This window comes from Nocardioides xinjiangensis, assembly GCF_017916385.1.
In the GTDB taxonomy this organism is placed as follows: domain Bacteria; phylum Actinomycetota; class Actinomycetes; order Propionibacteriales; family Nocardioidaceae; genus Nocardioides; species Nocardioides xinjiangensis.
Map to the genome: position 1 here is coordinate 984,331 of NZ_JAFMSW010000001.1, position 229,493 is coordinate 1,213,823.

Sequence of the window (229,493 nt, forward strand, 5' to 3'; positions counted from 1 at the left end):
GCCACCGTCACCTCCCCCACCCCGGCCTGGCGGCACCGCGCGCGGAAGCGGGCGACGACGAGCAGCGACTCCACCACCTCGGGCGGGGCCCCGTAGCGGTCGAGCAGCTCGGCACGCACCTCGTCGACGTCGGCGTCGGTGCGCACCTCGGCGAGGCGCTTGTAGATCTCGAGCCGCAGCCGCTCGCTGGGGATGTAGTCGTGGGGCAGGTGGGCGTCCACCGGCAGCTCGATGCGGACCTCCGCCAGCTCCTCCTCGGCGCCGCCCTTGAAGTCGGCGACGGCCTCGCCGACGAGGCGGACGTAGAGGTCGAAGCCGACGTCGGCGATGTGCCCGGACTGCTCGCCCCCGAGCAGGTTGCCGGCCCCCCGGATCTCGAGGTCCTTCATCGCGATCGCCATGCCGCCGCCGAGGTCGGAGTGCTGGGCCAGCGTCGCGAGCCGCTCGTGGGCGGTCTCGGTCAGCGGCTTCTCCGCCGGGTAGAGGAAGTAGGCGTAGGCGCGCTCCCGCGACCGGCCGACGCGACCCCGCAGCTGGTGCAGCTGGGACAGGCCGAGGGTGTCGGCGCGCTCGATGATCATCGTGTTGGCATTGGACACGTCGAGCCCGGACTCGACGAGGGTGGTGCACACCAGCACGTCGAAGCGCTTCTCCCAGAAGTCGAGCATGACCTGCTCGAGCTGGCGCTCGTTCATCTGCCCGTGGGCGGTGGCCACCCGCGCCTCCGGCACGAGCTCGCGGATCCGGGCGGCGGCCTTCTCGATCGAGTTCACCCGGTTGTGGATGTAGAAGACCTGGCCCTCGCGCAGCAGCTCGCGACGCACGGCGGCGACGACCTGCCGGTCCTCGTAGGCGCCGACGTAGGTGAGGACCGGGTGCCGCTCCTCCGGCGGCGTCGTGATGGTCGACATCTCGCGGATGCCGGTGACCGCCATCTCCAGCGTGCGCGGGATCGGCGTCGCGCTCATCGACAGCACGTCGACCGAGGTGCGCATCCGCTTCATCTGCTCCTTGTGCTCGACGCCGAAGCGCTGCTCCTCGTCGACGATGATGAGGCCGAGGTCCTTGACCTTGATGTCGGGGTTGAGCAGGCGGTGCGTGCCCACGACGATGTCGATGGAGCCGTCGGCCAGGCCCGCGACGACCTCCTTGGCCTCCTTGTCGGTCTGGAAGCGCGAGAGGCCCTTGATGACCACCGGGAAGCCCGACATCCGCTCGGTGAAGGTCGACAGGTGCTGGGTGACGAGCAGGGTCGTCGGCACCAGCACCGCCACCTGCTTGCCGTCCTGCACGGCCTTGAACGCCGCGCGCACCGCGATCTCGGTCTTGCCGTAGCCCACGTCGCCGCAGACCAGCCGGTCCATCGGCACGATGCTGCGCATGTCGGCCTTGACCTCGTCGACGGTGGTCAGCTGGTCGACGGTCTCGGTGAACGGGAAGGCGTCCTCGAGCTCGCGCTGCCACGGGGTGTCGGGGCCGTAGGCGTAGCCCTGGGTGGCCTGCCGCGCGGCGTAGAGCTTGATCAGCTCGGCGGCGATCTCGCGCACCGCGCGTCGCGCCTTGTTCTTGCGCTTGGTCCAGTCGCCGCCGCCGAGGCGGTCGAGGCTGGGGTTCTCGCCGCCGACGTAGCGGGTGACCTGGTCGAGGGTGTCGGCCGGCACGTAGAGCATGTCGTTGGGCCCACCGCGCTTGCTCGGGCCGTACTCCAGCACGAGGTACTCGCGGACCGCGCCGCTGATCTCGCGCTGCTTCATCTCCACGAAGCGGCCGACGCCGTGCTGCTCGTGGACGACGTAGTCGCCGGCCGTGAGCTCGAGCGGGTCGATCTGCCGCTTGCGGCGCGCCGGCATCTTGCGCATGTCGCGGGTGGAGGACTTCTGCCCCGACAGGTCGTCGCCGGTGAGCACCGCCGCGCCCGCCTCGTCGTCGACGATGCCGTGCACGAGGTGGCCGCACGTCACGGTGACGACGCCGGGTCCGGCCGTCTGCCCCTGCTCGACCAGGCGCGCCGCGATGTCGTTCTCGCCGAGCAGCTCGACGAAGCGCTCCGCGGGGCCGTGGCCGGCGTGGACCACGACGACGTCCAGGCCGTCGGTCACCCAGCCGCGGATGTCGTCGACCGCCTGCTGGAGGTCGCCGCGGTAGGCCTCGGCCGCGTGGGTGGGCAGGGTGAGCGACTCGCCGTCGGTGTCGATGCCGAACGGGCTCACCGACCACCAGGCGAGGCCGAGGCCGAGCGCGTGGGTGCGCACGTCGCCGATCTCCCGGTAGGACGCCGCGCCGAGGTCGATCGGCGCGGTGCCGCCACCGGCCGCGGCGGCCCACGACGCGCTGAGGAACTCCTCGCTCGTGGCGACCAGGTCGTGCGCACGGGTGCGCGCGCGCTCGGGGTCGAGCACGAGCACGGTGGTGTCGGCGGGCATGAGGTCGACGAGCAGCTCCATCGAGTCGACGAGCACCGGCGCGAGGGACTCCATGCCCTCGACCGCGATGCCGGCGGCCATCTTGTCGGTGAGCTCGAGCAGCTGCGGGTGGGCCCGGCCCAGCTCGGCGGCGCGCCGGCGTACCTCCTCGGTGAGGAGGAGCTCGCGGCACGGTGGCGCCCAGAGCCGCCGGACCGTCTCGAGGGTGCGCTGGTCGGCGACGGAGAAGGCACGGATCTCCTCCACGTCGTCGCCCCAGAACTCGACGCGCAGCGGGTGCTCCTCGGTCGGCGGGAAGACGTCGACGATGCCGCCGCGCACCGCGAACTCGCCGCGCCGCTCGACCATGTCGACGCGGGAGTACGCCGCCTCGGCGAGCCCGCGGACGACGTCGTCGAGCGAGCGCGAGTCACCCGGTGCCAGCTCGACCGGCTCGATGTCGGCGAGGCCCGGGACCTGCGGCTGCAGCAGGCTGCGGATCGGCGCGACCACGACCTTGAGCGGCCCGTTGGCCGCGTCGGTGCCGGGGTGCCGCAGGCGCCGCAGCACCGCGAGGCGCCGACCGACGGTGTCGCTGCGCGGGCTGAGCCGCTCGTGCGGGAGCGTCTCCCAGCTGGGGTAGTAGGCGACCGAGTCGGGGTCCACGAGGTCGGCGAGCTCCTCGACGAGGTCCTCGGCCTCGCGCGAGGTGGCGGTGACCGCGAGGACGGTGCGCCCCCGCTCGACGAGGCCGTGCACCACGAAGGGCCGGATGGCTCCGGGCCCGGTCAGGTCGAGGGCGGACAGCACCGCGGCGTCGGCGAGCGCGCCACCCAGGGTGGGTGCCGAGACGAGGCGTCGGGCGACGGAGAGGAGGGGTGTGCGGAGGGGTGTGGAGGACACCGGGATCCCTTCGAGAGCACGCAGAACGACCCCGAGCGCCGAGCGACCGGGGGGTTTTGAGAGTCTACGGGGGCTGTCCGACACCGACGCACGTGGGATTGCGGGACCGGCCCCGGTCACGACCGGGTTTGTCCCGTGCGTCGCGGGGTAGCAGACCACCGCAACGCCCGGCGGACACCTGCCGGGCGACCAGACTCCTGAGAGGAACAACGGGGACATGCGCATCACGCGTCTCATCGCCGGCACCGTCTCGGCCGGACTGCTCGGCATCACGCCGATCGCCCTGGCCGCACCGAGCAGCGCCACCGACAACCTGATCAGCACCACGACGCTCGAGCTGCCCTTCATCGAGCCCGGCGAAGCCGCCACCTACGGCGACACCGTCACGATCCGTGGCGCCGTCACGGGCAACGACGGGTCGACGGCCTACGACGGCACCGTGACGCTCTACCAGATCACCTCCGCCAACCCGGCCGGCGTGCCCGTCGCCACCGTGCCGGCCAGCGGCTACCTCTCCTTCCCCGACATCAAGGCCACGGCCAACTCCGTGTTCCGGGCCGTGTACTCCGGGTACACCGCGACCAACACGTACGAGGACAACTACACGCCCAGCACGTCGGCCGACGTCGCGCTCCCGGTGCAGCGCAAGGTGTCGATCGACAACGCCAAGGCGCGCCTGACCATCAAGGGCAAGGTCGCCCCGAAGTACGCGAAGAAGAAGGTCAAGGTCCAGATCAAGAAGGGCAAGCGGTACGTCAAGTTCAAGACGATCAAGACCGACAGGAAGAGCAAGTTCCAGGTCCGCCTTCCGGCTCCCCGCCGCGGCAACCGGCTCTACTTCAAGATCACCATCCCCGGCAACGCTGACTTCGTCTCCTACAGCGAGGTCTGGTACACCTACAGCTACCGCGCGCCGCTGGCGCGTGCGGCTGCCCGCTGAGCCGCTCTGAGCAACGGACGGGCTTCGCCGCAGGTGCGGCGGGGCCCGTCCTCCGCTTTTCCGTCCCGGACGACAAGGACGACGATGAGCACCACCCGCACCGTTCCCGCCCTGGCGGCGGGACTGCTCGGCATCGCCACCGTGATCGGCCCAGCGCCGGCCGGCTCGGCCCGCGACACGTGGACGACGACGACCGACGCGGTGCCCGACTCGACGGTCGTCGAGTTCGGCGAGGTCATCGACATCGCCGTCGACGTCGACAGCCAGGGTGGCGACGCCCCGGGAGCCGGCACGACGACGCTGTACGCCCGTGAGGGAGCGTCCACCACGTGGCGGCGGGTCGCCACCTCGACGGCGTCCGCGGACTTCCTCGACGTGAGACCTCGCATCAGGACCGCCTACAAGGTCGTCTACGGCGGCCACGCTCCGGAGTCGCCGCAGCAGGACACCTACGAGCGCAGCGAGTCGGACCCGTTCACGGTGGAGGTGTCGCGGACCATCACGCGCCCGAAGGGCGGCTTCACGCTGAAGGGCCGCGTGAGGCCTCGCTTCGCCCGCCGGACGATCATCGTCAAGGTGTCGTCGGAGCAGGACACCGGCTACAGGCGGTTCACCACGATCAGGACCGACCGACGCGGCCGCTACCGCATCGCCCTCCCGAGGCGCACCGGCACGTGGTACTGGTCCCTCGTCGTCCGGGCCGACGCGAATTACCTGGGCACCGGCTACAAGTGGGAGACCTGGGTCTCCTGACCCGTCGCGGCCGACCCCGCCCCGGCAGCCCTCGACACGAGCCCCCCACGTCGTGTGACAGTGGGGCATGACGCTCGCGCCGCTGGTCTCCGCGCTGCTGGTCGGCCTCGTCGCAGTCACGACGGCCTGCTCGGAGGCGCCGCGCCCGCCCGCCGACGCCGACGTGCGACCGGTCGAGGCGCCGGTGGCCGATGCCCCGGACGACTCGGCGCCGCCCCCGCCCACCGAGCTCGTCCCCGCCCTCGCCGGAACCCCGCGCCGCCCTGCGGCGCCCGCGGAGGCGGCGGCGATGGTGAGGGCCGCCCAACGCGTGGTCCGCTCGCCGGCCCCGGAGCCGGACCTGCTCGCGGCTGCGGGCCACACCGCGCAGCTGGCGGTGCGCGAGGTCGCGGCGCGCCGGACGTGGCTGCCGCGGGTGCTGGGCGACCTGGGCCGCGCCGACCGGCGGTGGCTGCGCGCCAACGTCGCCGCCCGGCGGGAGTTCCGCTCGATGCACCCCGGCGCCACCGCCGACCTCGCCGACGAGCTGCCGGCCTGGCGGATCGTGCCGCCCGCGCCCGCTCGTACGCTCCTGCGCAGCTACCGCGAGGCCGAGCGCCGCTTCGGCGTGGACTGGGAGTACCTCGCCGCGATCAACATGGTCGAGACCCAGTTCGGGCGCATCCGCGGCACCTCCGTGGCCGGAGCCCAGGGACCCATGCAGTTCATCCCGACGACCTGGGACATCTACGGGGCGGGCGGCGACATCCAGGAGGCCCACGACGCGATCCTCGCGGCCGGCCGGCTGCTGCGCGCCAACGGCTTCGCCCGGGACAAGGGGGCGGCGCTCTGGCGCTACAACAACTCCTGGGCCTACGTCCGCGGCGTCACCCACCACGCCGAGGTGATGCGCCGCGACCCGCGCCAGCTGCGCGGCTACCTCGCGTGGGAGGTCTACTACCTGACCCGGCTCGGCGGCGTGTGGCTCCCCGAGGGCTACGACCGCCGGCGGCCCGTGCCCGTCCGGGCGTACGTCGAGGCGCACCCCGAGCGACTGCCCTGACGAATCAGCCGGCCGAGCCGGCGTCGATCTCCGCGGGTGAGCGCAGGATGCAGAACTGGTTGCCCTCGGGGTCCTCGAAGACCACCCACCCGGTGCCCGGACCCCACTCCCCGCGGTGGTCGGCGACCTCTCGGCCGCCGAGCGCCCGCACCCGCTCGACCTCCTCGTCGCGGCTGCCCTCGCGCGGGCGCAGGTCGAAGTGGATGCGCTTGGCCGGGAGCTCGGCGTCCGGCACCTCGAGGAACAGGATGCTGTGGCCGGTGCCGGGGTCGACGATCGTGCACTCCTCGTGCCCCGGCTCGTTGGGGTCGTCCTCGACGTCGACGTAGCCCAGCAGGCCCTTCCACCACTCCGACAGCTCGTAGGCGTGGTGGCAGTCGATGGTGGTGTGCGAGACGAAGGAGGTCATGCGGCCACGCTGGCAACGCGAGCCCCGCCGCGCAAGCCGTTTGTCGACGGGGGCCGACTTGCCGGCGTCGCGGCGACGTGGCACGGTCGGCGTGCCCGGCCACCGGGCGACCGGACGAGGGAGCCGTACCCGGCGTGCGACAAGACGGCCACGAAGGAGTGGCGTCATGGCCTGGTTCGTGCTGGTGCTGTCCGGTGTCCTCGAGGCAGTGTGGGCGACGGCCCTGGGCCGCTCGGAGGGCCTCACGCGTCCCGTCCCCACCGCGACCTTCCTCGTGGCGCTGGCGACGAGCATGGCGGGCCTCGGCTACGCCATGCGCACCCTGCCGGTCGGCACGTCGTACGCCGTGTGGGTGGGCATCGGCGCCGTGCTGACCATCGCGATCGCGATGGTGACGGGCACCGAGTCGTTCTCGGTGGTGAAGGGACTGCTGATGGTCGGCCTGGTCGGCTGCATCGTCGGCCTCAAGCTCGTGCACTGAGGCGCGGCGGCGTCACTCCGTGCCGTTGCGCCGCACGAAGTCGACGATCTGCTCGGCCAGCTCGGGACGGCACACGATGAGGTCCGGCAGCGAGGTGTCGTCCTCGTTGTAGACCAGCGGCGAGCCGTCGACGCGGCTGCAGTGCAGGCCGGCGGCGCGCGCGACGGCGACCGGTGCGGCGTTGTCCCACTGGTACTGACCGCCGGCGTGGACGTAGGCGTCCGCGACGTCGCGGACCACGCTCATCACCTTCACGCCGGCACTGCCCATCGGGACCAGCTCGGCTCCGAGCTCGGACGCGAGCGCCTCGACGAAGGCCGGCGGCCGGCTGCGCGAGACGGCGATGCGCGGGCGCTCGGAGGTGCGCGGCGGCACCACGCTCGGGCGTCCGGTGCTGAACGTCTCCCCGAGCGCCGGCTGCGCGACGGCTCCCGCGACGAGGTCGCCGTCCTCCCAGAGCGCCACGTGGACGGCCCAGTCGTCGCGCGGCGGCTCGGAGAACTCGCGGGTGCCGTCGAGCGGGTCGATGATCCACACCCGGCGCGCGGACAGCCGCGACTTGTCGTCGGCGGCCTCCTCGGAGAGGACCGCGTCGCCCGGCCGGTGCGCGGTGAGGACGCGGTCGAGCTCCGCCTGCGCGGCGGCGTCGCCGGCGTCCTTGAGGGCCCTGCCCTCCAGCCCGTCGGCGGCCGCCCCGGCGCGTACGTCGAGGAGCACCGCTCCGGCTCGTTCGGCCGCCCAGACGGCGAAGGCGTGGTCGTCGAGCGTCGTCGGGTCGATCATGGGCGGCAGCCTATCGAGGCACCCTCACCGCCGGGTCGTCACCGTGAGTCGTCGCTCGCCGCACGAGGCATCGGCACCAGGTCGGCGGGCCGGTCCTGACGCACCTGCCGCAGCATGGCCACCGCCTCGAGCTGCGTCCTCGCCCCGAGCTTGGCACGCAGGCTCTTGATGTGGCTGCGCACGGTCCCGTCGGCGATGCCGAGCTGGTCGGCGACCTCGTGCACCCGACGTCCCGACGCCAGCAGCTCGAGGACGCGCATCTGCTGGCGCGACAGCGCCCCGAGCTGCGCGGCGAGGTGCTGCCTCTTGTCAAGGGCCTCGGACCACGCGGTGCTCAAGGCTCTTCGACGTTCCTGCTCCATGAGGAGGTCGCCCCCGGTGAACCGGTCGATGACCTCGCGCAGCTTCGCCAGCGAGGTGGTCATGGTGACGAGGTCCACCGCCGTGCCCTCGAGGAGCCCGCCCCACCACACGGCGTCGGGCGCGGAGGTCACCACCGCGACCCGCACGTCGCCCACCGCCACGAACTCGCGGATGTCCTCGACCGCTTCCGACGTGCCCTCGCCGTCGAAGACCGCGACGAGGTAGCGGACCCTGCCCGGGACCCTCGACGGCTCCACGAGGTCCGCCATCACGTGCTCCCACGCGTGGAACTCCACGCGTGCGTCCGTAGAGCGCAGTGCGGCAACCACCGCCTGCGCGACCAGTCTGTGTGGTGAGACCACCCATGCCGTCGCTCGCCCGAGTACGGCTCGCGGCGGGCTGCCGCGATCGTCGAGCGCCAAAGCTTCCATCTGCCCTCCCGCGGCTATGGTCACTGCGACGAACCTTGCCCGGCGCGCGGCGCAGGGTGCTCCGGAAGCGCCCAATGTGCACCGAATTGGGGAAGGGTCCGGCCAGACGGGAGGCGTGTTGGCGCCTAGCCGGGGCAGCCGCCCTTGTCCGGATCTTGCGGCGTGCTGGCGGAGCGCTTGGCAGACCCTGTGCTTGGGCTTGACCGAAATTCGGCCATGCCTGAAAGAGGCGGATCAGACCGGCTTTGCCCGGTCTGGGGGATGCGTCGCACACTCGCCGGGTCCGGGACCGTAGGGGTCTCGTCAGCGTTCGGGTCTCTCGTCCGACGAGGGGTCGCGGCCGGCACTGGGCGGGCCGGTCGTGCCTGCCGGGCGTGGTCAGCGCAGCTGTACGACAAGGGGGTGGCCGTGCGCGAACCGTTCGAGGGGGAAGTGCGTCACTGGTCGGTGATCGCGATCGCATGGGCGGTCCCGTTCCTGGCACTGGTCTGGGTCGGCTCGGACGCCTGGACGTGGCAGTCGCCGACGGTCCACGTCGCCGCCCCGCACCTGGGCCACGGCGTGCTCGGGGGTGTGTTCGTGGCGGGCACCGTGTGCGCCGCCGCGGTGACCTGGCGCCGACACGCCAGCCGGGTGACCGGCTGGGCACTGGCGGCGGGTGCGCTGGTCGCCGGGCAGGCGCTGCTGGTGACGACGATGGCCCTGCGGGGCACGCCGCCGAGGGGCCCGGTGGAGTTCGCGGTGCTCGTGCTGGTCGCGCTGGCCGGGCTCGCCGCGGTGGTGGCGCCTTGGCGCGGGCTCCGCGACGCCGACCGGGTGGTCGACCAGGGCTTCGCGATTGGGCTCGGCATGGGGCTGACCGCGGCCGGCCACATGCTCCTCCAGGTACAGGTCGCCTCACCCCCGGCGGTGGCGATGCAGGTGCTCGTCGGCGTCCTCGTCCTCACCCACGCGGCAGCAGCCGCGGTCGTCCTGCGCCAGGATGCGCTGCCCCGGTCGGTCAAGTGCCTGACGGTGGCCACGGTCCTCGCCGTCGGCGCCGGCCAGCTGGTGCACCTGTGGGGACTCGGAGGTGTGGCCGGTGAGCTGGCCGACCTGGCCCGCGCCGCCACCGGGGCTGCATGGCTCAGCATCACCTGGGTCGGCCTGCGGCGCGTTCTCGAGGAGGACCGGCGTCGCATCGACACGTTCGAGCACCTCCTCGTGAGCACGACCCGTGACCAGCGAGAGCGCCTCCACGAGCTGCGCAGCACGATTGCCGGCCTGGTCTCCGGGTCGGACCTGCTCGACCGTCCCGACGTGCCGGCCGAGGCGCGCGAGCGCCTGTGGTGCTCGCTGCGACGCGAGCTCGACCGCATGGAGCGCCTGCTGTCTCAGCAGGACGACCCCGTCACCAACATCGACCTCGACGAGGCGCTCGGCCTGATCCTCGATCTGCAGCGGCTCAAGGGTCGCCGAGTCGAGTTGCGGAGCACGGGCGGGGTGGTCCGTGGCCGCTTCGACGCCCTCGCGGAGGTGGTGAACGTGCTGATCGACAACGCGGTGAAGCACGGCGGCGCCGACTCCAGCCTGGTCGAGGTCGTACGGCGCGACGAGGCGCACGTCGACATCCGCGTCACCGACTACGGCCGGGGCATCCCGAAGGACCGGCGAGCCACCATCTTCGCCTGGGGCGGACGCGCGAGCGACGCTCCCGGGGAGGGAATCGGCCTCAGCGTCGCCCAGCGGCTGATGAGCGAGGACGGCGGCTCGCTGCGACTCGCGGAGGACCAGGGTGTCGGCTCCTCGTTCGTCATCAGCCTGCCCGCCGTGCGGCGGTCGCAGGAGGACGAGCTCGTGCTGGGCGGCGCGCAGTGAGCGGCGCCGCGCGTGCCGAGCACCGGGTGCTGATCATCGACGACCACGTCCTGTTTGCGGAGTCGCTGGAGCTCGCGTTGTCCCTGGAGGGCTACGACGTACGCCGGCTCGAGCTGCCCGAGGAAGGCGGGTCGATGGCGACCATCCGGTCCCTGGCGCTGCGGCGCAACCCGCGCACCGTCCTCCTCGACCTCGACCTCGGCCGGTTCGGGGACGGCATGAACCTCATCGCGCCTCTGGCGAAGGCCGGCATCAACGTCGTGGTCCTCACCGCCTCCGAGGAGATCGGGCGGTGGGGCGGTTGCATGCGCCTCGGAGCCCGTCGGGTGCTGCCGAAGAGCGGCGCGCTGCAGCAGGCCCTGGCCACCGTCCGGCGGCTCCACCAGGGTCTCCCGGTCATGAGCCCCGACGAGCTCGAGACCCTGCTGGACGCCTGGGCGCGGGAGCGCCGTGACCACGACGAGGTCCGCCAGCGCCTGGACCGTCTCACCCCGCGCGAACGCCAGGTCCTTGGCTCGCTCATCGAGGGACGCACGGTCAGGATGATCTCCGAGGACAGCGTCGTGTCCGAGGCGACCGTGCGCACGCAGGTGAAGTCCATCCTCAACAAGCTCGAGGTCTCCTCGCAGCTGGCGGCCGTGGGGCTGGCCCACCAGGTCGGCTGGCAGCAGGGCGTGTGATCGGAGTGGACCCGTGAGCGGAATCGGCGGACTGCGCGCCTTCTCACCGGGGATCCTCTTCGCCGAGGTGCTGCACGACATGGCTCGACTCCTGGAGCACCGAGGCCCGGACGACGCTGCGGTCTGGCTCGGAGCGGACGTCGGTCTCGCCCACACCCGGCTGGCGGTCGTCGACGCCGTGCACTCACGGCAGCCAATGCACTCGGTGGACGGGCGGTGGGTGCTCGCCCTCGACGGCACGATCACCAACCACGTCACCCTGCGCACCCACCTGGACTACCCGTTCCGGACCCGAGGCGACACCGAGGTGGTGCTCGCCGGCCTGGCCCTGCAGGGCATCAGCTTCGTGGAGCGGCTGGAGGGGCACTTCGCCCTCGTGGCCCACGACCTGCGCACCGACACCACCCACCTGGTGCGTGACCGGTTGGGCGTGCGGCCGCTCCACTACCGCCACGTCCCGGGGGGCATCGCCTTCGGGTCGGAGATCCAGGCGCTGCTCACGGTCGGTCCGCCCGCGCAGGTGGACGCGCGGAGCCTGGACGCCTACCTGGCCTATGGCAGCGTCGCCGCGCCGCACACACTGTTCGAGGGCGTGAAGAAGGTGCTGCCGGCCCACCGCGTTTCGATCATGCCGGGGGGGCACCTCGAGGAAGCGCACTACTGGGTCCCGCCGGAGTGCGACGCCGACGGCACCTGGACCGCCACTGACGCGGTCGAGGCGGTCGGCGACGGCGTGCGCGAGGCCGTCCGGGCGGCGCTCGTCACGGACGTCCCGGTCGGCGCCCACCTGTCCGGCGGCCTCGACAGCAGCCTGGTCGTGGCGCAGGCACAGCAGCTGCGCGGCGACGAGGCCCTGCACACCTTCTCCGCCGCCTTCGGCGACACCTCCGACGACGAGCCGTCGTGGGCGCTCGCGACCAGCAGCCTGCTGGGGACACGGCACCACGAGGTGCGAGTGCGCGACACCGACGTCCGCGACAACTGGGCGTTGCTGACGCGGCACCTCGACGCTCCGGCGTCGGACCCGGTCGCCATCGCGCTTCACAGCCTGGCCCGCACCGCAGGCGACCACGTCCGTGTGGTGCTGTCCGGCGACGGTGCCGACCAGCTCTTCGCAGGCTGCGCCCGCCACCGGCACGCCCGTCTCTCCGAGCGCTCGGCCCGCATGCACGCCCGCCTGGGCGCCGGCCTCGCCGGTCCGCTCGAGCGACGCCTCGTCCCCGCGTTGTTCAGCGCGTCCGAGCGAGAGCGACTGCTCGGCAGCCCGGCGCCTCCCGAGCGGCGTACGGCGGCGGCGCCCGGAGCCGACGCGGTCGACCGGATGCTGCGCCACGAGCTGCGCCGAGCGCTGCCCGACGCGGTGCTCGAGCCTGCGGACCGGCTGACCATGGCGGCATCTCTGGAGCTGCGGCCGGCGTTGCTCGACCACCACCTGGTCGAGCTCGCCCTTCGTCTCCCGACATCGGTCAAGTTGCGGTCCGGCACCACCAAATGGGTCCTCCGGGAGGCGGCGCGCCGCCTCCTGCCCGACGACGTCGCCAACCGCCCCCAGCAGTCCGTGCGCGTCCCCCTGGACGCCTGGCTCCGGGCGGGCCTGCGCGAGCCGGTTCAAGACCGGCTCACGGGGGACGGCTCGTGGGTCTGCAGCACGTTCGACCGGTCGCTGGTCCGCGACGTCGTGGAGCGTCACGACCGCGGCGCGGACGGTGCCGAGCGCCTGTGGAGACTCGCGTGTCTGGAGATGTGGCACGAGTGCTTCATCGGCGCCGTGCCACTCGTGCCCCGCCCGCGCGGTGTGGCCGCGGACCGGCCGCTCGCCGAGGGCCCCCACCGATAGGGGTTGCGGCGGCCGAGGAGGGGGGCCTCGGCCGCCGCACCGGGTCGCCTCGTCCGGATGGACGAATCGTGGGGGTTACGTCTTCCGTACGGCGGTGAGCAAACCAGCAGGAGCGGGCTTCCGCCAGCCAGGCGACCCGGCGGTGTGGTGCACCCCTTCGAGGGTAGGCGTCGCCCTGGACGGTGCCCATCCCACGGACTAGGTATCTCGTCCGCGGCCTGTCGAAGCTCGCCTCCAGCGCCGTGGAAAACCCCCACTGTGCAGGCCTTTCGCTCATTTGCGGCATGCCTCTAAACGACGCTCGTCCTAGCCTCGCAGGACGGCCGGCAGAGGTGGTCGTCGATCAGTCCGGAAGGGGGATGAGGATGACAGAGGTGTCGGCGAGTGCCGTCACGTCGGCGCCGTCGTTGACCACCACCATCCCTCGTCCTCGCGAGATCGACGCACCCCTGCCGGCCGCCCAGACCGTGGCGGCACCGACGCCGCTCGCACCGGTCGCGCTCGCCGCACCGGTCGTGCCCGTCCCCGCAGGCACGGGAACCGACCGGCTCGTCGTCTGTGGGTCGTCGGTAAGCCGCCGCCGGGCCGTCGGACCCGCCGTGGCCGTCGACTCGGCCGTCGCGCTCGCCGTCGCCGCAGCGGCGGTCTGGTTCGACGTCCTGCCACTGGAGGTGTCGCTCGCCGCAGCCGCGGTGTGGCCGCTGGCCCTGCTCGCGGCGGGTCACTACCGCCGCGCGTCGCTGGGCGAGAGCGGCTCGAGGCGCGCCCTCCGGAGCCTCGGGCTGGCCGCGAAGGCCTCTGTGGTCGCGCTCGCCTTCTCCCCGTGGGCCTCGGCGCACGAGCCGGTGGGGTTGGCGCAGGTGCTCCTCGCCCTCGGGGCCGCGGCGGCCGTGCACTCCCTGCTCGGCGCACGCCGTCGCCGGTTGCGCGTCGTCCTGGCCGGCCGCCCCCGCGACGTCCGCGAGGCCGTACGCGAGCTTCAAGACGCCGACGGCCACGACGTCGTCGCGGTGTGCCTGACCAGCGCGTCGCGCACGCCGTTCGCGGACGTCCCCGTCCACGTCGGGCTGCACACCTCGGTCGAGGTCGCCGCCCGGCACCAGGCAGACGCCCTGGTCGTGCTGCCCGGCGCTCGGCTGTCCTCCGTTGAGCTGCGCCGCCTGCACTGGAGCCTGGCGGGGCACGGCGTGGAGCTGTGCGTCGGCACCGGCCTGCTCGACCTGGCGCCGACTCGGACCAACGTCTTCTCCACCGGCGGGCTTACCCTCGTCCGGGCGCTCCCACCGTCCCTGCGCGGACCACGACGGTGGGTCAAGGCCGCCGTCGAGCAGACCTTCGCCGCGCTCGGGTTGCTGCTGCTGCTGCCGCTGCTGCTCGCGGTCGGGCTGCTCGTGCGGCTCGACTCGGCGGGGCCGGCGCTCTACCGCCAGCAGCGTGTGGGGCGCGACGGCCGCCTGTTCACGATGTACAAGTTCCGGTCGATGACGACCTCAGCGGACGCCGAGCGCACCGGGCTGCTCGACCGCAACGAGTCCGACGCCGTGCTGTTCAAAATTCAGCACGACCCGCGCATCACCCGGGTCGGCAAGTGGCTGCGCCGCACGAGCATCGACGAGATGCCTCAGCTGTGGAACGTCGTCCGCGGCGAGATGTCGCTCGTCGGCCCGCGGCCCGCCCTGCCGCAAGAGGTCGCGCAGTACGGCGTCGACCCGCAGCGCCGCCTCGTGGTCAAGCCGGGCATGACCGGGCTGTGGCAGGTCTCGGGTCGCTCCGACCTCACCTGGGAGCAGTCGGTGCGGCTCGACCTCCGCTACGTCGACAACTGGTCGCTGCGCCTCGACGCCTTGATCCTGGCGCGCACGGTGCGCGCGGTCCTGACCTCTCGCGGGGCGTACTGAACGCCCGCTCGCACCGACCCCTCCCGTCGTGGATCGTGCAGACCAAGAGGGGACCTCGTTCGGATAGGTTGTCGCGCATGCCACCCACCGCCGCCGGCGCGGATGTGTCCCCTCCGGGGGCGGCGGGCCCCGGCGCGCTCCCCGGCAGGAGAGGCTGAGCGTGGCAGCGGACCCGACGGACCCCCTGGCCCTGCGCCTCGAGGCCCGATCGCAGCGCAAGTCGCTCGGGCGGCTCACCCGGTTGCTGCGCTCGAGCTTCGCACTCGTGTGGAAGGCGGGCCCGCGCCCCTTCTCGGCCCTCCTGGTTCTGCAGATGGTCGCGGCAGCGGCGCTCGGCCTGCAGGTGCTCGCGGTTCAGCTGGTCCTCGCCGCCGTGCTCGACGCCGAGGGCGGCTCGGGCTTCGAGAGGGCCGTGGGACCGGTGCTCCTGCTCGCCGGCCTGACCGCACTCACCGCCGTGACCGGCGCGGTGCAGGGCCAGCTGCAACGCCTCCTCGGCGAGATGGTCGCCCGGTCGATGTGGGCCCGCGTGCTGCACGTGGCCACCGGCGTGGACCTGCGCCACTTCGAGTCGCCGGAGTTCTACGACCACCTCAACCGGGTGCAGACCAATGCCGTGACCCGCCCCTACCAGGTCACGCAGGGCCTGCTGTCGATGGGGGGCGCCGCCGCGGCGAGCCTCGGGCTCGGCCTCGCGCTGGCCAACGTCTCCCCCGTGCTGCTGCTGCTCGTCATCGTCGGCGGCGTGCCCTTGCTGCTCACCAGCCGGCGCGAGTCCCGCCTCGAGTTCGGCTTCGCCGTTGCCCAGACTCCCGTGCTGCGCGAGCGGACGTACCTCTCGATCCTCCAGACCGGTCGCGAGGAGGCCAAGGAGGTGCGCGCCTTCGGCCTTGGCGGATGGCTGCACGACCGGTTCGACGCCCTCTACGACGGCTACCTCCGCGACCTGCGGCGCCACACCCTGCGCCGGGCCCTCCTCAGCCTCGTCGGGCAGCTCGGCTCCGCGCTCGTGCTGGGCGGCACGCTGCTGTTCATCGTGTGGCTCATCTCGCGCGGCACCATCGGCGTGGCTGGCGCCGGCGCCGCGATCATCGGCGTGCGGATGCTCGCCACCCAGGTCCAGGCCGTGTTCCGCGGGGTGCAGGTCATCTTCGAGTCCGGCCTCTTCCTCGACGACCTGGACTCCTTCCTCGCGCTCGGCGCGCCCGCGCTGGAACAAGGCGGAGGAGCGAAGGCGCCGACGTCGTTCGAGACGATCCGCGTCGACGACGTCCGGTTCCGCTACCCCGGTGCCGACGTCGACGCCCTGCAGGGAGTGGACCTCGAGCTGCGCGCGGGCGAGATCGTGGCCCTGGTGGGCGAGAACGGGTCGGGCAAGACCACGCTCGCCAAGTTGCTCGCCGGCCTCTACCAGCCCGACGGCGGCCGGATCTGCTGGGACGGTGCCGACATCGGCGACTTTCAGCCGGCGAGCCTCCGTGAGCGGGTGAGCGTCACGTTCCAGGACTTCGTGCGCTACGCCTTCACCGGCACCGAGAACATCGCGGTGGGCCGGGTGGACGCGCCCGCCTCGCCCGAGGCGGTGCGGGCCGCGGCTCGGGCCGCGGGCGCCGACACAGTGCTCGACGCGCTGCCGGCCGGCTTCGACACGGTGCTGTCGCGGCTCTTCACAGGAGGCGTCGACCTGTCAGGCGGCCAGTGGCAGCGCGTGGCCCTGGCGCGGTCGTTCTTCCGCGACGCTCCGCTGGTCATCCTCGACGAGCCGAGCTCGGCCCTCGACCCGCGGGCCGAGCACGCGCTGTTCGCCACGCTGCGCGACGTGCTCGGCGGACGCACGGCCCTGTTCATCTCGCACCGCTTCTCGACCGTGCGAGGAGCCGACCGCATCGTCGTCCTCGACGAAGGCGCCGTCGTCGAGGAGGGCACCCACACCGACCTCATGGCCGCGGGCGGGTTGTACGCCGACCTCTACCGCCTGCAGTCCGACACCGACATCGCCGTCGACAGGATGCCGCGTAGTCCCGGCACCCTCGGGGACTGAGCGCCGCGCGGGCCGGTCGACCGCTCAGTGGTGGCCGACCTCCTCGATCGGAGCGGCCAGCGCTGGCGGCTCGTGCATGTAGGCGGTCGTGCGTCGCTTCTGCTCGATGTCGCGGAAGACCCGCTCGACCTGCTCGGTGGTGAGTCCGGTTGCCTCGGCGACCGACTTCGTCGGCACCCCGTGGTTCAGGGCGTACAGGCACAGGTCCATACGTGGGTAGGGCAGGGAGAAGTAGAATTCCTCCTGCGACTGGGGCAGAGAGTAGGTGTCCGTCGTGGATGGCCGCTCCTGGATCTCCTTCGGCACCCCGAGGTACGCCGCCAGCGCGTAGACCTGCGTCTTGTAGAGGTGCGCGATCGGCTTGACATCGGCCGAGCCGTCACCCAGCTTCACGAAGAAGCCCTGGTCGTACTCCAGCCGGTTCGGCGTGCCCGCGACGACGTAGTTCAGCCGGTCGGCGTGGAAGTACTCCAGCATCTTGCGCGTGCGCTGCTTGAAGTTCGTGGCGGCGACGATCTCGAGGTAGGCGTCCACCGTCAGCCGGTGCGTGCTCCGGGTGCCGTCCGGGGCCTGCACGACCACGGAGTAGAGGCGCAGTGAGTCGGAGTCCACGACGCTCGGCAGCACGATCTTGGACTTGTGGTCGGGGCCGTAGTCGGGGACGACGCGGCGGATGGCGTCGTCGCGCCGCCGGTAGCACCCGGCCGCCTCGAGGATCGGCGAGATGTCCTCGTGCACCGAGTCGATGCCGAGGGCGTCGGTGAGGCTGGTGCTCAGCTCGAGGGTCTCCTCGGCGGACTCGGCCTCGGGCATGTGCAGGCCGAAGACCCGCTCGGAACCGAGCGCGCGCACGCAGAGGGCGGCGACGACGCTCGAGTCGATGCCACCGGACACCGCGACGACCGCACCCTTGCGCTTGTTGCGCACCAGGTAGTCGCGGAGCATCACCGTGACGCGGGCGACCTCGGCCTCCTCGTCGAAGTCCAGGACGTCGGGTCCGAACGCTAGCGCCATGCTGTTCTCCTCTGGGGATCCGCCCGGTCGAAGGCGGTCGTGGGATGGGGCGGGCGGGCCAGGACGCGAGCGCGTCCGTGCCCCAGGAACTGGTCGTGCAGCAGCTGGGCCGAAAGCACGGCGGCGAGCCGCATGCTGTCGGTGTGTGACAGGGCACGGCCGCGCGAGCGCCGTGCCTTCTCCAGGAGGGAGTGGACCACCCCCGGCTTGAAGAGGCCGGCCGCCTCGACGGCCTCGGGCGAGGTCACCTCCGCTACCCAGTCGGGTGCGTCGGCACCGACGAAGCCAGAGGCGTCCGGTGCCCGGTAGGGCTGCTTGGGCCGGGCCACGATCTCCGGGGGAAGGAGGTCTCGGAAAGCGCGCTTGAGCAGGTGCTTCTCGTCGAGTCCGAGCATCTTCTGCCGTGCGGGCAGCTGCCCGGCGAGCTCGAGCACGCCGGCGTCCAGGAACGGGAAGCGTCCCTCGACCGAGTTGCCCATGAGCATCCGGTCGCCCTGCGAGGCGAGGATGTAGCCCGGCAGGAGGGTGGTCATCTCCAACCACTGCGCGCGCGAGAGCCCGTCCCACCCGGCGGCCGCGGCGGGCATCTGCTCGACCAGGCCAACGGCCGCGTCCGGCGCGGCGCCGGACCAGTCCGGGGCCAGCATCGCCTTCAGAGCGGACGTGCTGTCCCACCTCGGCCGGTGCGAGAGCGCCGGGTCCGCCGCGTCGAGGTTGCGCCCGAAGAAGCCGCGCGCGAACGCGGGCGCCTGGTTGGGGTTGCGGCCCAGCCACGGATAGAGCAGCTCGATCGCGCGGGCGCGCTGCGGCGAACCCGGGTCCCGCGCCCAGAACTCGCGCACCTTCGCCTCGCGGAAGATGTCGTAGCCCGCCAGCACCTCGTCTGACCCCTCTCCGGTCACGACCACCTTGTAACCGGACTCGCGCACCAGGCGCGACAGCAGGAACATCGGAGCGGGCGCGGTGCGCAGCAACGGGGTCTCGGCATGCCGCACGACCTCGGGGAACACCTCGCCGATGTCGCGGTGCGAGACGACGACGTCGCTGTGGGTCGTGCCCAGCCTCCGCGCCATGGTCGCCTGGTGCTGACCCTCGTCGTACTCGGTCTCGGCGAAGCGGAGCGAGAAGGTGTGCAGGTCGGCGTCGGTGAACTCCCTGATGATGCCGGCCGTGACCGCTGAGTCGATTCCGCCGGAGAGGTAGGCCCCGACGGGAAAGTCGCTGCGCTCGAAGCGGAGCTTCGTCGCGTGGATGAGACGCTCGCGCAGAGCTGCGGCGTTGTCGTCGAGGCCGGACGACGTTCCGCCGCCGCGAACCGGGAACGACGGCGCCCAGTAGGTCCGCGGCTCCCCAACCACCCCGTCACGGCACACCACGTAGGTGCCTGGCAGGACCTGGGAGACGCCGGCGAACACGGTGCGGGGGGCGACGGTCGACCAGAAGGTGAGCACCTGGTCCAGGCCGACCGGGTCGAAGGCGCGCTCGACCTGGGGGTCGGCGAAGAGCGCCTTGACCTCGGAGGCGAAGAGCAGCCGGTCGCCCACCGACGCGTGATAGAGCGGTCGGACGCCGAGCCGGTCGCGGCACAGCACCAGCTCGGAGGTACGCCGGTCCCAGATCGCGAGCGCCCACTGGCCGTTGAACCGCTCGAAGCAGCCCGGTCCCCACTCCTCCCACGCGTGCACGATGACCTCGGTGTCGCTGTGGGTCCGGAAGTCGTGGCCGCGGTCCAGCAGCTGGGCGCGTAGCTCGACGTAGTTGAAGATCTCCCCGTTGAAGGTGACCCACACGTCCTCGCGCTCGCCGCACATCGGCTGCACCCCGAGCGCCGGGTCGATGATCGCCAGGCGGGTGTGGCCGAGGGCTACCGTCTCGTCGCGGTAGTAGCCGCTGCCGTCCGGGCCGCGGTGGCTGAGCGCCGTCATCATCCGCAGCAGCGTGTCGGTGTCCGGGACGGCCGTGGGCGCCTGGATCCCTGCGATGCCGCACATCAGGGACCAGCCACCAGCCGACGTACCGTCCGCTCGAGCGCGGCCGGGGGAACCAGGTGCGCGGCGTCGAGCAGGTCGGCGGGGACCGTGACGCCCAGGGCCTCCTCGAGGTGCACCGCGATCGCGACGGCCGCCAGCTCGGCGTCGCCCGGCGCGACCGGCACCTCGGCGAGCTCGCCGAGCACCTGGTCGATCGTCGTTGCGTCCACGTTCAGCATCGTGCACCCAGCTCTCGGTCGGCGTCCTCGGTTCGGCGATGTCCCCGGACGTCGTCGAGCGCGTCGTCGAGCGCGGTCAGGAGGCGGGTCGCGAGATGGGGCTCGAACGGCGGGCCCCACGGGACGTCGGCGACGAAGACCGGGACGCGCGCCGCGAGGTCGGTCACCTGCGCGAACTGGCCGGCCAGCATGCGCTGGTCGCGGATCCCGAGGATCCGTGGGAAGGACAGCAGACTCAGCGCCGCCGCGGCCGGCGGCACGCGCGTGAGCGCGAGCCCCGAGCCGTGGCGGTCGGGCCGCGGGATCAGCAGCGCGGCCAGGGGGAGGTCATCGTCGGTGGCCGCGGGCACGCTGAGCGCCCGCCGCTCGTCGGCCGTCGGGCGGTGCGAGCCCCCCTCCGCGAAGGCGTCGGCCAGTCTGGACGCCGAGGCGCGCAGCCGCAGCTCGGTGGCCCCGAGAGCGCACCGGGGGTCCCCCGTCGTGTCACCGGCCACCTGCAGGACGTCGTCGGTGACGAGCAGGGCGCCGTCGCGGCACATGAGGGTGGCCAGGGTGGTCTTGCCCATGCCAGAGGACCCGACGAACCCGATCGCTCGGCCCCCGACGTCGACCGCGCTGGCGTGCAGGACCAGGTCGCCGCGAAGCATCAGCAAGTAGGACAGGACCGTTCCGCCGACCAGCACCCCGCCCATCGACTCGGGCACCCCCTCGACCATGTGCACGGTGATCCGGTCGGTCCCCTCGGCGATCACGACGTCGCACGTCGACTCGAACCGGAGCAGGTGGCTGCCGTCCCGCCGACGTACGAAGCTCGCGGTCAACCCAGAACCGGTCGTCCACTGCGCCGAGAGCTCCCCCTCGGGGACCACGCGCGTGGCGGGCACGCTTCCCCCCACGCGGACGGTGACGGGAAGCGCGGTCGCGGTCCGCGGCCGTCGGGCACAGAGGTCGATCTCGGAGACGATGTCGAGGCCGTAGAGCCGGCACTCGAAGCGCGCGGCTTCCTCCGCGGTGCGACTCATCACCGCACGCTCTCGAAGGGTGCGAAGTCGACCGAGCCCGGGTCCAGGCTGAGGCCGCCGATCTCGAGCCAGGCGTGGGCCTTGACCTCGCCGTCGTGGCTGGCCACGCCGATGCGCAGCACCGGGTCGAGGTCGCGAACCAGGAACCCGCCGACGAGGGCGACCCGCAGGCAGCTGTCACCGAACGGCCAGTGCTCGAGGGCACGCCGGGTGGCGGCGAGCCTGCGCCGCGCCCGGTGCGGAACCACGACGACGCCGGGGGTTCGGGGATCGCGCCGGGCTGCGGTGTCCAGCGGGACGCCGAGCAGGCGGGACAGGCGCGGCAGGCGGAGCGACCGCAGGCCCACCTCGACCACGGCGGCCAGGACGAAGGCGACTGCGGTCCGGACTAGGTCTGCCGGGCCGACGCCGTGGACGGACAGCCGCGCGGTCACCGGGCACCGTCCTGGTGCGCGGGGGTCGCGGCCAGCCACGCGGCGTGCAGGAGCGGGGTCGCGATCGCGGAGGGGAAGTCCGAGAGCCACTCCGCGCGGAGGACCTCCACGTCGACGAGCTCGGGATCCAGCCCCGAGCCGTCCCACTGCTCGGCGAAGGCCCTCGTCGCCTGGCCCATGAAAGCGCGGTTGAAGTAGGCCTTGCTCCTCCGGGACAGGATTGCCTCCGGGAGGACGTCGGCGAACAGCGAGCGCATCGCGTCCGTGCGCGAGGCGTAGCCCCACGTACCCGCGGCACGGGCGAGGGTGCGCACGAAGCGCGGCTCGAGCAGCGGCTCGTGGAGCACCAGGCCGTGGTCGGCGGCGAGCACCGCGTAGTTGTGCGACGCCATGGCCGCTGCGCGGCGCGTCACCAGCCACTGCAGCGACCGGGCCGTCGACAGCGGCTCGGTGGTGAGGTCCGCGGCCAGCAGGCGGTGGTGCTGCTCCCGCGCCTCCGGGCGCAGCCAGGGCTGCCAGTCGGCAGCGTCGAGCCGCGCGCGCTCACGCGAGCAGCGGAAGGCACGAGGGGCGAGGGCGGAGCCGGCCGAGCGCAGGTCCGCCGGCCGCAGCCGACGTACGCCGCGTCGCCACAGCCGGCTGACCTGGGCCCCGCGCCGCCGGCCGAGGACCTCGTCGCCACCCTCGCCGGTGAGGTAGGAGCCCGTGCCGCCCAGCCGGCGCAGGACCGCGGGCTTGGAGTGCAGTGCGACCGGCCAGAGGAGCCCGCGCGAGCGAAGGGACTCCTGCGCCTCCGCGCCCACCAGGTCGTTGCCGTCGGGGAACTCCAGTCGCACCCACTCGCGCAGCCGGAGGTGCGACATCACGAGCTCCTGCCACTCCGACTCGTCGGACTCCGGGACGCCGGGGTAGATCTCGGTGACCGGGACGGGCTCGGGCAGGCCGTGGCGACGCGCAAGGTGGGTGGCGACGGCGAGGACGGCGGACGAGTCGCGGCCCCCAGAAAAGGCCACGAAGCACGGGGCCTGGCGGAGCGCGGTCAGCACGACCGCCTCGAACGCTCCGCGCGGCGAGTCCGCGAGCGAGGCGTCGCGATCGCGGACGGCGGAGAGCCCGTGCACCCAGCTCGTGGCCACCTCGAACGACGTGGGCCGCCAGTAGTCGGCGGCGAGGAGTGAGGTCATCGCGTCAGCTCGACGTCGACTTCGTCCCGACCATGTCGTGCTCGCAGGTCCGAGCGCGACGGACTGGGGACCGGCCGGGCCGGCCCCCAGTCCTCGTGGCCGTCAGGAGCCGAAGCCGCCTCCGTTGCCGCCCCCGTGTCCGCCACCGTTGCCGGTGAACGGACCGCCGATCGGGATCCACTGGTTGTTGTCATGGCCGCGCTGGAAGATGTTGCCCTGGGTCAGCTCGGCGACCGTCCCCACCTTCGTGATGCTCGGTGACTCGTATGCCTCCACTTGTCATGCCCCCATTCCCTCGGTGATGTGGCTCCGAAGATAGGTGCGGCGCTCGGCTCGGACGACGCGTCCCAGGTGGAATGACCAATTGGGGGTATGGGCTGCTCGGCGCGTGAGGAACGTGTCGCCGCGCGGGCTCAGACCAGCAGGTCCTGCTCCCGCAGCGCCGTCAGGAAGGCGTCGGTGTCCGCCGCGGCCTGGTCGTCGCCGAGCTCGAACTGGCGGGCCAGGGCGTCCACGAGCGACTCGCGGTCCTGGTCGTCCCGGAGCAGCTCGAGCAGGAAGGTCCCGGTCCGGTTGACCGCGAAGTACGTCGAGCCGGCGAGGTCGAGCAGCACCGTCTCGCCGTCGATCTCCCGCAGCACCAGGTCGTGGTCGCGCAGCCTCATGTGTCCCCCTGTGCGTCCGGCGTGGATGATGAAGCGTAGACGGGCGCGTGTCCGGCGCGGCCGGGATCGCGCGAACCGCCCTCGGCGATGACCGTCGCCAGGACCCGGCCGCCCGTGCGGCAGGTGGAGACGTGGAGCCGCTGGACCCCTGCGGCCTCGGCTGCCGCGGCGACGTCGCCCCGTAGCGTGAGGCGCCAGGCGGGCTCCCGCCCGAGCACCTCGATGTCGCGCCACCGCATCATGTCCGCAAAGTGGGCGCCCACCGCCTTGTAGGCGGCTTCCTTCACCGCGAAGCGCAGCGCCGCCGCCGTCCCGGGGCGGCTGTGCGCCAGGCACTCCCGCGCCTCGGCCTCGGTGTACCAGTGGGCCCACACCCGGTTGCTCCCACGCCCGACCAGCCGCTCGAAGCGCCGGGCGTCGGCCACGTCGACGCCCACACCTACTACGCCTGCCACCCCGATCACGCCAGCCGCGGACGACCCGAGGTTAGGCAAGGGCGTCGGCGAGCACGGCGACGAACGCTGACGCCGCGACCTCGGCGCCGTCCGGGTTCAGGTGACCCGGGTCGGAGGCGTACGCCTGCTCCATGGCGTAGTAGTGCTCGCCATCGCGCTCGTAGCTGACGCGCGCGCCGGAGGCATCCGTGGACTGGATCGCCGCGATGTCGAACAGCGTCCCGGGCTCGGTGTACTCGGCGCGCATCAGCGCGTTGAACCGCTCGCGGACGACGTTGTGCTCAGGACCGAGGGTGTCGCCCCGGCCGAGCGCGGCCTTCACCTTGCCCAGCGGACCGCGTTCGGTGGTCAGCGGCGACGTCGCAGCGACGAAGGAGGTGCCGGGGTAGTCCCGCGACAGCCCGGCCAGGGTGTCGCGGTAGGCGGTGAACACCTCCTCGACGTCGACCCGGCCCTCCCGGAAGTCGACGTAGCAGAGCTTGACGATGGCGACGTCGACGGCGTCGGCCATCCCGTCGCGCATGATCCGGTCGAACTCCGCGATCTTCTCGAGCGGATGTCCGTTCTCGCCGATGGGGGTGTGCACGATGGCAGGCTCCAGAGGCGCCTCGCGCGACTCGACGACTTTGGGCGCCGCCACCCCCCGCTCCTCGTAGAGGCGAGGCAGGGCGTCGAGGATGTTGTAGCCGACGGACTTGTGGCCGAAGAAGACCCGGTGCCCGGCGACATCCTCGAGGTCGGCTGACGTGGCGTCGGGTGTCTCGAACGGGTCGCCCTCCGCGGGGTCGGCCCAGAGGACCGCCCCGAGTCCGAGCGCGGCCAGCAGCCCCAGGGCGCCGACGGCGGCGACGAGTGCCTTAAGCATGGTGTCCTCCCAGTTCGACGAGCTCTGCGCCGGCGGGCGGCGCCTCCGCGGCCACGCGCGCCCAGGCGCGCAGCTCGGTCTTGACGACCTTGCCGTTCTGGTTCAGCGGCAGGTGGTCGAGGATCCGGACCTCGTGCGGCACGAGGTGCTTGGCGAGTCGCGCGCGCAGGTGCGCCTCGATCTCCCCGACGCCGAGGACGGCGCCGGGGCGCAGGGTGGCGAAGAGCACGACCGCTTCGCCCGCGTCGGGGTCGGGGCGGCCGACAGCCGCCGCCTGCGCCACCGCGCCGACCTCCAGGGCCGCGTCCTCCACCTCGTGGCTGGAGACCCGGTATCCCCAGGACTTGATGAAGTCGTCGCGCCGGTCGACCACGTAGAGGAAGCCGTCCTCGTCGATGCGGCCGAAGTCGCCTGTCAGCAGCTCGCCGTCGACGTACCTGCCGGCCGTGCCCTCCGCGTCCTCCCAGTAACCCTGGGTGACGTTGGCGCCGCGGGCCCGGATCTCGCCCACGGCGCCGGGCACGACGTCGGCCCCGCACTCGTCGGCGATCCGCAACGACACTCCCGGGATCGCCCGGCCGACCGAGCCTGCCTTGGCGGCGAGCATCTCGGGCGGGAGGTACGCCAGCCGCGCGGTGGCCTCCGTCTGGCCGTACATCACGAACAGCCGGGCGTGCGGCTGGGCGGCGGCGACCCTCTCGACCTGCGCGCTCGGTAGTCGCCCACCGGCCTGCTGCAGGTGGCGCAGCGAGGGCAGCTGGCGCGACTCGAACGAGCTCGCCCGCAGGAGCTGCTGGTAGGACGACGGCACGCCGGCGAACCCGGTGCACCCGTCGTCGTCGATCGCCTCGACGATGGTCTCGGGGAAGGCTTGGGTCTCGCAGATGCGCAGGCTCGCGCCGACCGCGAGGTGCGTGTGCAGCAGCGAGGCGCCGAAGCAGTAGGAGAACGGCAGCACCACGAGCATGCGGTCGTCGCGTCGGAGACCGAGGTAGTCCACGATCGAGGCGGTGTTGGCCAGCACGTTGTCGTGACCGACCATGACCGCGCGTGGGCGGCTCGTCGTGCCCGAGGTGAAGACCAGCACGGCGGACGCAGCCGGTGGACGCGCGTCCGGAAGCGCGCAGGCGGCGCCGCTGGCGAGCAGCTCCCGCACCCCGGTGCTGGCGGCCGCGCGCTCGGACGCCGTCGTCACCGCGGGGAGCCGCCGCGACGAGATCTCGTCGATGAGCAGGCCCGCGCACCCGACGTGGGCCATCTTGCTGCGAATGTCGTCGGCCGTCAGCACGGGCGCCAGCGGCACGGCCGTGTGGCCGGCGCGCATGATCGCGAGGTAGCTGGCAACCCAGGACGCGGAGTTGCCTCCGACCAGCGCGATCCGTGAGCCCAGAGGCAGGTCCCAGTCCAGCAGGAGCTGGGTCTGGTGCCCCACCGCGCGGCGCAGGTCGGCGTAGGTGTGACGGCCGGCGGCGTCCACCAGGGCGACGTCGCCGGGGCGTCCTCGGGACAGCAGGACCTCGCTCGCGTTGGCAACCTGCCGATCCATCAGCCCCCCCTGTACAGCGTCGCCTTCTGGCGTCATCCTTACGCCAGCCTAGGCGGGCCGACGGTCGGCAGTCATCGCTGAAATGGGGGTTGCGGAGATGGATCAGCAGCACGAGCAGGACGTTCTGGACCAGGGTGTTCTAGACCAGGTGCGGACCTTCATCGTCACGAATTTCCTGTTCGGCGACGACTCGAGGTTGCCGGGCACGAGCGACTCCCTGCTGGAGTCCGGCTTGGTGGACTCGACCGGCGTCCTGGAGATCGTGGACTTCCTCGAGACCGACATGGGCGTGACCGTCGCTGACGACGAGACACTGCCCAGCAACCTCGACAGCATCGAGAACCTGACCCGGTTCGTCGCCCGCAAGCGGTCCGCCGCCGCGGTCGGCTGAGCATGACCGCAGTCACCCGCGTGCGATCGCGGCTGCGGGGGCTGGCGCGGCGCGTGGCGGGACCGGCACCCGGTCAGCTCCCCTCGGCCACGCGACTCGACGAACGGGCCGACCTCCGGCAGTACGACATCGGGCGCTACTCGTGGGGGCACCTCACGGTGTCCAGCCGCGGCCCAGGCACCATGCTGACCGTGGGGCAGTTCTGCTCCTTCGCCTACGGGACGCACATCGTCCTCGGCGGCGAGCACCGCGCCGACTTCGTCTCGACCTACCGGTTCCCGGCGTACCCACCCTTCAACGAGACCCACCGCCACCTGGCGGAGGACACGTCGGTCACCCGGGGCGCGGTCGTCATCGGCAACGACGTGTGGCTCGGGCACCAGACGCTCGTCCTTTCCGGCGTGACGATCGGCGACGGGGCGATCATCGGCGCCGGCAGCGTCGTGCGGCACGACATCCCGCCCTATGCCATCGTGGCCGGCAACCCGGCGCGTGTCGCGGGGTTCCGGTTCCCGCCCGAGCAGATCGCCGCACTGCTGGAGCTGAAGTGGTGGGACTGGCCGGTCGATCGCATCGGCAGGCACCTCGACACGTTGCTGAGCGACGACGTGGCCGGCTTCGTGGCAGCCGCGACGCAGGACCCCGTGCACACCGGCGGCTCCAGCGGCTGAGATACCCCAGTCAGGGGATTCGGCGCCTCCTCCCCCACCCTAGCGTCGCGGGTGGTGCCTGCGCGTGTCGTCGCGACCGGCGTCACTCACACCTAGGGGATGCCGTGCGCACTGTCTCGTCCACGTACTCGTCCGGGCGCGTGCGCCGTCTGCCGCTGCTCGCCGCCTGCCTCGTGGTGGCGTCCGTCTGCGCGGCCGTCGTGCCGGCGTCCGGCGCGCCCGGGGACCCTAGGACCATCATCGGCTGGGGTCGCAACACCTGGGGCGAGGCCGACGTGCCGCTCGGAATGGCGCACGTGAAGCAGGTGTCGGCCACCGCGCACAGCATGGTGCTGCTGGAGGACGGCACAGTCCGCTCCTGGGGTCACGACCGCTACGGCGAGGCCACCGTGCCGCCGGGGCTCGCCGACGTCACGCAGATCGCCGCCGGCGGCTTCCACAGCCTCGCCCTCACGAGCGACGGAGCGCTGGTCGCGTGGGGGCAGAACGACGTCGGGCAGACCGACGTCCCGCCCGGCCTCCACGACATCGCCTCCATCTCCGGGGGGCGCTACCACAGCCTCGTGCTCCACGGCGACGGGACAGTGACAGGGTGGGGCGGCGACGCCGACGGCCAGTCCACCGTCCCCGCAGGCCTGCACGACGTCGTCGCCGTCGACGCCGGCGGCTACCACAGCCTCGCCCTGCGCAGCGACGGCACGGTCGTGGCGTGGGGCGACGACACGTACGGCCAGTCGGCCGTCCCCGCGGGCCTGCACGACGTCGTCGCCGTCGCGGCGGGGTGGAACCACAGCCTCGCCCTCAGGAGCGACGGCACCCTCGCCGCGTGGGGAAGCAACGAGCACGGCCAGGCGACCGTTCCCGCCGGGCTTCCGCCGGTCGCGAGCATCACGGCCGGCGCAATGCACACCCTCGTCGCGCTGCGGGACGGCACGGTCGCCACGTGGGGCGACAGCGCCTACGGCGTGACCACCGTGCCGCCGGGCATCACGGGAGTCACTCAGGTCTCGGCCAAGGCGATGCACAGCATGGTGCTCGCCGACGACCCGCCGCCGACCCAGGTCACGGGACTCCTGGCCTCGGTCGTGACGAACGCCAAGGTGACCCTGAACTGGGCCTACCCGGCCACCGACACCGACCACGACGTCGCGCGCATCATCGTCCGAGGCGCGCCCGGAGCGGTCCCACCCGCCACCGTGGCCGACGGCGTTGAGGTCCCCACCGGTCGACCGATGCAGCAGTACGCCACCCACGTCAACGACCTCGCGGTCGGTGAGCGCTACTCGTACTCGGTCTTCACCCAGGACGCGGCGGGCAACGTCGGCGCCGCGGCCAGCATCACGGTGCCGACGAGCTTCCCCGCGCCGGTGACGCAGGCCGCTCACACGGTCGACAGCCCGAGCAGCGTCACGCTGACGTGGACCAACCCCGACAACGACCAGCTCAAGAGGATCATCGTGCGCCGCGCCGCTGGCACGACACCGCCCGCCACGGCGGCGAGCGGCAGCAACGTGACCCTCGCCGCGCCGGTGACGCAGACCGTCACCAACACCGGCCTGAGCCCGGGCACGACGTACAGCTGGTCGATCTTCGCCCAGGACCGGATCGGCAACATCAGTCCTCTCGGCAGCGGCAGCACGGTGACCGCGAACCTCAGCGGCGCCGTGCAGCCCCCCGCAGGAGGCGCCACGGCGAGCCCGGTGACCAACCTGCAGGCGCCCATCGTCACGAACGCGAAGGTCAACCTCACCTGGCAGTACCCGTCGGGCACCGTGCGCGTCGTCGTGCGCGGCGCCCCGGGCACGACGCCCCCGGCCACCGTCACAGCGGGCGTCGAGGTGCCGACCGGGCGTCCGGTCACCACGAGCGCCACGGACGTCACTGGCCTCGAGGTCGGGCAGCGCTACTCCTACTCCGTCTTCACCCAGGACGCAGCCGGCCGCACGAGCGTGCCGGTGAGCATCACAGTGCCGGTCACCATGCCGGCGCCCGTCACGCAGGCGGTGGCCACCGTCGACGGACCCACCAGCGTGACGCTCACGTGGACCAACCCGGTCAACGACCAGCTCAAGACGATCATCGTGCGCCGCGCCGTCGGCGCCACGCCACCGGCGACGCACACCAGCGGTACGACCGTGAGGCTCCCCGCAGCGCTAGCGCAGGGCGTCACCGACAGCGGACTGACCGCGAACACGACCTACAGCTACTCGATCTTCGCCCAGGACCGCGTGGGCAACATCAGTCCGCTCGGCGCCGGGAGCGTCGTGACCACCAGGACCGGCTGAGCCGGGCGCGCGTACGTCCGGCGGCCGGAGTCTCGAGGGAACAGATGTCACCCAGACCGATGACCGCGCCCAGCCGACGAGGTGTCCTCGTCGCACTCGCCGCCGCCGCGGCGTGCGGTGCGTCGGCGTGCAGCGGCGACCGCGCCGCCGGCGCGCGCGAGCGGCGTCCCAGCGCGTCCGCGCCGGTCGACGGCCGGATGGTCGAGCTGCACGTCGACGGGCCGACGCTGCGACCCACGGTCGAGCTGGCGCCGGGCAACGACGCGATCTCCGGGGCGGAGATCGCCTGGGTCGACCTCGACACCGGGGCAACGCTCGGCACCGGACCGGCACCCACGCTGTCCGTGGGCGACGTCAAGAGGGTCGGCCTGCAGGTGACCGGCTCCGACGGAGCACCGGCCTTCGACCAGGTGCTGACGCTCAATCTCGGCTTCAACCGCGGCGACGACTACGGCCGGCTGTCGCTGCCTGCGACCTACGAGCACGACCCCCAACCGGTGACGGCGATCACCGGCCTGTCGCTGCTCTCCGAGCTCGTCCGGTTCTGCGCCGGTCGCACGCCCCTGTCCGGCCGCCTAGACCTCAGCGGGCTGTCACGGCTCGAGCACGTCGAGTGCTACCGCACCGAGATCGACGCCGTCGACCTCAGCGGGTGCTCGGCACTGCTGCGGTTGGTGGTCGAGGACTCCCGGCTGACCGAGCTCGACCTCCGCCCCGTCCGCCGTACGCTCCAGGACTTGCGCGCCGCGATCATGCGCTCCGACGGCCTGACCTTCGCGCCGCTCGACGGACCGATGGAGGCGCTCTACCACTACTGCGTCCGCGAGCAGCCGGTCCACGGCTCGATCCCGCACAGCCAGCTCCCGGTCGTGGAGGAGTACTGGGTGTGGGCGACCGGGCAGCGGACGTGCGACGCGCCCACCTCGGCTGCCCTCACCTCCTACCTCGCGCGGGAGAACCCGCTCGACCAGCAGTCCGTCGACGCCGTGCTAGTCGCGCTCGACACGCTTGTGGCCGACGACGACGGCCGCGTCGACGTGGGTGGTCGTACTCCGGACGGCGTGCCGGCGGCCACGCCCTCCGCCGCAGGTTCAGCCGCCGCGGCCGCACTGAGCGCCAGGGGCTGGGGGGTGTCCACGAACTAGCGGAGCGCCGGGGGGCCTGCCGTGCTGGCCCATGCCTCGCGGATTCGGCCTCGGGCACTCGCCATGACCGGTGGGGCCACGTAGCGGTCGGAGGGGTCCCCGAGCTGCAGGGGCCGGGACGGGGTGGCTCCGTCCAAGCGCCACAGCGCCCCCGCCGCGCCCACGAAGATGCTCATCACGCCGACCCAGGTCGGGAAGCCGAACGCGTCGAAGGTCCCCGCGCTCAAGACCGCGGCTGGCATGGTGACCGCCAGGGCCTGGGCGAGGTGGCGCGTCTCCTGGTCCTGGCCCCGCACGCGCACGCTTCGCGCGATGCCGTAGGGGGCCCCGAAGTAGAGCAGCGTCATGACGACGCCGAACAGCCCGCCCGCGAGCAAGATCCCGAACCATTGGTTGTCCAGCAGGATGTACTGCTCCGGGATGATCATCCCCGCTCCCCGGCCGAACCAAGGACGACTGCTCCACAGCTCCAGCACGTAGTCGGTGCGTGCGATCCGGTCCTGCACGCTCGGATCGTTGCCCGCGTTGGTGAACAGCGAGCGGATGGTTCCGAGCACCCCGGGATTGATCACGCGGAACGCCGCGAGGGCCACGATGCCGACGACGAACGCGTTGTAGCGGTGCCGCCACGGCCAGATCACGGACAGCAGGAGGAACGTGACGGCCACGGTGAGGATGGCGGACCGGGAGATCGAGAGCGGGATCGCGAAGGCGATCGCCGAGGCCTGCAACCACTGCCATCGTCGCGCCCGCCCCGGCGCGGCGAAGTAGGCGTAGTGCAGGGCGATCGGCAGGACGAGCGCCAGGACGACGCCGAACTCGATGTAGTGGCTCGCCGTCCCGGCCACCCGGGCCAGGGCCGTGTCACCTCGCGTGCCTACCACGATGAGGCTGTTGTTGAGGCGCAGCCCGGGGATGCGGATGAGCTGCGCGATGTCGACGAGCCGGAAGAACTGCAGCGTCCCCACCAGGGCCATCAGCGCCGACATGCTGACAACCAGCCGTAGCACCCGGTCCAGGTCGGCCCGCGTCCGCATCCCGTCCGCGACGGTCAGGGTGATCCCTGCCATCGCGAAGATGAGGATCAACCACCGGTCCGCCGCACTTGCCTCGATGGCTGAAGGGAACCGGTCAAACCCGATGACGTACCCCACCAACTGCGTGGCCACGAACAGGCCCACGACCCAGCGCACGGGTTGGCGGCCAGCCGGGAGTTGGTGTGCGCGGACTGCGGAGAGCAACCACAGGAACAGCAGCAGGATGCCCACGGCGACCGACGGGCGCCCCGCGGCCCCCATGCCACTGATGACGAGGCGAGCAGGAATGAGGAACTGCAGGACCAGGAACGCCGCCAGGAGGGCGAACGTCGTGATCCTGCGCGGCCGCAGGAGGACCGGCAGCCGCTCCCGGGCAGCCACCATGACGACGCGCGGGACCCTGAGTAACGACGGTCGCCACTCGTCCGATCCCGCGGCTGGGACCGTCCAGCGACCGCTCATCGCGCGTCGCTGGCCGCCATGCTGCGCGGCTGACCAGCCGAGCGGCCCTGCCCCTCGGGGTCGCTGCCGTGCGGCGAACGCTCGGGCTTCGACCTGCGCAACCGGGGGGCGTCGGCGTCAGCATCAGCGGATGGCGGCGTCGCAGCTGCGACGGCCGCATGGGTCGGACGCTGGTCGCTGGGAACGTCGACGGCGTGGTCGGCCGCCTGCCTCTCGGACGCGCCCTTTACCGGGTCCTTCGCCGGGCCTCTGGCCGAGTCCTTCGACGAGTGTCTCGAAGGGTCGTGGCCACGATCCGACTCATGCCGCCGCCGACGGCGGCGCCGCAGCAGCCCGACCACGTCGTCGAAGAACACGGCAATCGCCAACGACAGTGCACCTCCGAGGACACCGACGACCGCCATGTTGCGGAGCTTGCCGTCGGTCACTGCAGCCGAGACCGACGGGGCCTGCAGCACGTCGATGCTGTACTGCTGGCTCAACCGGATGCCGGCCGCGTTCTGCCGGTCGCGGAGCTCCTTGGCCGCCTGCTCGAAGACGGCGACGCCCGTCTCGATGCCTGCCTCCGGCGTGTCGCTGCGGACCTGGAAGTTCATGACGGTGCTCCGCGACTGCGGCGCCACCTCGTAGGACGCGACGAGGCCCTGGTCGGCGATCGCCTGCCGGACCTCCGGGCTGTTCAGCACGATGCCCACCGCGGCGTTCGCCTCGGCCGGCCCCCCGTAGGGGTTCGGCACATCCGGCACGTCCCGCCCCGGCACCAGCATGGTCGCACCGGTCACGTCGTACTCCGGCTGCACTCCGCGCCCCGCCGTCAGCACCAGCAGCACCGTCACACCGAGCAGCGGCAGCAGCACGTACCACCGGCGCAGCGCGGCCACCGTGATCCGCCAGACATCCATCAGTCGACCCCCCACATGTCACGAGAACCTTCTCCCGGGGGGCGGCAGCGACGCCTCCCCAAATTGGGGCATATCCCCCGTCGAGGCGCGGACGGCCACGTGGTCGTCGCGCACCGTTCTGACGGACTCCCCACGGCGGGAGTTGGTGAGGCGTGACCAGACGCCGGAGCTGGGGGTGGAGTGCGATGGGTATCGCAGCGGGGGCGGCGCGCCAGGAGGCGCCGGAGGAGCCGGCGCGGTTCGTCCTGGCCGGCGCTCCGATCGGCAACGGCAACCGCGGCGTCGAGGCGCTGGGCCGGTCGGTCGTCGACGCGGTGCAGCGCGACGCCCCGCTTGCACACCTGACGATCCTGGACGACGAGTGGGGCATCCGAGCTGAGACGAGCGGACGCTACGACCGCATCTCCGTCGAGCTCGCCGGTGTCCGGCGCTCCCGGCGTTGGCACCGGCCCGAGTCCTGGGCTCACATCCGCTTCGCGCAGGCCGTCTCGACCCGGCTCAACCCCGTGGCGCAGCGGTTCGCGGAGGCCGACGTCGTCCTCGACGTCAGCGCTGGCGACAGCTTCACCGACCTCTACGGGACGGCGCGTCTGCACGCCGTCTGCGCGCCCAAGGCCGCAGCCGTGCGGGGCGGGCGACCCCTCGTGCTGCTCCCCCAGACCTACGGACCGTTCCGGTCCTCAGAGGCACGCGCCCTCGCCGGGCGGTTGATCAGGGCGGCCACCGTCGCCTACGCCCGGGACCCGTGGAGCCATGCACAGCTGCTGGAGCTCGCCGGACCCGACGCCGACCCGACTCGTCTGCGCGACGGGGTCGACGTCGCCTTCGCGCTCGAGCCGCGCCGTCCCGCTGACCGCCTCGCCAGCGAGCTGGAGGAGCTCGCCGGCGAGGACACTGCCGGCGTCAACGTGAGCGGCCTACTGCAGGGCCCCGAGGCGCACGCGCGGTTCGGGCTGGCCGGTGACTACTTCGAGACCGCGATCCTCTTGGTGCGTCAGCTCGTCGGAGCCGGGGCTCGCGTCGTGCTCGTCCCGCACGTCCACGGCCACGGCGGTGAGGGCGAAAGCGACATCCACGCCATCCACCGGGTCCTCGACGCCCTGACCGACGCCGAGCGTGATCGGACCTGCGTGCTGCCTCCCGAGCTGGACGCCTCCGAGCTCAAGTGGTGCATCGCGACACTCGACTGGTTCGTGGGCAGCCGCATGCACGCGACGATAGCGGCGCTGTCGACGACCACGCCGGCGGCCGCCTATGCCTACAGCGACAAGACGCGGGGCGTTTTCGAGACCTGCGGCCTCGGTGACCAGGTGGTCGACGCGCGCGCGTGCTACGGGCACGAGGCGGTCGAGAGGCTGGTGGCCGGCTGGCACGACCGGGCACACAGCCGTGCCGTCCTCGCCGACCGGGGCGCGGCCACGGTCGAGCGCTCCCGCACCCAGCTGCAGGAGGTCCTGCAGCTGGGTGCCCGAGCGCTCCCGCCGGCTCGGAGGGTCCGGGTGCATGAGTAAGCACGATCTCGACTCCATCGAGGGCATCGTCGATGCCCGACTGTGCACCGGCTGCGGCGCGTGCGCGTACCTGCATCGCGACCGACTCCGGATGGCCGATGTGCCGGGCGTCGGTCGCCGGCCGCTGCCCATTGTCGGGATCACGACGCGCACCACGGGCGAAGGCGTCGACGCCTGTCCTGGAAGGGCGCTGAGCCACCCGCCCGGGCTGCTCGACGACGCCCCCTTCCGGGGTGAGTGGGGCCCGATCCTCGGGCTCTACGAGTGCTGGTCCACCGACAGCGACCTGCGGCACCGCGGATCGTCGGGTGGGGTGGTCAGCGCCCTGGCCGCTCACGCGGTCGACGCCGGCTTCGCCGTGGGTGCGCTCCAAGTGCGAGCGTCGCGCACCGACCCCCTCCGCAATGAGACGGTGCTCAACCGCACCTGCGAGGACATCGTGGCGGCGGCCGGCTCCCGCTACGCTCCGGCCAGCCCGTGCGAGCGCCTCGACCTGGTGGAGGAGGCCGAGGGCCCATGCGTCGTCGTCGGGAAACCGTGCGACGTCGCGGCCGCACGACGGGCCGCGGCGGCGCGGCCCCGCCTCGAGGAGAGGGTGGCGGTGACCCTGGGGATCTTCTGCGCGGGTACCCCGTCCACGGAGGCGACGGTGGAGGCCATCGAGCGGCTCGGTGTCGACCCGGCGGAGGTGACTCGCGTCGACTACCGAGGCGAGGGATGGCCCGGGGAGTTCCGGGTGGAGACCACGGCGGGCGACCGCGCCTCGATGAGCTACGCCGAGGCGTGGGGCGGCCTGACCAAGAAGCGCCAGTGGCGATGTCTGGTGTGCCCGGACCACACCGGCGAGTTCGCCGACCTCTCCGTCGGGGACCCGTGGTACCGCCCGGTGCGCGACGGCGAGGCAGGCCGCTCGCTCGTCGTCCTGAGGACCGAGCGCGGCCGGGACCTCCTCGAGTCGGCGTTCGCGCACGGGGCCCTCGACGGGGTCGAGCTGCCACTCGAGCGGCTGACGGAATCGCAGCCGAGCCTGGGGGCGACCCGGGGGGCGGTGTGGGGCCGGCGGCTGGCAATGCTTGCCATGCGCATGCCCGCGCCCCGCTACCGCGGGATGCCGGCGTTCCGTCTCTGGTGGCGGCTGCCGGCGCGCGCCAAGGCGGGGTCGACCCTCGGGACCGCCCGCCGGATCGTCGTGCGCGACCTGCGTCGGCCCGAGCTCGAGTCGAGCGAGGTGGGCTGAGGTGGCGCCGCGTGCCGACATCGTGATGATCACCTACCGCAGCGCCGGCTACGTGCACCTGTCCCTGCCGCGACTGCTCGAGACACTTGGGCCGGACGATCGGGTGTGGCTCTGGCACAACGGTGACGACGAGGCGACCATCGAGGCCGTCCGGCCCTTCCGGAAGGACGACAGGGTCGCCCGCTACCACCACAGCCGGGACAACGTCAGGCTGAGAGAGCCCACGAACTGGCTGTGGGACGGCTCCGACGCACGCTTTGTCTCCAAGGTCGACGACGACTGTTTGGTGGCATCGGGCTGGCTCGACACGTTCACCGCAGCCCACGACGCCAACCCGCAATTCGGGGCGATCGGCAGCTGGCGCCATCCGGAGGAGGACCTCCGCCCCGAGCTCGCGCGTCACAAGATCCAGTCGTTCGCCGGCGGTCACTCGCTCCTGCGAAACCTCTGGGTCCAGGGCAGCGGGTACCTGTTGCCCCGCAGTCTCGTGCAGGCCCACGGACCCCTGCGGCCCAACGAGTCGTTCACCGCCTACTGCATCCGGCTGGCCCGGGCCGGGGCGGTCAACGGGTTCTATCACCCGTTCGTGCCCGAGGACCACATGGACGACCCGCGCTCGCCCCACACGTTGATTCGGGAAGATGCCGACCTGGCGGACCGCATGCCTCTCTCAGCGAGGGCCAACGGTGTGACCACGGTCGACCAGTGGGTGGCGCAGCTGCGGCAGAGCGCACTCGTGCTGCAGACTGCCTCGCTCGATCCTTGCGCGTACGCCGGCTGGCGGCGACGTTGGTCGGGCGTGCGCCGCCGGGCGCGCTCGATCGCCGGACGGCCCGCACGATGGTGACCGTCGTAGGGGCACCCGCGGGACTGGTCCGCGACACTGATGGGGCCGACGTCGTCGTCGCGGTCGTCACCTACAACAGCTCCCGTGTCATCGGAGCGCTGCTCGCGGCGCTGCCTGCGGCACTGGCGTCCGTGCGCCGCTGCCTCGTCGTCGTCGCCGACAACGACTCGGCGGACGGCACGCCCGACCTAGTCCGGGCGTCCGCACCGTGGGTCCGGGTGATCAATGCCGGTCACAACGCCGGCTACGCTGGCGGCATCAACCTTGCGCTCCGTCGGTACCCGGCGGCGCGGGCGGCGTACGTCCTGAACCCGGACGCAGTCCCGTCCCCGGGAAGCGTGTCGACCTTGCTCGATGTGGTCTCGCGCGACCCGTCGATCGGCATCGCCGTGCCGCTGATGCTAGCGTCCGACGGGACACTGTGCTGGTCCCTGCGTCGCGAACCGAGCGTCCCCCGGGCGTTGGGAGAGGCGCTGCTCGGGGGGCGCCGGGCCGGACGTGTCGCCCTGCTGGGCGAGACCGTGCGCGACGCGACCCGCTACCGCGACGGAGCCGTGGCCGACTGGGCCACGGGGGCGGCGATGATGGTCACCCGGGCCGCCATCAACGCCGTCGGCGAGTGGGACGAGCGCTTCTTCCTGTACTCGGAGGAGACCGACTACTGCCTGCGCGTACGTGACGCCGGCTACCGTCTGCAGCTCGTCGAGGCTGCGCAGGTCGTCCACCAGGGAGGGGACCAGGCGACGTCGGCCGACCTCTGGGCCCTCGCCGCGGTGAATCGCACCCGGCTCTACCGCAAGCGCCACTCGCGTCCCGCCAGCGCGGCGTACTGGGCGGCCGTGCTCCTCAACGAGGCCATGCGAGCGCGCGCCGGAGAATCGCGGCACCGGACGGCCGTGCGCGCACTGCTGGGGGCCGGACCCGACCAGAGGAGCGCCCGGGCGACCCCCGCCATCTTGTCGGGCAGCACGCTCAAGGGCGGTGCACGACCGTCTCCTGCATCGGGTCCCCCGGGCGTGGGCACGTGAGGATTCTCTACAGCTTCCCTCACCAGGTCGGCGTTCCCGGCATCGGCACGACCGCGCTGAACCAGGTGCTCGCTTTGTCGGAAACCGGTGCTGACGTCACCCTCGTCTGCACCTCCCTCCACGCCGCCCTGCCCCCAGCGGTGCGCGTGCATGAGACGCTTCGACTGCGGGGCCGGCGGGTGCCGCACCGGGCGTTCGGGTCGCCCCTGCGTGCGCGGAACTTCCACGACGCGGCCGCCGCCCGCTTCCTCCGCACGGGCGGGGAGGCGTTCGACGTGGTGCACACGTGGCCACAAGGTGGCCTCCGCACAATGCGCGCGGCTCGCATGCACGGCGTCCTCGCCTCGCGCGAGGTGCCGAACACGCACACCGCCAACGCCTTCGAGGAAGCCGCGCGGGAGGCGGCGACGGTGGGCGTCGGCCTGCCAAGGGGGCACTCCCACCGGCCCGACGCTCACCGGCTTCGCCTGGAGACCGACGAGTACGACGCGGCTGACCTGCTGATGGTCCCGTCGGCGCACGTCGCCCGGACGTTCCGCGACCGCGGCACGAGCGTGGAGAAGCTCCGACGGCACCAGTACGGCTACGACCCGTCCCGCTTCCACACCGTGGGCAGGACCGAGACTCCGGCACGGCCGTTCACCGCGGTCTTCGTGGGTCGCGCCGAGCCGCGGAAAGGTCTGCATTACGCCCTGCAGGCCTGGTCCGCCGCCCGCCCGCCCGCCGGGGCGAGGTTCCTGGTCGCCGGCGGGTTCGCCGACGGCTACCGCGAACGCCTCGAGCGCCACCTCGGTCGCGACAGCGTCGAGGCTCTGGGATTCGTGGACGACGTACCTGGACTGCTGCGGCGCAGCGACGTGCTGCTGCTGCCCTCTGTCGAGGAGGGCAGCGCACTGGTGACCTACGAGGCGCAGGCATCAGGCTGCATACCCTTGGTGTCGACCGCGACTGGCGCCCTCCTGCCGCCCGGCCTGAGGGACCTGGTGCACGAGCCTCGCTCCGTCGGCACGCTCACCGACCACCTCGCGCGGGTGATGCACGGTGAGACCGAGCGCCGCGAGCTGCGTGAGGAGTGCGTCACCTGGTCCGCCGAGCTGACCTGGCGTCACGCTGCACGGCGAATGGTCGACATCTACCGAGCCGAGCTCGTCGGCAGCTGAGTCCGTTCAGCGGGCGACTGTCGTCCCGGCAGCCGGGCTGAGCGGCGGCAGCTCGCTCCAGCAGACCGCCAGGTGCCGGCACCACGCCGCCACGAGGTCGACGTCGGCCACCCGGCCGCTGACGTAGGCGTCCACGGACCACAGGATGGAGCGCACGCACTTCCACCGCATGCCCAGGTGTACCGCGCTCCGACCGACCGCGGTCCCGAAGGCCAAGGCGTACGCCTCCAAGAATCGGTGCAGCCGCTCCTCGTCCGCCCCGACGAGCACAGCGGCTGCTGCGCCGACGTCCAGGGCCCTCGGCAGCGGCGCGGCGTTGTCGAAGTCGAGGAGCGCGAGGACGGCGAAGTCGCGGTCGAGGACGAGGTTCTCCCAGTTCACGTCGTTGTGGGCGAGGATCACGTCGCCGGGGTCGAGGATCGCCGCGACCCGGGGCGAGGCGAGGAGCGCGGCGTCCCGGAACAGACCCGGGAGGACGCTCAGGACCCAGCGGTCGAACGCGCCGCCGTTGCGGCGCAGCCGCGCCGTCTTGCGGAACCGGTGCGGTCGTCCGTGACGGATGCTCGCGACCGTCCTCGCCGGCGCGGACAGCAAGGACTCGACCGGGACGCCCGCGTCGGGATCGGCGAGCGCCTGGCGTCCCTCGCGGTGCAGGTCGCCGAGCAGCTGACCGAGGTCGCGGACCAGGTCGGGATGGCTGGCGTGGACAGCGTCGCGCTCGCCGATCGAGATCTGGTGGCCGTCCACCCAGCCGTGGAGGGTGAAGGTCCCGGCATCGGTCGCGACGAACGTGCCGCCCGCTGCCGGCCGGTGCAAGCGGGCGACGGGGAGGCCCGCCTCGACGAGACACGTCTCGAGCCGGTGCGTCAGCATCAGGCGCTCCGCCGCGCCGGGCGAGGCGTGCAGCTTGAGGACCCAGTCGCGGTCTGCGGCCCGCACCCGGAAGTTGACGTTCTTGACCCCCTGCGGCAGCTGCTCCAGGCGCTCGACGTCACGGCCGTGGAAGCCGAACTGCGCGAGCGCCTGCCTGGCAGCGTCCTCGAGGGCCATCAGTGCTGCCGCTGCCGCTGCGTGATCTCGTAGACCTCGCGGAAGAATTCGTCGTGGTCGACGAGGTCGTCGTGCGAGCCGACCGCCGAGACCCGGCCGTCGACCATCACCACGATGCGGTCGCACATCGACAGCGTCGACAGCCGGTGGGCGACGAGCACCAGGATGGTGTCGGCCTTGAGCTCGTGCAGTGACGCCGCGACCGCGTCCTCGGAGCGGACGTCGAGGGCGCTCGTCGGCTCGTCCAGCACCAGCACCTGCGGTTCGTCAGCCAACGCCCGGGCCAGGCAGATTCGCTGGCGCTGGCCGCCGGACACGGCACCGACCCGCTGGCCGACCCGGGTGGCGTAGCCGTCGGGCCAGGACATGATGTCGTCGTGTATGTGCGCGCGCCGCGCGGCGCGCTCCACCTGGTCGTCGTCGATCCAGTCACGGTAGAAGCGGATGTTGTCGCGCACGGTGCCCCACACGAGCTGGGACGTCTGCGGGACGTAGGCGACGCCCCGGCGCCACTGGTCGCGCCGGACCTGCGCGACGTCACGGTCGTCGACCAGGACGGCCCCGGCACTCGGCTCCCGCAGCCGCAGCAGGAGCTGGACGATGGAGGACTTGCCGGCGCCCGAAGGCCCGACGATGCCGATCGCCTCGCCCCTGCGGACCTCGAAGCTCACGTCTCGCAGGACCTCGGTGCCGGGTCGGTAGGAGAAGCAGACCTCTTCCATCCGCAGCGACCGGACCTCGCCGAGCTCCTCCGGACCGTCCTGCTGCGGGTTGCCGCGATAGCGCTCGAGCGCATCGGCGATCTGGTCCATGAAGGGGATGCGCTCGTCGATGTTGGTCACGGCGGTCTGGATCTGCTGCGCGTAGGTCAGCGCGCGGATGAGCAAGAGGATGACTGCCGCCAGGGCGGCGAGGTCGGTCGCGCCGGAGAGGGCGACCCCGATCAGGGCCACGACCAGCATGATCAGCGCGACGCTCTGGTAGAGCGCGGGCAGCGCGCCGGACAGGAAACGGGTGCGCGCGTGCGGCCGCCGAACGGCGTCGACCTGGCGGTGGAAGCCGGACACGTAGGTCGGCGTCGCCCCGAACACCTCGGTCTCCTCCGCGACGAGGACGACGTCCTGCACCCTCTCGGTGAAGCTCATGGCCTCGCCGCTCAGCCGCTTGGCGTTGCGCCGCAGGACGCGCGCGAGCGGACGCAGTGCCGCGAACAGGACCACCGCCGCCACCGCGAGCACCCCGGCCGCCAGCGCGTTCTGGAGCAGGGCGACGACCACCATCATCACGAACATGATCGTGGCCGTGAGCCCGTTGCCGAGGCCGATGACGGCGGACGCCACGTTCGTGACGTTCTGCGTCATCAACGTCTGGAAAGCGCCGTCCCGCTCGCGCGCCTTCGTCGACCACGCGGTGCCGGCGAAGGCGTCGAAGAGGTCAATGCGCAGGTCCGCCATGACCTGTGCGCTCATCCGTGCCGGCAGGTAGGCGAGCGCGAGCTGGAGCAGCGTGCGCGCAACGGTGAGCGAGATGGCGACGACGAACGTCACGGTCTGCGACATCCCGACGCCCACCGGGCCGATGCTCAACGAGGTCCTCGCGCTGCCCTCGGAGAGGGAGACCGCCATGGCCGCGATGAGCGCCAGGACCGACGCCTCGAGCAGTCCCGCCGACACGGCCAGGACCACGAGCAGCGCGAGCCAGGCGCGAGAGCCGCGGAAGAACGGCGAGAGGCGCCGCCAGGCCCTGCGGACGCTCCCCAGGGCGCCGAACCTCCTGGTGCCGACCCGGTGGCTCGATCGCGCACCGACGCGGGTCACCCGTCCGTCCAGGTGCGCGGCTCCACCTTGGTCCACGGCCCACCTCCCCCCACCGTGGCCACGCTAGACGAGGACCTACCACGCCGGAAGGTTTCAGGCCTCGAGCCACTCACTGGACCAGACCCCTTCCACCGGTCGGCGCAGCCGGCGGTCAGGCGCCCGAGCGGCGGGCCGCGGATGGGGGCGGCCCCAGGCCTACCGAGGCGCGGGCGGCAGACTCCACGGCGGCGAGGTAGACCTCCAGCGCGGTCTCGTCGGCTCCGCGGCGCGGGCCCTCCCCGTGCGCGGGGGTAGAGCGCCGATCGCCCAGCCACCGCGTCGCGTTGCGGCCGGCGGCGGCGAGCGTCGCAGGTCCGCTCGCGCGGACGGCTCGGGCGACGAACCTGTTCAGGCCCGCATTCGTCCGTCCGTGCGGCACGGGCGCGACCCGGTCGGTCAGCACCATGGCCGCCTGAAGCGACCGCGGCACGCGCAGGCGCGACGGCAGATCTGTCGGGAACGTCGTGCCCAGCACCCGCTGCGACCGCCCCAGCACGAGGGCCACCTGCACCTGCGCGCGCCACTGCCGCGCTCGGTCCGCCAGGTCGTCCCAGTCGGTGATGGAGCGGCTCAGCCGGTCGACGTCGACGAGGTAGATCAACTTGTTCGCGCCAGACAGCGCTGCGTGCAGGCACGCGTGCACGAGCGTGTCGGCCGGGTCCAGCGTCCAGGCCTCTTGCGTCCCGAGCAGCACCGGCACGCGCCGGTGCAGCAGGTCTGCGGTGGGCACGTCGAAGAGTCGGCGACGCGAGGCCATGTTGATCATCGACCAGTGAAGGTCGACGAGGACTCCGGAGGTGCTGACCCAGTGCATCTCGCCGGGCACCGCCCGGTTGAGCAGCATGTCCTCGTAGTCCGCGATGCGCCAGCCGGCCTCGCCCAGCCTGCGGCTCACCGCACGGAGGCGTGAGGGGTCCACCAGCACGTCGACGTCGTTGTAGGCGCGCAGGCCGGGGACCGGGTGCGCGTGCTCGGAGTAGACGGGGCCCTTGAACGTCACCCACTCGACGTCGCCGAGCGCGGAGCTCAGCTGCTGCAGGGCGGCACACGAGCGCAGGTGCATGGTGATCGCCCGCATGCGGTCCTCCCGGAACAGGCGCGCGACGTCCGGTGCCGCGTCCCGGTGCGCCACGTGCACGAGTGGAGCGATCCGGTGGAAGCGAGCCGCCTGCACGAGGTCGGGGTGGGCGTGCGCCGCCACGGGCGGCAGCACCTCCGACTGGCGCACGACCTCGACGAGGAGCTCGTCGACGTCGTCCCTGGTGGACTGCGCTGGTCGCGTCCGGAGCCCCATGAGCCGACCTCCCCTGGTGACCGATGCGCTTGCAGGGACAGTACGCGACGCGCGGGGCGGGCGGTCCGGATCAGCGAGCCGGATCGCCGGTGTCGTCGAAGACGTTGGAGTCGTCCCACGTGCTTGCGGCGTCCATGTTGCCGACGACGCCGTAGCGGTAGTCGCGGCCGAACCGGTTGCCGCTGTAGAAAGCGCTGTCGACGATCCCCTCGCTGCCGCCGTTGATCGTGTAGTTGCCGCCGTTCATGTAGTTGTCGATGACGCGCAGGTTGGAGATCCGGTCGTCACCCAGGAGGGAACCGATCTGGAGGGCTGCGTTCATCGGATCGCCCGTCGACTCGTCGTAGGGCAGCAGCGTGTTGCCCTCCAGAGTGACGTTGTCCCCGCTACGGATTTGGATGGTGTCGTGGTGCCCGCCCGACTGGCGCTGCAGGTCGTGGACATAGGAGTCCTCGATCGTCACGTCATCGCCCTGGATGCGGATCCCGTCCTCGGCGGAGTGGATGTCGGCACGCCGGATCGTGGCGGTGCTGCCGCTCGAGATGAGGATGCCGATCCCAGTGCCACCCAGGTTGTCGACCTCGACGTCCTCGATGAGGACGCCGGTCGCGTCGTCGGTCACGTGAATGGGATAGGTCGAGGTGTCCGTCTGCACCAGGGACTCCCGCAGGATGACGTCGTCCGCCGCGATGGTGACTCGACCCTGGATATGGAGCCCCTCCAGGACGGTGGCGTCCTTGGTGACGGTCAGCCCCTCCGAGGGACGCAGCGTCCTGCCTGCCGGCACCCCGGTGCTCGACTCGCCAGGACGCTCGGACGAGCGATCGGCCGGACCCTCAGAAGCCGGGCCCGACCACGGGCCGGAGGGCGGGCGCGCGGTCGAGTCGGGGGCAGACTTCTCGGTGGACGGCGTAAACGGCGTGGGTGAGGGTGGGGGTCCCGCGTCGGGCCTCGGGTCGCTGCAGGCCGGGAGGGCGAGGACGCCGACGAGGGCGACCCAGGACGCGCGACCCGGCCGGCGCCCGGTGGGGCGTGCCCGCCGGCAACGCGGCGTGCTCGACGGGGCTTCCATCGCACCTTCACCTCCCGGACCCGCGCCCGTACAGGATGATAACGCGACGGACCCCGTCGACTGCCGGAGCAGCCGACGAGGTCCGAAGGCGTAACGGTGCAACGGTGTCGTCAGCGCGCCGGGCTGCTGCTGTCGTCCCACACGTTGGTGTTGTCCCACGTGCTCGCACCGTCCATGTTGCCGACGACGCCGTAGCGATAGTCGCGACCGAACCGGTTGCCGCTGTAGACAGCGCTGTCGACGATGCCGTCGCTGCCGCCGTTGATCGTGTAGTTGCCGCCGTTCATGTAGTTGCCGACGACGCGCAGGTTGGAGATCTGGTCGTCACCCAGGAGGGAACCGATCTGGAGCGCCGCGTTCATCGGGTCACCCGTCGACTCGACGTACGGCAGCAGCGTGTTGCCCAGCAGGGTGATGTTGTCCCCGCTGCGGATCTGCACCGTGTCGTGGTGCCCACCGGGCTGCCGCTGCAGGTCGTGGACGTAGGAGTACTCCAGCGACACGTCATCGCCCTGGATGCGCACTCCATCCTCAGCAGAGTGGATGTTGGCACGCCGGACGGTGCCGCTGCTGTCGGTGGAGAAGAGGATCCCGATGCCGGTGCCGCCCATGTTGTCGATCTCGACGTTCTCGATCAGGGCACCGGTCGCGCCGCCGTCGACGTGGATCGGGTACCCGTCGGTGTCGGTCTGGATCAGGGAGTTGCGGATCGTGACGTTGTCGGCCTCGATGGTGATCGAGCCCTGGACGTGGAGCGCGTCGATGACCGTCCCGTCCTCGGTGATCGTCATGCCGCCGGACGGACGCAGCTTCGTCCCCGCCGGGACGCCCGTGTTGGACGCGTTGGGCCGGCCGGTCGAGGGCGGCGGGGGCGGGGTGAGCACCGTGGTCGTGGTGGTCGGCGCCTTGATCTCGAACGGCTTGCCGTCGACCCAGCTCTTGAGCACGACGGCCGGGTTGCGCTTGCTGCTCATGAAGTCGTTGCGGCAGTCGTTCACCCGGACCTTGCGGGCGAGGTAGTTGCCGAAGACGATGCCGTTGGTGCGGTTGGCCCGGCACTTGATCGTCGTGCGGAGGATCTTCGTCCCCTCCGCGCCGGGGAAGATGCGGATGCTGTGGTAGCCACCGAACTTCACGGTGGTGTCCTTGATCGTGACGTTGTCCGCCTTGACCGAGATCGATCCGTGGACGCGGGCTCCATCGACGACGGTGCCGTCCTTCGTGATCGTGAGGCGCTTGCGCTCCTTCGACTCGGACTTCGATCCCGCGGCGGGCTTCGCAGCAGCCGTGGCGTCTGCCCCGCGATCAGCGCCACTGCGGTCTGCGCTGTCGAGGGCTCCGGCGCTCGACTGGAGCGCACCGAGGCTCATGGCGGTGCCGACTGCGGCAACGAGGACTCTGGTCAGGGACGTGCTCATGATGTTCGACAATTGAGGGTTCTCCGCTCGGGGGGTCGGCGCACGCCGAATGAGGGCGCGCGCCACGGGCATCGAGACCCAACCTGGGGGCTGGACCTGCAGGAACGGAGGGCCCGGCACGTGTCAGGTGACTTTCAGGAGGCGGACCCGTCCGCTCGTCGCTCGCCGCGTAGTGGTGCTGATCTCACACGTTAGGGGCACCGGCGAGCGACCGCAGGGAAACTAGCAGAACGGCGGAGGGGCATAAAACCTGCGCGCTACCGGACGGTCCGTTCATGCCGTCGGCGAGGGGTCGCGGGGACGCGCGCCGCCGGACGCTGGTGCTGCTACTTGGGGCGTTCGGCCAACGGCGGATCACGCGTGGAACTGCCTCATCTGCGGTATGAGTGAGCGCCGGCGTCCGAGGCGTCGTGACGAGCGGCCATGTCACCGCGTACCCCAAATCGGGTAAATTGAGAATCCGGCAGAAATGGGTGGCGCTTCGTGACGAAGTGAGCGCCTAGCCGACGGGGGCCGGCACTGGGCCCGCGACGGTGCGTCTCGGGCGCGGCACGAGGTCCAGGACGGACGCCGTCGCGGACTTCACGACGCGCCGAGCAGCGGCGTGCTCGAGGTCGGAGAGCTTGAGGCTGTCAGCGTCGCGTGAGACGCACAGGTCGCGCAGGCTGAGCTCGAGCGCGATGGTCAGCTGGTGGTCGTCGACGTGCTCACCGTGCCGGGCGCGGCGCGGCACGAGCACCGGGAACGTGCCGTTCTCGAGCGCCATCAGCGCTATGCCGGTGCCGGCGTGCGCGACCACGACGTCAGCCTCCGCTATCGCGGCGGCCATCTCGGCGGACGGCACGGATGGGCGTGCGTCGATGCCGAGGCCGCTGACGTCGGTGGCTCCGGTCTGCCAGAGCACCTCGGTGCCGGCCGGCACCAGCGGCACCAGGCGCTCGACGAGGCGGCGGAACCCGTAGCCCTCCTGCGTCCCCAGGCTCACGACCATCCGCGAGACCGGCCGCGGTGCCTGCTGGACGGACTCGTAGAGCTCCCACGGCGACGCGAGGTAGGTCCAGCGGCGCGTGTGCAGCGCCGTCGACTGGCTGAAGGTCCGCACGCCCGGCATCATCGCCAGCATCCGACCCGATAGCGACGGCGCGTCGTACCTCGTCGCCGACTCGATGTAGACCGTCTCGATGTTGCGCATCCGGGCCTGCGGCAGCACCGCCAGGGCCAGGGCGGCGCCTGTGCTGACCACCAGCGTGACGGCGTACTGCTCGAACAGCACGCGGCACCGGGCGGCGTTGTGCATCACCGCGGCCGGGTCGCGTGGCGGGCAGGGCTCGGTCCAGTGCACGACCTCGCCGGCGAGCAGCGACTCGGTCTGCGGGGTGCGCGGCGTCACCCACACGACGTCCTCGACGTCCAGGCGCGGGCGCAGGGTGTGCAGCTGCATGATGTGGCCGCCGTCATTGGCGACAAGGAGCACGGTCACGCTGACCTCCCGGTAGCACTGGTCGAATCGAGCGGCACGCGCGAGCTCTCGTCGCGCTGCCAGGTGGTGTCGCCGGTCCGAGAAGCGCGCTGGGCGCCGATGGTCGCCGCCACGTGCACGGCGAGGAACACGATTGCCGGGCCTGCCAGCCGCGGCTGTCGCAGCACGAGTCGCGCCAGCGTGCCCGGGGTGGTGCGGGACGTCGCGCGACGCGTGCCGTTGGCGTCGGCCTCCCGGTTGCCGGTCACGATGCGGATGCGCCGGCGGACGAGGTCGGCGAGGGTGCGCGGCGGGTGGACGACGGCGACCGCCTCCTCGACCACGAGCCGCTCGCTGTCGTCGAAGGCCTCGGACATCGCGAGGTCGTCGCCCAGCGCGGGCGGCAGGGCATCGAGACGGCGCTGGCCCTCCGCGGTCACGACCACGACGCCCCGGCCGAAGAGCCCGCTCGCGACCTGCGGGAGCTCCTCCCACACGTCGTAGAACCAGCGCACCGGCCACGAGCACCCTTCGCGCGGCACGACCCGGCGGGGCGCTGCGGCGAGCGCCTCACCGGAGCTGAGCACTCGGACCAGGTGCAGCACGTCCTCACCGCTCAACTCGATGTCCGCGTCGAGGTGGACCCGGGGGAAGACGTGCACCGCCGCGTTGCCCACGCGGACGGCCTCGACCTTCGACGGCTGCGCAATCTCCAGGACCCGCACGGGCGGCTCGCAGGCGCGTGCGCGCCCGGCGGTGTCATCGGTGCACCCGTTGGCGACCACGACCACGTCGAGCCGACCGGCGTCGACGCCGCGCCTGAGCGCAGCCAGGGTCCGGCCGATCGTCGCGGCCTCGTTGTGCGCCGGGATGACGACGCCGACCTCAGCCATCCATCACTCCGCTCCCCCGTGCGGACGGACCGCCCGTCCGTCGGTCATCGTGGTGCGCCGCGTCCGCCCGTTGACGCGCCGGCGGGGGCTTTGCCACATATTGGTGAGGCTGCCGGCGGCCGCCCGTCTGCGCTGGCGGCCTCGGCGTCGCGCCGGGCCGTCAGGTCGGGTCGGCCGTGCTGAACGTGATGTCGGCCGAGCGCAGGTCGCGCAGCGAGAGCAGCAGCGCGTGCAGCTCGAGGAGCGACCACGTGTCGTCGAGGGCCGTGCCGCCCGAGGCGGCCCGAAGCACCTGGTAGACGTTCCAGGGCTCACGGCGCATCTCGGCGTGCAACGTGTTCCTCAGCACGGGCTGCAGGAAGTCCTGCTGCTCCCCGGGCGACGACCCGTACCGGTAGTGCAGCGGCGTCCTGCTAAGGTAGCCCAGCTCGCGCAGCATCTGCCAGTCGACCGCCATGACATGATCGACGCGACGGTCCGTGCCGGTCTCGACCGCGGCGACCGACGTACGGGCGGCCGCACCGACGGCGTCGACGAGCTCCTCCTCCAACGGGAGGGACACCACCTCGACGCGGCGACGGTCGTCGGCGATCTCGACGAGCATCACCGACTCCACGGCTTGCTCCCCCGGCAGCCACGACACGTCGCCGCCGGCCGCGTCGGCCGACGCGGGGTTGGCCTGCAGCGGACGGGTGCCGACCATGAGCACCGTCTCCCCCGCTGCTGCGGGCGGCCGAGCGCCGAGGTCGGCGAAGGCGCCCTCGATGCGGTCGAGCCGCCCCACCACGCTGACCTCCAGCGCGGCGACCACCGCGACCAGCACGACGACGGTGCCCACGAGCAGCCTCCGTGTCGTCCGGCCATGGGCGCCAGCAGCCACGTCGTCCCCCTCCGCCGATGCCTCGACGCTAGGGCGCCGGGCCTGCCACTACATGCCCCATACGGGGGAGGCTGCTGGGCGCGTGGATCAGGAGTTGAAGCGCTGCTGGGTCTTCTCGAGGCCGTCGGTGATCAGCGACTCGACCGCGTCGGCGGCGTCGGACACCTGGAACGGCAGCTCCTTGCGCTCGGCTGCGGAGTAGTTGGACAGCACGAAGTCGGCGACGTCCTGGCGGCCCGGCGGGCGGCCGATGCCGGCTCGCACGCGGTAGAAGTCGCCGGTGCCCAGCGAGGACCGCATCGACTTGAGCCCGTTGTGGCCGTTGTCGCCACCGCCGAGCTTGATCCGCAGCGTGCCGAACGCGATGTCGAGCTCGTCGTGGATCGCGATGACGTGGTCGGGGTCCACCTTGTAGAAGGTGGCGAGCGCCTTGACCGGGCCGCCGGACTCGTTCATCCAGCCGCGGCCGCGGGCGAGGACGACGCGGGGCCCGCCGAGCGACAGGCGGCCCTCGACGACGTCGGCGCGACCCGTCTTGTGCGCGCGCCAGCTCGCCTTCCCCGGCGGTGAGCCCATCCGCCGGGCGAGCTCGTCGGTGACCATGTAGCCGATGTTGTGCCGGTGACCGGCGTACGCCGGGCCGGGGTTGCCGAGGCCGACGACGAGCCACACGTCCGAGGCGTCACTCACGGCACTCATCCAATCAGTCGACTCGGCGCTGGTGCGCACCGAAATGGCGTCGAGTCGGCGCTTGTGTCCGGATCCCGCTGGACACAAGCGCCGACTCGACGGGGTCAGCAGGCGCAGATGCGCCGGGTCACTCGGAGTCGGTGCCCTCGGCGTCGGCCTCGGCGTCCGCGGACGCCGGGGCGTCGTGCTCGATGCCGGCGTCGGCCTCGGCGCTCTCCAGCTCCGCCTCGAGGGCCTCGGCGGAGATCTGCTGGGTCACGTTGACGATGAGCAGCTCGTCGTCGGCGAGCAGCGTGGTGCCCGAGGGGAGGGCGAGGTCCTTGGCGAGGACCTGGGTGCCGACCTCGGCGCCCTCGACCGACACCTCGAAGAACTCGGGGATGTGGGTGGCCTCGGCCTCGACGGACACGACGGCGTTCTCGTTGACCACGAGGGTGTCCGCGGCGGCCTCGCCCACGACGTGGATCGGGACCTCGACGGTGACCTTCTCGCCGCGCACGACGGCGACGAAGTCGATGTGCTCGATGACACGGCGGATCGGATCGACCTGGACGTCCTTGGTCAGCGCGAGCTGCTCGGAGCCGTCGACGTCGAGCGACAGCAGGGCGTTGGCGCCGCCGTGCTTGAGGGCCATCATCGTCTGGTGTCCCGGCAGGATGAGGTGGACCGGCTCGTTGCCGTGGCCGTAGATGACGGCGGGGATCTTGTTCGCGCGGCGGATGCGGCGAGCCGCGCCCTTGCCGAACTCGGTGCGCGACTCGGCGGCGATCTTCTCGGGGGCAGACATCATGTTCTCCGTACGTGGGGCTGGTCAGGTCGTCGGCCCCTGCGTCGTGGGGCCCGGTTCGCGGGCCTCGGGGGCCGGAGACGACGAACGCCGCGCTCCGGATCGTGGGCGCGGCGCGGTGAGGCGTTCCGGCCCAGTCGATCACGGAGTCCCGGTCGTGCGGGCTCCCTCGCCGAGGCAACCCCGGAACTCTAGACCCGCACGAGGCGCCGGGTCGAATCCCGGGTGCTCGACCCGAGGAGCGACGCCTAGGGTGTCCCGGTGCCCCTGATGCTGCCCGAGGCGCGTGAGCGCGCCGACCTGCTGACCGACGTCCACACCGAGCTCCACCTCGACCTGACCTCGACCGAGGACTTCGCCGTCGAGGCCACCATCTCGTTCCGGTGCACGAAGCCGGGCGCGTCGTCGTTCCTCGAGCTCACCGGCGGCACGGACGTCACCCTCGACGGCCGCCCGGCGCCGTACGCCGACGGGCGCATCGCGCTGACGGACCTCGCGGAGACCAACACGGTCCGCGTCACCGCGCGGATGCCGTACGTCCACGACGGCGACGGCATGACCGAGACGATCGACCCCGCGGACGGCGAGCGCTACGTCTGCGCGCACACCTCGATGGACATCACCCAGAAGGTGATCCCGTGCTTCGACCAGCCCGACATCAAGTCGACGTTCTCGCTGTCGGTGACGGCCCCCTCGCACTGGACGGTGCTGGCGAACGGCGCGCTGGCGTCGCGCTCGGCGGGCGGGACGGCCGACACGTGGGTCTTCGAGCAGACGCCGCCGTTCTCGTCCTACCTGTTCACCCTCGTCGGTGGACCGTGGGTGTCGGTGACCTGGGACGAGCCGTACGCCCCGGCGCCGGGCGGCACGCTGCCGTTCGGCTGGCACGCGCGCGCCTCGCAGGAGCGCGAGCTGCGGCGTGACGCCGAGGAGCTGCGCCGCATCACCAGCGCGTGCTTCCAGCACTACACGACGGTCTTCGAGCCGGAGTACCCCTATGCCGACTACCAGCAGGTCTTCGCGCCCGGCCTCAACTGGGGCGCCATGGAGTTCCCCGGCTGCGTGGTGTTCCGCGACCAGGCGCTCGTCCAGGGCACGCCGACCGAGCTCGAGCGCGAGTGGATGGCCTCCGTCATCGCCCACGAGATGGCCCACATGTGGTTCGGCGACCTCGTGACGATGAAGTGGTGGGAGGACTCCTGGCTCAACGAGTCCTTCGCCGACTTCATGGGCTACGACGTCGCCGGCGTCGCGGCCGGATACACCGACACGTGGACGTCCGCCGCCATCACGCGCAAGCCCACCGGCTACCGGGCCGACCGACGCCGCTCGACGCACCCCATCGCCGAGGACACCGAGGAGATCGTCGACGTCGACACCGCGTTCGCGAACTTCGACATGATCACCTACGCCAAGGGCAACGCGGCGCTCGCCCAGCTCGGCCACTGGCTGGGCGAGGAGGACTTCCTGGCCGGCGTCAACAGGCACCTGTCCTCCCACGCGTTCGGCAACGCCGACCTGGCCGACTTCCTCGACTCCCTCGACGCCGCCAGCGACCTCGACGTCCGCGCCTGGGCGGCCGCCTGGCTCCGCACGACGGGCTTCGACACCCTGGTCGTGACCAGGGACGGGGACGTCCCTGTGCTGACGCGCGAGGGCTCGCGACCGCACCGTCTCACCGTGTCGGCGTACGACGACGCGATGCGCCTCGTGGACTCCCGCGACGTGCACCTGGGCGCCGAGCCGGTGCGGCTCGAGGACTTCGCCGGGCGCGTCGTGGTGCCCAACTCGGGCGACGAGACGTTCGCGGTGATCCGCCCGGACGAGCAGTCCTGGGCCGCGATCACGGCCGGGTTGTCGTCGGTGGAGTCGCAGCTGACCCGGGCGATGCTGTGGTGGACCGCCGTCGACCTCACCGAGTCCACGGTCATCGGGGTCGGCGAGCTGGTCGCCCTGGCCGACCGGCACCTGCGCCCGGAGCGCCACCCGCTCGTCTTCGAGGGCGTCATGAAGGCCCTCCAGGCGGTCGTGCGGCGCTACGACGAGCCGGCCGAGGTCGCCGCCCACCTCTCGGTGGTGGCCGACATCGCGCGGGGCGCCGTCGACGGCGGTGACCCGGCCCTCGCGCCCGGCGCCTCCCGCGTGCTGGCGCGGCTCAGCGCGGACCGCGACTTCCTCGTCGGCTGGCTGGCGCGCGACGGCGTGGACCCGAGCGTGCGGTGGGCGGCGGTGCACCGGCTCGCCGAGCTCGGCGACCCCTCGCACATCGACCCCGAGTCCGAGCGCGACAAGTCGGTCGCGGGCCACCACGCCGCCCTGACGGCTCGCGCCGCGGTGCCCACCGAGGCGGCCAAGGCGGAGGCCTGGTCCCGCCTGATGAGCGGCGAGCTCGGCAGCCACGAGTTCGACGCCGTGGGCGCGGGCTTCTGGGGCTGGGAGCAGGGCGACCTGCTGCGGCCCTACCTCGACCGCTACGTCAGCGACGGCCTCGACCTCGCGCGCCGGTCGGGCCAGGCGATGGGCGACGTCATCGGCGACGCCTTCCCGCGGCTGCCGCTCACCGAGGGCGTACGCCGGGAGCTGCGCGCCGCGGTCGCCGCCGCCCTCGCGACCGGCGACGTGCCGACGGTGCTGGCGCGGTCGTGGAACGACTCCCTCGACGACCTCGACCGCACGCTCTGAGGTCGGGGGCTCGGGGCTCTCGCGAATCCCCCGCTTAGGCGGGGGATTGCGAACTTATGGGGGCGTGCAGACCCCGGGAAGTTCACGATCCCCCGCTCAAGCGGGGATTCCTGGGGCGGGTGGGGCGACGGCCGGGGGTCAGGCGTGGCCGTCGAACATCGACGTCACGGACCCGTCCTCGAAGACCTCGCGGATGGCCCGGGCGATGAGCGGGGCGATCGAGAGGGTCGTCAGCTTGTCGAACTGCTTGTCCGCGGGGATCGGCAGGGTGTTGGTGACGACAATCTCCGTGGCGGAGGAGTTCTTGAGGCGGTCGACGGCCGGGTCGGACAGGATCGGGTGGGTCGCGGCGATGATGACGCCCGCGGCGCCCGCGGCGACGCACGCCTCGGCGGCCTTCACGATCGTGCCACCGGTGTCGATCATGTCGTCGGCGAGGATGCAGATCTTGCCTGCCACCTCACCCACGACGCGGTTGGCGACGACCTCGTTCGCCACGTCGATGCGGCGGGTCTTGTGGATGAACGCCAGCGGTACGCCGCCGAGGCGGGCCGACCAGCGCTCGGCGACCTTGATCCGGCCGGCGTCGGGCGAGACGACGGCGATGGGCTGGTCGCCGTACTTCTCCTTGACGTAGTCGGTGAGGATCGGCAGCGCCATCAGGTGGTCGACGGGGCCGTCGAAGAACCCCTGGATCTGGTCGGCGTGCAGGTCGACGGTGATCAGCCGGTCGGCGCCGGCGGTCTTGAACAGGTCGGCGACGAGGCGGGCCGAGATGGGCTCGCGGCCGCGGTGCTTCTTGTCCTGGCGGGCGTAGCCGTAGAACGGCATGACGACCGTGATCCGCTTGGCCGAGGCGCGCTTGAGCGCGTCGACCATGATCAGGTGCTCCATGATCCACTCGTTGATCGGAGCCGTGTGGCTCTGGATCACGAAGGCGTCGCACCCGCGCACGGACTCCTCGTAGCGGACGTAGAGCTCGCCGTTGGCGAAGGCCCGCGCGTCCTGGGGGACGAGCCCGGTCTCGAGGAGGTCGGCGACCTCCTGGGAGAGCTCCGGGAACGCCCGGCCACTGAAGACCATCAGGTTCTTCTCGGTGGTCCGCTTCATTCCGGTCACGCGACGCGACTCCTGGCTCGGGGGATCGTTCGGAGGTGCTGGGAAGAAGTCTGACCCACGGTCGCGCCTCGTCCCAACCCCGGGGGTCACCCGTGGAACGAATCCGTCCCGTTCACAGGCCGTTCAGATGGCCACAACCTGGCGGACAGACTCCGTCAGGAGAGCGGGTCGGAGGATGTCCCCACCCGGCGCGCGGTCACCACGCTGAACCCCCATCCCGGCTTCTCGTCGAGGTCGGTGACCTCGAACCCCGCACCGCCTCGCTTGCAGTCGGCGAGGAGCTGCTCCACGTCATAGCCGCCATGGCACTCGACCACCATCCAGCGCACTCGGTCGATCCACCCGGCGCAGTCTGCGAAGAGCTCGGCCTCGGCGCCCTCGATGTCCACCTTGAGCAGGTCGATCGAGGGCAGGTCGCCCACGGCGAGCACGTCGTCCATGGTGACGACCTCGACCGGGACGCCTTGACCGGCAGTGCCAGTGATGGTGAAAGCGAACTCGCCGTTGGTCGTGGTGAGCTGTGCGGTACGCCGCGTTCCCCCCACGGCGTGGGGGACGATCCGGGCGTCGAGATCCTGCAGGTTGGTCCGCAGAGTCGCCACGTTGCCGACCTCTGGCTCGACGCAGACGACGTGGGCGTCGGGCCAGCGGCGCAGGAACCACAGCGCCGCGAGGCCGGTGTTCGCCCCGAGATCCAGCACGGTGCGCGGGGCGGGCATCGGCGCGACCGCCCGCTCGTAGCCGTCCCAGACGAGCAGCTCGCCGAGCACCGAGATGTCCGTGGTGTGGGACCTCAGCACCGCCTCGCCCAGCGCGCGCGTACGCACGCGGCGCACCACGGGGCGCGGACAGACGACCGGGCCCGCCTTGGACTGGGACAACCGCACCTGCATCACCCGGGCGAAGTCCCTGACCGAGGCCGACTCTCGGCCGTAGCGAATCACCTCCCGCGTGTAGCGGGCCACGCGCTGCTGGACTGCACCCATACCGGCCTCCCCCTCCGCTGCGCGGCGCAGGGCGCCGGCGCACTCACTGCAGTGTGACGGCGGGTGGCGCCCGCGAGGCCACCAATAGTGATGAGATCGGTGCGACCGACAGAAGCGGTCAGCCCTCCAAGTCGCGCTCGACACGCTCACGTGCCGTTCGCGCCGCCTCCGCCTGCGCCGTCCCGGCCCGCTTGGACTCCGTCCAGCCCTCGAGGTTGCGCTGCGGCGCGCTGCTCACGGCCAGCGCGCCGGCCGGCACGTTGCGACGTACGACGGTGCCGCCCGCGGTCCCGGCGCCGTCGCCCACCTCGACCGGGGCGACGAAGGTGTTGTTGGACCCGGTCTTGGCGTGCCGGCCGATGACCGTGCGGTGCTTGGCGACGCCGTCGTAGTTGGCGAAGATGGTGCCGGCGCCGATGTTGGCGCCCTCGCCGATCTCCGCGTCGCCGACGTAGGACAGGTGCGGCACCTTGGCGCGCTCTCCGATCGTCGAGTTCTTGGTCTCCACGAACGTGCCGATCTTGCCCCCGGCGCACAGCCGGGTGCCGGGCCGCAGGTAGGCGAACGGCCCGACGCTCGCCCCGTCGCCGACCACGGCGAGCTCGGCGTGGGTGCGCACGACCCTCGCGCCGACCCCGACCTCGCAGTCCTTGAGCGTCGTGTCGGGCCCGACGACCGCGTCCTCGCGCACGACGGTCGCCCCGAGGAGCTGCGTGCCGGGCAGGATCGTGGCGTCGGGCTCGATGACCACGTCGGCCTCGATCCACGTGGTGGCCGGGTCCATCACCGTGACGCCGTCCTTCATCCAGCGGGTCACGATGCGGCGGTTGAGCTCCTTGCCGAGCTCGGCGAGCTGCGCACGGTCGTTCGCGCCCTCGGTCTGCGCGACGTCGTCGATGAGGTGGGCGCCGACGGTGAGGCCGTCCTCGCGGGCGATGCCCACGACGTCGGTGAGGTAGTACTCGCCGTTGGCGTTGTCGTTGGTGATCCGCGGCAGCGCCGAGACCAGGAACTCGGCGTCGAAGGCGAGGATCCCCGAGTTGATCTCGTCGATCTCGCGCTGCTCGGGGGTGGCGTCCTTCTCCTCCACGATCGCCTCGACGTCGCCCTCGTGGTTGCGCACGACGCGGCCGTAGCCGAACGGGTTCGGCACCCGCCCGCTCAGGATGCTCACCGCGCGCTGCGCCGCCTCGTGCTCGGCCGCGAACGCCCGCAGCGACTCGCCCTCGAGCAGCGGGGTGTCGCCCGCCGCGACGATCACGGTGCCGGTGGTCGTGCCCGACGCCTCCATCGCGATGCGCACGGCGTGCCCCGTGCCCTCCTGCGTCTCCTGGACCGCCAGCACGGCGTCGGGCAGCAGCTCGGTGATGTGCGGTGCGACCTGTTCGCGCTGGTGGCCCACGACGGCGACGACGCTCGTCGGCTCGACGGCCTGCACGGCACGCAGCACGTGGCCTATCATGGAGCGCCCGGCGACGGGGTGCAGCACCTTCATGGTCTTCGACTTCATGCGGGTGCCGCCGCCGGCGGCGAGGACGATGACGGTGAGGTCCATGGGCGCAGTCTGTCATCACGGCGCTGTGGTCCAATGCCCCCGTGAGCGGGCGGACCTACGGCGGCGAGTCGGCGACCGACCGGCTGACCCGGCGCCGCCGGCAGCTCCTCGACGCGGGCCTGGAGCTCTTCGGCACCGCGGGCTACCGGGCGACGACCGTGCGCCAGCTGTGCCGGGAGGCCAAGGTCAGCGACCGCTACTTCTACGAGCAGTTCGACTCCACCGAGGACCTGCTGCTCGCCGTGTACGACGAGTGCACCGGCCGGCTCGAGGAGGCGGCCCTCGCCGCGCTCGGCGAGGGGGACGGCGAGGTCCGCGAGCTCGCGCACCGGGGGCTCGACGCGTTCCTCGCCGTGGTGGAGTCCGACCCCCGGCTGGCGCGGGTCGTGTGGTTCGAGGTGCTCGGGATCAGCAGCCGGGTCGAGTCGACGTACCTCGCGCGGATGCAGTCCTTCGGCCACCTGATGCTGGGCGTGCTGCCGCAACCGCGGGCCGCGGGCATCCCCGACGCCGCGCGCGAGCTGCTCGCCAGCGCCACCGTCGGCGCGGTCAGCCACACCGTGGTCACCTGGACCAGTGCGGGCTTCACCCCGGCACGCGCCGTGGTGAGCGACGCCCTCGCGCGGTTCCTCGCCGGAGCGGCGTCCGCCATCTCCCAGCCGGCGTGACCTGCGTCACCCGCTGATGCGGAATCGCCTGTCGCCACTTTAGTGTGACGACGTCTGATTCCGGATCGGAGGCGTCGTGGAGCCACCCCTCACCGTGCTTGTCGTCGGCAGCGGCTTCGGCGGCCAGGTCGCCGCCATGAACCTGCTCCGGCGAGGCATCACGGACTTCCAGATCCTCGAGCGGCGCGACTTCATGGGTGGCACCTGGTGCCAGAACTCCTACCCCGGCGCCGCGGTGGACGTGCCGTCCCCGCTCTACTCCGTCGCCGGCGAGCCCTACCCGTGGAGCCGGATGTACGCCGGCCAGGCGGAGCTGCGTGCCTACACCGAGCACCTCATCGAGAAGTGGTCGCTGCGCGAGCGCACGGTGCTCGGTGCCGAGGTCGTGGGCGCCGACTGGGACGGGGAGGCGTGGCGCGTCCGCACCAGCGACGGCGTCGTGCGCCGGGCCCGCTTCCTCGTCAACGCGTCGGGCCCCCTCAGCACGCCCGTCGTCCCGCCGTTCGAGGGTCTCGGCGAGTTCTCGGGCGCGACGTTCCACACCAACGGCTGGGACCACGACGTCGACCTCGCCGGCAAGCGCGTGGCGGTGGTCGGCTCGGGCGCCAGCGCCGCCCAGGTCATCCCGGCCATCCAGCCCGAGGTCGCCGAGCTGCACGTCTTCCAGCGCAGCCCGCACTGGGTGCTCCCCCGGCACGACCGCACCTTCACCCCGCTGCAGCGCCGCCTGCTGCGCCTGCGGCCGCTGCAGCGGCTGCTCCGCACCGCCATCTACTGGAAGCTCGAGACGCGCGTCGTCGGCTTCAAGCACAGCCGGCGGCTGCTGCGCCTCGTCGCCCAGCGCGACGCGCTCGAGCACCTTCGGGCGCAGGTCCCCGACCCCTCGCTCCGGGCCGCCCTCACCCCCGACTACACGATCGGCTGCAAGCGGATCATCCTCTCGAGCACGCTCTACCCGGCCCTCTCGGCGGGCAACACCACGCTGCACGACCGGCACGACGGCATCGACCACTTCGACGCGACCGGCGTCGTCACCGCCTCCGGGCAGCACCTCGACCTCGACGTCGTCGTCTTCTCCACCGGGTACGACGCCACGGACGGGCTGATCCCCTACGAGGTGCGCGGCCGCGACGGCGTCCGGCTCGCCGACTTCTGGCACGACTACCCGCGGGCGTACCTGGGCACCACCGTGCCGGGCTTCCCCAACTTCTTCGTCGTCACCGGGCCGAACACCGGCATCGGCCACACCAGCGCGATCTTCGTCATCGAGTCACAGATGGAGTACCTCCTGCGCGCCATCGGCACCGTCCTCGACACCGGGGCGCGCAGCGTCGAGGTCACGGCGGAGGCGGAGGACGCCTACACCCGCGACATCCACCGCGAGATGGAGCGCACGGTCTGGCACGACGGAGGCTGCACCTCGTGGTACCAGTCGCGCTCGGGCAGGGTGACCGCGATGTACCCGGGGTTCTCCTTCTCCTTCCGCCGCCTGGCGCGGCGCTTCCGCCCCGAGCACCACGTCGTCGACCGGCCCACGCCGCACGCGACCCCCGCCGGCACACCCGGCACACCCGGCACCGCCACTGAGAGGACGTACGCATGAAGCACCTGGACGACAAGGTCGCCGCCATCACCGGAGCGGGCTCCGGCATCGGCCGCGCCCTCGCCCTGCACCTGGCCGGGGAGGGCTGCCGGCTGGCGCTGTCGGACGTCGACGGCGCGGGCCTCGCCGAGACCGAGCGCCTGCTCGAGGGGCGTGCGCGCGCGGTCAGCACCGCGGTCGTCGACGTCGCCGACGAGTCGGCCGTCCTGGCCTGGGCGGACGCCGTCGTGACCGACCACGGCCGCGCGAACCTGGTCTTCAACAACGCCGGCGTGGCGCTGTCCGGCACCGTCGCCGCGCTGACGACCGAGGACTACCGCTGGATCATGGGCGTGAACTTCTGGGGCGTCGTGCACGGCACCAAGGCGTTCCTCCCCCACCTGGAGCGCTCCGGCTCGGGACACGTGGTCAACATCTCCAGCGTCTTCGGCCTCACCGCCCAGCCGCTGATGAGCGGCTACAACGCCAGCAAGTACGCCGTGCGCGGCTTCACCGAGTCGCTGCGCCAGGACCTCGAGCTGACCGGGTCCTGCGTGAGCGCCACGTGCGTCCACCCCGGCGGCATCAAGACCAACATCGCTCGCTCCGCCCGGGTCGACGACAGCGTCGCGGGCGCCACCGGCAAGCCGTCCGAGGCCGCCACGCGCGAGTTCGAGAAGAGCTTCATCACCTCGCCGGCGAGGGCGGCCGAGGTGATCGTCGACGGGGTCCGCACGAACCGCAGGCGCGTCCTCATCGGCCCCGACGCCCGGGTGCTCGACGCGATGGGCCGCATCGCCCCCGCCGGCTACCAGCGCCTGGTCACGGCCGTCGTCCGGTCGCGGGGCCGCAGGTGAGCGCGTCGTGGTCGGACCGGCTGGCCGCTCGGCTGTACGCCGCCGCGACCGGCGCGGAGGCGAGGGCGTACGGCCTGCGTGAGCGCCGCGTCGCCGTCGGCGACGCCACGCTCGCGGTCCTCGACGGCGGCCCGCGGGATGCACCGGTCGTGGTGCTGCTGCACGGCTACTCGGCCGACCGCGTGGTGTGGGTGCGCTTCGCGCGGCACCTGCTGCGCGACCACCGCGTCGTCGTGCCGGAGCTCGCCGGGCACGGCGCGTCCGGCTTCGCCGCCGGTGCCGACTACTCCGCCGCCGCCCAGGCCGACCGGGTCGCGACGCTGCTCGACCGGCTCGGCGTCGAGCGTGCGCACGTCGCGGGCAACTCGATGGGCGGCTTCGTCGCCGCGACCCTGGCGGTGGCCCATCCCCAGCGGGTCCGGTCGCTGCTGCTGAGCGACGCCGTCGGCGTCGCGTCGCCCGAGCCCAGCGACGCCGAGCTCGAGCTCCGCGCGGGCCGCAACCCGTTCCTGCTCGACGACGTGGACGACTTCGCGGACTTCTACGCGATGACGATGGCGCGCCCCCCGTTCCTGCCCGCCTTCCTGCGCTCCGCCGTGGCGACGCACCACGTGTCGCGGCGCGACCAGCTCGAGGAGATCTTCGCCGGCTTCCACGGCGTCGGCACCCTCGACGACCGGCTGCCGGAGATCACCGTGCCGACCCTCGTGATGTGGGGCGACCAGGACCGGCTGGTGCACGTCAGCACGGCCCGCACCTGGGCCGACGGCGTCCCCGGCGCCGAGATCGTCGTCTACCCGGGCATCGGGCACATGCCGATGCTCGAGGTCCCGCGCCGCAGCGCCGCGGACTACCGGGCGTTCCTCGAGCGGGTGAACGCGTCGGGCCTGAGGACGGGGACGGGGGCGCGGTCGCCTGCTCCCCGCGCCGCCGTGCTCCGACGAGCGGCTGGCTCCCCGGGTAGGAGTCGAACCTACGTCGCTAGTCCTGATTCAAAGTCAGGCGGGCCCTGCCGGCAGACCAACCGGGGATAGGTGCCACAGCCTAGGGCCAGCCACCGGGCGTCATACGAACCCGCACCCATACATCCCGCTCCGTATGACGCAGCCCCCCGCCGCCCCGGACGTCATACGAACCCGCACCCATACGTCCCGCTCCGTATGACGCAGCCCCCCGCCGCCCCGGACGTCATACGAACGCACCCATACGTCCCGCTCCGTATGACGCACGCGGCGCCCCGCGCCGGCAGGCCCGAGCGACGCAGCAGGGATGGCGTACGCCGACCGGCCACGCCATCTTCACCACACCTCCACACGGATCCGGGCGATCCCTGATGCCGGACGACGGCGCCCCCCGCTAGCGTGACCGTCGTGACGGGGGAACTCACCGGGCCGCTGCCGGTCATCTCGACCGCTGGCCTCACCAAGCACTACGGGACGGTCCACGCCCTGACCGACCTCACGGTCGACGTCGGGGACGGCGTGACCGGGCTCGTCGGCGCCAACGGGGCCGGCAAGTCGACGCTCATCAAGATCCTGCTCGGGCTCCTCGAGCCGACCACCGGGCACGCGCACGTGCTCGGCCACGACATCGAGGAGCACAGCCAGGAGATCCGGCGGCTCGTCGGCTACATGCCCGAGCACGACTGCCTGCCGCCCGACGTCAGCGCCAGCGACTTCGTCGTGCACATGGCGCGGATGTCGGGGCTGGGCGCCTCGGCGGCCCGGGAGCGCGCGGCCGACGTGCTGCGCCACGTGGGGCTCGACGAGGAGCGCTACCGGCCGATGGGCGGCTACTCCACCGGCATGAAGCAGCGCGCCAAGCTCGCCCAGGCCCTCGCCCACGACCCGCGGCTGGTGTTCCTCGACGAGCCGACCAACGGCCTCGACCCGGCCGCCCGCACCGACATGCTGCGGCTGGTGCAGCGCATCGGCAACGACTTCGGGATCGCCGTCCTCGTCACCTCGCACCTGCTCGGGGAGCTCGAGCAGGTCAGCGACCACGTCATCGTCCTCGACGGCGGCCACCTGCTGCGCAGCAGCGCGACGGGCGAGTTCCTCGAGCGCACCGGCAGCCTGCTCGTCGAGGTCGTCGGCACCGAGACCGAGCGCGACCGGCTCGGGGAGGCGCTCGCGCGCCGCGGGCTCACCTGCCGCCCGCGGGGCACCATGGTCGCGGTCGACCCGCCGCCTCCCGGGCTGGCCGAGGGCGGTGCCGCGCACGACCTCATCCGCGACGTGGCCGCCGAGCTGGGGCTGGGCCTGATGCGCCTCCAGCCCGACCGGCGCCACCTCGAGGACGTCTTCCTCGAAGGAGGCACCCGTGCCTGACCAAGCCGCCGCCCCGGGTCGTCCCGGCGTCATCCACGACCTCGGCTACCGCCACTTCGACGGCGTGCGCGAGGGCACCGCGACGATCGCGCGCACGCTATTCGTCACCGGCCTGCGCCACGCGTACGGCCTGGGCCGCTCCGGCAAGTCGAAGGTCATGCCCTTCGTGCTGCTCGCGATGTCGCTGCTCCCGGCCGCCATCGTCGTCGGCGTCGTCGTCCTCACCGGCCTGGGCTCGCTGCCGGTGTCCTACGCCGACTACACCAACCAGACGCAGCTGCTCATCAGCCTCTTCGCCGCCTCGCAGGCGCCCGTGCTGTTCTCCCGCGACCTGCGGCACCGCTCGATCGTGCTGTACCTCGCCCGTCCGCTGTCGTCGCCGGTGTTCGCGCTGATGCGGTGGCTGTCGCTGACCGTGGCGATGTTCGTCTTCACGGCGGTCCCGACGGTCCTGCTCTTCGCGGGCGCGATGCTGGCCGGCCTCGACAAGAGCGACCAGGCCAGCGCCGTGCTCAAGGCGCTCACCCTGCAGGTCCTGCTCGCCGCCATGCTCGCCGGCGTGTCCGGGCTGATCTCCTCGGTCTCCCTGCGCCGCGGGTTCGCGGTGGTCGGCTCCGTGATGGCGCTGATCGTGCTCACGGGCGTGGTCACCGTGATCCAGAACATCGCCTACTACGACGGTGACAGCGAGTCGGTCTCCGTGGGCGTCGGCCTGCTGTCGCCGTGGTCGCTGCACAACGGCCTCGGCAACGCGTGGGACGCGGGCATCGACACCCCGGCGCCCGTCGACGGCGCCTGGGTCCCGGCGTACGCCATCGTGGCGCTGCTGCTGGTCGCCGGCTGCCTGCTCGGGCTGGTCGCCCGCTTCCGGAAGGTGGGCTCGCGATGAGCACCCTGGTCCTCGACTCGACCTCGCGCTGGTTCGGCAACGTCGTCGCCGTCAACGACGTGTCGCTCTCCATCGGCCCCGGCGTGACGGGCCTCCTCGGCCCCAACGGCGCCGGCAAGACGACGCTGATGGCGATGATGGCGGGCTTCCTCGCCCCGTCGGCCGGGCACGTCACGCTCGACGGGCAACCGGTGTGGCGCAACACCGAGACCTACCGCCGGATCGGGCTGGTGCCCGAGCGGGAGCTGAGCTTCGGCTACCTGACGGGGCGCCAGTTCGTCCGGGCCAACGCCGACCTCCACCGGCTCCCCGACGCGGCCGCTGCGACCGAGCGCATCCTCGAGGTGGTCGACATGGTCGAGCCGGCCGGGCGCCGGCTCGACACCTACTCCAAGGGCATGCGCCAGCGCGTCAAGATCGCCGCCGCGCTGGTGCACGACCCGGCCGTGCTGCTGCTCGACGAGCCCTTCAACGGCGTGGACCCGCGCCAGCGCATGCACCTGATGGACCTGCTGCGCCGCCTCGGCGACGAGGGCCGCACCGTGCTGTTCAGCTCGCACATCCTCGAGGAGGTCGAGCGACTGGCCCGCCACATCGAGGTCGTGGTCTCGGGCCGGCACGCCGCCTCGGGCGACTTCGGCGCGATCCGCCGGCTGATGACCGACCGGCCGGTGCAGTACGCCATCCAGTCGAGCGACAACCGCTCCCTCGCCGCCGCGCTGATGGCGCAGGACTCCGTCCGGGCGGTCAGCCTGCGCGCCGACGGCCACCTCGACGTCCAGGTCGGCGACCTGGGCAGCTTCGCGGTGAGCCTGCCCGCGCTGGCCCGGCAGCACGACGTGACCCTGTTCGAGCTCTCCCCCAGCGACGAGTCGCTGGAGAGCGTCTTCGCCTACCTGGTGGCCCGATGATCAAGGACCCCGCATGAACGCGACGATCGCCAAGCTCGCCCTGCAAGCCCTCCTGGGCCGGCGCCGCTTCTTCCTGCTGCTCGCCTTCCCGGTGCTGCTCATCGGACTGGTGGCGCTGGTGACCGCCCTGGTCGACGGCGAGGCGGCCTACGAGATCCTGCCCGGTCTGGGCTACCCCCTGGTCCTGCCCCTGGTCGCGATCCTCGCGGCGTCGTCGGTGCTCGGGCCGGAGGTCGACGACGGGTCGATCGTCTACCTGCTCTCCAAGCCGGTGAACCGCTACGCCGTCGCGGCCAGCAAGTGGGTCGTGGCGCTCGCCGCGACGCTGGCGGCCGGTGCGCTGCCGGTCCTGGTCGCCGCCCTCGTCACCGGCGACAGCACCCGGGCGGGCGCGCTCTTCCTCGGCGCCGCCGTCGCCGGGACGGCGTACTCCGCGCTGTTCCTCGCGATCTCGGCGGTCACCCGGCACGCCGTCATCGCGTCGCTGATGTTCGTGCTGATCTGGGAGAGCCTGCTGGGCAACCTCTTCACCGGCATCGCCTGGCTCAGCATCGGGCAGTGGGGCCTGCGTGTCGGCCACGCCGTCTCCGACGAGCTGCCCGACCCGGCCAACCTGCCCTACGCCGTCATCGCCAGCGCCGTCGTGACGGTGGTCGGCGTGTGGTTCGCCGGCGACCGCCTGCGCTCGTTCTCCCTCAAGGGCGACGACTAGCCGCCGGTCCGGGGAGGCGCTGCGGCACTAGGCTCTGCGCTGTGGACCTCCCCGTAATGCCGCCCGTGCAGCCGATGCTGGCGAAGAGCGTGAGCGGCGTGCCGGACCCGGCCAGGCACGGCGGGCTGAGCTTCGAGCCGAAGTGGGACGGGTTCCGCTGCCTGGTCTTCAAGGACGGCGACGAGGTGGAGCTCGCCAGCCGCAACACCAAGCCGCTCACGCGCTACTTCCCCGAGGTCGTGGACGCCGTACGCCGGCAGCTGCCCGCACGCGTCGTCCTCGACGGCGAGATCTTCGTCGGCCTGCAAGGCGCCGCCGGCTGGCGGTTGGAGTTCGAGACGCTGCAGGAGCGCATCCACCCCGCGGCGAGCCGCGTGGACAGGCTCGCGGCGGAGACACCGGCCGGGTTCGTCGCCTTCGACCTGCTGGCGCTCGGCGACGAGTCCTACCTGCGGCGACCCTTCGCCGAGCGCCGTGCCGCGCTCGTGGAGGCGCTCGGACACCTCGACGGCACCGGCCCGTGCTTCCTGACCCGCACGACCGAGGACCCCGCCGAGGCGGAGCGGTGGTTCGAGGAGTTCGAGGGCGCCGGGCTCGACGGGGTCGTCGCCAAGCCGCTCGGCGCGGCCTACGAGCCCAACAAGCGCACCATGCTCAAGATCAAGCACGAGCGCACCGCCGACGTCGTGCTCGCCGGCTACCGCGAGCACAAGACCTCCACGCCCGAGAACCCGCTGGTGGGATCCCTCCTGCTCGGGCTCTACGACGACGACGGCGACCTGCAGCACATCGGCGTCTCGGCGAGCTTCACCGCCAAGCGCCGCGCCGAGCTGTGGCACGAGCTGCAGCCGCTGGTGTGCGACGTCGCCGACCACCCCTGGGGCCGCTGGACGGAGTTCCTCACCGCCAACCCCGACCGGATCCCCGGCACCCAGAGCCGCTGGAGCGCCGGCAAGGACCTCGGCTTCACCGCCCTGCGCCCCGAGCGCGTGCTGGAGGTGAAGTACGACCACATGGAGGGTCGCCGCTTCCGCCACACCGCGCACTTCAAGAGGTGGCGCACCGACCGCGACCCGGAGAGCTGCGGCTACGCCCAGCTCGACGAGCCCGCGGGCTACGACCTCACTAGAATCCTCAGCACCGAACCCGGAGGCGAGTCATGACCGAGAACAGCTCCGACCACCTTCCTGCGAACGACTCCATCCACGACGGGCAGGGCACCTACGACGTGGTGCTCCTCGTCGAGCAGGCCCTGACCCCCGCCGACGCCCAGCAGGTGCGGTCGTTGCACGCGGAGATCCAGGACCCCGTCGTCTACCACGTCCTGCTCCCCCTCGAGGACGCCGCGGCCCGCATCGAGGCCTCGCTGGGCACCCTCGGCGCCGGCGACCTGATGGCCGCCCCGGCCCTCGCCATGAACGACGTCGACATCGAGGCGCTGCGCCGCGAGTGCCAGGAGAACTCCTCCTCCGACCTGCAGAGGACCCTCGCCGCGCTGGCCGCCGCAGGCGGCACGGCGCACGGCAAGGTGACGTCCGAGCCCCCGGTCGACGCGCTCGCCGCGATGGTGACCGCGGTCGACGCCCGCGAGGCGATCATCCTCACCCGGCCGCACGTCGTGGCCGAGTTCTTCCACGTCGACTGGACCTCCCGCGCCCGTCGCAGGCTCGGCGTGCCGGTGCTGCACCTCATCGAGCACGAGAACTTCGACGAGCAGGCCTCCGGCGCGGGCGAGGGCGTCAGCGGCGTGTGACGCGGCGTACGACGGCCCGGCGCAGGATGGCGGCCGCCTCCCGGCCGCCCACGGCAGGCGGCTGAGCGGCACGCACCGCGGCCAGCTCGCGGCGCAGCTGCTGCACGGTGGCGCGCTGCGCGTCCCGGGCCTCGCGCGCGGCCAGCGTCGCCTCGGCCTTGGTGTGGTCGAAGGTCAGCGCGACCGCGTCGGCGTACCGGGACTGGTAGTCGGCGTGGATCCGGTCGAGCGCCGCCAGCGTGTCCGAGTCGTGCGGCGTGGTGGTCAGCACGCCCAGCAGCTGCCAGACCTCCTCGGCCATGTCGCGCAGCCAGTCCGGGGTGCGCACGTCGTCCCAGGTCAGCTGCGACTTGCGCATGGACGGCTCGATGAAGTCGTCGACGGCGTGGTGCCCGCTCGAGGACAGGTCGGCGTCGAGCTCGAGCTCCAGCTGCTGCTGCACCGGTGCCAGGGCGGCACGCCAGTCGGCCAGCAGGTCGACGTACCTCACGAACGACCGCTTGCCGCCGCGCCCCGCCTTCTCGGTGAGCAGGGCGGCGTGCACCCATCCGGCGACGTTGGAGGTCTCCTTGGTGAGGCGCAGCTCCTCGGACTGGCTCGAGAGGTAGGCGATGTCACGCGACCCCACGACCTCGGCCGGGTGGCGCAGCGCGGTGAGCCAGCGGAGGTCGGCACCGAGCTCCTCGGACACCTCCTGCCACACCTGCGCGAACCAGAAGGCGTGCGGGTCCTTCACCACGACCTGGGCGTCCCCCCGCTCCGACGCCGCGAGCTGCCCGGCCAGCCACTCGCGCAGCTCCGCTGCCGGCAGGCCCTCGGCGACGTGGCCGGCCACCAGGTCGACCGCCGAGGGACGGCTGTCGATGTTGAACAGGGCGAGCTCGCGGAGGTGCCGCTTGTGGAAGTCGATGACCCACTGCGGCTCGTAGAACCCCCGCGGGTTGGTCTCCGACGCCTCCACCTCCGGCTGCGGCACGTGCAGGCCCAGCCGCTTCAGGGTGCCGGCGAGCGAGCTGGTGCCGCTCCGGCCGGAACCGGAGACGAGGACCAGCGGGACGGCCGGCTGCGCGCCTGGTCGGGCGGGGGAGGTCGGCATGCGGCTCACCCTATCGGCCGCGCACCCGGCCTCCGGAGCCGTCACCAGTATCGTGGCGACCCGACCGGCGACCCTCCACCGACAGGACTGAGGCACACGTGGCACTGACCGACCGACTCGGGGGCAAGGTGCGCTCGGCGGTGCGCCGCGTCCGCCGGGACGGCCCGCTCGACGTGGTCCTCGTCCTGTTCAACGCCGACGGCATGGGCGGCACGGCGCGTTCGGGGATCGAGCAGGCCAACGCCCTGCACGCGCTCGGCGAGGGACACCGCGTCCGGATCCTCAGCGTCACCCGCAGCGGCTCCTCGACCCACTACCCGCTCGCCGACGGCGTCGAGGTCACCTACCTCGTCGACGTCCGCGGGGAGCACCCCGTCGCCGTCAGTGGCACGCCCGCGGCGGAGGTCGCCCGCGAGCTCGCGGCGCGCGAGTCGGTGATCGTGCCCCGCAGCTGGGACGCGCTCTACAACGGCCTCACCGACGCGACCCTGCGCGACGCCCTCCGCGTCATGGCGGCCGACGTCCTCGTCACGACCACCCCCGAGCTGCTCGCGGTCGTCGCCCAGCTCGCACCGGACGACGTGGCGCTGGTGCACCAGGAGCACCGTGCCTCCTCCAGCCGGGTCAACGACCTCGGCGCGCTGCTGCAGTTCGCCCCGCGCGCCGACGTGGTGGTGTCGCTGACCGAGTCGATGTCGCGGTGGCTCGCCGGCCGCCTCGGCGGCGCCGCGCCCGAGCTGCAGGTCGTCCCCAACCCGCTTCCCGCCCACCCGCAGGCGCGGTCCCCGCTGGACCAGCGGACCTTCGTCACGGCCGGGCGGCTCGCTCCGGAGAAGCAGTTCGAGCACGTCGTGGACGCCTTCTGGCGCATCCACGAGCAGCTGCCGGGCTGGACGCTCACCGTCTGGGGCGACGGGCCGCGGTCCGGCAACCTCGCCGCGCAGGTGCGCAAGCTCGGCCTCGAGGACCGGGTGCGGCTGCCCGGGTCGACGCAGGACCTTGCCGCGGAGTGGGCCCGCACCAGCGTCGCCGTGCTGGCCTCGCGCGGCGAGGGCTACCCCCTCGTGCTGCAGGAGGCGATGTCCGCGGGCGTGCCGCCGGTGTCGTACGACTGTCCCTCCGGCCCCCGCGAGATCATCACCCACGACGTCGACGGCCTGCTGGTGCCGCCGGGCTCCAAGGCCGCGCTCGCCGCCGCCATGCTGCGCACCGCCACCGACCACGACCTCCGCGCCCGCCTCGGCGCCGCGGCCCTCGAGCGGTCGCGGGAGTGGGACGGGCAGGCGCTCGCCCGCCGGTGGGTGCAGGTCTTCCGCACCGCGGTCGCCCGGCGGGCCGACCCGCTCGCCCCGCGCCGGGTGCTGCACGGGATGCGGCCCGGTCCCCTCGGCGACCTGCCCGAGACCACCGGAGCCGCAGGAGTCACGCCCGCGCAGGCGCGTACGACCGCGCTGACGGCCCTCACCTCCGCCGCCGCGGCCACCGGGGACGGGTGGTTCGTGGTGCCCGCGCGCGGCCTCGACGCCCACCCGCTGGTCGTCGTGCCGTCGTCGCGCCGGGAGGCGTTCCTGACGGCGCTCGCTGCCGGACCGGTCCCCGACTGGCTCTCGGTCCGCGATCCCGCCGAGCGCGGCTGGCACGAGCGCCGGGGCACGGTCGCCGCGATGACCGACGACCTCGCTCGGACGCGTACGGCCTCGCTCTTCCTCGAGCCGTGGCCGATGCGCGGCGGCCACGAGGGCCTGCTGGGCGAGGGCGCCGAGGTGGGCGTGCAGTTCTGGGAGGAGTCGCCCGAGGGCGACCTCCTGGCGCCGGCCCTCAACCGCTACGGCGACCGGGTCCCCGCCGGCACGCCCGGCACCACGATCACCGTCGAGGGCGTCGAGGTGCCCACCCTCGAGGTGATGGCGCTGCCCACCGTCGACGACTGCCGCTTCGACGTGGACGTCGTGTACACGTGGGTCGACGGGGACGACGAGGCCTGGCTGGAGGCGCGCGACGCGCGCATCACCGCGCTCGGCGGCACGCCGAGCGACCGTGCCGGGGGCGCCTCCCGCTACCGCAGCCGCGACGAGCTGCGCTACTCGATGCGCAGCATCCACCTGTTCGCGCCGTGGGTGCGCCGCATCCACCTCGTCACCGCCGGCCAGGTGCCGTCGTGGCTCGACACCTCGCACGAGAAGGTGCGGCTCGTCGACCACCGCGACATCCTGCCGGAGTCGGCCCTGCCGACGTTCAGCTCGCACGCGATCGAGACCCGTCTGCACTGCGTGCCCGAGCTGGCCGACCACTTCGTCTACGTCAACGACGACGTCTTCCTCGGCCGGCCCCGGCGCCCGGAGCACTTCTTCACCCCCGGCGGCCAGTACGCCGCGTTCGTCGCCGAGCACCGCGCGGTCGGGCTGCCCGGCACCGACGACCGCCCCTACCTGTCGGCCGCGCAGAACAACCGCCGGGTGCTCGCCGAGGCGTTCGGCGTCGCGCTGACCACCACGATGATGCACAGCCCGCACCCGCAGCGGCGTACGACGCTGGAGGAGATCGCGGCCCGCTTTCCCGCCGAGGTCGACCGCACGACGCACGCGCCCTTCCGCTCCCCCACCGACCTGTCGCTGCTGTCGTCGTTCGCGCAGAGCTACGGCCTCGTCACCGGTCAGGCGTTCCGCGCCACGGCCCACCACGGCTACGTCGACCTCGGCCACCAGCAGCTGCCGGTGCAGCTCAGGCAGATGCTCCGGCGCGACCGCGACTTCTTCTGCATCGCCGACAACCTCGTCGCCGCCTTCGACGAGGAGCGCGCCGGCGCCCTGCTGCACGACTTCCTCGAGCAGTACTTCCCGATCCCGGCGCCCTGGGAGCTCCCGCCGAGCGGTGCGTGAGGCAGGTTCTGCCGCCTCGGAAGCTGCCCCACTCACCGCCGCCTGCCCGAGCCCCCGCGGAGCGGTGCGTGAGGCAGGTTCTGCCGCCTCGGAAGCTGCCCCACTCACCGCCGCCTGCCCCGAGCCCCCGCCGAGCGGTGCGTGAGGCAGGTTCCGCCGCCTCGGAAGCTGCCCCACTCACCGCCGCCTGCCGGAGCCCCCGCCGAGCGGTGCGTGAGGCAGGTTCTGCCGCCTCGGAAGCTGCACCACTCACCGCCCGCCTGCCCGGGACCGCGCGGAGCGGTGCGTGAGGCAGGTTCCGCCGCCTCGGAAGCTGCCCCACTCACCGCCGCCCGCCCGAGGCCCGCGGAGCGGTGCGTGAGGCAGATTCCGCCGCCTCGGAAGCTGCCCCACTCACCGCCGCCTGCCCGAGCCCGAGCGCCGGGCAGCGGGCGCCTCAGTCGGCGATCCGGTTCCCCTCGGCGTCCCAGTGCGACTCGACCTTCTTCGACGGCTGCACGCGCGGCGGCTCGCCGGGCATCTTCGGGTGGTCGGGAGGGAAGTTCAGCTCGACGGGGTGCTCCTCCCACAGGTCGAGCAGCGGCTGCAGCGAGTGGTGGACGTCGTCGATGGCCGCCCACGGGTCGCCGTTCGACGCCAGCCGCTCGGGCACCGTGAAGAGCGTGAAGTCGCGCGGCGAGGCGAGCGCGGCCAGCTCGTCCCAGGTGACCGGTGTCGAGACCGGGGCGCCGGGGATCGGCCGCAGGGAGTACGCCGACGCGATCGTGCGGTCGCGGGTGTTCTGGTTGTAGTCCACGAAGATCCGCTCGCCCCGCTCCTCCTTCCACCACGCCGTCGTCACGCCGTCGTCGCGCTTCTCCAGCTCGCGGCCGAACGCGATGGCGGCGTGCCGGACGGCGGCGAAGTCCCACCGCGGCTCGATGCGCACGTAGACGTGGACGCCGCGGTTGCCGGAGGTCTTGGCGAAGCCGGTCATGCCGAGGTCGTCGAGCAGCTCGCGCGCGACCCCCGCCACGCGTACGACGTCGGCGAAGTCCGTGCCCGGCTGCGGGTCGAGGTCGATGCGCAGCTCGTCGGGGTGGTCGACGTCGTCGCGCCGCACCGGCCACGGGTGGAAGGTGAGCGTGCCCATGTGGGCGCACCACACCGGCACGGCGATCTCGGTGGGGCAGATCTCCTCCGCGGTCCGGCCTGACGGGAACGTGATCTCGACCGACTCGAGGTAGTCCGGAGCGCCCTTCGGCACCCGCTTCTGGTAGAACGCGTCGGCGTTGCGGTCCTGCGGCCCGGTCGCGAGCCGCATCCCCGGCCGGACGCCCGACGTCCACCGCTCCAGCGCCGTCGGCCGGTCGCGCAGCGCGCGCATGAGGCCGTCCTCGACGCTCGCGAAGTACTCCGCGACCATCAGCTTGGTCACCTCGGGGGTGGAGTCCGTCGCCTCGTAGATCACGCGCTCGGGGGACGAGACGCGGACCTCGCGCTCCCCCGCCCGGACGTACGCCTCCGACGCCTTCGCCATCCCCCGACCCTAGCGGCAGGCGACGCTGGAGCGCGGCCGTAAACTCGGGGCATGGCCTACGACGTGCAGAAGACCGACGAGCAGTGGCGCGAGGAGCTCACCCCCGAGGAGTACGCCGTCCTGCGGCAGGCCGGCACCGAGCGCGCCTTCACCGGCGAGTACACCGACACCGAGACCGAGGGCACCTACTCCTGCAAGGCCTGCGGCGCGGAGCTCTTCACCAGCGACACCAAGTTCCACTCCGGCTGCGGCTGGCCGAGCTTCTACCAGCCGATGACCGACACCGTGGAGTACATCGAGGACAACTCCCACGGCATGAAGCGCGTCGAGGTGCGCTGCGCGACCTGCGGCTCGCACCTCGGCCACGTCTTCCCCGACGGCTTCGGCACTCCCACCGGCGACCGCTACTGCATCAACTCGATCGCCATCACGCTCAAGGAGAAGTGACGCTCAGGCGACGGGCTCCAGCGCGGAGCTGACCCGCACCAGGCCCTCGCCCCAGGTGGCGTCGGCCCACTCCTGGATCGACCCGTCGTCGAACACGACGTGCGCGTCGAGCGAGTCCGGCGCGAAGGACCCGCTCGTCAGCAGCTGCTCGCCGAGCGCGGCCTGCAGCTCCCGGTTGATCGCGTCGAGGTCGGCCTCGGTGCGATCGACCGTGGTCACGCACAGCATCCCGCCCCACGTCCTGCGCAGCTCGGCCTCGGCGCCCTCGGGGTCCCCGGTGACGGCGACGTTGATGGTGTTGCCGCTCAGCCAGGCGGTGGCGTACGTCGGCAGTGCCGAGGCGGCGGCCAGCGTGGCGTCCATGTCCTCGGGGGTCGACTTCGCGGTGTCCGTGGTCGTCGCGTCGTCGCACGCCGGGGCGAGCGGCTCCTCCTGCGGCTCGGCCACCGTGTCGTACAGCGCGGCCGGGATGGCGTCGGAGACGGTGAAGGTGGTGCCGTCGAAGGTGCCGGTCAGGGCGTACTGGCCCCACGTCACGCCCGACGCCTGCTCGGAGCCGACGTCACCCCACTCGAAGTCGGCGACGGCCGGGCCGCCGCACTGCGGCGGCAGGGACTCCGCGACGGGACCGAGGCAGAGCTCGGGGCCCTCGCCGCTGTCGAGCACCGTCACCAGGCCGGTGGTCCGCACCCGGCCCTCGGGGACGGGACTCGGGACTCCGTCGGCGGGAGCGTCCGAGGAGTCGTCGGAGGTCGACACGTCCTCAGCGGCGGCGTCGACGGCGCGCATGTCCTCCTCGGTCGAGCAGGCGGCGAGGGCACCCAGCACGGTGAGCGCGGCGGCAGCAGCGAAGGTCTTCATGGTGGTCCGACGCTACTGCCCGCGACGCCGTTCCCCGCTGGCTCGCCGGACCGGTCAGGGCAGGCGGGCGAGCAGCTCCGAGGGCGTGACGCGGGCGCCGGTGTAGAACGGCACCTCCTCGCGCACGTGGCGTCGCGCGTCGGAGGCGCGCAGGTCGCGCATGAGGTCGACGATGCGGTGCAGCTCGTCGGACTCGAAGGCCAGCAGCCACTCGTAGTCGCCCAGCGCGAACGACGCGACGGTGTTGGCGCGGACGTCGGCGTAGCCGCGCGCGAGCTGTCCGTGCTCGGCCAGCATGCGGCGACGCTCGCCGTCCTCGAGCAGGTACCACTCGTAGGACCGGACGAACGGGTAGACGCAGACGTGGGCGCGTGGCTCCTCGTCGGCGAGGAACGCCGGGATGTGCGACTTGTTGAACTCGGCCGGCCGGTGCAGCGCCATCTGCGACCACACCGGGTCGAGGCGGCGACCGAAGGACGTGCGCCGGAACGCGTTGTAGGCCTGCTGCAGCTGCTCGGAGTCGGGGGCGTGCCACCAGACCATGAGGTCGGCGTCGGCGCGCAGGCCGCTCACGTCGTAGAGGCCCCGGACCGTGACGTCCTGCTCGGCGAGCACGTCGAAGAGCGCCTGGACGTCGGTCGCCTCGGCGTCGCGGTCGGCGTCGCCGAGGACGTCACGCAGCCTGAAGACCGACCACATCGTGTAGCGGATGGTGTCGTTGAGCTCGCGCGTGCGGGCGGCGTTGGTCTTCGTGTCGTTGTCCGTGCTCATGACGTCATTCTGCCTGCGTGAGCGAGGCCACAGCGCGCCGGGCCGAGCCGATCACGGCGGGGACGCCGACACCGTCGTACGTCGCGCCGCACACGCCCAGCCCCGGCTGGTCGGCGAGCGCCGCGCGGATCCGCGCCACGCGCTCGGCGTGACCGACGACGTACTGCGGGAGCGCACCGCCCCACCGCTGGACGTGGGTGTCGACCGGGCGCGCCGTGATGCCGGCCAGGGCCGCGAGGTCCGCCAGCGACGCGCGGACCAGCTCCTCGTCGGAGGCCTGCAAGGTGACCTCCTCGCCGTGCCTGCCGAGCGAGGTGCGCAGGAGCACGACGTCGGGGTCGAGGTCGCGCACCCAGCCCCACTTCGCGAACGAGAAGGTCGACGCCTTGATCGCACGCTGCTCCACCGGCGGCACGAGGAAGCCCGAGCGCTCGAAGAGCGCGTCCGGGACGTCGGCGGCCCGGAAGGCGAGCGTCACGACCGCGACGCTGGCGGCCTCCACGCCGGCCAGCTCGGCCGCCGCTGCCGGCGCCACGTCGGCGAGCAGTCGGGACGTGGCGGCGGCCGGCGTGGCGAGCACGACCGAGCGGGCCCCGACCGTCTCCGCCCGGGTCGTGGGTCCGACCGTGAGCGCCCACCCACCCGGCGTGCGCCCGAGCGCACGGACGGTGGCCGAGGTCCGCACCTCGAAGCCACCGGCGTCGCGGACCAGCGCGGGGAGGCGTCCCATCCCTCCCGGGAGCCCGGCGAAGACCGGACCGGTGGCCGCCGGGAGGGCCGCCGCCTGGTCGAGGAGGCGCCCGCGCCGGGCCATCGCGAGCAGCTGAGGCACGGCCGCGGCGGCGGAGAGACGGCGGGCGTGACCGGCGTACACACCGCCCAGGAGGGGCTCGACGAGGCGGTCGACCAGCTCGTCGCCGAGACGGGCGGCCACCAGGTCCCCCACGGACACGTCGCCGTCGACGGCGCTGTCGCTCTCGGTGCTCGCGCGCGCCAGGCCCTCGGGGCTCAGCACACCGCTGCGGGCGAGCTGGTCGAGGTCGAGCGGCACGCCCATCACGGAGCGCGGCAGGTCCCGCAGCGCCCCGCGGGACCAGACGGCGGAGGCGGCGCCGGTCGGGTGGACGACCGCCGCGCCCAGCTCCTCGGCCAGGGCGACGCCCTCGGGGCGACGGGCGAGCATCGCCTCGGCGCCGACGTCGACGCTCAGGCCGGCCACCTCCGCGGTGCGCAGCTTGCCGCCGACCTGCGGTGACGCCTCCAGCAGCAGCACGTCGCGGCCGGCCGCCGCGAGGTCGCGGGCGGCCACGGAACCCGCGATCCCGCCACCCACGACCACCGTGTCCCACGCGCCCCGCACCACACGGTCAGCCTAGGCTGCACGCCATGGAAGCCAATGGCGGTGCCGACCGCATCGCGGTGATGATCGACGCCGACAACACCAGGGCCGCGTTCGCCAACGAGGTGCTGAGCGAGGTCGCCAAGTACGGCAACCCGACCATCCGCCGCGTCTACGGCGACTGGACCAACCCGCACCTCAGCAGGTGGGCGCGGATCCTCAACAGCCTGGGCCTGCGCGCGATGCACCAGAACGCCTACACGTCCGGGAAGAACTCCACCGACCTCGCGCTCGTCATCGACGCGATGGACCTGCTCTACGACGGCAACGTCGAGGCCTTCGCCCTCGTCACCAGCGACAGCGACTTCACCAGCCTCGCGCACCGCCTGCGGGAGTCGGGGAAGACGGTCTACGTCCTGGGCGAGAACAAGGCGCCGGAGTCGCTGCGCAACGCCTGCGACAAGTTCATCGACCTCGCGGTGGTCGCCGACCGGCAGGACGACGACGACAGCGACGACGACGACGCGCACGACTCCGCGGAGCCGGCCTCGGTCGAGATCAACCTGGAGAGTGCCCTCACCCGCGCCGTCAACGCCGTCTCCGACGACGAGGGCTGGGCGATGCTGCCGGCCCTGGGCAACCAGCTGATCCGCACCCACCCGTCGTTCGACGCCCGCAACTTCGCCGGCCCCGGGGCCCGCCTGAGCACGCTGGTCACCGCGCAGCCCTACCTGGAGACGGCGGGCTCGGGCAACCAGCTGCGGGTGCGGCTCAAGGGCGGCAGGCCCGCGGCGAAGAAGGCGGCCCAGAAGGCGGCCGCCCGGAAGGCGCCGGCCCAGAAGTCCCTGGCGAAGTCCTGACCCTCCCTCACCGGGCCCGACGCGTCCTGACGGGACCCGCCGGGGCCCCGTCAGGTCCGCTCAGGCGGGCACCTGCTCGCGCACCGGCTCCGTCTCGGGGTCGGCGCGGTCCAGGCCCCGGCCCCGGGTCTCGGGCAGGAACCGGGCGCAGACGAGGGAGATCGCCGCGACGAGCACGTTGTACGCCGCGACCCACCAGAGGGTCCCGTCGCCGCGGGTGACGAGCCACGCCGCGATCAGCGGGGTCAGCCCGGAGGCGAGGATGCCGGAGATCTGGTACAGCGTGCTGAGCGCCGTGTAGCGGTAGCGCGTGTCGAACAGCTCGGACCAGAAGGCCGCGAGGGGGCCGTAGACCGTGCCGTAGACCAGCCCGAGCCCCACCACGAACACGACGGAGATCGCCCACCTGTCCTCCGTCTGCACGAGGTACGCCGCCGGGAAGGCGAAGAGCAGGCCGACCCAGGCGCCGACCCGGTAGACCGGCTTGCGGCCCACCCGGTCCGACAGCGCCCCCGCGACCGGCACCAGCACCACACCCAGCACGGCGCCGACGAGGATCGCGTCGAGCGCCCAGCTGCGCGGCAGCGCGAGGTTGGTCGCGACGTAGGCGAGCAGGTAGACGGAGAACAGGTTGAAGGTGAAGCCCTCGGTGAACCGCGTGCCCATGCCGAGCAGCAGGGGCCGCGGCTGCTCGGCCACGAGGTCGCGCAGCGGGAGCCGCGAGATCTCCTTGCGCTCCTGCACCTTGGCGAACTCCGGCGTCTCCATCACCGAGAGCCGGATGTAGGCGCCGATGCCGAGCAGCACGATGCTCATCAGGAAGCACGCGCGCCAGCCCCAGGCCAGGAACGCCTCCTCCGGCAGCAGGCCCGCCAGCGAGAACGCGCCGGCGGCGAGGGCGAGGCCGCCGGGTACGCCGATGTGGGCGAAGCTGCCGTAGAAGCCGCGGCGCTCGGCCGGGGCGTACTCGACGGCGAGCAGCACGGCACCGCCGTACTCACCCCCGACGCCGATGCCCTGCAGCACGCGCAGCACCACCAGGGCGACGGGCGCCCACACCCCGATCGCGTCGTAGGTCGGAAGCAGTCCGATGAGGGCCGTGCCGACGCCCATGATGACCAGGGTGAGGAGCAGCATCTGCTTGCGCCCGACCCGGTCGCCGAAGTGCCCGAAGACGAGCCCACCGACGGGGCGGGCGAGGAAGCCGACCGCGAAGGTGGCGAACGCCGCGAACTGGGCGGCGGGCCCGTCGAGACCGTTGAAGTAGAGCTTGTCGAACACGACGGCGGCGGCGGTGCCGTAGAGGAAGAAGTCGTACCACTCGATGGTCGCGCCGACCGCCGAGGCGAGCGCGACGCGGCGCGGCGTGGGGGCCGCCTGGACCGTGCTGGGGGCGCTCATGCCGCGTCCTCGGCGTCCGTGCCGGCGGCGTCGTGGGACGTCGCACCCGCCGGGTCCTCGCCGTCGCGCACGCCGCGGTCGACCGCGGCGCCGTTGATGCGGCCGTCGAGGCGGGCCGGGTCGAGGTCGTCGCGGTGCAGCTTGGCGAAGGCCGAGCGGTGGAAGACGAGCGGGTGCTCGCCGTCGCCGGCGCCGACCTCGTGGACCTCGAGCAGGACGATGAGGTGGTCGCCGGCGACGACCTCCTCGTGGAGCGAGCAGTCGTAGGTCGCGACGGCCTCGTCGAGGAGCACCGCGCCGGTGCCGGTCACCTTGAACGGCAGCCCGGTGAACCGCTCCTCGCGCGGGCCGGCGAGCTGGCGGCACACCACGTCGTGGTGGTCGGCGAGCACGCTGATGCCGAGGTGGTCCGCCTCCCGCAGGAGGGGCCAGGTCGAGCTGGTCGCCGCGATGGAGAACGACACCAGTGGCGGCTCGATGCTCACGGACGTGAACGACGACGCGGCGATGCCGGTGAGCTGGCCCCTCACCGAGGCGGCGACGGCGACGACGCCGGAGGGGAAGGCACCGAAGGCGTCACGGAGCGTGCGCTGGTCGATGGCGGGGGCGGACGGGGCGTGGACGGTCATGCTGACGTCACCTCGGGGATCTGGACGGGGGCCGGCAGGGCGGGAAGGAGCTGCTGTGCGGTGGCGAACCAGGCGTCGTAGGGCTCGGGCCGGTCGTGCTGGGCGTCGAGGACGTAGAGGCCGCGCGTGGGCACCGAGGCGCCCAGCTCGACGAGCAGCGGCCGCAGGCCGTGCTCGGTGGCGAGCGAGTGCGCGGGCGAGGCGCCGAGCATCAGCGGGACCGCGGTGACGCCGCTGAGCCCCTGGTGCGGGAAGCGGTCGAGGAACGCCTTGAGCAGGCCGGTGTAGGTCGCCTTGTAGGTCGGGCTGGCGACGACCACGACGGAGCTGCCGGCCACCTGCTCGACGAGGTCGCCGACGCTCTCCGAGCCCCAGTCGAAGAGCTCGGAGGCGTGGTCGGCCAGGTCGACGACGAGGTCGGCTCCGCCCAGTCGGTCGGCGAGCGTCAGGGCCGCCTCGTAGGTGCGCGAGCGCGGCTTGGGGTTGCCGACGACGACGGCGACACGGGCGGCGTGGGCGGTGCTCATGACGCGGCCCGCTGGCCGCCGAAGGGGACCGACGCGCGTCCCGTCACCGGCACCGGGCTGGTCCAGAGGCCGCGCTTCTCGAGCACCGGCAGGACGCCCTCGCCGAACTCGTACGCGCCCTCGAGGTGCGGGTAGGCGGAGAGCACGAGCTCGTCGATGCCCACCGAGTGGTACTCCTCGATCAGGTCGGCCACCTCCTCGTGGCTGCCGACCAGCGCGGTGCCGGCGCCGCCGCGGACCAGGCCCACGCCCGCCCAGAGGTTGGGGTGGATCTCCAGGCCGTCGCGGCTGCCGCCGTTGAGGGCGAGCATGTTCTGCTGGCCCACCGACTCCGAGCGCTTGAGGCCTTCCTGGACGCGGCGGACGTCCTCGTCGGAGATGCCGGCGAGGAGGCGGGCGGCCTCGGCCCAGGCCTCCTCCGAGGTGTCGCGCGAGATGGTGTGCACGCGCAGGCCGTAGGTCAGCTCCCGGCCCCGCTGCTCGGCCAGCTCCCGGATCCACGCGATCTTCTTCGCCACCGCTGCGGGCGGCTCACCCCAGGTGAGGTAGACGTCCGCGTGCTCGGCGGCGACCTCGCCGGCGGCCGGCGAGGAGCCGCCGAAGTAGATCCGGGGCACCGGGTCGGGCAGCTGCTGCAGCCGCGCCTGGTCGACGCGGAGGTGGCGCCCGGCGAAGGTGACCTCCTCGCCCGTCCACAGCCGACGGACGATGGAGAGGAACTCGCCGCAGCGCTCGTAGCGTGCGTCCTTGTCGAGGAAGTCGCCGTAGGCGCGCTGCTCGTGGGACTCGCCCCCGGTGACCACGTTGAGCAGCAGCCGTCCGCCCGTGAGGTTCTGGAAGGTGGCCGCCATCTGCGCGGCCAGCGTCGGCGAGGTGAGGCCGGGACGGAACGCGACGAGGAACTTCAGCCGCTCCGAGAGCGGAGCGAGCATCGCCGTGGTCAGCCAGGCGTCCTCGCACCAGGCGCCGGTGGGCGTCAGCGCGGCCTCGAAGCCGAGCTGCTCGGCGCTGCGCGCGACCTGCCCGAGGTAGGGGACGCTGGCCGGCCGGCCGGCGGCGCCGTGCTCGACGCCGTGGCCGCCGCTGACGACGTGGCGGCCGTCGCCTCCGTTGGTGGGCAGGAACCAGTGGAACTTCATGGGGTCGGTGTGTCCTTTCGAGGGTGCGGGTCAGAGCTGGCCGTGGTTGGGCGGCGGCGTGCCGTCGACGACGTACCTGCCGAGGTGCTGGACCTTCCAGGCCGCCGGGTCGTGGAGCGTGTGCGTGCGGGCGTTGCGCCAGTGCCGGTGGAGGTTGAGGGAGTCGAGGGCGGACCGGGTGCCCGCGACCTCGAACAGCCGGCTCGCCACCTCGACGCACACCCGCGCCGACAGCGCGCGCACGGCGGCCACGGCCAGGCTGGCGCTGGCGGCGCTGTCGGCGGTCAGGTCGGCGTTCGCCGCGTCGACCGTCCGGCCGGCCTCGCGCAGCAGGGCCTCCGCGGCGCGCACGTCGACCTCCATCTGCCCGAGCGCCTGGACCACGAGCGGATCGTCCGCGGCGCGCTCCACGCCGGCGTCGGGGTAGGGCCGTGACGTCGTGCGCACGAAGGCGGCCGCGTCGCGCAGCGCCGCTCGGGCGATGCCGACGTCGAGCGCCGCGTGCAGGACCTGCGCGAAGGCGCCGTAGGTCTGGGGGCCCGCGAACGTGAGGTGGTACGGCGTGATGTGGTCGTCGTGCACCTCCACGTCGACGAGGTCGACGGTGCCGCTGGCCGTCGTGCGCTGGCCCATGCCGTTCCAGTCGTCGGTGACCGTCACGCCCGGGGCGCCGCGCCGCACCCAGGCGACGTGGAGCGGACCGGTGCCGGGCGCGGCGAGCGTGTCGCGGTGGGCGAGCACGGGGATCCAGTCGGCGAAGAGCGCACCCGTGCTGTAGCCCTTGGTGCCGCTCAGCCGCCAGCGTCCCCCGCCCACGGGCGTGAGCGCGGTGCGGATGTCGCGGACGTGCCGGGTGCCGACCTCGGACTGGGCGTTGCCGAAACGCTTGCCGGCCATCACCTCGCCGAAGAAGAACGCCTGTTGCCCCGGAGTGCCCTGGTGCCGCATCGCGTTGACGTAGACGAAGTGGCTGTGCGGGACCTGGGCGACGCTCGGGTCGCCCGCTGCGAGGATCCGGAAGACCTCGACCAGGGTCTCGACGTCGAGGTCGGCGCCGCCGCGCTCGGCGGGCACCGTCACCGCCAGCAGGCCGGACGCCGACAGCCGCACGAGCTCCGGGGCGGGCAGGAGCCGGTCGCGGTCGCGCTCGAGCGACGTCGCGGCGAGCTCGGCGGCGATGTCCGCCGCGACCGCGACGGCCTCGTCGGAGGTGAGCACGGGCACCGTCGCCGCGGCGACCCCGAGCCGTGCCGGCTCGCGCATGGGGGCGGACGTCGTGCTCACGGGTGTCCTCCTCGGGACGGCTGTGGTTAATCTCTATCTATCTTGTAGACAAACATAGCAACCAGTCGCCACCAGTCCGCGCAGGACCGGGGCCGGGGATGTCGAGGGGGTGGCAGGCAGCGCCTTGCAGGCGGAACGAGGCACCCGCCCGCGAGCCGCGACCGGCCGGGTTCGGGCGACCGGTCAGCCGGCGCGGCCGGGTGCGGGGCCCGGCCCGGCCCACTCCTGGCGCCGGCGGGTGGCGCCGATCGACCAGGCGTACGGCGGCGGCGTGCCGTTGACGGCGTGGGCGCCGACCACCCGCGCCTTCAGGACCCGCGGGTCGTGCGAGGCGACGGTCCGCGCGTTGCGCCAGTGGCGGTCCAGCGCCAGCGGACGCGCGGTGGCCGAGCCGCCGAGGGCGTCGAAGATGTCGGAGGTGGCGCGGAGCACGAGCTCGGAGACCACGACCTGGGCGGTCGAGGACTCGATCTCGCTCGCCTCCACCAGCGCGGCGACCTCCTCGGCACCCCCGCCGGCTGCGTCGGCGACGGCCTGCACGCTGGCGGCGACCCGCAGCGTCGCGGCCTCGGCGGCGTACACCGCGGCTGCGACCTCCCCGACCCGCGCGAGGACCTGTGCGTCGTCGCGCACGCGCGGGGCGTTGGCGTGGGAGAAGTTGCGCGTGCGCTCCCGCACGGCCCCGACCACATCGGCGAGCGCCGACCGTGCGATGCCGGTCAGCGTCGCGAGGAGGTTCAGCTGGTAGAACGCCGTCTGGTAGGGGAAGCGGTCCTCGAAGGGCAGGACGTCCGTGGCGGCCACCCCGACGTTGTCGAAGGTCGTCGTCCCGCTGCCGGTGCCGCGCTGGCCGAAGCCGTCCCAGTCGTCGGTGACGTGGACGCCGGGGTCGCGGGTGTCGACGACGACGATCGCCGTCGGGTCCTCGACCTCGTCGGGGTGACCGGGGCGCACCAGCCGGGCGTGCACCTCGACCCACTCGGCGAAGATGCTGCCCGTCGTGTAGTACTTGGTGCCGTCGAGCCGGTACGACCCGTCGGCACGCGGGCGGAGGACGGTGCGCGGCAGGTCGATGTCGGACCCGACCTCCGACCAGGCGTTGCCCGCCATCTCGCCGGCGACGAAGCGGTCGAACCAGACCCGTTGGTCGCTGCCGCGGACGTGGTGCCAGCACCGGTCCTCGACGAGGGCGAAGTGCCCTCGGAAGGCCTGGGTCAGGTTCGCGTCCACGGCCGCGAGCTCGATCCAGAGCCGGGACAGGCCCACGACGTCGAGCCCTGCCCCGCCGAAGGCCTGCGGGACACGCAGGGCGCCGAACCCCTCGGCCTTGAGCAGCCGCACGGCCTCCACTGGCAGCTCGCCGTCGAGCTCGCGCTGCACCGCTCCCTCCGCGACGGCGTCGAGGACCGGGGCCCACTCGGCGAGCAGGTCGGCCTCGGACCTCGCGGCGGCAGCGGACACGCTGCCTCGGGCCTCCGGGACGGCACGCTCGCCACGCGAGCGGGTCGGCCGGACACGCAGGTTGGTCATGGGTTCCTCCCGTTTTGTAGAGTTATTCAGTAGACTTTAGGGAGTCGGGTCGCCGAACCGGGCACCCCGGCAGCAGGTTTTGCCGACCACCCCGCGAGGGCCTGTTCCGGACCGAGGTCCGGTCCCGGCCGGACGCAGGCAGCACAGAGAGCAGGAGCGAACGGGTGCGGATCGAACAGCTGGAGTACCTCGCGGCCGTGACCGAGCACGGGTCACTGCGACGGGCGAGCGAGGCCATGCACATCTCGCAGCCGGCGCTGAGCGAGGCCGTCACCAAGCTGGAGAAGGAGCTGGGCACCACGTTGCTCGACCGTCGCCGCACAGGCTCGCGCATCAGCCGGCAGGGCTTGGACCTGCTGCAGAGCATGACCGAGGTCCTCGAGGCCGTCGACCGCCTCCGACAGGCCGCCGGCCAGCAGTCCGTACGTCGTCGCGACCTGCGGATCGGCACGGTGAACACCGCGTCGTCCAGCCTGCTCGCCCCCGCGCTGCGCGACCTGCACGCCCGCCACGGCTCGGGTGGCGTCGAGGTCGTCAACGGTCGCCAGACCGACATCCAGCAGGGCCTCACCGAAGGCTCCCTCGACCTGGGTCTGGTCAACGTGCTGCCCGGCGACGAGGTGCCGCCCACGCTGGTCGCCGACAGGCTCATCGACGGCACCCCCGTCGCGTGCCTGCGCGCGGACCACCCGCTCACGGCGAAGGAGCGGGTCACCGTCGACGACCTGCGCGCGGAGCCGCACGTGCTCATGCGTCCCGGGTTCGTGATGCACCGGTACGCCCACCGGCTCTTCGCGGGCGCGCTGCCCGGCACCACCTACTCCAACGACGGCGCCGAGATGGGCAAGGCGATGGTCGCGGCCGGTCTGGGCATCTCGGTCCTGCCCGACTTCTCGATCGCGGGTGACCCCCTCGTGCAGGCGGGCGTGCTGACGACGCGCCCGATCCAGACCGACCAGACGACCGTCACGCTGCTGATGCTGCGCCGTCGCGCCGAGCGCGTGCCCGAGCCCCTGCGCGACCTGCAGACGGCGCTCGTGCGGCAGGCGCGGGCCTACGTCGCCTCGCTGGAGCTGCCCGTGGCTGCGCCCGACCTCCCGCCGGTGACGCCGATCAGCAGCCGTGCACGAAGTCGGTCAGCGCCATGAGCTGACCCGGGTCGGTCGACGGGATCACGCCGTGGCCGAGGTTGAAGATGTGCCCCTTGGCCCGTCGCCCGGCCTCGACCACCTCTGCGGCGCGCCGGGTCATCACCTCGGTGGGCGCGAAGACCAGCGTGGGGTCGAGGTTGCCCTGCACGGCGCGGTCGCCCACCAGCGGGATCGCCTGCTCGAGCGGCGTGCGCCAGTCGACGCCGACGACGTCGGCACCGGCCTCGCCCATGAGCCCGAGGAGGTTGCTGGTGCCGACCCCGAAGTGGATCCGCGGCACGCCGAGCTCTCCGGCCGCCGCGAGCACGCGCTGCGAGTGCGGCATCACCGAGGCGCGGTAGTCGGCGGGGGTGAGCGCGCCGGCCCAGGAGTCGAAGAGCTGCACGGCCGACGCGCCGGCCTCGACCTGGATCCGGAGGTAGGCGGCGGCGATGCCGGCGATCTTGCGCATGAGCGCGTCCCACACGTCGGGAGCGCCGAACATCATCGCCTTGGTCTTCGCGTGCTCCTTCGACGGCCCACCCTCGACCAGGTAGGACGCGACGGTGAAGGGCGCCCCGGCGAAGCCGATCAGCGGCGTCGCGCCGAGCTCGGCGACGAGCTGGCGGACGGCCTGTGAGATGTAGGGCACGTGCTCGGGCGTGAGGTCGGGGATCGCCGCCACGTCGTCGAGGGTGCGCACGGGGGACGCCACGACGGGTCCGACCCCCGCCTTGATGTCGAGGTCGACACCGACGGCCTTGAGCGGCAGCACGATGTCGGAGAAGAAGATCGCCGCGTCGACGCCGTAGCGGCGCACCGGCTGCAGGGTGATCTCGGTGACCAGGTCGGCGTCCATGCAGGACTCCAGCATCCCGATGCCTTCCCGCACGGCGAGGTACTCCGGCAGCGAGCGGCCGGCCTGCCGCATGTACCAGACCGGGGTGTGCGCCGGCTCCTGCCCGCGCGCGGCCAGGAGGAAGGGGCTCTCGGCCAGGCCGGGGTGGGGCGAGGGGACGGCGTCGGTCACCCCCGAATCTTCGCAGGTCAGGCGGCGTGGCGGCACATCGACGGAGCCGGGGCCTGGCCTACTCTGAGGCCATGGTGGCCCGTCACGAGACCCACCCGGGCAGCGCTGCCGCGGCTGGGCCCGCGGAGTTCCGCGCGGCCGTGGAGTCCATGCGCCGGGCCTCGCTGCGCCCGGAGGTGCTCTGCGAGGAGATGCCGGCGCCGCAGCGGATCGCGCCCTGGTCCTCCGCGCTCAGCGGCGACGTCACGGTCGACGAGGAGGACCTCGGCACCGGTCGGCTGATCCTCCTGCACGACCCGGCCGGCAACGACGCCTGGGACGGCACGTTCCGCTGCGTGGCCTACGCCCGGGCCGACGTCGACCCCGAGCTCGGCGCCGACCCCATGCTCGCCGCGGTCGGCTGGTCGTGGCTGGTCGAGGCGCTCGACGCGCACGGCGCCGGCCACCACGTGGTCTCCGGCACGGTGACCTGCGTGACGACGGAGAGCTTCGGCGGGATGGCCGACGAGCCGGGCACCGCGCAGGTGGAGATCCGGGCGTCGTGGACCCCCGACCTCGACGCCGACGGGAGCCTCGACATGGCGCCGCACGTGGAGGCATGGGGCGAGCTGATGTGCACCGCCGTCGGTCTGGCGCCGGTGCCCGAGGGCGTGACCGCGATCCCGAGCCGACGCGGACAGCGCGGCACCTGAGCCGATGCCCGACACCCCCGACGATCCCGTCACCGAGCCGGAGGCGGCCGCACCCGAGGAGCCCGCCGCCCCGCTGCTGGAGCTCCGCGACGGCCTCCCGGAGGTCGTGGACACCGATGCGGGACTCGCCGAGGCGTGCGCCGCGCTCGCGGCCGCGACCGGGCCGGTCGCCATCGACGCCGAGCGCGCCTCGGGCTACCGCTACTCCAACCGGGCGTACCTGATCCAGCTGCGCCGCGAGGGCGCGGGCACCTGGCTGGTCGACCCCATCTCGATGACCACGCTGGCGCCGCTGCAGGAGGCGCTCGCCGGCGCGGAGTGGATCCTCCACGCCGCCACCCAGGACCTCCCGTGCCTGCGGGAGGTCGGCCTCACCCCGGCCAGCCTGTTCGACACCGAGCTCGCCGGCCGGCTGCTCGGCTACCCGCGGGTCGGGCTCGCGACGCTCGTCGAGACCGTGCTGGGACAGCGGATGCGCAAGGAGCACTCCGCCGCCGACTGGTCGACCCGACCCCTGCCGAAGCCGTGGCTGGAGTACGCCGCGCTGGACGTCGAGGTGCTCATCGAGCTGCGCGCGCACCTGGCCGCCGAGCTCGAGGAGGCAGGCAAGACGGAGTGGGCCCGACAGGAGTTCGAGCACCTCCTCGGGTTCGAGCCGGCCGTGCGGGTCGACGCGTGGCGGCGTACGTCGGGGGTGCACCGGCTGCGCGGCCGACGGGCCCTCGGCGCGGCGCGGGCGCTGTGGGAGGCGCGCGACGCGATCGCCGCCGAACGGGACGTGACCCCGGGGCGGATCCTGCCCGACTCCGCCATCGTCGCCGCCGCCACTGCGATGCCGGCCGACCGGCGTGCGCTGCTGGCGACGCAGGGCTTCCACGGTCGAGGTGCCAGCCGCTACGCCACGGCCTGGGTCGAGGCGCTGCAGCGCGTGCGTGCGATGTCGGAGGACGACCTGCCCTCGCGCGCGCCCCGCGGCGACGGCCCGCCGCACCCGCGCACGTGGGCCGACCGGGAGCCGGTGGCCGACCGCCGGTTCAAGGCGGCCCGCGAGTCGATGCTCAACCTCGCCGAGGTGCACCACCTGCCGGTGGAGAACCTGCTCACGCCCGACTACCTCCGTCGCCTCATGTGGGCGCCGCCGGCGACCCGTGAGCCGGCCGAGCTCGCCGAGGCGGTCCGCGCCCAGCTGGCGTCCTACGGCGCGCGGCCCTGGCAGGCCGAGCTCGTCACCGGCGCGCTGGTGGGCGCCATCCTGGGCGCCGAGCAGGAGTAGCGCCCCCCTCCCCCTTCCTCCCGGCTGGCGCCGGCGTGCGTCATGCGTTTTGGGGCCTACGGCGACCGGCTCGTATGACGTCGCTGCGCCGGGCTGGCTGGGGCGTACGTCATACCGAGCCGCACCTATGACCGCCGGTTCGCACGACGCAGCGGGGCGGCCGGCGCGTACGTCATACCGAACCGCACCTATAGCGGCCGGTTCGCATGACGCAAGCGGGCCCGCCCGACGCACGTCATCCCGAACCGCACCTATGACCGCCGGTTCGCATGACGCAGCGGCCCAACCCGCATACGTCATGCCGAACCGCACCAACAGCCGCCGGTTCGTATGACGCAGCGGCCCCGCCGCCGCCCGCCCGGCCCAGCAAGCGAGGCCCGCCGGCTACTCGCCCGGCGTCTCGCTCGACGTCTCCGACGGGTCCGGGTCCTCGGAGCCGGGCTCCTCCTCGCCCTCCGGCGACAGCACGCTGCGCGACACCTCGTCGATCTGCTCCGTGGTCGACTCGAGGTCCAGCACGCCCGGCGCGGTCACGAGGCTCTCGAGGAGCGGCGTGACCGCCTCGACCAGCTCGACGCGCTGGTCGATGAACGGCGGCACGACCATGTAGCGGATGCTCGCGTTGAAGACGATGGAGCTGGCCGGCTCCTCCTCGGGCGCGAGGAACTCCGGCGAGGCCGCGACCTGGGTGTTGGCCGGCACGATGTAGCCCGTGGCCGCCACGGTCGAGATGGCGGCGTCGGACACGGCGTAGGCGATGAAGTCGGCGGCGTCGCCGGTGAGCTCGGAGTCGGCCGACAGGCACAGGCCGCTGATGTCGCCCACCGTCGCGCGGCTGTCGAGCGTGGGCATCGGCAGCACGTCGAAGTCCAGGCCCTCGGCCTCGCGCAGCTCCGGCACGAGGTTGCGGAAGCCGGCGACCATCGCGAGCTCGCCGCGCTTGAACAGCTGCACCGGTGTCGCCCGGGCGAGCTGGGCGTTGGTCGGCGTGAGGGTCGGGTCGCGCAGGATCGCCAGCGTCTCGCTCAGCGCCTCGCGGGTGTCGTCGTCGGAGAAGGCGAGCGAGGTGGGCTCGTCCTCGTCGTCGAACACCTGCCCGTCACCGGAGTAGATGAAGGGCGCCAGGCCCTGCAGGGTCGGGTCGATCCACACTCCGCGCCGGTCGCCGCGGCGTGCGGCGAACTGTGCGGCCGCGCCGAACTCCGCGAGCGTCCACCGGTCGCGCAGCCCCTCCTCGTCGGCCGTCGGCACGTCGAGGCCGCGCCGCTCCATCTTGTCGAAGTCGACGAGCTCGGTGTTGTAGTAGACGACCATCGGCGAGACGGAGTACGCCATGCACTGGAGCTCGTCGTCCATCGCGAAGGCGTCGACGGCGTCGCGCGAGAAGCGGTCGCCGAAGTCGACGCCCCGCTCGTCGAGCAGCAGGCTGACCGGCTGGAGGGCCTCGGCCTCGACCAGCTGGCCGAGGTCGATGCGGGAAGTGAGGAACACGTCCGGGGCCTCGCCCGCGAGCACGTCGGCGAGGGCCGACTCGTGGTCGGGCCACGACTTGAGCGCGACCTGCCGGGTCGTCGAGGAGGCGTTGAACGAGTCGACGACGCTCTGGAACGCCGCCACCTCCTCCTCGGTGCCGTAGGCGCCGAAGGTGATCCGGCGCGGCTCGCTCGGGCTCGACTGGCCCTGGTCGGGCGACCTGGTGGGGCGCGGCTCGGGCTCCGCGTCACCGGTGCACGCCGCGGTCGTCAGGGCCAGGGCCAGGGCGCACGACGCGACCGCGCGTCGACGGAGGGAACGGCCCGCACGGGCGGGGAACAGGGCACGCACGCAGGCGACCCTAACGGTCGCGTCCACGGGTCGAGGTGCGCGGACCCGGCGACAGCGCCCCGACGAGCGGCCGGGGACGCGACGGCGCGGAGCGCCGGAAGCTGGGAGTGCGCCGGACCGGGAGCGCCTCACGGCGCGTGGCCGCTCGTAGCGGCTTCATTTGGGACCCGGGGCTGCCACAGCCCGACGCACTCAGGACCATTGTAAAACCTCAGCCCAGCGTGTGCCGGATTTCCTCGTGACCAGCGGCCTCGAGCTGCTCCGACAGCACCAGCATCCGCGACACCTCCTCGTGCGAGGACTCGAGGCCGGCGCGGCCGGCGGCGACGATGCGGGCGAAGGCGGAGGCGCGGAAGAGCGTGACCGCGAAGTCGCCGCGCGCGATGCCACGCAGCACGTCGTCGACCATGGTGCGCAGCTCGCGCGGCCCGGGCGGGTCGGCGACGCCGGCGACGACCCGGGCCACGTCGACGCGACGCTGGCCGGCCTCGTACTCGGCCGCCACCCGCTCGGGGTCGGCGTACACCCACGAGCGCAGCACGAACAACCGCCACAGGCTCCCGGCGAGCGTGTCGGCCGGCGCACCCGACCACACCTCGGCGAGGGTCTCGAGGCCCTCGGTCTCGGCGAGGTGGACGATGCGCTCGGCCAGGGCGGGGTCGTCGGAGTCGCGCGCGCCGCGCACCAGCACCGTCGCGGCGAGGTCACCCGCCTCGCGGACCCTGGCGGGGTCGGCGCCGCCGGCGATCTCGGCGAAGAACCCGTCGCCGGGGGTCATCGGTCGGTGGTGGGGGCGATCGCTCACCGCACCAGCCTAGGTCGACTGGGTCGCGGTCCCCATCACCTTGCGGATGCGCTGGTCGCTGACCTTCTCGCGGGTGCCGAGCTGCTGGGCGAACAGCGAGACGCGGTACTCCTCCAGCAGCCACCGCGAGTCGCGCAGGTGCTGGGGCACCGGCTGGCCGTCGGGCAGCGCGGCGACCGCGTGCAGCCACGCCTCCTGCAGGCCGGCGACCTGGTCCATCAGCTGGCGGTCGCGCGCGACCTGCGAGTCGAGCCGCTCGCGGCGGTACGTCACCGCGGCGAGGTAGCGCGGGTAGTCGCGAAGCCGCGACACGCCGGCGTCACCGACGAAGCCGGGCGCCATCAGGCGGCCGACCTGGGCGCGCATGTCGGTGAGCGCCGGCAGCGTCGCCAGGTCGGCCCGACCGGAGATCGCCCGGTCGGTCGTCCGCCACGCCTCCAGCACCCGCATCAGGTCGTGGACGGCCGCGCCCAGGCCGGTGGCCACGGCGTCGCGGGAGGCGGCCACCACCGCGGCGAACGCGTCCTCGTCGCGCACGGTGGGCCGCGCGTCGACGACCTCGCCGACGATCCCGGCGCGGACGTCGTCGAGGAGCTCGGCGACCGACGGGTAGGGCGACCCGACGAGCGCCAGCCGGGCGCGCTGGTCGAGCCCCGCCCCGGCGAGCACGTCGTCCACCGGCGGCATCGGCCCGAGCGCGAGGAGCACCAGGCGCCGTACGCCGAGGCGGTGGTGCGCCGCGGCCTCGTCGGGCGTCGCCAGCACCTGCAGGCCGACGGTGGAGCCCTCGTCCACGAGGGCCGGGAAGCCTCGGACCTCGTGGCCGGCGCGGCGCTGCACGAACGACTCCTCGACCGTGCCGAAGGTCCACGACACCTGCCCGGTCGCCGTGACCCCGGAGTCGGCGGCCACGTCGGCCATCGCCTGCTCGAAGGTGGGCCGCAGCGGCTCCTTGAGGGCGTCGAGGTCCTTGCCGCGGGCCGCCTCCGCGCCCTCCTCGGTGACGACGCGGTAGGTGGGGCGGAGGTGGGCGGGAACCTTGGACCAGTCCCAGGCCTCCCGGTCGATGACGAGGCTGCGGGTGCTGCGCGCGAAGCGCTCGAGGGCGTCGAGCAGCGGCTCGGCTCCGGGCGGGGTCGCGGCGAGGAACTCCCGCGCGGTGTTGGGCGCCGGCACCATCGCCACGCGGAGGTTCTTGGGCAGGGAGCGGATCAGCTCGGTGACGAGCTCCTCGCGCAGCCCGGGGACCAGCCAGGAGAAGTCGTCGGCGTCGATGCGGTTGAGGGTGGCGACCGGCACCTCGATGGTGAGCCCGTCGTCGGCGGCGCCCGGCTCGAAGTGGTAGCTGATCGGGAACGTCAGCCCGGCCTCGTCGCTGTCGTGCCACTCGGTGGGGAAGTCGTGCGCGCGCACCTCGGCGGCGGTGTCGTGGGTGAGCATCGTGGGGTCGAAGGTCAGCAGGTCCGGCGTCTTCTGCCGGGCGCGCCGCCACCACTGGTCGAAGTGCTGCCCGCTGACCACCTCGGCCCCGACACGGGCGTCGTAGAACTCGAAGAGCGTCTCCTCGTCGACCACGATGTCGCGGCGCCGTGCCCGGTGCTCGAGCTCCTCGGCCTCCTCCAGCATCCGCGCGTTGTGGGCGAGGAAGCGGTGCCGGGAGTCCCACTCGCGCTGCACCAGCGCGTGGCGGATGAACAGCTCACGAGCCAGCGGCGGGTCCACCTTGCCGTAGGACACGAGGCGGTCGGCCACCAGCGGCACGCCGTACAGCGTCACCCGCTCGCGGGCCATCACCGCGGCACGCTTGCGCGACCAGTGCGGCTCGGAGTAGGTCCGCTTCACCAGGCGGGCTCCCAACCGCTCGGCCCACTCGGGCTTGATGGCGGCGTTCTGCCGGGCCCACAGCCGCGAGGTCTCGACCAGCTCGGCGCTCATGAGGAAGTCGGGGTTGCGGCCCTTGAGGACACTGCCGGGGAAGATCGCGAAGCGGGCGTTGCGGGCGCCGAGGTACTCCCGCATCGGCCTGCGCTCCCCCGGCCGGGGCTTCTCGCGCTCCTCCAGCGCTCCGACGTGGCTCAGCAGGCCCGAGAGCAGCGCCTGGTGGATGCCGTCCTCGTCGTACGCCGCTCCCCCCTCGCTGCTGCCCGTCCGTCCGAGGTCGAGCTTCATCTCCTTGCACACCTGCCGCAGCTGGGACTCGTAGTCCTGCCACTCCCGGATGCGGAGGTAATTGAGGTGCTCGCGCTTGCACATCCGGCGGAAGGCGCTCGACGACAGCTCGCGCTGCTGCTGCTTGAGGTGGCGCCAGAGGTTGAGCCAGGTGAGAAAGTCGCTGGTGTCGTGCTTGAAGCGGGCGTGCAGCTGGTCGGCCTGCGCACGCTGCTCCTCGGGCCGTTCGCGCGGGTCCTGGATCGACAGCGCGGCGGCGATGACGAGCACGTCGCGCAGGCAGCCGAGCCGTTCCGCCTCGAGGATCATCCGGCCCAGCCGGGGGTCGATCGGGAGCCGGGCCAGGCGCCTGCCGACGCTCGTCAGACGGATGCCGGAGCGGGACGTCATGGGCTTTCCCGCCCGGGGCCGGAGATCCTCATGACGTCCCGGCTCGGGGGCGGTCGATACCGCGCCGAGCTCCTCGAGCAGGTCCGTGCCCGCCTTGACGTTGCGGCGGTCCGGCGGCTCGACGAAGGGGAAGCGGGCGATGTCGCCGAGCCGGAGCGAGGCCATCTGGAGGATCACGCTGGCGAGGTTGGTCCGCAGGATCTCCGGGTCGGTGAACGCCGGGCGCGCCTGGAAGTCCTCCTCGGAGTAGAGCCGGATCGCGATGCCCTCGGACACGCGGCCGCAGCGGCCGGAGCGCTGGTTCGCCGACGCCTGGCTGATCGGCTCGATCGGCAGCCGCTGCACCTTGGTGCGCACCGAGTAACGGCTGATGCGCGCCACGCCGGTGTCGACGACGTACCGGATGCCGGGGACGGTCAGCGACGTCTCGGCGACGTTGGTGGCCAGCACGACGCGGCGCACGGTGGAGGGGTGGCTGGAGAACACCTTGTGCTGGTCGGCGGCGCTGAGCCGCGAGTAGAGCGGGACGATCTCGAGCCGGTCGCTGCGCAGCGCCTCGAACGCGTCGGCGGTGTCGCGGATCTCGCGCTCGCCCGGCAGGAAGACCAGCACGTCGCCCGGCCCCTCCGCCGACAGCTCGCGGACCGCGTCGACGATCGCCTCGGTCTGGTCGCGCTGGACGGCCTCGCCCTCCTCGTCGCTCTCCGGGAGCTCGAGGAGCGGGCGGTAGCGGACCTCCACCGGGTAGGTGCGTCCCGACACCTCGACGACCGGGGCCCCGAAGTGCTCGGCGAAGCGCTCCACGTCGATCGTGGCGCTGGTGATGATCACCTTGAGGTCGGGCCTGCGCGGCAGCAGGCGCTTGAGGTAGCCGAGGAGGAAGTCGATGTTGAGGCTGCGCTCGTGGGCCTCGTCGATGATGATCGTGTCGTACGCGCGGAGGTCGCGGTCGCGCTGGAGCTCGGCGAGCAGGATGCCGTCGGTCATCAGCTTCACCCGGCTCGCGCGGCTGGTGCGGTCGGTGAAGCGGACCTGGTAGCCCACGACGTCCCCTAGCTCGGTGCCGAGCTCGTCGGCGATCCGCTCGGCCACCGAGCGCGCGGCGATCCGGCGGGGCTGGGTGTGCCCGATGAGCCCGCCGCCTCCGGCCCGGCCGAGGCCGCGGCCGAGCTCGAGGCAGATCTTCGGCAGCTGCGTGGTCTTCCCCGAGCCGGTCTCGCCGGCGACGATGACGACCTGGTGGTCGCGGATCGCCGCGGCGATGTCGTCGCGGCGGGCGGAGACCGGGAGCTCGGGCGGGTAGGTGATCTTCACAACGGACGCCATTCTCACCCACCCCGGCAACCGGGTTCGCCGCGGCGTGCGGTCCCGGCCGGCGCCGACCGGCCGGGACCGGGCTCAGGAGCTCGAGCCGCTGTCGGAGCCCTCGCCCTCCGGCGGTGTGGTGGGCGGCAGCTGCCCGGGCACGCCGCGCGGGCCGCGCTCCATGCCGCCTCGCCCGTCGGGCCCGGGGGCGCGGTCGTCGCGGTGCACCCAGCCGCCGTGGTCCCGGGGACCGTCGTGGGTGACGGCGTGCACCGCTGCCGTGCCGAGCCCGCCGACGATGACGCCCGCGAGAGCGGAGGCGAGGAGGGCGGCGAGGCCGAACGTCCGGTTGCCGTCGGAGCGCCGCAGGGAGCGCAGCCGCTCGCGGAAGCGGCGGCGGCCGGGAGGCGCCTCGGCCGGCGTCTCTGCGGCGACGCGGGGGGACTCTCGAGGGGCGGGGCCGGCGGCACGCACGGGCTGGGTCTCGTCGGGCCGGGGAGCGGCCTGCTGGTCGTCGTTCATGGGAGCGAGCGTGGTCCGGCTTGCTGTGCCGGGACTGTGCGTGACCTCTGTGTCCGCCCAGACCTCCGAGGGTTCCTGCGGGGCGATGTCGAGAACTGGCGCAGGACTCCGTCCCCGGGGTGGACGCGGCCACAATGGGCTGCACCTCACCAAGGAGACCGACATGCCGAAGTACCTCCTCCTCAAGCACTACCGCGGCGCGCCGACCCCGCTCAACGAGGCGCCGATGGACCAGTGGAGCCCCGAGGAGGTCGATGCCCACATGGCGTTCATGGACGAGTTCGGCAAGCGCCTCGAGGCCAACGGCGAGCTCGTCGACGCCCAGGCCCTCTCGCCGACCGGGGCGTGGGTCAGCGCCGACGCCGAGGGGAGGACCGCGGTCACCGACGGCCCGTTCGCCGAGACCAAGGACCTCATCGCCGGCTGGTACGTCATCGACGTCGACGGCTGGGACCGGGCCGTCGAGCTCGCCACGGAGCTCTCGCTGGCGCCCGGCAAGGACGGCAAGCCCATCCACGAGTGGCTCGAGGTGCGGCCCTTCTACGGCGCGCCGACGGCCACCGACTGACAGCGACGACGATGTCGTACGCCTTCGACGAGGCGACGCTGCGGCCACTGGTGCCGCAGGTGATCGGGGTCCTCGTCCGCCGCGGAGCCGACTTCGCGGCGGCCGAGGACGCCGTCCAGGACGCCCTCGTCGAGGCGTGGCGGACCTTCGGCGACGGTGCGGCGGACCAGCCGCGCGACCTCAAGGGCTGGCTGGTCACGGTGGCGTGGCGCCGGTTCATCGACACCGTGCGGTCCGAGACCGCCAGGCAGCGGCGCGAGCTCGCCGTCGACGCCGAGCCGGAGGTGGGCCCGACCGAGGACGCCGACGACACCCTGCGCGTCTTCTTCCTCTGTGCCCACCCGGCGCTCACCCCTGCGTCGGCGGTGGCGCTCACCCTGCGCGCGGTCGGCGGCCTGACGACGCGGCAGGTCGCCGAGGCCTACCTCGTGCCCGAGGCGACGATGGCGCAGCGCATCAGCCGGGCCAAGAAGACCGTCTCGGGCCAGTCGCTCGACCAGCCGGGCGACCTCGCGACCGTGCGGCGGGTGCTCTACCTCGTCTTCAACGAGGGCTACACCGGCGACGTCGACCTCGCCGCGGAGGCGATCCGGCTGACCCGGCAGCTGGCCACGCTCGCCGCGGACCCGGAGACCGACGGGCTGCTCGCGCTGATGCTGCTGCACCACGCGCGCCGGCCAGCCCGGACCCGCGCGGACGGGACGCTCGTACCCCTCGCCGACCAGGACCGCGGCCTGTGGGACACCGCCCTCGTCGAGGAGGGGGTCGCGGTCCTGCAGTCGGCGCTGTTCTGCGAGCAGCGCGGCGAGTTCCAGCTCCAGGCCGCTGTCGCGGCGCTGCACGCCGACGCGCGGAGGGCCGAGGGGACCGACTGGGTGCAGATCGTGCAGTGGTACGACGAGCTGCTGGCACTCACCGGCAGCCCGGTCGTCCGGCTCAACCGGGCGGTCGCGGTCGGCGAGGCCGACGGCGCCCGTGCCGGTCTCGCCGCGCTCGCCGACGTCGACCCCGACCTGCCGCGCCACCGTGCGGCGTCGGCGTACCTCCACGAGAAGGCGGGCGAGCACGCGGCGGCCGCGAGGTTGTACGCCGAGGCCGCCCGACTGGCGACGAACGTCGCCGAGCGGACCCACCTGACCAAGCAGGCGGCGCGGTTGAACCGGCGCTAGGTCGACCGGATGCGTAGGGGCTCGTGACGCTGCGCGTCCTGGCGACTGCGCTCGGGTGGCTATCTGGTGGCGACGAGCCGACTGGCGCGCCGCGCCGGCGCGGCACGCTGACTCGCAGGACAGGCCGCGCACAGGAAACGCACAGCAAGACTCGGCAGGATGCTGTCCATGCAGCAGCAGCTCGCCCGCCACGACGGCTCCCCCGTGCGCGTCCTGGTCGTCGACGACGAGGTCAACATCGCCGAGCTCCTCGCGATGGCCCTGCGCTACGAGGGCTGGGACCTCCGGATGGCGCACAGCGGGAACGAGGCGGTGGCGGCGGCCCGCGACTTCCGCCCGGACGCGGTGGTGCTCGACATCATGCTGCCCGACTTCGACGGCCTCGAGGTGCTGCGCCGCATGCGCGCCGACGGCAGCGACGTGCCCGTGCTCTTCCTCACCGCCAAGGACGCCGTCGAGGACCGGATCGCGGGCCTGACGGCGGGCGGCGACGACTACGTGACCAAGCCGTTCTCGCTGGAGGAGGTGGTGGCCCGGCTGCGTGGCCTCATCCGCCGCGCCGGCACCGCCGCACAGGCCGACGCCGGCAACGTGCTGGTCGTCGGCGACCTCACGCTCGACGAGGACAGCCACGAGGTGCACCGCGCCGGCACCGGGATCACCCTCACGGCCACCGAGTTCGAGCTGCTGCGCTTCCTCATGCGCAACCCGCGGCGGGTGCTCAGCAAGGCGCAGATCCTCGACCGGGTCTGGCAGTACGACTTCGGCGGGCAGGCCAACGTCGTGGAGCTCTACATCTCCTACCTGCGCAAGAAGGTCGACGCCGGCCGCGAGCCGATGATCCACACCATGCGCGGCGCCGGCTACGTGCTCAAGCCGGCCCCATGAGGCTGCGCCTCCCGGCGACCCTCACCGCCCGGCTGGTGGCCGTGGCGGTGCTGCTGGTCGCGGTGACGGCCCTCCTCATCGGAACCGCGACCACCCTGGCGATGAAGCAGAACCTCGAGGCGCAGCTCGACGCCCAGGCCACCGACTCGCTCGTGAAGACCGTCAACTCCCCCCGCGGCCGGCCCGACGGCGACGGACGCAGCGGCTTCGACCCGTTCCGCGACATCTCCCGGCAGTACGAGGGGGCGCTCGTGGCGGTCCTGCCCGAGCAGGGCGAGGCCACCGGCGCGGTCCGCACCGAGGGGGACGACGAGAGCTGGAGCGTCGCCGAGCCGCTGTCGCAGCGCCAGCTCGACGCCCTCCACGACGACATGCCTTACGCCGAGTACGAGCCCGCCACCCTCCGCGTGCCGGGCCTCGGCAGCTACCGCGTGGTGTGCCACGAGGGCGAGGGCGGTTGGATCGTGGTCGGACTGCCGACCACCGGCGTCACGCGCACGATCGCCGACCTGGTCCGCCTCGAGCTGCTCGCGACCCTCCTCGGCGTGCTGGCCGCGGCCGGCGTCGGCACCTGGGTCGTGCGCCGCCAGCTGGCCCCGCTGCGGGAGGTCGCCGCGACGGCGCACCGCGTGGCCGAGCTCCCGCTCGCGTCCGGGGAGATCGACATGGCCGCGCGGGTGCCCGACCGGCTCACCGACGAGCGCACCGAGATCGGCCAGGTCGGCTCGGCGCTCAACGCGATGCTCGACCACGTCGAGGACTCGCTCGGCCGCCGCCACCGCAGCGAGCAGCAGGTGCGCCAGTTCGTCGCCGACGCCTCCCACGAGCTGCGCACCCCGCTCGCGACGATCGCGGGGTACACCGAGCTCGCGCGCCGACGTCCCGAGACCGGTGGCACGGCGCTCGACAAGGTCGAAGCCGAGTCCGCGCGGATGACCGCGCTGGTCGAGGACCTGCTGCTGCTGGCCCGGCTCGACGCCGGCCGGCCGCTGGAGAGCCGGCCCGTCGACCTGTCGAGGCTCCTGCTCGAGGCCGTCGACGATGCCCGGGTGCTCGACGCCGAGCGCTCCTGGCGGCTGGACCTCCCCGACGAGCCCATCACCGTCACCGGCGACGAGGCGCGGCTGCACCAGGTCGCGACCAACCTGCTCACCAACGCGCGCAAGCACACCCCGCCGGGCAGCACGGTGACCGTGTCCGGCACGACGGCGGGGTTCAGCGTCCACGACGACGGGCCGGGGTTCGCCCCCGACCTCGCGCCCCACGCGTTCGAGCGGTTCACCCGCGGCGACGCCGCCCGGAGCCGGGGCGGCGCAGGCCTCGGCCTCTCGCTGGTGGAGGCGATCGTGGCGGCCCACGGCGGCTCGGTGGCGCTCGAGAGCCGGCCCGGCGACACGACGGTCACCGTCACGCTGCCTGCGCGCGCCTCCTGACCGCCGGCCTCGGGTGTCGACGCGGCGCCCGTGTCCCGCGAGATCCCGTCGAGTGGGCGCCAGTGTGCCGCCACATCCCGTCGAGTGGGCGCCAGTGTGCCGCCACATCCCGCCGAGTGGGCGCCAGTGTGCCGCCACATTCCGTCGAGTCGGCGTCGACGTCCTGGGCTCGGGACATCTGCGCCGACTCGACGCGAGGGCTCGGGACATCTGCGCCGACTCGACGCGAGGGCTCGGGACATCTGCGCCGACTCGACGCGAAATCACGGGACACGTGCGCCTACTCGACGCGTCTGGGTGGCGCTCGAGAGCCGGCTCGGCGACACGACGGTCACCGTCCACCTCCCCTCGCCGCCGACGCCGACTGGTAGAGATGACGCATGGAGCCCGGCACCCCGATCCGCTGCGAGATGACCAAGTGGGGTGACCGTCCGCACTGGCGGTTCTCCGGCATCCTGCTCGGGTCCGACGAGCACGGCGACTGGCTCGGCTTCCCGGAGGGCACGCACAACCACCGGCCCGGCTACGAGTTCCGCTCCGACGTCGACGCCGTCACCCTGGTGCCGGCCGGCCGCTGGTACGTCGCGACCTTCCACGAGCCGGGCATTTGGTGCGACCTCTACGTCGACATCACCACCACACCGACCTGGGAGGGCGACGTGCTGCGGGCCGTCGACCTGGACCTCGACGTGATCCGCATGTCCCGCGTGCCGGCCGCGCCTCCGCCGGGGCGGGTCGCCGGCCCCGGTGAGGTCTTCGTCGACGACGAGGACGAGTTCGCCGAGCACCAGGTGGCGTTCGGCTACCCCGCCGAGGTGGTCCAGCAGGCGCAGGCCAGCTGCGACGAGCTCGTCCGGGCCGTCCGCGCGGGGCTGCCGCCGTTCGACGGCGCCCACCGCCGGTGGCTCGACGAGCTGACCCGGCTCACTCGCTCCGCGTCCTCCTGAGGGCCCGCCGCTCGGCTCGGGTCAGGGCACGGAAGGGGCCGACCAGGCGGGGGCCGGAGAGCCGGTTCTCCAGCCGGCGCGCCTCCCGCTTGAGCGGCTGGGCGACGTACTCCCCCAGGATGACGCCCGAGGCGAGAGCGATGGCGACCGAGATCGCGGTCATCAGCGCGAAGATGCCCTGCGAGACGAAGGGGCCGCCGTCGGACAGGAACGCCAGCCCGCGGTAGATCGAGAGTCCCGGCAGGAACGGGACGATCGCGGGCACGGCGACGACCAGGGGCGGCACCCGCACCCGGCCCGCGACGGCGTACGCCACCAGGCCGATGAAGAGGGCCGCCGCACCGGCCGAGGCGACCCGGCCGAACCCCGCCAGCGCGACCGCCTGGGAGATCAGCGCCGCGACGCCGGTGGTGAGGGCGATGGGCAGCACCGCGCGGCGCGGCGCGTACGACGCGACGCTGAAGGCGGCGGCCGACACGGCCGCGCCGCCGAGGATCGTGGGGAGGTCCGACACGCCGCGGGCCGCACCCGGCACCAGGTCGCCGAGCCCGAGGCCGACGGCCTCCGCGACCGAGATGCCGAGGGCGACGCCGGCGATGATCCCCGCGGTCGCCATCATCGCCTCGATCAGGCGTGCGCTCGCGGTGAGGTAGAAGCCGGTGAGGGCGTCCTGGACCGCGCCCATCAGGCCGATCCCCGCGAGCAGCATGATGATGTTGGCGGTCACGACCAGCGACGGGTCGACGTCGACCGGTGACGCGGCGACGGCGCCGGCGAGGAGGGTCGCGATTGTCCCGCCGGCCACCTGGAGGTAGAAGAACGGCAGCCGGCGCCGGGCGAGCACCAGCTGCACGCGGTCGATGAGGGCGGCGGCGAGCGCCGCGACGGCCGAGACGACCAGACCGCCGCCGAGGAAGACGCCGACCGCCGCGGCCATGACCATCCAGGCGACGGTCACCGCCCACCGCGGGAAGGCGTGCCCGAGCGAGACGATCGTGGCCATCCGCGAGCGCGCGAGGTACAGGTCCGCCCGGTCGGTGAGGACGTCGCGCACGAGGTGGTCGACCGCGGTCAGGTCCTCGTAGTCGATGTCGCGCTGCTGGACGTGGCGCATCATCAGCGTCGGCACGTCGTCGCCGGGACCCTGGTGGCTCATCGACAGCGCCGTGAACGTCACGTCGATCTCCGCCGTTCGCAGCCCGAGGTGGTCGGCGACCGACCGCATCGTCGCGGTCACGTCGGCCGCGCCAGCGCCCGAGGACAGCAGCATCTCGCCGATGCGCAGGCACAGGTCCATCGTCAGGTGGACCTCGCGGGCCCGCTCGGCCGCTGCCTCGCGCTCGTCGTCGTGCTGGTCCGTCCGGTCGTGCTGATCCACCTGTCCATGGTGGCAAAGGCGGGACAGGTCCCGTCACAGGGGTGATCCCGCCCGAGGCGGCGCTCCCTAGACTCGGCGCATGCGCATCGACTTCCACGCGTCGGAGCGACCGACCCTCGGCGTGGAGTGGGAGCTCGCGCTCGTGGACCGCGCCAGCCGGGACCTCGTCAGCATCGCGTCCGAGCTCCACGAGCTGGCGGGCGGGCGGCTGGACACCCCGGACCGGCTGCACAAGGAGCTGCTGCGCAACACGATCGAGGTCGTCACCGGCATCTGCGACACCGCCGGCGAGGCGGCCGAGGACCTGCGCAGCACGCTGGCGGTCGTCGCCCCCGCCGCCCGCGAGCTCGGCGTCGACCTCCTCGGCGCCGGGTCGCACCCCTTCGCCGACTGGTCGCACCAGCAGCTCACCGAGGGCCACCGCTACGCCGAGCTGATCAACCGCACGCAGTGGTGGGGCCGCCAGATGCTGATCTGGGGCGTCCACGTGCACGTGGGGATGCCCGAGCGGGACCGGGTGATGCCGGTGCTGGCGTCGATGCTGACGACGTACCCCCATCTCCTCGCGCTGTCGGCGAGCTCACCGATCTGGGCCGGCCAGGACACCGGGTACGCCTCGAACCGGGCGCTGATGTTCCAGCAGCTGCCCACTGCGGGGTTGCCGTTCGCCTTCGACACGTGGGCCGAGTTCGAGAAGTGCATCGAGGACCAGACCACGACGGGGATCATCGACTCGATGGCCGACGTGCGGTGGGACCTGCGGCCCGCGCCGCACCTGGGCACGCTCGAGCACCGGGTCTGCGACGGCATGTCCGACCTGCGCGAGCTCGCCGCGCTCACCGCGCTCGTCCACTGCCTCGTCGTCGACCTCGACACCCGGCTCGCGGCCGGCGAGGACCTGCCCACGATGGCGCCGTGGCAGGTGCAGGAGAACAAGTGGCGCGCCGCGCGCTACGGCCTCGACGCGATCGTCATCCTCGACGACCGCAACCGCGAGCGGCTGGTCACCGACGACCTCGCCGACCTCCTCGACCGGCTCTCGCCCGTCGCGCGGCGGCTCGGCTGCGAGGCCGAGCTGCGCGCCGTCGCCGACATCCCCACGCGCGGAGCGTCCTACCAGCGGCAGCGAGCCGTCGCGCATGAGTCGGGCGGCGACCTGGTCGCCGTCGTCGACGCGCTCGTCGACGAGCTCGAGCACTCCCTTCAAGCCTGACCCGCCGCACCCCGCGGCCGCCGTCGCCGGCCGGGAGGAGGCGCGCGCCTCACGCCTCGCGCCTCCGCGTCACGGGAGCGGTGGGTCCACCTCGAGGCCGCCGCCGACCTGCTCGGCCACCGCCGCCAACCGGGCGCGGGTGATGTCCGCGACCGTGGCGAGGCCCGCGAGGCGGGCGTTCGAGCCCTCGCGGGTGGGCTCCGCGGAGTTGATGCTGATGCAGCGGCGCGTGCCGCCGTCGGCGGCGTTGGCCAGGGCGACCGCGTGGCCGGTGGTGCCACTCCCCGCGAACGGGTCGAGCACCGAGACGTCGCCGGGCAGCGTCGAGAGGATCCGGCGCACCAGGCCGGTCGGCTTCGGCGACTCGAAGACGTGACCGACCAGCGCCTTGAGCTCGGCTACGGCGGTGTCGGTCGAGCCGATCTCCTCGGCGAGCCAGATGGTGCGCAGCTTCTTGCGTCGACCGCCCTCCCGGTGGAGCCAGTCCCGCTGGAAGACGTCGGCACGCTCGCCGGAGCGACCACGGATCACCCGGCACTCGAGGTCGTCGGGGCGCTCGTCGACCCGGGCCCGGGACCAGCGCCACACCGCCGGCCGGCCGTCGCCGAAGACGGGCGTGAGCTCGACGCTGCCGGCGAACGCGGTGGTCGACACCCGACCGGTCCCGGGGTCGCCGTGGAGCGGGAAGTGCAGTGTCGGCGTGGTGAGCGGGTTGAACTTCTTGTTGGTGTTGCGCAAGGGCAGGTAGCGGAACCGGCGGCCGTCGGCGGCGGTGAGGGGGAAGTCCGCCTCGTCGACCGACTCCGCGCTGCTGCCGTCGACGGCGCAGCCCGGCAGGTGGCGGGCGTAGGCCAGCACGTACTCGTGGCTGGTGGCGAAGCCGCGGCCGAGCTGGCGTCCCTTGGGGTTGAGGTTGACCACCACCTGGGCCATGAAGTTCGCCTCGCCGAACACCTCGTCCATCAGCAGCCGCAGGTGCGCCACCTCGTTGTCGTCGATGCTGACGAAGACCGCACCGTGCGGGGCGAGCGCCTCGCGCACGGCGTCGAGCCGGGGGCGCATCATCGCCGTCCAGGCCGCGTGCCGGCCCGCGTACGGGTCCGCGTGGGAGCCGTCGCGGAAGCGGTCGGCGTACGCGAAGTCGTTGCCGGTGTTGTAGGGCGGGTCGGTGTAGACGACGTCGACCGACCCCGGCGCGAGCCGCGGCAGCACGTCGAGGTTGTCGCCGACGTGCAAGGTGTTCCAGGCCCGGCCTCGCGCCGGGTCGTCCGCCGGACCGCCAGCCGCACCCTCCGCACCGCCGGGTGTGGGCGCGGGCTGGTCAGGCACGGACGGCAGCCTAGGCGCTGGGGAGGAGCCCGGCGACGGACCGACCGGCCCCGTGCATCAATTGTCCCACCAGTCCCACGACGTCCTTTACTCTGGAGCGCGTGCCTTCCTCCACGCGCCGCCTCCTGACCGCGACCCCGCTGACCGTCGTTACCGCCGGCGTGCTCGTCGCCGGCCTTGCCCTCAACGTGGGTGCCGGCCCGTCCGCCGCCGACGCGGGCGACGCCCGCGGCCGGAGCCTGGCGTACGACGCCCAGAGTGGGTACCGCGGCCGCAACCAGACCTCCGACGGCAAGCCGGGCGTCGTGGTCGGGCCCCCGGTGAGCGCCCGGGGGCGCGCGGCGCAGGTGCGGAACGACGTCAGCTACCAGATCGCGCCCGGCGTCGTGCTGCGCGAGTGGGACCAGGTGGACGGCCGGCAGCCGGTCGGGCAGGTGCGGATGAACCTCGTGACGGTCGACCTCGACGCCGCGAACATCACGTTCGAGGAGCTCTCCCCCACCTACGTCACCAGCCGCAAGAAGGTCAGCCAGCTCGGCGGCTGGAACGACGCGCTCGCGGCGGTCAACGGCGACTTCTTCGACATCGGCAACACCGACGCCCCGCTGGGCGTCACCGTGAACCGGGAGCGCGGGATTCTCGGTGGCTCCCGCGAGGGCTGGATCCCGGGCGTCAACTCGACGCTCTGGTTCGACGACTCGGGCCCGCACGTCGGCCCGCTGAGCCTGCAGTACACGATCAGGCAGCGGAGGGCGTGGACCGTCAGCGGCATCAACCACCCGCGCATCCCGGCGGGCCAGATCGGGGTCTTCACCTCCGACTGGCACCGCACGGAGGGCTACCGCGTCACCTCGGGCAAGAAGCGCGCCCGCGAGGTGGTCCTGCGCAACAACCGCGTCGTCTCCAACCGGCCCAAGCTGTCGAGCGGCCGGAAGATCCACAAGAAGGAGCGGGTGCTCGTCGGCACGGGCAGCGCCGCGGGCAAGCTGGCCACCCTCAAGCGCGGCAAGAAGATCACGCTGTCCAAGCGCATCGAGGGCGGCCGGCCCACGGTGGCGATCAGCGGTGACCGGCCGCTGCTGGTGAACGGCGTGCGCACCGTCATCAACAACACCATCGCGCACCCGCGCACGGCCGTGGGCATCGACGCCGACGGCCGCCAGCTGTTCATCCTCGTGGTCGACGGGCGCTCCTCGGCCAGCCGCGGGTACACGATGGTCGAGCTGGCCGACATGATGACGGCCCTCGGTGCGGAGAACGCCATCAACCTCGACGGCGGCGGCTCCTCGGCGATGTACAGCCGCACCGGCACCGGCGAGATGGGCGTGGTCAACGAGCCCTCCGACGGCGGCGAGCGCCTCGTGCCCAACGCGTTCGGGGTGGTCTACCACGCCGAGCTGCCGCCGGTGGTCCCGATCGTGCCGACCCCCACCCCGGTGCCCCCCACCACGACGCCCACGCCCTGACCCGGACGCGACGACCCGGCGGACGCGGTGGCGGCTCAGGCGTCCGGCGCCGCGAACACCACGACGTACGTGACCGGCGCCAGGCACTGCACCGTGCTCTTCGGCAGCTGCGCGACGACCTCGAAGCCGGCCTCGCCGGCGTCGACGGCCACGCTGCGCGGCGGCTCGCACCCGGTGGCCGCCACGGCGCCGTAGGGCGTCGCGTCCGGCCGCTCGACCTCCGCGACGGCCGACGCGACCTTCTCGGGCAGCCCGTTCTGCAGCCCGACGACGAAGTCCTGCACGGCCCGGTCGCCGTCGAGGGCGAACGCCAGCGTCGAGGGCGACCCGCCGCCCTCGGTGGCGTCCACCACCACGGCCTCGGTGACGCCGGCGGTGCCGGTGGCCGGGATCGTCGCCGGGGCGACCGGCGCGGCAGGGGGCGTCCGGGACGGTGACTCGGACGGTGACTCCGACGACGTCCCGGCCGGGCTCGACGCCCCCGCTGTGCCCGCCGGGTCGGTGGCGGAGCCGCCGTCGGAGCCGCAGGCGGTCAGGCCGGCGGCCAGCGCCAGCGCGAGGACGGGGCCGACGACGCGCACCGGGGTCGGGCGGGGACGGGCGCCCGAGCGGCGCAGGGAGCTGCCCGAGGAGTTGACCGAGGAGGTGTCCGTGGAGGTGCGCATGGCCGTTGGACGGCAGCCACGCCTCGACGGCTCCCTCCTGCGGGCGCGGCTGCGGACGCCGCGTCGACGGGGCGGGGCCGGACTGGCAGGCTGTGCGCCGTGAGCGAGGCAGGGGTCCCGGCGGAGCCGGTGCGCGAGGCGGTGCGGGCGTACGCCGCGCGGCAGCCGCAGATCGCCACGGCCACCGCGGCGTGGGTCACCCGGATCCGGACGCTGCTCGACGACGCGGGCATCGACTACCTCAGCGTCACCGGCCGCACCAAGAGCGTGGCGTCGTTCGCGGCGAAGGCCAATCGCACCGTCGAGGGACGGCTGCTCTACCCCGATCCGCTCGAGCAGATCACCGACCAGGTCGGCGTCCGCGTGATCACCTACGTCCACAGCGACGTCGCGGCCGTCGCGGAGCTGCTCGACGACGAGCTCGTCATCCTCGACGACCGCGACCTCGGCGAGGAGACCGCACGCTCCGGCCGCTTCGGCTACGCCAGCCGTCACCTGCTCGTCCGGGCCGGCGACGACGGGCACGAGGACCTCGCGAGCGAGCGGGCGAGCGTGCAGGTGCGGACCGTGCTGCAGCACGCCTGGGCGGAGTTCGAGCACGACATCCGCTACAAGGGCAACGTCCCCGACGACGCCGCCGCCGACCTCGACCGCCGCTTCACGCTCGCCGCCGGCCTGATCGAGCTGGCCGACCGTGAGTTCGCCACGATCCGCGAGCGGATCCAGGCGGCCGCACCGGGTCGGGCCGCCGAGCCGGAGGCCGACCACATCGTCGGGCAGGACCTCGCGACGTTCCTGGCCGGGCACTACAGCGACGCCGGCTGGTCGCACACCGACCACTACGACTGGATCGCGGGCCTGCTCGCCGAGCTCGGCATCGACAGCGTCGACGACCTCGCCGACCTGCTGACCTCCGTCGACGCCGACGCGGTGATCCGCCGGATGGGCTACCGCTACCCGGCGGGGGCCGTGCGCCGGCTGGACGACGCGCTGCTGGCGATCTTCGGCGAGCAGTACGTCACCCTGGAGGGCAACCGGCACCGCGTGCCGCTCCTGCGGGCCCGGATGGAGAAGCTCACCACGCCCGAGAGCCGCGATCCGCGGTAGGAGGCGGCCCCTAGGGTGGGCGCCATGAGCCGGCCGTCGTGGACCACCGTCGCCCCCGTCCTGGCCGCCGTGGCGCTGGTGCCGGCCTGGTTCACCCACCCCGAGGGGATCGTCCTCGGCGTCCTCGCCGTGCTGCTGGTCGGTGCGGTCCTGGCCGCGGTCCACCACGCCGAGGTGGTCGCCCACCGGGTCGGGGAGCCGTACGGCTCACTGGTCCTCGCGGTCGCGGTGACCATCATCGAGGTGGGCCTCATCGTCACGCTGATGGTGACCGCCGACAAGGACGCCTCCGGCCTGGCCCGCGACACGGTCTTCGCCGCGGTGATGATCACCGTCAACGGCATCGTGGGCCTGTCGCTGCTGGTCGGCGCCCTGAAGCACCACCTCGCCGTGTTCAACCCCGAGGGCACCGGCGCCGCGCTGGCCACCGTCATCGCCCTGGCCGTGCTGTGCCTGGTCGTCCCGTCGGTGACCACGTCGCAGCCGGGCCCGGAGTTCACGGGAGCGCAGCTGGCGTTCGCCGCGATCGCGTCGCTGGCGCTCTACGGCATGTTCGTCTTCACCCAGACCATCCGGCACCGTGACTTCTTCCTGCCGGTCAGCCACGGGCAGCACTCGCCGGTGGTGACGTCGGCCGGCGGCGGCGACTCCTTCGAGCACGAGCCGGTCGACCTCGACGACGACGGCCACGCCGACCCGCCGAGCAACCGCGCCGCCCTCGGCAGCCTCGTCCTGCTCGTCGTCTCGCTCGTGGCGGTCGTCGGCCTCGCCAAGATCGAGTCCCCGGCGATCGAGTCGGGCGTCGCCGCCCTGGGCTTCCCGCAGGCCGTCGTCGGCGTGGTCATCGCCCTGCTGGTGCTCGCGCCCGAGACGATCGCGGCGGTCCGCGCGGCGGCCCGCAACCGCGTGCAGGTGAGCCTGAACCTGGCGCTGGGGTCGGCGATGGCGTCGATCGGGCTCACGATCCCCGCCATCGCCGTCGCCGGCATCTGGCTCGACGGCCCGCTCGAGCTCGGCCTCAACCAGCTCCAGACGGTGCTGCTGGTCCTCACCGCCGCGGTCGCGATCCTCACCGTCGTCCCGGGCCGCGCCAAGCCGCTGCAGGGCGGCGTCCACCTGGTCCTGCTCGCGTCGTTCCTGTTCCTGACGATCGCCCCGTAGCCCGCGCCGGTCGCCCACGGGGCCCGGACACGACGACGCCGGCCCCGGGCGTGGGCCCGGGACCGGCGTCGGAGCGGTGGTCAGCCGAAGTACTTGGCGTAGATCTTGTCGTAGGTGCCGTCCTCGCGCAGGTCGGCGAGCGCGCTGTTGATGGTGCGCAGCAACGGGATGTTGCCGTCCTTCTTCACCGCCATGCCGTACTGCTCGCCGGTGTCGAACTCCCGGGCGGTCTTGAGCCGCGGGTTGTCCGCCACGAACTGGCCGGAGACGGTGTTGTCGAGCATCGCGGCGTCGAGCTCGCCGGCGTCGAGGGCGGCCTGCAGGCCGGCCGCGTCGTCGTACGCCCGCACCTGCGTGGTCTCCGGGGCGAAGTCGCTCAGGTAGGTCTCGCCGGTGGTCTCCTTCTGGACGCCGACGCGCTGCCCGGCCAGCTCCTCGAGCTCGTCCAGGCCGGAGCCGCGCGGCGTGATGAGCGCCTGCTTGGCGTCGAAGTAGGGGCTCGAGAAGTCGAGCACGCGAGCCCGCTCACCGGTGATCGTCATCGCCGAGATCGCGAGGTCGCAGACGTCGCTGTTGAGCGACTCGCCCGAGGTGATGTCGTCGAACGACACGTCGACGACGTCGAGCTCGGCGTCGAGGTCCTCGGCGACCTCGCGCACCAGGTCGATGTCGAACCCGGTGGGCTTGCCGCCCTTCAGGTACTCGAACGGCTCGTAGGGCATGTCGGTGCAGACGGTGAGCGCGCCGCCGAAGACCAGCGACACCTCGCTCAGGGAGTCGGCCTCCTGGCCCTGCGCGCTGCCGCCGCAGCCGCTCAGGGTGCCCAGCAGGGCCACGGAGGACAGGGCGGCAGCCGCGACGCGGGCCGGGTTCGTGCGCAGGATCGAACGGGTCATGGCGTCAGTTCGCATTCACGGTGAGCGACTCGCGCAGTCGCATGAGGGCGTATTCGGTGATCTTCACGAGGGCACCCTTGGCCTGCTCGCGGTCGCGGGCGTCGAGGCTGATGATCGGGACGTCGGCGGGCAGCGCCAGCGCGGCGGCGATCTCCTCCGTGGGGTAGCGCGGGACGCCGTCGAACTCGTTGACCGCGACGATGAACGGGATGCCCTTGGACTCGAAGTAGTCCAGCGGCGAGAACGACTCGTCGAGCCGGGCGACGTCGACCAGCACGATGGCGCCGATGGCGCCGCGGCACAGGTCGTCCCACATGAACCAGAACCGGCGCTGGCCGGGGGTGCCGAAGAGGTAGAGGACCAGGTCCTCGGCCAGGGTGAGGCGGCCGAAGTCCATGGCGACCGTGGTGGTGGCCTTGGTCGGCACCGCGGCGAGGTCGTCCACGCCCTCGGACTCGTTGGTCACGAGTGCCTCGGTGCGCAGGGGGTCGATCTCGGAGACGGCGCCGACCAGCGTCGACTTGCCGACGCCGAAGCCGCCCGCAATGACGATCTTCGTCGACGCAGCCGCACGCTGTGCCTTAGTAGTTTCGAAGTCCACGGAGGGTCCTTTCGATGAGCTCGAGACGCTCATCTGTCGACGTCTTCTCGGTGATGGTGGCCTGGATGCGGATCAGGCCCTGGTCGATCAGGTCACCCAGCAGCACCCGGGTGACGCCGATCGGCATCTTGGTGAGGGCCGACACCTCGGCCACGGAGCGCCGGTCGCAGACCTCGAGGACCTGCGCGGCGGAGGGAGTGAGGACGGGCGCCTCTGCACCGGGCTGGAGGCGGAGCGTCGCCTCCATGGCCAGGTCGACCGTGGCGGCCGTCCGACCAGCCGTGATGGTGTAGGACCGGATGAGGCGGGGGCGGTAGTCCTCGTCCTCCGGGTCGAGTGGCGGCGTCACGGCACGGGACCGGTCAGCCGCTCGTACCGACGCGGGCCTGGGCCTCGACGGTACGTCCCACGCGGTCCACCAGGAGGGCCATCTCGTAGCCGACCTGCCCGATGTCGGCCTCCTCGGTGGTGAGCACGGTGAGGTTCGAGCCGTCACCGACGCTCATCAGCATGAGGAACCCCATCTCCATCTCGACGATGGTCTGCATCACCGAGCCACCCTCGAAGAGGCGGGCGGCGCCGACCGCGAGGCTGGCGAGCCCGGATGAGACGGCCGCGACCTGCTCGGCGCGCTCACCGGGGATGCTGGTGCTCGAGGCCATGAGGAGGCCATCGGCCGACACGAGGATGGCGTGCGCGGCGTCGGGCACGTCGTCGACGAAGCGCGACATCACCCAGTCGAGGTCGCGGTCGTCAGTGGTGCTGGCGGGGGCGGCGGAGAATTCGTGCGTCATGCGGGGCCTGCTTCCGTGTGCTGAGTGGAACTTCTGGCTGCTCGTCGACCGCGGGACACGCCCGCGGTGTGGGCCTGGAGCCGGCGACGGATGGCCTCGGGGTCACGCGTCTTGGCTGCCGTGGGCGGGGTGACGCTACCGGGGACGAGGCGCTCCCCCGGGGCTCGTCGGGGAAGACCGACGGGCGTCGACTCGACGGCCGGCGACTCCTCCGCGACCTGCTCGGCGATCTCCCACCCGCGGTCCACCTCGGTCTCGCGGATCTCGCTCGCGTCGCCGCTGAGCCAGCCCGAGCGCATGGACTTGAAGATGGGCGACTCGGCGCCGGCGGGCTGCGCCTCGGAGCTGCTGGAGCCGTTCGAGGCGGCGGACCCGTACGTGCCGTCGAGGCCGTCGAGGCCGCCGAGGCCGTTGACCGCGGTCGCACCGTTGCCGGCCGCGTACGCGGCGGGCGCGTCGTACGACGGCTGCGGCTCCGGGGCCACGACCGGCTCCGGCGCGCGGACGACGGGCTCCGGGCGGCGGAACGGCGAGCCGAGGCCCAGCGGGTCGTCGTGGTCGACCTCGACCTCGGGCTCCTCGAACCGGTGTGCTGCCGCCGGCTCGACCGGAGCGGCCACCTCGGTGGCCGGCTCCGGCCGGGGCTCGCGCACCGGCGCGGCCTCGGGCTCGGGCTCGGGCGTCACGTGCGCCGCGGGCTCGTCGAACGCGTCGGCGGGCAGCGGGTCGGACAGCGGGTCGGACAGCGGCGCGTGCGCCCGGGCGGTCTCGACGGGAGCGACCTGCTCCTCGACGGGCTCGGCCTCGGCCACCGGCTCCAGCGTCGGCTCGGGCGTCGGCTCCGGCGTCGGCTCGGGACCGGCGTCACCGACCCTCGCCTCCTGCTCGGCCTGCGCTCGCTGCCGCGAGGCCAGGGCCGTGATCGGGACGACGCGGGCGACCTTCTCGGCCGGTCGCGGCGCCGCCGCGGCGTCGCCGTCGGCTGCCGCTGCGGCCGGCTGCTCGCGCTTGCCGAACAGCGGACCGGTCGCGCCGGAGGTCTCCGGGGGCAGGAACGCCTCGGCACCCGTGCGGGGCATGTTGGCGCCCGGGTCGCGGCGCGGCAGGAGGCCGCCGAGCGGCGGACGGTCGGGCGTCGGCACGGAGGCCGACGCCGCAGCCGGAGCTGCCGGCGCCACCGGGGCCTGGGCCGGGGCAGCGGGGGCCGGCTGGGCCGGGGCGGGCTGCGCCTGGTGAGGCGGGACGGGCTGGGACTGCGCAGGCGCGGCGGCGGCGGAGTCGGTCGGCAGCGGCTCGAGGTCGGCCTCCGCGCGGTCGGCCCTCGCCTCGGCGGCGTCCTTCTGCGCGGCCTTGGCCTGTGCCGCGGCGGCGCGCTCGGCGGCCTTGGCCTCCGCCTTCTGCGTGCGGGCCAGGTTGCGGGCCTCGCGCTTCGACAGCACCGGGGTCGCGAGCGAGCCGGTCTCCAGCACCTCGGTGCTCGGGGCCGGCGCCGCGACGGACCTGCTCGCCGGCGCGGGCGCGCCGGTCTGCGCGAGGTCGGGCAGCACCGCCGGCGGGAGGAGGACGGTCGCCGTCATGCCGCCACCGGGGTTGCGCGACAGGTGCGCGTGGATGCCGTGGCGCTCGGCGAGGCGGGACACCACGAACAGGCCCATGCGACGAGCGGTGTCGGGCGTGGCCTCGGCGCCGTGCTGGAGGTCGCGGTTGAGCTGCTCGAGCTCGGCCGGCGGCACCCCGAGACCGGCGTCGGTGATCGTCACCGTCACGCCCTCGGCGCCGAGCTTGGCGGCCAGGCGCACGGGCTCGGCGGGCGGCGAGAAGGTCAGCGCGTTGTCGACGAGCTCGGTGAGCAGGTGGACCACGTCGGCCGCGGCCTCGTCGCCCACGCGGGTGGTGAGGTGCGACAGGATCTGCACGCGCTGGTAGTCCTGGACGCCGGAGGTCGCGGCCTGGAGGGCCTCGCCCACGGTGAGACTGAACTGCCCGGCCGCACGGTTCGGGGCATCGGCGAGGATCAGCAGCGAGTCGGCCGTACGACGCATCCGTGAGGCGAGGTGGTCGAGGCGGAACAGCGACTCGAGGCGCTTGGGGTCCTCCTCGTCGTGCTCGAGGCGCTCGATCTGCGCGAGCTGCTGGTTGACCAGCGAGGTCGAGCGGCGCGACAGCGTCACGAACATCGCGTTCACGGTCTGGCGGAGCTGCGCCTCGCCGGAGGCGAGGTGGATGGCCTGGCGGTGGAGGTCGTCGACCGCGCGGGCGACCTGGCCGATCTCCTCGTTGGTGGTGACCTCGATCGGCTTGATCGGCTCGGGCTCCTGGCCGGCCCGGATCCGTGCCACGGCGTCGGGCAGGCGGTGGCGAGCCACGGCGAGCGCGCCCTCGCGGACCTTGCCGATCGGGCCGAGGAGGCTGCGGGCGATGAAGAAGGCGAGCGCGATCGCGGCAGCGAGGGCCAGCAGCGTCAGCACCGCGCCGACGAGGGCGTTGCGCTGGGCGTCGGAGGCGGCCTCGTCGAGCGACTCGCTCACGCCGCTGACGAGCGTCGTCGTGATCGCGTCGTAGGGCGCGTAGGCGTCCCGGCCGTCGAGGTCCGTGGCGGCGTCGTCGCGGATCTGCCCGGCGTGGCGGGTGTTCTGCGTGCGCAGCTCGGCCGTCTCGGCCTCGGCGCCCTCGACCGAGCCCGCGAGACGGTCGATGGCCGCCGCCTCCACGCCGATCTCGGAGAAGAGCTCCTGCGAGCTGGACTGGGACAGCGTCGAGGCCAGCAGGCCCTGCTGCAGCGCCAGCGACAGGCGGCCGCTCATCGCCTGGGAGAGCTGCTCGAGGCGCGGCTCGGGGGTCTCCTGGGCGGCGTTCACGCTGGTGATGAGCTGCGAGACGCTCGACTCGAGCTGGCGGACCAGGGCGATCCACGTGGCCGGGCCGAGGTTCTCCGCGCCCTCGCCGCGCATGGCCTGGCTCAGGTCGAGCAGCGCGTTCACGTGTGCCGTCTGCAGCTCGTCGAGGTCGGCCTGGTCACGGACCTGCGCGAGGCTCTCGGCGTTGGTCGAGATGTCGTCGATGGAGTCGATGAGGTCGCCCTGGCTGGCGGCGCTGTCGGACTGGGCCGCCACCATCGCGGCCTCTGCGGCGGTGAGGTAGTCGATGGCCGGCTGGAGGATGGCGACCTGCTGGGCGCTCCGGGCAGCCTGGCGCGAGTCGCCGTAGTCGCCGGCCACGCGCAGCCCGCCGAGGACGGCGGCGAGCAGCAGCGGGATCGCCAGGGCCAGGGCCATCTTGCGGCCCAGCGGCCAACCGGCGACCGAGAGGGCCGCGCCCTTCCGGGGCTGGGCTGCATCCTGAGTCATGTGTGCCTCGCGTGAGAGTGAGCTGCTGCGACGTCGAAAGCGCGCCGGGGGACCGGAGCAGACTCAACTTAAGGATTGCCGCGACATTCCGTGGCGTTTTCGCAGAACTGTGTCGCGACGGTGTAAGGGAAGGTGTCGCGCGAGGCCCGGGCCGCTCGCTCAGCACCACCCCTTCGGGCTGCGGCGACCCCGCAGACGAGCGCACCCGGAACACCGGGAAGGCACGCCGGCACGACCTGTCCGTCACGCGCGGACGAGGCCGACCTGCCGGCGAGCTGCCTGCGCCGTGTCGGGCGGGCGCGCGCTCAGCCAGCGGACCCGTGGCTGTGCGGCGGCACGACCGGGCCCTCGGACGGCTGGACGACGACGAACCCGGGCCCCTGGAACGCGTACTGGAACGCCTCGCCGGTGCCGCCGCGCAGCATCGAGCGCATGTTCATCGAGCTGACGACCTGCGGCACCAGGTTGGCCGACCAGCAGACGGCGGCGTTGATGTCGACGTAGGTCGGCGACTGCGAGCAGTCGAGGATCAGGGGTTGCCCGTCGCTGGTCAGCGCGACGGTGCCCGTTCCCTGGACCAGGGTGTTGAACATGCCGCCGCTCATCATGCCGGCGCCCTTGACGCGGTGGACGTCGTAGTCCAGCGTCGCGTCCATCGCCAGCAGGGCGCTGCCGTTGACCGAGAGCCCGTCGCCCTCGAGCCGGACGAGGAAGACGTCCTTGGCCGTGTCGGCGAAGAACACCTCGCCCTGGCCGGAGACCGTCATCAGCGGCGTGTCCTCCGACGTCACCAGGCGGCGCATCATCTTGCCGAGCGAGCCGGCCGACTTGTGCTCGAAGGACACCTGGCCCTGGAAGGCGACCATCGACCCCTTGGCCGCGAGCACGGGCTCGCCCAGCACCACTCGCAGCGTCTTGCGGTGGTGGAGGCTGAACCGCTCGGCGGTCGGGTTCTCCTCGTTGGCCTGGTCGAACAACTCGCTGCGCATGGTTCCCCCCTCGTCGTGGCGAGCCGGTCGGCCCGCGGTCCGCGGCGAGCCTAGCCGGGCGGCGCGCGATCAGGCGCGCTCGACCTCGCTCTGCAGCTTGAGGACCGTCGTGCCGTCCTCCTGCTCGATGACGTACGCCGGGTTGTCCTCGCTGCCGTGCCGGGTGACCTCCGACCCCTTGGTGGTGCGCGACACGTCGCCGTGGTGCACCTCCTTCACGGTGCCCTCGGCCCACGACGAGCCCCACTTCCACTTGACGGTCGTGCCCTTCCGGATGGCCATGGCACCACCGTGCCACGCGGCCCGCCGCGCGGGACCACCCTTCAGGAGCGGACGTGCATCCGCTCGCCCTGCGGACCGAAGATCGCCAGCACCTCGGCGGGCGTCGGCCCGGGGTTGCCGACCCAGTGCGGGGTGCGCGTGTCGAACTCGACGACCTCGCCCGGCTCCAGGGTGAGGTCGCGGTTGCCGAGGAGGAGCCGGACCCGGCCGCTGAGGACGTAGAACCACTCGTAGCCCTCGTGCGTCTGCAACGTCGGCGCGGGGTCGCGGTCGACGGGCAGCACCAGCTTGAAGGACTGGAGGCCGCCCGGCCGGCGGGTCAGCGGGATGTGGGTGCGGCCGTGCCGGACGACCGGCTTGAGGCGCACGCGCGGGTCCCCCGTCTCGGGCGCGTCGACCAGCTCGTCGAGCGCGACGCGGTGAGCGCGCGCCAGCGGCAGCAGCAGCTCCAGGGTCGGCTTGCGCTGGCCGGACTCCAGCCGCGACAGGGTGCTGACGGAGATCCCGGTCTCCTCCGCCAGGTCGGTCAGCGTGGCCTCGCGCTCGAGGCGCAGCTGGCGCAGCCGGGGGCCGACCCCCCTGAGCACTCCCTCGTCGTCCATGGTGGCAGTTTGCCATTGCAGCAAGAATGTTTGTCGATGTGGCGACCACCTGCGCATCATCGATCCATGAGTGAGAACGAGACCTTTGACGTGGTGGTCGTCGGCGGCGGCGCGGCCGGGCTGAGCGGCGCGATGGCGCTCGGCCGGTCGAGACGGTCGGTGCTGGTCATCGACGCCGGCGAGCCCCGCAACGCTCCCGCCGACCACGCGCACAACTACCTGGGCCGCGAGGGCGTGCCCCCGAGGGAGCTGCTCGAGACCGGCCGCGCCGAGGTGGCGGCGTACGGCGTGGAGGTGCTGGCGGACCGGGTCGTCGGCCTGTCCGGCGAGGTCGACGACTTCCTGGTGACGACCGAGGGCGGACGACGCTTCCGAGCGCGTCGCATCCTGGTCACGGGCGGGGTCGTCGACGAGCTCCCGGACGTCCCCGGCCTGGCCGAGCGGTGGGGCGTCGACGTGCTGCACTGCCCCTACTGCCACGGCTGGGAGGTCCGCGACCAGGCGATCGCGGTGCTGGCGACCACACCCCTCGCCGGCCACCAGGGCCTGCTGTTCCGGCAGCTGTCGGACGACGTCGTGGTGGTCGTGCACGACGGCGTCGAGCTCCCCGACGAGGAGGTGGAGAAGCTCGGGGCGATCGGCGTCCGGTTCGCCCACGGCACCCCCCGGGAGGTCGTCATCGACGGCGACAGGCTCGTCGGGCTGCGGCTCGCCGACGGCTCCGTGCTCGAGCGGCAGGCGATCGTGGTCGCCTCGAGGCCGCGCGCGCGCATCGACTACCTGGGCCCGCTCGGCATCGAGCCGAAGCCGTTCGAGGTGAACGGTGTCCCCTTCGGCTCCGTCGTCGAGGTCGAGCCGACCGGCGCGACCGCGGTGCCGGGCATCTTCGCCGCCGGCAACATCACCGACGTCGCGATGACCCTGATGGCCTCCGCGGCGCACGGCATGCGGGTCGGGGCGTGGATCAACGCCGAGATGGCCGGCGCCGACGCCGAGCGCACGGTCCGGGCGCGGCGCGACGAGTTCTTCGAGCGGCCCGCGTGGGAGGAGCGCTACTCCGGCGACCGCGTCTGGAGCGGCCGCGTCAACGTCCAGCTCGCCGCCGAAGCGGCGTCGCTGGCACCGGGCCGGGCCCTGGACGTGGGCTGCGGCGAGGGCGGCGACGCCGTGTGGCTGGCCGAGCGCGGCTGGGACGTCACGGCGGTCGACTTCGCCGACGCCGCCCTCGTGCGCGTCGCCGAGCGCGCCCGGGAGGCCGGAGTCGACGACCGGGTGGAGACCCGCCGCGTCGACGTACGCACCTTCGACCCCGCGGGCGAGACCTGGGACCTGGTGACCTCGCACTTCTTCCACCTGCCCGACGGCGGCATGCCCGACGTCGTACGCCGCCTCGCCTCGGCGGTGGCACCCGGTGGCACGCTGCTCGTCGTGGGGCACCACCCCGACGACCTGGCCACCGGCCTCCGGCACGGGCACACCACCTTCATGTTCACCGCCGACCAGCTGCTGCCGGCCCTGCCCGACGACTTCGTCGTGGAGGCCTGCGAGGCCCGGCCACGCACCCAGGCCCACCCGCACACGGGCGAGGAGATCGCGGTCGCCGACGCGACGCTGGTGGCCCGCCGCAAGGGCTGAGCCCGATCCCGGACGGGGGCGGGTCGGCATGATGGAGACGTGAGCCCACCGGACGCCTCCGTCGTGCCGCCCGCCCGCCGGTGGTGGACGCTGCTCCCCTTCCTGGCCGCGGTGGTCGCCGTGGCCGGGATCGGCGGGCTGGCCGCCTCCGGCTCGCGGGGAACCTACCGGGCGCTCGACCTGCCGCCCTACGCGCCGCCGTCGTGGCTGTTCGGTCCCACCTGGTCGGTGCTCTACCTGCTCATCGGCGTCGCCGGCTGGCTGCTGTGGCGGGCCGGCGGCTGGGACCGCGTCATGTCGCTGTGGGTCGTGCAGCTCCTGCTCAACCTCGCGTGGACGCCGCTGTTCTTCGCCGCCGACCTCTACACCGTGGCCCTGGTGGAGATCGTCGCGCTGGCCGCCGCCGTCGCGCTGCTCGTCGTGTGGTCCTGGCGCCGCTCGCGGACCGCCGCCTGGCTGCTCGTGCCCTACCTGGCGTGGGTGTGCTTCGCGACGGCGCTCAACGTGGGGATCGTCGTCCTGAACTGAGCGCCTCTCGGTCTCGCGCTCTGGCCGAGCGGTGAGTGGGACAGGTTCTGCGGTCGGGGAATGTGCCTCACGCACCGCAGGTGCCGAGCGGTGTGTGGGACATGTTCTGCGGCCCGGAAACCTGCCTCACGCACCGCAGGGGTGACGAGCGGTGAGCCGAGCGGTGAGTGAGACGTGTTCTGCGACCCGTGAATCTGCCTCACGCACCGCAGGTGCCAAGCGGTGAGTGAGACATGTTCTGCGGCGCGGGAACCTGCCTTACGCACCGCGGGGGTGCCGAGCGGGGTGCCGAGCGGTGAGTGAGACAGGTTCCGCGGCCCGGAAACCTGCCTCACGCACCGCAGGTGCCAAGCGGTGAGTAAGACATGTTCCGCGGTACGAGAACCTGCCTCACGCACCCCCCCCGGCGCACGCCCGCACCGCCCCGCCGGCGAACGGGACCGTCAGGCCAGGTCGAGCCGGGCCAGCACCATCGCGGCGATGCGGTCGACCGGCAGCGCGGGGTCGACGTCCATGCCCTCCTCGCCGGGCTGCAGCGGCTCGAGGGTGTCGAGCTGCGACTCCAGCAGGCTCGGCGGCATGAAGTGCTCGCGGGCGTTCATGCGCTGCAGGAAGAGGTGCTTGTCACCGGTGCAGTGCACGAAGAACGTGTGCTCGCCGCCGCGGCGCAGGACGTCGCGGTACGCCCTGCGCAGCGCGCTGCAGGTGATGATCGTCGGCTCGCCACGCCGGTCGCGCTCGGCGGTCCAGTCGGCCAGCGACTCGAGCCAGCCCCAGCGGTCGGCGTCGGTCAGCGCGATGCCCTTGCTCATCTTCGCGACGTTCTCCGGCGGGTGGAAGTCGTCGCCCTCGGCCATCTCCCAGCCGAGGCGCTCCTGCACGGCGACGGCCGCGGTGGACTTGCCCGACCCGGAGACGCCCATGAAGACCAGGTGGAACGGCGGGGTCGCCGCGGTGCTCATCCGATCGCCCACACGCCGAGCGCGAGCGCGAAGATCGTGACGCCGAGGGTGGTCTCGAGGACCGTCCAGGTGCGCAGCGTCGTCTTGACGTCCATCCCGAAGAACCGGCTGACCAGCCAGAAGCCGGAGTCGTTGACGTGCGAGAGCACCGTCGCGCCGGCGGCGATGGCCAGCACCAGGGCCACGAGCTGCAGCGCAGAGGGGTCGGCGTCCGCCACGCCGGCCGACAGCAGGCCTGCCGTGGTGGTCAACGCGACGGTCGCCGAGCCCTGCGCGACGCGCAGGATCGTGGCGATGACGAATGCGCTGACCACGAGGGGCAGGCCGAGGTCCTGCAGCGAGTCGGAGAGGGCGTCGCCGATGCCGCTGTAGCGCAGCACGCCGCCGAACATGCCGCCCGCTCCGGTGATGAGGATGATCGCGCAGATCGGGCCGAGTGCCTCGTTGAGCAGCGTCTCGACCTCCTCGCGCGAGTGCCGGCGGATCGCGAGGGTGTAGGTCGCGACGAGCAGAGCGATCAACAGCGCTACCGGCGTCTGGCCGATGAAGATGACGATGTCGGCGATCGTGCCGTCCTCGGCGATCGAGCCGTTGGTGCGCAGCGTGGTGAGCACGGTGTTGGCGCCGATCAGCACCAGCGGCAGGAGCAGGATCCCGAGCACGTGGGTGAACGCCGGCGGATTCTCGGTGTCGGCCTCGCGGCCGCCGGTGAGCACCGAGTCGTCGATCGGGACGTGCACCTTGCCGAGCCACCCGATCGTCACGGCGTACACGCCGACGAACCACGCGACGACCGCGACCACCACGCCGACGAGCAGGGTCAGGCCGATGCTCGCGCCGAGCTCGGCGGCCGCCGTGACCGGCCCGGGGTGCGGCGGCACGATGGCGTGCATGCTGGCGAAGGCGCCGGCGGCGGGGAGCGCGTAGAGCAGCACGGAGCCGCCGAAGCGCTTGGCCACCGAGAAGATGATCGGCAGGAAGACCACGAGGCCGGCGTCGAAGAAGATCGGCAGCCCGAACAGCAGCGAGGCGATGCCGAGCGCCAGCGGAGCCCGCTTCTCCCCGAACCGGCTGACGAGCGTGTCGGCGAGCACCTGCGCGCCGCCGGTCACCTCCAGCAGCCGGCCGATCATCACTCCGAGTCCGACGAGCAGCGCCACCGTGCCGAGCGTGCTGCCGAACGCCGCTATCGCGACCGTCGGCACGTCCGCGACCGGCACGCCCGCGGCGATCGCCGTGCCGAAGCTGACCAGGACCAGCGCGACGAAGGCGTGCATCCGCAGGACGATGATGAGCAGGAGCAGGACCGCCACAGCGAGCGCTGCGATGGTGAGGAGCGTGCCTGAGCCGTAGGCGGGCGCCATGTTCTCCACGAGAGACCTCCAGGGTGGGGGGTGCGCCCCACCCTAGAGCGCTGCGTCGGCGGGCGCGCGCACCTGCGAGCTGCGGCAGGGTGCCGCCGGGGCGGCCGCCCGAGATCAGGCGTTGGTGTACGCAGCGCGCCTGCGCTTCCCCTGACGGACGGACGGGGGCCGACCCTGTGGGCCGACCCCCGTGCGGAGCTCTCGCTGCTGGCGCTCACTCGCTCCAGGAGCGCGGCAGGCTGCTGTTCGCGACGCGGTTCTCGGCGTCGATCATCCATGCGAGCTGCTCGAGGCGCTCGAGGATCGTGTGGATCAGGTCGGCCGAGGTCGGGTCCTCCTCGTCGACCTCGTCGTGGATGCGCCGACCGGTGCCGGTGACGGCGTACAGCGCCGCGACGATCAGGTCCACGCAGTCGCCGGTGTTGACCTCGTCGGCGGGGAACTGCGCCAGCGACGACTGCTCGGCCACGGTCCTCGAGCGGGCGTCGGGCGTCGCATAGATCGCGCGCATCCGCTCGGCCACGTCGTCGGAGAACCCGCGCGCGGCCTCGACCACCTCGTCCAGCACGAGGTGCAGGTCGCGGAAGTTCTTGCCGACGACGTTCCAGTGGGCCTGCTTGCCCTGGAGGTGCAGGTCGGTGAGGTCGACGAGCAGCTGCTGGAGGTGGCCGGCGAGGCGCTCGGAGGCCTGGAAGGCGGGGTGCGCCGTGCGAGCGGTGCGGGTGGGAGCTGCGGTCTCGGTCATGGGCTCTTCCTCTCTGTCGGTACCCTCCCAACTCAACACCCTTTTCTTGAATGATTCCAGTAAGGAGAGGCTGACCTACGAGGCGCGGCCTCGCCGTCAGGGCGCCCGGTCGCCCCGGGCCTCCTCCTGCGCAACCAGCGCCGGGAGGTCCCGGAGCCGGTCGAGCCCCATGAGGGCACGCGACATGCGGCGGTTGCCGGCGAACGTCTCGCGGTGCCGGTCGAGGAACCACCAGTAGCCCGCGCTGAACGGGCAGGCGTCCTCACCGACCCGCACCTTCGGGTCGAAGCGGCACGACCCGCAGTGGTCGCTCATCGTGTTGATGTACGCGCCGCCGGAGGTGTACGGCTTGGTCATCATCTGGCCGCCGTCGGCGTGCTGGGACATGCCGACGATGTTCGGCACCATCACCCAGTCGTAGCCGTCGACGAACGCGCGGTGGAACCAGTCGGTCACCTGCGCCGGCGCCCATCCGCGCTGCAGGGCGTAGGAGCCCAGCACCATCAGCCGCGGGATGTGGTGCACCCAGCCGTGGTCGGCGAGGCGGCCGAGGGTGTGCGAGAGGCAGCGGGCGTCGGTGGCCCCGGCGTCGAGCTCGGCGAACCACTGCGGGATCGGCTGCTGCGCGCCGAGGGCGTTCTCGCGGCGGTAGTCGTCGCCCATGTGCCAGTAGACGTGCCAGACGTAGTCGCGCCAGCCGATGACCTGACGGACGAAGCCCTCGACGCTCGCGATCGGCGCGGCGCCGCTGCGGTACGCCTCCTCCGCGCGCTCGACGACCTCGAGCGGGTGCAGCAGGCCGAGGTTCTGCGGTGCGCTGACGAGGCTGTGGGCCATCCACGGGTCGCCCTCGAGGATCGCGTCCTCGTGGGCGCCGAACGCGGGCAGGCGGTGCTCCACGAAGCGGTCGAGCGCCGTCAGCGCCTCTCGCCGCGTCGCCGGGAACAGGCGCCGGCCGTCCCGGCCGAGGAACGTCACGTCGCCGTCGCGCTCCCACTTGTCGAGGTCCTCGCGGACCTGCGCGTCGACGTCGTCCTCGCTCGGCCACCAGGGCTCGGTCACACCGAGGGTCTCGGCGCCCCTGGGCGGCGGCTGGCGGTTGTCGTGGTCGAAGTTCCACCGTCCGCCGACCGGCTCGCCGCCGTCCACCAGCACGCCGTGCGCCAGCCGCGCGCGACGGTAGAAGTCCTCCATCAGCAGCCGCTTGCCGCGACGACCCTCGGTCCAGCGCTCGAAGTCCTCGCGGGCCGTGGCGAAGCCCCGCGCCGGGAGCACCCGGCACCCGAGCCGCTCGACCAGGCCGAGCGCGGCGTACGACGTCGGGTGCACGACCTCGACGTCGTCGCCCAGGTCGCGCACCACCTCGGCGTACGTCTCGGCCTGCACGTAGGCCAGCCGCTCGCCGAGCTCCGCGGCCCGGTGGCGCATGGCGCTGAGCACCAGGTGCGCCTTGGCCCGGTGGAAGCGCCGGCGGCGGAAGACCGACTTCGCCTCGACCATCAGCAGCGGCCCGCGGTGGTCGTCGACGAAGTGCGGACCGAGCTGGTCGCCGAAGAGCCACCGGGTGGTCATGCCGCCACCCTAGGCACGCCGGACCACCACGCCGCCTCGCGCGTCAGTGCGGCAGCAGGCCCTTGACGTAGGCCGCCTGGCCGAGGTGCTGGAGGCAGTCGCCGATGATGCTGACCAGCCGTACGCCGGCGGTGACCGGCGGGTCCCAGCTCTGGTCGACCTCCCGCTCGAGCTCGCGCTCGTCGACGGTCTGCAGGTAGCGCGCGGTCGCGAGGGTGACCTCGCGGTGGTAGCCGGTCAGCAGCGCCGGGTCGGCGATGCGGATCGCGTCGACCTGCTCGGAGGTGTGGCCGTACCCGATGTCGTCGGTGCCGTTGGGCAGGCCGAACCGCTCCTGCCACTGCTCCCAGACCTGCGGCTCGCGGGCGAGGTCGGCGACGTGGTCGTCCTGCACGCGGGCGAGGTGCCAGAGCAGCCAGCCGATCGAGTTGCCGGTGCCGCCGGGCCGGTGCGCCAGCGCCTGCTCGTCGAGGCCGTCCGCGACACCGTCGTACAGCTCGGTGACCCGGCCGAACGCCTCCGTCAGCACTCCTCGGACGTCCACCGGGTCACTCCACCGGCTGCGCGGAGCGGACCTGCGGCGCCGTCGAGCTCTCGTCCTTCATCGCGTCGATCTCGGCGAGGATGCGGCTGCGCTCGTCGTCGTCCAGGCGGACGCCCGCCTTGCGGAGGCCCTCGTCGAGCTGGTCGGCGATCATCGGGTCGTCGGCGCTGTACTGCCAGGAGCTGACCTCCTCGACCACGCGCTGCGCTGCCTCGGTCGCTGCCTGCTGCTTCTCGTCGGTCATGCGCCCACGCTAACCGCGGCCCGCAGCGGCACCACGCCCGTCGGGGTGGACGCCCGCGGGGTCAGCGTTGCGGATGCCGACGCCGGCTCAGAGGTGGTGGAGCTTGGCGTAGGGCGGGGTGATCCGCACGACCTTCGCGCCGAAGTCGACCGTGGCTGCGTGGCTGTCGACCTTGACGACCTTGCCCAGGCCGTAGAGGTCGTGGCTCACGCGGTCGTCGACCTCGAAGACCTTCACCACCGGCTCGGGGGCGGGAGCGAAGGGGCTGCTGGGGAGGTGCTTCGGCCGGGATCCGTAAGAGGTAGCCATCCCTCGAGTATGCGCGCTGCCCCCCGCTTTCCGGGGTGGAACGTTCACATCCCTCCGTGTCGCCGGCCACACCCGGGACGTGAAAACGGCGCTTCCGGGGTACCTGTCCGATCCAGGCATCGCCACAGAGAGTGAGGCCCAGCGCGAACGGAGCGTCGGGATGGCCGACACAGCACAGGTCACCGTGGTGGTCCCGGTCCACGCCCAGGAGGCGTGGCTGCCCGCGGCCCTCGACAGCCTCACCCGCCAGACGTGCACCTCGTGGGAGTGCGTCGTGGTCGACGACGGGTCGCCGGGCGACGTGGCCGCCGCGATGGGCGACCTCGTCGACGACCCGCGCTTCCGCCTCGTGCGGCACGAGCGGAACCGTGGCCTCGGGGCCGCCCTCAACCGCGGCCTCGACCTCGGGACCGCGCCGTACGTCGCCTACCTGCCGGCCGACGACGTCGTGCACGCCCACCACCTCGAGTCGCTGCTGGCGACGCTCGCCCGGCACCCCGAGGCGGCGCTGGCGGTCGCCGGCGTGCGGCACGAGCACGGCGTCGCACCCGGCCGCATCGAGGGCGAGCCCCTCCAGCTCGTGCAGGTCATGCACCGGCGCACCGACGAGCGCTGGCTCGAGCGCAGCGAGCTCACCACCGACGACCTGGGGCGGATGCTGTGGGACCGGCTGCTCGCCGGCACCGATCCCGTGGAGACCGGACAGGTCACCTGCTCCTGGGTCGCGCACCCCGGGCAGCGGCACCGCGCCATGCGCGAGCCGTGGGGCGGCCTCAACGTCTACCGCAGCAGGTACGCCGTCCAGGAGCCGCTGCGCTTCCACAGCTCGGTCGGGCACCTGCACGACGAGGTCGCGCACTACCGCCAGCTCCGGGAGCGGCCGGCCACGCCGCGCGCGGCCGACGGGCTGCGGATCCTGCTCGTGGGCGAGCTGGCGCACAACCCCGAGCGCATCCTCGCGCTGCACGAGCGCGGGCACGAGCTCTACGGACTCTGGACCGGCACGCCCGTGTGGTTCAACACCGTCGGGCCCGTGCCCTTCGGCCACGTCACCGAGGTGCCCCGCGAAGGTTGGCAGGCGGCCGTCCGCGAGCTGCAGCCCGACGTGGTCTACGCGCTCCTGAACTGGCAGGCGGTGCCGTTCGCGCACGAGGTGCTCGCAGCCGACCTCGGCATCCCGTTCGTCTGGCACTTCAAGGAGGGCCCGTTCTTCAGCCGCGAGCACGGGCACTGGGACCGCCTCGTCGACCTCCACGTGCGCTCGGACGGAGTCGTCTACTCCTCCCCCGAGCTGCGGGACTGGTTCGCGGTGACCGTGCCCGCGACCGCACGGCGGCGCCGCATGGTGCTCGACGGCGACCTGCCGCGCGCGGAGGGCATGGTGGGGGAGCAGTCCGACCTGCTGTCCGCCCGGGACGGCGAGGTGCACACCGTGATCGCCGGACGGCCGATGGGGCCCCCGCCGGAGGTCGTCGGGGCGCTCGCCGAGGCCGGCATCCACGTGCACGTCTACAGCGAGAAGGCGCACCACCAGATGCGGTCGTGGGTCGAGGAGTGCCGGCGCCTCGCCCCGGGGCACCTGCACCTGCACCCCCAGGTGAACCAGTCCGACTGGGTCGGCGAGTTCTCGCAGTACGACGCCGGGTGGCTGCACGACTTCACCAGCACCAACGGCGGCGACCTCCACGCCGCGACCTGGGACGACCTCAACGTGCCGGCCCGGATGGCCACGCTGGCCGCCGCCGGCGTCCCGATGATCCAGCGCGACAGCGCCGGGTCGGTCGTGGCCACGCAGACCGTCGCCCGCGACCGCGAGCTCGGCATCTTCTGGCGCACGCCGGACGACTTGGTGGCGCAGTTGCGCGACGGCGGACGGCTGGAGGAGCTGCGCAAGAGCGTGTGGTCGCAGCGGGCGCTGTTCACCTTCGACGCCTGGGTCGACGACCTCGTCGACTTCTTCCGGGAGTGCATCGCCGAGCCCCGGGGGTGACGCCGGTCCCCCGCCCGTCGTGACGAGCGGCCGGCGGCGTTCAGGTCCTTGAACGCGCCGTTCAGGTCTCTGAACGCCCGGACCCCTGTTGCCCACGCCTCGCGCGCCACACCCTTCTTGTGGGAGTCGCCCGCCCGGGGCGACCAGCACAGTGGGGAAGGCAAGTCATGAGTGGTGCAAGCGGGTCGGCGCAGGCGTCGTCGAGGAGAGCCGTACGTCCGAGGCGGTCGGCGCAGGCGCCCGGGGGGTGGCGTCGCGCCGTCGTGCTCGCGACCGCCACGGTGCTGGCCGTGCTGGCCGCGCCGACCGGCGCGTACGCCGACATCGTGTCCAACACCGTCGTCGCGGGCGGCAGCCCGTCGGTCGCGGCGGGCGACACGACGACGATCGGCTACACCATCCGGAACCAGAACGAACGCGCCGGCGACCCGCAGGGCAACTGCAATCCCGCCGACAGCACGCCTGCGACCGTGAAGGTCAACGTGCCCGCGGGTGTCACCGTCGCGCCGGCCAGCCGGACGTTCACCAGCTGTGACACCACGCAGTTCTTCGACTTCACCTCGGCCACGCCGGGGACCTACTCGATCTCGGTGTCGGTGACCGACTCCGGCACCGGCACCTACACCACCAGCGGTGCCGCCTTCAGCCTGACCGTCACCAAGCCGGTCGTGGTCAACACCGCCCCCTCCGTGGCGGTCAAGGGCGTCGCCAACGGCGCCTCCTACGAGCTCGGCAACGTCCCGGCGGCCACCTGCTCGGTGACCGACAAGGAGGACGGCAGCAGCAGCTTCGACGCCGGTCTGGGCCCCGTCACCGGCGCCCGCGCCGCCGACGGCCTCGGCACCCAGACCGCGTCCTGCAGCTACGACGACGCCGGCGGCCTCAACGCGAAGGCATCGGCCACCTACTCCATCGTCGACACCAGCAAGCCGCTGGTGAGCGCCACCGCCCCGGCCCCGACCGAGGCGACCGGTCCGCTCACCCCGGTCACCTTCGCGGCGAGCGCGTACGACGCGGTCGACGGACCCCGTCCGGTGACCTGCACGGCCGGCGGCGCCGCGTACGCGTCCGGCGACGGCTTCCCCGTCGGGACGACGACGCTCACCTGCTCGGCGACCGACAAGGCCGGCAACACCGGCGCCGGCGACCCGATCGCCGTCGTCGTGCGGGACACCTCGGCACCCGAGGTCTTCACCGCGGCCAACAAGGTGGTCGGCAACAACGCCCCGCAGGTGACGTACGACGCCGCGACCGCCACCGACCTGGTCGACGGCACCGTCGCCGCCACCTGCACCCCGGCGTCCGGCAGCACCTTCGCGCTGGGCACCACCACCGTCACCTGCACCGCCACCGACAAGGCCGGCAACAAGGGCGTGGGCACGTTCACCGTGGAGGTCCAGGACACGACCAAGCCGGTCGTCTCCGTGCCGGCCGACCGCACCGCCGAGGCGACCGGCGCCGCCGGTGCCGCCGTGAGGTGGGACGCCGCCACCGCGGTGGACGACGTCGACGGTGCTGTCGCCGTCAGCTGCAGCAGCGCGCCGGGCTCGGTCTTCCCGATCGGCACGACCACGGTCACCTGCTCGGCCGCCGACAAGGCCGGCAACCTCGGCGACAGCTCCTTCACGGTGACCGTCCGGGACACCACCGCCCCGGCTGTCCGGGTGCCGGAGGGCGTCGTCGAGGAGGCGACCTCCGCCGCCGGCGCCGCCGCGTCCTTCACCACGTCGGCGCACGACGCCGTCGACGGTGCGGTCACCACCACGTGCACCCCGGCCTCCGGGTCGACCTTCGCCCTCGGCACCACGACGGTCATCTGCTCGGCGACCGACAAGGCCGGCAACTCCGGCAGCGACAGCTTCGGCGTGACGGTGCGCGACACCAGGGCTCCGGAGGTCAAGGTGCCCGCGGACGTCGTGGCGGAGGCCACCGGTGCCGACGGCGCGGAGGTCGCGTACGGCGACGTCGCCGCCAACGACGTGGTCGACGGTCCGATGAACCCCAGCTGCTCCAAGGCCTCGGACACCACGTTCCCGCTCGGGACCACCACGGTCACCTGCACGGCCACCGACGCGGCCAACAACACCGGCACCGGCTCGTTCACCGTCAAGGTCGTCGACACCACCGCACCCGAGGTGACCACGTCGGCCAACCTCTCGGTGGGCAACGACTCCCCGACGGGGGCCAGGGTGACCTACACCGACGCCGGCGCCAAGGACCTCGTGGACGGCAAGGTCTCGGCGACCTGCGACCCGGCGTCGGGCAGCGCGTTCCCGCTCGGGAGCACCACCGTGACCTGCACGGCGACCGACAGGGCCGGCAACACCGGCCGTGCGAGCTTCACCGTCGAGGTGCAGGACCGGACCAAGCCGGTCGTCACCGTCCCGTCCGCCATCGTCAAGGAGGCGACCGGCCCGAGCGGCGCGACCGTCGCCTACATGGGAGTCACCGCCTCCGACGACGTCGACGGTCCGCTCACGGCGTCCTGCGACAAGGCGTCCGGGACGGTGTTCCCGGTCGGCACGACGAAGGTCACCTGCTCGGCCAAGGACGGGGCCGGCAACGTCGGCGACAACTCGTTCGACGTCACCGTCGAGGACACGACCGCCCCCAACGTGACGGTCTCCTCCGCGAGGAGCGCCGTGGCGACCTCGGTCAACGGGGCCGTGGTCTCCTACGCCGCCGCGACCGCGACCGACCTCGTCGACGGCAACGTCGCCGCCGCCTGCGACAAGCCGTCGGGCACCGTGTTCCCGCTCGGCACGACCACGGTCACGTGCACCGCGAAGGACAAGGCCGGCAACACCGGCACGGAGCGGTTCACCGTCACCGTGACGGCGGCCTGGTCCGGGGTGCTGCAGCCGGTGAACACCGACGGCAGCTCGGTCTTCAAGCTCGGCAGCACCGTCCCGGTGAAGTTCCAGCTGACCGGCGCGAGCGCGGGCATCACCACCCTGCCCGCCCGGCTCTACCTGCAGCGGCTCGGGTCCGCCGCGACCGGCACGAGCATCGAGGCGGTCTCCACCTCGAACGCCACCACCGGGAACCTGTTCCGGTACGACGCCACCAGCGGCCAGTACGTCTTCAACCTCAGCACGAAGACGCTGTCCTCCGGCTCCTACCAGCTCAGGATCGACATGGGCGACGGCGTGACCCGCACCGTCAACGTCTCGCTCAGGTAGCCAGGCACCCGCTCGGACGAAGTCGCCCCCAGGCCACGTCGTGGCCTGGGGGCGAACGAGCAGCACCGCACAGGGAGGTGGACGGCGATGGACACGGTCCCACCGTCGGATCGACCCGGGACGTGCCCGACCTGGTGCACCCTCACCCACGGCCGGCACCGGGGCGAGGACGACACCGTGCACGTCAGCGGCTCGCTCGTGGTGCGCCACACGGTCCTCCGGCTCTGCATGACGGTCGACCCGGGCACCGGCGCGCAGGAAGGGCCCTTCGTGCTCGTGGGCGCGGAGGAGCTCACGCTCCACGAGGCGGAGGCGCTGATCGACGCACTGACCCAGCTGGTCGACCGGGGCGCCGAGGTCAGCCCTCCCGCAGGAGCCTGAAGGCGCTCTCGCGGTCCTTGACCCGCAGCTTGCGCAGGACGCCGGACACGTGGACGCGCACGGTGGTGGGTGACACGAACAGCCGCTGGGCGACCTCGTCGGTCGACAGCCCCTCCCCGAGCAGCTCCATCACCTCCCACTCGCGGGCGCTGAGCCGGGCCGACGCCCTCGAGCGGCGGCTGAAGCGCGGCGTGGCCGGCGAGCGGAACTCGTCCATGATCCGGGCGACCAGCCGCCGCGACATCGCCCCCTCCCCGTCCAGCACGCCACGCAGCGCGTCGACGAGCTGGGTGGGCTCGGTGTCCTTCAGGAGGTAGCCGGAGGCGCCCGCCCGTAGGGAGTCGAAGAGGTCGTCGTCCTCGCCCGAGGCTGTGAGCATCACCACCGCCGTCCCGGGCAGCGTGCGGGCGATCTCCCGAGCGGCCGTGATCCCGTTGCCGGGCATGTGCACGTCGAGCAGCGCGACGTCGGGCCGGTGCTCGAGGGCCAGGGCGACCGCCTCCTCGGCGGACGCGCCCTCGCCGACGACGACGCAGCCGCCGGCCTCGAGGGCCTGCCGTACCCGGGTCCGCATCCGCGCGTGGTCGTCGGCCATCACCACGCTCATCGCACCGTCGCTCACCAGTCCACCTCCACCGTCGTCCCCTGTCCCGGCGCCGACTCGAGGACGAACGTCCCCGGCAGCGCCTGCGCCCGAGCGCGCATGCTCGTCAGCCCGTAGCCCGAGCGCGCGGTCGCGCCCTGCACGTCGAAGCCGCACCCGTCGTCCTTCACCACCAGGCGTCCGCCCGAGGCCGTCGCGTCCAGCGTGACGCGTACGTACGAGGCGCCACCGTGACGCAGGGCGTTGCCGACCGCCTCCCGCGTGATGCGGGCGAGGTGGTGCCGCTGGGTCTGGTCGGCACGCACCGAGTCGTCGAGCTCGACGACGACGCGCGCACCGTGGCGCTCCGCCACGTCGCGCGCGGAGCGGTGGAGGGCGTAGCCCAGCGGCTCGTCGGGGCCGGTGCCGAGGGCGTCCACCGCCGCCCTCGCCTCGTCGAGCGCACGGTCACTGGCGTCGAGGATCGACTGCACTGCGGTCTCGCTCTCGGCGTCCTGGGCCTCGTGGATTCGATGGGACAGGGTGCGTGCCTCGGACCTGATCCACGCCAGCTCCTGCAGCACGCCGTCGTGCAGCTCCCGCGCCAGGCGACGGCGGTCCTCGACGACCGCGAGGTCCGCTCGCGCGGCCCAGTACCGCCGGATCTCGCGCGCGGCGCCGACCAACAGGCACGCGTAGCCGCCGGTCCGCAGCAGGTCGCCGGTGTAGAGCCAGCCGGAGTAGAGCGAGGGGAACACGAGGTAGTTGATCCGCGCGAAGCCGAGCAGCGCGCAGCCGGGCCCCAGCCAGGTCAGCAGCTCCTCCCCGCTCTTCCTCGCCTGCGCGGTGAAGCGCACGGAGGCGTAGAGGAAGCAGCCCGCGACCAGCGCCTGCGCCGCCACCAGGACGGCGTGGCCCCGGATCGCGGGTCGGTCCGAGAGGGGGTGGTCGCGCACGGTGACGGCAGTGGGCAGGCTGTCGCGCAGCACCACCACGAGGGCCGCCGCGAGGAGCAGCGCGAGCAGGGGCGTGACCAGGCCCCACTGCAGCCGCTGCGGCGGCACCGGCCTGTCGCCCACCGACGCCGCCGCGGCGATGAGCAGCGCCGCAGCGGTGCGGAGGGTCACCGGGAGCCAGACGCCGATGGTGGAGCGTGCCTCGACGGGGAGCAGGTGCACCGACAGCGCCACCCCGAGGCCAACGACGGCCAGGACCACGAGGCCGACGGCCAGCAGGAGGTCGCGCCAGCGCCGGGTGCGGCGCAACCGGCCGGCGAGGAGGTAGGCGAGCAGCAGCGCCACACAGGCGTCGACCGAGTCCAGCACGAGGTGGAGCTCCGGGCTGCGGTAGCCGAAGCGGAGGTACGGCGTCCCGAGGATCGCCGCCGTGCACCCCACACCGGCGGCCCAGCCCGCGACCGTGAGCGCGGTCGCGCTCTCGCGTCCCACGTCACGTGTCTGGAGCCGCCCCACCGGCATGCGGGGACTGTAGGGCGACATGGCGCTCCGTCACGGCGATCTTGACGAGATCTTCGATCTCGGTCGACGGTTCCTAGCAGGTCGTCCACCCGTCCGGGCGGGCGGTATGCCCCATCGGCGCCCGGGTACGGGACCGCTTCGACGACCCCGACCGAAGGCGGTACAGCGGAATGAAGGCAGTCACCTGGCAAGGCGTCCACGACATGCAGGTCACCGAGGTCCCCGACCCGCGCATCGAGGAGCCGACCGACGCGATCATCAAGATCACCTCCACCGGCCTCTGCGGCTCCGACCTGCACCTCTACGAGACGCTCGCACCGTTCATGGAGGCGGGCGACGTCGTCGGTCACGAGCCGATGGGCATCGTGGAGGAGGTCGGCCCGGACGTCTCGTCGCTCCAGGTGGGCGACCGGGTGGTGGTGCCGTTCAACGTCTCGTGCGGCTCGTGCTTCATGTGCGACCAGCACCTCTACAGCCAGTGCGAGACCACGCAGAACCGCGAGCACGGCACCGGCGCGAGCTTCTTCGGCTACAGCAAGCTCTACGGCCAGGTGCCGGGCGGCCAGGCGGAGTACCTGCGCGTCCCCTTCGCTGACTTCCTGCCCGTCAAGGTGCCGCACGAGCACCCCGACGACCGCTTCCTGTTCCTCTCCGACGTCCTGCCGACGGCCTGGCAGGCGCTGCAGTACGCCGACGTCCCGCCAGGCGGCACCCTGCTCGTCCTCGGCGCCGGTCCGATCGGCGACATGAGCGCCCGCATGGGCGTCCGTGCCGGTCTCCGCGTCATCTCGGTGGACCGCGTGCCCGAGCGGCTGGCCCGCGTCGAGGCCTTCGGGGCCGAGCCGCTCGACCTCGACGACGCGATGGACGTGGGCGGCGTGGGCGACGTGGTCCGCGAGTCCACCGGTGGCCGCGGACCCGACGCGGTCATCGACGCCGTCGGCATGGAGGCGCACGGCTCCCCCGGCGCCCAGGCCGTGCAGAAGTTCGCCGGCATGCTGCCCGACGCGGTCGCGGAGCCGGTCGTCAAGAACGCCGGCCTCGACCGCCTCGCCGCACTGCACACCGCCATCGACGCGGTGCGCCGCGGGGGCACGATCTCGATCTCGGGCGTCTACGGCGGCTCGGCCGACCCGATGCCGATGATGCAGCTCTTCGACAAGCAGGTCCAGCTGCGCATGGGCCAGGCCAACGTGCGCCGGTGGACCGACGAGCTGCTCGCGATGCTGGTCGAGGACGACCCGTTCGGCGTCGACGCGTTCGCCACCCACCACCTCCCGCTGAGCGAGGCGCCCAGCGCCTACGAGCACTTCCAGAAGAAGGAGGAGGGCATGGTGAAGGTGGTCTTCCAGCCCTGAGCCGGCGCGGTCCCGTCGCCCGTCCCGTCCATGCCGCTCACCCGTCGGCGTCGGCGTCGTAGCGCAGCAGCCCGTCGACGACCCGGGCGCCGGCGGACGGCTCGTGCGGCGTGGTCCTCCCGGTGTGGGCGAGGTGGGCGACGTCCAGCCCCGCGAGCAGCGCGGCCGCGTCGGCGACGAGCCGGCGGTGGCAGCGCCACCACACGCTCTCGCTGCACATGACGACCGTCGTGTCCTGCGCCTCGACGTCCCGCGCCAGGTCCTGCAGGGCCGCGCGGAACTCCGGCGTGCGGGTGTGGGCGGCATACGCCCGGAACGCCTCGACCCGCCACCAGCCGTCGGCGTCCTCACCGCCCCTCGGCACCCGTCGCCGGCCGCCGAGGCGCTCGTCCCAGCGGTGGCCGATCCCGGCCTGCGGCAGCCACGCGGCCATCGCCTCGCCGCTGACGTCCGGGTTGTGCCGGCTGTTCGGGAAGCGCCGGACGTCGACCAGCAGGTCGGCGCCGGCACCCGTCAGGAGCTCGGCGAGGGCGTGCCGGTCGAGGGTGCCGTGCCCCACGGTGAGCAGCCGTCCCATGCCTGCCTCCTCCCGCTCCCCGCCCCTCCGTGCTCGGACACCGCCCCGCTCACGCGACCACGACCTCCACGCCGCGCTCGCGCAGCTGGGTCACGGCGGCCTGCGGCGCGGCACCGTCGATCACCACCGTCCAGCTCGGTCCCACCGGCAGCCAGGCCGGGGCCGGCTGCTCCAGCTTCGACGCGTCGGCGAGGAGCACCACGCGGTCGGCCACCGCGGCCGCCCGCTCCTTGACCCACGTCTCGTCCACGGTCGGCTCGCCCAGACCCCGCACGGGGTCCACCGCGTCCGCACCGAGGAACGCCACGTCGAAGTGGTAGCGGTCGAGCGCCAGCGAGGACAGCGGACCCGTCACTCCGTGGCTGAGCGGCTGCACCCGCCCGCCGACGATCACCACGTCCACCCCGCCGGTTCTCGACAGCAGGAGCGCCGCCTCGAGCCCGCGCGTCACGACCGTCAGCGGGCCCCGGTCCACCAGCAGCTGCGCGAGCGCCAGGCAGGTCGTCCCGGCGTCGACGAACACCGTGCCCCCCTGGGGCACCAGGTCGGCCGCGGCCGTGGCGATCGCGGACTTCGCGGCGAGGTTGAGGCGCTCGCTCTCGGTGAACGACCGCTCGTGGAAGACGTCGCGCGCCAGCGCGCCGCCGTACGTCCGGGCGAGCCGCCCGCCGCGCTGCAGCGTGGCGAGGTCGCGGCGGACCGTGGACGCCGAGACGCCGAGCCGCTCGGACAGCACCTCGACGCTGTCCACCCCCGCGCGCACGAGGTCGACCATCGCGTCGTGGCGCGCCTGCGTCGCGCGTCGGACCCGGGTGTCGCCGGCCACTGGTCTCCCACCCCGGCGCCTGGTCCTCAGGAGCCGTACGTCGAGCGGATGTTATCGACGTACGGCGCGTAGTCCACCGCCGCCAGGTAGGCCGAGAGCATGGTGCCGTGACCGGCCTTCCCGGACCCGGCGATGTCGAAGGCGGTGCCGTGGTCGACCGAGGTCCGCAGGATCGGCAGCCCCACGGTGACCGAGATGGTGCCGTCGAAGTCGAAGGTCTTGGCGGGGATGTGGCCCTGATCGTGGTAGTGCGACAGCACGCCGTCGTAGCGGCCGACGAGGCCCTGGTGGAACACCGAGTCGGCCGGGACCGGCCCAGCGACGTCCAGCCCGGCGGCCCGGGCGTCCTCGACCGCGGGAGCGAGGTGGACGATCTCCTCGTCGCCGAAGGCGCCGTTCTCGCCGCCGTGGGGGTTGATCGCGGCGATGGCGAGGCGAGGCCGGTCGACGCCGAACACCTCGAGCGCGGTGTGGGCCTTGCGGATCGACTCGCCGACGGACTCGCGAGTCACCTGGTCGAGCGCCTGGCGCAGCGAGACGTGGCGGGTGGTGAAGAAGATGCGCAGGTGGTGGCCGCCGGCGGCGTCGTTGCGCACCACGAACATCGTGTCCTGCTTGGTCACGCCGGTGAGGGCGCCGAGCATCTCGGTGTGCCCGAGGTGCTCCGAGCCGGCGGCCCAGATCGCCTCCTTGTTGATCGGACCGGTGACGATGCCGGCGACCTTGCGGTCCATCGCCGCCTGGGTGGCGACCTCGATCGAGCGCACGGCGGCGAGGCCGGCGCGCTTGTCGACGACACCCCACTCGGGCACGTCGTCGCCCAGCACGCCGGTGTCGTAGCAGTCGATGACACCCTCGGCCGGCTCGACGTCGAAGTCGTCGACGACGCGCACCTCGACGTCGAGGCCCATCGCCTGCGCGCCGCGGCGCAGCGCGGCGGGGTCGCCCACGGCCACGCCGTGGTGGTCGGTGGCGCCGGCCTGGTCGACGAGGGTCTTTGCGGTGATCTCGGGTCCGATGCCCACGGGGTCTCCGAGGGTCAGGGCCAGGACGTGTCGGGGCATGCGGGCTCTCCTTGGGTGCGGGATGTGCGGGGCGTGTGGTGGGTGCGGTGTGGGTGCCGGGTTCGGTGCGTGCGGGTGCGCTGGCTCGGGCGGTCAGGTGCGGGCGCGCGACTCGGCCGCGGTGACCTGCTTGCGGTGCGTGTCGACCTGGCTGCGGAGGTGGTCGAGGCAGGCGATGGTGGTGCGCGCGTCACCGATCAGTCCGCCCTTCGTGACGATCTGCAGGCCGTCCCACGGACCACCGACGAGCGACCCGGAGACGGCCAGCGGCTCGACCTCGTCGGAGACCTCGAGGCCGTGCGAGCCGAGCTCGGCGAGGAGGGCGGCGGTGACGTCGCCGCCGGTGGTGAAGACGCCGTCCACGCGACGCGACTCCAGCGCGCGGCGCGTGGCACGGGCCAGGGCGAGCGGGATCTGCATCGCCTCCTCCGGTGTCGGCGACCAGAGGTCCGACTCGTCGAGGACCGTGGCCAGCACGACGATGCCTCCGCTGCCGGCGTCGTCCAGGGCGTCGTCGAGGACGGCGACCGTGGCGTCCACGTCGGGCACAGCGTGCGTTCCGGGGGTGCGGAACGCCTGGGCGCCGCGCTCGGCGACGAGCTGGCGCAGCTGCAGCCGGGTCAGCTCCGTGGCCGAACCGGAGACGACGAGCAGCGGAGCGCCGGGCACGTCGTCGGCCAGCCCCATCGCGCGGGCCAGCGCCACGGAGGCCGGGCCGGGGTCGCTCGTCGTCCACACCGTGTCGGTGCCGGCGGTCGCCGCGACCGCGGCGGTCGCGACCCGGTCGAGGTGCTCGGTCGTCGTCGCGTCGGCGACGATGACCTCCGCTCCCCGCTCGAGGTGCTGCCTGAGCGTGTCGGCGAGAGCGTCCAGGTCGCCGGTGATGTCCTCGAGGTGCACCGCGACCACGTCGAGGTCGGCCTGCTCGACCAGGAGCGTGACGACGTTCGACGTGCGTACCGGGGTCCTGGCGTCGCGCGCCACCTCGGTGTCCTCGAGGCGGCGCCCGTCGAGGAGCTGGATCGCGCCGATGGTCTGCCGCGCCGCGGCGGGGTGCGCCGGCGCGCAGAGCACCGCCACCCGCGCACCGGTCAGCTCGCGGACGCGCTCGAGCACCTCGCGGGTGGTCGCACCGACGTTGCCGCGCAGGGTGGTGTCGATGCGGTTGCAGACCAACCGCGCGGGCCAGCCCGCGCGGACGACCCGGCCCACGCGCTCGCGCGCCCGGGCCGGGTCCAGGTGGCGGCTGTCGGTGGTTGCCACGACGACGTCGAAGCGCGAGACCATCTCGGCGACGACGTCGGCGTGCTCGCCGGCGCTGGCGGTGGCGGCGCGGAAGCCCGCCCGGGCGAACCCGGCCGCGGCGGCGTTCGCCCCGGTCAGGTCGTCCGCGACGACCAGCACGCCTGCCACGTCAGAGCACCGCGCCCGCGATGAGCACGAGGGGCAGCGACCCGAGCCAGACGGCCGTCGTGATCCCGGACCAGCCGCGCAGGGCCGCCGTGCCCTCGAGGCCGGTGAAGCGGGTGACGACCCAGAAGTAGGAGTCGTTGAAGTAGCTGAACACCATGGACCCGGCGCAGCAGGCCAGCGCGGCGGCGAGCGCCGACAGGCCCAGGCCGTCCACCAGCGGGGCGCTCACCGAGGCCGCGGTGATCATCGCGACCGTGCCGGAGCCCTGGGCCAGCCGCACGAGGCTCGCGATGAGGAACGGGACGAGCACGCCCGGCAGGCTCAGGTCGGCGATTGCCTCGGCGAGCGCGTCACCGACCCCGGAGTCGCGGAGCACCTGGCCGAGCGCGCCACCGGCGCCGGTGATCAAGATGATGAGCCCCGCCGAGGCGGCGGCGTCCGCCATCCAGCCGTGGACCTGCTTGCGCGGCGTCCACCGCGGGAGGAGGACGTAGACGGCGAGCACGATGCCGATGATGAGGGCGACGACGGGGTTGCCGATGAAGGCCAGCACCTCGGCCCACGCGGCGGGGGTGTACTCGTCCTCCGGGCCCAGCGCGCCCTGGCTGTTGCGGTCGACGGCGGTGGCGACCGTGTTGAGCACGATCAGCAGCAGCGGCACGAGCAGCGGCAGGGCGGCGAGCCCGAACGAGATCGTGTGCGGCTTCCCGCCCGCGGGGGGCTCGCCGAGCTGGTGGACCGGCGGCTCGTCGGCGACCGGCGTCCCGGGACCCTCGTCGGTCACGGTGGCCGTCGCGGTGCCCCCCGAGCGCGACGAGCCGTGCACGGCCGCCGTGCCGTAGACGGCCTCGCGGACGTTGTCGTTGAGCTCGCTCTCGAGCTTCGGCCCCATCCACGCGGCGTAGAGGACGACGATCGGCAGCAGGACGATCGAGAAGACCAGCCCGGCCAGGATCAGCCCGCCGAGGTCGGCCCCGAGGATGCCGGCGACGCCGAGGGGCCCGGGGGTGGGCGGCACGAGGTGGTGGGTCAGGGTCATGCCGCAGCCGAGGGCCAGCGCCAGCGTGACGTAGCGGCCCTTGAGCCGGCGGGCGATCGAGCGCGCCAGCGGGTTCATGATCACGTAGCCGGAGTCGCAGAAGACGGGGATCGACACGACCGCACCGGTGCCGGCCATGGCCCAGTGCTCCCGGCCGCGGCCCAGCGCCCGGACGAAGGTCTTGGCCAGCGCGTCGGCGGCTCCGGAGACCTCGAGGATCTTGCCGATCGCGACACCGAGGCCGATCACGATCCCGATCGAGGCGAGGGTGTTGCCGAACCCGGTCGTCATCGAGGTGATCGTCTCGAGCGCCGGCGAGCCGGCGACGAAGCCGGTGACCAGGGCGGCGATGAGCAGCGCCACGAAGGCGTCGATGCGGGTGCGCAGGACCAGGAAGATGATCGTCCCGATGCCGAGCACGAGGGCGAGCAGGAGTTGTGGATCCATCGATTGCCTCCAGATGGCGTGGCTCGCCGGTCGGCGGGCTCACCTCATCCTGACCTGTGGCGACCGTCACAGGCAAGAGTTCTGCGCAACTAAGTTGCGCAATGTGCGCAGTTTATCCGCACCACGCGTGGCTCAGCCCCGGTGGTCGCGATGCGCCACTGGCCCCGGTGCGTGCCGGGGCTCGGGAGTGCGCGACCGTAGCGAACTGTGCGGTTCGCGTGGCGCACGAGCAGCCTCAGCGCGACGTGCGCGTGGAGCGGCGCTCCGTAGCGTTCTTCTCATCAACCACCGATCCCCGCACACGCCCCAGGAGCACCCCGTGACCACCACCGCCGCCGCCACCCGCCGCAAGGTCCTCATCCCCCTCGCCACCCTCGCGGCCGCCGGCGCCATCGCCGTGGGCTCCGGCGCCACCTTCACCTCCACCACCGGCAACACCGCCTCCGCCGTCACCTCCGGCACCCTCAAGCACACCAACTCCAAGGACGGCAAGGCCGTCTTCGACCTCACCAACCTCAAGCCCGGCGACACCCTCAACGGCACCCTGACCCTCACCAACACCGGGTCCCTTCCCGCCGCCTTCACCCTCACCGAGGTCTCCTCCACCAACGCATTCACCGGCGCCAACCTCAGCCTCGCCATCACCGACACCACCACCGGCGCCACCGTCTACACCGGCACCTTCGGCGGCCTCGTCGACGGCACCAAGACCGCCCTCGGCACCTACGCCGCCGGCGACGCCCACACCTACACCTTCACCGTCAAGCTCGCCCAGGACACCCCCAACGCCGACCAGGGCAAGAGCGCCAACGCCGTCTACCAGTGGGACTCCGTCCAGCTCGACGGCACCACCTACAACCAGTGAGTCGCGGCGGGAGCGCTCCGAGCACCCGGCCGCTCCCGCCCACCTCCCGCCCCCGCCGCGCCCCGACGCCCCCACCGACCCCCCTCGAGAACGGAACCGCCCGATGAGCACCGGAGCCTCCCGCTCGGTGACCGCCACGCTGACGCAGTGGACGGTCAACCTCGTCCTCGTCGCCGTCACGCTGGTGTCGGCGGCGTACCTCCTGCCGAGCCTGATGGGCTACGAGCGGTACGTCATCACCGGGGGCTCGATGTCCGGCACGTTCGAGAAGGGCTCCATCGCCATCGAGAAGCCCGTGGACGTGGCGGACCTCGCCGTGGGGGACGTGATCACCTACCTGCCTCCAGCCGACAGCGGCGTGGGAACCCTGGTCACCCACCGCATCGTCAAGGCCGGCCGCAGCGACACCGGGGCCCGCGTGTTCCGGACCCAGGGTGACGCCAACCCCGACCCCGACCCGTGGAAGTTCACCCTCGACGAGGGCACCCAGCCCGTCGTGCAGCTCACGGTCCCCTACGTCGGCTACGCGCTCATCGCCCTGGCCGACCGCGAGACCCGGATGCTCGTCATCGGCGTGCCGGCCGGGCTGATCGCCCTGCTCAGCCTCGTCGAGCTGGTCGGCGCCCTCCGCCGACCCGGCGACCGCGAGGCGCCCGCGCCCGCGCTCCTGCCCGCGGCGGACGGCCACCCGACGGACGTCCCGGCGCGGGTGGCGTCGCCGGTCGCGGCCTGACGCCGCACCGGGCACCCACCGCCCGTCCGGGCCCGTCCGGGCCTGTCCCGGACCCCGCCCCCGGGTCCACCCCAGGGTCCGCCCCGGGTCTCGGACCCGTGCCGCGCGAACCGTGCGCAACCGTGTACCTGGAGGAGGAATCGTGTCGAAGAGGCGTAGCGTGCGCTTGCCTAGCGTTGGTGTCGTGACCAGCCGCTCGAACCTCCTGCTCGCGATGGGCCTCCTCCTGGCCGTCGCCGGCTTCTTCGCGCCCGGCACCTCGACCGCCGCGTTCACCGCCGGCAGCCGCAACGCCGCCTCGAACGTCACCGCCTCGCCGGACTGGACGCCGCCGACCGTGTCGCTGCAGAACCCCGGAAGCCCGGTCAAGGACACCGTCACCCTCACCGCCGCCGCGAGCGACGGCGAGACGGGCGTCAAGGCCGTCGTCATCTCCTACCTCGCGCCGGGCGCCTCCAGCTGGGTCGACGTCTGCACCGCCACCACCGCGCCGTACAGCTGCGCCTGGAACACCAAGGCCCTCGCCGACGGCTCCTACCAGCTGCGCGCCCGCGCCACGGACAACGCCGGCTACGCCACCACCTCCGACGCGGTCACCACCACGGTCGCCAACACCACCCTGGTCACCCTCGGCGACCCGGGCGAGGTCGTCCGCGGGACGGTGCCGCTGACCACGACGATCCACAACGGCGGACTGCTCCCCTACACGGTGCGGGTGGAGTACGCCGTCGCCGGCAGCGGCAGCTGGAAGCAGCTCTGCACGTCGCTGACGGCACCGCACACCTGCTCGTGGAACACCACCACGCTCGCCAACGACTACTACGACCTCCGCTCGGTCGCGACCTCCGGCACCACGACCTACACCTCCGCCGTCCTCGCCGACGTGCTGGTCGACAACCTCGCGCCGACGGTCACCATGACCGACCCGGGCTCGCCGCTGAGCGGCACCCGCACCTTCGAGGCGACCGCCTCCGACGCACACTCCGGCATCGCGTCGGTCGTGCTCCAGTACGCCGCCACCGGCAGCACGACGTACCGCACCCTGTGCACCACCACCGTGGCGCCGTACTCCTGCCGGGTCGACACCACCACGCTCCCCGACGGCAGCTACACCCTCCGCGCGGTCGCCACCGACGTGGCCGGCAACGCCACCACCTCGGCGCTGGTGACGAGCCGCGTCGTGGACAACACCGTCTCCTCGGTCTCCATGGAGGACCCCGGCGCCTTCCTGACCGGCACCGTCGCGCTGACGGCCTCGGCCAGCTCCACCGCGGGCGTCACCTCGGTGCGGATCCAGCGGGCCCCGAGCGGGACCACCACCTGGACCGACGTGTGCACCGACACCGCCGCGCCGTACACCTGCTCGTGGAACACCACGACGGTCGCCGACGGGCTCTACGACCTGCGCGCCGTGCTGCTCGACGGGACCGGCAAGGTCACGACGTCCGCGACGCTCGGCGCCCGGCGGGTCGACAACGCCCCGTTCCGCGGGGTGGACGTCCAGACGGCCAACGGCGGCACCTCGGCCGGCCGGCTCGAGGCGGCGGACACGATGACCTACACCTTCAGCGGCCAGCTCAACCACGGCACGGTGACGTCCGGCTGGACCGGCGCCGCGCTCCCGGTGACCGTCCGGGTGCGCGACGGCAACCTCTACACGCCGTCGCGCGGCAACACCGGCGACACCCTCGAGGTCCTCCGCAACGGTGTCGCGGTCAACCTGGGACAGGTCGTCCTGCGCGGCGAGCACGTCCGGTCGAGCCGGAACGTGACGTTCAACGCGACGATGACCGCGGGCACCGTCACCGTCGACGGCGTGGTGCGCAGCACCGTCACCCTGCAGCTGGGCACCGTGGTGAGCGGCAGCAGCTCCATCCGGACCTCCAGCGCCGGCGGCACCATGTCGTGGACGCCGTCGAACCTGGCCACGGACGTCGTAGGCATGGCCTGCTCGGTCGCCCCGGTCAGCGAGACCGGCGCCCTGGACCGGGAGTTCTGATGGGCACCACGCACACGGCGCTCTCCCGGGCCGCGACCGCCGCCCTCGCGACGCTCGCGATGGTGCACCTCGTGGCCGCGCTGAGCCACGACGTCGTCCCGGCGTACGCCCGCGTCATCCTCCTCGGGACCGGCTGCGCGACCGCGGCGGCGGCGGTGCTGCTGCGGCACGACACCTTCGGCTCCCGCCTGCTCGTGTGGGTCGTCACCGTCCTGTCCGCGGCCGGCGCCGTCCTCGTCGGCACCGTCGGGCTCCCCGGCAGCGTCTCCACCGGCCTGTCCGGCACCGAGGTGCTCGTCGTCGCGCTGGCCTTCGCGACGGGAGCGTTCGTGCTCCTCGACATGCGGCTGCGGCAGGCGTCGGTGGGCGATCGGCCGCCCTATGCTCTGTGAGATGTCACCGCGAGTGCTGCTGGTCGAGGACGACGACACCATCGCCAGGCCGCTGGTCCGGACCCTCGAGCGTGAGGGGTACGCCGTCGAGCGGGTCACCGGCGGGCTCGCCGCCCTGGAGGTGGTGACCTCGGCGCCGCCCCAGCTCGTGATCCTCGACCTGGGCCTGCCGGACATCGACGGGCTCGACGTCTGCCGCCGCGCCCGGGAGGGCGGCTACCCGGGCAGCATCATGATCCTCACCGCGCGCGGCGGCGAGCTCGACCGCGTGGTGGGGCTCGACATCGGCGCCGACGACTACCTCGCCAAGCCGTTCCCGCTGTCGGAGATGTTGGCCCGCGTGCGGGCGCTGCTGCGCCGCAGCGGCGTCGGCCAGGACGGGGCGGCTGGCACCCCGGGAGCGACCCCCGAAGCCACCTCCGCGCCCGCGGCCGCCGTCCCCAGCGCGGCGCCGGCTGCGCCGCCGGTCCCGCCGGCTGCCGCGTCGCCTGCCGCTCCGCCTGCCGCGGAGCCCGCGCCCCGGGCCGCGGCCACGGAGGGGTTCCGCGTCGACACGCGCGCCCGGCGCGTCTGGGTCGGCTCCCGCGAGATGCCGGTGAGCGCCAAGGAGTTCGACGTGCTGGCCCTGCTCGACGCCGAGCCGGGCGCGGTCGTCACCCGCGAGCTGCTGATGGACCGCGTCTGGGACGAGAACTGGTTCGGCTCCACCCGCACCCTCGACGCCACCATCGGCCGGCTCCGCCAGAAGCTCGAGGACCACCGGGCGCCCGCGCGCATCGACACCGTCCGGGGCGTCGGGTTCCGGATGGAGCGGGAGGCTCCCGATGCGTGACCGGCTCGATGCGTGACCGGCCCGACGGATGACCGATCCGATGAGTGACCGGTCCGATGCGTGACCGGCTGCTCGCGCTGCTGGTTGGCGGCACCGTCGCCGTGATCGCGCTGTACGGCGTCCCGCGGGCGTACGTCCTGGCCGACCTCGTGGAGCACCAGCAGGAGCACGAGATGCAGCGGGTCGTCGACACGATGGCCGCCGTCCTCGCGGTGCAGGAGGAGCGCGACCTCCCGGTCGCCCGGTCGTCCCTCGAGCAGGCGCTCGGCGAGGCCGAGAGCATCGTCCACGTCGCGGCCGACGGCACCACCACGCGCGCCGGTGACTCCTTCGAGCCCGACGACTCGGACCTGGTCGTCACCGCCTCGGTCGACGGCGGCGGCCGGCTGACCCTGACGCGGTCGGGGACGGTCGTCGAGGAGGGCGTGGCGGACGCGATCATGCCGCTGGTCCTGCTCGGGGTCGCGCTGCTCGCCGCGTCGGCGGTCGCCGCGCTGTTCCTGGCACGCCGGCTGTCCCGCCCCTTCCAGGAGCTCGCCGGCGTCGCCACCGCCCTGGGCCAGGGGCGCTTCCACCAGGACGTGCCGCACTACGCCGTCCCCGAGGCCGAGGCCATCGGCACCGCCCTGCGCCGCAGCGCCGCCCAGCTCGACGCCCTCGTCCAGCGCGAGCGCGAGTTCGCCGTCAACGCCTCCCACGAGCTGCTGACCCCGATCACCGGGCTCAACCTGCAGCTCGAGGACCTGCGGCACTGGCCGGAGACCGCGCCCGCGGTCGCCGAGGAGCTGGCGACGGCGCTCGAGACCATCGACCGCCTCGGCTCGACCATCCAGGAGCTGCTCGCGCAGGACCGCGACACGCGCCGCACCGGCACGCTCGACGTCGACCTCGCCGCCCTCGTCCGGCACGTCATCGCGGACTGGCGGCAGACGGAGACAGGCCAGCGGCGGGAGGTCAGGTTCGAGTCGTCGGGCACCGTGCCGGCCCGGGTGGCGCCGGAGGAGCTCACCGAGCTGCTCGAGATGCTGCTCGACCACGCGGCGCGGCACACGCCCGGCGTGATCGTGGTGGACTGCGCCGAGCTCGACACCCACCTCCGGGTCCGGGTCGGGGACGCCGACCAGCCGACCGCCGGCAGCGCGGCGACGCACCGGCAGCTGCAGGGCGCGCTGCCCGCCGGCGACGACGTGGAGCAGGGGCTGGAGAAGGCCGCCGAGCTGGCGGAGGCGCTGGGCGGCTACCTCGTGCGCGACGAGAGCGGCAGCTCGCGGTTCCTGCTGATGCTGCCCCGGACCGCCGCGTCCGCGGGATAGGCTCGTCGCACCGCACCGCACCGCGAGAGGACGAGGCTTGGACGACGTCGAGCGCCTGAGCCAGGACAAGGTCGAGCAGTACGACGTCCTGCACGCGCCGCCGAGTGCCGACCTGCAGGCCCTGGTGGACCTGGCGGCGCAGGTCGCCGGCGCGCCGATGGCCGCCATCAACCTGCTCACGAGCACCGAGCAGCACATGATCGCGACGTCCGGCATCGGGCCGTCGGTCTGCGCCCGTGAGGACTCCATGTGCGCGGTCGTGGCCACCGATCCCGGCCCGGTGGTCGTGCCGGACGCCACCGTGGACGACCGGTTCTCGTCGAACCCGTTCGTTACCGGCGTGCTGGACCGGTTCCGCTTCTACGCCTCCGCACCCCTCGTCGCTCCCGACGGCGTGCCCGTGGGTCGGCTCTGCGTGTTCGACCACCAGCCCCGCGAGCTCGACCAGCGGCAGCAGGAGACGCTGGTGGTCCTGGCGGACCGCGTGATGGACGTCCTGGAGCTGCGGCTGCGCACCCGCCAGCTGGAGGCGTCCCTCGGCGAGCTGACCGCCGTGCGCGACGAGCTCCGGCGCTCCAACCGTGACCTCAGCAACTTCGCCCAGCAGGTCAGCCACGACCTGCGCACGCCGCTCACCGGCATCCTGGCCAACGCCGAGCTGCTCGCGGGCGAGCCGGTCGTGCAGGCCGACGACGACCTCCGCGTGGTGGTGGACGACATCCTCCTCAGCGGCCGCCGGATGAACGACCTCATCGGCCAGGTGCTGGCGTACGGCCAGGAGGGCGGGCGCCTGTCGGTGCGCCCGACGTCGTTGCGCGAGGTGTTCCACCGCGCGCGCGCCGACATCGGCCGGCTCGTCGCGGAGCGTGGTGCGGTGGTGGAGCTCGGCGAGCTGCCGGTCGTGCCGTGCGACCCCGACCTCGTCTACTCGGTCGCGCTCAACCTGCTCGGCAACGCCGTGAAGTTCGCTCGCCCGGGCGTCGCCCCACGCGTGTGCGTGTCGGCGGAGCGGTCGGCGGACCGCGTGCGGGTGCGGGTCAGCGACAACGGCATCGGGATCCCCGCCGACCGCGTGGACGACGTCTTCGGTTTGTTCGTGCGGGGCGGCTCGGAGGCCGAGGGACACGGGATCGGGCTGGCGACGACCGCGCGCATCATCGAGGCGCACGGCGGCCACGTCGGCGTGGAGGCCGGCGACGGGCCGGGCACGACGGTCTGGTTCGAGCTGCCGGCCTGAGCTCGCCGGCCGGAGCTCGCCGACCGGCGCCCTCCGACCGGGCCCCCCCGACCGGGACCCTCCGACCGGGGGCCTTCCGGGGTCGGTGCAGGGGTGTGCGCGACCGTAGCGAACTGTGCGGTTCGCGTGGCGCACGAGCAGCCTCAGCGCGACGTGCGCGTGGAGCAGCGCTCCGTAGCGTTCTTCTCATCAACCACCGATCCCCGCACACGCCCCAGGAGCACCCCGTGACCACCACCGCCGCCGCCACCCGCCGCAAGGTCCTCATCCCCCTCGCCACCCTCGCGGCCGCCGGCGCCATCGCCGTGGGCTCCGGCGCCACCTTCACCTCCACCACCGGCAACACCGCCTCCGCCGTCACCTCCGGCACCCTCAAGCACACCAACTCCAAGGACGGCAAGGCCGTCTTCGACCTCACCAACCTCAAGCCCGGCGACACCCTCAACGGCACCCTGACCCTCACCAACACCGGGTCCCTTCCCGCCGCCTTCACCCTCACCGAGGTCTCCTCCACCAACGCCTTCACCGGCGCCAACCTCAGCCTCGCCATCACCGACACCACCACCGGCGCCACCGTCTACACCGGCACCTTCGGCGGCCTCGTCGACGGCACCAAGACCGCCCTCGGCACCTACGCCGCCGGCGACGCCCACACCTACACCTTCACCGTCAAGCTCGCCCAGGACACCCCCAACGCCGACCAGGGCAAGAGCGCCAACGCCGTCTACCAGTGGGACTCCGTCCAGCTCGACGGCACCACCTACAACCAGTGAGTCGAGGCGGACGACCGAGCGCTCTCCCCCGACGCGTTCCTCGTCCGCTGACGAGCTGGTGTGAGGGGCGTCCCGTCCCCCGCGGGACGCCCCTCTGTCTGTCTGCACCACCGCTCGTGCCCGACGTCGCGATCCAGCACCGGGCTCGGGCGCGCGGGTCGACGACGATCCGCGGGCCGCTCGCGCGATGATCGCTTCATGACGGAGCGCAACGTCCTCGGCGGCGACCTGGAGCCCTGCGGCACCGACCCCCTGACCGGCTTCCACCGCGACGGCACCTGCACGGTCGGCCCGCAGGACGTCGGCCTGCACGCGATCTGCGCGGTGATGACCGAGGAGTTCCTCGCCCACCAGGCGTCGGTGGGCAACGACCTGTCCACCCCGCGCCCCGAGTGGCACTTCCCGGGCCTCGTGCCGGGCGACCGCTGGTGCGTGGTCGCCGTCCGCTGGGTCCAGGCGTACGACGCCGGGGTCGCGGCGCCCGTCGTGCTGGCGGCCACCTCGGAGCGCGCCCTCGACGTCGTACCCCTCGAGGTGCTGCGCACGCACGCCGTCGACGTGCCGCCGGACCTCAGCTCTCTGGACTGACCCTCGAGTCGTCGCGTGCCACCATGAGGCGGTGGCCCGATCAGGCGTCAGGAGGCTCGTCGTGGCGCTCGTGGTCGTGGTGGTGCTCCTCGCGCTGGCGCTGGCGGCCGTGTGGGGCCTGCAGCGGCAGCTCATCTACTTCCCCGACACGAGCGACGTACCGCCGGCCGGCGAGGTGCTGCCCGGGGCGCGCGACGTGACGCTGGAGACGGCCGACGGCCTGGAGCTGGGCGCGTGGTACCTGCCGGCCGACGCCGCGACCGACACCGGCATGGCGGTGCTGATGGCTCCCGGCAACGGCGGCAACCGCGCCGGACGGACCGGCCTCGCCCGCCTGCTCGCCGACCGCGGGTTCGGCGTGCTGCTGATGGACTACCGCGGCTACGGCGGCAACCCCGGGAGCCCCACCGAGGACGGCCTGGCTGCCGATGCCGACGCGGCGGTGCGGGCGCTCGCCGACCTCGGCCATCCCCTCGACCGCACGATCTTCTTCGGTGAGTCCCTCGGCACGGGCGTCGTCGCCGGGCTGCAGGAGCGGCACCGTCCGGCCGGAGTCGTGCTGCGCTCGCCGTTCACCGAGCTGGCCGACGTCGGCGCGCACCACTACCCGTGGCTCCCCGTGCGCACGCTGCTCCGCGACCGGTTCCCCGTCCTCGACCCGCTCGCCGCGAGCGACGTGCCCGTCACCGTGGTCTACGGCGACCGTGACGGCGTCGTACCCACCGAGCTCAGCGACCGAGTCGCCGACGGCGTCCGCTCGCTGGTGGAGCGCGTCGTCCTCCGCGGCGCTGACCACAACGACCCGGTGATGTTCGGTCCGCGGGTGGCCGACGCGGTCGCGCGGCTGGCGCGCGAGGTGCGCTGACGGCCGTCGCGGGGGCTCAGGCGGGCGGCAGGCTGTCCCGCGTGCCGAGCACCGGGCGGGAGGCCGGCTCGGCGACCGCCTTCGCGATGACGTACGACGCCAGGGTGCTGCCGCCGGCCAGGTACCGGGTGTCGACCCGCAGCGTGCCGCTGTCGGTCACCGGCTTCCAGGCGCGGCCCCGCGGCCCCGTGCGGGTCGTGGTCGGGGTGCGGTCCGGCCGCACCAGCACGGGCATCGGCTGCTGCGGCACGACCCCCGTGACGTCGTCCCACGGCACCTCGACCGCGACACCGCGGTCCTCGTGGCGCAACCGGGTCGGCGTCAGCCAGAGGCCCCCGGCGAAGCGGCCCCCGAGGTGGATCGCGCTGCTCCAGCCGACCCACGCCGCGACCAGACCGAGCGCGATCGTCCAGAGCCAGCCCTCGTCCAGTGCGGCGAAGACGGCACCGAGGGCGGCGACGGCGGCCAGGCCGGCCAGCAGCCCCGACGACACCAGGGTCGGTCCGGTGGCCCGGGGCAGGTGGAGGGCGCCCTCCCCGTCGAGGGTCGCCAGCCGGGCGCGGGGCGGGTCGCGCCGCACCTGGAGCTCGACCACCTCGCGGGCCACTCCGCCGACGGCCGCCACGAGGAGGACCAGCCCGGCGCACAGGAAGCCCCGGCCCAACGTGGTGTGCAGGCCGAGCAGTCCCATGCCGGTCAGCGGCACCCCGAGGCCGAGCAGCACGACGATGCCGAACCAGCTGAGAATCCGCATGCCGGCGGGCCGCACCTCCGTCGTCGTCGTCACGGCAGCACCCTCTCATCCGGCGCCTCGGGCACCCTCCGGCGCATCAGGCTCATCGTCGTCGTCAGTCGAACAGTCCGCCGATGCCGTCGACGATCGCGCCGCCGACGTCCGCGATGGCCTCGCCGGTCTCGACCACCGCGTCGACGCCGGCGAGGACGGCGTCGCCGACGTCTCCGCCGTTCTCCCAGAGCTCGTCGATCATGCCGGAGGTGAAGATGCCGACGCCGGCACCCACGACGGTGCCCACGACGGTGCCGACCGGTCCGCCGATCGCCGTGCCGACGAGCGCGCCGGTGCCCACGGACGCGGCGAAGCCTCCGAGGTTGGAGGTGACGGCCTGCTCGGCACTCTCCTGGTTGGGGCCGTGCATGTCGTAGAAGATGCCGCCGACCGCGAGGACGCCACCGAGCGCGACGGGAGCGAAGCGGGCCGCGTTGGCCAGCCGGGAGGCTCGCGCCAGGTCGTCGGCGGCGCCGGCAGCGGTGCTGCGCCAGTGGTCGAGGTCGTCGTAGAACTGCGCGGCGTTGGGCACCCGGCCGGTGTTGCGCAGCCGGTCGAGGTGCTCGGCGGAGAGGTCGGCGAAGTACTGCGCGTTGCCGCGCAGCGCGCTGGCCTGGACCTCCGTCAGGGCGCCGGCGAGGCCGCCCGCGACGGAGGTGAGGTTGAACGCCCACGTCGGCGCGTCCATCGCCCGGTTGGCTGCGGACACGCGCTCCCACGCGCGCTCGATGTCGGACCACACCTCCTCGGCGCGGGTGACGAGCTCGTTGTAGGCGCGGATCTTGTCCTGGTGGGCGTCGTACGCCGCCACGTCGGCGTTGTGGGCGTCGACCTGCCCCGGCGACGCGTCGACCGGCGGCTCGCCGGGTCGGGCCGGTCCTGCGCCCGGCGACTGGATGACGAAGCCCGACACCGTGAGCCCGGCGTCGCGGGCATCGGCCCGGATGCCCTCCATCCGCTGCTGGCAGCCCTCCAGCGACCCGGCGTACTCGCGGAAGGCCGTGCACACGCTGGTGGCGCCCTCACGCAGGCCCTCCGCGACCCGGACGGCCCGTCCCATCGCCCCCTCGAACGCCGCGCCGGCCCCACCACGCCAGTCACCGCCGGCCTCGGTGCGGGAGGCGGCGAACGCGTCCACGCCGGCCCGGATGGCGGGCCGCAGGGTGTCGCCGACCCAGTCGGCGCCGGCGCGGATGGACGCCGGCGAGCCGGTGATCTCGGTGTCAATCGACACGGGGACCTCCGCCTTCGAACGTGGACGCGACGTCGGCGTCGCTCGCCCAGAAGTCGGCGTCGGTCGCGCCCACCTGCGAGCTGGTGACGCTCAGGCCCTCCGACATCGAGGCCGCGCTGTCGACCAGCTTCGAGAGCATCGCGGTCAGCAGCGGCGTCATGTCGCCGCCGTCGACGCTCGTGGGCGCGGACCCGGCGGTCTCCTCGACGTCTGCCGCCGCCGCGTCGAGGTGACCCCGGATCGCGCCGAGGGTGGCTGGTGGGACACGGACCTCACTCACCGCGGGCCCCCTCCGGGTGCAGCTCGCGGTCGAGGAAGAGCAGGTCGTAGGGCACCTGCTCGAACGCGTGCTGCAGGTCGTCGACCCCCAGGAGGACCCAGCGGGCGTCGTCGCCGTACTGCTCCTCGAGCCGGTCGATGGCGGAGTAGACGAACAGTGCGGTGCGGCCGTCGCGCATCTCGTGCATCCGGATCCGGGTCGCGCCGTCGAGGTCGATCGTCGGTGCGTACACGACCGGTGGAAGGGTGGGCTGTCCCATGAGGCGGAATGTTCCCACCACGTCGATCGGCAAACCCGGGCGGTGCGGGCTGTGAACGACCACCGCCTCTGGCTAGCCTGCTGCAACGCCGATCTCGGAGGATCTCGTGCTCAAGACCGTCTCCCGCCCGCCGCTCGGCACGATCATGCTGCCGGCGTCGTCCTGAGCTCGCCGAGGCAAGCCGTGTCGTCGCCCCTCCTCCCGCTCGTCGACCGCGCCGCGCGCCTGCTGGACCGGCCGGGGCGGGTGGTGCTGGGGATCGTCGGTCCGCCCGGCGCGGGAAAGTCGACACTGACCTCGCTGCTGCTCGCCTCGTTGGCCGCTCGCCTCGGCGAGGACACCCTGGGCCACCTGCCGATGGATGGCTTCCACCTCGCCGACGTCCAGCTCGACCGGCTCGGCCGCCGCGAGCGCAAGGGTGCGCCGGACACCTTCGACGTCGACGGCTACGTCGCCTCGCTCGCGCGGTTGCACGACTTCCCCGACCGGACGCTGTACGTCCCCGGCTTCGAGCGGGACCTCGAGCAGCCCGTCGCCGCCGCGATCGCGATCGAGCCGTCGGTGCGGCTCGTGGTCACCGAGGGCAACTACCTGCTGCTGCCCGACGGCGGCTGGGAGCGCGTGCGCCCGCTGCTGGCCGAGGCGTGGTTCGTCGAGGTCGACGACGGCGTGCGCCGCTCGCGCCTGGTCCGGCGGCACGAGCAGTTCGGGAAGTCACCGGCCGGCGCCCGGGCGTGGGTGGAGGCCGTCGACGAGCCGAACGCCCGGCTGGTGTCAGCGACGCGGGACGCGGCCGACGTCGTGGTGTCGCCGGGCCTGGGCGCGCTGGCCTGACCGGACATCCCGCCTGCCGGCGCACGACGACCCGAACGACTCGTGGCCCCCGCGACCGGGGGCCACGAGCCGAGGCGGGGCTCAGCCCAGCACGCCGCCGATCCTGAGCACGCCCTCGGGGTCGTAGGTCCGCCGCGCCCGCCGCAGCCGGGCGAGGGTGACCTCGTCGTAGGCGTCGACGTACTCCTCCGGCGTGAACGTGAAGTTCGGCAGCCGGTGCGCGCCGGTCCACGGCGCCATCGCGTCGAGGATCGCCCGCGCGTGGTCCTCCACGCCCGGGACCTCCGAGATGCCGACGACCAGCAGCGAGTACGCCGCGTCGCGCGAGGCGAAGGCGCTCGGGTGCTCGCCGGGGCGGGCGAAGGCGCCGCCGAGCTGGCGTACCTCCACCAGCACCTGCGGGGAGCCCACTCCCGGTCCGGTGAGCGCGAGCAGCGCGTCGGCCGCCTCCGCGGGGAAGTCGGCGAGCACGCCGCCGGCCTCGTGGGCGGGAGTCGGGTCGAGCGGGTCGGTGTGGACCGAGTCGATCGCGGTGTAGGGCCTCTCGGACACGTCGTCGAGGATCGCCGGAGCAGCGGCCCGCATCGCGGCGAACCAGCGCTCCCCGTCCTCGGCGGAGCCCGTCCAGACGAAGCGCACCGACAGGCTCAGGCGGCCGGCGAGCATCGGCGGCACGCCGTCCATGTCGGGCAGCTGGAAGAGCGCGAAGGACGTCGTGCCCTCCTCGGGCAGCTCCGCCGACCAGGAGCGCCAGGCGGCGATGACCGCGGACGCGTCCGCGCCGTCGAACCACAGCGATCCACCGTAGAACCGGGGCTGCTGCACCAGGTCGAACTCGATGGCCGTGACGATGCCGAGCATCCCCTTCGCGCCGCGCAGGGCGAAGAAGAGCTCGGGGTGCTCGGTCGGCGTGGCCCTCCGCAGCACGCCGTCGCCGGTGACGACCTCGATGGCGCGCACCTTGTCGATGGCCAGGCCGTAGGTGCGGGCCATCGGCCCGAGCCCACCGCCGGTGGTGTAGCCGACGATGCCCACGTCGGTGATCGAGCCCGACAGCGGCGCCAGACCGTACGGCGCGGCGGCCTCCACGACCGCCAGCCACTTCACACCGGCGCCGGCGCGGGCCCAGCCCTCCTCGGGGTGGACGACCACCTCGTCGAGCCCCTTGGTGGTGACGAGCAGCTCGGTGGTCAGGTCGGCCATCGGGCCGTGGCCGGTGGCCTGCGGCGTCACGCGGATGCCGTGGCGGGCCGCGAACTGCACGGCCTCGACGACGTCCTGGGCGTCGTGCGCCGCCAGGACGGCGGCGGGCCGGACCGGGACGGCGAAGTTCCACGGCGAGACGAGGGCGTCGTACGTCCTGTCGCCGGGCACCGCGACGGTGCCGATCGTGAGGGCGTCCAGCTCGGCGAACGGTACGGCCGCGGTGCTGGTCTGTGCGATGGTCATGCTTCCTCCGTGTGAAGTCGTCGTTGACGTCACGACGGTGCGCCCGGGCACTTGCGGCCCGCTTGAACGCGACTTGAGCCCGGTCGCGGATCAGCTGCCTGCGGCGGCCTGGGGCGCCACGAACACGCCGTCGGGGTCGACCGTCCGTCGGATCCGCACGAGTCGCTCGTAGGCCGCTGCCGCGAACCCGCGGCGGGCCGCGGCCTCGTAGGCCATCGACAGGTACGACGCCCGCGACGACCAAGGCGCCAGCGAGTCCAGGATCCGCATCGCGTCCGCGCGCACCGCGCCCCACCCGGTGCCCACGTCGAGCCCGACGCCGAGCACCAGGAACGCGGCGGGCAGGTGGTCGAGGGCGCCACCGCGGGGCGCGGGCCGCGCCAGCGCACCGGCCAGCTGCCGCAGCTCCACGAAGAGCAGGTTGCTGCCCGAGCCCGGGCCGGCCGCCGCGACGAGCGCGTCCACCGCGTCCGCGGGGAAGCCGTGGACGAGCACGCTGTTGGCGTAGACGGCCGTGGGCTCCTGGGGGTCGAGCTGCAGGTGGGCGATGTCGGCGGCCGGCATCTGCGCGAACGTGTCGATCTCGGGGCGCAGGGCACGCAGTGGTGCGATGGAGCGCGCACCCGCCTCGGCGTCGCCGAGGGCCACGGCGTCGATCATCACCATCTTCCGCCCGCGCAGCTGCCCCGGCAGCGACGCGACGTCGGGCACCTGGAAGATCCGCGCCACGCTCGTCACCGACTCGGGTGCGTCGGCCGTCCACTCGCCCCAGGCGGTGAGCACGCGCCGCGTGTGCCGCCAGTCCCACGCCAGCATCCCGGCGTACGCCGTCCGCACCGGCAGCAGGTCGAACTCGAGCGCGGTGACGACCCCGAACCCTCCGGTGCCGCCCCGCGCCGCCCACAGCAGCTCGGGGTCCTGGTCGTCGGTGGCGCGGACGAAGGTGCCGTCGGCGAGCACCACCTCGACGGCCGTGATGGCGCTGCACTGCAGCCCGTGCTGGCGGGAGTACCAGCTGACCCCGCCACCGAGCGAGGAGCCGACGACGCCGACGCCCGGGCTCGACATGTGCATCCCGGCCAGGCCCACGCGCGCCGCCCGGGCCACGACGTCGCCCCACAGCACGCCCGCCTCGGCGCGCGCCGTGCGCGTGGCGGCGTCGACGCGCAGCCCGGTCATCGCCGAGGTGCGCAGCAGCACCGCGTCGCCCAGCCGGCCCGCGAGCGGCGGGGCGCCGTGGCCGGTGCCCTGCGGCGCGACCTTGAGGCCGGACTCCGCGGCCGCCCGGACGATCCGCGCGACCTCGTGCGGGTCGGCCGGGTAGGCGACCGCGGCCGGGTGCTCGTCGACCTGGAGGTTCCACGGCATCCGCGCCTCGTCGTAGAGCGGGTCGCCGGGCAGGTGGACGGCGCCGCCGGCCAGCCCGCGGAGCGCCGCAGCGTCCGCGGTGCCCGCGGCGGGGAGCGGCGTCGACTCGGGCATGGTCTCTGGCACGTCAGCACCTCACGGGGTCGGCACCCCAGCGTGAGCGGGGCGACTTGAGGATGACTTGAGCCGGCGCTCCATCCGCGCGTGGAGCAGCGCGCGCTCGCCCGGCGGGATGTCGGCGTGGATGGCGTCGCGCACGAGCGGGTTGACGAAGTCGAGCGGCTGCCCGGGCTGCCCGTCGCGCAGGATCTCGCCGCGCGCCAGGACGTCGAGCGCGGCCGCGACCTCCTCCTCCGGGCGCCGCGCGAGGTCGGCGACGCTCCGCAGGTCGGCCGTCGGCCCGAGCACGGCGACGGCGTGCGCGACGATCGAGACCCTTTCCGGCATGCGCCGCAGGCGGAGGGTGACGAGCGAGGTGATCGCCCGCGACCCGACGGCCCGGACGGTGTCGACGTGAGCCGCGTCCGGCGGGACGCCCTGGTCGGCGAGGGCGCGCAGCAGCTGGCGCAGGAGCAGCGGGTTGCCCGAGGTCATCCGGTGGCAGGTCGCGACGAACGCGTCGGCGCCGCGCCCCAGGCGGTCGGCCACCAGCGCGGCGGTGCCCTGCTCGGTGAGCGGCGCGGGGCGTACGACGGTGACCGTCTCGTCGGCGACGAGCTCGACGAGGTCGTCGGCGTGCTGCGGCTCGCCGGTGCGCATCGTGAGGACGATCAGCACGGGCAGCTCCTCGAGGCGCGGGACAAGGTAGGCGAGGAACTGCAGCGACGCCTCGTCGCACCGCTGGACGTCGTCGACGCAGAGCACGAACGGGGCCTGCTCGGCGAGGCGGGTCGTCAGCTCGCACAGCCCGCGGAGCACGGCGAAGCGCTCCGCGCGACCCAGGACGTCGTCCACGCCGGCGCCGAACAGCTGCCGGACCACTCCCCACTCGAAGTCCTGCTCCAGCGCGCTGCTCCGTGCCGACCGCACCCACACGCCGGCGGCGACCGCGAGCCGGCGCAGCTCGTCGAGCAGACGGGTCTTGCCGATGCCTGCGGGCCCCTCGACGAGCACGCACCCGGAGGTCCCGTCGGCCAGGTCCTCGAGCCTCTCCCTCAGGAGGGTCAGCTCGTGGTCGCGGTCGACGATCCCGTCGGGCGTGCGGGGTCGCGGGACCAGCGCGGTCGCGTCCGCGGCCCTGGCGGCCGGCGGGCCGTCGAGGTCGGGCGACTGGGCCAGCACCTCCGCCTCGAGCGCGCGCAGGGCGGGACCGGGGTCGACGCCCAGCTCGTCGGCAAGGACCGTCCTTGCTCTTCTGAGTGCCTCGAGCGCCGCGGCTTGGCGGTGCGCCCGGTAGAGCGCGAGGGTGAGCAGCCGCCAGCGCTCCTCGCGCAGCGGGTCCTCCTTGACGAGCGCCTCGAGGTCGCCGATGACGAGCTGCGCCTCGCCGAGCTCGAGCCTCGCCGCGAGGAGGCGTTCCCGGGCGACCGCGCGCAGCTCCGTGAGCCGGGCGCACTCCGCCTCCACCCACGCCTCGCCCGCGTAGTCGGCGTACGCCGGCCCGCGCCAGGCCTTCAGCGCGGTGTCGAGCGTGCACGCTGCCTCCACGGGCGACTCGCCCGCGGCTGACTCGACGGCCGCCTCGAAGGTCCACGCATCCACGGCGTCGGGCGGGAGCCGCAGCACGTAGCCGGGCCCGGCGCGGGCGATGACGCCCTCGCGCTGCCGGGCCGTCGCGTCGGGCTCGAGCCGCCGGCGCAGGTGGCTGACGTACGCCTGCAGCGCACCGGAGGCATTGACGGGCGGCTGCTCGCCCCACACGCACCCGACCAGCCGGTCGGCCGGCACGACCTGGTCTCGGTGGATCACCAGTCCCGCCAGCACGGCGCGCTGACGGCGCCCGCCGAGGTCCACGACCGCGCCGTCGCGCGTGGCCGTGAGCTCGCCGAGCACGTGCAGGTTGAGCTGCGGCTGTCGGTCCACCCCGTTCCCTCGTCTCGAATCTTTTGAGGGTACGGCCGTCCCGAGGGTGGGGCTGCCCCGATTTTGGGCACGCGCGCACGCCGCGCCGGGGGCGCGCCCGGTCGACGTGCCGGCGGACCTCGGCGTGCTCGGTCGAGGCGCGTCCGACAGGATGCGGGCGTGCGCATCGGGACCTGGAACCTCGACGGCCGCTGGTCCGACGACCACGAGGCCCTGCTGGCGGAGCAGGACTGCGACGTCTGGCTGCTCACCGAGGTCAACGAGTCGACGAGCCTCGCCGGCTTCGCCGTCCACCGCTCGCAGTCGCTAGCGGCTCCGCGACGTCGCTGGGCGGCCGTCGCCAGCCGGCTGCCGATGACCTCGGCCCCGGATCCGCACCCCGCGAGCGCGCAGGCGCAGGTCGGCGCGACGACGTACGTCAGCTCGGTGCTGCCGTGGCGGAGCGCCCGGTCCGGCCCCGTGTGGGTCGGCGACCGTCACGCCGAGAAGACCCTGAACGCCGTCGACGACCTGCTCCTCCGCCTGCGCCCGTGCAGGTCCCTGGTGTGGGGCGGCGACTGGAACCACGCCCTCACCGGTCGCGAGCACGCGGGCTCCGCGGGCGGTCGCGCGGCGATCAGCCGTGCGGTGGCGGAGCTCGGGTTGACGGTGCCGACCGCGGAGCTGCCGCACGCGCTGGACGGCCTGCTGAGCATCGACCACGTCGCGCTTCCCGCCGGCACGGCCGCCACCGCGCGGCGCGTGGTGGCCGAGCACGACGGGCGGCGCCTGTCCGACCACGACGCCTACGTCGTCGACACCGACTCCTGAAGGACGGGCCTCAGCGGATGCCGAGCCGCCGGGCCACGTCGTCCCCCGCCACCCGGCGTACGGTCGCCGGATCCCCCACGACCACCAGCTCATCGGTGGCGCGCGACATCCCGACGTAGAGCCGCTCCCGCGCCCGGTCGCGGGTGCCGTCCTTGTTGAGGCACAGCACCACCGCTCGTCGCTCGAGCCCCTTGCAGCCGAGGACGTGGCCGTAGAAGACGTCGTCGTCCCAGTAGGTGCGCCAGTAGCCGTCCTGGTCGTGGAAGTCCGTGCGCTCCACCTGGATCGGGTGGCGGTGGCCGGTCGTCAGCAGCGCGACGTGGCGCGGGTCCCAGCCGGCGTCGAGGAGCCGGTCGACCACGTCGTCCGCGACGTCGAGCGGGTCCTGGCCCGTCGTGTCGAGGAAGCGGACGGCCGGCCCGTCGGCGCCGCGGGAGTACATCCGGCTCGGGGCCAGCGGTCCGAACGACTCGTGGATCTGCTTGGTGTTGCGGAGGTTGTGGTCGAGGACCAGTGGCACGAGCGCCACCGGTGGGCGGCCGAAACGGGCGAAGATGCGCTGGTTCTCGTCGGAGTAGACGTAGAGGCCGCCCTCTTGCTCGTCGCGCAGCGAGCGCAGCAGGGGCGTCCACCACGAGTCGGCGAAGTCCTGCGCCTCGTCGACGATGACAGCGTCGAACTTCTTCCCGTCCGGCAGGTCCGCGGCCAGCTCCGCCATCTCGGCGGGCAGGCGCTCCTCCCAGAACTCGCTGTCGGTGCGGTCGCCGTCGGCGGCGCCCCACTGCTGCCCGAAGGCGTGGAACGTCCCGACGAACGCCGGCCGGTGGCGGTGGTGCCAGCCGGCGACCTCGCGCTTGAGGTGCTCAGCCAGGCCGATGGAGTAGCACAGCAGCGCCACGCGCTGCGGCTTGCGGTCCTGCCCACCACGCGTGAGCTCCTTGGCCTGCTGCAGCGCGAGGACGGTCTTCCCGCTGCCGGCGCCGCCGCGCACCTCGACGCGGTTGAGCAGACGGGTGACGCGCAGGATCGTCGCCTGTTCCATCGTCAGCCGGTCGGCCACCTCGGCCCGCTCGTCCGCCTCCGCGCGGACGTCGTACGACGTGGGCAGGCGTCCGGTCAGGATCTCGGCGATCTCCTCGACGTCGTCGGTGGTCGCCACCCGCTGGCCATGGGTCATCCGGTGCGCGTTCTGCCGCAGCCGTCCGACGAGGTGCTCCTGGTCGTCCTTGTCGTGCAGCGTCCACCGGGGGAGGTCGGGCAGCTCGAAGTCCGCGCCGAACTCGGCGTGCGGCGTCACGACGGCGTGTGCCCACGCGACCCGGCTGCGGCTCCCCCACCGCAGGTCGCGCTCCACGTAGCCGCGCAGGGCGTACTTCGCGCCGCGCGCCTGGTCGACGGGGTGGATGGCTGCCTCGCGGCCACCTCGCACGATCCGCCAGCCGTCGTCCCACCAGACGCTGCCACCCTTCACCTCGAGGACCACGATCCCGACGTCGGGCATCAGCACGACGAGGTCCGCCTCGTGGTCCTTCTGCTCGTCGGTGAGCCGCAGGTTGGCGATGAGGACGTCGTCGGCGGCGAGGCTGTCGCGCAGCCGCTCCCACACGGCCTGCTCGGACGGGGTGGTGAACGTCGGGCTCTCGGGGATCAGGCGCGGCATGCGGCAACCCCATCACCGAAGACGGCCGTGCGTCCCCCGAACGCCGTCACCGGCCGGTCCCTCGTCCTCGTCGAAGAGCGCGAGCTGGTCGGGCTGCACCTTCCGCACCGGGCCGTCGACCATCAGCCGGAGCCCGGCGCGCATGCGAACGGCGAGGTCGCGAAGGTAGTCGTGGCGCGCTTGCACGGCCTTCTCCTTGCTCCGCTGCTTCAGCGCGCGAGCCTCGCGGAGGCTGGTGCGTGCGTCGCGACGCCGCTGCTCGGTGATCCGGATCGCCTTGAGGAGCAGCCCGGTGTCGCCGTAGATCCGCGCCATCGCCGCGGGGCCGACGGAGCCGCGCTCGTCGCGCTCGAGCTCGGCCATCACGGCGTACGCGGTCGCGAAGCGGCTGCCGCGTTCGCCGAGCCGCGGGCGAGGAAGCACACGCCGGGCCCGGCGCAGGCCGGCGGCCCAGCCATCGACCTGAGTGACGACACGCGCGATGTCGCTCGCCAGCACGCTGGGCACGACAGCGTCGAGCGGCACCTCGCGGGTGACTGACACGTGGTCCCCGCGCCAGAGGAAGGTGAGGCCGAGCTCGGCGACGTTGAGCCGGTTCAGCTCGCCGAGCAGCGGGTCGCCGTCCTCGACATCGCCGAGAAGCATGCAGTGGATCAGGATTCGCGGCGCCTGCTGGGACATGGTGACCCAGACGACGCGCTCGCCGGTCGGCAGAGGCAGGTCGCCGTCCTCGTCCCACTGAGGCGCGTCCTCGTAGAGCCCGCTGACGGCGCGGTCCACGACCTCACGGACCTCCTCGACCGACCTCGGCCGCATGACCTGGTCGAGGTCAGGCTCCTCGCGACTGGATGTCGGCGGCAGCTCACGGGCCGCTCGCTCGGACTCGATGCCGTCGGCGTCGAGGTAGACGGGGTGCAGCACGCCGTAGACCTCGCGCAACGCACGCACCACCATGACCGCGGCCCGGTCGGCCTCGCGCTGCTCGACGTCGAGCCAGTGGTTGGTCTCACCCTCGGACCAGTCCTCGGCCTCGGGCCGGTGGAAGCCCAGGTGCGTCAAGAGGCCCTCCTGGAACACGTCGAGCCGGCACTCGGCCGCGAGGTGGACGTTTGCTGACCGCCTCGACGCGCACCATCCGCTCCCCGAGCGCCACCTGGCAGTAGGGCGCCGCGCCGTCCTCGTACGACTCGGTGAGCCCGACGACGATCGAGTCGCCTGCGTCCATCCCCGCGACGTGGTCGGCCAGCCGCTGCCGGAGCTCCCGCCATGCCGTCTCCACTGCGTCGTCCCACCGGCGCTCCAGCTCTCCGCTCATTGCTTCGACCCCCATCCGGACCGCCCCGCGATCGCCAGTGCTGCGACGCTAGAGACAATCACCGACAGTGGGTTCGCGGAGCGACCGGCATGGCGCGTGTCCGTCAGGTTTCAGAGCTCGACGAGGTGGTCGACGCCCAAGGCAGTGCCGTGCGGGCGGCGGCTACCCTGGCCGCCTCGTCGGGTTCGCACGCCGAGCGCTGTACCCGCCGCGCGGTCCAGTCCGCGACTCTCGTACTTCACCTCAGGTGGAGGATTCCTGATTCCGTCGACCTGAGCGAGCGAAGAGCATGGACCCGAGGTGCTGGCATAGGTGGACGTCGAGGGTCAGAGCTCCGGTCCTCCAACATGGGACCGCGCTGAAGACGTGAGCGCTGTGCTCCCCGCGGCGCCTCGGGCGCGCTGCGCGGGCCATTCGGATACTCAACGGATGAGCGCGGAGGCGCCGCAGATATGCGTCGATCGCAGGAGGTGTCGTGTCGCGCTGAGTCGACCTTGTCGCACGCGCCCACACGGCCCCTCTCCGCGGCTCACCACTCGAACTCGATGCGGTCGAGCTCGTAAGCACCCCACTTCGTTGCCGGGGCATACAAGTTGTGGGCCGGATCGATCACGTGCCGCGTGTTGGCCAGGTCGTTGCCGTCCATCCGGTCGTGAAGGATCTTGATGACCGTCTCCGCGACCGCCCGTGCTTGTCCGAGCGGCATCGGCTCCGGCTCTCCGATCATGCTCAGGGTCATGGGTCCACCATGGGCAGCTGACAGCTGCTCGAAGTCGTCGGTGATCCCCACGTAAGCCAACGTTCCGTCAGGCCTGCGGCCGACGAAGGGGACGTAGTCGTTCTTCCCGCCTTCCAGCGTCTCGGCCAGCTCGTCCATGTCGTCCGCGTAGACCTCGTCACGCAGGCTTGCGAGGTCGACGTCGGACCAATCCCATCCCCTCAGCGCGTTCCAGAGCACGGGAGCGGCGATGCCCGCCGCCTTCGCTGCCTTGAGTGCCTTGGCCGCTAGAGCCACCTTCCCCCCACCTGAGTACTTGTCAGCCGCCGACAGCCCTAACTTCAGTGCAGTCAGCCCTGCGCCCACGTAGCTCCTCCACCCGCTCTCGTCGTACGCCAGCGGCGCCGACCCCCGCTCTCGCTCCTCGGCATCGGAGTAGTCGTCCTCATCTGGGTTCGCTTCGAGAGGATCTGACCCGAACGACAGCTCGTCGTCATCGTGCAAGTCGTCGTCGTCCGTGTCCACGGACCACGGATCCGTCCCGAGGAAGTACTCGTCGCCATCGGTGACCCCGTCGCTGTCAGAGTCCTTCTTGCCGGGGTCTGAGATGCCGACGTACGTCGACTCGTCCCCGCTCGTCGATACGACGGCACCGGCCTCCTCGCCGTCGGAGAGACCATCACCGTCAGTGTCTGCTCTGTCGCCGCTTGTGCGGTAGGTGGCGCCTGCCTCGGTTGTGAAACCCGACTCCTCAGTTGCGACCGAGAGCCCGTCGCCATCAGGGTCCTCGCTCGGATCGACTCCGGGCTCCGACCAAGGCAGAGGGACATCGAGACCATCGATGGCGAATGCCGCGCCCGTCGCTACGACGGCAACGGCAAGCAGTGCCGCAAGAGCGCGACGCCGTCGTCCGCGCGGCGGCGTCTCGGTCAGGATTTCGGGCTCCGGCCCACGAGTAGACACAGGCGGGACGATAGGCGGTTCCGCGGACATCGTGCCTCGAATGCGTCAACCGATTCAGCCGCGAGCCGTCACCGATCGGATCGAGTGGCGGCTCGCCGCCTAGGCTGCGGTCGCCAGCCGGCGGCCGATCGCGTCGAGTCTCGGCCCGCAACCCGCCAGCGCCGCCACAGCTGGGCGGTGACGTACGCCAGCTCGGTTCTGCGCGGGCGTGGCTGCAGCGCGTGGTCTCCCTGGGCCGGCGACTGCCACGTAGACATGACTGCGACATCGCCGACGACCTCCTGCTGCGGCTGCGCGCCCCTCTGTCCTGGTCTGGGGCGACGACTGGAAACCACGCCTTGACCGGTCGCGAGTATGCCGGCTCGACGGGCGGCATCAACGCGATCATCCGCGCTCTCGACGAATAGAGGCTGGTTGTGTCACAACCGGTCGGCCGGCCTTGCGAATCGACGACCTACTCAGCGTCGAACCCGTCGGTGTACTGCCCCGCTGGCGCAAGCGAGGCTGTTCGATTCAGCAGGATTCCACGCGACGCGACGACGTCTCCCGCGCCCCGGGCAAGGCCGCCACGTGGCTCATCGCACCCCATCGCGATGGTTGGTCAGTCCGTGGGCGACACCGTGTTGCGGCGGAAGACCAGCCGGGCACAGGTCGGACTGGGGAACTTCCTCTGGGATGGACCATCGTCGGACGGGTCGTCGGCTCGGTCATGGCGGTCAGGCCGGAGCCCGCCCGTTCAGGCGTTCGGTGGTAGCTGTCCGAGAACGGGCCACCCAGTGAGGGTCACGGTTGCGTCCTACTCGGAGACCACCACGACCCCGTCGGGTTCGACGACCTCCGCGGTGAGACTCGAGGCGAAAACGGAGTTCAGCTCGAGCTGGTCGTCGAACTCGCCGGCGAGGTTCTTCATGAGGACGTCCGCGAGTCGGCTCCCCATGGGCCGGAACGTCACGTACGTCAGGCCACCAGACACCACCCCACCGAGGACCGGCACGGCCTTGGTGATGGTCTTCTCAACGGTCTTCTTGGTGATCTTCTGCCCGACCAGAGCGCCGACCTTCTTGACGAGCGGGTACCACGTTGTCTTAGTCAGGGCTTGAGCGGCGACCTTCTTCCCCATCACTGCGCCTGCCTGCTTGGAGGTCTGCACCACGAGCCCGGCCGCTCCGGCTGCGCCGAGCATGACGCCCAGGTAGGCGATCACGCGGATCTGTGCAGCGTCCGACAGCTCGCCGCCCGCGTTGAAGAGCTCGTCCTCACCGAAGAGGTACGCGATCTGCTGGGCCAAGTTGATCGAGAAGCCGAAATACTGGACGACGTCTGCGCCGCCCGCGGCGACCATCACCACCGGGTTGCTCGGTAGGCCCGCCGCGAAGGACGCAGCCGAGGTCTTGGCAGTGCTGTTCTTGATGATGGAGTCCGCTTTCCGGCGCAGCGACTCGGCGGTGTACACCGCGGTCGGACCGTCCCGAAGGATGACATCCAGGTGCGCGTCGCCCGCGAAGTTCCTGCGCAGGAATGCCTCCCGGTCGACCCGCACGATCGGCAGGTTCGCGACCGCGCCGATGGTCTGAAGCGTGGTTGCGTACAGCTTGTCCTGAGACTGATCCCCCATGGCGCGCAGACTATGGGGGATACCAACGCGGCGTGGGCACTTCTGCGAAACGGAGGGCTCTCCAGTAGCACACCCTTTCGTACTGGAACTGCGAACGTTCTCTCAGCCATCGGATCTGCAAGCGCACGCACGCCATCAGCTCTCGACTTCCGATCGTTGCTCCCAGGCCGGGCTCATCGTCCAGATGATCAGCACTTGCACCAGCCGGTTGCATCGAACTCGTGTCCGCACGAATGACAGCGGGCCGCGCTGCGAGCCGCTCCACGCGTCCGAGAGCGAGCGGTCCGCACGTTCTCCGTCACGTCGCCCTGACAGGTGAGGCAGCGGCCCCTGAAGTCGTGTTCGCGACCGTGATCGACCAACAGCGGATGACCCAGACGGCACAAATGGTCAGCCTCCCTGTTCACCGGATTCGCGTCTCCCCGTCGGCTGATCATTCGGAGTGCGGTGCCAGCGAACCCGACGTCGACGGTGTGTAGCCAGAGCTGGGTGGCTCCCGGTGACAAGAGACTCCCATTCGAAGTGATCACGCTGGAAGGCGTGAGGACGATGTTCTCTCGGCACGGTCGCACCAGCTGCACGTGGCACCCGAGTAGCTGTAACTGCGCCAGGGCGTCGCGTTGAGAATCGCGATCGGGAACCCCGCAGCGGACGTACAACGATCGTCCAGCTTGGACGGCCAGAGCGATCTCGACTTCGAGGGCGGGGTCGATCGATCGCGGAGGCTCGGCGCTGTACACGACGGCCCACTCCTCGTCCCGAGCGAGAGCGACTATGAGCGGGTGATGCTCATCTGCCTGATGAGCCGTTGTGCGCCCATTGGAACTGCGCAGGACGTCAACGGCTGAGACCGTCGTCCCTTCTGCCTGAACCACATCCAGTACACGCCGGACCACCGATCGATCGGAACACCCGGATCGTGCTCGATCCATGTCTGCGACGACGTAGAGCTGGTCACGTGCGCGCGACATCGCGACGTTGATGAGGCGCGCACCTTCCTCGTCGGCGTGTGTGGCGTCGAACCATCGGTTCACTCTGGTTGCGCCGGCGCGACCCTCGGTCATGTCCCAAGCCATCACATCGCGTTCACCGCCCTGGAAGCGATGCACAGTGCTTGCCGCGTGTCCCTCCCGCGAACTCACGAGCGACTCGAGCAAGCGAGCCTGCGGGGCGAAGGGACTGACGGCTCCGAACGATGACCCGCTGTTGACCTGACCAGCGATCGCGTCGATGACTTGCGCATGCAGGACGTTGAGCCTCGAGTAACGACCGTTGCGTCGGGTCATCCAGGGCCTCAAGCCCGACGTGTCCACGAAGACCAACTCGTCGTCGATCGGAGTCGGCCGACCTCGGGGTCGGGTTGCGATCGACTCACCTGATCTCAGGCCCACCTCACGATAGAAGCTCGACCCGATGACGCGCTCGATGCTCGGGCGCATCCGGTGCTGCGTCGTCAAGGCGGTCAAGTTCGGAGGAACGGTTCCCTCTCTCACGCGAGAGGCCACACCGGCCTTGTCGAACGGGCTGACTCTCAGCCATCTCTCTGCAGCAACTGACGTAGCCGCGCTGATGGGACTCAGCTGACGGAAGTCACCGGCGATGATGGTGTGTCCCGTTCCCAGCCCAGACGCGAGAGCGACGAGATCGGACGAGACCATGCTCGCCTCATCGATCACGACGACGTCGAACCGCTGACCCTCCAGAGCGTTCAGGTAGGTCTGATGGACGGTGGCGAAGACCGTGCGCCCCCGATCGACGATCTTTTGTTTGATGAGGGACACCAACGATTCGAGGTTGCGACGCTGCTCGACCAAGCGTCCGATCTCCCCTTCGGTCTGGTCCAGCAACGCCTCCGTGCCCGAAGCCTCGCGCACTTGTAGCAGCTCGAAGTAGTCCATGTCCGGCGTGCCGAGCCAACCACGATCCCTCGCTGCCACGGGGTCCTTCATGCTGAGGATCCGTTTCGCGTTTTCGGTCTTGAGTTTGTTGATCTGCTTACGGCATGCCGCCAGATGCGCGCCGGCTTCGAGTCCAGATGCCGCGGCGATCTCGTCGATGAGCACAGGCGTCTCCTGACGCCCAGCGATTCCCACACTGCTCGGATTGCCGATACGGACTATCTCGCCGAGGCGCGCTTCGACGATCCCGTCCAGGAACTTGAGGATGGCGGTGTCGACAGCGGCGTTGGTGTTCGAGACGAAGAGAGTCCGCAAGCGTTTGCGTCGTAGTTCATGGAGAAGATGAGCCAGGGTCGTTGTCTTGCCCGTGCCCGGCGGACCCCAGAGCCACGTGGTGCCAGGATGGAGTGCACGATCCACGAACGCAGCCTGCTCGGCATTCAACCCAGATGCCTGGTGAGAGCCGCCGTGTGCGCTCGGCACCGGGTCCTTCATGAAGCCGAGGGCGGCTGCGGAGTCGAGTGTGGCGTCCCCCTTGAGGAGACGACGCACATACGCGCGGCGGAGCTCGAGGAGGAAGGAGGCGTCGAGGACCAGGATTACCTCCTCCTCCAGCAGCTTCTCGGTCGCCGCGACGAAGAGGGTGATGGAGGTTCCTGCCATCTGGACGACCTCGGCATCAGCGACTACGGACTGCGAGGTGAGCTTGACTGTCGCGCCGTCGACGACCGGGACGTCAACGTCCATTTCCCACCTAGCAGTGAACCCGTTGCGGCCTCGACTCAAAAAGTGGCCCGACCTCAGTGCCACTCGACGATCGGCAGCGAGCTCCGAGTTCGCCATGATCTCAGCCGTGAGAGCCGACGAGATCTCCTGGAGTGCGTCCTCGAACTCGGCAGACATCGTCGACGACGGAGGAGGAGGAGGATCGAAGAGATCCGATCCCGCACCGAAGTCCCTCACAGCGGCGGCCAGTTCCTCCGGAATCTCGCCCAGCTCGATTCCCTGTAGCACGAGCGGTTCCGATGGTTCAGGTCGGACGTACGACGACCCGCGGTTCCGCGTTTGCACAAGCACAGCCGGCACGGGCGCCGGTGACACAGCGTCCGCCGCCGGCACGGTGGCATCAGCCTCCCTTTGCGCGAGGTGCGCAGTGACGGCCTCGACGTCGATGTCCCAGTTGCGCGCCCGGAGCTGTTCGCAGAGCTCCCCAGGCGTCAGCTCCGGCTGATGGCCCATGAGCAGATCGATGGCGAACACCAGCGTGGCAGGAACAGTCACGAGCTCTTCTCCCCCTCGGCCGAGCACGAGTGACGATCATGCGTCGGGACGGGCTCTTCTGCCGGCGGAATGATCAAAAGCGCTGAATCAGCGCCCTCGTCGGTGCGCCGGCTGGGAACGCGTTCTCTCCCCTCGGAGATGGGCGAGATGGCATCATCTGGTCCACCACGATCAACGGGGGGACGTTTCGTCATGCAGGAAGCGAGTCGGTCCACGAGAGGGCCGTTGCACTCCGGATCGAACTCTGGCCGACCTTTGGAACGAGGACTGGTATGGCGAAGTATTCGGTGACGCAGTCTGCTGTCACGCAACTTCTGGCCGACGTGAAGGGCGAGAAGATCGCCATCCCTGAGCTGCAGCGTCCCTTCGTCTGGGACAGCGTGAAAGTCCGGGACCTGATGGACTCGCTCTACAAGGGTTATCCGGTCGGCTACCTGATCACCTGGCAGTCGGTCGGAGCCAAGCTCAAGGGCGGCCACGTCGCTGCCCACCAGCAGATCCTCATCGACGGCCAGCAGCGCATCACGGCACTCCGAGCTGCCGTTGCCGGACTTCCGGTGGTCAACAAGCGGTACAAGTCGGTGCGCATCAAGATCGCGTTCAATCCGATCACGGAAGAGTTCGCGACCCTGACACCGGTTCTCGACAAGAACCCGCAGTGGATCTCTGACATCAGCGACTTCTTCAACTCATCATCACCGTTGTCTTTCGCACGCCAGTACCTGCAGGAGAACCCAGACGCCGACGAGCAGCTCTTCGAGACCAACCTCGGGCGGCTGGAAGGGATCAAGAACTCCCAGATCGGCATCATCGCACTGGCCGATGAGCTCGACGTGGAGACCGTGTCCGAGATCTTCATCCGCATCAATTCCAAAGGCGTTCCCCTCAGCAGTGCGGACTTCGCAATGAGCAAGATCGCGACGTACGGCGACAGGGGTCGCAACATCAGGAAGCTGATCGACTACTTCTGTCACCTCGCTGTGGCTCCGCATGCCTTCGCGGACATCAAAGAGAACGACATCGAATTCGCCGCCACGCCGTTCCTGCAGGCGATCTCGTGGCTGAAGGACGACGCGGAGGACCTGTACGACCCCGCCTATAGTGACATCATCCGCGTGGCCGGCCTCGTGGGATTCAGCAGAGGCAAGGCCTCGAGCATCGTGAGTGAGCTGTCCGGACGCGACCCGGAGACGCGGAAGGTCGACGAGGCACGCATCCCCGTCGCGTACGACAAGCTGGAAGGCGCCCTCACTCAGATCGTCAACAAGTACAACTTCGAGAACTTCCTTCTGACCATCAAGTCCGCCGGCTTCATCACTACCGGCATGGTGAATTCGAAGAACGCGTTGAACTTCGCCTACGCCCTCTTCCTCCGGCTGCGGGCCGACAAGGGCTTGTCGGACGGCGATCGCAAGCACATCGTGAAGCGTTGGTTCGTGATGTCGATGCTGACGGGGCGCCACTCGGGCAGCTTCGAGTCGACCTGGGAGCAAGACATCCGCCGAATCGGCGAGCAGGGTGCTGCCAACTACCTGAAGCAGATCGAGCAGTCCGAGCTGTCCGATGCGTTCTGGGCCGTGACTTTGCCGAACAACTTGGAGACGACGAGCACGGTCAGCCCGTTCTTCCAGACGTTCCTGGCAGCACAGGTCGCCACCGGTGCCCGAGGCTTCCTGTCCAAGGGCGTCACAGTCGCCGCCATGCACCAGCAGTCCGGCGACATCCATCACATCGTTCCCAAGGACTATCTGATCAAGAACGGCTACCCCGATCGCGGCGACTACAACCAGGTCGCGAACTTCGCCCTCACCGAAACCGCCGTCAACATCGCCGTCAGCAACAAGCCACCCACCACCTACATGAGCGAAGTCGCCGACCAGATCGCCAGCGGAGTCCTGAGACTCGGAGAGATCACCGACCCAACCGACCTCTCCCGGAACCTGTCCGAGAACGCCGTGCCGGACTTCTTGTCCGAGGTCACAGCGGGGAACTATCGGGAGTTCTTGGCCGAGCGGCGGCGGCTCATGGCCAGCGTCATCCGCGACTACTACCAGGCTCTGTGAGCGTGACCCCGTGACTCCCGCTACGGACAGTCGCGCCCTACGCACGTCAGCCATGGCGTGGCTCGATGAGCGTCCGACGCCCCGCGTGGACTTCAACTGGCTCGCCACCTTCTCGTACGAAGGCCAGCGGCTGCCTCTGATGGACCGGCAGCGTGGCATCCGCAAGCCGGCGGGTATGGACGCCGCGTTGGCAATTCGCACCACGTTCACGCCGCCGAATCAGTTGCCGCCGTACAACGACGAGATCGGGGCAGACGGTCTCCAGCGGTACAAGTACCGCGGCACCGACCCCCATCACCCCGAGAACGTCGCCCTTCGTCGCGCGATGGAGCAACGACTTCCGCTGATCTGGTTCGTCGGGGTGGCGTCAGGGCTGTACGAGCCGATCTATCCCGTGTACGTCATCGGCGAGGAGCAGGCCGAACTACAGTTCGCTCTCGCAGTCGACGAAGGTCAGCGGTTCATCACCCCCGGCACTCCCATGGACGACACGACTCGGCGTTACGTCGAGCGCACCACGAGGGCGCGACTCCATCAGCGGGTCTTCCGTATGCAGGTCCTCTTGGCCTACACGGACAGCTGCGCGGTCTGTCGTCTCAAGCACCCCACACTCCTCGATGCGGCTCACATCATCGGCGACGCCGAGGAGGGAGAGCCGGTCGTTCCCAACGGGATGAGCATGTGCAAGATCCACCATGCGGCGTTCGACCAGAACTTCCTCGGAGTCTCGCCCGATCTCACGGTCGCGATCAACCGCGATCTCATGGAGGAGGTCGACGGGCCGATGCTGAAGCACGGGCTCCAAGAGATGCACGGCATTCGCCTCCATGTCCCGACCAGTCGAGCACAGCGACCCGATCCCGAGAGGTTGGCCGCCCGCTACGAGACGTTCCTGGCTGGCTGACACAGGTAGCCACAGAGTCAGACTGCGGACTGCTCCACTGCAACGCGGATCCGGTGCACCGCGTCTGCCGGCTCTTCGTGTTCCCAGACTCGAACGACGTCCCATCCGAGCTGAGTCAGTGCAGTCCTGTTGCGTTCGTCGCGCTCCATGTTCGCATCGAGTTTCGCGCGCCACCACTCGGCGTTGTTCTTCGGCGCCGTGGCATGCACCGGACAGCCGTGCCAGAAGCAGCCGTCCACGAAAACGACCACGCGCCGACGCGTGAAGACGATGTCGCCACGGCACCGCAGCGACGGTTCGAGGCGGAAGTCGACCCGGTAGCGATGTCCGAGGGCGTGAAGCTCTCGTCGGATGGCCATCTCGACCGACGTGTCTCGCCGCCCTTGTCTCTTCATCCGACGGCGGACGACCTCATCGAGCGGTTCTGGCATCAGACGGACGACATGTGTTCGATGTGGGCGCGCAGGTCGTCCACGAAATCCGGCCGGCGTCGCAGATTGCTGGCGATCAGACGGCTGGTGAATCCGCGCGTGGCGTTGAGGCTGAGGGGGTCGGCACCGTGGGCGGCGAGCAAGCCCGCGAGTGTTTGTTGCGGGCGCACGACCAGGGGACGCTCAGACAGTGACCACGCCTCCCGGACGCCAGCGACGGAGCTCGCGGCTGCGGGCCACCGTCGTCCCACCTCTAGAGGCCTCCGAGTGACATCAACAGGTGACCGCGGCTTCGCGAGACCCCGGCCGATCCAGGTCGCGACCGGCACCGAAACTGCGTTGCCGACCATCTTCCACCGCACTCCGTCTTTCGCTTCCAACTCGGTCCACCCCGCCCGGAAGCCCTGCAGCCGCTCGCCAGCCCGGACGCTCGGTCGGGTAATCGCACGACCCGCGTCGGCGCCGACCCGCCAAACCGCAGGCGGTGAGGCGATACCGAGCTTCGAGCCGCCCTTCAGCGTCGGCGTGACGCCATCGCCCCAGCCGACACCGCGGTTGCCTTCGGTCCAGTAGAAGCCGTACGCGGAATGGCTCCCACGCACCACTGGGTGCCCCGCCTCGTCGGCGAAAAGCACCCTGCGGGGGTCCTCGGTGCGCGAGGCGACGAGGAACACACGCCGACGACGCTGGCGCAACCCGAAGTGCTGCGAGTCGACGGTCCGGTACGCCCAGTTCCACCCGCGGTCGTCGAGCCAGTCGACGATGAATGCCATCGCCGCTCCGCCGCCGAGGCTGAGCATGTTCGGCACGTTCTCGAGGACCACCCACCGCGGGGGCGTCTGTCCAATCAGCCGGAGTGCTTCACGTACCAGGCCGGACTCGCTGCCGTCGATGCCCGCAGTGCGGCCGACCTGGCTCAGATCGGTGCACGGAAAGCCTGCAGTGACGACGTCCACCGAAGGAATGGCCTTCAAGACGCGGATGTCGCCGACAACTTCGGCTCCGAAACGCTTGCGCAGCACGGCAGCTGCTGGCTCCCAGTACTCGCATAGGAGCTCCGTGGAGGCACCTGCGCGCTCGAGCCCGAGCTCGAGGCCGCCGATTCCCGAGAAGAGCCCTACTGTGCGCACGCGAGCATCCTCGAGCACGCCACGTCGTGTGGCAACTCAGTAGTCCACAAGGACGTGATGGTCATGCAGCGTCTCCAATTGGGTCCTGATCCCCCGCGCGATGGAGGCGTCACGGGAGAGAAGCCCGCATTCGAGGTTCCGCTTCGCGGCAGCATCGGAGAAGTTGGCGCTGGTGACGAACGAGGCGGTTTCGTCCACGACGACGAGCTTCGCGTGCTGCCGTGGCGGATACGGCGAGTCGTCCGTCGGTGCGTACGTCCACAGTCGTGCTCCGGGCAATTGCTGGATGATCAGATCGCGCGTGTCCTTTTGCATCTTCCGGTCCACGACGACGGTCACCTTCGCTCCCCGAACCACCGCATTCGCCAGCGCCGTCACGTACGCAGACCCCCACGACGCCGAATAGGTAGCTGCATAGACGGTCGCGTGAGCCTCGTTGATGAGCTCGGCAACGGCCAGCGTGGTCCGCCCCTCGCCACCAGGGACGCTGGGACACGTCCACACCGTCTCCAGTGAGTCCGATCGCGGCACGGACGCGATGCCGTCGAGGACGGCTGCGGCCAACTCGACGGCGCCCTGGTCGTCGAGCAACCGACCGAGGAGTTCCTTTACCTTGCTCCTGTGCTCTGAGTAGGCACGCTTGGCAGCCAGGTGCGGCAGGCGTCGTTGCCGTAGTTCCGCGGCGATCCAGCCCGCCTCCTCGGCGCTCAACAATGCGCCGAGTTCCCGCACAGCGGACATCTCAGATGCCCTCCGTCAACGAGGCGAGCAATCCCGGCGTCGCCACGGCGGGGTCGGTCGTCAGCCCGAGCAGTAGACGCCGGTCGAGGAAGCGGTTGGTGCGCTCGCAGCTCGTCTCGCTCACGAAGAGACAGAAATGGCAGGCGGCGCCGTGCAGGAACTCCTCCTTGCCGGTGGGCAGGCGGTGTGAGCAGATCGGGTCGGACGAGCAGCGCTGCCCGCGCCGGAGCGCATCGGCGACGAGCTTGCCGAGCTTCTCTGGTCGGGCCAGGTCGACGAGGCCACCGAGCGTTCCCTCGCTGTCCGACGCCGTGGTGGTGATCAGCAGGCCGGCAGCAGGGTCTCGCCCCTCCCCCTCGGGCCAGGCGTAGATCCGTTCGGTCAGGCTGGCCGAGCCGTAGCCGCTGGACATCGCCGCCTCACGGATGAGCAGGTGTGACAGCGTGTGGATCGCCCAGTAGCGCGGAGTTGGGAAGCGGGAGTCCGGGTCGATGTCGCCGGCTGTCTTGCTGGTACGACGACGGAAGTTGATGCGGTGCGCATCTCGAAATGCCGTCCACACCGGAAGTGTCTTGACCTGGTCCTCCCATGCTGCGACGGCTGTTTCCTCGAAGCGGATGAAGACACCCTCGCCGCGATCCTCCGTCGCGGGCACCCAGGTCGGCCGGCCGTTGCGGTTCAGAGGTGCCACCCGAGCAGAGGCGTCCTGGATGCGGTCGAGTGCGTCGATCCGGGTGAACCCGATGAAGGCGTTGACCTTTTTCAACTTCTCCACTGCGACGACCGATGAGACGATCGAGGTCAGAGCTGGCGGCACCTCACGGCGCACAGCGCGGAAGTCCGTGGATCCGCTGTGCCGGGTGTACTTCCGTTCGTCTGTGAGCACCGTCCACTCGGGGCCGAGCACGGTCAAGGGGTCCGCACGCCGCTCAGCGGACATCGCCTTGGGGACGGCACCGCCGTTCTTGACCACTTCGATGGCTTCCCACAGCACGTCGTCGTCCACGTCGTCGAGGGCATCAGTCTGCGCCTGTGCCCCCACAGCCATCTTGAACATGGGGACGGCGGCCCTCACTGTCACTCCGGCCAGCAACGCCTGCGGAAGTGCCAGCAAGAACGGAACGACGTCTGCCGCCGATGTGGCCTCCTCGCGCGGGAGCGCCAAGAGTCCGAGCGTCGAAGCGAACCACTGATTCGCGGCCCCGAGCATCATCAGACGACCCGGCTCGCCGCAGGCATAGAAGGCGTCGAGATGCGCATGGCGGCCACGGCAGTGCGGCAGCTTGTCGACCGCCTTGGGGCCGGTGGCCTCGAGCATCCCGCGAGACGCACCGCAGGAGACACACATGATTTGTACGTCCGGACCGATGTTGCTCTTCCACTCTCGCATCCGCAGCTGCGGGATCTTGGCCTTGCCACAGGTCTCGCCCCGGTGAACCCACGGCCCATATGGGAATTCGTCGAGGTGTCCATTGGTGCAGGCGATCAGGTAACGAGCCGGAACAGCCGGTTGGTCCTTGGGCTTGCGCGAGGTCTGCTTTCCGTCCCCACCCCAGCCGGTGCACTTGCGGTGCAGAAACTGGGCCTGGTCCGGACGGTATCGGTTCACGTTGACGTAGGCGAACTGCTCGTGCGAGACGGGGGCCAGCAGATTGCAACCAGTGCAGCGCAGCCACTGGGGAAAGATGCGCCCCGGTATTCCTAGATCGATCGCTTCAGAGCCGGCATGCCCTCGCTCCTCCGGCGCCCACGGCGGCTTGCGGAGCTCGGCGACCTGGCTCCCGAGGTGCGCCTGCACCAGCTCCAGCAACCGCGGCTCGGCGATGACCTCTGCGGGGCCGGGCCGGCGAGCGTAGATCGGCTCCCATGCGTCGAGCCCGTGCGGCATGACCGACAGATGCGGGAGGTCTACCGTTGCACCGATTCCGTTGGTGTAGAGCATCGCCGATGGGCGGATCGAGCCGACCCGGGCGCGGTTCTTCGGCTGGTTCGTCTCGACGTCGGCGATCGGGTCCAGCGGGGACCCACCGAGCACCAACGGGTCGATCGGGGCGAGCAGGCCGTCTTCTGCAGCAACGTCGGTCATGTCGTCACCTCGGGAATGTCCCATTCGGGGCTGTCGAGCGGTTCCTTGAACGCCAAACGGTCTGCGCTCGGACTCACCAGCAGGTTGATCTCGGGCTGCACCTCACGCATCGAGTTCGCGACGACGAAGACCCTGTCGGCGACTGACGGCAGCGTGTCTTCGGGGCTGATCAGCAGAGGCCACGAGACCTCCTTCTTAGGACGACGCTCGTACACCAGGGCACCGCTGGCGTTGGCGGCCTTGTCGTGCCAGCGGTCCATGCGCTGGACGAGCTTGTCGCGCATCCGCTTCGCCTCGCCCGCGTCATCGACGGCCCGCGTTGCGCGAGCCACTAGCTGGTCGATGAGATCTGCGACGACCGGCATCTTCGAGAGGATCTCGCCTGCTCCCCGCTCAGGCGAGAGGGACCCGCCTGAGCGCAGATCAGCGACGCGTGCTGCGCTGACCAGAACGCCCATGAGTCCGCGCTCCATCGCGGTCTCGGAGTACGGCGTGACGCTGAGCGCCTCGACTTGGGCGTAGAAGGTCTCGTGGTAGTGGCGGAACTGCTCGAAGTGGGCCATGTCCCTCGGTCGTGCCCAGTTGGCAAGCGAGACGACCAGTCCCGGCTTGCGCGCGTCACGACCGACGCGGGACGAAGCCTGGATGTACTCCGCCGTGTTCTTCGGCTGCCCTACCACCAGCATCAGCCCGAGCCGGGGGACGTCGACACCGACCTGGAGCATGGAGGTCGCCAGCACGACGTCGTACGGGCGCTCCGGCGAGCTGGGCGTGGGCTTGTTGGCCTCCACTGCTTCCCTGAACGCCTTCGCGTACGCCTGCTTACCGTGCGTACTCCATCGCTCGCGCGTGAAGGGCAAGGCGAGTCGGTCGAGGGTCTTTGAGATGTCCTCGGCGGAGATCCGCGACGTCAGCTCGCCGATGTTGAGCCGCGCGAAGTCGTTGGTCCGCTTCGGGAAGGGTTCGGTGTTTCCCGCGACTCGCATCGTGACGTCGTCATCGAGATAGCGCCGCATGCCGGCGAGCTCCCGCGTGGCACTGAAGTAGCCGACGGTGGTCATGTACGGATCTGCCGAATCCCCGTGGGTGTCCAGGAGTTTCTGCCCGGCGAGGAGGAGTACCTCCGACAGTCGGATCTCGGCAAGGGTCAGCCTGATGCCGTGGGCACAGATGCCGATGTACTTGCGACCCGGGTCCTCGCCGGTGACCTTCTTCTCGCTTGAGAAGAAGGTGTCACGCACATCGAGCACCTGCGGGGGAAACACATCGACCCCGCGCCCGTAGAGCGCACGGACCTGGTTCTCCGCATTCCGGACCGTCGCGGTGGAGGCGATGACCAGCGGTCGGACGTTACGCCCCTTCTGCACGTAGGACGACAGCAGGTCGACGGCATTCTCGAAGACCCCGACCGCTGTGCCGAGCGCACCGGTGATGAGGTGCAACTCGTCCTGGATGATCAGGTCCGGTGGTCGCAGCCTGCTCGCAGGTCGGATGATCACCTTGGGATACGAGACCCCGTTCTCGCTTCTGGGGTTGTGGGACTGTCCCGTGCAGGAGCCGTGCGAGTCTGGATGGCGGTAGCCGTGCCGAGGGCACCATTCGGCGACGTAGCCGAAGAGACTCGCCGCCTCGCCTTCCCGGGCCAGTCGGGCGAACTTGTCGACGGTGGCAAGCAGGAACGTCGGCGGGTTGCGGTAGATCTCGTCGTCGACGGTGGTGATCGGCAGCGGTCCGTCGGCGTCGCCGTCGATTGCGAACGGGCAGTCGTCATGCCGGTCGCCGCAGTAGACCTCGATCCGCTCGCGTGTCCTTACTGTGTGGACGTCGCGTTTGGGGTCGATCTTCGTGCCGCACCACGGGCAGCGCTGGAGTTGCAGCACCGTGAGCCCGAACGCGCGGACGCTGTCATTGCTCCGGACCGCCTGGACCTGCGCCTCGGCTTCCGCGTACCGCTTGGGGCTCACGGCGGACCCGACCCAGAGGCCGATGCTGAAGGGCTTGTCGCCCCACGTCGCCGTGTCCTCCTGGCGGATCAGCTCGGCAGCGCACACCAGCGCTGCGGCACGTTGGAACTGCTGTGAGGTGAGTAGTCGCAGCGTGTAGCGCATCAGCACGGCGACGCCGTCTCCGCCGTCGAGAACTCCGTCGTCCGTCTCGAGCTCCCCCTGGAGGCGGCGGATGGCGAACGTGAAGGCAGCCAGACCGAGGTAGGCCTCGGTCTTGCCGCCGCCGGTCGGGAAGAAGAGCAGCTCGACGTTGGCCGCGTCGCCACTGCGGTAGGGATGGGCTGGGTCGGTGAGCGCGGGTAGCTGAAGCAGGATGAAGGCCAGCTGGAACGGGCGCCAGGACGCCGCTTTGTCCCCCTCGGCCTCGACGGCCGACAGGGCATCATCGATCGACAGGTCGTCATCGGCTGCCCGCTTCGCGGCGACCTGGCTTCGGATGCGCTGATCGCGCATCGCGCGGTTCATGAAGCGGAACGCCGTCAGCGCCTCGCCACCCTCGGAGAGGAGTCGTACGCCTTCGGCGAGCCGGTCGGCGACCAGTTGCCCCTCCGCTATCGCGTCGCCGGCGATGCCGCGCAGATGGTGGGGCAACTCGTCCGCTATTGCCTGCTGGCCGTGAAGCCATTCGAGGTAGCCGTCGACCAGCGGCCCGAACGCTGCCTCCGCCTGATCGGCCTCGAGGTCGGCGAGGTCGCGCATCGAGGTGACCGCCGCGCCGGCGGAGCCGGCGATCGTCTGCGGCACCTCGGCCGTCGGCAGCCAGGTGGTCTCCACGGACCTCGCCAGACGAATGCCATTGCCCTTCTCGTCGTCTGGCTCGTCCCACGTCACGGAGGTGGTGCGACCGATGGCGAACTCGAGTCGGTGCCGGTACTGGAGGTCTAGGCGCTGCCGCTCTTCGTCGACCTCGTCGTAGTCGGGGAGTAGGACGTCTCGGGTCGGCAGGAACACTGCCTCTCCGCTGGCCGCCTCGACTCGGAGCTTGGTCTGGAACAGCCAGTCTCCGGGCGGCGCATCCATCCCGGTGACCCGGTCGTTGGAGAGCGCGAGCTCGACGATGACTCGATCCGCGCGCGGGAAGAGTTCTACGCGAAGCGTGACGTCGTCGTCGAGTGTGATCGGAGCGAGAACGGCGTGCTCATCGTGGCCGCGGACATCGAGCTGCGCCGTCTTCTCGACGGGTATCCGCTTGGACCACTGGAACTTGCGTCCGTCCTCGTTCTCCTTGCGGAACGAGGCGTACCGACCCCAGCTCGCCGTGACGGTGAGCAGCCCGCAATCCCGCGGCACCTGGAAGCGCAACCCCATCGAAGACGGAAAGGTCAACGCCCCCTTGGGCCCCTCGTCCCGCTCCTCGTCGTCGTCGGCGGTGCTCGGCTCCTCGTCGGTCAGCACCGGCACACCACGCTGCCCCTGGGTGGCCGGGTCGATGTCGTTGATCCCGAGACCGGTCTCGTTGGGGTCCGCGCCCTCATCGGTCGTCTGAATTGGACCCACTTGGCTCGGATCGATCGTCACCGGCGCCAGGCCGCCCACGGCGTAGGCCGCTCGCGGCGTCCCCCTGATCTCCTCCTCAGAACCGCTCCGCGGTCCGAGCAGCTCCTGTTCGATGAGCCCGAGCAGTTCGGACCGGACGGCCGTCGACGGACTGATGCTCATCAGAACAGCTCTCCTTGCTCCGGCACGTCCTGGCCCTCGGCACGGGCCCGCTCGTGGTTGAGCTCAAGCAGTCGGTCGAGTATCTCCAGCCGAGCCTGAGGCGAGACGGTCCACCGCTCCATCTGGCGGTAGCTATGAAAGCCATGGTTCAGCTTCACGTCGCCCCATCCGTACGCCTCCATGGTCGCTTCATCCACCTCTGCATGAAGCTTGCGCATCAACTTAATGTCTGCACGGTCGCGGACATCGGGATCGTTGATCATGTTGTAAAGAGCAGTCAGCCCAATGCGGCGCTTACCCATGACCTCTCGCCGGGTTCCATCAAGACGCTCACCCGCCTCCTCCAACGACGAGGTGAATGTCGGTAGCGCCCACGTCTGGAACACGTCGGAAGGGGTATAGCTAATGTCCGTTCTCATGGATGATGCGTACCGTCGGGCCCATAGGAAGTGAAACGACGAACTTAGTACAGCCTGGGCGGCGAAGGACTCGTCCGCAAAAACAATCACCTTGTGGCTATAGATCGTCCGCGCGTCAAGTGCAAGCGGTTGCATGGTGTTGCTCGTTTGAGCCATTACTAGGACGCGGGTGTTCTTGGAGATCGCGTGCCGCATACCTAGGCGTGGATTCCAGAACTTCCACCACTCGTGGACCATTCGGGGATACTTCTTCCCGTCTCGCTTCTGCCGCTCGGCCCTGACATGCTGCTCGACATGACGCCACGGGGCGACGAACTCGGCGGCCTCCGCCTCGCTGCGTTCGCCAAAGTCGATCACCCAGCGCGGCGCCACCCCGTCCCACCTGGAATTAATGTCGCTGCCGTTCATGAACGGCGCGAGAACGTTTCGGTTTCGCGGGTCTGTTTCAATCCACAGCGCTGCCAAGTCCGGCGCAACTAGGAAGCCGTCACCATGTACATAGCACCCCAGAAAGGCGCCTCCCGAGCGCTCAGCGAGCCGCCGTGGATTGCCGGTGACTCGCCCTTCGCCCTCCAAGAGCGAGGAGATAGATCCGACAGCGACACCATCGGCGACGCGCAAGACCGTCGGCTCGACATAGGAGTTGGTTCCCCAGACGGCCGCGAACTCAAGGTTCGCACTGGCCGCCGGCCAAGGCTCACTCTGAATGCTCCTCGTCAAAGTCCATCCCGAATTGAGCAGGTGGTCAAGACCAACTTCGCGCGTGTCACCTTGAGCAATTGTATTTGTCCCAATAAGCCCGAAATTCGCAGAATCGCGCAACAGCTCTACGCCGCGCAGCAGGAAGTAGGCGACAAGATCGGCCGCCCCGGACCGCGCCTCTCCGATCATGTTCACGAGCCACTCGCGGACGGGTGTTCCCACTGCGCCACTCAACTTTGAGCGCCCCAGAAAAGGAGGATTTCCAATGATGGCGTCGAAGCCACCTCGGTCCACCATCACGTCTGGCGCCTCGACGACCCAATGCAGCGGCTGCCAGCTTTGGTAGTCCGTCTCAACCGTTGGCCTCAGCCCCTCGTCGATCCTTTGGTTCAGTTGGGCGCGATTTCCCGCCGAGCCGTCCCGTGGGAAAGCCTCGCCGAGCGTCCAACTCAGAGCCTTGAGGGCGGCGTCGAGTTGGGCGCCCCGCCTAGCTCCGAGGGGAAGTCCAGATGCGACGATGCCATCCGACACAAGAAGGAGATCGCCGGTGGCTTCTCTCAACTGCCTCAGCAAGAGACTCTTGCCGCGGGTCGACCGCATTGGGTCGTGCTCTTCAACCGGCGACGCAAGCCGCCTGCGCAGGCGCGTCGCCTCGGCGATCTTGCTGTCGATGTCGACCAGAAGCTGGGTGTCCATCCGCGTCGGGTCAGGGTAGAGATGGAGATACCGAAGCTGGTCGAGGTCGGTGATGCCGAGCAGAGAGTTCCCACAGAAGATCTTGTCGTCGACGAACGAGAACGGCCTGGTCTTGTCCATCGACACCAGCCACAACGAGAGCTTGCACATCTCGACGGCCATCGGGTTGATGTCGGCGCCGTAAAGACAGCGAGCGATGACCTCGCGGATCGCTTGATCCTTCACTCGCTGCGGATGGGCAATCTGGTGCGGGTCGAGGCGCCCTTCGGCAGTCCAGGCCTCCGCGACACGGTCGGCGAGATAGCGTGCCGCGGCAACGAGGAACGCTCCGGAGCCCGCCGCGATGTCCGCCACCTTGAGGTCGAGGATTGCGCTGCTGGACTTCAGCCGCCAGGCGGTTTCGTCGTTGGTCTGCAGCGGCCCGGGGTCGTAGACGAGCGGCTGAAGAGCGTGCAGTACGACCTCCTGAGCAAGCGAGCGAGGCGTGTAGTGAGCGCCTGCGTTCTTGCGTGACGGGGTCTCGACCACGACCAAGCCACCGACCGGGATGACGAGTGGGATGCCGCGGAGGTCTCGACGGATGAATCTGCTCCAGTCGATGAGGAAGCCGAGCAGTTCCTCGTCGCCTGCGGCGACCGGGGTGAGCAATCGTCGCGCGTCTGCTTCTTCGGCGGCATCAAGCTCGGAGTCGTAGAGCTTCGCCAGCTTGGCCACACTCAGCGGGGTGGCGGCCGGTTGCTCGTCCTTGATCCATTCGCGGAGGGCAGCCGCGAACGTCTTCCCGTCCGAGGTGTCGTCATACAGGCGCTGAAGGGTGCCTTCGTCGATCTCCGGCTCCTCGCCGGGCTTGCCGACCAGGCCGATGATCACTTCGTCTTCGACCACCGCACACGAGTAGCCGAGCAGTCCTTCGTAGATGTAGCCGATCTGTTCGACGTCGATGTCGCGGAAAGAGACGCGACGCTGTTCACTTCTCACGGTCACCGTTTGCACGGATTCGAGGACGTGCAGCATGACCCGGTCGGAGACCGCGAGGCGTAACCGGCCGCGCTCGTCGGTGGCGTGCAGCCAGGGGAAGCGTTGGGGATCCAGCAGCGATCCGCCGTACGCCGGCATGCGCATCTCGTCGTAGTTCACGCCTGCGTAGAGCGCTTGGCTGACCGCGAGGAGTCGGTGCCAAGCATCGAACGATTCGTCGAGCGGCTCCTCGCCTTGCGCGGATTGGCGCTTCAGGTCCGACAGAAGGTCGCGGATGGCGTACGAGTCCCAATAGAGCTGCTCCGTCGGGAGCATCTCGCGCTCCTCGGCGAAGAGGAGGAACACGACTCGCATCATCACGGTGACAGCGGCCTGGTAGATGTCATCCGGATCGCCTGCCAGCGGGTCGGGGTCGCCCTGACGGGCCGCGGCGAGCCTGGCTTCGGAGAACGACTGGACGAGGAGCTCGACCGAGCGACGCACCTGAGTGCCGAGCGCTTCGGTGATCTCCTCGGCCTCGAGCTCGCTGCGCTCGAAGAGTCGCGGCAGTCGCTGATCGGGGTCCTTGGCGCGGAACCGCCGTTGGTCGAGCAGGGTCAGAAAGGCGTCGCGCAGCAAGGGCTCTTCGGCCCAGGTGAGGGCGTTGACCATGCCGGAGCCGGTCGGCTTGCCGTCTTTGGCCCACACGATGGCCCACCATTGCCCGTCGGTGACCACGCCGACCTCGACCTCGGCCTTGCGTAGGAGCATCGCCATCCGGTCGATCTCGGTGGCGGCCCAGCCGTCGAGACCGGTCTCGCGCAGGCTGGTGGTCGGCTCAGCGACCAGGAGCAGTGCGGCGTGCTCGGCGTCGCGGCCCTTCAGCGCGCCGCTCGGGCGCACGGCGACCTGCTCGCCAGGCGAGCGGATCTCGAACGTCGAGGGGAGCTCGTCGGCGGTGTGGCGAAGTCCATCCCAGCCGGCGAGGTCGTCGAGGACAGTGTCGATCCAGGCGTGTCTCACCTCGGCGTACCGCTCCACGGCCTCTGGCGTCCGGTCGGCGAGTGCGTAGGCGTCCACCTCGCGCTGCCAGGTGACAAAGGCCTGTTTGAAGGTGACCATCCTGTCGTCCGCGTCGCCGAGGCGGTCGACGCCGTCACGCCAGATGTCCTTGACGACCGGGAGCGCGAGGAAGGGCCCATCGGTCTCGACCTGAGCCAGCCAGTCCTCGTGCAGTTCCGCGACCGAGCGCGTACGGCGCCTCATCGGATGTTCATCCCCTTGTCCACATCATCGGATGACAGCGCGAAGATCACGGCGGCTGGGAACTCCCACGCGCGCACGTCTTCGTAGCGGCCGGCGATGGCCGCCAGCTCGCGGTCACGCTCCTCGTCGAGTGCGTCGATGCGGCGTCTGATCTCCCGGAGGTCGCGCTCGCTCTGTCGGCGCTCGTCTTCGAAGAGGCCGAACTGCGGATCCGCGTCGATCTGCTCGGCTTCGCTCAGGGCGTCGCGCAACGTGTCAGAGAAGCGGTCGAAGATCTCGTCTACGCGTGCCTCATCAGCCTCCCGGCTACCACGGAGCAGGCCCGCCACCTCTCGCCGACGCCGTTCGGCTCGATCACGGATCGCATCCTCGACGCGCCGGCTGATGCCGTTCTCCGAGTTCCACGCCTCGGCGAGCTGCCGTGCGATCGACGTGGACACAGGGCGGATGCCGTCACTGTCGAGGGCCCGCTCGAGCAGCTCTTCTGCGCGGTGCTCACCGACTGCCTGGCGGCGCGCGAGCCGGGTGCCAGCGAGAAAGACCTCTTCGTGGAGCCTCACACCTGTGCGTCCGACGAGTACGAGTCGAGTGACCGCGACAGCGAAGGATTCTCCGAGATCCGGCACGACCATCGCGCTGACCCGCTGGAGCGAGCGCTCACCGCCCCAGAGCGCCGAACGCAGTCGCCGAGTGGACCTCTGGAGGAGTTGGCTTCCCAGGTGCATGTAGGCCACGTCCGGGTCGTCCACCAGAACCTGAGGGTCGAACGCGATGGGCTTGAGGTGGTCCGGGTCGAGCCGATTGGTCAGTTCGCGAGTGACCGGCTCCCAACTCGCGTCGAGGGCAGGCAACCTGAACACGGGGACATCAGTGTCCTCCGAGCCCTCGAGAGCCAGCGGTGGGAACTGGTTGAGCTCGAAGGCCGTCTCGACGACGCGCTGGAGGTTGGCCGGGCGGAGGTGCAGCTTGTCGCGACTCTCGTTGAGGCTTGCTTCGAGCCTGGTCAGCTCCGCGTTGAGCACTCGCTCGCCCTGCATCATCCCGGTGATCGGGTCCTTCTCGGCCTTGGGCTTGCTCGGTCTGACGTCGATCCCACCGAGCTGGCGCTGGATGTCGGGCGCGATGATCTCGTTGGCCGAACCGAGGTCGTGCATGATCTTGGCGACCTTGGCTGCGACCCGACCCAGCATCTCGGTGTCCTGGGCCAGGGCGCCTGCGGCGGTGACACGCGGGACGAAGTGGCGTACCTGCGGCGACTGGTTCTGGCCGTAACGATCGATGCGCCCGATGCGTTGCTCGAGACGGTTCGGATTGAACGGGATGTCGAAGTTGACGAGTCGGTGGCAGTGGCGCTGAAGGTCGATGCCCTCTCCGGCCGCATCTGTGGCCAGGAGCACGCGGACGGGGGTCTTGGCCGGAGACTCGTTGAAGCGTGCCCGGACGAGCTCACGTGCCTCGGCGTCGGTGCTCCCGTCGATCACCTCGACGCGATCGTTGTCGTAGCCCTGCTGGCGCAGGATGCTCCTGATCCATTCCAGGGTGTCGACATACTCGGTGAAGACCACCATGCGCTCGTTTCCCCAGTCGCCGGTGGGACGGAGCTGGCCCTCGAGATGGCCGATCAATGCCTCCAGGCGACTGTCGGGTCGCGCGTCGTATCGGTGACCCCACTCGCTGAGCCAGCGTAGATCCGCCAGATCTTGTTCGCTGAGCGCCGGCATCGAGCCCTTGGTCTGTTCGAGCGCCCGGAGTTCGGGCTGGTCGACCTTGCCCTCCTCGAGATCGTCGGCGGCAAAACCCAGGATCTCGTCGTACTCGGCATCGAAGTCGACGTTCAGCCCGCGCGTCCGCGTGTCCTTGTACACATCGATCGTGCGCGCGAAGGCCACCGGCGACGAGAAGAACCGCTTCTTGAGGAGAAGCGTCGCCATGTCCTTCGCGTGCTTGCTTCCACCATGGCGGGCGACTGCCGCGTCGCGACGCTTCGTGAAGGCCAGCAGTCGTTCGTAGGCCTCGGACTCGTCGTCGCTCGGTTCGTAGGGCAACGGCAGGACTTCTCGCTCCTGGAATCCCTTGGCCTCGCGGAGATCACGCTTCAGGCGCCTCACCGCCACTTCACTGAGCGCCTGTGGATCGATCTTGTTGCTCCGCACGAATCGCTGGGGGTCGACCATCTCCAGGAGCGCGGCGAAGGACTCCGTGTATCCGTTGTGGGGCGTGGCGGAGAGGAACAACCGGTGCTCGGCTCGCTCGGCCAGCTCGCGCACAGCTCGTGTTCGCTGGGAGTCGACGGCGTAACCACGACGCTCGCGCCCGACGTTGTCTGTGCGAGCGGGGCTGCTCGGTGCGACGTGGTGAGCCTCGTCCACGACCAGGATGTCGAAGGCAGAACGGTTGTCGTGGGCACTGAAGGCATCGCGGAGCTGTCGCTGGGCTCGTTGACCGGGCAACCATGCCATCGAGACGATGATGCGCGGGAACAAGGTGAACGGGTTGGCGTGGATGCCGTGGCTGCGCCGTACTTGCTTCATGGTCTCGGAATTGACGACCTCGAAGTGGAGGCCGAACTTCTGGTCCATCTCGTCTTGCCACTTCAGCTGGAGGCCCGCCGGACAGACGATGATGGCAGTGCGCGCACGATGACGCAGGAACAACTCCTGGATCACCAAGCCGGCCTCGATCGTCTTCCCGAGGCCGACGTCATCGGCCAACAGAAGGTTGGCGCGGGGGTTGGCCAGGGCGCGCTTGAGGGGCTCTAGCTGGTACGCCTCGACGTTGGCGCCCGAGTGGAACGGAGCCTGCACCGTCTGATCGTCGGCGCTCGTGATCGCCCCCCACCTGAGCGCGTCCACGAAAGCCGCCAGCTTGTTGGGGTCGTCGAAGCGCTCGGGATCGATCTTCTCCGGTAGCCCACGGTGTGCGCTCGCGCTTCGTCCCGGCTCGAGTTCCCATACCACCCTCAGCTCATGGCCGAGCCTGTCATCCTCGACCGATTGAAGGCTCACGGCGTGCTGCAGTTGCTGGACAGCATCGTCAGCACTGCTGCGAGTCAGACCCTGCTGCGTCACGTCCGTCACGGCCCAGTTGGCGCCACGGACCGTGACGATCTGCCCGATCTCTGGAATTGCTGCGACCGCCCCCCGACGGGCTTCCTCCTCGACCCCTGTCACGGGTTGACCCTAACCACAGGGACCGACGACTCGCAGCCAAAGACAAACTTCCCCAAGAATGCAACGGCCATGCGCCCACGACTACGCGTACCGCGAGATGCCAATTCAGTCTCGGGAGTCGCGGGCGAGCTGCAGCACCTGCATGGCTGCGGCGACTCGCGAGTTGTCAATGCGAAGGATCGTGATGCCTGCTGTTTGCGCCATCGACTTGAGACTTTCCGGCACATGCTCACTTGTAACGACTACGCCGGAGCACCGCGGGTGTGATAGCTGCACGTCCTTCAACCATCGTGACATTTGCCCCACCACGGTTGCTGAGAGTTGCGGACTTCCCGTCTTCAGCTCGACTAGACATCGTGGCTCGCCCGCACGATTAAGCAGCAAAAAGTCTGGCGTTCCGGTCGTGAGTGCAGGCTGCGATTTGTAATTGAGACCCTCAACGCGAAGGGAATTCTCGACGGCGTCGCGCCATTCTTGTTCGACGTTACGTTGCGTCACTGAACGACCTCCCAATGAGGCTGAGACGACCCGCCCCGGCGGAACTGCACGATGCCATTGATCAATCCCGGAATGCCCACAGCAACAGGAGTCGCCCATGACAGCACGTCTAGGGTGGCAAGAAGAGCGGTCAAGAGAACACCGCCTGACGACACAACTGCGGCGCGGCGATCCACAGAGCTCATCCGTCCGTACGACCCTTGCATCACGTTGTCGAGCGTACGTTCTTCGATCACGGTCAGCGAGCGCACCTGCGCCTTGTGCGGGCGAAGAGCGCGCACCACAGCCGAGACGTGCGTCTCGCACTGGCTGAGGAGGCTTCCGTTGAGACATTCGATCACGATCTCAACGGTCCGCGGCTCCGTGACAACAACTACTAGGCGACGATGGAGATCCTGAGTGGAGAAAGCAAGGATCTCTGCGGCGTCCTCGCCGAGAACTGAATCGGCTAACAAGCGCCGACCCTTGGAGGGTCCATAGACCCCAGCCAGCAGCGCCTCGATGGTGCTACCGCTAACGTCGCTCTTGGTGCGCACCACGGCTTGCGCGTACATCAGCCCCGCCTACCTGTCGACGTCGATCCCTCGTTGGGGGCGGGCCGCATCGCGCGGCCCACCCTCGACATGTCTCTTCAGGTCAGCTGCAGCCGCTGGTGCTCCCGCAGCCCTCGCAGACGTAGCAGGAGCCAGCCGGCCGCATCTTCGTGCCGCAGGTCATGCAGAGCGGGGAGTCGACGGCGGTGCCGGTGAGCTGCTCGAAGAGCTCGGCCGTGGTCTTGGCCTGGCCGGTGGTGACCTGGGCCGGGACCTCGCGGGCCTCGTTGCCGTGGGTGTCCTTGGTCTCGACCTCCTCGGCCTCGACGACGTCCGTGGAGGACGACGAGGAGGACGACGACGCGGGCTCGACGAGCTCGGCGGCCGAGCCGGTCTCCTCCACGAGCGGCTCGTAGGAGCCGGTTTCGAGGTGGCGCTGGCGCTCCTCGGCCGAGTAGATGCCGAGCATCGACCGCTCCTCGAAGGACAGGTAGTCCAGGGCGAGGCGGCGGAAGATGTAGTCCATGATCGACTGCGCCATCCGCACGTCGGGGTCGTCGGTGAGGCCGGCGGGCTCGAAGCGCAGGTTGGTGAACTTCGAGACGTAGGTCTCCAGCGGGACGCCGTACTGCAGGCCGATCGACACCGCGATCGAGAAGGCGTCCATCACGCCGGCGAGGGTCGAGCCCTGCTTGCCGAGCTTGAGGAAGACCTCGCCGAGCTGGCCGTCGTCGTGGGCGCCGGAGGTCATGTAGCCCTCGGCACCGCCAACGGTGAACGACGTCGTGCGGGAGACGCGCGACTTCGGCAGGCGCTTGCGGACCGGGGCGTAGACGACCTTCTCCACGACCTTCTCGACGACCTCGGCCGCGGCGGAGGCGTCGGAGGCGGCCTTGTCGGCGGCGTCCTTCTTGGCCTTGCCGCCGCCATCGGCGAGGGGCTGGCCGACCTTGCAGTTGTCGCGGTAGACCGCGGTGGCCTTGAGGCCGAGCTTCCAGGACTGCATGTAGACGTCCTCGATCTCCTCGACCGTGGCCGTCTCGGGCAGGTTGACCGTCTTGGAGATCGCGCCGGACAGGAACGGCTGCGCGGCCGCCATCATCCGCACGTGACCCATCGGCTTGAGCGAGCGGGCGCCCATCGCGGTGTCGAAGACCTCGTAGTGCTCGGTCCGCAGGCCCGGGGCGTCGACCACGTGGCCGTGCTCGGCGATGTAGGCGACGATCGCCTCGATCTGCTCCTCCTGGTAGCCCAGCTTCTTCAGGGCCCGCGGAATCGTCTGGTTGACGATCTGCATGGAGCCGCCGCCGACGAGCTTCTTGAACTTCACCAGGGAGAAGTCGGGCTCGATGCCGGTGGTGTCGCAGTCCATCATGAAGCCGATGGTGCCGGTCGGCGCGAGCACGGAGGCCTGCGCGTTGCGGAAGCCATTCTTCTCGCCCAGCTTGATGACGTCGGCCCAGGCCTGCGTCGCGAGCTTGTGCACGCGGCCGTCCTCGGTGTGCAGCACGCGGACGACGTCGTTGGCCGCCTGGTGCTTGCGCATCACGCGCTTGTGGGCGTCGGCGTTGCGGGCGTAGCCGGCGTACGGGCCGACGATGCCGGCGAGCTCGGCGCTGCGCTTGTACGACGTACCGGTCATGAGCGAGGTGATCGCGGCGGCCATCGAGCGGCCGCCCTCGGAGTCGTAGCCGAGGCCCATGGCCATCAGCAGGGCGCCGAGGTTGGCGTAGCCGATGCCGAGCTGGCGGTAGTCGACGGTGGTCTGGCCGATCGCCTCGGTCGGGAAGTCGGCGAAGCAGATGGAGATGTCCATCGCGGTGATGATGAACTCGACGGCCTTGGCGAACAGCGCGGCGTCGAAGGTGTCGTCGTCCTTGAGGAACTTCAGCAGGTTGAGCGAGGCGAGGTTGCACGAGGAGTTGTCGAGCGACATGTACTCCGAGCACGGGTTGGACGCGGTGATGCGGCCGGTCTCGGGGTTGGTGTGCCAGTCGTTGATGGTGTCGTCGTACTGCAGGCCCGGGTCGGCGCACTCCCACGCGGCCTGGCTGATCTTGCGGAACAGGTCGCGGGCGTCGACGGTCTCGATGACCTCGCCGGTGCCGCGCGAGCGCAGGCCGAACTCGGTGCCGTCCTCGACCGCGCGCATGAACTCGTCGCTGACACGGACGGAGTTGTTGGCGTTCTGGTACTGCACGGAGGTGATGTCGGCGCCGCCGAGGTCCATGTCGAAGCCGGCGTCGCGCAGCGCGCGGATCTTGTCCTCCTCACGCGCCTTCGTCATCACGAACTCCTCGATGTCGGGGTGGTCGACGTCGAGGACGACCATCTTGGCGGCACGACGCGTGGCGCCGCCCGACTTGATGGTGCCCGCGGACGCGTCGGCGCCGCGCATGAAGGAGACGGGGCCCGAGGCGGTCCCGCCCGAGGAGAGCAGCTCCTTGGAGGAGCGGATGCGGGAGAGGTTGAGGCCGGCGCCGGAGCCGCCCTTGAAGATGAAGCCCTCCTCCTTGTACCAGTTGAGGATCGAGTCCATCGAGTCGTCGACGCTGAGGATGAAGCAGGCCGAGACCTGCTGCGGCGACGGGGTGCCGACGTTGAACCACACCGGCGAGTTGAAGGAGAAGTACTGGTTGACCAGCAGCCAGGTCAGCTCGTGCTCGAAGATCTCGGCGTCGGCGTCGGTGGCGAAGTAGCCGTGGTCGATGCCGGCCTTGGTGTACGTCTTCACGACCCGGTCGATGAGCTGCTTGAGGCTCCACTCGCGGGCGTCGGTGCCGACGGCGCCGCGGAAGTACTTGGTCGTGACGATCGTCGAGGCGTTGACCGACCAGAAGTCGGGGAACTCCACGCCGCGCTGCTCGAAGACGGTCTCGCCGGTCTTCCAGTTCTGCTGGACGACGTCGCGACGCTCCCACGTGATGGCGTCGTAGGGGTGGGTGCCTGCAGTGCTGAAGACGCGCTCCAGCTTCAGGCCCTTGCCCTTCGCCGCTCCCTTGGCGCGGGTGCTCACCGTCTCGGTCATGGGTTCTCCTCGTCGAACCTGGTGGGTGGGTGGTGCTGACTTCTGCGGACCGCGTCCGCGGAGCTCTTCTCGGGGGGTGTTCGGAGTTGGTGGGCCCGGCAGGCAGCTTCCCCACTACCTGCCGGGCCGTCTGGGGGTCAGCCCGTCTGCGCGGCTGGCGCGGGCTGATCGTCGGCGGCTCGCTCGAGTCGCAGCATCTTGATCTCGGCGTCGAAGTCGTCGGCGGACTCGAACGCGCGGTAGACCGAGGCGAAGCGGAGGTACGCCACCTCGTCGAGGGCCCGCAGCGGGGCCAGGATCGCGAGGCCGACCTCGTTGGCGTCGAACTCGGCCTGGCCGCTCAGGCGCAGGGCGTCCTCGACCTCCTGGCCGAGGCAGGCGAGCTGGCCGTCGGTGACCGGGCGGCCCTTGCAGGCCTTGCGGACGCCGGCGATCGCCTTGTCGCGGTTGAACGGCTCCGTCGCACCCGAGCGCTTGAGCACCGTCAGCTGCATCTTCTCGACCGTCGTGAACCGGCGGTCGCACTGGGCGCAGGTGCGGCGGCGGCGGATCGAGCCACCGTCGTCGGCGACGCGCGAGTCGAGGACCTTGGTGTCCTCGTTCTTGCAGTACGGGCAGTGCACGGTGGCCCTCCTCTCGCGGCTTTCGGGCGCGCCTCACTCACCCTGCATAACGGGTCGGCGCCTGTGGATCTTCCTGTGGACATCTAGTCTGGACCTGTGCGGTGACATCCCCAGCCTGTGCACCAGATGTGGATAACTACAGCGGTGTAACTACTAGATGTAGTGGTAACCGTACGCCCCGGCCACGAGACTTGGCAAGCGAATGCCGTACCTCGGTGGATCAAATTCGCGGTGCAGGTAAAACTGCAGGTCAGTGGCTTCCCGGCGGGCGACGAGGCGGCGTGTCGCGCGTCTCTCCGGCGTCGTTGCCGCCCTCACTCAGGCCACATCCGACACAATGAGCGGGTGTCCACGGGGAAGCGAGCAGGGTCGCGCAAGGGCGCCCGTCCGCCTCGGACACTGAACAGGGCGGCGCTCGTCCTCGGCGCCGCCATCACCGTCTGCGTGGTGGCCTGGGGGTACCTCGTCTTCGCCGCCATCGACTTCGGTACGGCGGCGCGCGGAGGCAGCTCGTCGGCGTGGATGTTCATGGCCCTGGCCTGCCTCGGCGCGATCGCCTGCCTATTCACCGGGCTGCTGCTGGTCGCGCGGCTGATGCGGGCGCTGGGGATCACCTCGCCGCCGGAGCCCGCGGACGAGGCGCCCCGGCCGGTGGGCGGGAAGCGCGCGGCTCGCTGATCGTGGAGGATCCGAGCCACCTGGTGGCTCGGATCCTCCACCGTCCCGGTCATGGCGGCGTCCGGGCGGCGTCCTCGCGCGTCGCCTGCGCCGAGCTACGGCAGGACGAGCTGGGGCAGGGCTTCGACGACCTCGAGGCCCTGGGACGCGCCGACCACCGTCAGGGTGTCCGGGATGGAGATCCACTCGCCGCCGCCGATCCGGTACTCGCCGGCGTACGTCGTGTCGACGCGCACCGCCACCGCCCCGGTCCGAAGGTACTGGTGGGTGACGTCGAGGTCGGGGTGCGGCGCCCCGGGGCTGGAGGTACGCTCGGTCGTGCCGTCGCCGAAGACGTAGGTGTACTCCACCGGGTGGGCACGGATGTCGACTCCCTGGCCGGCCAGGGTGACGCTGTGGTCGACCGGGCGGTGGTCGGGTGTGTAGAAGTTCGTCTCGAAGTTCACGAGGGTCCTACCGCCGGTGGGCTGCACCACGAGCCTCGATGCCGGCCAGCCGTACCGTCTGAACTCGCGCAGGATCAGCTGGACGATGTTGACCTGGTCGACCTCCCGCCCCGGCACGCAGACATCTCCTACGTCAGTGCCGTCCATGTAGACGTCGTGCACGTAGCCCTCTTCGCCACCCTCGACGCACTCGACGTGCTCGACGCAGATGCCGCCGTTGCCGCACTGGATGGTGACCACCCACGTGTGGCCGTCGCCGGAGTTCGCGCTAGAGGAGTAGTCCGCGTACGTCCACACGCATTCAGCCGAGACGCCATCCATTCCGACCGCGAGACATGAATCAGCTTGAGCGGGCGCCGGGACGATGAGGACCGGACAAAGCGCCGCCAAGACGAGGAGGGCTATCGCGCGGGACATCACAAAATCCCGTAGTACGACACTGACCACTGGTCACTTCGACGTTTGAGAATCACGAGAAGAGTGGTTCTGCCTGCTGGCAGCACTTCAGGCTCGGCGCTGGGGCCGCGCTTGATGACAGTCTCAGGGAGGGTCTTGGTGACTTGGAAAGTCGGCGGCTTCCCTTTCCGGGACCGAATGCTGTTGATGGTCGAGCCAGCGAATTCGACCGTGCCATCACTTGCGTACACCTTCTCGACCGACTTCACGAAGGTTTTGCAGGCCTTGCATGAGTCCTCCACCAGAGCCTCATAGGTGGCGGTTTCCCCCGTCACCTGCATCTCGTCGCCGGCCTTGACCCAGCGCCGGATGAAGTCCTCCGGACTCTCCGCCTCAGGCGTCTCGGCCTCGACCGGAGTCGGGGTAGGCGACGAGCTCGACGGTTCGGGCATCTTCGGCGTCGGCTCCGTCGTCGGTTCGCCGTCCGAGCACCCGGCGATCAGCAGCGGGACCGCGAGGATGAGCGCCAGTGCGCGGCGTACGTGCATGTCGTGCCTCCCGAGAACAACGCCTGCACCACGAAACTACCCACCGCGGTGGCCGGTCAACCACCCTCGCAACCTCAGTTGTGGACGACGTCCGAAGATGCGCCGAGGGGCGGGCCCGCAGGCCCGCCCCTCGCCTTCCCCTTGGTCCACCAGCCGGGGTCGAAGCGGCTGGTGGAGGCCTCGCGCGTCAGTCGGTGGCGACCGGGACGCGGAGCTTCTGGCCGGCCGAGAGGCCGGCGGACTCGAGGGCGTTGAGCCGCTCGATCTCGCTCATCACGGAGCGGACGTCGCCGTCGGTCGCGATCTCGCTGGCGATCCCCCACAGGGTGTCTCCGGGCGCGACCTGGACGATCTCGGTCGGGGCGGGCTTTCCGGCCTCGTCGGTGCCGACGGCACCACCGGCGAGCATGAACGCCACGCCGAGGACCAGGAACAGCGAGGTCAGGAAGACGACCAGTCGGCCACGGCGGGTCAGGCGCACCGTCGAGCGGGCGCGGGCCGGGGTGACCGGGGTCCGGAAAGCGGGGGAAAGGCTGAGGGTGCTCATGGTGGCCTCCTGGGGAAGATCAGCCGTGGGTGTCTGTCGAGCGAATGTCTAGTCGGAGCCACCGACAGCGGCTTCTCGCCATCGGCGTCGAGCAGACGTTCGATCGAACGTGTGTACGACGTTAGAGCACCTGTTCGAACAACGCAAGCACCAGGTCGAACAATCGTTCGCCACGCGCCAAGCGCCCCGGCGCACGAAACTGATCGCCGGTCAGCAACGCACGTACGCCCAGCACCGATGCCAACCGCGACACGCGGAGTTCGAACAGGTGTTTGATCCCCTCCCGCCGACAGGACTACGGTGAGCACACCTGCTCCTGTCCCATCCGAGCCGCGGAGGGAGCCGGCAACCGTACTGGAGGAGCCCATGGCCAAGTCCGACGACAAGAACGTCATCGAGATGCCCGACGGACCCCCGGACGCCACCGGCCTGACCCCGCGCCAGCAGCGCGTGCTGGCCACGATCAAGGACTCCATCGAGTCCAAGGGATACCCGCCGTCGATGCGTGAGATCGGCCAGGCCGTCGGCCTCACCTCCTCCTCCAGCGTCGCCCACCAGCTCCGCGTGCTGGAGAGCAAGGGCTTCCTCAAGCGCGACCCCAACCGGCCCCGCGCCCTCGAGGTGTTCCTGCCCGAGGTGATGGCCGCGCGCCGCTCCATCTCGAGCGCAGACGAGACCAGCATCGACGAGACGGGCATCGGTGACGCCGCCCCGGCCGCGGTCAACATCCCGGTCGTCGGCCGGATCGCCGCCGGCGGCCCGATCCTCGCCGAGGAGCAGGTCACCGACGTGTTCCCGCTCCCGAAGCAGCTCGTCGGCGACGGCACCCTCTTCCTGCTCGAGGTCTCCGGCGACTCCATGGTCGACGCGGCGATCTGCAACGGCGACTACGTCGTGATCCGCCAGGAGCAGACCGCGACCAACGGCCAGATCGTCGCGGCGATGATCGAGGGCGAGGCGACGGTCAAGACGTTCCAGCGCAAGGACGGCCACGTCTGGCTGCTGCCCCACAACGAGGCCTACGACCCCATCCCCGGTGACAACGCCACGATCCTCGGCGTCGTGACCGCGGTGCTGCGCCGCGTCTGAGGCGTCGTACGCCGACCCGCGCGGCGGGCCCGCGGCGCCGCGCGGCCGCCGGTGTAGCCTCGCGCCGATGCCCGAGTCCGCCGTCCCCGACCCACTGGTCTTCCGCACGCGCCCGGGCAACCGCCGCCGGCTCGTGCCGGAGGCGCAGGCCGCGGTCGACCGGCTGGCCGCGGCGGGCGAGCAGTCCGCCTGGCTCAGCCCGCTGGCGTACAACCTGACGATCAGCCACAGCCACCGGTTCGTCTGGTACCGGGTGGCCAAGGTCGCGACGCGCACGATCCGCCACCACTGCGAGCAGCACGGCGTCAGCATGGACGTCGACCACGCGATGCGGATGCGCTACCCGCTCGCCAGCTTCGCCGACTACTTCACCTTCGCGTTCGTGCGCGACCCGCTGGACCGGTTCGTCTCGGCGTGGCACGACAAGGTCGTCGACCACAACTACTACGACTTCGACGCCGCGACCCACGAGCGGATGCAGACCGTCGAGGAGTTCGCCTACTGGACGGCTGCGCAGGACCTGTCCGCGGTGCCAGGGACCGACCAGCACCTCACGCTCCAGAGCCGGATGATCGACCTCAACCGGGTCGACTTCGTCGGCCGGCTCGAGACCTTCGACCGCGACTTCGCCGAGGTCTGCGAGGGCGTCGGCGCCCCCGCCGTGCCGACCGCGCCGCGGAACCAGACCGCCCCCGGCGGGCGCGACCGCCAGGTCTCCGCCGAGCTACGCGAGCTGGTGGCGACGATGTACCGCCGGGACTACCAGCTCTTCGGCTACGCGCCCTGACCGGGCTAGGCGGCGCCGAGCCGCGCGAGCGCCTGACGTACGAGCGCGGGGTCGGTGGTCGACCACATCGGCGGCAGGGACGCCTTGAGGAAGCGGCCGTAGCGCGCGGTCTCCAGGCGCGGGTCGAGCACGGCGACGACGCCGCGGTCGGACGTCGTGCGGATGAGGCGACCGGCGCCCTGCGCGAGCAGGAGCGCGGCATGGGTGGCGGCGACCTGCATGAAGCCGTTGCCGCCGGCCTGGTCGGCGGCCTTCTGGCGCGCCGACATCAGCGGGTCGTCGGGGCGGGGGAACGGGATCCGGTCGATGATCACGAGCTGGCAGGTGTCGCCCGGCACGTCGAGGCCCTGCCACAGCGACAGCGTGCCGAACAGGCACGTGTGCGGGTCCTCGACGAACTGCCTGGCGAGCTCCGGCAGCTGGGCGTCGCCCTGCGCGAGCGTCGTGAGGTGCGGCAACCGGGCCCGGACCGCCTCTGCTGCGGCCTCCGCCGCGCGGCGCGAGGAGAAGAGGCCCAGCGTGCGCCCGTCGAGCGCGTCGACGAGGTCGCAGATCTCGTCGAGCTGCGCCGGCCCCAGGCCGTCGCGGCCGGGCTGCGGCAGGTGGCGGGCGACGTAGAGGATCGACTGCTGGCCGTAGTCGAACGGCGACCCGACGTCGAGACCCTTCCACGGCAGCGCCGAGTCGGGGTCGGGGCTGGCGACCTGCGAGCCCACGCGCTCGGTCGGCTTGAGGCCCAGCGAGGTCGCGACCGCACCGAACTCGCCGCCGAGCATCAGCGTCGCGCTGGTGAAGACGACGGTCTTGTCGGTCAGCAGCCGGTCGCGCATCGGGCCCCACACCTGCAGCGGGGCGACGTGGAGCCGAGCCGGGAACCGGTCGCGCGCCTCCCCCAGCCACAGCACGTCGGCCTGCGAGCCCGCGGCCATCCGCTCGGCGTTGACGTACACCTCCTGCACCATGCCCTTGGCCTGCGTACGCCCGGCGTCGCCGTCACCATCGCCGCCGGACTCGCGCGGGAAGGCCGACAGGCAGGCGCGGGCCGCATCGCGCACCAGCACGAGCGCGTCGGAGAGCTGGGTCGACAGCTGGTCGATGCGGCCCGGCGGGGTCGCCTCGATGGCCTCGGCCAGCTGCTGCGCGGCGTCCTCGAGGTCGCCCGCGGGGTCGCCGTCGGCGCCGTCGGTCCAGCGCGACGCGCGCCGGGCGGCGCGCTCGATGTCGGAGACGCCGAGCTCGTCGGTGGCGGCCTGGGTGACACGGGCGGTCAGCTCGTGGGCCTCGTCGATCACGACCGTGTCGTAGTCGGGGATCATCGGCACCTCCTCGATCGCGTCGATCGCGAGGAGGGAGTGGTTGGTGACGATGAGGTGGCTGCGCTGGGCCTTCTCGCGAGCGAGCTCGGCGAAGCACTCCTGCCCGAACGGGCACTTCGCGGCGCCGAGGCACTCGCGGTGGTTGACCGACACCTGGCGCCACTCGCGGTCGGTGTGCCGAGGGGCGTTGTCCCGCTCGCCGCTGCCCCCCTGCTCGGACTCCTCCTCCGCCCACGCGCGCAGCTCGAGGACCTTCTCGGCCATCGAGCCGGTGGGGACGTCGACGAGGGCGCCCTGGTCGTCGGGGACGCCGGCGCGGATCCGGTGCAGGCAGGCGTAGTTCGAGCGGCCCTTCAGCACGGCGTACGACGTGTCGAGGCCGGGGACGTCCTTGACCGCCTCGACCAGCCGCGGCAGGTCGCGCTCGACGAGCTGGTGCTGCAGGGCGAGGGTCGCGGTGGCGACGACGACGCGCTTGTCGTGGAGCAGCGCGGGGACGAGGTAGCCGAGCGACTTGCCCGTGCCGGTGCCGGCCTGCACGAGGAGGTGGCGGCCCTCCTCCATCGCCTCGGCGACCTCGGTGGCCATCTGCACCTGGCCGTCGCGCTGCTGCCCGCCGAGGGCCGTGACCGCCTTGGCCAGCACCGTCGGGACCGGGGTGGTCACGGGCGCGGGGGCGGTGTCGGTCGCGGGCACCAGAGCACCTTACGGGGCGGCGCCGACAGCTCGGCGTACCGCGTCCACAGCGGGTGTCAGTGGTTCTTCTTGCGGCCGATCTGGCGCTCGATGCGCCGCTCGGGCTGGCCGAGCACCTTCGCGAGGAGCTTCACGCGGTAGCGGTAGGCGACCACGCCCAGGACGACGATCAGCAGGATCCAGAACATGCCAGGCAGCGTACGCCCCGGGACCTCACGAGGGTTGTGCGAACTTCCGGGGGTCTGCACGCCCCCGGAAGTTCGGAATCCCCCGCTTGAGCGGGGGATTCCAAAGCAAACCAACCGCTCAGACGACGGCGCCGGAGTCCTCGGGCGCGCGCTCGACCTTCTCCTTCTTGACCCGGCTCATCGGCCACTTCTCCTGGAAGTAGGTCACCAGCGGGGTGGCGGTGAAGATCGAGGAGTAGGTGCCGACGATGAGTCCGATCAGCAGCGCGATCGAGAAGTCGCGCAGCGAGTCGCCGCCGAGGATCGCGAGCGCGGCGAGGATGAACATCGTGCCGAGGCCGGTGTTGACGGTGCGCGGCACCGTCTCGACCGCGGCCTTGTTGGCCAGCGAGCTGAAGTCGTCCTCGGGCTTCGAGCCGAACCACCGCTCGCGCACCCGGTCGAAGACGACGACGGTGTCGTTGACGGAGAGACCGATGATGGTCATCGCTGCCGCCAGGAAGATGCCGTCGATCGGCTTCTGCATCCAGGCGAAGATGCCGACCACGATCAGCACGTCGTGGGCCATCGCGATGACGGCCGAGACGCCGAAGGTCCACTTGAACCGGAAGGCGAGGTAGAGCAGCTGGGCGAGGAAGGCGACGCCGAAGGCGATGAGCGCGTTGTTGCGCAGCTCCTCGCCGAGGGAGGCGCCGATCTGCTGGTCGTCGACCTTCGACACGTCGCCGCCGACCGCCGCGAGCTCGTCCTCGATCCGCTGCTCCTCCTCGTTCGAGATCTCGCCGGTGCGGACGGTGAAGTCGGCGGTGTCGGCGGTCTGCACGACGGCCTCGGGGAAGCCGGCGTCGGCCACGGCCTGGCGGGCCTGGTCGACGGAGATCTCCTCGGACAGGGAGTAGTCGAGCTGGCGTCCGCCGGTGAACTCGACACCGAGGTTGAGGCCCTGGGTGGCGATGCCGGCGATGGCGAACACGGTCGCCGCACCCGACACGGCCAGCCAGCGGCCGCGGTTCTTCATGATGTCGGGGTCCTTGCGGTCCAGCCAGGCCCGCACCTTGCCGACGTCGCCGAGGCCGCTGATGCCGGGCCGGCGCGAGACGCCCTTGTTGGAGACCGCGAGGTCGCACAGCACGCGGGCGATGATCAGCGCGGAGATCATCGACGCGATGACACCGATGGACAGGGTGACACCGAAGCCCTTGATCGGACCGGAGCCGAGGAAGAACAGCAGCCCGGCCGCGAGCAGCGTGGTCACGTTGGAGTCGATGATGGCGGTCCACGCCTTGTTGAAGCCGACCGCGAGGGCGCGGCGCAGCCCGGCGGACGGGTAGGCGGCGTACTCCTCCCGGGCTCGTTCGAAGACGAGGACGTTCGCGTCGATCGCCATGCCGATGGCGAGCACGAAGCCGGCGAGGCCGGGCAGCGTGAGCGTCGACCCGAGCCCGACGAGCATGGCATAGGCGAGCAGGGCGTACGACGCCAGCGCGATGGTCGCCATGAGACCGACGAGCCGGTAGACGATCACGATGAACAGGCCGGTCAGGATGAGGCCGATGATGCCGGCCTCGATCGAGGCGTCGATCGCCGCCTCACCGAGCGACGGGCCGACGAGGCGGTCGGAGATGGCGGTCAGCTCGAGCGGCAGGGCGCCGCCCTCGATGAGCGCGGAGAGCTCGCGAGCCTCCGCCGAGGTGAAGTTGCCGGTGATGTCGGTGGAGCCGCCGCGGATGCCGACGTTGCAGCCGACCCCCGTGTTGACCTCGGGCGAGGAGATGACCTCGTTGTCGAGCACGATCGCGATGCGGCGCTTGGGGTCGCCGGAGGGGTTGCAGGCGGCCTTGCCGGTGATGTCGGCCCAGGTGTCGCCACCCTTGCCGTTGAAGTCGATGGCCACGACCCACTCGACGCTCTGCTCGCGCTGCACCGCGCTGGCGCCGGTGATCTCCTCGCCCTGGATGACCGTCGGACCGACCTCGAGGGTGTCGCCCTGGTCGGAGGGCAGCACGAGGTTGTTCTTCTTGCTGGGCTCGGCGTCGGGCTGGGTGGTCGAGACGACCTCGTGAATGGTCAGCTTCGCCGTCGTGCCGATGCGCTCCTCGGCCTCCTGCGCCTCGGCGTCGTTGGTCACGCCGGGCAGCTCGACCAGGATGCGGTTCTCGCCCTGGCGGACCAGGGTGGACTCGGCGACACCGAGGGCGTCGACCCGGCCGCGGAGGACCTGCAGGGTCTTGTCGACGTTCTCCGCGTTGGCGGGCGTCTGCTCGGTCCCCTCGGCCTCGAAGACGAACTGCGCACCGCCGCGGAGGTCCAGGCCCAGGTTGGGCTTGACGTTGACGGCGAGCGCCGCGCACCCGGCCAGCAGGCCGAGCACGAGGATGAAGCGGATCCAGACACCTCGTGACATGCGCGACATCCTCTACTACGAGACTTCGACGCCCGTAATCGGGCACGGACGGCTCAACGCGCCGCCCCGCTCGAAGGTTCCGCCCGCGCGAGGTCAGCGGGCGTAGGCCGCCAGCTCGCCGGCGAGGTCGGCGTTGGCCCGGCCGACGACGAGCGTGCCGTCGCCGGTGTGCTCCATCGAGCCGATCTCGGCCTCCTGGTGAATGCGGTTCACCAGGTCGCCGCGCTCGTAGGGCAGCAGCACGTCGAACTCGACCTGCGGCCGCGGCAGCTCGGACTCGATCGTCCGCAGCGCCTCCTCGATGCCCTCGCCCGTCTTCGCGCTCACCACGACGCTGTGCGGCTCGCGCGCCCTGAGCCGGCTGATCACCAGCGGGTCGGCGGCGTCGGCCTTGTTGATGACGATGATCTCGGGGACCTTGGTCGCACCGATCTCGGCGAGCACCTGTCGCACCGCAGCGATCTGGCCCTCCGGGTCGGGGTGCGAGCCGTCGACGACGTGGAGCAGCAGGTCGGCGTCGGCGACCTCCTCGAGCGTCGAGCGGAACGCCTCGACAAGGTCGTGCGGGAGGTGGCGCACGAAGCCGACGGTGTCGGACATCGTGTACACCCGCCCGTCCGAGGTCGTCGTACGCCGGGTGGTGGGGTCCAGGGTCGCGAACAGCGCGTTCTCCACGAGCACCCCGGCGTCGGTCAGCCGGTTGAGCAGCGAGGACTTGCCGGCGTTGGTGTAGCCGGCGATCGCAACGCTGGGCACGTGGTTGCGGCGGCGCGACTGCCGCTTGACCTCACGGGTGCCGCGCATCTCCTTGAGCTCGCGTCGCAGCTTGGCGATCCGGGTGTTGATGCGGCGGCGGTCGGTCTCGATCTTGGTCTCACCGGGACCGCGGCCACCGATGCCCTCGCCGCCGGCGGCCCGGCCACCGGCCTGGCGGGACAGGTTGCCGCCCCAGCCGCGCAGGCGCTGCTTCATGTACTGCAGCTGGGCGAGCTCCACCTGCGCCTGGCCCTCCTTGCTCTTCGCGTGCTGGGCGAAGATGTCGAGGATCAGCGCGGTGCGGTCGACCACCTTGACCTTGAGCCGGTCCTCGAGGTTGCGCAGCTGGCTGGGCGCGAGCTCGCCGTCGCAGATGACGGTGTCGGCGCCGGTCGCCTGCACGATCTCGCGGATCGCGTCGACCTTGCCGCGGCCGATGTAGGTGGCCGGGTCCGGCTTCTGGCGGCGCTGGAAGACGGCCTCGAGGACCTCGGAGCCGGCGGTCTCGGCGAGCAGCGCGAGCTCGGCCATCGAGTTCTCGGCGTCGGTGACGCTGCCCTCGGTCCACACGCCGACGAGCACGACCTTCTCCAGCCGGAGCTGGCGGTACTCGACCTCGGTGATGTCCTCGAGCTCGGTGCGCAGGCTGGCGACGCGGCGCAGGGCGTGGCGCTCGGCCAGCTCCTGCGCGCCGAGCGTCAGCTCCTCGGGGTCGGCCTCGTCGTCGTACGCCGTGTCGTCGGCGTAGCCGGACTCGAAGTCGTCCTGGTCGGCGAGCAGCTCGTCGTCGAGCTCGATCGTGTCGTCGTCCCAGCCGCGGGTGGCGTCGAGGGCGTCGCGCAGATTGAAGTCAGGTGCGTTCGTCATATACCAGCAAGGGTAGGTCGCCCGACCTCACCTGCGCGAGCAGTTTCGCGCAGGGCTGACAACGGTGGGGGGCCGATCCTCAGGCGCGGTGCCGCCCGAGCGCGACCGCTCGCTCCTCCGTCAGCGAGTCGAAGTCGATGAACTCGTCGCACGCGGCGCGGACGTCGTGCGCCGTGTGTGCGGGACCCACCACGACCACCCGCACGCCCGCAGAGTGCAGCCGGTGCACCAGGGGCAGCATGCACGTCATGTCGCCGACGATCACCACCTCGTCGACCGCGGCCTCGCGGGCGATGTCGACGGCGTCGATGGCCATCGCCACCAGCGCCTGCTCGCCGTCGGCGGCCAGCTGGTGGAAGGAGGAGAGCCCCTGCGGGCGCAGGCGACCCGCCCACGCGCCGAGGTCGGACCGGCTCCAGTCCGCGTAGGCGCGGCAGACGTCGACCGGCCCCCGCTCGCCCAGCCGTGCGAGCAGCTTGGCAGCGACGTCCTCGGGGATGCGGCGGGTGTCGATGAGCACCGCGCGCCTGGTCGCGCGCTCCGCGTCGACTGCCGCCCCGCGACGAGGCAGGGCACGCCTGCGCGGCGTCGGCCCGAAGGCAGGGTCGTCGGACCCGGCCGACTCGGTCGGGCCGACCAGCGCGGTCTCGTCGACCGCCTCGGTCGCCGCGCGCACCTGGACGTCGCTGCGAGCGCCGACCCAACGTGTCACGAGCGACGCCAGCTCTCCGTCGCCGCCTGCACTGGAGCATCCCCGCGGCTCCGCCATCCTGGTCATCGTGCGCCCCCCACAGGCTGGATGAATCTCGAACTTCAGGGAGACCATCCACCGCGGCGCCGGGACACGGGGCGAAACGCCCAGAATGCGGACAACGGTCTGGACCAGTGGGGACGCGGCTCGCCCCTACGTGGCCCGTCCGGTCACTTCGGTGGCATCCGGATGCCGCCGTCGACGCGGATGGTCTCGCCGTTCATGTAGGAGTTGGTCAGGCACTCCACGACCATGCTGGCCAGCTCGTCGGCACGGCCGAGGCGCTTGGGGAACAGCACGTTGCGACCGAGGTTGGCCTTGAATTGCTCGGGCTCGGGGAACGCGTCGTAGATCGGGGTGTCGATCAGGCCGGGCGCCACGGTGTTGAGGCGGATGCCGGCGGCGGACAGGTCGCGCGCAATTGGGAGGGTCATCCCGACGACGCCGCCCTTGGACGCGGAGTACGACGCCTGGCCGATCTGGCCGTCGAAGGCCGCGACCGAGGCGAGGTTGACGATGGCGCCCCGCTGGTCGTCCTCGTCGGGCTCGTTGCGGCTCATCACCGTCGCGGCCTGGCGGGTCATGTCGAAGGTGCCGATGAGGTTGATCTCCACCACCTTGCGGAACGCGTCGAGGTCGTGGGCCTGCTCGATCAGGCCGTCACGGCCGATGGTGCGCTGGGCCCAGCCGATGCCCGCGGAGTTCACGCAGGCGCGCAGCGGCGCGATCTCGGCGGCCGCCTCGACCGCCGCGGTGACCTGCTCGGTCCGCGTCACGTCGACGGCGGCGAAGACGCCGCCGATCTCCCCGGCGAGCGCCTCGCCCTTCTCGGCGTCGATGTCGGCGACGACGACCGTCGCTCCCCGGGCGGAGAGGGCGCGGGCGACCGCGGCACCGATGCCGCTGGCGCCGCCGGTGACGATGGCGGTGGATCCGGTGATGTCCATGTCGCCGGATGCTATGCCAGTCGAGTGCTGGGCTCCGTGCGGGCTACGACCGCGGCGGCACTCGACCCGACCAGCCGGCCTCAGAGGTCCGTCGTGCCCTCGGCGACGAGCACCGCCGGCCCCGTCAGCAGGACCCGGTCGTCGGCGGTCCACTCCACGTGGAGGGTGCCGCCCGGGACGTCGACGCGGTACGTCGTTCCGCGGGGCGCGTCGTCGAGCAGCGCCGCCGCGACGGCCACGGCACAGGCGCCGGTGCCGCAGGAGCGCGTCTCCCCGGACCCCCGCTCGTGCACGCGCATCGCCACGTGCCGCGGCCCGCGGCGTACCACGAACTCGACGTTGACGCCGTCGGGGTAGACCGCCGGGTCGTGGCGCGGCGGCGCGAGGAGGTCGCCGGCGTCCTCGAGGTCGTCGACGAAGGCGACCGCGTGCGGGTTGCCCATCGAGACGTGCTGCGCCGCCCACGTGCGGTCGCCGACGGACACCGCGGTCTCGCCGAGGAGCGCGGGTGCGCCCATGTCGGCGGTGAAGCCGGCCCCGGCCCGGTCGAGCACCTTGGTGCCGGCGCGGGTGCCGACCTCGATCGGGAACGGCTCGCCCTCGTGCTCGTGCAGGTAGCGCGCGAAGACCCGGACGCCGTTGCCGCACATCTCGCTGGTCGACCCGTCGGAGTTGCGGTAGTCCATGAACCACCCGCCGTCGCGCCGCACCGCGCGCAGCACCCCGTCGCCGCCGATGCCCGCGCGACGGTCGCAGAGCGCGCGCACCCGCTCGGCGGCCATCTCGCCGTCCGCGTCGCCGTGGACCGAGCCGTCGGGGTCGGGCAGGACGACGAAGTCGTTCTCGGTGCCGTGGCCCTTGAGGAAGCGGTAGCTCACCGATCCAGTGTGGCAGGCGGCGCGAGCTGGCCCCGGCTCAGCGGCGGCGCTTGACCACCTTCGCCGAGCCGCCGCCACGCCGGGTGGGCTCGGCGACCGCCGTCATGCGGCCGCGCCGACCGAACTCGATCGCCGTCGCCGCCCCGATCTCGGCCGCGCTGGTGAACGCGTCTCCCGCCGGCACCAGCCGGTGGCCGAGCGCGGTCAGCGCGGGACCGTAGGCGGTAATGAACTCGGGCTCGGCCGTCGTGTTGGCGGTGTTGCGCTGCGTCGCGCGCGGCGCGGCGATCGCCTCCTGGACGGTCATGCCGAGGTCGATGCGGTTGACGATCATCTGCAGGACCGTCGTGATGATGGTCGAGCCGCCCGGCGAGCCGAGCGCGAGGAAGGGCTTGCCGTTCCTGAGCACGATCGTCGGGGACATCGAGCTGCGGGGCCGCTTGCCCGGCTGGATGCGGTTGGGGTCGGCGGGGTCGTACACCGTCGAGAAGTCGGTGAGCTCGTTGTTGAGCAGGAAGCCGTGCCGCGGCACGACCTGGCCGGAGCCGCCGGTCTGCTCGATGGTGAGGGTGTACTCCACGACGTTGCCCCACCCGTCGGCGACGGTCAGGTTGGTGGTGGAGATGTTCTCGGTGTCGGCGTCGGTGACCCCGTCGGCCTTCGTGGGCGAGCACACGCCGTCGTACGACGTCACGTCGCCGGCGGGGACCGGCTTGGTGGCGGCGCGGGCCGGGTTCAGCAGGCAGGCGCGCTCGGCGGCGTAGCGGTCGTCGAGCAGCCGCCTGACCGGGACGTCGACGAAGGCGGGGTCGCCGACGTACTTGCCGCGGTCGGCGAAGGCGAGCGCGCTGGCCTCGAGGTAGTGGTGGAGCGCCTGCTCCGCGGTCATGCTGGACAGGTCGTAGCGCTCGAGGATGTTGAGCGCCTCGCCGACGGTGGTGCCGCCCGACGACGACGGGGCCATGCCGTAGACGTCGTACCCGCGGTAGTCGACGCGGGTGGGCCGCTGCACCAGCACCTCGTAGGTCTTGAGGTCGCGGCGGCTCAGGTGGCCGGGCGGGACGGGGAGCTCGGTGTTGGCGGTGGTCCGCGGGTGGCGGACGACGTCGACCATGAGCTTGGCGAGCTCGCCGCGGTAGAAGTAGGGGAGTCCCTTGCGACCCAGGCGGGTGTAGGTGCGCGCCAGCTGGCGGTTGCGGAAGACCGAGCCGACCGCGGGCGCGTCGCCCCCGCGCAGGAACAGCTTGCGCGTCGCCTTGAAGGCGCGGAACCTGGTCTCGTTGTCGAGGGTCTGCTGGCGGAAGGTCTCGTCGACGACGAAGCCGCGCGTGGCGACCTTGATCGCCGGACGGAGCGCCTGGGCCAGGCTCAGTGTGCCCCACTTGTCGAGCGCGCGCTCCCACGTGGCCGGAGTGCCGGGCGTGCCCACGGAGACGCCGCTGGTGACCAGCTCAGGGGTGAAGTTGTACGGCCTGCCCGTCGCCGGGTCGATGAAGGCGTCGTTCGGCATCCGCTTCGGCGCGGTCTCGCGGCCGTCGATCGTGCGCACCTTGCCGCTCTTGGCGTTGTAGTAGACGAAGTAGCCGCCGCCGCCGATGCCGGCGCTGTAGGGCTCCGTCACGCCCAGGGTGGCCGCGGCGGCGACCGCCGCGTCGACGGCGTTGCCGCCGGCCTTCAGCACCTTGAGCGCGGCGGCGCTGGCCTCCGGGTCGACCGTGCTGACGGCACCCCCCTTGCCGATCGCCGTCGGCACCTTGGCGGTCGGGCGGGGCTCCGCCCCGTCCGGGGCCCGTCCGGTCGCGCCGGCGGGCGTCGCGACGACGAGTCCGGCGAGCAGGCCGGTCGCGGTCGCAGCGGCAAGAGACGTACGGACGTGCATGGGAACCTCCCCGGAGTCGGTCTGTTCCACCTTGCTCCTCGGCCGCCCCGTTGTCCACGCCCCCACGGGCGAGCGCCCCCGGGGGCGCGCGTCACCGCACGACGGTGTAGCGCCCGCACATGAAGTCGCGGTTGCGCGCGACCTCCTCGAGCCGGAGCTCGACGTGGCGGGGCAGCACCGGCGCCCCGCTGCCGATGAAGACCGGGGCGTACTGGATCCACACCTCGTCGAGCAGCCCGGCGTCGTGGAGCTGGCCCACGAGGTCGCCCCCGCCGACCACCCAGACGTCCTTGCCACCGGCCGCCTCCGTCATCTCGGCGTGCACGCGGCGTACGTCGTCGCGGTCGAAGCGCACGCTCGGCGGCGCCTCGGGGAACGTGCGGTGCGTCATCACCCAGGTCGGCAGCGGACCCCACGGCTCCTCGTCGTGGTCGAGGATCCACTGCCAGGTCGTCGCGCCCATGACGCACGCCCCGAGCCGCTCGCGGAACGCCGGGTAGCCCATCGGGCCGTCCTGGTCGATGTCGCGCGAGGTCAGCCAGTCGAGCGAGTGGTCGTCGGTCGCGAGAAAGCCGTCGAGGGTGCAGCCGGTGTAGTAGATCGTCGCCATGGCGCCAGCCTCGCACCGGCGTCGGGCCGGCCGCCCGACCGGAATTGCGCTCCTCCGCCGGGCTCGGGTCAGCCGTCGGCGTTCGTGGTCACGAGGCGCTCGACCGCCGCCACCGCCTTCGCGACGCGGTCGGGGTCGTCGTGCGCGACCCACACGATCCGCGGGTCCTTGCGGAACCAGGCGTCCTGCCGCCGCGCGAAGCGGCGCGTCGCCACGGTGGTCTGCTCGATCGCCTCGGCGAGCGTCCGGTCGCCGGCCAGGAAGCCGGCCACCTCGCGGTAGCCGATCGCCCGGGCGGCGGTGCGACCCTCCGCCAGGCCCCGGGCCAGCAGCGCCTCGACCTCCTCGACGAAGCCGCTCGCGAACATCTCCTCCACCCGACGCGCGATGCGCGCGTCGAGGGTCGGCCGGTCGATGTCGACGCCGACCTGGACGGTCAGCGGATCGACGTACTCCAGGCGCGGGAGGCTGGCGCCGAACGGCCGGCCGGTCAGCGCCACCACCTCCAGGGCGCGGACCACGCGCCGGCCGTTGTCGGGGAGGATCTGCGCGGCTGCCTCCGGGTCGACGCCCGCGAGGCGCTCGTGGAGCGCGTGGCTGCCGACCCGCTCGAGCTCCGCCTCGAGCTCGCGGCGCAGGGAGTCGTCGGTGCCGGGGAACTCGAAGCGGTCGAGGATCGCGCGCGTGTAGAGCGCGGAACCGCCCACCAGCACCGGAACGGCCCCGCGGCCCCGCACGTCGGCGACGACCTCGCGGGCCCAGCCCTGGAAGAGCGCGACCGTGGCCGGCTCGGTCACCTCGAGCACGTCGAGGAGGTGGTGCGCGATGCCGCGCCGCTCGGCCTCGGGGAGCTTGGCCGTGCCGACGTCCATGCCGCGGTAGACCTGCATGGCGTCGGTGTTGACGACCTCTCCTCCGAGCCGCTCGGCCAGGTCGAGGCTCAAGGCGGTCTTGCCCGACGCCGTCGCACCCACGACGGCGACGACAGGACGAGGCATGCCCCGATTGTCGCAGCGTGGCTACGCTCGATCGCAGCCGGAGTGCCCACCCGCCGGGTGGGCCGGCGCCATCGCGAGGAGGACCCGTTGAGCTTCCTGGACAAGGCCCGAGCGAGGATCACCGAGGTCGTCGACCAGCACGGCGACAGGATCGCCGAGGGCATCGACAAGGCCGGCGCGTTCGCCAACGAGCGGACCGGCGGCAAGCACGCCGACACGATCGAGAAGGCCACCGGCAAGGCGCGCGACGCGCTGGACTCGCTCGACCGCAGGGACGACGACGTCCCGCCCCCGCCCCCGCGCTGACCGGCCCTTAGGTTGGGACGGGTGACCGACCGCTTCGCCCTCGTGCCCGCCTCCTACGTCTACCTGCTGCGTGACGGAGCGGGCGGCACGGAGGTGCTCCTGCAGCAGCGGGGCCCGGTCCCGTACATGCCGGGGCACTGGGCCGCCGCGGCCGCGGGGCACGTCGAGCGCGGCGAGACGGCGTACGACGCCGCGCGCCGCGAGGCGGTCGAGGAGCTCGGCATCACCGGGGTCGACCTCGAGTTCGTCCTCACCATGCAGCGCAGCCAGTTCGGCCCGGCGATCGAGGAGCGGGTGGACTGGTTCTTCACCGCTCGGTCGTGGGTCGGCGAGCCGCGGATCGTGGAGACGGAGAAGGCCTCCGCGCTCGGCTGGTTCCCGCTCGACGCGCTGCCGGAGCCGATGGTGCCGCACGAGGCGCACGCCCTGGCACACCTGTCCTCCGGGGTCGGCTACCTCGCCTACGGGTGGGACGCCCGCCCGGGCGGGGGTGGCCCCGGCGAGGCGGTCAGGGCAGGATCCGACGACCGACCCAAGGGAGGGAATCGATGACCAACGACGACCTGAGCCCCATGCCGACGCCGTTCACCGAGGAGCCGCAGCTGGCACCCGGCGGCGTCGACGCGCTCGAGGACGACCCGGCCGACAACGGCCTGTCCCGCGACCTCGACCCCGACGACAACCCCGCCGTCGACGACGCCGCCCCCGACGAGATCTCGGAGCCCGACGACAAGTCGCAGGCCCCCGACGGCGACACCTCGCACCAGGAGGTCGGCGAGGCGCCCGGCGAGCCGCGGGCCGGCCAGGAGGCCGAGGACGGGTCGCCGGAGCCGCCCGAGTAGGCGACCCGGCGAGCGTCGTGGAGGATCCGGGTCACCTGGTGGCTCGGATCCTCCACGCTCACGCCGCGTGTGGTCGGGCCTCAGCCGAGGTGCTCGCGCCCGATCCGCTCGCCCAGGTCGACCAGCAGTCGGGCGGGTTCGCGGAGGCACGTCGCGACGTCGGGCTCGAGGTCGGTCAGCGCGTGGGCGGCCGCGAAGCCGGCCCCCGTCACCTGGGCGTCGGTCAGGAGCCGGCGGCCGCAGACCGCGACGACCGGCGCGCCGACCCGGGCGGCCGCGGTCGCCACGCCCACCGGCGCCTTGCCGCGCAGGCTCTGCTCGTCGAGCGAGCCCTCACCGGTGAGGACGAGGTCGGCGCCGCGGACCCGATCGGCGAAGCCCAGCAGGTCGAGCATGAGGTCGATGCCCGGTCGCAGCTCGGCGCCCAGCACCGCCACGAGACCGAACCCCACGCCCCCGGCCGCCCCGGCGCCGGCCTCGTCGCGCCGGTCGGCTCCCGTCGCGAGCGCCACCGCGTCGGCCCAGCGGTCGAGCCGCGCGTCGAGCTCGGCCACCTGGTCGGGGGTCGCGCCCTTCTGCGGCGCGTAGACCGCGGCCGCGCCGTCCGGGCCGGTCAGCGGGTTGTCGACGTCGCACGCCACGACGATCCGCGTCTCCGCGAGCGCCGGGTGCAGGCCGCCGAGGTCCACGCCGTCCGCCGAGATTCCGGCTCCGAGCGCGGCCAGCATCCCGGCTCCGCCGTCGGTGCTGGCGCTGCCGCCGATGCCCACCACCAGCTCGCGGCACCCCGCGTCGAGCGCGGCCGCCACCGCCTCGCCTAGCCCGCGGCTGGTCGCCGTCATGGGCGCGAGGACCCCCTCCGGGAGCCGTGCCAGCCCACAGGCGTCGGCCATCTCGACGACCGCGGTCGTCCCCCGGCGGGCGTACGCCGTCGTCACCGGCTCCCCGGTGGGTCCCGCGACGACCACCTCGACCCGCTCGAACCCGCTGGCGACGGCGGCGTCCAGAGTGCCGTCGCCTCCGTCGGCGACGGGCAGGCACTCGATCCGGGCGTCCGGACGGGCCTTGCTCACGCCGTCGGCGAGGGCCCGCGCCACCTCGTGGGCGGGCAGCGAGCCCTTGAACTTGTCGGGCGCGACCAGCACGCGTGGCTCGCTCATGACGGCGGCGGCCCGGAGGAGTCGCGGACGACGAGCTCGGCGTCCACGTGGCGCCGCCGGGGACGGGTCCCCGGCTTCTTGAGCGCGAGCACCAGCGCCTGCTCCCCCATCTCCCCCATCGGCAGCCGCACGGTGGTGAGCGACGGGGCGAGGTCGCCGGCCACGGCGACGTCGTCGAACCCGGTGACCGACACCTCCCGCGGCACCGAGACCCCGCGCGCCCGGAGCGCGGACAGCACGCCGATGGCCATGTCGTCGTTGAGGGCCAGCACCGCGGTGACGCCCGGGTGCTCGGCCAGGATCTGCTCGGCGGCGGCCTTGCCGCCGGCGCGCGTGAAGTCGGTCTCGACCACCGGCACGGCGGCGAAGTCGAGCCCGGCGTCGGCGAAGGCCTGCTGCAGGCCGGCGAGGCGGTCCGCGACGGTCGTGAGCTGCCGGGAGCCGGCCGCCACGGCGACGCGGCGGTGACCGAGGTCGAGCAGGTGCCGGGCCACGGCGCGGGCGCCCTCCACGTTGTCGGGCAGCACCGCGTCGACCCCGAGGTGGTGGCGGCCGATGACCGCGACCCGTCCGCCCGCGCGGCGGAACGTTTGAAGCTCGGCCTTGGCAGGCGCCTGCAGGCTCGGGTCGACCAGTCCCGAACCGGCGATCACGATCGCCCCGACGCGGTTGGCGATGAGCATGCGCAGCTGCGCGAGCTCCCGCTCGGGGTCACGACCGGTGTGGCAGATCTGCACGGTGAGGCCCTCGCGGGCGCCGACGCCGAGGAGGCCGCTCGCGATCTCGGAGAAGTAGGGGTCGCCGATCTCGTGGACGACCAGGCCGACCGTCCGCGTGGGGCCCCCGGCCAGGCTCCGTGCGTGCACGTTGGCGACGTAGCCGAGGGTGGACGCCACCTCACGCACCCGTTCGGCCACCGTCTCGCTCACGCCGGGGGAGCCCGAGAGGCTGCGCGAGGCGGTGGCGATGGAGACGCCGGCCGCCTCGGCCACGTCCTGCAGGCGCAGGGTGGCCGCCCGCCTGGTGCTCATGGCTCTCCTCGCTGCCGGTCCCGATTAGACGATATGTGACCCTTGCCACACCACCCCGGCTGTGCCTACAGTACCCGAAAGCGCTTACGAAAGCGCTTACGCCGCTAAACACGGCATCGCACACCCCGAGGAGTGACATGTTGGTGAAGACCCCCTACCGCGTGGCCGGACTCGCGCTGGCGTCCTGCCTGGCGCTGACTGCGTGCATGAGCTCGGGCGCCGGCGGCGACTCCGCCGAGGACGGCGACGGCCCGATCAAGATCGGCATCTCGCTGCCGCTGACCGGAGACTTCTCCGAGCCCGGCAAGGGCGTGCAGCGCGGCTACGAGGCGTGGGCCGACTACGTCAACGAGAACGGCGGCCTCCTCGGGCGCGACGTCGAGCTCACCATCCTCGACGACCAGTCCAACGCCGACCGCGTCGCGGCCGACTACGAGAAGCTCATCAACCAGGACGGGGTCGACCTCGTCTTCGGGCCCTTCTCCACCCGCCTGGTGGTCCCGGCCGCGCAGGTGGCCCAGGACTACGGCTTCCTCTTCGTGGAGCCGGCCGGTGCCGCCGAGGAGGTCTTCACCCAGGGCTTCGACAACCTCTTCTACGCCGCCCCGGCCATCGCCGACGACCACTACGACTACCTCGCCGACGCCATCGAGGCGCTCCCGGAGGCCCAGCGCCCCAAGACCGCCGCCTACGCCGCGATGGACGACCCGTTCGCCATGGGCACCGCCTACGGCCTGAAGTCCCGGCTCGAGGAGATGGGCGTGGAGACCGTCGTCGACGAGGTCTACCCGCCCAACACCACCGACTTCGGCTCGATCGCGGCGAAGATCGCCGACAGCAATGCCGACGTCGTCGTGGGCGGCACGCAGTACCAGGACGCCGTCAACATGATCGTGGCGCTGCAGCAGCTCGACTACCAGCCCAAGATGGCCGCCTTCTCCACCGCGCCGACCAACCCGGAGTTCCCCGAGGCGATCGGCAGCAAGACCGAGGGCATCCTCTCCCCCACCGGCTACACGCCCGAGGCGGACTACCCCACCAACCAGGAGTTCGTGGAGTACTACACCGAGCGCAACGGCACGCCGCCGGCCGAGGACGAGGCCAACGCCTGGACCACCGGCCAGGTCGTCGCCGCCGCGGTCGAGGCCGTCGAGTGCGCCAGCCCGGACCCCGAGTGCCAGTCCCAGCTCATCGACTGGCTGCGGGAGAACGAAGTGGAGACCGTGGTCGGCCCGCTGACCTGGGACGAGCAGGGCCGGCCCGAGGGCGCCCACCTCATCCAGCAGTACGTCGACGGCAAGATCCGCATCGTGCTGCCCGAGGAGGCCGCCGAGGCCGAGCTCATCCTCGAGAAGCCGGCCTGGTGACCTCCGCCCGCCGACCAGCGCCCGGCGCCCGACCAGCTCGGGCCACCCGACCCACCGACGCCCCCGACCGTTAGGCCCCTGCCATGTCCCTGCTCCTCCAGAGCCTGGTGCTGGGCGTGCTGCTGGGCGGGCTCTACGCCCTCCTCGCAGCCGGCCTCACCCTCTACTTCGGCGTGATGCGCGTGGTGATGATCGCCCACTCGGCGTTCCTGATCCTCGCCGCCTACCTCGCCTGGTGGTTCACCAGCGAGACCGGCCTCGACCCGCTGCTGTCCCTCGTGCTCACCGTGCCGCTGTTCTTCGCGATGGGCGTGCTCATGCAGCGGGTGCTCATCAGCCGGCTGCGCCCGGCGACACTGACGATGATGTCGGTGCTGCTGACCTTCTCGATCGCCCTGGTGATCGAGGGCATGCTGGGCTTCGCCTTCAGCGGCACCCAGCGCCGCATCCGGCTCGACTACGGCGGCGCGAACTTCGAGGTCTTCGGCGCCAACGTCGCGGTGGTCAAGCTCATCGCCTTCGCCCTCGCCGTCGTCTCGCTCGCCGCGCTCTTCCTGCTCATGAAGAAGACGCAGTTCGGCCAGGCGCTGCGGGCCACGATCCAGCACCCCGAGGCCGCCCGCCTCATCGGCATCAACACCGAGCGGGTCGCGGGCTACGGCTTCGGCCTCGGCCTGGCCACGGCGGCGATCGGCGGCACGGCGCTCGCGCTGGACTCGACGTTCTACCCCTCGCTCCACTGGCACTGGATCGGCCCGCTCATGGCGATCATCGTCGTCGGCGGCCTCGGCAGCATCCCCGGCGCGGCCATCGCGGCGATGGTGCTCGGCATGGGCCAGGCCCTGCTCCAGATCCCCCTGGGCACCACGTGGGCCCAGACGTTCTTCTACATCGCGTTGTTCGCCACCCTCATGGTGCGACCGCAGGGATTCTTCGGAGGTCGTCTTGCCCAGCGCTTCTGACACCGTGTCCACGACCGACCGGCGCTCGCGCGGGTCGGTGGCCCTCAAGGCGGTCGGTCTGCTGGTCCTCGCGGCCGCGGTCCTGTCCTTCCCGTCCGTGGCGGCCAACCCGTTCATCCTCTCGGTGGGCGTGGTGATCATGAGCTACGCCGTCCTGGCGACCTCGTGGAACTTCGTCGGCGGGTTCACCGGCTACATCTCCCTCGGCCACGCGGCGTACTCCGGCCTCGGCGGCTACGCCACCGGCCTGCTGGTCATCCACACCGGGGTCAATCCCTGGCTCGGGATGCTGCTCGCCGGACTGGCCGTCGCCGTGCTCGCGGTCCCGATCGGCATCGCCAGCCTCCGGGTGCGTGGCGCGTCCTTCGTGATCGTCTCGATCGCCCTCGTGCTGATCCTGCTGCTGGTCTTCCAGTCGTGGGGCTCGTTCACCGGTGGCTCCAACGGCCTGCGCGTGCCGCGGCCCTTCGCCCCCGAGGTGCTGCGGCCCGAGCAGCACGAGCGGTTCTTCTACCTCCACGCGGCCCTGCTGGCCGTCGCGCTGCTCACGTGGTGGCTTATCGACCGCTCGCGCTTCGGCATGGGCCTCAAGGCCATCCGCGAGGACGAGGACAAGGCGCAGGCCCTCGGCGTCCCGACGTTCACCTACAAGCTCATCGCGTTCGTGGTGTCGGCGTTCTTCACCGCCCTCGGCGGCGGGTTGTACGCCCTGTGGTTCGGCTTCCTCGACCCGATCTTCCAGTTCTCGATCCTGGTCGGCTCCTACATGGTGCTGATGAGCCTGCTCGGCGGCATCCGCAGCCTGTTCGGACCGTTCCTCGGGGCGGTGATCGTGGGCTACGCCGTGGAGTACTTCAAGAACCAGTACGGCGACACGCAGTTCCACCTCGTCGCCATGGGCCTGCTCCTCGGCCTGGTCGTGCTGTTCATGCCCGACGGGATCATCCCCGCCGCGACGAACCTCGTCGACCGGTTCCGGCCGCAGAAGACGTCGATCCGCGAGGTCACCCAGGCCGAGCTCGCCGAGCAGCGGCGCACGGCCGGCCCGGAGGCCGCCCAGGCCGACCAGCAGGCGCGGACCGACGACGGCACCGACATCCCGACCAGCGACAGCACCGTCACCGAAGGAGCCCGCTCATGACCGCCACCGCGGACGCCGCCCCGGCCCAGCAGACCGCGAGCCTGGCGACCGTCGGCCTGACGAAGAGGTTCGGCGGCGTCACCGCCGTCGACGGCGCGTCGGTGACCTTCCACCACGGCAAGGTCAACGCGCTGATCGGCCCCAACGGCTCGGGCAAGACGACGTTCTTCAACTGCGTCACCGGGATGATCAAGCCCGACGAGGGCACGGTGAGCTATCGCGGGGCCGACATCACGGGCAAGGCGCCGCACCGCATCGCCCGCGCCGGCGTGGGCCGCAGCTTCCAGCTCTGCCGCGTGTTCCCGCGGATGACGGTCATGGAGAACATGCTCGTCGCGGTCCGCTCGACGTCGCTGCGGCGCCAGCTGGCCTCGGCGCGCGACGCCGAGGAGCTCGACCGGGCCCGCGGCCTGCTGGCCCGCGTCGGCATCGAGCACCTCGAGCACTCGCTGGCCCGCGACATCTCCTACGGCCAGCAGAAGCTCCTCGAGCTCGCGGGCGTGCTGATGGCCGACCCCGAGACGATCATGCTCGACGAGCCCGCCGGCGGCGTGAACCCGGCGCTCATCGACCGCATCGCCAACCTGGTGCGCTCGCTCAACGCCGAGGGCAAGACGTTCATCGTCGTGGAGCACAACATGGAGCTGGTCATGGGCCTCTCCGACCACGTCGTGGTCTTCGACCGCGGCCGCCCCATCTGCGAGGGCACCCCGACGGTCGTGCAGAGCGACCCCCGAGTCCTGGAGGCCTACCTTGGCATCTGACACCACCCCCCGAGCCTCCGAGCAGTACCTCCTCGAGCTCGACGACGTCGAGGCCGGCTACGGCCGGGCGGCGCTCGTGCTCCGCGGGCTCACCGTCAAGGTCCCGCCGGCCACCGTCGTGTGCCTCGTCGGCCCCAACGGCGCCGGCAAGTCCACCGTCCTCAAGGTCGCCAGCGGCATGCTCACCCCGCGCTCGGGCACCATCCGCGTCGCCGGCAAGGACGTCACGAAGAACTCGCCGCAGCAGATGCTCGCCGCCGGGCTCTCGCACGTCCTGCAGGGCCACAGCGTGTTCAAGGAGATGACGGTCGAGGAGAACGTCCGGCTGGGCGCCTACTCCGTCAAGGACAAGGGCGAGGTCAACGACCGCATCGACTTCGTCAAGACGCTGTTCCCCGTCGTCGCCGACCGGTGGAACGCGCTCGCCGGAGCGCTCTCCGGCGGCCAGCAGAAGCAGGTCGAGTTCGCCCGGTCGCTGATGGTCAGCCCCCAGGTCGTGCTGCTCGACGAGCCGTCCATGGGGCTCGACCCCAAGGCCACCGGCACGGTCTTCGAGCAGGTCGTGCGGATGCGCGACGCCGGCACCGCCGTGCTGCTGGTCGAGCAGAACGCCCGCCGGGCGCTGGAGACGGCCGACCTCGGCTGCGTGCTCGACCTCGGCCGCGTCCACATCTCCGGCCCGGCCGACGAGCTGCTGCGCGACCCGCAGCTGGCCGAGCTCTACCTCGGCGGCCGGCCCGCCGCCTCCCCCGCCACCTGACGTACGCCCACCCGACGACCTCGATCGTGAGGACCCACCATGCCCGACTCCACCACCCGCATCCTGATGAACGGCGTCACCGGCCGAATGGGCTACCGCCAGCACCTGCTGCGCTCCATCCTGGCCATCCGTGACGACGGCGGGATCCCGCTTCCCGACGGCACCCGCCTGCAGGTGGAGCCGGTGCTCCTCGGCCGCAACGCCGACAAGCTGGCCCGGCTCGCCGACCAGCACGGCATCGCCGACTGGTCCACCGACCTCGACACCGTCCTCGCCGAGGACCCGGCGCCGGTCTACTTCGACGCCCAGGTCACCAGCGAGCGCAAGAAGGCGATCCTCAAGGCCGCCGCCGCGGGCAAGCACGTCTACACCGAGAAGCCGATCGCCGAGACCGTCGCCGAGGGCCAGGAGCTGGTCGACGCGGCGGAGAAGAGCGGCATCATCAACGGCGTCGTGCACGACAAGCTCTACCTGCCGGGGCTGATGAAGCTCAAGCGGCTGGTGGACTCCGGCTTCTTCGGGCGGATCCTCTCGGTGCGCGGCGAGTTCGGCTACTGGGTCTTCGAGGGCGACTACCTGCCCGCGCAGCGCCCGAGCTGGAACTACCGCGCCGAGGACGGCGGCGGGATGGTCCTCGACATGTTCTGCCACTGGAACTACGTCCTGGAGAACCTCTTCGGCGCCGTCGAGGCGGTCACCGCCAAGGCGGTCACCCACATCCCGGAGCGCTGGGACGAGAACGGCGAGCGCTACGACGCCACCGCCGACGACGCGGCGTACGCCATCTTCGAGCTGGCCGGCGGCGTCATCGCCCAGGTCAACTCCTCCTGGGCGGTGCGCGTCGAGCGCAAGGAGCTCGTCGAGTTCCAGGTCGACGGCACCCACGGCTCGGCGGTCGCCGGGCTGTTCAACTGCCGCATCCAGCCTCGCGAGGCCACGCCGATGCCGGTCTGGAACCCCGACCTGCCGACCACCGAGGACTTCCGCGGCCAGTGGCGCGAGATCCCCGACAACCAGCAGTTCGGCAACGGCTTCCGCGCCCAGTGGGAGCAGTACCTGCTCGACGTCCACCACGGCCGCCCCCACCGCTACGACTTCGCCGCCGGCGTGCGTGGCCTCGAGCTGGTCGACGCCGGTCTCACGTCGTCGCGCGAGGGCCGGCGGGTGACCCTGCGATGAGCCCGACCTCGGTGGACGTGCCCCTCGCCGACGGCGGGTGGGAGACGGTCACCCTCCACGAGCCGCGCCAGTGGAAGGACCACCCGAGCCCCTACGAGCAGCGGGTCGCCTTCGCCGCCGCCCACGTCGTGGCCGACCCGCGCGGCGAGAACGTCCCCGGCGCCCCCGCCGTGGTCGACTGGGAGTCGACGCTGGCCTTCCGCCGCGAGCTGTTCCGCTACGGCTTCGGCGTCGCGGAGGCGATGGACACCGCGCAGCGCAACATGGGGCTCGACTGGCCGGCCGTGCAGGAGCTCGTCCGGCGCAGCGCGCAGCAGGCGCAGGAGTACGACGCCCGCATCGCGTCGGGCGCCGGCACCGACCACGCTCCCGCCGCGGCCACCCTCGAGGAGGTCCGGGCCGCCTACGAGGAGCAGGTCGCCTTCGTGGAGTCCACCGGCTCGCAGGTGATCCTCATGGCCTCGCGCCAGCTGGCCGCCGTCGCCGCCGGACCCGACGACTACCTGGCGGTCTACGCCCGGCTGCTCGAGCAGGTGCGCGAGCCGGTCATCCTGCACTGGCTCGGCGAGGCGTTCGACCCGCAGCTGCGCGGCTACTGGGGCTCGAGCGACGTCGACGCCGCCACGGCGACCTTCCTCGACCTGGTGCGGGAGCACGCCGACAAGGTCGACGGGGTCAAGGTCTCCCTGCTCTCCGCCGAGCACGAGACCGGGCTGCGCGCCGCCCTGCCCGAGGGCGTGCGCCTCTACACCGGCGACGACTTCAACTACCCCGAGCTGATCCGCGGCGACGGCACGCACCACTCCGACGCCCTGCTCGGCGCGTTCGCGGCCGTCGCCCCGGCCGCCTCCGCCGCGCTCACCGCGCTCGACGAGGGCGACCTCGACGCCTACGACGCCGAGATGGCGCCGACGCTGCCGCTCTCGCGGCACGTCTTCGAGGCCCCGACCTACCACTACAAGACCGGCATCGCGTTCCTGTCGTGGCTGTGCGGCCACCAGCCGGGCTTCACCATGGTCGGCGGCCTGCAGTCGGCGCGCAGCGCGGTGCACCTCGGCCGGCTCTTCGCGCTCGCCGACGAGGCACGGCTGCTCCCCGACCCCGAGGTCGCCGCGCACCGGATGCGCGTGTGGCTCGACGGAGCGGGACTCGCCCGATGACCACCGTCGACGTGGCCCTCGACGTCCCCTCCGGCGCACCGGCGCGGGTCGAGACGCCGGCGCCCGGCGACCCCCGGCTCGCGCGCCTCTCGCTCAACCAGAAGACGGTGGACGGGTGGGGCCTGCGCGAGGTGATCGACGGCTGCGTCGCCGCCGGGCTGCCGGCCATCGGCGCCTGGCGCGAGCCGGTCGCCGAGGTCGGTCTCGCGACCGCGGCTCGGTGGGTGTCCGACGCCGGCCTCCGCGTCTCGTCGGTGTGCCGCGGCGGGTTCTTCACCGGCGCCGGCGACCTCTCCCGGGCCGAGCGCCACGACGACAACCGGCGGGCCCTCGACGAGGCGGCGGCCCTGGGCGCCCCCTGCCTGGTGCTCGTCCCCGGCGGCCTCCCGGCCGGCGACCGAGACCTGCCCGCGGCGCGGGCCCGTGCCGCCGAGGCCATCGAGGCCCTCGTGCCGCACGCGCTCGAGGTCGGGGTGCGGCTCGCGATCGAGCCGATGCACCCGATCTTCGCCGCCGACCGCGGCGTCGTCTCCACCCTCGCCCAGGCCCTCGACATCGCCGAGCCGCTGCCCGCCGAGGCGGTCGGCGTCGTCGTCGACACCTTCCACGTGTGGTGGGAGCCCGGGGTCGAGGAGCAGATCGCCCGCGCGGGCGCGCGCATCGCGTCGTACCAGGTGTGCGAGTGGATCACCCCGCTGCCGCCCGACGCGCTGCTCTCGCGCGGGATGATGGGCGACGGGCACATCGACTTCGCCCGCCTGACCTCCCTCGTCGCAGCCGCCGGCTACACCGGCGACGTCGAGGTGGAGATCTTCAACGCCGACGTGTGGGCCGCCGACGGCCGCGACGTCGTGGACACGCTCGCGCGGCGCTACGTCGAGCTCGTGGAGCCGCACCTGTAGACACCCCACCCTCCAACCCCCGAAAGGCACGTGGACCATGCACCGCAGAAGGATCACCACCGCCCTGGTCGCGAGCGCGGCCCTGGCCGGGCCCGCCGCCGTCGCAGCGCCCGCCGCGTCCGCACCGGACGACGTCCGCACCACGCGGGTGGTCGCCCCGGCGACACCGCAGCACTGGGACCCCCTCACCGACGACCTGTGGTCCTTCGAGGGCAACCAGGTGGTCCTCACCCGCCCCGGGACCAACCCGAACGACGGCGTGCGGAGGCCGTTCGAGTACGCCGTCGTGACGAAGGGGCCGCGGCTCTCCGACGTCAGCGTCGAGGCCGAGGTCCGGCTCGACGAGTCCGTCGCCGTCAGCAACCGCGACGTCGTCGTCATCTGGAACTACCAGGGCCCCAGGCGCTTCTACTACGCGCACTTCTCGCAGGACAACACCATCTACCCCCACAACGGCATCTTCGTCGTCGACAACGCCGACCGGCGCCGCATCGACGACCAGTGGACCGGGTCGGTGGGCGCACCGCCCGCCGTCACCGACGCCGACTGGCACGACGTGCGCGTCGACTACGACGCCGGCTCCGGCGAGATCGCGGTGTACGTCGACGACGCGGCCGAGCCGCTCATGACGGCCACCGACACGACGTTCAGCGGGGGCCGCGTGGGATTCGGCTCCTTCGACAACTTCGGCCGCACCCGCCACTTCCGCGCGACCGGCACCCCCGTCGAGGGCACGACGTCGTGACCTCCCCCTGATCCCCGTCGGCCCCCCGGCCGCGCCGGGGGACCGACGGAGGCTGCCACGGGCCCCGGCCAAGGAAGACCGCGGCAGCAGTTGTCTCCAACCACTTCAACAGTAGGGACACCCCATGCGAAAGACACGCTGGTGGGTCGCCGCCGTCTCCACGTCAGTGGCGGCCGCAGCCCTCTCCCCCGTCGCGCTCCCAGCCACGGCCGGCGGGGCCGGATCGGGGTCGGTAGCACCTCCGATCCCGCCCGACCCCTCCCCCTCCACGCTCGGGCTCGTGCTCGAGGAGTACGCGCAGCTGCCGGCGTCGACCCCCAACGGCCCGTGGACCGACGTCCGCATCGGCACCCGGCACAACCGGATCAACCACATCGGCGAGCTGCCCGACGGCTCGGGCCGGCTCTACGTCCCGGACCTCAACGGCAACCTGTACTTCCTCGAGGACCGCGAGCCGTCGGTCTACCTCGACGTGAAGGCGCGGTTCCCGGAGTTCCTGGCCTGGCGCGGCCTCGGCTCGGGCTTCGGCTTCGTGGCCTTCCACCCCGAGTTCGAGGACAACGGGAAGTTCTACACCACCCACACCGAGAACCCGACGGCTCCGGGCGCGCAGACCTACCCGGGCCAGCCGCTACGCTCCGGCGGCGTCCAGAGCGTCGTCACCGAGTGGACCGCCGACGACCCGTCGGCCGACACCTTCAGCGGCAGCAGCCGCGAGCTGTTCCGCTACCGCTTCGCCAGCCAGATCCACGCCATCCAGCAGATCGACTTCAACCCCACGGCGAAGCCGGGCGACGACGACTACGGCCTGCTCTACCTCGCCGTCGGCGACGGCGGCTACGGCGTGGAGACCGACCTCCCGCAGCAGCTGGCCGACCCCTCCGGCAAGATCCTCCGGATCGACCCGGCCGGGACGGACGCCCCCAACGGTCGCTACGGCATCCCCGACAGCAACCCGTGGGTCGGTGAGCCGGGCGCGCTCGGCGAGATCTGGGCCATCGGCATGCGCGACCCGCACCGGTTCAGCTGGGACGTGGCGGGCAAGCACGACATGTTCCTCGGCCACATCGGCCAGCGGGCCATCGAGGCCGTCTACGAGGTCGACGCCGGCGACGACTTCGGGTGGCCCGACGTCGAGTCGCGCCTGGACTACCAGAACGACACCCAGTGCCGCCTCGACCCGATGACCGCGGAGCAGGCCGCCAAGGGCTACGACTTCCCGGTCGCGTCCTACGCCCACGAGACCCCGGCGAACTGGAGCTGCAACGCCGACTCCGGCCACGCCATCTCCGGCGGCCACGTCCACCGGGGCCACCTGCCCGGCCTCAAGGGCAAGTACGTCTTCGGCGACCTCGTGAAGGGCGAGGTCTACTACGCCACGGCGGCGCACATGCGCGACGACTCCGAGCGCGAGGCCGAGGTCCACGAGCTGCAGCTCTACGACGCCTCGGGCACCCGCATGCGGATGTCGGACTTCGTCGGCGACGGCCGGGTCGACCTCCGCTTCGGCACCGACTCCGAGCGCAACCTCTACCTGCTCGCCAAGGCCAACGGCATGATCTGGAAGGTCAGCGACACCGTGCGGGCCCCGGTCGAGAAGGACATCGAGCCCGCCCTGGCGGACGACGTCGTGGCGGCGTACGACTTCGAGCACCCCTTCGCCGCGAACGACTCCTATGAGGTCGACCAGGGGCCCAGCCGCACCCTCATCCGGCTGGTCAACGGCGGCGACCGGATGCGCGTCGACGACGGCGCCTACCCCGGCTCCAACAACGCCCTGCAGGTGCACAGCGCCGCCGAGTCGCCGACCGGCACCGCCTGGAAGGCCGGCGTCTACGAGTCCGACGCCGACGGCGTCGCCTCGCTGTCGCGGTTCAGCAACGCCGACGGCACGACCGTGATGGGCTGGTTCAAGATGACCGGCCAGAACCCGACGCCCGGCTACAACGCGATCGGCCTCGCCGGCGTGCTCGCCGGCAACTCCGACGGGCACGGCGTCCGAGCCCTCCTCGAGCTGATCCAGGTCAACGGCGAGCTCAAGCTCGTCGCCCTGGGCCGGCGCCTCGACAACGGCAGCTCGTGGACGTACGCCGCCTCGCAGCCGTGGCAGGAGCTGCTCCCGCAGGGCGAGTGGGTGCACCTGGCGGCGACGTTCGACTTCGACGACGGCTCGATGGCGCTCTACCGCAACGGCAAGGCGGTGGACGGCTTCTACACCGCCACCAACGACCCGTGGAAGGTCGACGGCACCGGGACGTCGGCGACCAACCCCCGCGGCATCAAGATCGGTGGCTCGTTCCCGCAGAACGGCACCGAGCGCAACCCGTGCAACTGCCGCATGGACGACCTGGTGTTCCTCGACGACGTGGCGTCCGCGTCCGAGGTGGCGCGGCAGTACCGCCGGTACCTGCGCTGATCACGCACTGATCACGCACTGATCACCCACTGGGCAGGGGCCCGGTCGCCGAGAGGCGGCCGGGCCCTTCGTCGTGCCGGCGGACGACGTGGAGGATCCGGGTCACCTGGTGACCCGGATCCTCCGCGTCGTCGTCCAGAGTCCGGCCTCAGCCGCAGACCGGCGCCGGCGGGAGCGGCGCAGGCACCCCGATCGAGGGCATCCCGAGCCCCACCGAGGCGGACGGCGAGGCGGGCGCCGACGTACGCCGCTCCCACGCGTCGCCGGCGCGCGTGCGGCGCACGGACCTGATCGCGCCGTCGGCGACGAGGTGGTGCGGGGCGGCGTAGGTGATGTCGACGGTCACCATGTCGCCGGGGCGCACCGAGTCGGCGTCGACGCCGGAGAAGTCGGCGGCGAAGTGGACCAGCCGGTTGTCGCGGGCGCGGCCGGACAGCCGCTTGGTCGCGACGTCCTTGCGGCCCTCGCCCTCGGCGACCATCAGCTCGACGGTGCGACCCACGAGGGCCTTGTTCTCCGCCCAGGAGATCTCCTCGACGACCTCGACGAGTCGCTGGTAGCGGTCCTTCACGACCGCCGGGTCGACCTGGTCCTCCAGCGCGGCCGCCGGGGTGCCGGGGCGCTTGGAGTACTGGAAGGTGAACGCGGCCGAGAACCGGGCGGCCCGGACCACGTCGAGCGTGGCCTGGAAGTCCTCCTCGGTCTCACCGGGGAAGCCGACGATGATGTCGGTGGTGATCGCGGCGTCCGGGATGGCGGCACGGACCCGCTCGATGATGCCGAGGTACTTCGACCGGCGGTAGGACCGGCGCATCGCGCGCAGCACCGAGTCCGATCCCGACTGCAGCGGCATGTGCAGCGACGGCATCACGTTGGGCGTCTGGGCCATCGCCTCGATGACGTCGTCGGTGAACTCGGCCGGGTGCGGCGAGGTGAAGCGCACCCGCTCGAGGCCCTCGATGTCTCCGCAGGCGCGCAGCAGCTTCGAGAACGCCTGGCGGTCGCCGAACTCGACGCCGTAGGCGTTGACGTTCTGGCCGAGCAGGGTCACCTCCGTGACGCCCTCGGCGACGAGCGCCTCGACCTCGGCGAGCACCTCACCGGGCCGGCGGTCCTTCTCCTTGCCGCGCAGCGAGGGGACGATGCAGAACGTGCAGGTGTTGTTGCACCCGACCGAGATCGACACCCAGGCGGCGTACGCCGACTCCCGCTTGGTCGGCAGCGTGGAGGGGAAGACCGACAGCGACTCGAGGATCTCGACCTGCGCCTCCTCCTGGACGCGTGCCCGCTCGAGCAGGACCGGCAGCGAGCCGATGTTGTGGGTGCCGAAGACGACGTCGACCCACGGCGCGCGCCGGGTGATCGTCTCCCGGTCCTTCTGCGCCAGGCACCCGCCGACAGCGATCTGCATGCCCGGCTTCTGCGCCTTGACCGGGGCGAGGTGGCCGAGGTTGCCGTAGAGCTTGTTGTCGGCGTTCTCCCGCACCGCGCAGGTGTTGAAGACGACGACGTCGGCCTGCGCGTCGTCGGCGGCCCGGACATAGCCCGCGTCCTCGAGCAGGCCGCTCAGCCGCTCGGAGTCGTGGACGTTCATCTGGCACCCGTGGGTCCTGACCTCGTAGGTGCGCGCAGGGGTCTCGACGGCAGTGTTCATGACCGGTCAAGGGTACGGCGGTCCGCGGGGTCGCCCGAATCGCACGTCGTCGGCGCTCACGGGCAGCCGCCGCACGTGGGGCTGTCGGACGGACACTCGCCTGGCCCGATCGGGCCATCCGGGTAACTCGTTGAGGTGGTTGTTCCTCACAAGTCCCACGGCTGCGCCTCGAACAACTCAAGATCTCCTCAGACATCCACAAATGGGTAACGTCGAGTGCCGCGGAATCCGCGGCGGGTCCCCTGGGACCATCCACGAGGAGGACGGACCGTGCAGCTCGACAGCGTGGTTGATGGCCGGGCGGGACAGGCGGGGAACCGCATCGCGCTGCTCGTGGCGGTTGTTACCGTCCTGTTGTTCAGCGGTGTGCCCCAGGGCCACGCCGCGGACGGTCCCGCGGGCCGCGAGCGCGGCGCTCGCACCGCGGTCACCGCCACCCTCGCCTCGCTGCCCCCGATCGTCGCGCCGGGGACCACGCCCCAGGCACCGAGCTCGACCGGCAGCCTGCTGGCGACCTTCGCCCCAGCGGCCCCCGGCCGGCGGGTCGTGCTGGAGAGGAGGACCGGGCGCGGCTGGCGGGCCGTCGCAACCACGACCGAGGACGCCTGGGGCTCCGCTGCGTTCTCCCCCGGCGCCGGCACCTACCGCGCCCGCGCCGTCCGCGCCGGCCACACCTGGACGACCCGCGCGGTCACGACCTCGGCCTGGACGCCCCAGTTCGAGGACACCTTCTCCGGCTCGTCCCTCGACGCGTCGGTGTGGAACGACCAGCGCCGCGAGCACGAGAGCGTCTACGCCCCGCGCACGTGCGCCCGGGTGGACGCGGCCGCCCGTCGCGTCGAGGGCGGCGTGCTGCACCTCGGCGTCGCCGCGGACCCGCAGCGCCTCGGCAGCCCGTGCAGCTACACCAGCCGGGGCACGAGCGGCACCAGCCCGTACCTGCTCAACAGCCAGGTGGCCACGGAGCACACCCGCGCCTTCCGCCACGGCATCGTCGCCGCCCGGATCAAGCCGCAGCGAGCCAAGGGGATGCACTCCGGCTTCTGGCTGCTGCCGCAGGGCACGACGTACGTCGACGGCGTGCCGGCCGGCGGCACCGAGATCGACGTCATGGAGTTCTTCGGCGAGAACGGCCGCGGCAACGAGACCATCGGCTCGCACGTGCACTACTACGAGGCGGGCTGGGACAAGGTGAGCCTGGGCGACCTGTTCCCGGCCGCGCGCCGCTCGCTCGACGGCCGCTCGTGGTGGCAGGAGTTCCACGTCTTCTCGGTCGAGTGGACCCCCCGCGAGTACGTCTTCCGCATCGACGGCCGCGAGTACTACCGGGAGACGAAGGCCGTCTCGCAGGTCCCGCAGTACCTCGTGCTGTCCAACCTCACCTCCGACTACGAGCTCGACGACCTCTCCCCCGACGAGCTCGGCGACACCGCCCAGGTCGACTGGGTGCGGGTCTTCGACGCGACGTCGCGCCAGACCTCCCGGGTCACCCAGGGCCGCAGGACCTCCTGACCCCGGCTCGGGCGCGCGACCGGAGCACCCCACGCCTAGGCTCGCCGCATGCCCCGCATGCACGCGCTCGAGCTGCTGCCGGACGCGTCCGGCTGCGAGGTCGTACGCCGGGACTGGCAGGCGCTGCACGACGCGGGGCTGCCGTCCCAGCTCGACCACCGCGGCGCCACCAACAGTCCCCACGTGACGGTCGCCGCCGCGCCTGCCCTCGGGCCCGCCGAGGACCGGCGTGCCGTGCGGCTGCTCTCCCCGCTGCTGCCGGTCGAGGTGCGCGCCGCCGGTGTCGCCCTGCTCGGCGGCAACCGGGTGTCGCTCGTGCGCATCGTCGACGTCCCCGACGCGCTCGTGCTTGCGGTCCTCGACCTGCGCGTCGGCGTCGCCGACGTCCAGCACTCGGGGTGGCTGCCGCACGTCACCCTCGCGCGGCGCATCCCGCGCGCCGACGTGTCGCGAGCACTCGAGGTGCTCGGGCACGAGGACGTCGTCCTCCGCCTCACCACCCTGCGGCGGTGGGACCCCGAGGCAGGAGTGGTGCACGTCCTCTGAGGTGGCGGGTGCCGGCCGGCGGGTCACGAAACGGTGACGGTGGCCCGACGAGGCCCGGCGCCGATGGCCCGCACCGGTCACCTGCCGATAGGTTGCGCCTATGACCGCGCAGGGAACGGCCACCGTCAGCGCCGGCCGGGGCGAGCCCCTCGTCGTGCTGAGCGGCGTCCAGAAGCACTTCGGGCAGCTCCACGCCCTCAAGGACATCGATCTCACCGTCAAGCGGGGCGAGGTCGTCGTGGTGATCGGCCCCTCCGGCTCCGGCAAGTCCACGCTCTGCCGCACGATCAACCGCCTCGAGACCATCGACGAGGGCACGATCACCCTCGACGGCAAGGCCCTGCCCCAGGAGGGCAAGGCGCTCGCGGCGCTGCGCGCCGAGGTCGGCATGGTCTTCCAGAGCTTCAACCTCTTCGCCCACAAGACGATCCTCGAGAACGTCACCCTGGGCCCGATCAAGGTCCGCGGGACGGGCCGGTCCGAGGCGGAGAAGAGGGCGCGTGAGCTCCTCGACCGCGTCGGCGTCGGCCACCAGGCCGAGAAGTACCCCGCCCAGCTCTCCGGCGGGCAGCAGCAGCGCGTGGCCATCGCCCGCGCGCTGGCCATGGAGCCGAAGGTGATGCTCTTCGACGAGCCGACCTCCGCGCTCGACCCGGAGATGATCAAGGAGGTCCTCGACGTCATGGTCGACCTCGCCGAGCAGGGCATGACGATGATCGTCGTCACCCACGAGATGGGCTTCGCCCGCACGGCCGCGCACCGCGTCGTCTTCATGGCCGACGGCGCGATCGTCGAGGAGAACACCCCCGAGGAGTTCTTCACCAACCCGCGCTCGGACCGCGCCAAGGACTTCCTCGGCAAGATCCTCAAGCACTGAGAGTTCCGCGACCCACGAGTTCCCGCACCACAGACAAGGGAGAAGCAGATGCGATTCATCCGTACGAAGGCCGTCGTGGCGACGGTCGGGCTGGCGCTCTCGCTGGCCGCCTGCGGCGACGCCGGCGAGGACGGCGGCGAGGCCACCGACGTCGACGTCGCCGAGACCGCGGCCGACGAGTTCGAGGACGGCACGGCGATGAAGGAGTTCGCCGAGTCCGGCAAGATCACCATCGGCGTGAAGTACGACCAGCCCGGCATCGGCTTCAAGGGCGCCACCGACGACATGCCGGTCGGCTTCGACCCCGAGATCGGCAAGATCCTCGCCGGGTCCCTGGGCATCGCCCCGGAGGACATCACCTGGAAGGAGACCATCTCCGACAACCGGGAGCCCTTCCTGCAGGAGGGTGAGGTCGACCTCGTCATCGCGTCGTACTCCATCACCGACGAGCGCCGCCAGATCGTCGGCCAGGCCGGCCCGTACTACGTCACCGGCCAGCAGCTGCTGGTGCGCGCCGACAGCGAGATCGAGACCCTCGAGGACGTCGCGGGCACCGAGGTCTGCTCGGTGACCGGCTCGACGTCGCTGGAGAACATCAAGGCCGAGGGCGCCAAGCCCCGCGGCTTCGACACCTACTCCGAGTGCGTCGACCAGGTCCTCAGCGGCACCGTCGACGCCATGACGACCGACGGCGCGATCCTGCTCGGCTACGCCGCGGAGAACCCCGACGAGCTCAAGGTCGTCGTGGAGCCCTTCTCCGAGGAGCGCTACGGCGTGGGCTACAGCCTCGACAAGCCCGAGATGTGCCAGTGGATCGTGGACACGCTGACGGAGGCCCAGGACAACGGCGACTGGGCCACCGCGTTCGAGGCGACCCTCGGCCAGTCGGGTGTCGAGACGCCCGAGCCGCCCGCGATGGACGAGTGCCCGGCCGCCTGACGGTCGACGACCTCACCACCTGATCGGACGCCGGCGGGCCTCGTGCCCGCCGGCGTCCCGCAGAGAGGAGCCCGCCGCCCATGGACGCGGTGTTCTCGAACTCCGGCGAGTACCTGATGGCGTTCGGCCTGACCATCGGCCTGTTCGTCGTCTCCGGCATCGCCTCGCTGGTGCTGGGAACTCTCCTGGCCGTCATGCGCGTCGGCCCCGTGTCGATCCTCAACAAGGCCGCGGCGGTCTACGTCACGCTCTTCCGCAACACGCCGCTGCTGATGATCTTCATCTTCATCTTCATCGCGATGCCGGTGCTGGGCTACAACTTCAAGTTCGTCGAGGGCGTGGAGATCGCCGGCTACAACGTCTCCGCCTTCTTCTTCCGCGCCTGCCTGGCGCTCACGCTCTACACCTCGGCGTTCGTGTGCGAGGCGATGCGTTCGGGCGTCAACGCCGTCCCCCTGGGCCAGGCCGAGGCCGGTCGCGCGATCGGGCTCACCTTCGCCCAGTCGATGAACCTCGTGGTCCTTCCCCAGGCGGCACGGGCCGTGATCCCGCCGCTGACCAGCGTGCTGATCGCGCTGGCCAAGAACACCTCGGTGGCGGCCGCCTTCGGCATCGCCGAGGCGACCGCCACGATGCGCTCCTTCACCAACGACAACGCCGACCAGCGGATCGGCATCTTCCTCGCGTTCGCGATCGGGTACGTCGTCGTCGTCGAGGTGATCTCGCTGTCGTCCTACCTCGTCGAGCGGAAGGTCAAGGTGGCGCGATGAGTGCATCGGTCCTCTTCGACGCCCCCGGGCCCAAGACCGTCGCCCGGCACCGGGTCTACTCCGTCGTCAGCGTCGTGGCGCTGCTCGCCCTGGTCGCCTTCGCGGTGTGGAAGCTCTACGACGCAGGACAGCTCGAGTACGAGCTGTGGGAGCCGTTCGTCACGCCGGCCTACCTCGAGTTCATCCTCGTCGACGGCCTGCTCGAGACGCTCAAGATGGCGTTCTTCTCGGTCATCTTCGCCGTGGTCTTCGGACTGGTCTTCGGCGTGGCCAAGCTGTCGGACCGCGGGTGGGTGCGGTGGCCGGCCTGGCTGGTGGTGGAGTTCTTCCGGGCCGTGCCGGTCCTGCTGCTGATGGTGTTCACGTTCTTCCTGCTGGCCATCGGCGGCGGGCCGCTGACGTCGTTCTGGTGCGTGGTCATCGCCCTGACGCTCTACAACGGCTCGGTGCTCGCCGAGGTGTTCAGGGCCGGCATCAACGCCGTGCCGCAGGGCCAGTCCGAGGCGGCGTACGCCATCGGCATGCGCAAGTCGCAGGTGATGACCTCGGTCCTGCTTCCGCAGGCCGTCAAGATCATGCTGCCCGCGATCATCAGCCAGATGGTCGTCGCCCTCAAGGACACCAGCCTCGGCTACTACATCATCGCTCCCGGCCTGACGGCCGTGGCGAAGCCGATCTACCTCGAGTTCTCCAACCAGGTGCCGACGGCGATCGTCATCACGGCCATCTACGTCGCGGTCAACCTCGTCCTGACCTGGGTGGCCACGATGGTGCAGAAGCGCCTGGTGGGCGAGAAGAACCCGCTCGAGCTGACCCCGGTCGGGAACCTCGACGGCGGCCGCAACGTGTGATCGGGAGCAGCGCCCCCGCGGGGGTCGCTGGTGCCTAGGCTCCGCGCCTCGGCGACACCCAGAGCCGGATCGTGCCCTCGACGACCACGGTGCCGTCGGCGCGGACCCCGCGGACGCGGACCGGCAGCTCGTAGCCGTCGCGCAGCGGGGCGGTCCACTGCTCGGGGTCGGTCTCGGCGATGCAGGTGATGTCGGTGGTCGCCTTGGCGGTGTAGGCGACCTCCATCCCCTTCGGGATCCAGCGCCGCTCACGCGGGATGCTCGCCTCGGCGAGCGCGCCCATCGCCGCCTCGAGCCCGTTGCACAGCGCGATCGCGTGCACGGTGCCGAGGTGGTTCTGCACCGCGCGCCGCTTGCGGACGACCAGCTCGGCCCGGTTGGGCTCGACGACGGTGAACCGCGGCCGGATCGAGGCGAAGTACGGCGCCTTCTGGCTGAACGCGAGGGAGAACACCCGCGCCCCGAGGGGCAGCGCGGAGGTCTTCCTCCAGAGGTCGAGGACGTCAGACATGCGCGGGATGCTACCAGCCAGTAACTTTTGGGGCGCTCCCGCCGCTCGACGATCCCCCGCCTAAGCGGGGGATTGCGAACTTCCGGGGGCCTGCACGCCCCGAGAAGTTCGCACAACCCTCAGGAAGTCCGTGCCGGCGCGAGCACCTCGACCCGGGTTGCCGTGGCCGTCGTACGTGTGCAGGCGGAGGTGGCCGGGGAACGACTCGCGTTGGCTGTCGTCGACCTCGAAGCCCAGCTCGCGCAGCCGGGCCGCCACCTCGGCGAGGTCCGCGACCACGAAGGCCGGGTGCGCCTTCCGCGCCGGCGCGAACGGGTCCTCCACCCCGACGTGGAGCTCGGCCGCGACCTCGCCCGCGTCGTCGTACGCCCGGAACCAGCAGCCGCCCCGGCCGGCCAGGCCCGCCGGCTTGTCGACCTCGGTCATGCCGAGCCCGTCGCGGTAGAAGCGGCGCGCCGCGTCCTCGCCTCCCGGCGGGCACGCCACCTGCACGTGGTGCAGCCTCACCGGACCGCCACTCCCTGCGGCTTGCGCGCGACGACGAAGATGCGGCGGAACGGCAGCAGGACGCGCCCGGCCGCGTCGGCAGGGTACGCCTCGCGCAGCAGCGCCTTGAACTCGTCCTCGAAGCGCGGCCGCAGGTCGTCGGGCAGCGCCTGGAGGGTCGGCCGGGCGCCCGTGCCCGACACCCAGTCGAAGACGGGGTCCGGCCCGGTCAGCACGTGGAGGTACGTCGTCTCCCACGCGTCGACCTCGCAGCCCAGGCCCATCAGCACGCGAGCGTACGTCTCGGGGCTGTGGCTGGCAGGTACGCGCACGTCCCGGACGTGCCGGGCGTACGGCTCCTGCGAGGCGAGCTCGGCGCGGGTGGTGTGGCTGGGCTCGTCGAAGTTGCCGGGGACCTGCAACGCGAGCCACCCGCCCTCGGCGACGCGGTCGACCAGGCCCGGGAGCAGCTCGAGGTGCTCCGGCACCCACTGCAGCGTGGCGTTGGAGACGAGCACGTCGATAGGCGCGCGCAGCGCGAGCGGGTCGGGCCGGGCCCAGTCGCGCAGGTCGCCGACCTCCCACCGCACGCCGCCGAGCGAGCGGGCCGCCTCGATCATCTCCGGACTGCTGTCGACGCCGGTGATCGAGGCGCTGCGCCAGCGGTCGGCGAGGAGGGCGGTGAGGTTGCCCGGCCCGCAGCCGAGGTCGACGACCACCCGCGGGTTCTCGGCGGGTACCCGGGCGAGCAGGTCGACGAACGGCCGGCCGCGCTCGTCGGCGTACGCCAGGTAGCGGTCGGGGTCCCAGGTGTGGCTCATGACGCCATCCTCCACGCAGCGGCGGAGTAGTCCACCGGCAATCGGCTGTCGTCCGGCACGTACGACGACCACTTCCCGGTGGACTACCAGTATCTTGATGTCGAGACAATCCAGCGTGCCGCCCAAACCATCTCGATGTCAAGATTCTCGACAGATCTGGCAGGATGTCGCCATGCGGGACGAGGTGGACGACCTGGTCGAGGCATGGGGCCGCGAGCGCGGGGACCTCGACCTCGCCCCCGTCGAGGTGTTCTCGCGCATCAGCCGCCTCGCCCGCCACCTCGACCTGGCCCGCCGCGACGCCTTCACCGCGCACGGCATCGAGTCGTGGGAGTTCGACGTGCTGGCCGCGCTGCGGCGCGCCGGCAAGCCGTACGAGCTCTCCCCCGGCCGGCTGCTGCGCGAGACGCTCGTGACCAGCGGGACCATGACCAACCGGGTCGACCGGCTGGCCGACCGCGGCCTCGTGCAGCGGCTTCCCGACCCGCACGACCGCCGCGGCGTGCTGGTCCGGCTGACCTCGGAGGGCAAGGCGGCGGTCGACGGGGCGTTCGAGGCACTGCTCGCCGCGGAGGCCGACCTGCTCGCGGAGCTCTCCGACAAGGAGCGCACCCGGCTCGCGGCGCTCCTGCGCTCGCTGCTCGCCCCCTTCAGCTGAGCCGGGCACCGCCCTACTCGACGACCTCGGAGGCCTCGAGCCACTCCAGCTCGAGCTCCTCTTTCTCCGCCGCGAGCTCGCCGAGCTGGTCGCCGACCCGCGCGAGCAGCGCGTAGTCGGTGAGGTTCGCCTCCATCTCGGCCTGCAGCTCCGCCTCGCGGGCGGCGATGCGCTCGAGCTGCTTCTCGACGCGGGCGAGCACCTTGCGGGCGGCCCGGTCCTCCGCGGAGCCGGGCCGCGCCTTCGTTTGGGCGTGCGGCCCGTTGGCCGGCTGCTCGGCGGCTCCGCCCGCGTCATGCGAAGGCGCACCTATCGGTGCCGGACCGGATGACGGAGCGGGCGCGGTCCGGGCCGACGCCTCGGCGGCCTGCATCTGGCTGCGCCGCTCGAGGTACTCCTCGACGCCGCGCGGCAGCATCGAGACCTGCCCGTCGCCCAGCAGCGCCCACACCGAGTCGGTGACCCGCTCCAGGAAGTAGCGGTCGTGGGAGACCACGACGAGCGTGCCGGGCCAGGAGT

At 71.9% G+C, this 229,493-nt stretch carries 200 protein-coding genes, 1 tRNA gene, 1 pseudogene and 1 riboswitch (2 of these 203 only partly in view); of the genes and pseudogenes, 87 read left to right on the forward strand and 115 right to left on the reverse strand.

What is annotated here, in order from left to right:
• A protein-coding gene (gene mfd / locus J3P32_RS04710; RefSeq protein ID WP_374222506.1) for a transcription-repair coupling factor crosses the window boundary here: on the reverse strand, positions 1-3,305 show its 5' portion. The gene continues 244 nt to the left of window position 1, outside the view; 3,305 of the gene's 3,549 nt are visible here — the first part of the coding sequence; its start codon is at positions 3,303-3,305; the stop codon falls past the left edge of the window.
• Between the two features lie 217 nt (positions 3,306-3,522).
• Here mfd and J3P32_RS04715 point away from each other — a divergent pair, with 217 nt between their 5' ends.
• The 3 genes from J3P32_RS04715 to J3P32_RS04725 all read left to right on the forward strand — a co-directional run bounded on the left by J3P32_RS04715 (position 3,523) and on the right by J3P32_RS04725 (position 6,040).
• Positions 3,523-4,245 carry a hypothetical protein gene (locus tag J3P32_RS04715; protein ID WP_210438678.1) on the forward strand — a complete coding sequence of 241 codons (723 nt, stop codon included), beginning with the start codon at positions 3,523-3,525 and terminating at the stop codon, positions 4,243-4,245.
• Between the two features lie 84 nt (positions 4,246-4,329).
• The gene (locus J3P32_RS04720; protein ID WP_210438679.1) at positions 4,330-4,998 is read left to right on the forward strand and encodes a hypothetical protein; all 669 of its coding nucleotides are present in this window, start codon (positions 4,330-4,332) and stop codon (positions 4,996-4,998) included.
• A 67-nt stretch (positions 4,999-5,065) separates the two neighbouring features.
• Positions 5,066-6,040, forward strand: a complete 975-nt coding sequence (locus J3P32_RS04725; protein WP_210438680.1) for a lytic transglycosylase domain-containing protein — start codon at positions 5,066-5,068, stop codon at positions 6,038-6,040.
• A gap of 4 nt (positions 6,041-6,044) precedes the next feature.
• Here the strand turns inward: J3P32_RS04725 and J3P32_RS04730 are convergent, their stop codons facing one another.
• Positions 6,045-6,449 carry a VOC family protein gene (locus J3P32_RS04730; protein ID WP_210438681.1) on the reverse strand — a complete coding sequence of 135 codons (405 nt, stop codon included), beginning with the start codon at positions 6,447-6,449 and terminating at the stop codon, positions 6,045-6,047.
• Between the two features lie 88 nt (positions 6,450-6,537).
• A riboswitch (guanidine-III (ykkC-III) riboswitch) is annotated at positions 6,538-6,604 on the forward strand.
• Between the two features lie 11 nt (positions 6,605-6,615).
• On the opposite strand from J3P32_RS04730, the gene J3P32_RS04735 reads away from it, so the two are divergent.
• Positions 6,616-6,930, forward strand: a complete 315-nt coding sequence (locus J3P32_RS04735) for a DMT family transporter (RefSeq protein ID WP_210438682.1) — start codon at positions 6,616-6,618, stop codon at positions 6,928-6,930.
• Positions 6,931-6,942: 12 nt separating this feature from the next.
• Here J3P32_RS04735 and J3P32_RS04740 read toward each other — a convergent pair whose 3' ends face one another.
• Positions 6,943-7,713: a 3'(2'),5'-bisphosphate nucleotidase CysQ gene (locus J3P32_RS04740; protein WP_210438683.1), complete on the reverse strand. Its 771-nt coding sequence runs from the start codon at positions 7,711-7,713 to the stop codon at positions 6,943-6,945.
• Between the two features lie 38 nt (positions 7,714-7,751).
• Positions 7,752-8,372 carry a helix-turn-helix transcriptional regulator gene (locus J3P32_RS18385; protein ID WP_210438684.1) on the reverse strand — a complete coding sequence of 207 codons (621 nt, stop codon included), beginning with the start codon at positions 8,370-8,372 and terminating at the stop codon, positions 7,752-7,754.
• Positions 8,373-8,915: 543 nt separating this feature from the next.
• Here J3P32_RS18385 and J3P32_RS18390 point away from each other — a divergent pair.
• From J3P32_RS18390 to J3P32_RS04770, 5 genes are all read left to right on the forward strand, one after another.
• Positions 8,916-10,364 carry a sensor histidine kinase gene (locus J3P32_RS18390; protein ID WP_210438685.1) on the forward strand — a complete coding sequence of 483 codons (1,449 nt, stop codon included), beginning with the start codon at positions 8,916-8,918 and terminating at the stop codon, positions 10,362-10,364.
• Positions 10,361-11,044, forward strand: coding sequence for a LuxR C-terminal-related transcriptional regulator (locus J3P32_RS04755; RefSeq protein ID WP_210438686.1), 684 nt, complete (start codon positions 10,361-10,363; stop codon positions 11,042-11,044). The genes J3P32_RS18390 and J3P32_RS04755 overlap by 4 nt, the downstream gene beginning before the upstream one ends.
• 13 nt (positions 11,045-11,057) lie before the next feature.
• The gene (gene asnB / locus J3P32_RS04760; RefSeq protein ID WP_210438687.1) at positions 11,058-12,881 is read left to right on the forward strand and encodes an asparagine synthase (glutamine-hydrolyzing); all 1,824 of its coding nucleotides are present in this window, start codon (positions 11,058-11,060) and stop codon (positions 12,879-12,881) included.
• Positions 12,882-13,255: 374 nt separating this feature from the next.
• Entirely contained in the window at positions 13,256-14,779 is a 1,524-nt protein-coding gene (locus J3P32_RS04765; RefSeq protein ID WP_210438688.1) for an exopolysaccharide biosynthesis polyprenyl glycosylphosphotransferase, read from the forward strand.
• A gap of 160 nt (positions 14,780-14,939) precedes the next feature.
• Positions 14,940-16,820, forward strand: coding sequence for an ABC transporter ATP-binding protein (locus J3P32_RS04770; protein ID WP_210438689.1), 1,881 nt, complete (start codon positions 14,940-14,942; stop codon positions 16,818-16,820).
• A gap of 24 nt (positions 16,821-16,844) precedes the next feature.
• Here J3P32_RS04770 and nadE read toward each other — a convergent pair whose 3' ends face one another.
• From nadE to J3P32_RS04825, 11 genes are all read right to left on the reverse strand, one after another.
• On the reverse strand, positions 16,845-17,834 hold the full coding sequence (gene nadE / locus J3P32_RS04775; protein ID WP_210438690.1) for an NAD(+) synthase: 990 nt from the start codon (positions 17,832-17,834) through the stop codon (positions 16,845-16,847).
• Positions 17,825-19,825, reverse strand: a complete 2,001-nt coding sequence (asnB, locus tag J3P32_RS04780; protein WP_210438691.1) for an asparagine synthase (glutamine-hydrolyzing) — start codon at positions 19,823-19,825, stop codon at positions 17,825-17,827. Before asnB (J3P32_RS04780) ends, nadE begins: the two co-directional genes overlap by 10 nt.
• Complete coding sequence (locus tag J3P32_RS04785) at positions 19,825-20,034, reverse strand: hypothetical protein (RefSeq protein ID WP_210438692.1); 210 nt, start codon at positions 20,032-20,034, stop codon at positions 19,825-19,827. Before J3P32_RS04785 ends, asnB (J3P32_RS04780) begins: the two co-directional genes overlap by 1 nt.
• 2 nt (positions 20,035-20,036) lie before the next feature.
• A complete protein-coding gene (locus tag J3P32_RS04790) occupies positions 20,037-21,065 on the reverse strand; it encodes a phosphoenolpyruvate carboxykinase (ATP) (protein WP_210438693.1) in 1,029 nt (342 codons plus the stop codon).
• Positions 21,065-21,499 (reverse strand): lasso peptide biosynthesis B2 protein, encoded by a 435-nt coding sequence (locus J3P32_RS04795; RefSeq protein ID WP_210438694.1) that lies wholly within the window; start codon positions 21,497-21,499, stop codon positions 21,065-21,067. Before J3P32_RS04795 ends, J3P32_RS04790 begins: the two co-directional genes overlap by 1 nt.
• A complete protein-coding gene (locus J3P32_RS04800; RefSeq protein WP_210438695.1) occupies positions 21,496-22,683 on the reverse strand; it encodes an asparagine synthase-related protein in 1,188 nt (395 codons plus the stop codon). Before J3P32_RS04800 ends, J3P32_RS04795 begins: the two co-directional genes overlap by 4 nt.
• Before the next feature lie 102 nt (positions 22,684-22,785).
• Positions 22,786-22,959: a lasso RiPP family leader peptide-containing protein gene (locus J3P32_RS04805; protein ID WP_374222507.1), complete on the reverse strand. Its 174-nt coding sequence runs from the start codon at positions 22,957-22,959 to the stop codon at positions 22,786-22,788.
• Positions 22,960-23,096: 137 nt separating this feature from the next.
• A complete protein-coding gene (locus tag J3P32_RS04810; RefSeq protein WP_210438697.1) occupies positions 23,097-23,348 on the reverse strand; it encodes a PqqD family protein in 252 nt (83 codons plus the stop codon).
• Positions 23,345-23,785: a holo-ACP synthase gene (locus tag J3P32_RS04815; RefSeq protein ID WP_210438698.1), complete on the reverse strand. Its 441-nt coding sequence runs from the start codon at positions 23,783-23,785 to the stop codon at positions 23,345-23,347. The genes J3P32_RS04810 and J3P32_RS04815 overlap by 4 nt, the downstream gene beginning before the upstream one ends.
• A gap of 49 nt (positions 23,786-23,834) precedes the next feature.
• Positions 23,835-24,668, reverse strand: coding sequence for a hypothetical protein (locus tag J3P32_RS04820; RefSeq protein WP_210438699.1), 834 nt, complete (start codon positions 24,666-24,668; stop codon positions 23,835-23,837).
• Positions 24,661-26,214, reverse strand: a complete 1,554-nt coding sequence (locus tag J3P32_RS04825; RefSeq protein WP_246849877.1) for a class I adenylate-forming enzyme family protein — start codon at positions 26,212-26,214, stop codon at positions 24,661-24,663. The genes J3P32_RS04820 and J3P32_RS04825 overlap by 8 nt, the downstream gene beginning before the upstream one ends.
• Positions 26,215-26,311: 97 nt before the next feature.
• Between J3P32_RS04825 and J3P32_RS04830 the strand changes: the two genes are divergently transcribed.
• The 4 genes from J3P32_RS04830 (at position 26,312) to J3P32_RS04845 (ending at position 30,706) form a co-directional block, all read left to right on the forward strand.
• Positions 26,312-26,605: an acyl carrier protein gene (locus tag J3P32_RS04830; RefSeq protein ID WP_210438700.1), complete on the forward strand. Its 294-nt coding sequence runs from the start codon at positions 26,312-26,314 to the stop codon at positions 26,603-26,605.
• A 2-nt stretch (positions 26,606-26,607) separates the two neighbouring features.
• Positions 26,608-27,276: a CatB-related O-acetyltransferase gene (locus J3P32_RS04835; protein ID WP_210438701.1), complete on the forward strand. Its 669-nt coding sequence runs from the start codon at positions 26,608-26,610 to the stop codon at positions 27,274-27,276.
• A 104-nt stretch (positions 27,277-27,380) separates the two neighbouring features.
• Positions 27,381-29,561 (forward strand): fibronectin type III domain-containing protein, encoded by a 2,181-nt coding sequence (locus J3P32_RS04840; protein WP_307861586.1) that lies wholly within the window; start codon positions 27,381-27,383, stop codon positions 29,559-29,561.
• A gap of 59 nt (positions 29,562-29,620) precedes the next feature.
• Positions 29,621-30,706 carry a hypothetical protein gene (locus J3P32_RS04845; protein ID WP_210438702.1) on the forward strand — a complete coding sequence of 362 codons (1,086 nt, stop codon included), beginning with the start codon at positions 29,621-29,623 and terminating at the stop codon, positions 30,704-30,706.
• Here the strand turns inward: J3P32_RS04845 and J3P32_RS04850 are convergent.
• Both J3P32_RS04850 and J3P32_RS04855 read right to left on the reverse strand, forming a co-directional pair.
• Entirely contained in the window at positions 30,703-32,127 is a 1,425-nt protein-coding gene (locus tag J3P32_RS04850; RefSeq protein ID WP_210438703.1) for an O-antigen ligase family protein, read from the reverse strand. The two genes, J3P32_RS04845 and J3P32_RS04850, sit on opposite strands and share 4 nt — an antisense overlap.
• A gap of 74 nt (positions 32,128-32,201) precedes the next feature.
• Complete coding sequence (locus J3P32_RS04855) at positions 32,202-33,107, reverse strand: YveK family protein (RefSeq protein WP_210438704.1); 906 nt, start codon at positions 33,105-33,107, stop codon at positions 32,202-32,204.
• A gap of 185 nt (positions 33,108-33,292) precedes the next feature.
• Here J3P32_RS04855 and J3P32_RS04860 point away from each other — a divergent pair, with 185 nt between their 5' ends.
• Genes J3P32_RS04860 through J3P32_RS04880 form a run of 5 tightly spaced genes read left to right on the forward strand, consistent with a single transcriptional unit; the run spans position 33,293 to position 38,890 of the window.
• Positions 33,293-34,618 carry a polysaccharide pyruvyl transferase family protein gene (locus tag J3P32_RS04860; RefSeq protein WP_210438705.1) on the forward strand — a complete coding sequence of 442 codons (1,326 nt, stop codon included), beginning with the start codon at positions 33,293-33,295 and terminating at the stop codon, positions 34,616-34,618.
• Entirely contained in the window at positions 34,611-35,855 is a 1,245-nt protein-coding gene (locus J3P32_RS04865) for a Coenzyme F420 hydrogenase/dehydrogenase, beta subunit C-terminal domain (protein WP_210438706.1), read from the forward strand. The genes J3P32_RS04860 and J3P32_RS04865 overlap by 8 nt, the downstream gene beginning before the upstream one ends.
• A 1-nt stretch (position 35,856) precedes the next feature.
• Positions 35,857-36,702, forward strand: a complete 846-nt coding sequence (locus J3P32_RS04870) for a glycosyltransferase (RefSeq protein WP_307807719.1) — start codon at positions 35,857-35,859, stop codon at positions 36,700-36,702.
• Positions 36,696-37,730, forward strand: a complete 1,035-nt coding sequence (locus tag J3P32_RS04875; RefSeq protein ID WP_210438707.1) for a glycosyltransferase family 2 protein — start codon at positions 36,696-36,698, stop codon at positions 37,728-37,730. The genes J3P32_RS04870 and J3P32_RS04875 overlap by 7 nt, the downstream gene beginning before the upstream one ends.
• Positions 37,727-38,890: a glycosyltransferase family 4 protein gene (locus tag J3P32_RS04880; RefSeq protein ID WP_210438708.1), complete on the forward strand. Its 1,164-nt coding sequence runs from the start codon at positions 37,727-37,729 to the stop codon at positions 38,888-38,890. The genes J3P32_RS04875 and J3P32_RS04880 overlap by 4 nt, the downstream gene beginning before the upstream one ends.
• 6 nt (positions 38,891-38,896) lie before the next feature.
• On the opposite strand, the gene J3P32_RS04885 is transcribed toward J3P32_RS04880, so the two are convergent.
• From J3P32_RS04885 to J3P32_RS04930, 10 genes are all read right to left on the reverse strand, one after another.
• Positions 38,897-39,940 carry a phosphotransferase enzyme family protein gene (locus J3P32_RS04885; RefSeq protein WP_210438709.1) on the reverse strand — a complete coding sequence of 348 codons (1,044 nt, stop codon included), beginning with the start codon at positions 39,938-39,940 and terminating at the stop codon, positions 38,897-38,899.
• The gene (locus tag J3P32_RS04890) at positions 39,940-41,793 is read right to left on the reverse strand and encodes an ABC transporter ATP-binding protein (RefSeq protein WP_307807721.1); all 1,854 of its coding nucleotides are present in this window, start codon (positions 41,791-41,793) and stop codon (positions 39,940-39,942) included. The genes J3P32_RS04885 and J3P32_RS04890 overlap by 1 nt, the downstream gene beginning before the upstream one ends.
• A 115-nt stretch (positions 41,794-41,908) precedes the next feature.
• On the reverse strand, positions 41,909-43,090 hold the full coding sequence (locus J3P32_RS04895) for a nucleotidyltransferase domain-containing protein (RefSeq protein WP_210438710.1): 1,182 nt from the start codon (positions 43,088-43,090) through the stop codon (positions 41,909-41,911).
• A 70-nt stretch (positions 43,091-43,160) separates the two neighbouring features.
• A complete protein-coding gene (locus J3P32_RS04900; RefSeq protein WP_210438711.1) occupies positions 43,161-43,877 on the reverse strand; it encodes a right-handed parallel beta-helix repeat-containing protein in 717 nt (238 codons plus the stop codon).
• Positions 43,878-44,272: 395 nt separating this feature from the next.
• Positions 44,273-45,580 carry a right-handed parallel beta-helix repeat-containing protein gene (locus tag J3P32_RS04905; RefSeq protein ID WP_210438712.1) on the reverse strand — a complete coding sequence of 436 codons (1,308 nt, stop codon included), beginning with the start codon at positions 45,578-45,580 and terminating at the stop codon, positions 44,273-44,275.
• Between the two features lie 499 nt (positions 45,581-46,079).
• Positions 46,080-47,060, reverse strand: a complete 981-nt coding sequence (locus J3P32_RS18395; RefSeq protein ID WP_210438713.1) for a glycosyltransferase — start codon at positions 47,058-47,060, stop codon at positions 46,080-46,082.
• A complete protein-coding gene (locus J3P32_RS04915; RefSeq protein ID WP_210438714.1) occupies positions 47,057-47,932 on the reverse strand; it encodes a glycosyltransferase in 876 nt (291 codons plus the stop codon). The genes J3P32_RS18395 and J3P32_RS04915 overlap by 4 nt, the downstream gene beginning before the upstream one ends.
• 160 nt (positions 47,933-48,092) lie before the next feature.
• Positions 48,093-48,770 (reverse strand): hypothetical protein, encoded by a 678-nt coding sequence (locus tag J3P32_RS04920; RefSeq protein ID WP_210438715.1) that lies wholly within the window; start codon positions 48,768-48,770, stop codon positions 48,093-48,095.
• 129 nt (positions 48,771-48,899) lie between these two features.
• A complete protein-coding gene (gene pth / locus J3P32_RS04925; protein WP_210438716.1) occupies positions 48,900-49,502 on the reverse strand; it encodes an aminoacyl-tRNA hydrolase in 603 nt (200 codons plus the stop codon).
• A 127-nt stretch (positions 49,503-49,629) separates the two neighbouring features.
• On the reverse strand, positions 49,630-50,289 hold the full coding sequence (locus J3P32_RS04930; RefSeq protein ID WP_210438717.1) for a 50S ribosomal protein L25/general stress protein Ctc: 660 nt from the start codon (positions 50,287-50,289) through the stop codon (positions 49,630-49,632).
• Between the two features lie 270 nt (positions 50,290-50,559).
• On the opposite strand from J3P32_RS04930, the gene pepN reads away from it, so the two are divergent.
• Positions 50,560-52,971, forward strand: coding sequence for an aminopeptidase N (pepN, locus tag J3P32_RS04935; protein ID WP_246850629.1), 2,412 nt, complete (start codon positions 50,560-50,562; stop codon positions 52,969-52,971).
• A 138-nt stretch (positions 52,972-53,109) separates the two neighbouring features.
• Here the strand turns inward: pepN and J3P32_RS04940 are convergent, their stop codons facing one another.
• From J3P32_RS04940 to glmU, 3 genes are all read right to left on the reverse strand, one after another.
• Complete coding sequence (locus tag J3P32_RS04940) at positions 53,110-54,081, reverse strand: ribose-phosphate diphosphokinase (RefSeq protein WP_210438719.1); 972 nt, start codon at positions 54,079-54,081, stop codon at positions 53,110-53,112.
• A 164-nt stretch (positions 54,082-54,245) separates the two neighbouring features.
• Positions 54,246-55,076 (reverse strand): FkbM family methyltransferase, encoded by an 831-nt coding sequence (locus J3P32_RS04945; protein ID WP_210438720.1) that lies wholly within the window; start codon positions 55,074-55,076, stop codon positions 54,246-54,248.
• A gap of 118 nt (positions 55,077-55,194) precedes the next feature.
• On the reverse strand, positions 55,195-56,631 hold the full coding sequence (glmU, locus tag J3P32_RS04950; RefSeq protein ID WP_210438721.1) for a bifunctional UDP-N-acetylglucosamine diphosphorylase/glucosamine-1-phosphate N-acetyltransferase GlmU: 1,437 nt from the start codon (positions 56,629-56,631) through the stop codon (positions 55,195-55,197).
• Between the two features lie 41 nt (positions 56,632-56,672).
• Between glmU and J3P32_RS04955 the strand changes: the two genes are divergently transcribed.
• The 4 genes and pseudogenes from J3P32_RS04955 to J3P32_RS18615 form a co-directional block, all read left to right on the forward strand.
• Complete coding sequence (locus J3P32_RS04955) at positions 56,673-57,299, forward strand: TetR/AcrR family transcriptional regulator (protein ID WP_210438722.1); 627 nt, start codon at positions 56,673-56,675, stop codon at positions 57,297-57,299.
• A 76-nt stretch (positions 57,300-57,375) separates the two neighbouring features.
• On the forward strand, positions 57,376-58,902 hold the full coding sequence (locus J3P32_RS04960) for a flavin-containing monooxygenase (protein WP_210438723.1): 1,527 nt from the start codon (positions 57,376-57,378) through the stop codon (positions 58,900-58,902).
• Positions 58,899-59,738 (forward strand): SDR family NAD(P)-dependent oxidoreductase, encoded by an 840-nt coding sequence (locus J3P32_RS04965; protein ID WP_210438724.1) that lies wholly within the window; start codon positions 58,899-58,901, stop codon positions 59,736-59,738. The genes J3P32_RS04960 and J3P32_RS04965 overlap by 4 nt, the downstream gene beginning before the upstream one ends.
• Before the next feature lie 191 nt (positions 59,739-59,929).
• Positions 59,930-60,523: pseudogene (locus tag J3P32_RS18615) on the forward strand (alpha/beta fold hydrolase); the annotation flags it as partial.
• A 164-nt stretch (positions 60,524-60,687) separates the two neighbouring features.
• On the opposite strand, the gene J3P32_RS04975 reads toward J3P32_RS18615, so the two are convergent.
• Positions 60,688-60,769, reverse strand: a tRNA-Gln gene (locus J3P32_RS04975).
• A gap of 339 nt (positions 60,770-61,108) precedes the next feature.
• Here J3P32_RS04975 and J3P32_RS04980 point away from each other — a divergent pair.
• From J3P32_RS04980 to J3P32_RS05005, 6 genes are read left to right on the forward strand one after another with little or no spacing between them, the layout of a single operon-like run.
• Entirely contained in the window at positions 61,109-62,068 is a 960-nt protein-coding gene (locus J3P32_RS04980) for an ABC transporter ATP-binding protein (protein WP_307861587.1), read from the forward strand.
• Positions 62,061-62,957: an ABC transporter permease gene (locus J3P32_RS04985; protein WP_210438725.1), complete on the forward strand. Its 897-nt coding sequence runs from the start codon at positions 62,061-62,063 to the stop codon at positions 62,955-62,957. Before J3P32_RS04980 ends, J3P32_RS04985 begins: the two co-directional genes overlap by 8 nt.
• On the forward strand, positions 62,954-63,868 hold the full coding sequence (locus J3P32_RS04990; protein WP_210438726.1) for an ABC transporter ATP-binding protein: 915 nt from the start codon (positions 62,954-62,956) through the stop codon (positions 63,866-63,868). Before J3P32_RS04985 ends, J3P32_RS04990 begins: the two co-directional genes overlap by 4 nt.
• Before the next feature lie 13 nt (positions 63,869-63,881).
• The gene (locus J3P32_RS04995) at positions 63,882-64,580 is read left to right on the forward strand and encodes an ABC transporter permease (protein WP_210438727.1); all 699 of its coding nucleotides are present in this window, start codon (positions 63,882-63,884) and stop codon (positions 64,578-64,580) included.
• Positions 64,581-64,621: 41 nt separating this feature from the next.
• Entirely contained in the window at positions 64,622-65,743 is a 1,122-nt protein-coding gene (locus tag J3P32_RS05000) for an ATP-dependent DNA ligase (RefSeq protein WP_210438728.1), read from the forward strand.
• On the forward strand, positions 65,740-66,333 hold the full coding sequence (locus J3P32_RS05005) for a hypothetical protein (protein WP_210438729.1): 594 nt from the start codon (positions 65,740-65,742) through the stop codon (positions 66,331-66,333). Before J3P32_RS05000 ends, J3P32_RS05005 begins: the two co-directional genes overlap by 4 nt.
• Here J3P32_RS05005 and J3P32_RS05010 read toward each other — a convergent pair.
• Entirely contained in the window at positions 66,320-67,429 is a 1,110-nt protein-coding gene (locus J3P32_RS05010; protein ID WP_210438730.1) for a hypothetical protein, read from the reverse strand. The genes J3P32_RS05005 and J3P32_RS05010 overlap by 14 nt on opposite strands.
• Positions 67,430-67,527: 98 nt before the next feature.
• On the opposite strand from J3P32_RS05010, the gene J3P32_RS05015 reads away from it, so the two are divergent.
• On the forward strand, positions 67,528-70,308 hold the full coding sequence (locus J3P32_RS05015; RefSeq protein ID WP_210438731.1) for a stealth conserved region 3 domain-containing protein: 2,781 nt from the start codon (positions 67,528-67,530) through the stop codon (positions 70,306-70,308).
• Between the two features lie 436 nt (positions 70,309-70,744).
• Here the strand turns inward: J3P32_RS05015 and J3P32_RS05020 are convergent, their stop codons facing one another.
• A complete protein-coding gene (locus tag J3P32_RS05020; RefSeq protein WP_210438732.1) occupies positions 70,745-71,827 on the reverse strand; it encodes a DNA polymerase domain-containing protein in 1,083 nt (360 codons plus the stop codon).
• A 51-nt stretch (positions 71,828-71,878) separates the two neighbouring features.
• Here J3P32_RS05020 and msrB point away from each other — a divergent pair, with 51 nt between their 5' ends.
• On the forward strand, positions 71,879-72,274 hold the full coding sequence (gene msrB, locus J3P32_RS05025; protein ID WP_210438733.1) for a peptide-methionine (R)-S-oxide reductase MsrB: 396 nt from the start codon (positions 71,879-71,881) through the stop codon (positions 72,272-72,274).
• A gap of 3 nt (positions 72,275-72,277) precedes the next feature.
• Here msrB and J3P32_RS05030 read toward each other — a convergent pair whose 3' ends face one another.
• From J3P32_RS05030 to hemG, 3 genes are read right to left on the reverse strand one after another with little or no spacing between them, the layout of a single operon-like run.
• Positions 72,278-73,135, reverse strand: a complete 858-nt coding sequence (locus J3P32_RS05030) for a hypothetical protein (RefSeq protein WP_210438734.1) — start codon at positions 73,133-73,135, stop codon at positions 72,278-72,280.
• Between the two features lie 54 nt (positions 73,136-73,189).
• Positions 73,190-73,906, reverse strand: coding sequence for a hydrogen peroxide-dependent heme synthase (gene hemQ / locus J3P32_RS05035; RefSeq protein ID WP_210438735.1), 717 nt, complete (start codon positions 73,904-73,906; stop codon positions 73,190-73,192).
• 4 nt (positions 73,907-73,910) lie between these two features.
• Positions 73,911-75,269 carry a protoporphyrinogen oxidase gene (gene hemG / locus J3P32_RS05040; RefSeq protein WP_307861588.1) on the reverse strand — a complete coding sequence of 453 codons (1,359 nt, stop codon included), beginning with the start codon at positions 75,267-75,269 and terminating at the stop codon, positions 73,911-73,913.
• Between the two features lie 23 nt (positions 75,270-75,292).
• Here hemG and J3P32_RS05045 point away from each other — a divergent pair, with 23 nt between their 5' ends.
• Positions 75,293-76,105 carry an NYN domain-containing protein gene (locus tag J3P32_RS05045; protein ID WP_210438736.1) on the forward strand — a complete coding sequence of 271 codons (813 nt, stop codon included), beginning with the start codon at positions 75,293-75,295 and terminating at the stop codon, positions 76,103-76,105.
• 60 nt (positions 76,106-76,165) lie between these two features.
• Here the strand turns inward: J3P32_RS05045 and J3P32_RS05050 are convergent, their stop codons facing one another.
• From J3P32_RS05050 to J3P32_RS05075, 6 genes are all read right to left on the reverse strand, one after another.
• Positions 76,166-77,506 (reverse strand): MFS transporter, encoded by a 1,341-nt coding sequence (locus tag J3P32_RS05050; protein ID WP_210438737.1) that lies wholly within the window; start codon positions 77,504-77,506, stop codon positions 76,166-76,168.
• Entirely contained in the window at positions 77,503-78,135 is a 633-nt protein-coding gene (locus tag J3P32_RS05055; RefSeq protein WP_210438738.1) for a flavin reductase family protein, read from the reverse strand. Before J3P32_RS05055 ends, J3P32_RS05050 begins: the two co-directional genes overlap by 4 nt.
• Positions 78,132-78,662 carry an NADPH-dependent FMN reductase gene (locus tag J3P32_RS05060; RefSeq protein ID WP_210438739.1) on the reverse strand — a complete coding sequence of 177 codons (531 nt, stop codon included), beginning with the start codon at positions 78,660-78,662 and terminating at the stop codon, positions 78,132-78,134. The genes J3P32_RS05055 and J3P32_RS05060 overlap by 4 nt, the downstream gene beginning before the upstream one ends.
• A complete protein-coding gene (locus J3P32_RS05065; RefSeq protein WP_210438740.1) occupies positions 78,659-79,801 on the reverse strand; it encodes an LLM class flavin-dependent oxidoreductase in 1,143 nt (380 codons plus the stop codon). Before J3P32_RS05065 ends, J3P32_RS05060 begins: the two co-directional genes overlap by 4 nt.
• 30 nt (positions 79,802-79,831) lie before the next feature.
• Positions 79,832-81,085: an SfnB family sulfur acquisition oxidoreductase gene (locus J3P32_RS05070; RefSeq protein ID WP_307861589.1), complete on the reverse strand. Its 1,254-nt coding sequence runs from the start codon at positions 81,083-81,085 to the stop codon at positions 79,832-79,834.
• Positions 81,086-81,268: 183 nt separating this feature from the next.
• The gene (locus J3P32_RS05075) at positions 81,269-82,615 is read right to left on the reverse strand and encodes an acyl-CoA dehydrogenase family protein (protein WP_210438741.1); all 1,347 of its coding nucleotides are present in this window, start codon (positions 82,613-82,615) and stop codon (positions 81,269-81,271) included.
• Between the two features lie 164 nt (positions 82,616-82,779).
• Between J3P32_RS05075 and J3P32_RS05080 the strand changes: the two genes are divergently transcribed.
• The gene (locus J3P32_RS05080) at positions 82,780-83,763 is read left to right on the forward strand and encodes a LysR family transcriptional regulator (protein WP_210438742.1); all 984 of its coding nucleotides are present in this window, start codon (positions 82,780-82,782) and stop codon (positions 83,761-83,763) included.
• Here the strand turns inward: J3P32_RS05080 and hemE are convergent.
• Positions 83,729-84,775: a uroporphyrinogen decarboxylase gene (hemE, locus tag J3P32_RS05085; RefSeq protein ID WP_307861590.1), complete on the reverse strand. Its 1,047-nt coding sequence runs from the start codon at positions 84,773-84,775 to the stop codon at positions 83,729-83,731. The genes J3P32_RS05080 and hemE overlap by 35 nt on opposite strands.
• 71 nt (positions 84,776-84,846) lie before the next feature.
• On the opposite strand from hemE, the gene J3P32_RS05090 reads away from it, so the two are divergent.
• Entirely contained in the window at positions 84,847-85,467 is a 621-nt protein-coding gene (locus J3P32_RS05090; RefSeq protein ID WP_210438743.1) for a DUF3000 domain-containing protein, read from the forward strand.
• Positions 85,468-85,471: 4 nt separating this feature from the next.
• On the forward strand, positions 85,472-86,740 hold the full coding sequence (locus J3P32_RS05095; RefSeq protein ID WP_210438744.1) for an HRDC domain-containing protein: 1,269 nt from the start codon (positions 85,472-85,474) through the stop codon (positions 86,738-86,740).
• Positions 86,741-87,124: 384 nt separating this feature from the next.
• On the opposite strand, the gene J3P32_RS05100 is transcribed toward J3P32_RS05095, so the two are convergent.
• The 4 genes from J3P32_RS05100 to J3P32_RS05115 form a co-directional block, all read right to left on the reverse strand.
• Positions 87,125-88,564, reverse strand: coding sequence for an extracellular solute-binding protein (locus J3P32_RS05100; protein ID WP_210438745.1), 1,440 nt, complete (start codon positions 88,562-88,564; stop codon positions 87,125-87,127).
• A gap of 211 nt (positions 88,565-88,775) precedes the next feature.
• Positions 88,776-89,369: a hypothetical protein gene (locus J3P32_RS05105; RefSeq protein WP_307807727.1), complete on the reverse strand. Its 594-nt coding sequence runs from the start codon at positions 89,367-89,369 to the stop codon at positions 88,776-88,778.
• 9 nt (positions 89,370-89,378) lie between these two features.
• Positions 89,379-93,254, reverse strand: a complete 3,876-nt coding sequence (gene hrpA, locus J3P32_RS05110) for an ATP-dependent RNA helicase HrpA (RefSeq protein ID WP_210438746.1) — start codon at positions 93,252-93,254, stop codon at positions 89,379-89,381.
• A gap of 72 nt (positions 93,255-93,326) precedes the next feature.
• A complete protein-coding gene (locus J3P32_RS05115) occupies positions 93,327-93,755 on the reverse strand; it encodes a hypothetical protein (RefSeq protein ID WP_210438747.1) in 429 nt (142 codons plus the stop codon).
• Positions 93,756-93,918: 163 nt separating this feature from the next.
• Here J3P32_RS05115 and J3P32_RS05120 point away from each other — a divergent pair, with 163 nt between their 5' ends.
• The 5 genes from J3P32_RS05120 to J3P32_RS05140 all read left to right on the forward strand — a co-directional run bounded on the left by J3P32_RS05120 (position 93,919) and on the right by J3P32_RS05140 (position 98,760).
• Positions 93,919-94,323, forward strand: a complete 405-nt coding sequence (locus tag J3P32_RS05120; protein ID WP_210438748.1) for a YciI family protein — start codon at positions 93,919-93,921, stop codon at positions 94,321-94,323.
• 11 nt (positions 94,324-94,334) lie between these two features.
• Entirely contained in the window at positions 94,335-95,492 is a 1,158-nt protein-coding gene (locus tag J3P32_RS05125) for an RNA polymerase sigma factor (protein WP_210438749.1), read from the forward strand.
• A gap of 168 nt (positions 95,493-95,660) precedes the next feature.
• Complete coding sequence (locus J3P32_RS05130; RefSeq protein ID WP_210438750.1) at positions 95,661-96,380, forward strand: response regulator transcription factor; 720 nt, start codon at positions 95,661-95,663, stop codon at positions 96,378-96,380.
• Complete coding sequence (locus tag J3P32_RS05135) at positions 96,377-97,813, forward strand: sensor histidine kinase (RefSeq protein ID WP_210438751.1); 1,437 nt, start codon at positions 96,377-96,379, stop codon at positions 97,811-97,813. The genes J3P32_RS05130 and J3P32_RS05135 overlap by 4 nt, the downstream gene beginning before the upstream one ends.
• Before the next feature lie 380 nt (positions 97,814-98,193).
• Positions 98,194-98,760 (forward strand): DUF402 domain-containing protein, encoded by a 567-nt coding sequence (locus tag J3P32_RS05140; RefSeq protein WP_210438752.1) that lies wholly within the window; start codon positions 98,194-98,196, stop codon positions 98,758-98,760.
• Here the strand turns inward: J3P32_RS05140 and J3P32_RS05145 are convergent.
• Complete coding sequence (locus J3P32_RS05145) at positions 98,738-100,138, reverse strand: threonine/serine exporter family protein (RefSeq protein WP_307861591.1); 1,401 nt, start codon at positions 100,136-100,138, stop codon at positions 98,738-98,740. The genes J3P32_RS05140 and J3P32_RS05145 overlap by 23 nt on opposite strands.
• 79 nt (positions 100,139-100,217) lie before the next feature.
• Here J3P32_RS05145 and J3P32_RS05150 point away from each other — a divergent pair, with 79 nt between their 5' ends.
• A complete protein-coding gene (locus J3P32_RS05150) occupies positions 100,218-101,351 on the forward strand; it encodes a glutamate--cysteine ligase (RefSeq protein ID WP_210438753.1) in 1,134 nt (377 codons plus the stop codon).
• A gap of 69 nt (positions 101,352-101,420) precedes the next feature.
• Here the strand turns inward: J3P32_RS05150 and J3P32_RS05155 are convergent, their stop codons facing one another.
• On the reverse strand, positions 101,421-102,680 hold the full coding sequence (locus J3P32_RS05155; RefSeq protein WP_307861592.1) for a site-specific DNA-methyltransferase: 1,260 nt from the start codon (positions 102,678-102,680) through the stop codon (positions 101,421-101,423).
• 101 nt (positions 102,681-102,781) lie between these two features.
• Here J3P32_RS05155 and J3P32_RS05160 point away from each other — a divergent pair, with 101 nt between their 5' ends.
• On the forward strand, positions 102,782-104,146 hold the full coding sequence (locus J3P32_RS05160) for a phosphodiester glycosidase family protein (protein WP_210438754.1): 1,365 nt from the start codon (positions 102,782-102,784) through the stop codon (positions 104,144-104,146).
• Between the two features lie 35 nt (positions 104,147-104,181).
• Here the strand turns inward: J3P32_RS05160 and J3P32_RS05165 are convergent, their stop codons facing one another.
• Positions 104,182-104,811, reverse strand: coding sequence for a hypothetical protein (locus J3P32_RS05165; RefSeq protein ID WP_210438755.1), 630 nt, complete (start codon positions 104,809-104,811; stop codon positions 104,182-104,184).
• A 99-nt stretch (positions 104,812-104,910) separates the two neighbouring features.
• On the opposite strand from J3P32_RS05165, the gene J3P32_RS05170 reads away from it, so the two are divergent.
• A complete protein-coding gene (locus J3P32_RS05170; protein WP_307807731.1) occupies positions 104,911-105,918 on the forward strand; it encodes a GTP pyrophosphokinase in 1,008 nt (335 codons plus the stop codon).
• 24 nt (positions 105,919-105,942) lie between these two features.
• The gene (locus J3P32_RS05175; RefSeq protein WP_210438756.1) at positions 105,943-107,079 is read left to right on the forward strand and encodes a calcium:proton antiporter; all 1,137 of its coding nucleotides are present in this window, start codon (positions 105,943-105,945) and stop codon (positions 107,077-107,079) included.
• A gap of 80 nt (positions 107,080-107,159) precedes the next feature.
• Here the strand turns inward: J3P32_RS05175 and J3P32_RS05180 are convergent, their stop codons facing one another.
• The 8 genes from J3P32_RS05180 to J3P32_RS05215 all read right to left on the reverse strand — a co-directional run bounded on the left by J3P32_RS05180 (position 107,160) and on the right by J3P32_RS05215 (position 114,590).
• Positions 107,160-107,975 (reverse strand): ABC transporter substrate-binding protein, encoded by an 816-nt coding sequence (locus J3P32_RS05180; protein WP_210438757.1) that lies wholly within the window; start codon positions 107,973-107,975, stop codon positions 107,160-107,162.
• Between the two features lie 4 nt (positions 107,976-107,979).
• Positions 107,980-108,576 carry a GTP-binding protein gene (locus J3P32_RS05185; RefSeq protein WP_241005211.1) on the reverse strand — a complete coding sequence of 199 codons (597 nt, stop codon included), beginning with the start codon at positions 108,574-108,576 and terminating at the stop codon, positions 107,980-107,982.
• The gene (locus J3P32_RS05190) at positions 108,557-108,925 is read right to left on the reverse strand and encodes a DUF742 domain-containing protein (RefSeq protein ID WP_210438758.1); all 369 of its coding nucleotides are present in this window, start codon (positions 108,923-108,925) and stop codon (positions 108,557-108,559) included. Before J3P32_RS05190 ends, J3P32_RS05185 begins: the two co-directional genes overlap by 20 nt.
• A 13-nt stretch (positions 108,926-108,938) precedes the next feature.
• On the reverse strand, positions 108,939-109,370 hold the full coding sequence (locus J3P32_RS05195; protein ID WP_210438759.1) for a roadblock/LC7 domain-containing protein: 432 nt from the start codon (positions 109,368-109,370) through the stop codon (positions 108,939-108,941).
• Positions 109,367-112,717: a sensor histidine kinase gene (locus J3P32_RS05200; protein ID WP_210438760.1), complete on the reverse strand. Its 3,351-nt coding sequence runs from the start codon at positions 112,715-112,717 to the stop codon at positions 109,367-109,369. Before J3P32_RS05200 ends, J3P32_RS05195 begins: the two co-directional genes overlap by 4 nt.
• A 305-nt stretch (positions 112,718-113,022) precedes the next feature.
• A complete protein-coding gene (locus J3P32_RS05205; RefSeq protein ID WP_210438761.1) occupies positions 113,023-113,706 on the reverse strand; it encodes an AIM24 family protein in 684 nt (227 codons plus the stop codon).
• Positions 113,707-113,775: 69 nt separating this feature from the next.
• Complete coding sequence (locus J3P32_RS05210; protein WP_210438762.1) at positions 113,776-113,988, reverse strand: hypervirulence associated TUDOR domain-containing protein; 213 nt, start codon at positions 113,986-113,988, stop codon at positions 113,776-113,778.
• 41 nt (positions 113,989-114,029) lie between these two features.
• A complete protein-coding gene (locus tag J3P32_RS05215; protein ID WP_210438763.1) occupies positions 114,030-114,590 on the reverse strand; it encodes a helix-turn-helix domain-containing protein in 561 nt (186 codons plus the stop codon).
• Positions 114,591-114,656: 66 nt separating this feature from the next.
• On the opposite strand from J3P32_RS05215, the gene J3P32_RS05220 reads away from it, so the two are divergent.
• Both J3P32_RS05220 and J3P32_RS05225 read left to right on the forward strand, forming a co-directional pair.
• Positions 114,657-116,225, forward strand: a complete 1,569-nt coding sequence (locus J3P32_RS05220; RefSeq protein ID WP_210438764.1) for a bifunctional NAD(P)/FAD-dependent oxidoreductase/class I SAM-dependent methyltransferase — start codon at positions 114,657-114,659, stop codon at positions 116,223-116,225.
• A gap of 39 nt (positions 116,226-116,264) precedes the next feature.
• Complete coding sequence (locus J3P32_RS05225; RefSeq protein WP_307861593.1) at positions 116,265-116,753, forward strand: TspO/MBR family protein; 489 nt, start codon at positions 116,265-116,267, stop codon at positions 116,751-116,753.
• A gap of 443 nt (positions 116,754-117,196) precedes the next feature.
• On the opposite strand, the gene J3P32_RS05230 is transcribed toward J3P32_RS05225, so the two are convergent.
• From J3P32_RS05230 to J3P32_RS05260, 7 genes are all read right to left on the reverse strand, one after another.
• Positions 117,197-117,715: a gluconokinase gene (locus J3P32_RS05230; protein ID WP_210438765.1), complete on the reverse strand. Its 519-nt coding sequence runs from the start codon at positions 117,713-117,715 to the stop codon at positions 117,197-117,199.
• The gene (locus J3P32_RS05235) at positions 117,712-119,079 is read right to left on the reverse strand and encodes a GntP family permease (RefSeq protein WP_246850652.1); all 1,368 of its coding nucleotides are present in this window, start codon (positions 119,077-119,079) and stop codon (positions 117,712-117,714) included. Before J3P32_RS05235 ends, J3P32_RS05230 begins: the two co-directional genes overlap by 4 nt.
• Before the next feature lie 214 nt (positions 119,080-119,293).
• Positions 119,294-119,824: a Dps family protein gene (locus J3P32_RS05240; RefSeq protein ID WP_210438767.1), complete on the reverse strand. Its 531-nt coding sequence runs from the start codon at positions 119,822-119,824 to the stop codon at positions 119,294-119,296.
• 96 nt (positions 119,825-119,920) lie between these two features.
• Positions 119,921-121,396, reverse strand: coding sequence for a cryptochrome/photolyase family protein (locus J3P32_RS05245; RefSeq protein ID WP_210438768.1), 1,476 nt, complete (start codon positions 121,394-121,396; stop codon positions 119,921-119,923).
• Positions 121,397-121,439: 43 nt separating this feature from the next.
• A complete protein-coding gene (locus J3P32_RS05250) occupies positions 121,440-121,940 on the reverse strand; it encodes a mycothiol transferase (protein ID WP_210438769.1) in 501 nt (166 codons plus the stop codon).
• Between the two features lie 4 nt (positions 121,941-121,944).
• Entirely contained in the window at positions 121,945-122,184 is a 240-nt protein-coding gene (locus J3P32_RS05255; RefSeq protein ID WP_210438770.1) for a hypothetical protein, read from the reverse strand.
• An 87-nt stretch (positions 122,185-122,271) separates the two neighbouring features.
• The gene (locus J3P32_RS05260; RefSeq protein WP_210438771.1) at positions 122,272-122,493 is read right to left on the reverse strand and encodes a hypothetical protein; all 222 of its coding nucleotides are present in this window, start codon (positions 122,491-122,493) and stop codon (positions 122,272-122,274) included.
• Between the two features lie 160 nt (positions 122,494-122,653).
• Here J3P32_RS05260 and J3P32_RS05265 point away from each other — a divergent pair, with 160 nt between their 5' ends.
• The 3 genes from J3P32_RS05265 to J3P32_RS05275 all read left to right on the forward strand — a co-directional run bounded on the left by J3P32_RS05265 (position 122,654) and on the right by J3P32_RS05275 (position 128,046).
• On the forward strand, positions 122,654-124,483 hold the full coding sequence (locus tag J3P32_RS05265; RefSeq protein ID WP_210438772.1) for a glycosyltransferase family 2 protein: 1,830 nt from the start codon (positions 122,654-122,656) through the stop codon (positions 124,481-124,483).
• Between the two features lie 263 nt (positions 124,484-124,746).
• On the forward strand, positions 124,747-127,665 hold the full coding sequence (locus J3P32_RS05270; RefSeq protein ID WP_210438773.1) for an HYR domain-containing protein: 2,919 nt from the start codon (positions 124,747-124,749) through the stop codon (positions 127,663-127,665).
• 87 nt (positions 127,666-127,752) lie between these two features.
• Positions 127,753-128,046 carry a DUF6907 domain-containing protein gene (locus J3P32_RS05275; RefSeq protein ID WP_210438774.1) on the forward strand — a complete coding sequence of 98 codons (294 nt, stop codon included), beginning with the start codon at positions 127,753-127,755 and terminating at the stop codon, positions 128,044-128,046.
• Here J3P32_RS05275 and J3P32_RS05280 read toward each other — a convergent pair.
• The gene (locus tag J3P32_RS05280; RefSeq protein ID WP_210438775.1) at positions 128,024-128,668 is read right to left on the reverse strand and encodes a response regulator; all 645 of its coding nucleotides are present in this window, start codon (positions 128,666-128,668) and stop codon (positions 128,024-128,026) included. The two genes, J3P32_RS05275 and J3P32_RS05280, sit on opposite strands and share 23 nt — an antisense overlap.
• Positions 128,665-130,077, reverse strand: a complete 1,413-nt coding sequence (locus J3P32_RS05285) for a sensor histidine kinase (RefSeq protein ID WP_210438776.1) — start codon at positions 130,075-130,077, stop codon at positions 128,665-128,667. Before J3P32_RS05285 ends, J3P32_RS05280 begins: the two co-directional genes overlap by 4 nt.
• A 200-nt stretch (positions 130,078-130,277) precedes the next feature.
• Between J3P32_RS05285 and J3P32_RS05290 the strand changes: the two genes are divergently transcribed.
• Complete coding sequence (locus J3P32_RS05290; RefSeq protein WP_210438777.1) at positions 130,278-131,465, forward strand: zinc-dependent alcohol dehydrogenase; 1,188 nt, start codon at positions 130,278-130,280, stop codon at positions 131,463-131,465.
• A gap of 37 nt (positions 131,466-131,502) precedes the next feature.
• On the opposite strand, the gene J3P32_RS05295 is transcribed toward J3P32_RS05290, so the two are convergent.
• The 5 genes from J3P32_RS05295 to J3P32_RS05315 form a co-directional block, all read right to left on the reverse strand.
• Positions 131,503-132,042, reverse strand: coding sequence for a DUF488 domain-containing protein (locus J3P32_RS05295; protein WP_210438778.1), 540 nt, complete (start codon positions 132,040-132,042; stop codon positions 131,503-131,505).
• Positions 132,043-132,091: 49 nt separating this feature from the next.
• Positions 132,092-132,868 (reverse strand): DeoR/GlpR family DNA-binding transcription regulator, encoded by a 777-nt coding sequence (locus J3P32_RS05300; RefSeq protein ID WP_210438779.1) that lies wholly within the window; start codon positions 132,866-132,868, stop codon positions 132,092-132,094.
• Between the two features lie 26 nt (positions 132,869-132,894).
• Positions 132,895-133,932, reverse strand: a complete 1,038-nt coding sequence (gene pdxA, locus J3P32_RS05305; RefSeq protein ID WP_210438780.1) for a 4-hydroxythreonine-4-phosphate dehydrogenase PdxA — start codon at positions 133,930-133,932, stop codon at positions 132,895-132,897.
• Positions 133,933-134,025: 93 nt separating this feature from the next.
• Positions 134,026-135,345, reverse strand: a complete 1,320-nt coding sequence (locus J3P32_RS05310; protein WP_210438781.1) for a four-carbon acid sugar kinase family protein — start codon at positions 135,343-135,345, stop codon at positions 134,026-134,028.
• A 1-nt stretch (position 135,346) separates the two neighbouring features.
• Entirely contained in the window at positions 135,347-136,831 is a 1,485-nt protein-coding gene (locus J3P32_RS05315; protein WP_210438782.1) for a GntP family permease, read from the reverse strand.
• 319 nt (positions 136,832-137,150) lie between these two features.
• Here J3P32_RS05315 and J3P32_RS18400 point away from each other — a divergent pair, with 319 nt between their 5' ends.
• The 10 genes from J3P32_RS18400 (at position 137,151) to J3P32_RS05365 (ending at position 146,428) form a co-directional block, all read left to right on the forward strand.
• Positions 137,151-137,696 carry a TasA family protein gene (locus J3P32_RS18400; protein WP_210438783.1) on the forward strand — a complete coding sequence of 182 codons (546 nt, stop codon included), beginning with the start codon at positions 137,151-137,153 and terminating at the stop codon, positions 137,694-137,696.
• A gap of 103 nt (positions 137,697-137,799) precedes the next feature.
• A complete protein-coding gene (locus tag J3P32_RS05325; RefSeq protein ID WP_210438784.1) occupies positions 137,800-138,429 on the forward strand; it encodes a signal peptidase I in 630 nt (209 codons plus the stop codon).
• A gap of 184 nt (positions 138,430-138,613) precedes the next feature.
• Complete coding sequence (locus tag J3P32_RS05330) at positions 138,614-140,428, forward strand: Ig-like domain-containing protein (RefSeq protein WP_210438785.1); 1,815 nt, start codon at positions 138,614-138,616, stop codon at positions 140,426-140,428.
• Positions 140,428-140,820, forward strand: coding sequence for a hypothetical protein (locus J3P32_RS05335; RefSeq protein WP_210438786.1), 393 nt, complete (start codon positions 140,428-140,430; stop codon positions 140,818-140,820). Before J3P32_RS05330 ends, J3P32_RS05335 begins: the two co-directional genes overlap by 1 nt.
• A gap of 1 nt (position 140,821) precedes the next feature.
• Entirely contained in the window at positions 140,822-141,652 is an 831-nt protein-coding gene (locus J3P32_RS05340; RefSeq protein ID WP_246849889.1) for a response regulator transcription factor, read from the forward strand.
• Between the two features lie 44 nt (positions 141,653-141,696).
• Complete coding sequence (locus J3P32_RS05345) at positions 141,697-142,965, forward strand: sensor histidine kinase (RefSeq protein ID WP_210438788.1); 1,269 nt, start codon at positions 141,697-141,699, stop codon at positions 142,963-142,965.
• 37 nt (positions 142,966-143,002) lie between these two features.
• Entirely contained in the window at positions 143,003-144,202 is a 1,200-nt protein-coding gene (locus J3P32_RS05350; protein ID WP_210438789.1) for a sensor histidine kinase, read from the forward strand.
• A 227-nt stretch (positions 144,203-144,429) separates the two neighbouring features.
• Positions 144,430-144,975 (forward strand): TasA family protein, encoded by a 546-nt coding sequence (locus J3P32_RS05355; RefSeq protein ID WP_210438783.1) that lies wholly within the window; start codon positions 144,430-144,432, stop codon positions 144,973-144,975.
• 198 nt (positions 144,976-145,173) lie between these two features.
• A complete protein-coding gene (locus J3P32_RS05360) occupies positions 145,174-145,563 on the forward strand; it encodes a DUF2237 family protein (protein WP_210438790.1) in 390 nt (129 codons plus the stop codon).
• Between the two features lie 31 nt (positions 145,564-145,594).
• Positions 145,595-146,428, forward strand: coding sequence for an alpha/beta hydrolase (locus J3P32_RS05365; protein WP_210438791.1), 834 nt, complete (start codon positions 145,595-145,597; stop codon positions 146,426-146,428).
• Between the two features lie 16 nt (positions 146,429-146,444).
• On the opposite strand, the gene J3P32_RS05370 is transcribed toward J3P32_RS05365, so the two are convergent.
• From J3P32_RS05370 to J3P32_RS05385, 4 genes are all read right to left on the reverse strand, one after another.
• Positions 146,445-147,215, reverse strand: coding sequence for a hypothetical protein (locus tag J3P32_RS05370; RefSeq protein WP_210438792.1), 771 nt, complete (start codon positions 147,213-147,215; stop codon positions 146,445-146,447).
• Positions 147,216-147,276: 61 nt separating this feature from the next.
• A complete protein-coding gene (locus J3P32_RS05375) occupies positions 147,277-148,449 on the reverse strand; it encodes a hypothetical protein (RefSeq protein ID WP_210438793.1) in 1,173 nt (390 codons plus the stop codon).
• Positions 148,439-148,729, reverse strand: coding sequence for a hypothetical protein (locus tag J3P32_RS05380; RefSeq protein WP_210438794.1), 291 nt, complete (start codon positions 148,727-148,729; stop codon positions 148,439-148,441). The genes J3P32_RS05375 and J3P32_RS05380 overlap by 11 nt, the downstream gene beginning before the upstream one ends.
• Positions 148,722-148,988 carry an SAV_915 family protein gene (locus tag J3P32_RS05385; protein WP_210438795.1) on the reverse strand — a complete coding sequence of 89 codons (267 nt, stop codon included), beginning with the start codon at positions 148,986-148,988 and terminating at the stop codon, positions 148,722-148,724. The genes J3P32_RS05380 and J3P32_RS05385 overlap by 8 nt, the downstream gene beginning before the upstream one ends.
• A gap of 183 nt (positions 148,989-149,171) precedes the next feature.
• On the opposite strand from J3P32_RS05385, the gene J3P32_RS05390 reads away from it, so the two are divergent.
• On the forward strand, positions 149,172-149,822 hold the full coding sequence (locus J3P32_RS05390) for a nucleoside/nucleotide kinase family protein (protein WP_210438796.1): 651 nt from the start codon (positions 149,172-149,174) through the stop codon (positions 149,820-149,822).
• An 81-nt stretch (positions 149,823-149,903) separates the two neighbouring features.
• On the opposite strand, the gene J3P32_RS05395 is transcribed toward J3P32_RS05390, so the two are convergent.
• The 3 genes from J3P32_RS05395 to J3P32_RS05405 form a co-directional block, all read right to left on the reverse strand.
• The gene (locus J3P32_RS05395) at positions 149,904-151,271 is read right to left on the reverse strand and encodes an FAD-binding oxidoreductase (RefSeq protein ID WP_210438797.1); all 1,368 of its coding nucleotides are present in this window, start codon (positions 151,269-151,271) and stop codon (positions 149,904-149,906) included.
• A gap of 90 nt (positions 151,272-151,361) precedes the next feature.
• Positions 151,362-152,765 (reverse strand): FAD-dependent oxidoreductase, encoded by a 1,404-nt coding sequence (locus J3P32_RS05400; RefSeq protein ID WP_210438798.1) that lies wholly within the window; start codon positions 152,763-152,765, stop codon positions 151,362-151,364.
• A gap of 9 nt (positions 152,766-152,774) precedes the next feature.
• Positions 152,775-154,661: a BTAD domain-containing putative transcriptional regulator gene (locus J3P32_RS05405; protein WP_210438799.1), complete on the reverse strand. Its 1,887-nt coding sequence runs from the start codon at positions 154,659-154,661 to the stop codon at positions 152,775-152,777.
• 159 nt (positions 154,662-154,820) lie between these two features.
• On the opposite strand from J3P32_RS05405, the gene J3P32_RS05410 reads away from it, so the two are divergent.
• Positions 154,821-155,471: an endonuclease/exonuclease/phosphatase family protein gene (locus J3P32_RS05410; RefSeq protein ID WP_210438800.1), complete on the forward strand. Its 651-nt coding sequence runs from the start codon at positions 154,821-154,823 to the stop codon at positions 155,469-155,471.
• A 10-nt stretch (positions 155,472-155,481) separates the two neighbouring features.
• On the opposite strand, the gene J3P32_RS05415 is transcribed toward J3P32_RS05410, so the two are convergent.
• The 6 genes from J3P32_RS05415 to J3P32_RS05435 all read right to left on the reverse strand — a co-directional run bounded on the left by J3P32_RS05415 (position 155,482) and on the right by J3P32_RS05435 (position 164,921).
• Positions 155,482-157,131, reverse strand: a complete 1,650-nt coding sequence (locus J3P32_RS05415; protein ID WP_210438801.1) for a nuclease-related domain-containing DEAD/DEAH box helicase — start codon at positions 157,129-157,131, stop codon at positions 155,482-155,484.
• Between the two features lie 12 nt (positions 157,132-157,143).
• Positions 157,144-158,208, reverse strand: coding sequence for a T3SS (YopN, CesT) and YbjN peptide-binding chaperone 1 (locus J3P32_RS05420; RefSeq protein ID WP_374222508.1), 1,065 nt, complete (start codon positions 158,206-158,208; stop codon positions 157,144-157,146).
• Positions 158,138-158,461, reverse strand: a complete 324-nt coding sequence (locus J3P32_RS18620) for a TY-Chap domain-containing protein (RefSeq protein ID WP_374222509.1) — start codon at positions 158,459-158,461, stop codon at positions 158,138-158,140. The genes J3P32_RS05420 and J3P32_RS18620 overlap by 71 nt, the downstream gene beginning before the upstream one ends.
• A gap of 514 nt (positions 158,462-158,975) precedes the next feature.
• On the reverse strand, positions 158,976-160,127 hold the full coding sequence (locus J3P32_RS05425; RefSeq protein WP_210438803.1) for a hypothetical protein: 1,152 nt from the start codon (positions 160,125-160,127) through the stop codon (positions 158,976-158,978).
• A 796-nt stretch (positions 160,128-160,923) separates the two neighbouring features.
• Positions 160,924-161,742, reverse strand: coding sequence for a hypothetical protein (locus tag J3P32_RS05430; protein ID WP_210438804.1), 819 nt, complete (start codon positions 161,740-161,742; stop codon positions 160,924-160,926).
• Between the two features lie 188 nt (positions 161,743-161,930).
• Entirely contained in the window at positions 161,931-164,921 is a 2,991-nt protein-coding gene (locus J3P32_RS05435) for a DEAD/DEAH box helicase (RefSeq protein ID WP_210438805.1), read from the reverse strand.
• A 272-nt stretch (positions 164,922-165,193) separates the two neighbouring features.
• Between J3P32_RS05435 and J3P32_RS05440 the strand changes: the two genes are divergently transcribed.
• Together J3P32_RS05440 and J3P32_RS05445 are read left to right on the forward strand one after the other, a co-directional pair.
• Positions 165,194-166,984, forward strand: a complete 1,791-nt coding sequence (locus J3P32_RS05440) for a GmrSD restriction endonuclease domain-containing protein (protein ID WP_210438806.1) — start codon at positions 165,194-165,196, stop codon at positions 166,982-166,984.
• 52 nt (positions 166,985-167,036) lie between these two features.
• Positions 167,037-167,888 carry an HNH endonuclease gene (locus tag J3P32_RS05445; RefSeq protein ID WP_210438807.1) on the forward strand — a complete coding sequence of 284 codons (852 nt, stop codon included), beginning with the start codon at positions 167,037-167,039 and terminating at the stop codon, positions 167,886-167,888.
• Positions 167,889-167,905: 17 nt separating this feature from the next.
• On the opposite strand, the gene J3P32_RS05450 is transcribed toward J3P32_RS05445, so the two are convergent.
• From J3P32_RS05450 to nrdR, 10 genes are all read right to left on the reverse strand, one after another.
• Entirely contained in the window at positions 167,906-168,319 is a 414-nt protein-coding gene (locus J3P32_RS05450) for a very short patch repair endonuclease (protein ID WP_210438808.1), read from the reverse strand.
• Positions 168,319-169,467 (reverse strand): DNA cytosine methyltransferase, encoded by a 1,149-nt coding sequence (locus tag J3P32_RS05455; RefSeq protein ID WP_307861594.1) that lies wholly within the window; start codon positions 169,465-169,467, stop codon positions 168,319-168,321. The genes J3P32_RS05450 and J3P32_RS05455 overlap by 1 nt, the downstream gene beginning before the upstream one ends.
• A gap of 18 nt (positions 169,468-169,485) precedes the next feature.
• Positions 169,486-170,190, reverse strand: coding sequence for a DISARM system phospholipase D-like protein DrmC (gene drmC, locus J3P32_RS05460; RefSeq protein WP_210438810.1), 705 nt, complete (start codon positions 170,188-170,190; stop codon positions 169,486-169,488).
• Between the two features lies 1 nt (position 170,191).
• On the reverse strand, positions 170,192-172,276 hold the full coding sequence (gene drmB / locus J3P32_RS05465) for a DUF1998 domain-containing protein (protein WP_210438811.1): 2,085 nt from the start codon (positions 172,274-172,276) through the stop codon (positions 170,192-170,194).
• Positions 172,273-175,941: a DISARM system helicase DrmA gene (drmA, locus tag J3P32_RS05470; RefSeq protein ID WP_210438812.1), complete on the reverse strand. Its 3,669-nt coding sequence runs from the start codon at positions 175,939-175,941 to the stop codon at positions 172,273-172,275. Before drmA ends, drmB begins: the two co-directional genes overlap by 4 nt.
• The gene (locus J3P32_RS05475) at positions 175,941-179,981 is read right to left on the reverse strand and encodes an Eco57I restriction-modification methylase domain-containing protein (RefSeq protein ID WP_210438813.1); all 4,041 of its coding nucleotides are present in this window, start codon (positions 179,979-179,981) and stop codon (positions 175,941-175,943) included. The genes drmA and J3P32_RS05475 overlap by 1 nt, the downstream gene beginning before the upstream one ends.
• Positions 179,978-183,151: a DISARM system SNF2-like helicase DrmD gene (gene drmD, locus J3P32_RS05480; protein WP_210438814.1), complete on the reverse strand. Its 3,174-nt coding sequence runs from the start codon at positions 183,149-183,151 to the stop codon at positions 179,978-179,980. The genes J3P32_RS05475 and drmD overlap by 4 nt, the downstream gene beginning before the upstream one ends.
• A 494-nt stretch (positions 183,152-183,645) precedes the next feature.
• Entirely contained in the window at positions 183,646-184,203 is a 558-nt protein-coding gene (locus tag J3P32_RS05485; protein WP_210438815.1) for a hypothetical protein, read from the reverse strand.
• Between the two features lie 82 nt (positions 184,204-184,285).
• Positions 184,286-187,210: a vitamin B12-dependent ribonucleotide reductase gene (locus J3P32_RS05490; RefSeq protein WP_210438816.1), complete on the reverse strand. Its 2,925-nt coding sequence runs from the start codon at positions 187,208-187,210 to the stop codon at positions 184,286-184,288.
• Between the two features lie 137 nt (positions 187,211-187,347).
• The gene (gene nrdR / locus J3P32_RS05495; RefSeq protein WP_210438817.1) at positions 187,348-187,833 is read right to left on the reverse strand and encodes a transcriptional regulator NrdR; all 486 of its coding nucleotides are present in this window, start codon (positions 187,831-187,833) and stop codon (positions 187,348-187,350) included.
• Between the two features lie 345 nt (positions 187,834-188,178).
• Between nrdR and J3P32_RS05500 the strand changes: the two genes are divergently transcribed.
• Complete coding sequence (locus J3P32_RS05500) at positions 188,179-188,511, forward strand: hypothetical protein (protein ID WP_210438818.1); 333 nt, start codon at positions 188,179-188,181, stop codon at positions 188,509-188,511.
• A 95-nt stretch (positions 188,512-188,606) separates the two neighbouring features.
• Here J3P32_RS05500 and J3P32_RS05505 read toward each other — a convergent pair whose 3' ends face one another.
• The 3 genes from J3P32_RS05505 to J3P32_RS05515 form a co-directional block, all read right to left on the reverse strand.
• Positions 188,607-189,254 (reverse strand): PKD domain-containing protein, encoded by a 648-nt coding sequence (locus tag J3P32_RS05505; protein WP_210438819.1) that lies wholly within the window; start codon positions 189,252-189,254, stop codon positions 188,607-188,609.
• A gap of 119 nt (positions 189,255-189,373) precedes the next feature.
• The gene (locus tag J3P32_RS05510) at positions 189,374-189,901 is read right to left on the reverse strand and encodes a hypothetical protein (protein ID WP_210438820.1); all 528 of its coding nucleotides are present in this window, start codon (positions 189,899-189,901) and stop codon (positions 189,374-189,376) included.
• A gap of 187 nt (positions 189,902-190,088) precedes the next feature.
• Positions 190,089-190,448, reverse strand: a complete 360-nt coding sequence (locus J3P32_RS05515) for a LysM peptidoglycan-binding domain-containing protein (protein WP_210438821.1) — start codon at positions 190,446-190,448, stop codon at positions 190,089-190,091.
• A gap of 366 nt (positions 190,449-190,814) precedes the next feature.
• Between J3P32_RS05515 and lexA the strand changes: the two genes are divergently transcribed.
• Together lexA and J3P32_RS05525 are read left to right on the forward strand one after the other, a co-directional pair.
• Positions 190,815-191,537 (forward strand): transcriptional repressor LexA, encoded by a 723-nt coding sequence (gene lexA / locus J3P32_RS05520; RefSeq protein WP_210438822.1) that lies wholly within the window; start codon positions 190,815-190,817, stop codon positions 191,535-191,537.
• 67 nt (positions 191,538-191,604) lie between these two features.
• Positions 191,605-192,324, forward strand: a complete 720-nt coding sequence (locus J3P32_RS05525; RefSeq protein ID WP_210438823.1) for a sulfotransferase family 2 domain-containing protein — start codon at positions 191,605-191,607, stop codon at positions 192,322-192,324.
• Positions 192,325-192,329: 5 nt separating this feature from the next.
• Here J3P32_RS05525 and J3P32_RS05530 read toward each other — a convergent pair whose 3' ends face one another.
• The 10 genes from J3P32_RS05530 to miaA form a co-directional block, all read right to left on the reverse strand.
• Entirely contained in the window at positions 192,330-194,336 is a 2,007-nt protein-coding gene (locus J3P32_RS05530) for an ATP-dependent DNA helicase (RefSeq protein WP_307861595.1), read from the reverse strand.
• Between the two features lie 56 nt (positions 194,337-194,392).
• The gene (locus J3P32_RS18115; protein ID WP_282593963.1) at positions 194,393-194,524 is read right to left on the reverse strand and encodes a hypothetical protein; all 132 of its coding nucleotides are present in this window, start codon (positions 194,522-194,524) and stop codon (positions 194,393-194,395) included.
• Between the two features lie 118 nt (positions 194,525-194,642).
• On the reverse strand, positions 194,643-196,928 hold the full coding sequence (secD, locus tag J3P32_RS05535; RefSeq protein ID WP_210438824.1) for a protein translocase subunit SecD: 2,286 nt from the start codon (positions 196,926-196,928) through the stop codon (positions 194,643-194,645).
• A 93-nt stretch (positions 196,929-197,021) separates the two neighbouring features.
• Entirely contained in the window at positions 197,022-198,551 is a 1,530-nt protein-coding gene (gene hflX, locus J3P32_RS05540; RefSeq protein WP_246849918.1) for a GTPase HflX, read from the reverse strand.
• A gap of 79 nt (positions 198,552-198,630) precedes the next feature.
• Positions 198,631-199,263: an NYN domain-containing protein gene (locus J3P32_RS05545; protein WP_210438825.1), complete on the reverse strand. Its 633-nt coding sequence runs from the start codon at positions 199,261-199,263 to the stop codon at positions 198,631-198,633.
• A gap of 209 nt (positions 199,264-199,472) precedes the next feature.
• On the reverse strand, positions 199,473-200,249 hold the full coding sequence (locus J3P32_RS05550; RefSeq protein ID WP_210438826.1) for an SDR family oxidoreductase: 777 nt from the start codon (positions 200,247-200,249) through the stop codon (positions 199,473-199,475).
• 80 nt (positions 200,250-200,329) lie between these two features.
• Entirely contained in the window at positions 200,330-201,127 is a 798-nt protein-coding gene (dapF, locus tag J3P32_RS05555) for a diaminopimelate epimerase (RefSeq protein ID WP_210438827.1), read from the reverse strand.
• 37 nt (positions 201,128-201,164) lie between these two features.
• Positions 201,165-203,006 carry a gamma-glutamyltransferase gene (ggt, locus tag J3P32_RS05560; RefSeq protein WP_210438828.1) on the reverse strand — a complete coding sequence of 614 codons (1,842 nt, stop codon included), beginning with the start codon at positions 203,004-203,006 and terminating at the stop codon, positions 201,165-201,167.
• Between the two features lie 91 nt (positions 203,007-203,097).
• Positions 203,098-203,616 carry a dihydrofolate reductase family protein gene (locus J3P32_RS05565; RefSeq protein ID WP_210438829.1) on the reverse strand — a complete coding sequence of 173 codons (519 nt, stop codon included), beginning with the start codon at positions 203,614-203,616 and terminating at the stop codon, positions 203,098-203,100.
• A gap of 68 nt (positions 203,617-203,684) precedes the next feature.
• Positions 203,685-204,614: a tRNA (adenosine(37)-N6)-dimethylallyltransferase MiaA gene (gene miaA, locus J3P32_RS05570; protein ID WP_210438830.1), complete on the reverse strand. Its 930-nt coding sequence runs from the start codon at positions 204,612-204,614 to the stop codon at positions 203,685-203,687.
• Positions 204,615-204,701: 87 nt separating this feature from the next.
• On the opposite strand from miaA, the gene J3P32_RS05575 reads away from it, so the two are divergent.
• The 3 genes from J3P32_RS05575 to J3P32_RS05585 are packed head-to-tail and all read left to right on the forward strand — an operon-like array spanning position 204,702 to position 205,762.
• Positions 204,702-204,920, forward strand: coding sequence for an antitoxin (locus J3P32_RS05575; protein WP_246849922.1), 219 nt, complete (start codon positions 204,702-204,704; stop codon positions 204,918-204,920).
• Positions 204,921-204,941: 21 nt separating this feature from the next.
• On the forward strand, positions 204,942-205,472 hold the full coding sequence (locus J3P32_RS05580) for an NUDIX domain-containing protein (protein WP_210438831.1): 531 nt from the start codon (positions 204,942-204,944) through the stop codon (positions 205,470-205,472).
• Positions 205,469-205,762 (forward strand): hypothetical protein, encoded by a 294-nt coding sequence (locus J3P32_RS05585; RefSeq protein WP_210438832.1) that lies wholly within the window; start codon positions 205,469-205,471, stop codon positions 205,760-205,762. The genes J3P32_RS05580 and J3P32_RS05585 overlap by 4 nt, the downstream gene beginning before the upstream one ends.
• Before the next feature lie 80 nt (positions 205,763-205,842).
• Here J3P32_RS05585 and J3P32_RS05590 read toward each other — a convergent pair whose 3' ends face one another.
• Complete coding sequence (locus tag J3P32_RS05590) at positions 205,843-206,922, reverse strand: glycerate kinase (protein ID WP_210438833.1); 1,080 nt, start codon at positions 206,920-206,922, stop codon at positions 205,843-205,845.
• The gene (locus J3P32_RS05595; protein ID WP_210438834.1) at positions 206,919-207,953 is read right to left on the reverse strand and encodes a LacI family DNA-binding transcriptional regulator; all 1,035 of its coding nucleotides are present in this window, start codon (positions 207,951-207,953) and stop codon (positions 206,919-206,921) included. The genes J3P32_RS05590 and J3P32_RS05595 overlap by 4 nt, the downstream gene beginning before the upstream one ends.
• 137 nt (positions 207,954-208,090) lie before the next feature.
• On the opposite strand from J3P32_RS05595, the gene J3P32_RS05600 reads away from it, so the two are divergent.
• The 10 genes from J3P32_RS05600 (at position 208,091) to J3P32_RS05645 (ending at position 219,349) form a co-directional block, all read left to right on the forward strand.
• Positions 208,091-209,320: an amino acid ABC transporter substrate-binding protein gene (locus J3P32_RS05600; RefSeq protein ID WP_210438835.1), complete on the forward strand. Its 1,230-nt coding sequence runs from the start codon at positions 208,091-208,093 to the stop codon at positions 209,318-209,320.
• An 83-nt stretch (positions 209,321-209,403) separates the two neighbouring features.
• Positions 209,404-210,282, forward strand: coding sequence for a branched-chain amino acid ABC transporter permease (locus J3P32_RS05605; RefSeq protein ID WP_210438836.1), 879 nt, complete (start codon positions 209,404-209,406; stop codon positions 210,280-210,282).
• Between the two features lie 4 nt (positions 210,283-210,286).
• Positions 210,287-211,423, forward strand: coding sequence for a branched-chain amino acid ABC transporter permease (locus tag J3P32_RS05610; RefSeq protein ID WP_307861596.1), 1,137 nt, complete (start codon positions 210,287-210,289; stop codon positions 211,421-211,423).
• Positions 211,420-212,187, forward strand: coding sequence for an ABC transporter ATP-binding protein (locus tag J3P32_RS05615; RefSeq protein WP_210438837.1), 768 nt, complete (start codon positions 211,420-211,422; stop codon positions 212,185-212,187). Before J3P32_RS05610 ends, J3P32_RS05615 begins: the two co-directional genes overlap by 4 nt.
• Positions 212,177-212,947 carry an ABC transporter ATP-binding protein gene (locus J3P32_RS05620; RefSeq protein WP_210438838.1) on the forward strand — a complete coding sequence of 257 codons (771 nt, stop codon included), beginning with the start codon at positions 212,177-212,179 and terminating at the stop codon, positions 212,945-212,947. Before J3P32_RS05615 ends, J3P32_RS05620 begins: the two co-directional genes overlap by 11 nt.
• A gap of 39 nt (positions 212,948-212,986) precedes the next feature.
• Positions 212,987-214,126, forward strand: coding sequence for a Gfo/Idh/MocA family protein (locus J3P32_RS05625; RefSeq protein ID WP_210438839.1), 1,140 nt, complete (start codon positions 212,987-212,989; stop codon positions 214,124-214,126).
• On the forward strand, positions 214,123-215,286 hold the full coding sequence (locus tag J3P32_RS05630) for a dihydrodipicolinate synthase family protein (RefSeq protein WP_210438840.1): 1,164 nt from the start codon (positions 214,123-214,125) through the stop codon (positions 215,284-215,286). Before J3P32_RS05625 ends, J3P32_RS05630 begins: the two co-directional genes overlap by 4 nt.
• On the forward strand, positions 215,283-216,188 hold the full coding sequence (locus tag J3P32_RS05635; protein WP_210438841.1) for a sugar phosphate isomerase/epimerase family protein: 906 nt from the start codon (positions 215,283-215,285) through the stop codon (positions 216,186-216,188). The genes J3P32_RS05630 and J3P32_RS05635 overlap by 4 nt, the downstream gene beginning before the upstream one ends.
• A 37-nt stretch (positions 216,189-216,225) precedes the next feature.
• Positions 216,226-216,933, forward strand: coding sequence for a hypothetical protein (locus tag J3P32_RS05640; protein ID WP_210438842.1), 708 nt, complete (start codon positions 216,226-216,228; stop codon positions 216,931-216,933).
• Positions 216,934-217,057: 124 nt separating this feature from the next.
• A complete protein-coding gene (locus J3P32_RS05645) occupies positions 217,058-219,349 on the forward strand; it encodes a PQQ-dependent sugar dehydrogenase (RefSeq protein WP_210438843.1) in 2,292 nt (763 codons plus the stop codon).
• 148 nt (positions 219,350-219,497) lie between these two features.
• On the opposite strand, the gene miaB is transcribed toward J3P32_RS05645, so the two are convergent.
• Positions 219,498-221,003 (reverse strand): tRNA (N6-isopentenyl adenosine(37)-C2)-methylthiotransferase MiaB, encoded by a 1,506-nt coding sequence (miaB, locus tag J3P32_RS05650; protein ID WP_210438844.1) that lies wholly within the window; start codon positions 221,001-221,003, stop codon positions 219,498-219,500.
• Positions 221,004-221,273: 270 nt separating this feature from the next.
• On the opposite strand from miaB, the gene J3P32_RS05655 reads away from it, so the two are divergent.
• The 6 genes from J3P32_RS05655 to J3P32_RS05680 all read left to right on the forward strand — a co-directional run bounded on the left by J3P32_RS05655 (position 221,274) and on the right by J3P32_RS05680 (position 226,498).
• Positions 221,274-222,515 (forward strand): glycoside hydrolase family 16 protein, encoded by a 1,242-nt coding sequence (locus J3P32_RS05655; protein WP_210438845.1) that lies wholly within the window; start codon positions 221,274-221,276, stop codon positions 222,513-222,515.
• Positions 222,516-222,563: 48 nt separating this feature from the next.
• A complete protein-coding gene (locus J3P32_RS05660) occupies positions 222,564-223,061 on the forward strand; it encodes a hypothetical protein (RefSeq protein WP_210438846.1) in 498 nt (165 codons plus the stop codon).
• Positions 223,062-223,161: 100 nt separating this feature from the next.
• Entirely contained in the window at positions 223,162-223,938 is a 777-nt protein-coding gene (locus J3P32_RS05665; protein WP_210438847.1) for an amino acid ABC transporter ATP-binding protein, read from the forward strand.
• A gap of 48 nt (positions 223,939-223,986) precedes the next feature.
• Positions 223,987-224,877 carry a glutamate ABC transporter substrate-binding protein gene (locus tag J3P32_RS05670; protein WP_210438848.1) on the forward strand — a complete coding sequence of 297 codons (891 nt, stop codon included), beginning with the start codon at positions 223,987-223,989 and terminating at the stop codon, positions 224,875-224,877.
• A gap of 80 nt (positions 224,878-224,957) precedes the next feature.
• Positions 224,958-225,647, forward strand: a complete 690-nt coding sequence (locus J3P32_RS05675) for an amino acid ABC transporter permease (protein ID WP_210438849.1) — start codon at positions 224,958-224,960, stop codon at positions 225,645-225,647.
• Positions 225,644-226,498 (forward strand): amino acid ABC transporter permease, encoded by an 855-nt coding sequence (locus tag J3P32_RS05680; protein WP_210438850.1) that lies wholly within the window; start codon positions 225,644-225,646, stop codon positions 226,496-226,498. The genes J3P32_RS05675 and J3P32_RS05680 overlap by 4 nt, the downstream gene beginning before the upstream one ends.
• A 34-nt stretch (positions 226,499-226,532) precedes the next feature.
• Here J3P32_RS05680 and J3P32_RS05685 read toward each other — a convergent pair whose 3' ends face one another.
• The 3 genes from J3P32_RS05685 to J3P32_RS05695 are packed head-to-tail and all read right to left on the reverse strand — an operon-like array spanning position 226,533 to position 228,316.
• Entirely contained in the window at positions 226,533-227,009 is a 477-nt protein-coding gene (locus J3P32_RS05685) for a hotdog fold domain-containing protein (RefSeq protein WP_210438851.1), read from the reverse strand.
• Between the two features lie 60 nt (positions 227,010-227,069).
• The gene (locus J3P32_RS05690) at positions 227,070-227,516 is read right to left on the reverse strand and encodes a VOC family protein (protein WP_246849924.1); all 447 of its coding nucleotides are present in this window, start codon (positions 227,514-227,516) and stop codon (positions 227,070-227,072) included.
• A complete protein-coding gene (locus J3P32_RS05695) occupies positions 227,513-228,316 on the reverse strand; it encodes a trans-aconitate 2-methyltransferase (RefSeq protein ID WP_210438852.1) in 804 nt (267 codons plus the stop codon). Before J3P32_RS05695 ends, J3P32_RS05690 begins: the two co-directional genes overlap by 4 nt.
• A 172-nt stretch (positions 228,317-228,488) precedes the next feature.
• Between J3P32_RS05695 and J3P32_RS05700 the strand changes: the two genes are divergently transcribed.
• Positions 228,489-228,974 (forward strand): MarR family winged helix-turn-helix transcriptional regulator, encoded by a 486-nt coding sequence (locus tag J3P32_RS05700; RefSeq protein WP_210438853.1) that lies wholly within the window; start codon positions 228,489-228,491, stop codon positions 228,972-228,974.
• A 13-nt stretch (positions 228,975-228,987) separates the two neighbouring features.
• On the opposite strand, the gene J3P32_RS05705 is transcribed toward J3P32_RS05700, so the two are convergent.
• A protein-coding gene (locus J3P32_RS05705) for an ABC-F family ATP-binding cassette domain-containing protein (RefSeq protein ID WP_210438854.1) crosses the window boundary here: on the reverse strand, positions 228,988-229,493 show its 3' portion. 1,342 nt of this gene lie beyond the right edge of the window; only the last 506 of its 1,848 coding nucleotides appear in the window; its start codon lies off the right edge, out of view — the gene reads right to left on this strand; its stop codon occupies positions 228,988-228,990.

What these genes read in the sequence shown, in the direction of transcription:
- J3P32_RS04860 (WP_210438705.1), top strand. Translation starts at nt 33,293, where the DNA reads ATGGGTATCGCAGCGGGGGCGGCGCGCCAGGAGGCGCCGGAGGAGCCG.
- miaB (WP_210438844.1), bottom strand. Translation starts at nt 221,003, where the DNA reads ATGAACACTGCCGTCGAGACCCCTGCGCGCACCTACGAGGTCAGGACC.
- J3P32_RS05600 (WP_210438835.1), top strand. Translation starts at nt 208,091, where the DNA reads ATGTTGGTGAAGACCCCCTACCGCGTGGCCGGACTCGCGCTGGCGTCC.
- J3P32_RS05415 (WP_210438801.1), bottom strand. Translation starts at nt 157,131, where the DNA reads ATGCCGCGCCTGATCCCCGAGAGCCCGACGTTCACCACCCCGTCCGAG.
- J3P32_RS05205 (WP_210438761.1), bottom strand. Translation starts at nt 113,706, where the DNA reads ATGCGCAGCGAGTTGTTCGACCAGGCCAACGAGGAGAACCCGACCGCC.
- J3P32_RS04730 (WP_210438681.1), bottom strand. Translation starts at nt 6,449, where the DNA reads ATGACCTCCTTCGTCTCGCACACCACCATCGACTGCCACCACGCCTAC.
- J3P32_RS04895 (WP_210438710.1), bottom strand. Translation starts at nt 43,090, where the DNA reads ATGGGGCTCCGGACGCGACCAGCGCAGTCCACCAGGGACGACGTCGAC.
- J3P32_RS04940 (WP_210438719.1), bottom strand. Translation starts at nt 54,081, where the DNA reads ATGAAGCGGACCACCGAGAAGAACCTGATGGTCTTCAGTGGCCGGGCG.
- J3P32_RS05640 (WP_210438842.1), top strand. Translation starts at nt 216,226, where the DNA reads ATGCACCGCAGAAGGATCACCACCGCCCTGGTCGCGAGCGCGGCCCTG.
- J3P32_RS04915 (WP_210438714.1), bottom strand. Translation starts at nt 47,932, where the DNA reads ATGGCTGAGGTCGGCGTCGTCATCCCGGCGCACAACGAGGCCGCGACG.
- J3P32_RS05595 (WP_210438834.1), bottom strand. Translation starts at nt 207,953, where the DNA reads ATGAGCACCAGGCGGGCGGCCACCCTGCGCCTGCAGGACGTGGCCGAG.
- J3P32_RS05220 (WP_210438764.1), top strand. Translation starts at nt 114,657, where the DNA reads ATGAGTGAGAACGAGACCTTTGACGTGGTGGTCGTCGGCGGCGGCGCG.
- J3P32_RS05325 (WP_210438784.1), top strand. Translation starts at nt 137,800, where the DNA reads ATGAGCACCGGAGCCTCCCGCTCGGTGACCGCCACGCTGACGCAGTGG.
- lexA (WP_210438822.1), top strand. Translation starts at nt 190,815, where the DNA reads ATGGCCAAGTCCGACGACAAGAACGTCATCGAGATGCCCGACGGACCC.
- J3P32_RS05635 (WP_210438841.1), top strand. Translation starts at nt 215,283, where the DNA reads ATGACCACCGTCGACGTGGCCCTCGACGTCCCCTCCGGCGCACCGGCG.
- J3P32_RS05260 (WP_210438771.1), bottom strand. Translation starts at nt 122,493, where the DNA reads ATGGCTACCTCTTACGGATCCCGGCCGAAGCACCTCCCCAGCAGCCCC.
- J3P32_RS05360 (WP_210438790.1), top strand. Translation starts at nt 145,174, where the DNA reads ATGACGGAGCGCAACGTCCTCGGCGGCGACCTGGAGCCCTGCGGCACC.
- J3P32_RS05055 (WP_210438738.1), bottom strand. Translation starts at nt 78,135, where the DNA reads ATGACCGTCCACGCCCCGTCCGCCCCCGCCATCGACCAGCGCACGCTC.
- J3P32_RS05565 (WP_210438829.1), bottom strand. Translation starts at nt 203,616, where the DNA reads ATGGCGACGATCTACTACACCGGCTGCACCCTCGACGGCTTTCTCGCG.
- miaA (WP_210438830.1), bottom strand. Translation starts at nt 204,614, where the DNA reads ATGCCTCGTCCTGTCGTCGCCGTCGTGGGTGCGACGGCGTCGGGCAAG.
- J3P32_RS04855 (WP_210438704.1), bottom strand. Translation starts at nt 33,107, where the DNA reads ATGGATGTCTGGCGGATCACGGTGGCCGCGCTGCGCCGGTGGTACGTG.
- J3P32_RS05295 (WP_210438778.1), bottom strand. Translation starts at nt 132,042, where the DNA reads ATGGGACGGCTGCTCACCGTGGGGCACGGCACCCTCGACCGGCACGCC.
- J3P32_RS05525 (WP_210438823.1), top strand. Translation starts at nt 191,605, where the DNA reads ATGCCCGAGTCCGCCGTCCCCGACCCACTGGTCTTCCGCACGCGCCCG.
- J3P32_RS05440 (WP_210438806.1), top strand. Translation starts at nt 165,194, where the DNA reads ATGGCGAAGTATTCGGTGACGCAGTCTGCTGTCACGCAACTTCTGGCC.
- J3P32_RS05065 (WP_210438740.1), bottom strand. Translation starts at nt 79,801, where the DNA reads ATGAAGTTCCACTGGTTCCTGCCCACCAACGGAGGCGACGGCCGCCAC.
- J3P32_RS05090 (WP_210438743.1), top strand. Translation starts at nt 84,847, where the DNA reads ATGGTGGCCCGTCACGAGACCCACCCGGGCAGCGCTGCCGCGGCTGGG.
- J3P32_RS05625 (WP_210438839.1), top strand. Translation starts at nt 212,987, where the DNA reads ATGCCCGACTCCACCACCCGCATCCTGATGAACGGCGTCACCGGCCGA.
- J3P32_RS05645 (WP_210438843.1), top strand. Translation starts at nt 217,058, where the DNA reads ATGCGAAAGACACGCTGGTGGGTCGCCGCCGTCTCCACGTCAGTGGCG.
- J3P32_RS05255 (WP_210438770.1), bottom strand. Translation starts at nt 122,184, where the DNA reads ATGACCGACGAGAAGCAGCAGGCAGCGACCGAGGCAGCGCAGCGCGTG.
- J3P32_RS05050 (WP_210438737.1), bottom strand. Translation starts at nt 77,506, where the DNA reads ATGAGCGCCCCCAGCACGGTCCAGGCGGCCCCCACGCCGCGCCGCGTC.
- nadE (WP_210438690.1), bottom strand. Translation starts at nt 17,834, where the DNA reads ATGGCGCTAGCGTTCGGACCCGACGTCCTGGACTTCGACGAGGAGGCC.
- J3P32_RS05445 (WP_210438807.1), top strand. Translation starts at nt 167,037, where the DNA reads ATGGCGTGGCTCGATGAGCGTCCGACGCCCCGCGTGGACTTCAACTGG.
- J3P32_RS04830 (WP_210438700.1), top strand. Translation starts at nt 26,312, where the DNA reads ATGGATCAGCAGCACGAGCAGGACGTTCTGGACCAGGGTGTTCTAGAC.
- J3P32_RS05340 (WP_246849889.1), top strand. Translation starts at nt 140,822, where the DNA reads ATGTCACCGCGAGTGCTGCTGGTCGAGGACGACGACACCATCGCCAGG.
- J3P32_RS04725 (WP_210438680.1), top strand. Translation starts at nt 5,066, where the DNA reads ATGACGCTCGCGCCGCTGGTCTCCGCGCTGCTGGTCGGCCTCGTCGCA.
- J3P32_RS05235 (WP_246850652.1), bottom strand. Translation starts at nt 119,079, where the DNA reads ATGGCGCCCGCCTACGGCTCAGGCACGCTCCTCACCATCGCAGCGCTC.
- hrpA (WP_210438746.1), bottom strand. Translation starts at nt 93,254, where the DNA reads ATGGCGTCCGTTGTGAAGATCACCTACCCGCCCGAGCTCCCGGTCTCC.
- J3P32_RS05200 (WP_210438760.1), bottom strand. Translation starts at nt 112,717, where the DNA reads ATGACTCAGGATGCAGCCCAGCCCCGGAAGGGCGCGGCCCTCTCGGTC.
- J3P32_RS04740 (WP_210438683.1), bottom strand. Translation starts at nt 7,713, where the DNA reads ATGATCGACCCGACGACGCTCGACGACCACGCCTTCGCCGTCTGGGCG.
- J3P32_RS04885 (WP_210438709.1), bottom strand. Translation starts at nt 39,940, where the DNA reads ATGGCCCTCGAGGACGCTGCCAGGCAGGCGCTCGCGCAGTTCGGCTTC.
- J3P32_RS05700 (WP_210438853.1), top strand. Translation starts at nt 228,489, where the DNA reads ATGCGGGACGAGGTGGACGACCTGGTCGAGGCATGGGGCCGCGAGCGC.
- J3P32_RS04865 (WP_210438706.1), top strand. Translation starts at nt 34,611, where the DNA reads ATGAGTAAGCACGATCTCGACTCCATCGAGGGCATCGTCGATGCCCGA.
- J3P32_RS18620 (WP_374222509.1), bottom strand. Translation starts at nt 158,461, where the DNA reads ATGGGGGTCGAAGCAATGAGCGGAGAGCTGGAGCGCCGGTGGGACGAC.
- J3P32_RS04995 (WP_210438727.1), top strand. Translation starts at nt 63,882, where the DNA reads ATGAACGCGACGATCGCCAAGCTCGCCCTGCAAGCCCTCCTGGGCCGG.
- J3P32_RS04825 (WP_246849877.1), bottom strand. Translation starts at nt 26,214, where the DNA reads ATGGATCGGCAGGTTGCCAACGCGAGCGAGGTCCTGCTGTCCCGAGGA.
- J3P32_RS05245 (WP_210438768.1), bottom strand. Translation starts at nt 121,396, where the DNA reads ATGACCACCCGGTGGCTCTTCGGCGACCAGCTCGGTCCGCACTTCGTC.
- J3P32_RS05550 (WP_210438826.1), bottom strand. Translation starts at nt 200,249, where the DNA reads ATGGACATCACCGGATCCACCGCCATCGTCACCGGCGGCGCCAGCGGC.
- J3P32_RS05240 (WP_210438767.1), bottom strand. Translation starts at nt 119,824, where the DNA reads ATGACCGAGACCGCAGCTCCCACCCGCACCGCTCGCACGGCGCACCCC.
- J3P32_RS05605 (WP_210438836.1), top strand. Translation starts at nt 209,404, where the DNA reads ATGTCCCTGCTCCTCCAGAGCCTGGTGCTGGGCGTGCTGCTGGGCGGG.
- J3P32_RS04835 (WP_210438701.1), top strand. Translation starts at nt 26,608, where the DNA reads ATGACCGCAGTCACCCGCGTGCGATCGCGGCTGCGGGGGCTGGCGCGG.
- J3P32_RS04850 (WP_210438703.1), bottom strand. Translation starts at nt 32,127, where the DNA reads ATGGTGGCTGCCCGGGAGCGGCTGCCGGTCCTCCTGCGGCCGCGCAGG.
- J3P32_RS04875 (WP_210438707.1), top strand. Translation starts at nt 36,696, where the DNA reads ATGGTGACCGTCGTAGGGGCACCCGCGGGACTGGTCCGCGACACTGAT.
- J3P32_RS05615 (WP_210438837.1), top strand. Translation starts at nt 211,420, where the DNA reads ATGACCGCCACCGCGGACGCCGCCCCGGCCCAGCAGACCGCGAGCCTG.
- J3P32_RS04735 (WP_210438682.1), top strand. Translation starts at nt 6,616, where the DNA reads ATGGCCTGGTTCGTGCTGGTGCTGTCCGGTGTCCTCGAGGCAGTGTGG.
- J3P32_RS05485 (WP_210438815.1), bottom strand. Translation starts at nt 184,203, where the DNA reads ATGTACGCGCAAGCCGTGGTGCGCACCAAGAGCGACGTTAGCGGTAGC.
- J3P32_RS18115 (WP_282593963.1), bottom strand. Translation starts at nt 194,524, where the DNA reads ATGTTCTGGATCCTGCTGATCGTCGTCCTGGGCGTGGTCGCCTACCGC.
- J3P32_RS05630 (WP_210438840.1), top strand. Translation starts at nt 214,123, where the DNA reads ATGAGCCCGACCTCGGTGGACGTGCCCCTCGCCGACGGCGGGTGGGAG.
- ggt (WP_210438828.1), bottom strand. Translation starts at nt 203,006, where the DNA reads ATGCACGTCCGTACGTCTCTTGCCGCTGCGACCGCGACCGGCCTGCTC.
- J3P32_RS05130 (WP_210438750.1), top strand. Translation starts at nt 95,661, where the DNA reads ATGCAGCAGCAGCTCGCCCGCCACGACGGCTCCCCCGTGCGCGTCCTG.
- J3P32_RS05115 (WP_210438747.1), bottom strand. Translation starts at nt 93,755, where the DNA reads ATGAACGACGACCAGCAGGCCGCTCCCCGGCCCGACGAGACCCAGCCC.
- J3P32_RS05585 (WP_210438832.1), top strand. Translation starts at nt 205,469, where the DNA reads ATGACCAACGACGACCTGAGCCCCATGCCGACGCCGTTCACCGAGGAG.
- J3P32_RS05450 (WP_210438808.1), bottom strand. Translation starts at nt 168,319, where the DNA reads ATGCCAGAACCGCTCGATGAGGTCGTCCGCCGTCGGATGAAGAGACAA.
- J3P32_RS04720 (WP_210438679.1), top strand. Translation starts at nt 4,330, where the DNA reads ATGAGCACCACCCGCACCGTTCCCGCCCTGGCGGCGGGACTGCTCGGC.
- J3P32_RS05195 (WP_210438759.1), bottom strand. Translation starts at nt 109,370, where the DNA reads ATGACGCACGAATTCTCCGCCGCCCCCGCCAGCACCACTGACGACCGC.
- J3P32_RS05045 (WP_210438736.1), top strand. Translation starts at nt 75,293, where the DNA reads ATGGAAGCCAATGGCGGTGCCGACCGCATCGCGGTGATGATCGACGCC.
- J3P32_RS05210 (WP_210438762.1), bottom strand. Translation starts at nt 113,988, where the DNA reads ATGGCCATCCGGAAGGGCACGACCGTCAAGTGGAAGTGGGGCTCGTCG.
- J3P32_RS05385 (WP_210438795.1), bottom strand. Translation starts at nt 148,988, where the DNA reads ATGGGACAGCCCACCCTTCCACCGGTCGTGTACGCACCGACGATCGAC.
- J3P32_RS05670 (WP_210438848.1), top strand. Translation starts at nt 223,987, where the DNA reads ATGCGATTCATCCGTACGAAGGCCGTCGTGGCGACGGTCGGGCTGGCG.
- J3P32_RS04990 (WP_210438726.1), top strand. Translation starts at nt 62,954, where the DNA reads ATGAGCACCCTGGTCCTCGACTCGACCTCGCGCTGGTTCGGCAACGTC.
- J3P32_RS05395 (WP_210438797.1), bottom strand. Translation starts at nt 151,271, where the DNA reads ATGACCATCGCACAGACCAGCACCGCGGCCGTACCGTTCGCCGAGCTG.
- J3P32_RS05685 (WP_210438851.1), bottom strand. Translation starts at nt 227,009, where the DNA reads ATGTCTGACGTCCTCGACCTCTGGAGGAAGACCTCCGCGCTGCCCCTC.
- J3P32_RS05095 (WP_210438744.1), top strand. Translation starts at nt 85,472, where the DNA reads ATGCCCGACACCCCCGACGATCCCGTCACCGAGCCGGAGGCGGCCGCA.
- J3P32_RS04945 (WP_210438720.1), bottom strand. Translation starts at nt 55,076, where the DNA reads ATGGGTGCAGTCCAGCAGCGCGTGGCCCGCTACACGCGGGAGGTGATT.
- J3P32_RS05010 (WP_210438730.1), bottom strand. Translation starts at nt 67,429, where the DNA reads ATGCCGACCTCCCCCGCCCGACCAGGCGCGCAGCCGGCCGTCCCGCTG.
- J3P32_RS05660 (WP_210438846.1), top strand. Translation starts at nt 222,564, where the DNA reads ATGCCCCGCATGCACGCGCTCGAGCTGCTGCCGGACGCGTCCGGCTGC.
- J3P32_RS04800 (WP_210438695.1), bottom strand. Translation starts at nt 22,683, where the DNA reads ATGACCTCACTCCTCGCCGCCGACTACTGGCGGCCCACGTCGTTCGAG.
- J3P32_RS05290 (WP_210438777.1), top strand. Translation starts at nt 130,278, where the DNA reads ATGAAGGCAGTCACCTGGCAAGGCGTCCACGACATGCAGGTCACCGAG.
- pepN (WP_246850629.1), top strand. Translation starts at nt 50,560, where the DNA reads ATGCTGCCCGAGGCGCGTGAGCGCGCCGACCTGCTGACCGACGTCCAC.
- J3P32_RS04905 (WP_210438712.1), bottom strand. Translation starts at nt 45,580, where the DNA reads ATGAGCACGTCCCTGACCAGAGTCCTCGTTGCCGCAGTCGGCACCGCC.
- J3P32_RS05315 (WP_210438782.1), bottom strand. Translation starts at nt 136,831, where the DNA reads ATGGATCCACAACTCCTGCTCGCCCTCGTGCTCGGCATCGGGACGATC.
- J3P32_RS05020 (WP_210438732.1), bottom strand. Translation starts at nt 71,827, where the DNA reads ATGGCGAAGGCGTCGGAGGCGTACGTCCGGGCGGGGGAGCGCGAGGTC.
- J3P32_RS04715 (WP_210438678.1), top strand. Translation starts at nt 3,523, where the DNA reads ATGCGCATCACGCGTCTCATCGCCGGCACCGTCTCGGCCGGACTGCTC.
- J3P32_RS05005 (WP_210438729.1), top strand. Translation starts at nt 65,740, where the DNA reads ATGACCGAGAACAGCTCCGACCACCTTCCTGCGAACGACTCCATCCAC.
- J3P32_RS05165 (WP_210438755.1), bottom strand. Translation starts at nt 104,811, where the DNA reads ATGCGCACCTCCACGGACACCTCCTCGGTCAACTCCTCGGGCAGCTCC.
- J3P32_RS05125 (WP_210438749.1), top strand. Translation starts at nt 94,335, where the DNA reads ATGTCGTACGCCTTCGACGAGGCGACGCTGCGGCCACTGGTGCCGCAG.
- J3P32_RS05215 (WP_210438763.1), bottom strand. Translation starts at nt 114,590, where the DNA reads ATGGACGACGAGGGAGTGCTCAGGGGGGTCGGCCCCCGGCTGCGCCAG.
- J3P32_RS05665 (WP_210438847.1), top strand. Translation starts at nt 223,162, where the DNA reads ATGACCGCGCAGGGAACGGCCACCGTCAGCGCCGGCCGGGGCGAGCCC.
- J3P32_RS05490 (WP_210438816.1), bottom strand. Translation starts at nt 187,210, where the DNA reads ATGACCGAGACGGTGAGCACCCGCGCCAAGGGAGCGGCGAAGGGCAAG.
- J3P32_RS05150 (WP_210438753.1), top strand. Translation starts at nt 100,218, where the DNA reads ATGCGCATCGACTTCCACGCGTCGGAGCGACCGACCCTCGGCGTGGAG.
- J3P32_RS05180 (WP_210438757.1), bottom strand. Translation starts at nt 107,975, where the DNA reads ATGACCCGTTCGATCCTGCGCACGAACCCGGCCCGCGTCGCGGCTGCC.
- drmC (WP_210438810.1), bottom strand. Translation starts at nt 170,190, where the DNA reads ATGTCCGCTGTGCGGGAACTCGGCGCATTGTTGAGCGCCGAGGAGGCG.
- J3P32_RS04820 (WP_210438699.1), bottom strand. Translation starts at nt 24,668, where the DNA reads ATGCTTAAGGCACTCGTCGCCGCCGTCGGCGCCCTGGGGCTGCTGGCC.
- J3P32_RS05695 (WP_210438852.1), bottom strand. Translation starts at nt 228,316, where the DNA reads ATGAGCCACACCTGGGACCCCGACCGCTACCTGGCGTACGCCGACGAG.
- J3P32_RS05060 (WP_210438739.1), bottom strand. Translation starts at nt 78,662, where the DNA reads ATGAGCACCGCCCACGCCGCCCGTGTCGCCGTCGTCGTCGGCAACCCC.
- drmB (WP_210438811.1), bottom strand. Translation starts at nt 172,276, where the DNA reads ATGACCGACGTTGCTGCAGAAGACGGCCTGCTCGCCCCGATCGACCCG.
- J3P32_RS05335 (WP_210438786.1), top strand. Translation starts at nt 140,428, where the DNA reads ATGGGCACCACGCACACGGCGCTCTCCCGGGCCGCGACCGCCGCCCTC.
- J3P32_RS05680 (WP_210438850.1), top strand. Translation starts at nt 225,644, where the DNA reads ATGAGTGCATCGGTCCTCTTCGACGCCCCCGGGCCCAAGACCGTCGCC.
- msrB (WP_210438733.1), top strand. Translation starts at nt 71,879, where the DNA reads ATGGCCTACGACGTGCAGAAGACCGACGAGCAGTGGCGCGAGGAGCTC.
- J3P32_RS05510 (WP_210438820.1), bottom strand. Translation starts at nt 189,901, where the DNA reads ATGCACGTACGCCGCGCACTGGCGCTCATCCTCGCGGTCCCGCTGCTG.
- pdxA (WP_210438780.1), bottom strand. Translation starts at nt 133,932, where the DNA reads ATGCCCCGACACGTCCTGGCCCTGACCCTCGGAGACCCCGTGGGCATC.
- J3P32_RS05675 (WP_210438849.1), top strand. Translation starts at nt 224,958, where the DNA reads ATGGACGCGGTGTTCTCGAACTCCGGCGAGTACCTGATGGCGTTCGGC.
- hemQ (WP_210438735.1), bottom strand. Translation starts at nt 73,906, where the DNA reads ATGAGCACGGACAACGACACGAAGACCAACGCCGCCCGCACGCGCGAG.
- J3P32_RS05075 (WP_210438741.1), bottom strand. Translation starts at nt 82,615, where the DNA reads ATGACCAACCTGCGTGTCCGGCCGACCCGCTCGCGTGGCGAGCGTGCC.
- J3P32_RS04965 (WP_210438724.1), top strand. Translation starts at nt 58,899, where the DNA reads ATGAAGCACCTGGACGACAAGGTCGCCGCCATCACCGGAGCGGGCTCC.
- J3P32_RS05230 (WP_210438765.1), bottom strand. Translation starts at nt 117,715, where the DNA reads ATGAGCACCGCGGCGACCCCGCCGTTCCACCTGGTCTTCATGGGCGTC.
- J3P32_RS05140 (WP_210438752.1), top strand. Translation starts at nt 98,194, where the DNA reads ATGGAGCCCGGCACCCCGATCCGCTGCGAGATGACCAAGTGGGGTGAC.
- J3P32_RS05175 (WP_210438756.1), top strand. Translation starts at nt 105,943, where the DNA reads ATGAGCCGGCCGTCGTGGACCACCGTCGCCCCCGTCCTGGCCGCCGTG.
- J3P32_RS04790 (WP_210438693.1), bottom strand. Translation starts at nt 21,065, where the DNA reads ATGAGTCGCACCGCGGAGGAAGCCGCGCGCTTCGAGTGCCGGCTCTAC.
- J3P32_RS05135 (WP_210438751.1), top strand. Translation starts at nt 96,377, where the DNA reads ATGAGGCTGCGCCTCCCGGCGACCCTCACCGCCCGGCTGGTGGCCGTG.
- J3P32_RS05430 (WP_210438804.1), bottom strand. Translation starts at nt 161,742, where the DNA reads ATGGGGGATCAGTCTCAGGACAAGCTGTACGCAACCACGCTTCAGACC.
- asnB (WP_210438691.1), bottom strand. Translation starts at nt 19,825, where the DNA reads ATGTGCGGCATCGCAGGGATCCAGGCGCCCACGGCCGTCCCGGACACC.
- hflX (WP_246849918.1), bottom strand. Translation starts at nt 198,551, where the DNA reads ATGACGAACGCACCTGACTTCAATCTGCGCGACGCCCTCGACGCCACC.
- secD (WP_210438824.1), bottom strand. Translation starts at nt 196,928, where the DNA reads ATGTCACGAGGTGTCTGGATCCGCTTCATCCTCGTGCTCGGCCTGCTG.
- drmA (WP_210438812.1), bottom strand. Translation starts at nt 175,941, where the DNA reads ATGAGCATCAGTCCGTCGACGGCCGTCCGGTCCGAACTGCTCGGGCTC.
- J3P32_RS04845 (WP_210438702.1), top strand. Translation starts at nt 29,621, where the DNA reads ATGACCGCGCCCAGCCGACGAGGTGTCCTCGTCGCACTCGCCGCCGCC.
- J3P32_RS05265 (WP_210438772.1), top strand. Translation starts at nt 122,654, where the DNA reads ATGGCCGACACAGCACAGGTCACCGTGGTGGTCCCGGTCCACGCCCAG.
- glmU (WP_210438721.1), bottom strand. Translation starts at nt 56,631, where the DNA reads ATGGACCTCACCGTCATCGTCCTCGCCGCCGGCGGCGGCACCCGCATG.
- J3P32_RS05475 (WP_210438813.1), bottom strand. Translation starts at nt 179,981, where the DNA reads ATGAGGCGCCGTACGCGCTCGGTCGCGGAACTGCACGAGGACTGGCTG.
- J3P32_RS05030 (WP_210438734.1), bottom strand. Translation starts at nt 73,135, where the DNA reads ATGAAGACCTTCGCTGCTGCCGCCGCGCTCACCGTGCTGGGTGCCCTC.
- J3P32_RS04930 (WP_210438717.1), bottom strand. Translation starts at nt 50,289, where the DNA reads ATGTCTGCCCCCGAGAAGATCGCCGCCGAGTCGCGCACCGAGTTCGGC.
- J3P32_RS05275 (WP_210438774.1), top strand. Translation starts at nt 127,753, where the DNA reads ATGGACACGGTCCCACCGTCGGATCGACCCGGGACGTGCCCGACCTGG.
- J3P32_RS05120 (WP_210438748.1), top strand. Translation starts at nt 93,919, where the DNA reads ATGCCGAAGTACCTCCTCCTCAAGCACTACCGCGGCGCGCCGACCCCG.
- J3P32_RS04810 (WP_210438697.1), bottom strand. Translation starts at nt 23,348, where the DNA reads ATGAGGCTGCGCGACCACGACCTGGTGCTGCGGGAGATCGACGGCGAG.
- J3P32_RS05515 (WP_210438821.1), bottom strand. Translation starts at nt 190,448, where the DNA reads ATGAGCACCCTCAGCCTTTCCCCCGCTTTCCGGACCCCGGTCACCCCG.
- J3P32_RS05590 (WP_210438833.1), bottom strand. Translation starts at nt 206,922, where the DNA reads ATGAGCGAGCCACGCGTGCTGGTCGCGCCCGACAAGTTCAAGGGCTCG.